Annotated in this window: 205 protein-coding genes and 1 riboswitch (2 of these 206 only partly in view); of the genes, 81 read left to right on the top strand and 124 right to left on the bottom strand. The window is 69.7% G+C overall.

The window, feature by feature from the left end; genetic code table 11:
* Both AB0H76_RS11685 and AB0H76_RS11680 read left to right on the top strand, forming a co-directional pair.
* Positions 1 to 1,038 carry the 3' portion of a hypothetical protein gene (locus AB0H76_RS11685; RefSeq protein WP_357321242.1) on the top strand. The gene continues 57 nt to the left of window position 1, outside the view, so only the last 1,038 of its 1,095 coding nucleotides appear in the window; the start codon falls outside the window, past its left edge; the stop codon is at positions 1,036 to 1,038.
* Positions 1,035 to 2,531: a CoA transferase gene (locus AB0H76_RS11680; RefSeq protein ID WP_357321239.1), complete on the top strand. Its 1,497-nt coding sequence runs from the start codon at positions 1,035 to 1,037 to the stop codon at positions 2,529 to 2,531. Before AB0H76_RS11685 ends, AB0H76_RS11680 begins: the two co-directional genes overlap by 4 nt.
* Before the next feature lie 6 nt (positions 2,532 to 2,537).
* On the opposite strand, the gene AB0H76_RS11675 is transcribed toward AB0H76_RS11680, so the two are convergent.
* Positions 2,538 to 3,188, bottom strand: a complete 651-nt coding sequence (locus tag AB0H76_RS11675) for a helix-turn-helix domain-containing protein (RefSeq protein WP_357321236.1) — start codon at positions 3,186 to 3,188, stop codon at positions 2,538 to 2,540.
* Positions 3,189 to 3,334: 146 nt separating this feature from the next.
* Here AB0H76_RS11675 and AB0H76_RS11670 point away from each other — a divergent pair, with 146 nt between their 5' ends.
* Complete coding sequence (locus AB0H76_RS11670) at positions 3,335 to 4,282, top strand: oxygenase MpaB family protein (RefSeq protein WP_357321233.1); 948 nt, start codon at positions 3,335 to 3,337, stop codon at positions 4,280 to 4,282.
* Positions 4,283 to 4,284: 2 nt separating this feature from the next.
* Here the strand turns inward: AB0H76_RS11670 and AB0H76_RS11665 are convergent, their stop codons facing one another.
* The 6 genes from AB0H76_RS11665 to AB0H76_RS11640 form a co-directional block, all read right to left on the bottom strand.
* Positions 4,285 to 4,737: an SRPBCC family protein gene (locus tag AB0H76_RS11665; protein WP_357321230.1), complete on the bottom strand. Its 453-nt coding sequence runs from the start codon at positions 4,735 to 4,737 to the stop codon at positions 4,285 to 4,287.
* A gap of 50 nt (positions 4,738 to 4,787) precedes the next feature.
* Complete coding sequence (locus AB0H76_RS11660) at positions 4,788 to 6,953, bottom strand: catalase (protein WP_357321227.1); 2,166 nt, start codon at positions 6,951 to 6,953, stop codon at positions 4,788 to 4,790.
* Positions 6,954 to 7,047: 94 nt separating this feature from the next.
* Positions 7,048 to 7,680, bottom strand: coding sequence for a class I SAM-dependent methyltransferase (locus tag AB0H76_RS11655; RefSeq protein ID WP_357321224.1), 633 nt, complete (start codon positions 7,678 to 7,680; stop codon positions 7,048 to 7,050).
* On the bottom strand, positions 7,677 to 8,426 hold the full coding sequence (locus AB0H76_RS11650) for a PIG-L family deacetylase (RefSeq protein WP_357321222.1): 750 nt from the start codon (positions 8,424 to 8,426) through the stop codon (positions 7,677 to 7,679). Before AB0H76_RS11650 ends, AB0H76_RS11655 begins: the two co-directional genes overlap by 4 nt.
* Complete coding sequence (locus tag AB0H76_RS11645) at positions 8,411 to 9,361, bottom strand: acyl-CoA dehydrogenase family protein (protein ID WP_357326096.1); 951 nt, start codon at positions 9,359 to 9,361, stop codon at positions 8,411 to 8,413. The genes AB0H76_RS11650 and AB0H76_RS11645 overlap by 16 nt, the downstream gene beginning before the upstream one ends.
* A 25-nt stretch (positions 9,362 to 9,386) precedes the next feature.
* Complete coding sequence (locus AB0H76_RS11640; protein ID WP_357321219.1) at positions 9,387 to 10,085, bottom strand: glycosyltransferase; 699 nt, start codon at positions 10,083 to 10,085, stop codon at positions 9,387 to 9,389.
* Positions 10,086 to 10,233: 148 nt separating this feature from the next.
* Here AB0H76_RS11640 and AB0H76_RS11635 point away from each other — a divergent pair, with 148 nt between their 5' ends.
* The 3 genes from AB0H76_RS11635 to AB0H76_RS11625 all read left to right on the top strand — a co-directional run bounded on the left by AB0H76_RS11635 (position 10,234) and on the right by AB0H76_RS11625 (position 12,763).
* Positions 10,234 to 10,476: a hypothetical protein gene (locus tag AB0H76_RS11635; protein WP_357321217.1), complete on the top strand. Its 243-nt coding sequence runs from the start codon at positions 10,234 to 10,236 to the stop codon at positions 10,474 to 10,476.
* Positions 10,477 to 10,689: 213 nt separating this feature from the next.
* Entirely contained in the window at positions 10,690 to 11,457 is a 768-nt protein-coding gene (locus tag AB0H76_RS11630) for an SDR family oxidoreductase (RefSeq protein ID WP_357321214.1), read from the top strand.
* Positions 11,458 to 11,527: 70 nt separating this feature from the next.
* Complete coding sequence (locus AB0H76_RS11625; protein WP_357321211.1) at positions 11,528 to 12,763, top strand: alpha/beta hydrolase; 1,236 nt, start codon at positions 11,528 to 11,530, stop codon at positions 12,761 to 12,763.
* On the opposite strand, the gene AB0H76_RS11620 is transcribed toward AB0H76_RS11625, so the two are convergent.
* Positions 12,694 to 14,247, bottom strand: coding sequence for an NAD(P)/FAD-dependent oxidoreductase (locus tag AB0H76_RS11620; protein ID WP_357321209.1), 1,554 nt, complete (start codon positions 14,245 to 14,247; stop codon positions 12,694 to 12,696). The genes AB0H76_RS11625 and AB0H76_RS11620 overlap by 70 nt on opposite strands.
* 387 nt (positions 14,248 to 14,634) lie before the next feature.
* Between AB0H76_RS11620 and AB0H76_RS11615 the strand changes: the two genes are divergently transcribed.
* The gene (locus tag AB0H76_RS11615) at positions 14,635 to 15,789 is read left to right on the top strand and encodes a lipase family protein (protein ID WP_357321207.1); all 1,155 of its coding nucleotides are present in this window, start codon (positions 14,635 to 14,637) and stop codon (positions 15,787 to 15,789) included.
* A 42-nt stretch (positions 15,790 to 15,831) separates the two neighbouring features.
* Here the strand turns inward: AB0H76_RS11615 and AB0H76_RS11610 are convergent, their stop codons facing one another.
* Together AB0H76_RS11610 and AB0H76_RS11605 are read right to left on the bottom strand one after the other, a co-directional pair.
* The gene (locus AB0H76_RS11610; protein WP_357321205.1) at positions 15,832 to 16,623 is read right to left on the bottom strand and encodes an SAM-dependent methyltransferase; all 792 of its coding nucleotides are present in this window, start codon (positions 16,621 to 16,623) and stop codon (positions 15,832 to 15,834) included.
* A 92-nt stretch (positions 16,624 to 16,715) separates the two neighbouring features.
* Positions 16,716 to 18,011: a cation:proton antiporter gene (locus tag AB0H76_RS11605; RefSeq protein ID WP_357321203.1), complete on the bottom strand. Its 1,296-nt coding sequence runs from the start codon at positions 18,009 to 18,011 to the stop codon at positions 16,716 to 16,718.
* A gap of 329 nt (positions 18,012 to 18,340) precedes the next feature.
* On the opposite strand from AB0H76_RS11605, the gene AB0H76_RS11600 reads away from it, so the two are divergent.
* Entirely contained in the window at positions 18,341 to 18,694 is a 354-nt protein-coding gene (locus AB0H76_RS11600) for a transposase (RefSeq protein ID WP_357321201.1), read from the top strand.
* Between the two features lie 255 nt (positions 18,695 to 18,949).
* Here the strand turns inward: AB0H76_RS11600 and AB0H76_RS11595 are convergent, their stop codons facing one another.
* Together AB0H76_RS11595 and AB0H76_RS11590 are read right to left on the bottom strand one after the other, a co-directional pair.
* On the bottom strand, positions 18,950 to 19,696 hold the full coding sequence (locus tag AB0H76_RS11595; protein WP_357321198.1) for a hypothetical protein: 747 nt from the start codon (positions 19,694 to 19,696) through the stop codon (positions 18,950 to 18,952).
* A gap of 69 nt (positions 19,697 to 19,765) precedes the next feature.
* On the bottom strand, positions 19,766 to 20,767 hold the full coding sequence (locus AB0H76_RS11590; protein ID WP_357321195.1) for a Gfo/Idh/MocA family oxidoreductase: 1,002 nt from the start codon (positions 20,765 to 20,767) through the stop codon (positions 19,766 to 19,768).
* 79 nt (positions 20,768 to 20,846) lie between these two features.
* Here AB0H76_RS11590 and AB0H76_RS11585 point away from each other — a divergent pair, with 79 nt between their 5' ends.
* The 3 genes from AB0H76_RS11585 to AB0H76_RS11575 all read left to right on the top strand — a co-directional run bounded on the left by AB0H76_RS11585 (position 20,847) and on the right by AB0H76_RS11575 (position 22,835).
* Complete coding sequence (locus AB0H76_RS11585) at positions 20,847 to 21,686, top strand: alpha/beta hydrolase (RefSeq protein ID WP_357321192.1); 840 nt, start codon at positions 20,847 to 20,849, stop codon at positions 21,684 to 21,686.
* A gap of 112 nt (positions 21,687 to 21,798) precedes the next feature.
* Positions 21,799 to 21,927, top strand: a complete 129-nt coding sequence (locus AB0H76_RS11580) for a hypothetical protein (protein WP_357321190.1) — start codon at positions 21,799 to 21,801, stop codon at positions 21,925 to 21,927.
* Positions 21,924 to 22,835, top strand: a complete 912-nt coding sequence (locus AB0H76_RS11575; RefSeq protein WP_357321187.1) for an NADP-dependent oxidoreductase — start codon at positions 21,924 to 21,926, stop codon at positions 22,833 to 22,835. The genes AB0H76_RS11580 and AB0H76_RS11575 overlap by 4 nt, the downstream gene beginning before the upstream one ends.
* A gap of 31 nt (positions 22,836 to 22,866) precedes the next feature.
* Here AB0H76_RS11575 and AB0H76_RS11570 read toward each other — a convergent pair whose 3' ends face one another.
* A complete protein-coding gene (locus AB0H76_RS11570; protein WP_357321184.1) occupies positions 22,867 to 23,082 on the bottom strand; it encodes a hypothetical protein in 216 nt (71 codons plus the stop codon).
* A 262-nt stretch (positions 23,083 to 23,344) separates the two neighbouring features.
* On the opposite strand from AB0H76_RS11570, the gene AB0H76_RS11565 reads away from it, so the two are divergent.
* Both AB0H76_RS11565 and AB0H76_RS11560 read left to right on the top strand, forming a co-directional pair.
* Entirely contained in the window at positions 23,345 to 27,229 is a 3,885-nt protein-coding gene (locus AB0H76_RS11565; protein ID WP_357321181.1) for an amino acid adenylation domain-containing protein, read from the top strand.
* A gap of 82 nt (positions 27,230 to 27,311) precedes the next feature.
* Complete coding sequence (locus AB0H76_RS11560; protein ID WP_357321178.1) at positions 27,312 to 28,625, top strand: MFS transporter; 1,314 nt, start codon at positions 27,312 to 27,314, stop codon at positions 28,623 to 28,625.
* Here the strand turns inward: AB0H76_RS11560 and AB0H76_RS11555 are convergent.
* A complete protein-coding gene (locus AB0H76_RS11555; RefSeq protein WP_357321176.1) occupies positions 28,622 to 29,593 on the bottom strand; it encodes an alpha/beta hydrolase family protein in 972 nt (323 codons plus the stop codon). The genes AB0H76_RS11560 and AB0H76_RS11555 overlap by 4 nt on opposite strands.
* 110 nt (positions 29,594 to 29,703) lie before the next feature.
* Positions 29,704 to 30,657, bottom strand: a complete 954-nt coding sequence (locus AB0H76_RS11550; RefSeq protein ID WP_357321173.1) for a ferritin-like domain-containing protein — start codon at positions 30,655 to 30,657, stop codon at positions 29,704 to 29,706.
* Between the two features lie 172 nt (positions 30,658 to 30,829).
* Between AB0H76_RS11550 and AB0H76_RS11545 the strand changes: the two genes are divergently transcribed.
* Positions 30,830 to 31,480, top strand: a complete 651-nt coding sequence (locus AB0H76_RS11545; RefSeq protein WP_357321170.1) for a hypothetical protein — start codon at positions 30,830 to 30,832, stop codon at positions 31,478 to 31,480.
* On the opposite strand, the gene AB0H76_RS11540 is transcribed toward AB0H76_RS11545, so the two are convergent.
* The gene (locus AB0H76_RS11540; protein WP_357321167.1) at positions 31,477 to 32,253 is read right to left on the bottom strand and encodes an acyl-ACP thioesterase domain-containing protein; all 777 of its coding nucleotides are present in this window, start codon (positions 32,251 to 32,253) and stop codon (positions 31,477 to 31,479) included. The genes AB0H76_RS11545 and AB0H76_RS11540 overlap by 4 nt on opposite strands.
* A gap of 420 nt (positions 32,254 to 32,673) precedes the next feature.
* Between AB0H76_RS11540 and AB0H76_RS11535 the strand changes: the two genes are divergently transcribed.
* Positions 32,674 to 33,900, top strand: a complete 1,227-nt coding sequence (locus AB0H76_RS11535; RefSeq protein WP_357321164.1) for a cation:proton antiporter — start codon at positions 32,674 to 32,676, stop codon at positions 33,898 to 33,900.
* An 8-nt stretch (positions 33,901 to 33,908) separates the two neighbouring features.
* Here the strand turns inward: AB0H76_RS11535 and AB0H76_RS11530 are convergent, their stop codons facing one another.
* Together AB0H76_RS11530 and AB0H76_RS11525 are read right to left on the bottom strand one after the other, a co-directional pair.
* Positions 33,909 to 34,568 (bottom strand): response regulator transcription factor, encoded by a 660-nt coding sequence (locus AB0H76_RS11530; RefSeq protein ID WP_357321162.1) that lies wholly within the window; start codon positions 34,566 to 34,568, stop codon positions 33,909 to 33,911.
* On the bottom strand, positions 34,565 to 35,569 hold the full coding sequence (locus AB0H76_RS11525) for a HAMP domain-containing sensor histidine kinase (RefSeq protein WP_357321159.1): 1,005 nt from the start codon (positions 35,567 to 35,569) through the stop codon (positions 34,565 to 34,567). Before AB0H76_RS11525 ends, AB0H76_RS11530 begins: the two co-directional genes overlap by 4 nt.
* A gap of 187 nt (positions 35,570 to 35,756) precedes the next feature.
* On the opposite strand from AB0H76_RS11525, the gene AB0H76_RS11520 reads away from it, so the two are divergent.
* Genes AB0H76_RS11520 through AB0H76_RS11510 form a run of 3 tightly spaced genes read left to right on the top strand, consistent with a single transcriptional unit; the run spans position 35,757 to position 39,645 of the window.
* On the top strand, positions 35,757 to 36,257 hold the full coding sequence (locus AB0H76_RS11520) for a CBS domain-containing protein (protein ID WP_357321156.1): 501 nt from the start codon (positions 35,757 to 35,759) through the stop codon (positions 36,255 to 36,257).
* Between the two features lie 30 nt (positions 36,258 to 36,287).
* A complete protein-coding gene (locus tag AB0H76_RS11515; RefSeq protein ID WP_357321153.1) occupies positions 36,288 to 37,574 on the top strand; it encodes an ArsB/NhaD family transporter in 1,287 nt (428 codons plus the stop codon).
* Between the two features lie 16 nt (positions 37,575 to 37,590).
* On the top strand, positions 37,591 to 39,645 hold the full coding sequence (locus AB0H76_RS11510; RefSeq protein WP_357321150.1) for an acyltransferase family protein: 2,055 nt from the start codon (positions 37,591 to 37,593) through the stop codon (positions 39,643 to 39,645).
* Between the two features lie 3 nt (positions 39,646 to 39,648).
* Here the strand turns inward: AB0H76_RS11510 and AB0H76_RS11505 are convergent, their stop codons facing one another.
* Positions 39,649 to 39,894: a hypothetical protein gene (locus AB0H76_RS11505; protein ID WP_357321147.1), complete on the bottom strand. Its 246-nt coding sequence runs from the start codon at positions 39,892 to 39,894 to the stop codon at positions 39,649 to 39,651.
* 248 nt (positions 39,895 to 40,142) lie between these two features.
* Between AB0H76_RS11505 and AB0H76_RS11500 the strand changes: the two genes are divergently transcribed.
* Positions 40,143 to 40,982: an alpha/beta hydrolase gene (locus tag AB0H76_RS11500; RefSeq protein WP_357321143.1), complete on the top strand. Its 840-nt coding sequence runs from the start codon at positions 40,143 to 40,145 to the stop codon at positions 40,980 to 40,982.
* On the opposite strand, the gene AB0H76_RS11495 is transcribed toward AB0H76_RS11500, so the two are convergent.
* From AB0H76_RS11495 to AB0H76_RS11475, 5 genes are all read right to left on the bottom strand, one after another.
* Entirely contained in the window at positions 40,951 to 44,193 is a 3,243-nt protein-coding gene (locus AB0H76_RS11495) for a BTAD domain-containing putative transcriptional regulator (protein ID WP_357321140.1), read from the bottom strand. The genes AB0H76_RS11500 and AB0H76_RS11495 overlap by 32 nt on opposite strands.
* 140 nt (positions 44,194 to 44,333) lie before the next feature.
* Positions 44,334 to 45,251, bottom strand: coding sequence for a cation diffusion facilitator family transporter (locus AB0H76_RS11490; RefSeq protein ID WP_357321137.1), 918 nt, complete (start codon positions 45,249 to 45,251; stop codon positions 44,334 to 44,336).
* 116 nt (positions 45,252 to 45,367) lie between these two features.
* Positions 45,368 to 46,012 (bottom strand): class I SAM-dependent methyltransferase, encoded by a 645-nt coding sequence (locus AB0H76_RS11485; protein WP_357321134.1) that lies wholly within the window; start codon positions 46,010 to 46,012, stop codon positions 45,368 to 45,370.
* Between the two features lie 16 nt (positions 46,013 to 46,028).
* Entirely contained in the window at positions 46,029 to 47,834 is a 1,806-nt protein-coding gene (locus AB0H76_RS11480) for a hypothetical protein (protein WP_357321132.1), read from the bottom strand.
* A 56-nt stretch (positions 47,835 to 47,890) separates the two neighbouring features.
* Positions 47,891 to 48,304, bottom strand: coding sequence for a helix-turn-helix domain-containing protein (locus AB0H76_RS11475; RefSeq protein ID WP_357321129.1), 414 nt, complete (start codon positions 48,302 to 48,304; stop codon positions 47,891 to 47,893).
* A 93-nt stretch (positions 48,305 to 48,397) separates the two neighbouring features.
* Here AB0H76_RS11475 and AB0H76_RS11470 point away from each other — a divergent pair, with 93 nt between their 5' ends.
* On the top strand, positions 48,398 to 49,192 hold the full coding sequence (locus AB0H76_RS11470; RefSeq protein ID WP_357321126.1) for an NAD(P)H-dependent oxidoreductase: 795 nt from the start codon (positions 48,398 to 48,400) through the stop codon (positions 49,190 to 49,192).
* Positions 49,193 to 49,200: 8 nt separating this feature from the next.
* Here AB0H76_RS11470 and AB0H76_RS11465 read toward each other — a convergent pair whose 3' ends face one another.
* The 4 genes from AB0H76_RS11465 to AB0H76_RS11450 all read right to left on the bottom strand — a co-directional run bounded on the left by AB0H76_RS11465 (position 49,201) and on the right by AB0H76_RS11450 (position 52,813).
* The gene (locus AB0H76_RS11465) at positions 49,201 to 49,770 is read right to left on the bottom strand and encodes a hemerythrin domain-containing protein (RefSeq protein WP_357321123.1); all 570 of its coding nucleotides are present in this window, start codon (positions 49,768 to 49,770) and stop codon (positions 49,201 to 49,203) included.
* A 77-nt stretch (positions 49,771 to 49,847) separates the two neighbouring features.
* Entirely contained in the window at positions 49,848 to 50,441 is a 594-nt protein-coding gene (locus AB0H76_RS11460; protein WP_357321121.1) for a DinB family protein, read from the bottom strand.
* A gap of 72 nt (positions 50,442 to 50,513) precedes the next feature.
* Positions 50,514 to 52,025: an NAD(P)/FAD-dependent oxidoreductase gene (locus AB0H76_RS11455; protein ID WP_357321118.1), complete on the bottom strand. Its 1,512-nt coding sequence runs from the start codon at positions 52,023 to 52,025 to the stop codon at positions 50,514 to 50,516.
* Between the two features lie 188 nt (positions 52,026 to 52,213).
* Positions 52,214 to 52,813 (bottom strand): TetR/AcrR family transcriptional regulator, encoded by a 600-nt coding sequence (locus AB0H76_RS11450; protein ID WP_357321115.1) that lies wholly within the window; start codon positions 52,811 to 52,813, stop codon positions 52,214 to 52,216.
* A 154-nt stretch (positions 52,814 to 52,967) separates the two neighbouring features.
* Here AB0H76_RS11450 and abc-f point away from each other — a divergent pair, with 154 nt between their 5' ends.
* The 3 genes from abc-f to AB0H76_RS11435 are packed head-to-tail and all read left to right on the top strand — an operon-like array spanning position 52,968 to position 56,440.
* Positions 52,968 to 54,575, top strand: coding sequence for a ribosomal protection-like ABC-F family protein (gene abc-f / locus AB0H76_RS11445; RefSeq protein ID WP_357321112.1), 1,608 nt, complete (start codon positions 52,968 to 52,970; stop codon positions 54,573 to 54,575).
* A gap of 48 nt (positions 54,576 to 54,623) precedes the next feature.
* Positions 54,624 to 55,262, top strand: coding sequence for a CatB-related O-acetyltransferase (locus tag AB0H76_RS11440; protein WP_357326093.1), 639 nt, complete (start codon positions 54,624 to 54,626; stop codon positions 55,260 to 55,262).
* Positions 55,259 to 56,440: a macrolide family glycosyltransferase gene (locus tag AB0H76_RS11435; protein WP_357321109.1), complete on the top strand. Its 1,182-nt coding sequence runs from the start codon at positions 55,259 to 55,261 to the stop codon at positions 56,438 to 56,440. Before AB0H76_RS11440 ends, AB0H76_RS11435 begins: the two co-directional genes overlap by 4 nt.
* 112 nt (positions 56,441 to 56,552) lie before the next feature.
* Here AB0H76_RS11435 and AB0H76_RS11430 read toward each other — a convergent pair whose 3' ends face one another.
* Together AB0H76_RS11430 and AB0H76_RS11425 are read right to left on the bottom strand one after the other, a co-directional pair.
* The gene (locus tag AB0H76_RS11430; RefSeq protein WP_357321106.1) at positions 56,553 to 57,056 is read right to left on the bottom strand and encodes a DinB family protein; all 504 of its coding nucleotides are present in this window, start codon (positions 57,054 to 57,056) and stop codon (positions 56,553 to 56,555) included.
* Positions 57,057 to 57,079: 23 nt separating this feature from the next.
* On the bottom strand, positions 57,080 to 57,802 hold the full coding sequence (locus AB0H76_RS11425; RefSeq protein WP_357321104.1) for an alpha/beta hydrolase: 723 nt from the start codon (positions 57,800 to 57,802) through the stop codon (positions 57,080 to 57,082).
* Positions 57,803 to 57,895: 93 nt separating this feature from the next.
* Between AB0H76_RS11425 and AB0H76_RS11420 the strand changes: the two genes are divergently transcribed.
* Complete coding sequence (locus AB0H76_RS11420; RefSeq protein ID WP_357321101.1) at positions 57,896 to 58,465, top strand: TetR/AcrR family transcriptional regulator; 570 nt, start codon at positions 57,896 to 57,898, stop codon at positions 58,463 to 58,465.
* A 1-nt stretch (position 58,466) separates the two neighbouring features.
* Here AB0H76_RS11420 and AB0H76_RS11415 read toward each other — a convergent pair whose 3' ends face one another.
* Positions 58,467 to 60,347: a ThiF family adenylyltransferase gene (locus tag AB0H76_RS11415; RefSeq protein WP_357321099.1), complete on the bottom strand. Its 1,881-nt coding sequence runs from the start codon at positions 60,345 to 60,347 to the stop codon at positions 58,467 to 58,469.
* 241 nt (positions 60,348 to 60,588) lie between these two features.
* Positions 60,589 to 61,551 (bottom strand): oxidoreductase, encoded by a 963-nt coding sequence (locus AB0H76_RS11410; RefSeq protein WP_357321096.1) that lies wholly within the window; start codon positions 61,549 to 61,551, stop codon positions 60,589 to 60,591.
* 51 nt (positions 61,552 to 61,602) lie between these two features.
* On the opposite strand from AB0H76_RS11410, the gene AB0H76_RS11405 reads away from it, so the two are divergent.
* The 5 genes from AB0H76_RS11405 to AB0H76_RS11385 all read left to right on the top strand — a co-directional run bounded on the left by AB0H76_RS11405 (position 61,603) and on the right by AB0H76_RS11385 (position 64,743).
* Entirely contained in the window at positions 61,603 to 62,001 is a 399-nt protein-coding gene (locus AB0H76_RS11405; RefSeq protein ID WP_357321093.1) for a MerR family transcriptional regulator, read from the top strand.
* 68 nt (positions 62,002 to 62,069) lie between these two features.
* Positions 62,070 to 62,453 (top strand): hypothetical protein, encoded by a 384-nt coding sequence (locus tag AB0H76_RS11400; protein ID WP_357321090.1) that lies wholly within the window; start codon positions 62,070 to 62,072, stop codon positions 62,451 to 62,453.
* Positions 62,450 to 62,815, top strand: a complete 366-nt coding sequence (locus AB0H76_RS11395) for a DUF4345 domain-containing protein (RefSeq protein ID WP_357321087.1) — start codon at positions 62,450 to 62,452, stop codon at positions 62,813 to 62,815. The genes AB0H76_RS11400 and AB0H76_RS11395 overlap by 4 nt, the downstream gene beginning before the upstream one ends.
* A gap of 22 nt (positions 62,816 to 62,837) precedes the next feature.
* Positions 62,838 to 63,623, top strand: coding sequence for a helix-turn-helix domain-containing protein (locus tag AB0H76_RS11390; RefSeq protein WP_357321084.1), 786 nt, complete (start codon positions 62,838 to 62,840; stop codon positions 63,621 to 63,623).
* 70 nt (positions 63,624 to 63,693) lie between these two features.
* Positions 63,694 to 64,743 carry an NAD(P)-dependent alcohol dehydrogenase gene (locus AB0H76_RS11385; protein WP_357326090.1) on the top strand — a complete coding sequence of 350 codons (1,050 nt, stop codon included), beginning with the start codon at positions 63,694 to 63,696 and terminating at the stop codon, positions 64,741 to 64,743.
* On the opposite strand, the gene AB0H76_RS11380 is transcribed toward AB0H76_RS11385, so the two are convergent.
* From AB0H76_RS11380 to AB0H76_RS11295, 18 genes are all read right to left on the bottom strand, one after another.
* Positions 64,731 to 65,780: an ABC transporter ATP-binding protein gene (locus tag AB0H76_RS11380; protein WP_357321081.1), complete on the bottom strand. Its 1,050-nt coding sequence runs from the start codon at positions 65,778 to 65,780 to the stop codon at positions 64,731 to 64,733. The genes AB0H76_RS11385 and AB0H76_RS11380 overlap by 13 nt on opposite strands.
* Complete coding sequence (gene modB, locus AB0H76_RS11375) at positions 65,777 to 66,592, bottom strand: molybdate ABC transporter permease subunit (protein ID WP_357326088.1); 816 nt, start codon at positions 66,590 to 66,592, stop codon at positions 65,777 to 65,779. Before modB ends, AB0H76_RS11380 begins: the two co-directional genes overlap by 4 nt.
* The gene (modA, locus tag AB0H76_RS11370) at positions 66,592 to 67,377 is read right to left on the bottom strand and encodes a molybdate ABC transporter substrate-binding protein (RefSeq protein WP_357321078.1); all 786 of its coding nucleotides are present in this window, start codon (positions 67,375 to 67,377) and stop codon (positions 66,592 to 66,594) included. Before modA ends, modB begins: the two co-directional genes overlap by 1 nt.
* Before the next feature lie 5 nt (positions 67,378 to 67,382).
* Positions 67,383 to 67,784 (bottom strand): TOBE domain-containing protein, encoded by a 402-nt coding sequence (locus AB0H76_RS11365; RefSeq protein ID WP_357321075.1) that lies wholly within the window; start codon positions 67,782 to 67,784, stop codon positions 67,383 to 67,385.
* A gap of 122 nt (positions 67,785 to 67,906) precedes the next feature.
* Positions 67,907 to 68,422, bottom strand: a complete 516-nt coding sequence (locus AB0H76_RS11360) for an alpha/beta hydrolase (RefSeq protein ID WP_357321072.1) — start codon at positions 68,420 to 68,422, stop codon at positions 67,907 to 67,909.
* A 25-nt stretch (positions 68,423 to 68,447) separates the two neighbouring features.
* Positions 68,448 to 69,347 carry a hypothetical protein gene (locus AB0H76_RS11355; protein WP_357321069.1) on the bottom strand — a complete coding sequence of 300 codons (900 nt, stop codon included), beginning with the start codon at positions 69,345 to 69,347 and terminating at the stop codon, positions 68,448 to 68,450.
* A 31-nt stretch (positions 69,348 to 69,378) separates the two neighbouring features.
* Positions 69,379 to 70,653: a pyridoxal phosphate-dependent aminotransferase family protein gene (locus tag AB0H76_RS11350; protein ID WP_357321066.1), complete on the bottom strand. Its 1,275-nt coding sequence runs from the start codon at positions 70,651 to 70,653 to the stop codon at positions 69,379 to 69,381.
* Positions 70,650 to 71,678 (bottom strand): agmatinase, encoded by a 1,029-nt coding sequence (gene speB, locus AB0H76_RS11345; RefSeq protein WP_357321063.1) that lies wholly within the window; start codon positions 71,676 to 71,678, stop codon positions 70,650 to 70,652. Before speB ends, AB0H76_RS11350 begins: the two co-directional genes overlap by 4 nt.
* Positions 71,679 to 71,711: 33 nt before the next feature.
* Positions 71,712 to 72,257, bottom strand: a complete 546-nt coding sequence (locus AB0H76_RS11340) for a hypothetical protein (protein WP_357321060.1) — start codon at positions 72,255 to 72,257, stop codon at positions 71,712 to 71,714.
* A gap of 253 nt (positions 72,258 to 72,510) precedes the next feature.
* Positions 72,511 to 73,569, bottom strand: a complete 1,059-nt coding sequence (locus AB0H76_RS11335; RefSeq protein WP_357321057.1) for an FAD-dependent monooxygenase — start codon at positions 73,567 to 73,569, stop codon at positions 72,511 to 72,513.
* A gap of 72 nt (positions 73,570 to 73,641) precedes the next feature.
* Entirely contained in the window at positions 73,642 to 74,040 is a 399-nt protein-coding gene (locus AB0H76_RS11330; RefSeq protein ID WP_357321054.1) for a hypothetical protein, read from the bottom strand.
* Positions 74,041 to 74,096: 56 nt separating this feature from the next.
* Positions 74,097 to 75,317 (bottom strand): cytochrome P450, encoded by a 1,221-nt coding sequence (locus AB0H76_RS11325; protein WP_357321051.1) that lies wholly within the window; start codon positions 75,315 to 75,317, stop codon positions 74,097 to 74,099.
* A gap of 140 nt (positions 75,318 to 75,457) precedes the next feature.
* Positions 75,458 to 75,898, bottom strand: coding sequence for a nuclear transport factor 2 family protein (locus AB0H76_RS11320; protein ID WP_357321048.1), 441 nt, complete (start codon positions 75,896 to 75,898; stop codon positions 75,458 to 75,460).
* Positions 75,895 to 76,509: a TetR/AcrR family transcriptional regulator gene (locus AB0H76_RS11315; RefSeq protein ID WP_357321045.1), complete on the bottom strand. Its 615-nt coding sequence runs from the start codon at positions 76,507 to 76,509 to the stop codon at positions 75,895 to 75,897. The genes AB0H76_RS11320 and AB0H76_RS11315 overlap by 4 nt, the downstream gene beginning before the upstream one ends.
* A gap of 47 nt (positions 76,510 to 76,556) precedes the next feature.
* The gene (locus AB0H76_RS11310; protein ID WP_357321042.1) at positions 76,557 to 77,513 is read right to left on the bottom strand and encodes an ABC transporter substrate-binding protein; all 957 of its coding nucleotides are present in this window, start codon (positions 77,511 to 77,513) and stop codon (positions 76,557 to 76,559) included.
* A gap of 30 nt (positions 77,514 to 77,543) precedes the next feature.
* Positions 77,544 to 78,293: an ABC transporter ATP-binding protein gene (locus AB0H76_RS11305; RefSeq protein ID WP_357321039.1), complete on the bottom strand. Its 750-nt coding sequence runs from the start codon at positions 78,291 to 78,293 to the stop codon at positions 77,544 to 77,546.
* The gene (locus AB0H76_RS11300; RefSeq protein WP_357321036.1) at positions 78,293 to 79,138 is read right to left on the bottom strand and encodes an ABC transporter permease; all 846 of its coding nucleotides are present in this window, start codon (positions 79,136 to 79,138) and stop codon (positions 78,293 to 78,295) included. Before AB0H76_RS11300 ends, AB0H76_RS11305 begins: the two co-directional genes overlap by 1 nt.
* Positions 79,135 to 80,466, bottom strand: coding sequence for an aryl-sulfate sulfotransferase (locus AB0H76_RS11295; RefSeq protein WP_357321034.1), 1,332 nt, complete (start codon positions 80,464 to 80,466; stop codon positions 79,135 to 79,137). Before AB0H76_RS11295 ends, AB0H76_RS11300 begins: the two co-directional genes overlap by 4 nt.
* A 154-nt stretch (positions 80,467 to 80,620) precedes the next feature.
* Here AB0H76_RS11295 and AB0H76_RS11290 point away from each other — a divergent pair, with 154 nt between their 5' ends.
* The 3 genes from AB0H76_RS11290 (at position 80,621) to AB0H76_RS11280 (ending at position 86,337) form a co-directional block, all read left to right on the top strand.
* Complete coding sequence (locus AB0H76_RS11290) at positions 80,621 to 81,646, top strand: LacI family DNA-binding transcriptional regulator (RefSeq protein WP_357321031.1); 1,026 nt, start codon at positions 80,621 to 80,623, stop codon at positions 81,644 to 81,646.
* Between the two features lie 93 nt (positions 81,647 to 81,739).
* A complete protein-coding gene (locus AB0H76_RS11285) occupies positions 81,740 to 83,536 on the top strand; it encodes an HSP90 family protein (protein WP_357321028.1) in 1,797 nt (598 codons plus the stop codon).
* On the top strand, positions 83,536 to 86,337 hold the full coding sequence (locus AB0H76_RS11280) for a hypothetical protein (protein ID WP_357321025.1): 2,802 nt from the start codon (positions 83,536 to 83,538) through the stop codon (positions 86,335 to 86,337). The genes AB0H76_RS11285 and AB0H76_RS11280 overlap by 1 nt, the downstream gene beginning before the upstream one ends.
* A gap of 1 nt (position 86,338) precedes the next feature.
* Here AB0H76_RS11280 and AB0H76_RS11275 read toward each other — a convergent pair whose 3' ends face one another.
* The 3 genes from AB0H76_RS11275 to AB0H76_RS11265 form a co-directional block, all read right to left on the bottom strand.
* Positions 86,339 to 87,526: a phospholipase D-like domain-containing protein gene (locus AB0H76_RS11275; protein WP_357326085.1), complete on the bottom strand. Its 1,188-nt coding sequence runs from the start codon at positions 87,524 to 87,526 to the stop codon at positions 86,339 to 86,341.
* 224 nt (positions 87,527 to 87,750) lie between these two features.
* Entirely contained in the window at positions 87,751 to 88,776 is a 1,026-nt protein-coding gene (locus AB0H76_RS11270; protein WP_357321022.1) for an alpha/beta hydrolase family protein, read from the bottom strand.
* A gap of 123 nt (positions 88,777 to 88,899) precedes the next feature.
* Positions 88,900 to 89,595, bottom strand: coding sequence for a DUF2993 domain-containing protein (locus AB0H76_RS11265; protein WP_357321019.1), 696 nt, complete (start codon positions 89,593 to 89,595; stop codon positions 88,900 to 88,902).
* 95 nt (positions 89,596 to 89,690) lie between these two features.
* Here AB0H76_RS11265 and ligA point away from each other — a divergent pair, with 95 nt between their 5' ends.
* Positions 89,691 to 91,682, top strand: coding sequence for an NAD-dependent DNA ligase LigA (gene ligA, locus AB0H76_RS11260; protein ID WP_357321017.1), 1,992 nt, complete (start codon positions 89,691 to 89,693; stop codon positions 91,680 to 91,682).
* 7 nt (positions 91,683 to 91,689) lie between these two features.
* Here the strand turns inward: ligA and AB0H76_RS11255 are convergent, their stop codons facing one another.
* From AB0H76_RS11255 to AB0H76_RS11245, 3 genes are all read right to left on the bottom strand, one after another.
* Positions 91,690 to 92,190: a nucleoside deaminase gene (locus AB0H76_RS11255; RefSeq protein ID WP_357321015.1), complete on the bottom strand. Its 501-nt coding sequence runs from the start codon at positions 92,188 to 92,190 to the stop codon at positions 91,690 to 91,692.
* 9 nt (positions 92,191 to 92,199) lie between these two features.
* Positions 92,200 to 93,690 carry a phosphatase PAP2 family protein gene (locus AB0H76_RS11250; protein ID WP_357321012.1) on the bottom strand — a complete coding sequence of 497 codons (1,491 nt, stop codon included), beginning with the start codon at positions 93,688 to 93,690 and terminating at the stop codon, positions 92,200 to 92,202.
* A 112-nt stretch (positions 93,691 to 93,802) separates the two neighbouring features.
* Complete coding sequence (locus tag AB0H76_RS11245; RefSeq protein ID WP_357321010.1) at positions 93,803 to 94,231, bottom strand: SRPBCC family protein; 429 nt, start codon at positions 94,229 to 94,231, stop codon at positions 93,803 to 93,805.
* 84 nt (positions 94,232 to 94,315) lie between these two features.
* Here AB0H76_RS11245 and AB0H76_RS11240 point away from each other — a divergent pair, with 84 nt between their 5' ends.
* The 3 genes from AB0H76_RS11240 to AB0H76_RS11230 all read left to right on the top strand — a co-directional run bounded on the left by AB0H76_RS11240 (position 94,316) and on the right by AB0H76_RS11230 (position 96,313).
* Positions 94,316 to 94,780, top strand: coding sequence for a hypothetical protein (locus AB0H76_RS11240; RefSeq protein WP_357321007.1), 465 nt, complete (start codon positions 94,316 to 94,318; stop codon positions 94,778 to 94,780).
* Positions 94,768 to 95,088, top strand: coding sequence for a transcriptional regulator (locus tag AB0H76_RS11235; protein ID WP_357321004.1), 321 nt, complete (start codon positions 94,768 to 94,770; stop codon positions 95,086 to 95,088). Before AB0H76_RS11240 ends, AB0H76_RS11235 begins: the two co-directional genes overlap by 13 nt.
* A gap of 100 nt (positions 95,089 to 95,188) precedes the next feature.
* Positions 95,189 to 96,313 carry an MAB_1171c family putative transporter gene (locus AB0H76_RS11230; protein ID WP_357321002.1) on the top strand — a complete coding sequence of 375 codons (1,125 nt, stop codon included), beginning with the start codon at positions 95,189 to 95,191 and terminating at the stop codon, positions 96,311 to 96,313.
* On the opposite strand, the gene AB0H76_RS11225 is transcribed toward AB0H76_RS11230, so the two are convergent.
* Positions 96,291 to 97,406, bottom strand: a complete 1,116-nt coding sequence (locus AB0H76_RS11225) for a serine hydrolase domain-containing protein (protein WP_357320999.1) — start codon at positions 97,404 to 97,406, stop codon at positions 96,291 to 96,293. The two genes, AB0H76_RS11230 and AB0H76_RS11225, sit on opposite strands and share 23 nt — an antisense overlap.
* 179 nt (positions 97,407 to 97,585) lie before the next feature.
* On the opposite strand from AB0H76_RS11225, the gene AB0H76_RS11220 reads away from it, so the two are divergent.
* The gene (locus AB0H76_RS11220) at positions 97,586 to 98,842 is read left to right on the top strand and encodes an SGNH/GDSL hydrolase family protein (protein WP_357320997.1); all 1,257 of its coding nucleotides are present in this window, start codon (positions 97,586 to 97,588) and stop codon (positions 98,840 to 98,842) included.
* Between the two features lie 27 nt (positions 98,843 to 98,869).
* On the opposite strand, the gene AB0H76_RS11215 is transcribed toward AB0H76_RS11220, so the two are convergent.
* Positions 98,870 to 99,784 carry a LysR substrate-binding domain-containing protein gene (locus AB0H76_RS11215; protein WP_357320994.1) on the bottom strand — a complete coding sequence of 305 codons (915 nt, stop codon included), beginning with the start codon at positions 99,782 to 99,784 and terminating at the stop codon, positions 98,870 to 98,872.
* 105 nt (positions 99,785 to 99,889) lie between these two features.
* Between AB0H76_RS11215 and AB0H76_RS11210 the strand changes: the two genes are divergently transcribed.
* The 3 genes from AB0H76_RS11210 (at position 99,890) to AB0H76_RS11200 (ending at position 103,982) form a co-directional block, all read left to right on the top strand.
* Positions 99,890 to 101,359: an alpha/beta fold hydrolase gene (locus AB0H76_RS11210; RefSeq protein ID WP_357320992.1), complete on the top strand. Its 1,470-nt coding sequence runs from the start codon at positions 99,890 to 99,892 to the stop codon at positions 101,357 to 101,359.
* Between the two features lie 64 nt (positions 101,360 to 101,423).
* Positions 101,424 to 102,638: a multidrug effflux MFS transporter gene (locus AB0H76_RS11205; RefSeq protein WP_357320989.1), complete on the top strand. Its 1,215-nt coding sequence runs from the start codon at positions 101,424 to 101,426 to the stop codon at positions 102,636 to 102,638.
* 33 nt (positions 102,639 to 102,671) lie between these two features.
* Positions 102,672 to 103,982 (top strand): FAD-binding oxidoreductase, encoded by a 1,311-nt coding sequence (locus tag AB0H76_RS11200; RefSeq protein WP_357320986.1) that lies wholly within the window; start codon positions 102,672 to 102,674, stop codon positions 103,980 to 103,982.
* Here the strand turns inward: AB0H76_RS11200 and AB0H76_RS11195 are convergent.
* Positions 103,979 to 104,785 (bottom strand): ABC transporter permease, encoded by an 807-nt coding sequence (locus tag AB0H76_RS11195; protein WP_357320983.1) that lies wholly within the window; start codon positions 104,783 to 104,785, stop codon positions 103,979 to 103,981. The two genes, AB0H76_RS11200 and AB0H76_RS11195, sit on opposite strands and share 4 nt — an antisense overlap.
* Entirely contained in the window at positions 104,782 to 105,579 is a 798-nt protein-coding gene (locus AB0H76_RS11190) for an ATP-binding cassette domain-containing protein (RefSeq protein WP_357320980.1), read from the bottom strand. The genes AB0H76_RS11195 and AB0H76_RS11190 overlap by 4 nt, the downstream gene beginning before the upstream one ends.
* A 61-nt stretch (positions 105,580 to 105,640) precedes the next feature.
* On the opposite strand from AB0H76_RS11190, the gene AB0H76_RS11185 reads away from it, so the two are divergent.
* Complete coding sequence (locus AB0H76_RS11185; RefSeq protein ID WP_357320977.1) at positions 105,641 to 106,423, top strand: TetR/AcrR family transcriptional regulator; 783 nt, start codon at positions 105,641 to 105,643, stop codon at positions 106,421 to 106,423.
* Here the strand turns inward: AB0H76_RS11185 and AB0H76_RS11180 are convergent.
* The 4 genes from AB0H76_RS11180 to AB0H76_RS11165 form a co-directional block, all read right to left on the bottom strand.
* Positions 106,399 to 107,193, bottom strand: coding sequence for an SDR family oxidoreductase (locus tag AB0H76_RS11180; RefSeq protein WP_357320975.1), 795 nt, complete (start codon positions 107,191 to 107,193; stop codon positions 106,399 to 106,401). The genes AB0H76_RS11185 and AB0H76_RS11180 overlap by 25 nt on opposite strands.
* Before the next feature lie 109 nt (positions 107,194 to 107,302).
* Positions 107,303 to 112,549 carry a type I polyketide synthase gene (locus tag AB0H76_RS11175; protein ID WP_357320973.1) on the bottom strand — a complete coding sequence of 1,749 codons (5,247 nt, stop codon included), beginning with the start codon at positions 112,547 to 112,549 and terminating at the stop codon, positions 107,303 to 107,305.
* Between the two features lie 245 nt (positions 112,550 to 112,794).
* A complete protein-coding gene (locus AB0H76_RS11170; protein ID WP_357320970.1) occupies positions 112,795 to 113,997 on the bottom strand; it encodes a lipid-transfer protein in 1,203 nt (400 codons plus the stop codon).
* Positions 113,990 to 114,412 (bottom strand): OB-fold domain-containing protein, encoded by a 423-nt coding sequence (locus tag AB0H76_RS11165; RefSeq protein ID WP_357326082.1) that lies wholly within the window; start codon positions 114,410 to 114,412, stop codon positions 113,990 to 113,992. Before AB0H76_RS11165 ends, AB0H76_RS11170 begins: the two co-directional genes overlap by 8 nt.
* Before the next feature lie 106 nt (positions 114,413 to 114,518).
* On the opposite strand from AB0H76_RS11165, the gene AB0H76_RS11160 reads away from it, so the two are divergent.
* Positions 114,519 to 115,247, top strand: coding sequence for a GTP-binding protein (locus tag AB0H76_RS11160; protein ID WP_357320967.1), 729 nt, complete (start codon positions 114,519 to 114,521; stop codon positions 115,245 to 115,247).
* A gap of 43 nt (positions 115,248 to 115,290) precedes the next feature.
* Here AB0H76_RS11160 and AB0H76_RS11155 read toward each other — a convergent pair whose 3' ends face one another.
* The 12 genes from AB0H76_RS11155 to prpD form a co-directional block, all read right to left on the bottom strand.
* Positions 115,291 to 115,857, bottom strand: a complete 567-nt coding sequence (locus AB0H76_RS11155; protein ID WP_357320964.1) for a hypothetical protein — start codon at positions 115,855 to 115,857, stop codon at positions 115,291 to 115,293.
* 24 nt (positions 115,858 to 115,881) lie between these two features.
* Positions 115,882 to 116,004, bottom strand: a complete 123-nt coding sequence (locus AB0H76_RS11150) for a hypothetical protein (protein WP_357320961.1) — start codon at positions 116,002 to 116,004, stop codon at positions 115,882 to 115,884.
* 59 nt (positions 116,005 to 116,063) lie between these two features.
* Entirely contained in the window at positions 116,064 to 116,678 is a 615-nt protein-coding gene (locus AB0H76_RS11145) for a hypothetical protein (protein WP_357320959.1), read from the bottom strand.
* A gap of 137 nt (positions 116,679 to 116,815) precedes the next feature.
* The gene (locus AB0H76_RS11140) at positions 116,816 to 120,613 is read right to left on the bottom strand and encodes an ABC transporter ATP-binding protein (RefSeq protein WP_357320956.1); all 3,798 of its coding nucleotides are present in this window, start codon (positions 120,611 to 120,613) and stop codon (positions 116,816 to 116,818) included.
* On the bottom strand, positions 120,610 to 121,941 hold the full coding sequence (locus AB0H76_RS11135) for an LLM class flavin-dependent oxidoreductase (protein ID WP_357320953.1): 1,332 nt from the start codon (positions 121,939 to 121,941) through the stop codon (positions 120,610 to 120,612). Before AB0H76_RS11135 ends, AB0H76_RS11140 begins: the two co-directional genes overlap by 4 nt.
* Before the next feature lie 12 nt (positions 121,942 to 121,953).
* Positions 121,954 to 122,676 carry an ABC transporter ATP-binding protein gene (locus AB0H76_RS11130; protein ID WP_357320950.1) on the bottom strand — a complete coding sequence of 241 codons (723 nt, stop codon included), beginning with the start codon at positions 122,674 to 122,676 and terminating at the stop codon, positions 121,954 to 121,956.
* Positions 122,652 to 123,494, bottom strand: coding sequence for an ABC transporter permease (locus AB0H76_RS11125; RefSeq protein ID WP_357320947.1), 843 nt, complete (start codon positions 123,492 to 123,494; stop codon positions 122,652 to 122,654). Before AB0H76_RS11125 ends, AB0H76_RS11130 begins: the two co-directional genes overlap by 25 nt.
* Entirely contained in the window at positions 123,491 to 124,531 is a 1,041-nt protein-coding gene (locus tag AB0H76_RS11120) for an ABC transporter substrate-binding protein (protein WP_357320944.1), read from the bottom strand. Before AB0H76_RS11120 ends, AB0H76_RS11125 begins: the two co-directional genes overlap by 4 nt.
* Before the next feature lie 165 nt (positions 124,532 to 124,696).
* Positions 124,697 to 125,818: an ROK family protein gene (locus AB0H76_RS11115; protein ID WP_357320941.1), complete on the bottom strand. Its 1,122-nt coding sequence runs from the start codon at positions 125,816 to 125,818 to the stop codon at positions 124,697 to 124,699.
* Positions 125,819 to 125,997: 179 nt separating this feature from the next.
* A complete protein-coding gene (locus AB0H76_RS11110) occupies positions 125,998 to 127,122 on the bottom strand; it encodes a bifunctional 2-methylcitrate synthase/citrate synthase (protein WP_357320938.1) in 1,125 nt (374 codons plus the stop codon).
* A complete protein-coding gene (prpB, locus tag AB0H76_RS11105; protein ID WP_357320935.1) occupies positions 127,122 to 128,036 on the bottom strand; it encodes a methylisocitrate lyase in 915 nt (304 codons plus the stop codon). The genes AB0H76_RS11110 and prpB overlap by 1 nt, the downstream gene beginning before the upstream one ends.
* Positions 128,036 to 129,538, bottom strand: coding sequence for a 2-methylcitrate dehydratase PrpD (prpD, locus tag AB0H76_RS11100; protein ID WP_357320933.1), 1,503 nt, complete (start codon positions 129,536 to 129,538; stop codon positions 128,036 to 128,038). Before prpD ends, prpB begins: the two co-directional genes overlap by 1 nt.
* A 154-nt stretch (positions 129,539 to 129,692) precedes the next feature.
* Between prpD and AB0H76_RS11095 the strand changes: the two genes are divergently transcribed.
* Positions 129,693 to 131,117 carry a short-chain fatty acyl-CoA regulator family protein gene (locus AB0H76_RS11095; protein WP_357320930.1) on the top strand — a complete coding sequence of 475 codons (1,425 nt, stop codon included), beginning with the start codon at positions 129,693 to 129,695 and terminating at the stop codon, positions 131,115 to 131,117.
* Between the two features lie 11 nt (positions 131,118 to 131,128).
* Here AB0H76_RS11095 and AB0H76_RS11090 read toward each other — a convergent pair whose 3' ends face one another.
* The 9 genes from AB0H76_RS11090 to AB0H76_RS11050 all read right to left on the bottom strand — a co-directional run bounded on the left by AB0H76_RS11090 (position 131,129) and on the right by AB0H76_RS11050 (position 142,416).
* Positions 131,129 to 131,890: an ABC transporter ATP-binding protein gene (locus AB0H76_RS11090; RefSeq protein ID WP_357320928.1), complete on the bottom strand. Its 762-nt coding sequence runs from the start codon at positions 131,888 to 131,890 to the stop codon at positions 131,129 to 131,131.
* The gene (locus AB0H76_RS11085) at positions 131,887 to 132,909 is read right to left on the bottom strand and encodes an iron chelate uptake ABC transporter family permease subunit (RefSeq protein WP_357320925.1); all 1,023 of its coding nucleotides are present in this window, start codon (positions 132,907 to 132,909) and stop codon (positions 131,887 to 131,889) included. Before AB0H76_RS11085 ends, AB0H76_RS11090 begins: the two co-directional genes overlap by 4 nt.
* Positions 132,906 to 133,958, bottom strand: a complete 1,053-nt coding sequence (locus tag AB0H76_RS11080) for an ABC transporter substrate-binding protein (protein ID WP_357320923.1) — start codon at positions 133,956 to 133,958, stop codon at positions 132,906 to 132,908. Before AB0H76_RS11080 ends, AB0H76_RS11085 begins: the two co-directional genes overlap by 4 nt.
* 50 nt (positions 133,959 to 134,008) lie before the next feature.
* Positions 134,009 to 135,004: a methylenetetrahydrofolate reductase gene (locus tag AB0H76_RS11075; protein WP_357320920.1), complete on the bottom strand. Its 996-nt coding sequence runs from the start codon at positions 135,002 to 135,004 to the stop codon at positions 134,009 to 134,011.
* Between the two features lie 80 nt (positions 135,005 to 135,084).
* A complete protein-coding gene (gene metE / locus AB0H76_RS11070) occupies positions 135,085 to 137,349 on the bottom strand; it encodes a 5-methyltetrahydropteroyltriglutamate--homocysteine S-methyltransferase (protein ID WP_357320917.1) in 2,265 nt (754 codons plus the stop codon).
* Between the two features lie 133 nt (positions 137,350 to 137,482).
* Positions 137,483 to 137,708, bottom strand: a riboswitch (cobalamin riboswitch).
* A 101-nt stretch (positions 137,709 to 137,809) separates the two neighbouring features.
* On the bottom strand, positions 137,810 to 139,156 hold the full coding sequence (locus AB0H76_RS11065) for an alpha/beta hydrolase-fold protein (RefSeq protein WP_357320914.1): 1,347 nt from the start codon (positions 139,154 to 139,156) through the stop codon (positions 137,810 to 137,812).
* 32 nt (positions 139,157 to 139,188) lie between these two features.
* Entirely contained in the window at positions 139,189 to 140,454 is a 1,266-nt protein-coding gene (locus AB0H76_RS11060) for an MFS transporter (protein WP_357320911.1), read from the bottom strand.
* Positions 140,454 to 141,398 (bottom strand): alpha/beta hydrolase fold domain-containing protein, encoded by a 945-nt coding sequence (locus tag AB0H76_RS11055; protein WP_357320908.1) that lies wholly within the window; start codon positions 141,396 to 141,398, stop codon positions 140,454 to 140,456. The genes AB0H76_RS11060 and AB0H76_RS11055 overlap by 1 nt, the downstream gene beginning before the upstream one ends.
* Positions 141,399 to 141,411: 13 nt before the next feature.
* Positions 141,412 to 142,416: an alpha/beta hydrolase fold domain-containing protein gene (locus tag AB0H76_RS11050; protein ID WP_357320906.1), complete on the bottom strand. Its 1,005-nt coding sequence runs from the start codon at positions 142,414 to 142,416 to the stop codon at positions 141,412 to 141,414.
* A gap of 104 nt (positions 142,417 to 142,520) precedes the next feature.
* Between AB0H76_RS11050 and AB0H76_RS11045 the strand changes: the two genes are divergently transcribed.
* The 3 genes from AB0H76_RS11045 to AB0H76_RS11035 are packed head-to-tail and all read left to right on the top strand — an operon-like array spanning position 142,521 to position 144,454.
* Positions 142,521 to 143,522 (top strand): LacI family DNA-binding transcriptional regulator, encoded by a 1,002-nt coding sequence (locus AB0H76_RS11045; RefSeq protein WP_357320904.1) that lies wholly within the window; start codon positions 142,521 to 142,523, stop codon positions 143,520 to 143,522.
* A 52-nt stretch (positions 143,523 to 143,574) separates the two neighbouring features.
* Positions 143,575 to 143,898, top strand: a complete 324-nt coding sequence (locus tag AB0H76_RS11040; protein WP_357320901.1) for a metalloregulator ArsR/SmtB family transcription factor — start codon at positions 143,575 to 143,577, stop codon at positions 143,896 to 143,898.
* A gap of 1 nt (position 143,899) precedes the next feature.
* Positions 143,900 to 144,454, top strand: coding sequence for an SRPBCC domain-containing protein (locus tag AB0H76_RS11035; RefSeq protein ID WP_357320898.1), 555 nt, complete (start codon positions 143,900 to 143,902; stop codon positions 144,452 to 144,454).
* A 1-nt stretch (position 144,455) separates the two neighbouring features.
* Here the strand turns inward: AB0H76_RS11035 and AB0H76_RS11030 are convergent, their stop codons facing one another.
* Genes AB0H76_RS11030 through AB0H76_RS11020 form a run of 3 tightly spaced genes read right to left on the bottom strand, consistent with a single transcriptional unit; the run spans position 144,456 to position 147,628 of the window.
* The gene (locus AB0H76_RS11030) at positions 144,456 to 144,983 is read right to left on the bottom strand and encodes a DinB family protein (protein WP_357320895.1); all 528 of its coding nucleotides are present in this window, start codon (positions 144,981 to 144,983) and stop codon (positions 144,456 to 144,458) included.
* A 41-nt stretch (positions 144,984 to 145,024) separates the two neighbouring features.
* Positions 145,025 to 145,681 (bottom strand): alpha/beta hydrolase, encoded by a 657-nt coding sequence (locus AB0H76_RS11025; RefSeq protein WP_357320892.1) that lies wholly within the window; start codon positions 145,679 to 145,681, stop codon positions 145,025 to 145,027.
* 57 nt (positions 145,682 to 145,738) lie between these two features.
* On the bottom strand, positions 145,739 to 147,628 hold the full coding sequence (locus AB0H76_RS11020) for a DUF4173 domain-containing protein (protein ID WP_357320890.1): 1,890 nt from the start codon (positions 147,626 to 147,628) through the stop codon (positions 145,739 to 145,741).
* A 221-nt stretch (positions 147,629 to 147,849) separates the two neighbouring features.
* Here AB0H76_RS11020 and AB0H76_RS11015 point away from each other — a divergent pair, with 221 nt between their 5' ends.
* The gene (locus AB0H76_RS11015; protein WP_357320887.1) at positions 147,850 to 148,587 is read left to right on the top strand and encodes an AraC family transcriptional regulator; all 738 of its coding nucleotides are present in this window, start codon (positions 147,850 to 147,852) and stop codon (positions 148,585 to 148,587) included.
* Here the strand turns inward: AB0H76_RS11015 and AB0H76_RS11010 are convergent.
* The 3 genes from AB0H76_RS11010 to AB0H76_RS11000 all read right to left on the bottom strand — a co-directional run bounded on the left by AB0H76_RS11010 (position 148,542) and on the right by AB0H76_RS11000 (position 152,657).
* A complete protein-coding gene (locus tag AB0H76_RS11010) occupies positions 148,542 to 149,117 on the bottom strand; it encodes a dihydrofolate reductase family protein (protein WP_357320884.1) in 576 nt (191 codons plus the stop codon). The genes AB0H76_RS11015 and AB0H76_RS11010 overlap by 46 nt on opposite strands.
* Before the next feature lie 71 nt (positions 149,118 to 149,188).
* Complete coding sequence (locus AB0H76_RS11005; protein ID WP_357320881.1) at positions 149,189 to 150,385, bottom strand: MFS transporter; 1,197 nt, start codon at positions 150,383 to 150,385, stop codon at positions 149,189 to 149,191.
* A 172-nt stretch (positions 150,386 to 150,557) separates the two neighbouring features.
* Positions 150,558 to 152,657: an MMPL family transporter gene (locus AB0H76_RS11000; protein WP_357320878.1), complete on the bottom strand. Its 2,100-nt coding sequence runs from the start codon at positions 152,655 to 152,657 to the stop codon at positions 150,558 to 150,560.
* Positions 152,658 to 152,722: 65 nt separating this feature from the next.
* On the opposite strand from AB0H76_RS11000, the gene AB0H76_RS10995 reads away from it, so the two are divergent.
* The gene (locus AB0H76_RS10995) at positions 152,723 to 153,232 is read left to right on the top strand and encodes a MarR family transcriptional regulator (RefSeq protein WP_357320875.1); all 510 of its coding nucleotides are present in this window, start codon (positions 152,723 to 152,725) and stop codon (positions 153,230 to 153,232) included.
* Here the strand turns inward: AB0H76_RS10995 and AB0H76_RS10990 are convergent.
* Both AB0H76_RS10990 and AB0H76_RS10985 read right to left on the bottom strand, forming a co-directional pair.
* Positions 153,226 to 154,782 (bottom strand): molybdopterin-dependent oxidoreductase, encoded by a 1,557-nt coding sequence (locus AB0H76_RS10990; RefSeq protein WP_357320873.1) that lies wholly within the window; start codon positions 154,780 to 154,782, stop codon positions 153,226 to 153,228. The two genes, AB0H76_RS10995 and AB0H76_RS10990, sit on opposite strands and share 7 nt — an antisense overlap.
* An 11-nt stretch (positions 154,783 to 154,793) precedes the next feature.
* Positions 154,794 to 155,447: a fasciclin domain-containing protein gene (locus AB0H76_RS10985; RefSeq protein ID WP_357320870.1), complete on the bottom strand. Its 654-nt coding sequence runs from the start codon at positions 155,445 to 155,447 to the stop codon at positions 154,794 to 154,796.
* Between the two features lie 259 nt (positions 155,448 to 155,706).
* Here AB0H76_RS10985 and AB0H76_RS10980 point away from each other — a divergent pair, with 259 nt between their 5' ends.
* From AB0H76_RS10980 to AB0H76_RS10950, 7 genes are all read left to right on the top strand, one after another.
* Positions 155,707 to 157,023: an FAD-dependent oxidoreductase gene (locus tag AB0H76_RS10980; RefSeq protein WP_357320868.1), complete on the top strand. Its 1,317-nt coding sequence runs from the start codon at positions 155,707 to 155,709 to the stop codon at positions 157,021 to 157,023.
* The gene (locus tag AB0H76_RS10975) at positions 157,020 to 157,760 is read left to right on the top strand and encodes a DUF1365 domain-containing protein (RefSeq protein ID WP_357320865.1); all 741 of its coding nucleotides are present in this window, start codon (positions 157,020 to 157,022) and stop codon (positions 157,758 to 157,760) included. Before AB0H76_RS10980 ends, AB0H76_RS10975 begins: the two co-directional genes overlap by 4 nt.
* Complete coding sequence (locus AB0H76_RS10970) at positions 157,757 to 159,013, top strand: class I SAM-dependent methyltransferase (RefSeq protein WP_357320863.1); 1,257 nt, start codon at positions 157,757 to 157,759, stop codon at positions 159,011 to 159,013. Before AB0H76_RS10975 ends, AB0H76_RS10970 begins: the two co-directional genes overlap by 4 nt.
* Entirely contained in the window at positions 159,010 to 160,293 is a 1,284-nt protein-coding gene (locus tag AB0H76_RS10965) for a cyclopropane-fatty-acyl-phospholipid synthase family protein (RefSeq protein WP_357320861.1), read from the top strand. Before AB0H76_RS10970 ends, AB0H76_RS10965 begins: the two co-directional genes overlap by 4 nt.
* Entirely contained in the window at positions 160,290 to 161,075 is a 786-nt protein-coding gene (locus tag AB0H76_RS10960; protein WP_357320858.1) for a DUF1295 domain-containing protein, read from the top strand. Before AB0H76_RS10965 ends, AB0H76_RS10960 begins: the two co-directional genes overlap by 4 nt.
* Before the next feature lie 146 nt (positions 161,076 to 161,221).
* Positions 161,222 to 161,878 (top strand): ECF RNA polymerase sigma factor SigK, encoded by a 657-nt coding sequence (sigK, locus tag AB0H76_RS10955; protein WP_357320855.1) that lies wholly within the window; start codon positions 161,222 to 161,224, stop codon positions 161,876 to 161,878.
* Positions 161,871 to 162,614, top strand: a complete 744-nt coding sequence (locus tag AB0H76_RS10950; RefSeq protein WP_357320853.1) for an anti-sigma factor — start codon at positions 161,871 to 161,873, stop codon at positions 162,612 to 162,614. Before sigK ends, AB0H76_RS10950 begins: the two co-directional genes overlap by 8 nt.
* Position 162,615: 1 nt before the next feature.
* Here the strand turns inward: AB0H76_RS10950 and AB0H76_RS10945 are convergent, their stop codons facing one another.
* Complete coding sequence (locus AB0H76_RS10945; RefSeq protein ID WP_357320852.1) at positions 162,616 to 165,744, bottom strand: BTAD domain-containing putative transcriptional regulator; 3,129 nt, start codon at positions 165,742 to 165,744, stop codon at positions 162,616 to 162,618.
* 100 nt (positions 165,745 to 165,844) lie between these two features.
* Here AB0H76_RS10945 and AB0H76_RS10940 point away from each other — a divergent pair, with 100 nt between their 5' ends.
* Positions 165,845 to 167,065 carry a cytochrome P450 gene (locus AB0H76_RS10940; protein WP_357320850.1) on the top strand — a complete coding sequence of 407 codons (1,221 nt, stop codon included), beginning with the start codon at positions 165,845 to 165,847 and terminating at the stop codon, positions 167,063 to 167,065.
* Positions 167,066 to 167,068: 3 nt separating this feature from the next.
* A complete protein-coding gene (locus tag AB0H76_RS10935; protein WP_357320847.1) occupies positions 167,069 to 167,257 on the top strand; it encodes a ferredoxin in 189 nt (62 codons plus the stop codon).
* 58 nt (positions 167,258 to 167,315) lie between these two features.
* Here AB0H76_RS10935 and AB0H76_RS10930 read toward each other — a convergent pair whose 3' ends face one another.
* A complete protein-coding gene (locus tag AB0H76_RS10930; RefSeq protein ID WP_357320845.1) occupies positions 167,316 to 167,780 on the bottom strand; it encodes a VOC family protein in 465 nt (154 codons plus the stop codon).
* Between the two features lie 109 nt (positions 167,781 to 167,889).
* Between AB0H76_RS10930 and AB0H76_RS10925 the strand changes: the two genes are divergently transcribed.
* Both AB0H76_RS10925 and AB0H76_RS10920 read left to right on the top strand, forming a co-directional pair.
* A complete protein-coding gene (locus AB0H76_RS10925; protein ID WP_357320842.1) occupies positions 167,890 to 168,870 on the top strand; it encodes a WYL domain-containing protein in 981 nt (326 codons plus the stop codon).
* 11 nt (positions 168,871 to 168,881) lie between these two features.
* A complete protein-coding gene (locus AB0H76_RS10920) occupies positions 168,882 to 169,523 on the top strand; it encodes a hypothetical protein (protein ID WP_357320839.1) in 642 nt (213 codons plus the stop codon).
* Here AB0H76_RS10920 and AB0H76_RS10915 read toward each other — a convergent pair.
* A complete protein-coding gene (locus AB0H76_RS10915; protein WP_357320837.1) occupies positions 169,487 to 170,266 on the bottom strand; it encodes a class I SAM-dependent methyltransferase in 780 nt (259 codons plus the stop codon). The two genes, AB0H76_RS10920 and AB0H76_RS10915, sit on opposite strands and share 37 nt — an antisense overlap.
* A 155-nt stretch (positions 170,267 to 170,421) precedes the next feature.
* On the opposite strand from AB0H76_RS10915, the gene AB0H76_RS10910 reads away from it, so the two are divergent.
* On the top strand, positions 170,422 to 170,628 hold the full coding sequence (locus AB0H76_RS10910; RefSeq protein WP_357320834.1) for a hypothetical protein: 207 nt from the start codon (positions 170,422 to 170,424) through the stop codon (positions 170,626 to 170,628).
* 5 nt (positions 170,629 to 170,633) lie between these two features.
* Here AB0H76_RS10910 and AB0H76_RS10905 read toward each other — a convergent pair whose 3' ends face one another.
* Entirely contained in the window at positions 170,634 to 171,383 is a 750-nt protein-coding gene (locus AB0H76_RS10905; protein ID WP_357320831.1) for an ankyrin repeat domain-containing protein, read from the bottom strand.
* Between the two features lie 285 nt (positions 171,384 to 171,668).
* On the opposite strand from AB0H76_RS10905, the gene AB0H76_RS10900 reads away from it, so the two are divergent.
* Positions 171,669 to 172,514, top strand: coding sequence for an AraC family transcriptional regulator (locus tag AB0H76_RS10900; protein ID WP_357320829.1), 846 nt, complete (start codon positions 171,669 to 171,671; stop codon positions 172,512 to 172,514).
* Here AB0H76_RS10900 and AB0H76_RS10895 read toward each other — a convergent pair.
* Both AB0H76_RS10895 and AB0H76_RS10890 read right to left on the bottom strand, forming a co-directional pair.
* Entirely contained in the window at positions 172,495 to 173,688 is a 1,194-nt protein-coding gene (locus tag AB0H76_RS10895; protein ID WP_357320826.1) for an MFS transporter, read from the bottom strand. The two genes, AB0H76_RS10900 and AB0H76_RS10895, sit on opposite strands and share 20 nt — an antisense overlap.
* Positions 173,689 to 173,767: 79 nt before the next feature.
* Positions 173,768 to 174,742, bottom strand: coding sequence for a zinc-binding dehydrogenase (locus AB0H76_RS10890; RefSeq protein ID WP_357320823.1), 975 nt, complete (start codon positions 174,740 to 174,742; stop codon positions 173,768 to 173,770).
* Here AB0H76_RS10890 and AB0H76_RS10885 point away from each other — a divergent pair.
* From AB0H76_RS10885 to AB0H76_RS10875, 3 genes are all read left to right on the top strand, one after another.
* Positions 174,741 to 175,598: a helix-turn-helix transcriptional regulator gene (locus tag AB0H76_RS10885; RefSeq protein WP_357320820.1), complete on the top strand. Its 858-nt coding sequence runs from the start codon at positions 174,741 to 174,743 to the stop codon at positions 175,596 to 175,598. The two genes, AB0H76_RS10890 and AB0H76_RS10885, sit on opposite strands and share 2 nt — an antisense overlap.
* A gap of 132 nt (positions 175,599 to 175,730) precedes the next feature.
* Positions 175,731 to 176,099, top strand: a complete 369-nt coding sequence (locus AB0H76_RS10880) for a hypothetical protein (protein WP_357320817.1) — start codon at positions 175,731 to 175,733, stop codon at positions 176,097 to 176,099.
* 79 nt (positions 176,100 to 176,178) lie between these two features.
* Positions 176,179 to 176,655, top strand: coding sequence for a DUF6636 domain-containing protein (locus AB0H76_RS10875; RefSeq protein ID WP_357320814.1), 477 nt, complete (start codon positions 176,179 to 176,181; stop codon positions 176,653 to 176,655).
* A 1,063-nt stretch (positions 176,656 to 177,718) separates the two neighbouring features.
* On the opposite strand, the gene AB0H76_RS10870 is transcribed toward AB0H76_RS10875, so the two are convergent.
* Both AB0H76_RS10870 and AB0H76_RS10865 read right to left on the bottom strand, forming a co-directional pair.
* A complete protein-coding gene (locus AB0H76_RS10870) occupies positions 177,719 to 178,087 on the bottom strand; it encodes a 6-carboxytetrahydropterin synthase (RefSeq protein ID WP_357320811.1) in 369 nt (122 codons plus the stop codon).
* A 28-nt stretch (positions 178,088 to 178,115) separates the two neighbouring features.
* A complete protein-coding gene (locus AB0H76_RS10865) occupies positions 178,116 to 178,604 on the bottom strand; it encodes a carbonic anhydrase (RefSeq protein ID WP_357320808.1) in 489 nt (162 codons plus the stop codon).
* Between the two features lie 154 nt (positions 178,605 to 178,758).
* Between AB0H76_RS10865 and AB0H76_RS10860 the strand changes: the two genes are divergently transcribed.
* Positions 178,759 to 179,769, top strand: coding sequence for an LLM class flavin-dependent oxidoreductase (locus tag AB0H76_RS10860; RefSeq protein ID WP_357320805.1), 1,011 nt, complete (start codon positions 178,759 to 178,761; stop codon positions 179,767 to 179,769).
* A gap of 7 nt (positions 179,770 to 179,776) precedes the next feature.
* Here AB0H76_RS10860 and AB0H76_RS10855 read toward each other — a convergent pair whose 3' ends face one another.
* From AB0H76_RS10855 to AB0H76_RS10800, 12 genes are all read right to left on the bottom strand, one after another.
* A complete protein-coding gene (locus tag AB0H76_RS10855; protein ID WP_357320802.1) occupies positions 179,777 to 180,454 on the bottom strand; it encodes an HAD family phosphatase in 678 nt (225 codons plus the stop codon).
* The gene (gene ribB / locus AB0H76_RS10850) at positions 180,451 to 181,101 is read right to left on the bottom strand and encodes a 3,4-dihydroxy-2-butanone-4-phosphate synthase (protein WP_357320799.1); all 651 of its coding nucleotides are present in this window, start codon (positions 181,099 to 181,101) and stop codon (positions 180,451 to 180,453) included. The genes AB0H76_RS10855 and ribB overlap by 4 nt, the downstream gene beginning before the upstream one ends.
* A 103-nt stretch (positions 181,102 to 181,204) precedes the next feature.
* Positions 181,205 to 182,422, bottom strand: a complete 1,218-nt coding sequence (locus AB0H76_RS10845) for a saccharopine dehydrogenase NADP-binding domain-containing protein (RefSeq protein WP_357320797.1) — start codon at positions 182,420 to 182,422, stop codon at positions 181,205 to 181,207.
* Positions 182,422 to 184,758 carry an MMPL family transporter gene (locus AB0H76_RS10840; RefSeq protein ID WP_357320794.1) on the bottom strand — a complete coding sequence of 779 codons (2,337 nt, stop codon included), beginning with the start codon at positions 184,756 to 184,758 and terminating at the stop codon, positions 182,422 to 182,424. The genes AB0H76_RS10845 and AB0H76_RS10840 overlap by 1 nt, the downstream gene beginning before the upstream one ends.
* Positions 184,759 to 184,760: 2 nt before the next feature.
* Positions 184,761 to 187,430 (bottom strand): aminotransferase class III-fold pyridoxal phosphate-dependent enzyme, encoded by a 2,670-nt coding sequence (locus tag AB0H76_RS10835; protein ID WP_357320792.1) that lies wholly within the window; start codon positions 187,428 to 187,430, stop codon positions 184,761 to 184,763.
* A 265-nt stretch (positions 187,431 to 187,695) separates the two neighbouring features.
* Positions 187,696 to 188,982: a lipase family protein gene (locus AB0H76_RS10830; RefSeq protein ID WP_357320789.1), complete on the bottom strand. Its 1,287-nt coding sequence runs from the start codon at positions 188,980 to 188,982 to the stop codon at positions 187,696 to 187,698.
* Positions 188,983 to 188,987: 5 nt separating this feature from the next.
* The gene (locus AB0H76_RS10825; RefSeq protein ID WP_357320786.1) at positions 188,988 to 189,896 is read right to left on the bottom strand and encodes an alpha/beta hydrolase; all 909 of its coding nucleotides are present in this window, start codon (positions 189,894 to 189,896) and stop codon (positions 188,988 to 188,990) included.
* 29 nt (positions 189,897 to 189,925) lie between these two features.
* Positions 189,926 to 191,410: an AMP-binding protein gene (locus AB0H76_RS10820; RefSeq protein ID WP_357320783.1), complete on the bottom strand. Its 1,485-nt coding sequence runs from the start codon at positions 191,408 to 191,410 to the stop codon at positions 189,926 to 189,928.
* A complete protein-coding gene (locus AB0H76_RS10815) occupies positions 191,403 to 192,719 on the bottom strand; it encodes an MFS transporter (RefSeq protein ID WP_357320780.1) in 1,317 nt (438 codons plus the stop codon). Before AB0H76_RS10815 ends, AB0H76_RS10820 begins: the two co-directional genes overlap by 8 nt.
* Before the next feature lie 148 nt (positions 192,720 to 192,867).
* Positions 192,868 to 194,133 (bottom strand): helix-turn-helix domain-containing protein, encoded by a 1,266-nt coding sequence (locus tag AB0H76_RS10810; RefSeq protein WP_357320779.1) that lies wholly within the window; start codon positions 194,131 to 194,133, stop codon positions 192,868 to 192,870.
* A 91-nt stretch (positions 194,134 to 194,224) separates the two neighbouring features.
* The gene (locus AB0H76_RS10805; protein WP_357320776.1) at positions 194,225 to 194,968 is read right to left on the bottom strand and encodes an alpha/beta fold hydrolase; all 744 of its coding nucleotides are present in this window, start codon (positions 194,966 to 194,968) and stop codon (positions 194,225 to 194,227) included.
* A 53-nt stretch (positions 194,969 to 195,021) separates the two neighbouring features.
* The gene (locus AB0H76_RS10800; protein ID WP_357320773.1) at positions 195,022 to 195,459 is read right to left on the bottom strand and encodes a helix-turn-helix domain-containing protein; all 438 of its coding nucleotides are present in this window, start codon (positions 195,457 to 195,459) and stop codon (positions 195,022 to 195,024) included.
* An 88-nt stretch (positions 195,460 to 195,547) separates the two neighbouring features.
* Here AB0H76_RS10800 and AB0H76_RS10795 point away from each other — a divergent pair, with 88 nt between their 5' ends.
* The 5 genes from AB0H76_RS10795 to AB0H76_RS10775 all read left to right on the top strand — a co-directional run bounded on the left by AB0H76_RS10795 (position 195,548) and on the right by AB0H76_RS10775 (position 201,232).
* Positions 195,548 to 196,885, top strand: a complete 1,338-nt coding sequence (locus AB0H76_RS10795; protein ID WP_357320770.1) for an MFS transporter — start codon at positions 195,548 to 195,550, stop codon at positions 196,883 to 196,885.
* Entirely contained in the window at positions 196,809 to 197,399 is a 591-nt protein-coding gene (locus tag AB0H76_RS10790) for a TetR/AcrR family transcriptional regulator (protein ID WP_357326079.1), read from the top strand. Before AB0H76_RS10795 ends, AB0H76_RS10790 begins: the two co-directional genes overlap by 77 nt.
* An 89-nt stretch (positions 197,400 to 197,488) precedes the next feature.
* Positions 197,489 to 198,613, top strand: a complete 1,125-nt coding sequence (locus AB0H76_RS10785; protein ID WP_357320768.1) for a phosphotransferase family protein — start codon at positions 197,489 to 197,491, stop codon at positions 198,611 to 198,613.
* Positions 198,614 to 198,650: 37 nt separating this feature from the next.
* Complete coding sequence (locus tag AB0H76_RS10780; protein ID WP_357326076.1) at positions 198,651 to 199,736, top strand: TIGR03857 family LLM class F420-dependent oxidoreductase; 1,086 nt, start codon at positions 198,651 to 198,653, stop codon at positions 199,734 to 199,736.
* 95 nt (positions 199,737 to 199,831) lie between these two features.
* Positions 199,832 to 201,232: an FAD-dependent oxidoreductase gene (locus tag AB0H76_RS10775; protein ID WP_357320765.1), complete on the top strand. Its 1,401-nt coding sequence runs from the start codon at positions 199,832 to 199,834 to the stop codon at positions 201,230 to 201,232.
* Here the strand turns inward: AB0H76_RS10775 and AB0H76_RS10770 are convergent.
* Both AB0H76_RS10770 and AB0H76_RS10765 read right to left on the bottom strand, forming a co-directional pair.
* Complete coding sequence (locus tag AB0H76_RS10770; protein ID WP_357320762.1) at positions 201,178 to 202,485, bottom strand: lipase family protein; 1,308 nt, start codon at positions 202,483 to 202,485, stop codon at positions 201,178 to 201,180. The genes AB0H76_RS10775 and AB0H76_RS10770 overlap by 55 nt on opposite strands.
* A 26-nt stretch (positions 202,486 to 202,511) precedes the next feature.
* Positions 202,512 to 204,101: a GMC oxidoreductase gene (locus AB0H76_RS10765; RefSeq protein WP_357320759.1), complete on the bottom strand. Its 1,590-nt coding sequence runs from the start codon at positions 204,099 to 204,101 to the stop codon at positions 202,512 to 202,514.
* A 70-nt stretch (positions 204,102 to 204,171) separates the two neighbouring features.
* Between AB0H76_RS10765 and AB0H76_RS10760 the strand changes: the two genes are divergently transcribed.
* Positions 204,172 to 204,825: a TetR family transcriptional regulator gene (locus AB0H76_RS10760; protein ID WP_357320756.1), complete on the top strand. Its 654-nt coding sequence runs from the start codon at positions 204,172 to 204,174 to the stop codon at positions 204,823 to 204,825.
* Here AB0H76_RS10760 and AB0H76_RS10755 read toward each other — a convergent pair.
* Complete coding sequence (locus AB0H76_RS10755; RefSeq protein ID WP_357320753.1) at positions 204,822 to 205,307, bottom strand: GtrA family protein; 486 nt, start codon at positions 205,305 to 205,307, stop codon at positions 204,822 to 204,824. The two genes, AB0H76_RS10760 and AB0H76_RS10755, sit on opposite strands and share 4 nt — an antisense overlap.
* A 200-nt stretch (positions 205,308 to 205,507) precedes the next feature.
* Between AB0H76_RS10755 and AB0H76_RS10750 the strand changes: the two genes are divergently transcribed.
* Both AB0H76_RS10750 and AB0H76_RS10745 read left to right on the top strand, forming a co-directional pair.
* Complete coding sequence (locus tag AB0H76_RS10750; RefSeq protein ID WP_357320751.1) at positions 205,508 to 205,630, top strand: hypothetical protein; 123 nt, start codon at positions 205,508 to 205,510, stop codon at positions 205,628 to 205,630.
* Between the two features lie 41 nt (positions 205,631 to 205,671).
* Positions 205,672 to 207,159, top strand: a complete 1,488-nt coding sequence (locus tag AB0H76_RS10745) for an APC family permease (RefSeq protein ID WP_357320748.1) — start codon at positions 205,672 to 205,674, stop codon at positions 207,157 to 207,159.
* Here AB0H76_RS10745 and AB0H76_RS10740 read toward each other — a convergent pair.
* On the bottom strand, positions 207,156 to 207,554 hold the full coding sequence (locus AB0H76_RS10740) for an NUDIX hydrolase (protein ID WP_357320745.1): 399 nt from the start codon (positions 207,552 to 207,554) through the stop codon (positions 207,156 to 207,158). The genes AB0H76_RS10745 and AB0H76_RS10740 overlap by 4 nt on opposite strands.
* A gap of 121 nt (positions 207,555 to 207,675) precedes the next feature.
* Here AB0H76_RS10740 and AB0H76_RS10735 point away from each other — a divergent pair, with 121 nt between their 5' ends.
* Entirely contained in the window at positions 207,676 to 209,412 is a 1,737-nt protein-coding gene (locus AB0H76_RS10735) for a pyruvate dehydrogenase (protein ID WP_357326073.1), read from the top strand.
* A gap of 7 nt (positions 209,413 to 209,419) precedes the next feature.
* On the opposite strand, the gene AB0H76_RS10730 is transcribed toward AB0H76_RS10735, so the two are convergent.
* Positions 209,420 to 210,250 (bottom strand): pentapeptide repeat-containing protein, encoded by an 831-nt coding sequence (locus AB0H76_RS10730; protein WP_357320743.1) that lies wholly within the window; start codon positions 210,248 to 210,250, stop codon positions 209,420 to 209,422.
* Between the two features lie 172 nt (positions 210,251 to 210,422).
* Between AB0H76_RS10730 and AB0H76_RS10725 the strand changes: the two genes are divergently transcribed.
* Entirely contained in the window at positions 210,423 to 211,424 is a 1,002-nt protein-coding gene (locus AB0H76_RS10725) for a methyltransferase (RefSeq protein WP_357320740.1), read from the top strand.
* A gap of 24 nt (positions 211,425 to 211,448) precedes the next feature.
* Positions 211,449 to 211,715, top strand: coding sequence for a hypothetical protein (locus AB0H76_RS10720; protein WP_357320737.1), 267 nt, complete (start codon positions 211,449 to 211,451; stop codon positions 211,713 to 211,715).
* A 51-nt stretch (positions 211,716 to 211,766) separates the two neighbouring features.
* Here AB0H76_RS10720 and AB0H76_RS10715 read toward each other — a convergent pair whose 3' ends face one another.
* Positions 211,767 to 212,267: a nucleoside deaminase gene (locus tag AB0H76_RS10715; protein ID WP_357320734.1), complete on the bottom strand. Its 501-nt coding sequence runs from the start codon at positions 212,265 to 212,267 to the stop codon at positions 211,767 to 211,769.
* Between the two features lie 599 nt (positions 212,268 to 212,866).
* On the opposite strand from AB0H76_RS10715, the gene AB0H76_RS10710 reads away from it, so the two are divergent.
* From AB0H76_RS10710 to xdhC, 3 genes are read left to right on the top strand one after another with little or no spacing between them, the layout of a single operon-like run.
* Positions 212,867 to 214,354: an FAD binding domain-containing protein gene (locus tag AB0H76_RS10710; RefSeq protein ID WP_357320731.1), complete on the top strand. Its 1,488-nt coding sequence runs from the start codon at positions 212,867 to 212,869 to the stop codon at positions 214,352 to 214,354.
* On the top strand, positions 214,351 to 216,819 hold the full coding sequence (gene xdhB, locus AB0H76_RS10705) for a xanthine dehydrogenase molybdopterin binding subunit (RefSeq protein WP_357320728.1): 2,469 nt from the start codon (positions 214,351 to 214,353) through the stop codon (positions 216,817 to 216,819). Before AB0H76_RS10710 ends, xdhB begins: the two co-directional genes overlap by 4 nt.
* A 1-nt stretch (position 216,820) precedes the next feature.
* Complete coding sequence (gene xdhC, locus AB0H76_RS10700; protein ID WP_357320725.1) at positions 216,821 to 217,633, top strand: xanthine dehydrogenase accessory protein XdhC; 813 nt, start codon at positions 216,821 to 216,823, stop codon at positions 217,631 to 217,633.
* Between the two features lie 8 nt (positions 217,634 to 217,641).
* On the opposite strand, the gene AB0H76_RS10695 is transcribed toward xdhC, so the two are convergent.
* Positions 217,642 to 219,702 (bottom strand): AMP-binding protein, encoded by a 2,061-nt coding sequence (locus tag AB0H76_RS10695; RefSeq protein WP_357320722.1) that lies wholly within the window; start codon positions 219,700 to 219,702, stop codon positions 217,642 to 217,644.
* A gap of 266 nt (positions 219,703 to 219,968) precedes the next feature.
* Here AB0H76_RS10695 and AB0H76_RS10690 point away from each other — a divergent pair, with 266 nt between their 5' ends.
* Positions 219,969 to 221,681, top strand: a complete 1,713-nt coding sequence (locus tag AB0H76_RS10690; protein ID WP_357326071.1) for a GMC family oxidoreductase — start codon at positions 219,969 to 219,971, stop codon at positions 221,679 to 221,681.
* Between the two features lie 43 nt (positions 221,682 to 221,724).
* Here the strand turns inward: AB0H76_RS10690 and AB0H76_RS10685 are convergent, their stop codons facing one another.
* The 3 genes from AB0H76_RS10685 to AB0H76_RS10675 are packed head-to-tail and all read right to left on the bottom strand — an operon-like array spanning position 221,725 to position 226,498.
* Entirely contained in the window at positions 221,725 to 223,362 is a 1,638-nt protein-coding gene (locus AB0H76_RS10685; protein WP_357320719.1) for a long-chain fatty acid--CoA ligase, read from the bottom strand.
* 32 nt (positions 223,363 to 223,394) lie between these two features.
* Complete coding sequence (locus AB0H76_RS10680) at positions 223,395 to 224,909, bottom strand: aldehyde dehydrogenase family protein (RefSeq protein WP_357320716.1); 1,515 nt, start codon at positions 224,907 to 224,909, stop codon at positions 223,395 to 223,397.
* The gene (locus AB0H76_RS10675; RefSeq protein ID WP_357320713.1) at positions 224,906 to 226,498 is read right to left on the bottom strand and encodes a GMC family oxidoreductase N-terminal domain-containing protein; all 1,593 of its coding nucleotides are present in this window, start codon (positions 226,496 to 226,498) and stop codon (positions 224,906 to 224,908) included. Before AB0H76_RS10675 ends, AB0H76_RS10680 begins: the two co-directional genes overlap by 4 nt.
* A gap of 125 nt (positions 226,499 to 226,623) precedes the next feature.
* On the opposite strand from AB0H76_RS10675, the gene AB0H76_RS10670 reads away from it, so the two are divergent.
* Positions 226,624 to 227,676 carry an AraC family transcriptional regulator gene (locus tag AB0H76_RS10670; protein WP_357320710.1) on the top strand — a complete coding sequence of 351 codons (1,053 nt, stop codon included), beginning with the start codon at positions 226,624 to 226,626 and terminating at the stop codon, positions 227,674 to 227,676.
* Positions 227,677 to 227,740: 64 nt separating this feature from the next.
* Here the strand turns inward: AB0H76_RS10670 and AB0H76_RS10665 are convergent, their stop codons facing one another.
* A protein-coding gene (locus AB0H76_RS10665) for a carboxyl transferase domain-containing protein (protein ID WP_357320707.1) crosses the window boundary here: on the bottom strand, positions 227,741 to 228,073 show its final stretch. The gene runs 5,133 nt beyond the window's last position; 333 of the gene's 5,466 nt are visible here — the last part of the coding sequence; its start codon lies beyond the right edge, outside the window; it ends in the stop codon at positions 227,741 to 227,743.

Below are 228,073 nucleotides of genomic sequence, written 5' to 3'. Positions count from 1 at the left end.
GCCGGCGCCGGCGGTGCGGATCACTATGACCGTCTCTGGTTCAACGGCTTTCGGGACGACCTCATGTTCGGCGTCGCCTTCTGCCACTATCCGAACCGGACACTGATGGACGGGGCCTTCTCCGTGCTGCGAGCGGGCCGCCAGACCTCGCTGTTCGTGAGCGGGCGCGCGAATCCGAACCCGGTCGACACCCGGATGGGGCCGATGCGCATCGAGATCGTCGAACCGATGCGGGTCAACCGTGTGCTGGTGGACGACCCGGAGCACGGAATTTCCGCCGACCTCACCTACACGGCGACGACACCGGCGTTCGAGGAGGTGCGGCAGAACTGGCGGACCGGCAGCCGTACGACCATGGACAGCACCCGGGCGACCCAGTGGGGGCAGTGGACCGGCACGATCGATCTCGACGGGGAGACAATCGATCTCGGGGACGACACGTTCGCCACCAAGGATCGGTCGTGGGGGCAGCGCACCACCCCGGGCAACGCGGTGGGTGCGCCGCTGCCGCCGCAGCCGTTTCTCTTCCTCTGGTCACCGATACATTTCGAGGACCACTGCTTCCACTTCCTCGTGTTCGAGAACCCCGACGGTTCACAGTGGGCGCACGACGCGGTGCTGGTACCCAAGAACGACAGTTCCGGTGCCCCAGCGAAATTGGCGCGGGTCGAACACGACATCCAGTGGACGCCGGGGCAGCGCTGGTCGCGTTCCGCGACGCTGACCGCGCATCTACTCGACGGCGGGAGCGAGACACTGGAGTTGCGGCCGCTCTCGCGATTCCAGATGAAGGGCCTGGGTTACGCGCATCCGCGGTGGGGCCACGGGCGGTGGCACGACGAGCTCGCGGTCGGCGTCGAACGGATCGACACCGACGCGCTGGAGCCCCTCGCACCCGAGAATCTGCATGTGCAGCAACTGGTTCGAGCGACCTGGCGCGGGCAAACCGGCCTCGGCGTGCTGGAGCAGATCATTCTCGGCCCGCACGAGCGGTACGGGTTCCGGGAGTTCCTCGACGGCGCGGGCGCGGCGCGGTGACCGAGCCCACCCTGACCCAGCGGCTCGAGACCGCGATCGCCGCACCCGCCACCGACGACGCCTTCGACCCGCACGCCGAACTGACCGGGCTGCTCGCCGAAGTCGCCGTGCGTCCGGCCGACAGCGGTGGCGACATCACCTTCCGCGGCGCGGACCCGATCGTGCCGAGCACGTTGCGCCTGGGTGGCGCGGCGGCGATCGCGCTGGCCGCCAAATCCGTTGCCATCGCCAAACTCTGGCGTTTGCGCGGCGGGGCGAGCCAGGACATCGCCGTGGATCTGCGCACCGCTCCGCACCGGTTGTGCCCGTTCTACGACCGCCGCTGGGAACTGCTCAACGGCTATCCCCCGGCCGCCCCGGCCAATCCGAGCAACGCGTTCGGGTTCCGGTTCTATCGCACGGCCGACGACCGCTGGGTGATGCCGCTCAACCTCTACCCGAAGATCAAGGTGCGCGCCCAGCGTCTACTGAGGGTTCCCGATACCGAGAGCGCGGTGGCGGCGGCCGTCGCGCGCTGGAACGCGGCCGACCTCGAATCCGCCGGGGCGGAGGCCGGTGTGGTCTTGCCGATGCTGCGCACGACCGCGGAGTTGCTGGGCGAACCGCACTACCGTCAGTCGCTGGCGGAGTCGCCGCTGATCGAGATCACCCGTATCGGCGACAGCGACCCCGAGCCGCTGCCCTTCGCCGACGCGCCCCTGTCCGGAATAAGGGCGCTGGGCATGGGTCATGTCATCGCCGGCGCCGGGGTCGGCCGGGCGCTGGCGCTGCACGGCGCCGATGTCCTGAACCTGTGGCGGCCCACCGAATTCGAGCACGATTCCGCCTACGCCAGCGCCAACGTCGGCGTGCGCTCGGCCACCGTCGATCCCACCGATCCGCAAGGCGCGCAACTGATCCGCGCGCTGCTGGCCGACGCGGACGTCTTCTTCGCCAACCGGCGGCCGGGCTATCTGGACCGGATCGGGCTCTCGGCGGCCGAGGCCGCGGACCTGCGGCCGGGCCTCGTGCACGCCACCGCCTCGCTCAACGGCGCGCACGGGCCGTGGGCGGACCGGGTCGGATTCGACCAGACGGCCGGAAGTCTCGCCGGCATGATGCTGCTCGAGGGCGGCGGTGACGCGCCGGCGTTGCCGCCGATCCTGGTCGTCAACGACTACATCGTGTCCTGGTTGACGACCGTGGGCATCGTCGAGGCACTGGCCCGCCGCGCCCAGGAGGGCGGCAGCTATCGCGTCCACGTCTCGCTCACCCGCGCCGCCCTGTGGATCCTGACCCTGGGCATCTTCGACAAGAGCTACGCTCACGACACCGCCGGTCGCGGCGCCGAACACGCCTACCTGGATCCGGAAACCTTCACTGCCCAAACACCTTTGGGCCGATACCAGGGCGTCACCGAGCAGGTCTTCATGTCCGCGACACCGGGTGCGTACTCGCCGGTGCTGGTCCCCCGCGGCTCCAGCGCCGCGACTTGGTTCACCCGGGCCGGGTGAACCGGGTCAGGACTCGGCCTGCTGACTCATCAACAGCTGGACGATGGACTGCACGAAGCCCTCGATCCGCTCGCGCGGATACGCGTCCGGTTCGTTGACCGCCAGGCGCCCGAGCATCTCGGCGATGGTGAGCAGCGAGTTGGTGAGCAGCGCCGAGTCCATCCGCGCCCACCGCGCGTCGATGGCCAGGCCGATCCGCACCAGCGCCTCGGCCTGATCGAAGATGCCCGCCCGGGAGCTGCGGATGGCGTCGCGGTACTCGTCGGGCGCGCTGCCCGGGCCCGCGAGCACGAGCCGCCATCGGGTGGGGTTCTCCAGCGCCACCGCCACGAACGCCTCGACCGTCGCCGAGGCGGCGACCACCGGGTCCGCGCCGATCAGATCGACCGGCAGGGTGTCGGAGACCTGTTCCAGCGCCAGATCGCGTTCGCGCTCCAGCAGCGCTTCCACCAGCTCGGCGCGGGTTTTGAACACCGTATAGAGCACCGGTTTGCCGACTCCGGCCTCCTGCGCGACGGCTTCCATGCTCAGCTCGTGCAATTCGACTCGCCCGAGCACCGCGAAGGCCGCGTCCAAGAGCTGGGCGCGCCGCTGTTCGGCGGGCAAGCGCGGCGCGTACCGCCGGCGCGGCCGTTCCGTGGATCGAGTTGTGCTCACTGCCGATTCGCCTCCATCGGCCCCATCCTGCCAGTTCGCGGGTTCGATCTGCACCCCTACCCTAACAAAAGCTACGCGCCCGTTGTATTCACTGCGCACAATTGCTACGGTGGCGTTGTATTCGCTGGAACCGCAGAGGAGCCACCATGACCTTCGATCCGACCACACTCCGCCGGGAGGATTACGGCTTCTTCGGGCCCGATTCCCCGAGCTGGAAGATCTGGACCGCCCCGACCGCCGTGATCGGATTCCAGCGTGCGGTGGCGCTCGAGTTCTTCGACCCGTTCCTGACCGCGTCGGTCTCGGACACCGCCAAGATCTACTCCGATCCGCGCACCCGGCTCGATATGACCTTCGCGTACTTCCTGATCGTCGCGATCGGCGATACGCCGACCGCGATCAAGGCGTCCGAGCACCTGATGGAGCTGCACGCGCGCTCGACCGGCATCGAACCGGTCACCGGCCGGCGATACAGCCCCAACAACCCCGAAACCCAGCTGTGGATACACCTCACCGGCTGGCACTCGGTGCTCAAGGCCTACGAGATGTTCGGCCCGGGGCAGCTCAGCACCGCGGACGAGAACCGCTACTGGGCCGAATGCGCGGTCGCGGCCGAATTGCAGACCTGCAATCCGAAGGACGTCCCGCGCACGCGCGAGGGTATCCAGGAGTACTTCGAGAACGTCCGCCCGCGCCTGTGCACCACCGAGCGCGCGCTCGACGGCATGCATCAGATGCTGTTCACCTCGCCGAAGCACGGTGCGGGGCTGACCTACGCCGTCGGTGCGCGACTGCTGGCACTGGCGTCCATCGCGACGCTGCCGAAGTGGATGCGCCGGCTCGGCCAGTTCGATCAGTGGCGCATCGTCGACCTGCTGGTGCGGCCCGCCGGCCGGATCCTGGTGTGGTTGTTCACCCTGTTCAACAAGCGCGGGCTGATCCTGGCCGCGCCGATCATCGCCCCGATGGCGGGCAAGATCCTCGAGCAGCACGTGAAGCAGGAACTGCCCGCCACGCTCGAAACCCGCTCCCCCGCCGATGCCCGGGCGCTGTTCGGGACACAGAACCGGCGAACGGTGTCCGCCGCGGGCTGAGGTTATTCGACGGCGGCTTTGATGCGCTCGAGCGTCTCGCGCATCCCGTTGCGGTTGGTCCGGCCGCGGGCGCGCCCGGCGATCAGCCAGTACAGCCGGACCGGCAGCATGGGGTGCATCTCGAACGACTCGGTCACCTCGGTGCCGCCCTCGACCGGCGCGAAGCGGTAGCGCCAGGTGTTGACCTGCCGCCCACCCGGGCCGAGCACGGTGAATGCGAATTCCCGGCCCGGGTCCGCGGCGACGATCCGGCACACGGTCCAGTACTTCAGGCCCCAGCCGTTCCGGTTGACGTGCCCGCGGAACTTGACGCCCACCGCGGGTCCCGTTGCGCCACCGAGCCATTCGGCCTCGATGGTCTCCGGGCTGAACTTGCCGGTGTTGGTGATGTCACTGACGAGTTCCCAGATCTGCTCGGCGGGTGCGGCCATCCGAACTGTCACGCTGTCCTGCATGCTCGTACGCTAACAGGGTCGATCGCTCCTTCGCCCCGGTCGATTCGGCGTCAGCGGGCGAACTCGGCGGCGCGTGCCCACACCCGGTGTTCGGGCAGGAACGCCACCAGGGCGGAGAAGGACGCGGCGAGGGTCGGAGCCGCTTGCACGCCCGCCGATTTCTCGGCGATGCCCGCCGACTCGAGCGCTTCCGCCCCACCCGGCGTGTAGGCGATGCCCTTGAGGTGGCGGTGTGCCTCCTGCAAGAGCAGGTTCAGGCGCGGATCGGGAACGGTGCTCGCGATCAGCAGGGCGTCGAATTCGATGGAGCGCGCGGTATCGAGCGTCCGCGAGATCACGACTTCCTTTGCCCCCGAGCCCAATCCACCGCCGTGCGGGCCGATGACCAGTGGCGTCATGGACTGCTCGGCAATGGTCGCGACCGTCGCGGCCAGATCGGCGAGATCGGTGCTTTCGTCGGCGAAGATGCCGATGTTGCGGCCCTCGACCGGCCAGGTCTGCCCGAGCTGGGAAACAGCCGGCGAGACAACAACATCCGGTTGCGCCTTGGCCTTGCCGCTCACCTTCAGACCGAGCCCGGTCGCGACCGTCACGGCCAGCTGCTCATCGATCTCACGCAGCACCGCGACAGCACGTTCCTTGATCGTCTTTTCGTAGCATTTGCCCAGCTCGAAGGTGTAGGCCTTGGCGACGTGGGCCTGTTCCAGCTCGGTGAGGCTGGCATAGAAGAGCCGTGCGGAGCTGTAGTGATCGTCGAAGCTGGCCGCGGCCGCACGCACCTTCGGCCCCGCCACCTGCTCCGGAAATTCGATCTGCACACCGTCTTTCGCCCCGGCGAGGAAGGGGCAGCCACCGTCGAGGCTGTTCGGGTGGTACGGCGCGACGCCGGAATGCACGGCGCTCTGGTGCATCCCGTCGCGCAGCATGTCGTTGACCTCGGCGTGCGGCCGATTGATCGGGAGCTGCGCGAAATTGGGTCCACCGAGCCGGCTGATCTGGGTGTCGAGGTAGGAGAACAGGCGGCCTTGCAGCAGCGGGTCGTTGGTGAAGTCGATGCCGCGCACCAGATGTCCCGGGTGGAAGGCGACCTGCTCGGTTTCGCTGAAGTAGTTGCTGGGGTTGGCGTTCAGCGTCATCGTGCCGATGATCTGGACCGGCGCCAGTTCCTCCGGCACGAACTTGGTGGGATCGAGCAGGTCGATGCCCTCGAACATCTGCTCCTCGTTGTCGGGGAACACCTGGATACCGAGATCCCACTGCGGGAACGCGCCCGCTTCGATGGCGTCCGCGAGATCGCGGCGATGCAGGTCCGGGTCGAACCCGGCCGCCATCTGGGCCTCTTCCCACAGCAGCGAGTGCACTCCGAGTTTCGGCTTCCAGTGGAACTTCACCAGCACGCTCGCGCCCGCGTCGTTGATCAGGCGGAAGGTGTGGACACCGAACCCCTCCATCATGCGATAGGAGCGCGGAATGCCGCGGTCGGACATGTTCCACAGCGTGTGCGCGGTCGCCTCGGTGTGCAGCGTGACGAAATCCCAGAACGTGTCGTGCGCGCTCTGCGCCTGCGGGATCTCCCGATCCGGGTGCGGTTTGGCGGCGTGCACGACGTCGGGGAACTTGATGGCGTCCTGGATGAAGAACACCGGGATGTTGTTGCCGACCAGGTCGAAAACCCCGTCCTCGGCATAGAACTTGGTGGCGAAGCCGCGGGTGTCGCGGACCGTATCGGCGGACCCGCGCGAGCCGAGGACGGTGGAGAAGCGCACGAAGACCGGGGTTTCCTTGCCCTTCGCGAACAGCGACGCGCAGCAGACCTTCTTGGCGGCGCCGTTGCCGACGAACACGCCGTGCGCGGCCGCGCCACGGGCGTGCACGGCCCGCTCCGGGATGCGTTCGTGGTCGAAGTGGGTGATCTTCTCGCGCAGGTGGTGGTCCTGGAGCAGGACCGGGCCGCGCGGGCCCGCCTTCAGGGAATGATCGGTATCGCCGAGCCGGGCGCCCTGGGCGGTGGTCAGGTACGCACCGCGCTGCGCTACGGCATCCTGCGGGACGCCGGTCGAGGCACCGGTGGGTGTCACCGTGGCCGGGCCGGTCTGATCCGGCTTCGGCGGCAACGGCAAGCGCGGCTTGGTGGGCTCCTGCGCCGCAGGGGCCGCTCCGGCCGGGGCGCCGGGCGCTACAGGCTGCGATTTCGGGCGTCGTGCGGATCCAGCCATAGGGCTTACCTCCAGTGATCGAACGAAATGGTGCAGGTGGCTCGGTGGTGCCCCACGCTGTCGGAAACAAACCCCCGGCGGGAAACAGGGGGCCTCAAACGAGACCGGCCTGCTGCGCCACGCTGCGCGGTGCGGGCTCCGAGGTCGTGTACACCTCGAGCCGCAGGTCGTCATCGCGGTAGGCGGCCAGTCGCGACAGCCGTGGCTCGGTGGCGATGATGTCGTGCACCTCGTCGCCGGTGAGGGGATAGTCCGGCACCGGGTGGCGCCAGTGCACGCCGAGCAGGGTTCCGCCCGGCTCGAGATGGGCCGCCGCCCGCTCGATCGCGGCGGGCAGGGCATCCCGGTCGAGGTAGTAGCAGACCTCGCTGAGCACGATGAGGTCGAAGGACTCCGCGGGCCAGTCGTCGCCGAGTGCCCAGACCCGGAATTCCACTGTGGCGCGGCCGTTCCCGGGGTCGCGCCGGAGTCGTGCCGCCGCGGTTTCCAGCGGCTTGGACACGAGATCGGTCGCGAGGATCCGGTCGCAGCGGGTGGCCAGGTGTTCGGTCAGGGTGCCGATGGAGCAGCCGGGCTCGAAGGCGTTGCGGTAGCGCGGGTTCGGGAGCGCCGCCAGGGTCAGGGCGCGTTTGCGCTGTTCATACCAGCGGGTCGTGAAGCTCCAAGGATCCTCGGCGTCGGCATACATATTCTCGAAGTAGCTCGCGGGCAGGCGATTCGGACTCACCGGAAGTAGGTTTCGGTCGGGCCGGTGAATCGGCGCAGGATGTGTTCCGGAAGGATCGGCGCATCCTGGGGCGCCGGGGACAACCGCTGGGTCTGGCTCGGGAAGTGCCCTATCGCACGGCATTTGGCCGCATGAGCGGTCGCGGGCAAGTCGAACAGTGCGGGGCGGGTGCCCGCCAACCGCGGATGGTCGGGTGTGGCCCAGTGCCACATCCAGATCGGGTACTCCAGCAGCCGCACGCCGGCCCGTTCGGCCGCTGTCGCCGCTGCCCGGCCGAGCGCCTCGTGATCGGGGTGGCCGTCGTGGCGCCAGGTGGCGGCGCACCAACTGCCCGGCGCTTCGTGGGCGGCGAGCAGGGCGTGCAGCCGGTCGGCCACCTCCGCTTCGGACTCGGCGACGCGGCCATCCGGTATGCCCCAGCGGATCGGGCGGTCAGCGCCCAATTCCGCTGCGGCACGCCGGACTTCCCGCGCTCGCACCTCCGCCAGCTCCGGCGGTGAATAGGTCGGCGAGCCGGGATGGGAGCCCTCGCCGTCGGTGACGGTGACGAGGGCGACCTCGACGCCCCGCGCCCGCGCCGCGGCGATGAGACCGCCGGCACCGAGCACCTCGTCGTCGGGGTGTGCGGCGACCACCGTCAGCCGAGTCATTTCCGCGAGCGGCAACGCCTCGGAGCGTTCGCGCCAGGTCGCCCAGAGGGCGTCGTCGGTACCCGGCGAGCGCAGGTCGATCACAGGTGGAGCCATGACGGGTCTTCTTTCCCAGCATCGTCGCCGAGTGCGGCGAGGTCGGTTTCGGCGTGGCTTTGCCGCAGGTAGACGGTGAGGTCCGCGACGCGGCGCGCGTGGGCGGCGTCCAGGCACAACGGGGCCGCGCCGAGCGCTCGGCCGACCCGATCGATGGCCTCGGTCGCAGCCTGCTCCACTACCGCGCGCACCGCCCGCGCCCGGATGCGCTGGGCGATCGGGTCGGCGGTCTCCTGGTCGATCGCGGCGGCCTCGGCGCGCAACGCCGATCGGGCGGCGTGCAGGCCGCTGACGACAGCGCCGAGGTGGGCCAGCGCGTGTTCGTTCGCGCGCCCGGCGGCGGCGCGCGCGTGCAACGGGCGGACGATCGCGCAGGCGCTGCCGTACCAGCACGCGGCGACGCCGATCGCGCCGTGCCAGAAGCCCGGCCGGGTGAGGTACTCCCCCGGCTCCCCGACGCGGGTCGCGGTCACGTGTTCGAAATCGACTGCGCCGGAGTCGGACTCGCGCATGCCGACGGCATGCCAGGTTCCCGGCACCGGCCGCACACCCGGCTGGGACAGCGACACCGCGAACAGGGCGCGCTCCTCGCCGTGCCGGGCCGTGACCAGCGCGTGCGAACAGATCGAGGCGCCGGAGCACCACAGTTTGCGGCCGTCCAAGACCCAGCCGGCGCCCGACGGGGCGGCGCGCAACACCGGGTCGGGCGGTTCGGCGGCCCACACACCCCAGATCTCGCCCGCCACCGGCGTCGGTGCGCCGAGTTCGTGCAGGATGGCGGCGGCGTCGGTGTGCGCTTCGACCAGCCGCCCGAGCACGGTGTCCTCGGCGGCGAAGGCGGCCAGCGCACGAAAACGTTCGCCGGTGCGGCCCGCGCCGGGGAACGGCAGGCTCAGCTGTTCCGCGTCCGCCAGTTCGCGCAAGCGCGCGGTCACGTCCACCGCGTCGATCTCGGTCGTCCTAGGCACTGTCGGCCTCCGATGCGTAGCGCGGATTCAGCGAGCGCACATGCGCCGCGAACCCTTCCGGCGCGCGGCCGATCCGGCGGGCGGAGGTCGTGACGATCACGTCGTCGGCCCAGGCGATGCGGGCGCCGAGCGCGAGTGCCCGTTCCACCAGGTCGACGTCCTCGCCGGTGGTCAGCGCCGCGAAACCGCCGGCGCGCCAATAGGTATCGGCCCGGAATCCGAGGTTGGCGCCGTGCACGTGACCGTGCGCCTCGCCGTTCCCGCGCCGGTACCGCTGCTCGTACAGCAGCCGCGTCGCCGAGCTGTGCGTGCCCCAATCGTCCACTCGCACAACACCGGCCACCACCTCGGCGCCGAGTCGCGCGTGGCGCAACTGGCGACGCAACCACCAGGGGTCGACTTCGGAATCGGCGTCGGTCGTCGCGAACCAGGTCTTCCGGCCGCAGCCGGCACCCGCCGCGGCGAAACCGGCCCGGCGCGCCGCGCCGACGTTCCGTTCGTCCAGCGTCAGTACTCCGATGCCGGGGCCCACCGATCGGGCCGAGCCGTCGGTGCAGCCATCGAGCACCACTTGGATCCGGACCGGGACGGAGACAGCGGCCGCACTGCGCCGTAGCGCGTGCAGACACCGCGGCAGCAGGCGCTCCTCATTGCGCGCCGGCACCACGACCACCACCTCCGAGACGATCATGGAAGGCAGATACCCTGCGGCGATCGCGACAAACAGCCAGCAAACTTCCGGAGACTTCCGGCACCTCCCGGATTAGCGCCGCGCGAGGTGGGTAGGGACTAGTGACGGCGCGGAGTCCGCGCCGCCCCACCCAGCAGTGAGGAGAATTATGGTTTCCCACGACATCATCGCCCAGCTTCGCCAGGACATCACCACTGCCGAAGACGCCGGAGACGAGGTTGCCGCGGAACGGCTGCGGGCGGATCTGAGCGCGGCCATCGACGCCGCGGATCGCACTCCCGACGACGGGAGCGCCGGGCTGGTGAGCTCCGCCGCGGTGCCGCAACCGGGCGACGTCGACGCCGAAGGCCTGGCCACCGAGGTTCCCGGGGCCACCGAGCCACCGGACTGAGTTACCCGCCAGCAGCTCGCGACCGACAGTCCGGTCGCGAGCTGCTTGCTCTGCGAGGTTCCGGCGACCGGTGGCCGGGATCCGGGCCTTATCCGGCCCACGACAAGTAATTCCGGTGGCGGCAATTCCGATCGTGGCGATCAATAACGGTTGACACCAATACTTTTCGAGGGTGGAGTTCGCACGGTATATCCCCGTCGCGAAAGGAATCGCATGCCCTCGACCGAGGACCGACGTCGGGTCGCGATCGTCACCGGCGCGGCCTCCGGTATCGGACGGGCGACCGCTGAGTTGTTCGCTGAACGCGGCCACGGGGTGGTCGCTGTCGATATCGATGGATCCGGGCTGGCCGGGTTGGGCAACGGCGTCGAGATCCTGGCCGGGGACGTGAGCGAAGCGCCGGTGAACGAGGCCGCGGTCCGGCTCGCGCTGGAACGGTTCGGCCGGGTGGACACCGTGGTCCTGAACGCCGGGATCGGTGGCACTCCCCCGTTGGAGTCGCTGGACGCGATCGATACGGCGGAGCGCATCTTCGGGGTAAACGTGCGCGGTCCCCTGCACGGTCTGCGCGCGGCGCTTCCGGCGTTGCGCGTCACCCGTGGATCGGCCGTTTTCACCTCCTCGGTGGCCGGTTTGCGTGGCGATCCGGGCAACTGGGCCTACAACGCCTCCAAGGCGGCGCTCATCAATCTGGTGCGCGCCTTCGCCCTCGACTACGCGTCCCAGGGGATTCGGGTCAACGCGCTCGCGCCCGGATTGACCCGGACCGGTATCACCGCAGCCGTGCGGCGGGACGCCGGTCTGCTCGCGGAGCTGGAACGCCGAGTTCCGCTGGGGCGCATCGCCGAACCGCGGGAGCAGGCCGAGGCCATCTGGTTCCTCGCCTCACCGGCCGCCGGCTACATCACCGGCACCACCCTCGTCGTGGACGGGGGCCTGGACGCCGATCTCGGCATTCTGCCGCTCCCGGTCCCGCAGTGATCTTGTAAGGTCGCGAGATTGCTGCGTGTGCCCGGTTTCCACCCTGCCCATACATCGTGGAGGTTCGTCGATGAGCGTTGTTGCGAAGCTGATGCGGGTGCCGGTCGCCGGAGCGGCCGCCGTCTTGGCCGTGGTCGCGGTGGCGGTTCCGGCAGCGGCCGACAACCCCCAGCACGCCCCGGACGGACTTTCCTTCTACTCACCGCCGGCGGAGCTGACGCCGGGCGCGCACGGTTCGGTGATCTGGGCGCGCCCGCTGACCGGGGATCCGGCGCTGCCGGGAGCACGCAATTTTCTGGTGCTGTACCGGTCGGTGGACTTGCAGGGCAATCCGGTCGCGGTCTCCGGCACCGTCGCGGTCCCCGACGGTCCGGTCCCGGCCGAGGGCTGGCCGCTGATCTCGTGGGCACACGGCACCACCGGGACCGCGGACGTCTGCGCGCCCTCGCGTGACACCTCGGACGCCTTCCTCGCCCACGACTACACCGCGGTGACCCGGCAGACGCAAGCCGAATGGATCGCGGCCGGCTACGCGGTAGCGCAGACGGACTACCAGGGGCAGGGCACCCCCGGCCCGCACGGCTACCTCATCGGGGAAACCGAGCAGCGCGCCGTCGCCGACATGGCCCTGGCCGCCCGCGCGGTGGCGCCCGAGATCGGCACCCGCTGGGTCGCGATGGGGCACTCGCAGGGCGGGCAGGCGGCGGTGTTCGCCAATGCCCGCGCGCAGAATTGGGCCCCGGCACTGCGACTCCTCGGATCGGTGTCGCTGGCGCCGGCGTCCCACCTCGCCCCGACCGTGCAAGCCCTGGCCCTCGGCGAGCGGCTCGGGGTCGCCGACGCGCTCGGCGCCGGAGCGCCCGGTTCGGCGGCGTTCCTGCCGCTGTTCCTCCGCGGCGCGCAGACCGCCGCCGAGGTGGACCCGGCGAAATTCCTTACGCCGAAGGCCGGATCGATGGTCGCCGACGCCGACGACCGCTGCGTCGGCCAGCTGCGGGCGCAGGACTCCTGGGGCGGGCTGCGCGCCGACGAGGTGTTCACCCGGGACCCGGACGTCGGCGCGCTGGTCGCCGTGCTCGACGCCAACGATCCCAGCACGCTGACCTTCAGCACACCGCTGCTGGTGCAGCAGGGCCTGGGCGACACCGTCGTCGCGCCGGCGGGCACCGATGCCATGGTGGCCCAGCAGCGCCTGGCCGGTCAGCCCGTCGAGTACCGGACCTATCCGGGCGTGGATCACCGCGGTTTGATCGCGGCCGGGTTCAGCGATGCCCTCGGCTGGGTGAACACGCGATTCGGACGCTGACCGCTCGGCGCCGCGTCCTCGTCGCGCCGGAACTCCGCGGTGAACGACGCGGCGGGCGAATGGCGTAGCCGCCGCGCGAACTCCCGGGAGGTTCCGGGCCAGGGATTGGTCAGGCGCCCGGTCTCGTGGTGGTACCAGCTCGCGGTGTGCGGCCAGACCGACTGCCCCAGCTTGTCGTTGAGCCAGCGCTGATAGCGGCGCATGACGCAGGGATCCACCTCGATCGCGGCCGCGCCGAGATGCCGCATCCAGCGCAGGCATTCGATGATGTAGCCGATCTGATGTTCCTTCATCGTCGGGTTGCTCCCGGACGGCGTGAACGAGTTCGGGCCCGCGATGAAGAAGGCGTTCGGGAGGCCGGGCGCGGCCAAGCCCATGAACGCGGTGGCGCCGCCGTCGCGCCAGCGCTCGTCGAGTCGTTCGCCGCCGCGCCCGGTCACGGTCATCGGTTCCAGGAACTCGGTCGTGCGGAAGCCGGTGGCGTAGATGATCGTGTCGACGGCGTGCTGGGTGCCGTCGGCGGTTGTCACACCGCCGGCGGTGATCTCGGCGATGGGGTCGGTGACCAGCTCGACGTGGGGCTGGGTCAGCGTGGACAGGTAGGCGCTGTCGAAGACGATGCGCTTGCCCCCGATCGGATAGGCCGGGGTGAGTTGCGCGCGCAGCCGGGGCGCGGGGATCTGCGAGCGCAGGTAGCGGCGCGCCCACTCCTCGGCGGGCGCGGCCGGCCAGCCGCGCCGCATCACCGGGGCCAGGACCGCGTCGGTCCCGACCTGGATGGCGCGGCGGTAGAGCCCGTGCGCGCCGGGCACGCGCAGCGCCGTGGCGGTGACCGTCCCGAACCGGTGCCGTGGCTTGGGCAGTACCCAATTCGCGGTGCGCTGGAAGACCCGCACCGTCCGGGCGGCGCCGGCCACCGCGGGCAGGATCTGCGCGGCACTGGATCCGGTGCCGATGATCGCGACGTCGGCACCGGCGAGGGAGTGTTCGTGACGCCAGCGCGCGGTGTGAAATGCCGTGCCCGCGAACGACTCTCGGCCTTCGATCGCGGGCAGGTGCGGACGATGCAGTTGCCCGGCCGCGAAGATGACCACCCCGGCCCGCAATTGCTCGCCCGATTCCGTACGCAACAGCCATTGCGCGCTCGGTTCGTCGTACTCCGCCGCGGTGACCCGGGTGCCCAACCGGAGTCGCGACCCGAGATCGTGCGCCCGGACCACTCCGCGCAGGTAGTCCAGGATCGCGCGCTGGTTCGGGTAGCGAACCCGCGTATCCCGGTAGGGGGCGAACGAATACGAGTACAGGTGCGAGGGGACGTCACACGAGCTGCCCGGGTAGGTGTTGTCGCGCCACACCCCACCGACCTCGTCACCCCCGTCGAGGAGCACGAAATCCTCGAGGCCCGCCCGGCGCAGCGCGACCGCCATGCCGATGCCGCCGAATCCCGCACCCACGACAACAACCTGATACCGGCGTCTATGCATTGGGGAATTCCTCACTGTGCGTTAACTTCTGGCAAAGGAGTATTCGGTGGCACGAGCTGGAAGGTTTGCCCCGCTTCGGCACGTTTTTGATGTGTAACACGCAGCGACACAGGCCCGATAGCTAGCTGTTGAGCCAGCAATATGCGACTACAGCTATTCCGAGGCGAATCGACCTATCCAGTATGTGAACAGTGTCGTTCGTTGACATGTGCACCGCCACCGCGTACGAATGCACCGAAGGTTTGGCCCAGGTTCCCACCTACCCACAACACACTCAGGTCGGGAGCAATGATGGCGGCACCACACGCGGTATCTGATACAGAGCATGGGACGGCGGGTGCGCGGCCGCGCGCCCGCCGAGCGATCGGGCGACTCGCCGTCGCGGCGATGTCGGTACTGCTGGCCGGCGTGACCCAGGCGCCGGTTGCGACCGCGCAACCGATCTACCCGGTGCCCGACGGCGACGGATTCTATTGGGCGCCACCGGATGTGGGGAACTTCGCGCCCGGTGACGTGCTGCGCAGCCGGCCGGTGCCGGCGGCGGGTTACCCCGGCGCCACGGCCTGGCAGCTGCTCTACCGCTCCTCGAACTCGGCGGGTGACCCGATCGCCGCGGTCACCACCGTGCTGCTCCCGATCGGCGGCGGGCTCAACCGGCCGCTGGTGTCCTACCAGCCCTTCGTCAACTCACTCGGCATGCAGTGCGCGCCCTCGCACAGCCTCTTCGACGGCAGCATGCAGGAGGCGCCCGCGCTGAATACGCTGCTGGCTCGCGGCTGGGCGGTCACCGTCCCCGATCATCTGGGCCCGACCAGTGCCTACGGCGCCGCCAAGCTCGGCGGCCGGCTGACCTTGGACGGTATCCGCGCGGTGAAGCGTTTCGCCCCAGCCGATCTCGCGGGCAGCCCGGTCGGTCTGGCCGGGTACTCCGGTGGTGGCATGGCGACCGGTTTCGCCGCGGCCCTGGCGCCCGAGTACGCGCCGGAACTGCCGATCGTGGGCGCTGCCCAGGGCGGCGTCCCGGTGAATATCGGCAAGCTGGCCCGCGACACCGGGTTGCAGCCGAGCCCGATGTTCGGGCTCGGGTTCGCCGCGGCGATCGGGCTGGAGCGCGAGTATCCGGCGCAGCTGCCGATGGACCGGATTCTCAACCCGGCGGGCTGGGATCTGCGCGAACGGGTCGCCAACGCCTGTACGAACGAGATCATCAGCGCCGGCGCCAACAAGGGCTTCACCGACGTCTTCACCGGCACCATGGAGGACGCCGACGCGAACACGATCCGGATCCTGCACGAGAACAGCCTGGAAACCTTTGCCGGCGTGCCCCGCACACCGATCTACGAGTGGCACGGGCTCAATGATCAGGTCGACCCGTGGCTGGCCAAGGAGGTCATGGGCCGCTACTGCGCGGCGGGCACCCCGGTCATGCTCGACATGATCCCCGGGACCGACCATCTTTCGGCGATCGCGGCCGGTTCCCCGCGGGCCTTCGGCTATCTCGCCGACCGGTTCGCCGGCGCACCCGCGCCCAGTAACTGCTAGCAGCCGAGCGGATGCCCGCGTCGAGTTTCGGCGCGGGCATCGTCAGGGTTTGCGGCCCACCGCGCAGTAGCAGGACACCTTCGCGTCGTAGGACGCCGGCATCGTGCTGATCGCCTCGGGCCGCCAGCGATGCGGCGGAACGACACCCGGCTCGACCAGATCCAGTCCGGCGAACCATCCGGTGACCTCGTCGAAGGTGCGCACCTGCGCCGGCAGCTTGCGGACTCGATACACCTCTTGCGCGCGAATCACCTGATCCGGCGCGAAATCGGCGGTGATGGTGCAGACGGCGAGGTAGGAGCCGGGCGCGAGCGCGTCGAGGAAGGTCGCCATGATGTCGTCGACGCTGTGGTCTACGAAATGCAGCAGCGCCACCATGCTCAAGCCGATGGGCTGGGACAGGTCCAGCATCCGATTGCGTTCCACGGCCTGCAGAATCGAGATCGGATCGGTGACGTCACCCTCGATGTAGGTGATCGCACCGGGCCCGGCGCCGGTCATCAGCGCGCGGGCGTGCGCCAGGACCAGTTGATCGTTGTCGACGTAGACCACCCGGGACTCCGGTGTGATCTGCTGCGCGATCTGATGCAGGTTGGGCTCGGTGGGTATCCCGGTCCCGACATCGAGGAACTGCCGGACACCGGATTCGGCAAGGAACTTGGTGCTGCGGTGCATGAACTTGCGATTGGTGCGGGCCGCGGTGCGGATGTCCGGCCACGCCTCCAGGATCTCGGCCGCGGCCTTCCGATCTACCTCGTAGTTGTCCTTGCCGCCGAGAAAGTAGTCGTAGATGCGCGAGGTATGCGGCAGACTTGTTTGAGTATCGACATACATCCAATCACCACCGCAATCGCCGCACGCGAACCTTGCTGCATACGCTAGCTCTTCCGGCAGCTCGCTGCCGCGTTTCGTGCGATGTGAGCTCGCTACACCGCGGTTGCGGCGGTATCGGTGCGCTTGCCTTCGCGCTCGTTCTCCAGGTGCTTCATCACCCAGCCGGCGCTGACCCCGTGCACGAGTACGGACAGCACGATCGTGAAGGCCACGATCGCCCAGATCGCTTCGCCTTCCGCGCCGAGCTCGGTGTGGGTCAGGCCGTAGGAGACGTAGTAGATCGAGCCGATGCCGCGGACGCCGAAAAAGGCGGTGACGGCACGCTCCTTGCCATCCATCTCCCGGCAGCGCTGTAGCGACAGCCACCCCGCGACCGGCCGGAACACGAAGACGAGCAGCACGCCGAGCGCGGCGCCCTGCCAGGACAGGGCCGCCAGCAGGCCGGTGGTGAGGGCCGCGCCGAGCAGCAGCAGCACTACCAGGGTGAAGACGTGCTCCAACTGTTCGACCAGGCTGTGCATCTGCTCGTGATAGCCGCTGTCGCGTTCGATCCGCCGGATGGCGATCGCGCAGGCGAAGACCGCGAGAAACCCGTAGCCGCCGACGAGTTCGGTGAGCCCGTACACCGCGAAGACCGCGGCCAGGGCGACGATCGGTTCCCCGCGGTCGGCCAGGCGCGCGTCCTTGATCGGGAATCGGAACAGCAAGCGGCCGAGCAGGTTACCGACGATCCCGCCGACGACGACGCCGATCAGGATCTTGCCCAGCAGTTCCCAGGCGAACCACCCGGCGAGCCAGCTCTGCACCGACCCCTTGGTCGCGAGGAAGATCGCCAGGTAGACGAACGGAAAGGCGAGGGCATCGTTGAGACCGGCCTCCGAGGTGAGCGCGAAACGCACCTCGTCGTCCTCTTCGTCGGAGCCCGCGCCACCGGGCGTCGGACCCTCGACCTGCACGTCGGAGGCCAGCACCGGATCCGTGGGCGCGAGCGCCGCGCCGAGAAGGGCCGCGGCGGCCGGCGTCAGTGCCGCCGCCCACCAGCCGAACACCGCGACGGCCGCGATGCACAGCGGCATGGTGAGCAACAGCAGCCGCCAGGTGGAACCCCAAGTGCGCCAGGCCAACGGGCGGTCGATCGCGAGCCCGACACCCATCAGAGCCACGATCACGCACAGCTCGGCGAGGTGTTCGATCACGGTGGGGTCGGCCAGCGGCGACACCGTCTGCAACCCGGTCCGCCCGATCACGAGTCCGCCCAGTGCGCCGACGCCCAGCATGAGCATCGGCGCGGTGATCGCCCGATCCTTGAAGAGCCGAGGAAGCGTGGCGGCCAGCAGCAAGGCGATGCCGGCGGCCAGGTACGCGCGTTCGAAAGTGAAGTTGGTCATCGTTGTTGCTGCGCCGCAGCGCAAGTCACCTGTCATTCGGAGAGCAAAGTCCAGATCTACCCGGTCGACCTCTTCCGAAACGCGCGCCGACGACTCAGCAGACCGACCAGTCGTCAATGTTTTAAAGGGAATCGAATACTTTAAATACTTGACCAGGTCGGGCGGGCAAATCTATCGTGTAGGTAACGCTTCCGCCTAGAAGCAGTCACGGTTTCATTGCGATACAGCCTCGGCGGACGCGGTCTTTCAACGATCCCTTGCACGTAGTCGAGTCGTTGGCCCGCTTCACTTTTCTGTTGGATCCCGGTACCGCCGAAGGAGAAGTCTGTATGCCAAAGCGCTATTCCGAGCAGGTCCGCCGCAAGGTGCTCGCCATGGTGGAGACCGGACGCCCGGTTGCCCGCGTTTCCGCCGATCTGGGCATCGCCGAGCAGACGATCTACAACTGGCGCCGCCAGGAACTCATCGCCAGTGGACGAGCGCTACTGACCCGGACCGAGCTCTCCGAACTGCTCGCGGCCCGGCAGCGCATCAGCGAACTCGAGCAGGAGTTGTCGCAGCTGCGGAAACCGCATGCGCCCCATATTCGTACGAGCCATCCGGGATCCTTCCGGGTCGCCCTGCCGTGGAACACCGTTCTCGTCTCCGAAGAGCTCGCCCGCGCCGGTTATGACGACGCGTAGTGCGACCTGAACGACAGTGCGGGCCTTTCCGATTCGGAAAGGCCCGCACTGTTGTTCCGGTCCGCTGCGATCAATTCGCACTCGAGATCTGCCAGGTATCCCATCGACGGGTCCGGGCATTGACTTTCGCGATTATCCTGAGCGCCTGAATATCCCGCTCCAACTCGGCGATGCGCCGCCGGGCCGATTCGAGGTCGGCCCGGCCGGAACGCATCGAGTACAAGCACCGCACTATTTCGCCGACCGAATGCCGCGTCATCGGCGCGGGAAATCGTGCGAGGCGGAAAAATACTGGACCGCGGCCAGAATCACGACGGGAGCGGCCGCCAGCAGCGGGCCGGCCAGAGTCGTCAGCGCCCCGGAGCTGAGGATGCCGCCGAGACAGCCGAGCAGAGCGGCGGGCAGTGCCCCGAGGAGCCCGATGATGGTGGCCGCCGCGACGGTGAGGCCGGTGAGGCCGCCGAGCAGGCACCCCACGGCGATCCCGCCCAGACCACCGACCAGGGTCGCGATGGCGGTACCCGTGGCCAGCGTGCTCTGCAGACGCTGGTAAGCCCGCTGCTCCCGATCGAACTCGCTCTGCCCCGGATCGCTTTCCCCGTAGGGGGATACGACCGGCCGGTAGACCGCCTTGGCGATGTCGAACTGTGGAGTCAGCGTCGCGGTGCGGCCCGAGATATCCGCCACGATCGGCAATTCGAATTCGTCCAACCGGAACTTCAGATCGGCGCCCGCGACCGTGACACCGTTCGCGCCTTTGATTTTGAACACCTCGTCTTCGACGACCATCGACCCCGCATCGGCGTGAATGATCGCCGCTTCGGGAGTGGCGTCGGCGCGGACATTTATCACCGGATACTCGACCGGCGCCGCACCGGCCTCCCCCGCGGTAATGCCGAACGCACAGGCTATCAGCGTCAGACGCGTGATGAATTTCCTTATGTGCACAGCTTCTTCCTCATCTCCAGGTCCCGCGGGAAGGTCGTGATCGACTGGAGACAATCATTCAACGGTTATCGGCGCACGTGAACCCCCGCGCCAATAACAGAATCCCCAATTACCGGGCGTGGCCTAGCAATCGGCGGGAATGCGCGCCGGCAATCCGGCCGCGGCGTAGATCGCGTCGATCACGGTCATCGTCGCCACCGAGTCCTCGGGGCCGGTCTCGACCGGCTCGCCGTGCAGGACGGCGGCGGTGAACGCGTCGAGCTGGAAGGCGTAGGTGGGGCGGCGCAGGAAGCGCTCGGTGTGCTTGCCCGCGGCGGTCTTGACCGTGAAGCGGTGGAAGAATTGGGGCGCGAGCGGATTGATGACGCGAACCTCGCCCTGATCGCCGGTCACGCGCGCGGAGATGCGGAAGACATCACTCGACCACATCGAGGCGCGGATCGCACCGGTCGCCCCGCCGGGGAAGCGCAGCTCCGCGCGCATCGCGCGATCGATGTGCTCACCACGCAGTTTCGCCTGCGCCGCAACGACTTCCGGCTCCTGACCGGTGAAGGTGCGGGCCATGTGCACGGCGTAGCAGCCCGCGTCCATGGTGGCGCCGCCGGCCAGCGGCCAGCTGTAGCGAATGTCGGAGAACTTCGGCAGCGGGAAGCAGAACGCCACCTCCACGTGCTGGAGTTTGCCCAACTCCCCCGCCGCCACGAGCTGTTCGATGCGCCGGGTCAGCGGGTGGTAGCGGTAGTGGAACGCCTCCATGACCACCCGGTCCGAACGCTGGGCGAGGTCGGCGATCTCGCGCGCTTCGGCGGCATTGGCGGTGAAGGGCTTCTCGCACAGCACATGTTTGCCCGCGTCGATCGCCGCGCGGGTCCAGTGGCCGTGCAGGCCGTTGGGCAGCGGGTTGTAGATCGCGTCGATGGCGGGGTCGGCCAGCAGCGCCGCGTAGCTGTCGTGCACGGTCTCGATGCCGTGCTCGGCGGCGAACGCGCGGGCCCGCCCGGGATCGCGCGCGGCGACCGCCGCGACGACGACATCGGGATTGTCGCGGGCGGGCGCGACGAGAGCGGACGGCGCGATAGCGGCCGCGCCGAGGATCCCGATACGCACGGGTGCACTGCTGATCATGTCCTGGAAGCTAGCAGTACGGCGCACGCTGTCAACCTGGGTTCGAGGGCCCGAGTGCGCGCACGGCTAGGGTCGATCCATGCATCCGCGCACCGAGACACCCCCTATCGGCACGATGGTGTCCGTCGGCGGCACCGAGATCCACGTCCGCGAAGACGGGAGCGCCGGTCCGAGAGTGCTGCTCCTGCACGGGTTCAGCGGCTCGATGCACTGGTATGACGAGGTCGCGGCCCGGCTGGCGGCCGAGCACCGGGTGCTGCGCGTGGATCTGCGCGGCCACGGCGGCACCGGCGGGAACTCGGGCCTGGATCCGCGCGCCCAGGCGCACCTGATCGCGGGCCTGCTGGACCAGCTCGACGCCACCGCGGTCACGGCCGTCGGGCACTCTTTCGGCGCGGACGTCGCGCTCGAATTGGCAAGGGCCAGTAGGCGCGTGCACCGCATCGTCATCATCGATCAAGCCCCGGATTACAGCTTCGCGACGCTCCCGCCCGGAGCGTCGATCCTCGGCCTCCCCGGCCTGGGAACGATCGTGAACCGATACACACCGGCCTTTCTCATCAAGCTGTTCATGCGCAACGCGTTCGCGCCGGGCTTCGACGCCGCGACCGCCTTCGACGATCCCGGCCGCGTGATCGCCGATACCCGTGCCACCGCGGGGCCGATGTATCGCGAGGTCGGCAACGTGCGCCGGTCCCGGCTGGCCGCCACGCCCCTGGACCAGCAGGTCGCCGCCGCCGGGCTGCCCACGCTTGTCATCCACGGCCGGCACGACGCGCTGTACGACTGCGCGGCCACCGTGGCCCGGTACGAGGCGGTCGGCGCGCACACGCACGTCATCGAGGACGCGGGCCACTCCCCCAATGTCGAACAGCCGGAGGCGGTCGCGCAGGCGCTCGCGACGTTCGCCGGGAGCTGAGCGCGGACCCGCGCCGCCCGGCCGATCGGTGCGTCCGGACGCCGGGTACGGTTCCCACGACCGGAGTCCGCTCCGGCTGTCGTTCGGCCTCGTACCTGCGGAAGGACCGATCATGCCCGAGCTCGTACTCGCCACCAGGGGAACCGGTTTCGCCGGCGGATGGCGCGTTGCCGAGCTGCTGCGCGAAACCGTGGCCGAGTGCGCGCGCAGCCTGCCGGCCCAGGATCGGAGCGAGCGGTGAAGGCGGTTCGTTTCCGCCGGTTCGGCGGACCGGAAGTGCTCGAGATCGTCGACCTGCCCGATCCGCATCCCGGTCCCGGGCAGGTCCGGATCGCGGTGCGCGCGGCCGGGATCAATCCCAGCGACTGGAAGAAGCGCCAGGGGCTGATGGACGCGGAACTGCCGCAGACCCTCGGGTACGAGGCCGCGGGTGTCGTCGACGAACTCGGTGCGGGCGTCACGGATGTGGCTCCGGGTGATCGGGTGTTCGGCTTCTGCACCGAGGCCACGGCGCAAGCCGAACTCGCGGTGCTGTCCTATTACGCGCCGATCCCGCCCTCGCTCGACTTCCCCGGCGCGGCAGCACTCCCGGCCGCGCTCGAAACGGCCACGCGTGCGCTCGATCAGCTCGGTGTCGCCAGTGGCAGCACGGTGCTCATCAGCGGCGCCTCCGGAAGTGTCGGCAGCGCCGCGGTGCAGCTCGCCGTGGCGCGCGGGGCCCGGGTGCTCGGCACGGCGAGTCCGGCCAACCACGAGTACCTTCGTACGCTCGGCGCCGAACCGCTCGCCTACGGACCGGGTCTCGTCGAACGGGTCCGCGCGATCGCCCCCGGCGGTGTCGACACCGCGCTCGATGTCGCCGGCAGCGGCGTTCTGCCCGAACTCGTCGACCTGGCCGGCGGCGCGGAACACGTAGTGACGCTCGCCGATTTCGCCGGCGCGCAGGAATACGGGGTGAAGTTCAGCAGCGGCGACGCCGGGCGCGCTGTCCACGCGATCGCCGACATCGGCGCACTGATCGAGTCCGGTCGCTTCACGCTTCCGGTCGCGCGGACGTTCCCGCTCGCCGAAGTCGCCGAGGCGCACCGGGCCGGCGCGGACGGCGGCCTGCGCGGCAAGCTCGTGCTGGTGGTCGACCCGCCCAGCTGACATCAGCGGCAAATCAGCGGCAAAAGCAGGCTCAGGCCCCTCGAAGCCGGTGCCGCCCACCACCATCCGGCGGCCCCGGCTCGCCGGCGGACACGACCGGGAACTCGTCGGTCGTTTCCTCCAGCAGCTCGCGCAGCCGCGCACAGAAGGCATCGATGCTGCCGTATCGAGCCAGAATGTCGGTGACCAAACGCTGCGTACCCGACACCATCAGTGGGGGTGATACCTCGCTGACCGCGTCGTCCATTTCGCCTCCTGACAAAACACCAGCACGGGTCCGGTCGAGAAGTGGGTGGTCCCCACCCGGCCAGGATGCCCATTGGCAAACCTCCAGAAACCTATCAGCGAGGGGCAATTTCAGGGGCACGTCGACAAGGTCCGCCCAGTGGCGCAGCGAGTCGGCGAACTCGCACGCGCCGTTCGCTCCGGGATAACGGCAGGTGAGCGGGCTTTGCCGTAAGTTTGCCCACAGCGTTTCGCCATGGCTTCAGCCGGTGTCAGGAGGCGTGTTGACGGTAGGCCCGAGTTACCCGCTGTCGCAGGCACAGTGGGCCTGGTGGCTCGCCCAGAAACTGCATCCCGGGGTGCCGGTCACGGTGGCGATGTACCTGGATCTGGCCGGGCCGCTGGACCTCGACCGAGCGCGGCGGTGTGCCGAACGGGCCGCGTGCGAACTCGGAGCGGCGCAGTTGCGGTTCCGCGTCGAGGACGGCGCGCCGTGCCAGTACCTCGACCCCGCCGCCCAATTGCGATTCGACAAGGCGGATCTGACCTCGGAGCCGGATCCGGTCGCCGCGGCGCTGGACCGGATGGAATGCGATTACAGCACGCCGCTGGATCCCGCGGCCGACGAACTGACCGTGGTCCTGGTCTTCGCCGTGGCGCCGCGGCGGCACCTGCTCTACCTGCGCAGCCACCACATCGTGCTGGACGGTGTGGGCGCGGCCGCGGTGCTGCGGCGGACCGCGGACCTCTACCGCACAGGTCTCGAGGCCGCGCCGGAGTGCGGGGCGCTGTCGGTGCCGGAGATCCTGGAAGACGAACGGGCCTATCGGGAGTCGGCGCGGGCGCGCGCCGACCGAGACTACTGGCGGGATCGGCTGGCCGGGCTCGGCGACTCGATCGGCCTGGCGGGGCGCCCGGCAGCGCCGACGGTCCGGCCGCATCACGTCACCGGCACCCTGGACACCGCGACGGCGCGGCTGCTCGCCGCGGCCAAGGCCCGGCACGGCGCCACCTTCCCCGAATTGGCGATCGCCGCCTTCGCCTGCTTCCTGGCCCGGATGACCAGCAGCGCGGACGCCACGCTCACCATGCCCGTGCCCGCCCGTACCACCGCGGCGCTGCGGCGATCGGGCGGCTCGATGTCGAATGTGGTCCCGCTGCGCATGACCGGTCTGGACGCGAGCACCGTGGGCGGGGTTGTCGCGCAGGTGCGCTCGACCGTGCTCGGCGCGCTACGCCACCAACGCTTCCGGCACGAGGACATGCGCGGGCACGAAGCGCTGCGCGCGGGGTTCGGCCCGGTGGTCAACCTGCTGGGCCTGGTCGAACCGCTGCGCCTCGGACCGGTAACCGGGCAGGCCCGGTTGCTCGCGCTCGGCCCCGTGGTGGATCTCCAGGTGAACGGGTATCAGGCCGGGCCGGACGAGACCTCGGTCAGCCTGGACTTCCAGGCGAATCCGGCGCGCTATCGCCACGACACGGTGGTCTGGCAGCACCGGATGTTCCTGGACTACTTCGCCCGCTTCCTCGCCGCCGAGCCGGACCTGCCGATCACCGAGGTGGACCCCGCACCGGCCGCTCCCCTGGCGCGGCCACCGGCCGGCCCGGTGCGGACGCTGCCCGAACTGCTGCGCGCGGGCCTGGTGGCCGACGCCGTGGCGGTGCGCGCCGGGCCACGCACGCTGACCTATCGGGCCTTGGACGAGGCGTCCAGCCGCTGGGCGCGCGTTCTGCTGGCGGGCGGGGCGGGGCCCGGCGAGTTCGTGGCGGTGGCGATCGAGCGGTCGCTGGAGTCGGTGCTGGCCCTGTGGGCGGTCGCGCAGACCGGCGCGTGTGTCGTCCCGATCGACCCGGCCGACCCGCAGCCGCGAATCGCCGCGGTGCTGGACTCTTCCGGTGCGCGCCAAGGCATTACGGTGCGTTCGGCGCGGGATCGACTGCCCAGGAGCGGGATCGACTGGCTGGTGCTGGACGACCCGGCGAGTATGGCGGCCGCGGAGCGGCACTCGGCGGCGCCGATCGACGACACCGAGCGGACGCGACCGCTGCGGCCGGCCCATCCCGCGTACCTGATCTACACCTCGGGCACCACGGGCATCCCGAAAGGTGTCGTGGTCGGGCACCGCGGCCTGGGATCGCTGACCGCCTATCTCATCGAACACTATGGCATCGACCGCAATTCGGTGCTGCTGCACTCGCACACCTCGATCTTCGACGCGCACCTGCTCGAATTGCTGCCCACCTTCGCCGCGGGCGCGCAGGTGGTGGTGGCGCCGCCGTCGGTGGTCGTCGGCGAACAGCTGGCCCGGCTGATCCGGGACTGCGGCTGCACCATCGTGCAGACCGCACCGGCCGTCCTGGCCACGCTGTCGCCGGCGCGGGTACCCGCGGTCGATGTCGTGGCCATCGGCGGCGAGGCCTGCCCCGCGAAGCTGGTGGCGGAGTGGGCGCCACACGTGCGGCTGTTCAACGGCTACGGGCCGACCGAGGTGACGGTGATGGTGACCGAGACGGCCGCCATGACCGCCGACGGCCCCGTGACCATCGGAGTCCCCTTACCGGGAGTCCTTGCGGCACTGCTCGATTCGCGGTTGCGGCGCGTGCCCGACGGCGCGAAGGGTGAGTTGTATCTCGGCGGTCTCGGCGTCGCCGAGTACTACCTGGGCAACCCGGCCGCGACGGCGGCGCGGTTCGTCGCCGATCCGTTCGGCACCGGCGGGCGGCTCTATCGGACCGGTGACCGGGTCGGTGCCGGGCCGGACGGGGCGTTCGAGTTCTTCGGCCGGCTCGACGGTCAAGTCGAAATACACGGCCGCCGTGTCGAACCGGCCGAGATCGAGGTCGCGCTGCTCGCCGAACCCGAGATCGCCTACGCCACGGTGACGGTCGCCGATCCCGGCCGGCCCGAAGCACGGCTGGTGGGCTACGTCGTCGCGGCCGCGGGCGCGCGGATCGACACCGCGGCGACGCTGCGCCGGTTGCGCTCGGAATTGCCCGCGGCCCTGGTGCCTTCGGTGCTGGTCCAGCTGGACGAATTGCCCGTGGCGGGCAACGGGAAGGTGGACCGCGCCGGTTTGATTCCGCCGGTTCCGGCACCCCGTCCCTATCAGGCCCCGCAGACCGATCTGGAGCGGCTGGTCGCCGCCCGCGTCGCCGCCGCGCTCGACCGGTCCGCGGTCGGCCTGGACGACGACTTCTTCGAGCTCGGCGGCAATTCCCTGCTGGGCGTGAGCGTTTCGGGCGAGCTGGAAGCGGCGACGGGACTGCCGGTGACGGTGCGCTGGCTCTACACCAGCCCCACCGTACGGTTGCTCGCCGAGGCGATCGCGAACTACGACACCGCCGACGACGCGGACGACGCGCTCGGCGCGCTACTCGTCCTGCGCCGCAGCGGTTCCCGGCCCCCACTGTTCTGCGTGCACTCCGCCGTGCCGCTGGCCTGGTGCTACGCCGGGCTGGCCCGCTACGTCACCGACCGCCCGATCTACGGGCTGCAAGCACCGGAACTCGTCGCCGGCGCGGACGCGCCCGCCACCGTCGGCGAGCTGGTGGACACCTACATCGCGACGATGCTCGAGGTCCAGCCGCAGGGCCCGTACCACCTGCTCGGCTGGTCGCTGGGCGGTCAGCTCGCACACGCCATCGCGGTGCGCCTGCGCGCCCGCGGCGCGGTGGTCGCGGTCCTGACCATGCTGGACAGCGTCGTCATTCCCGCCGCCGCGGATCCGCCGGCCGCCCCGCGCATGCGGGATCTGCTGACCCACCTGCTCGGCGACGAACCCGAGGACGCCGACGCGGCCCCCGATCTCACCGCCGCCGAGGCCGCGGCGGAGCTGGCGGTGGCGGGCGCGTCCTTCGGCACGGGCCTGTCGGCCGGTCAGCTGGAGCGGCTGCATCGCGGCTACGTCGCGGGTGTCATGCTCGCCCACAGCTACCGGCCCGACGTCTACGACGGTGACCTGCTGTACTTTTCGGCCACCCGGGGCATCACCGAGTTCTTCGACGCGCGGATGTGGCGGCCGTACGTCACCGGGGAGCTGATCGAGCACCCGGTGCCCGCCACCCACGCCCAGCTGACCAATTCCGAGGTGGTGGCCCTGATCGGTCCGCTGCTCGACCGGCACCTCGAGCGGGTTTCCGGGTCGATGGCGCTGCCCGACGGGCGGTGAGCGGATCGACGCGCCGAGCGACCTCGAGGAACTGACCGGCGGGCGGGCGGCGTGGCTGGCGTTCACCGGCTGCCTGATCGCGGTGTTCATGCAGATGATCGACGGCACCATCGTGATCACCGCGCTGCCCAGCATCACCGCGGATCTGGCGGCGTCCCCGCGCGCGCAACTGCTGATGGTGTCCGGTTACGCGCTGGCCTTCGCCTGCACGCTGCTCACCGCCGCGCGCGTGGGCGAACTGGTCGGGCGGCGGACCATGTTCCTCGCCTCGGTACTGGTGTTCACGGCGGCGTCGGTGTGGTGCGGGATATCCGGCAGCGCCACCGAACTCGTGCTGGCCCGGGTGGTGCAGGGCAGTGCCGCGGCGGGGATGGCGGCGCAGACCATCGCGATCGCGACGGCCAGTTTCCCGCGCCGCGATCATCCGCGGGTCTTCGCCCTCTACGGCGCGCTGGCGGGATTCGCGGGCGCGCTCGGGCCGATCCTCGGCGGCGCGCTGGTCACGGCCGATGTCTTCGGCCTCGGCTGGCAGGCGATCTTCCTGATCAACCTGCCGCTCGGGGTGCTCGCGGGCGCACTGGCACTGCGCTACCTGCGGCTGGGGCGGCCGGCGCGGCGCGAACGACTCGATCTGCCGGGTGCGGCGCTGTCCACGCTCAGCCTGTTCGCGCTGCTCTTCGCGCTCACCGATATTCAGCAGAATGGCTGGCGCCCAGCGGCATTGGCGGTGATCGCGGTCGCGCTCGGCGGCGGCGCGGTGTTCCTGGCCCAGCAGCGCCGGGGCCGGGATCCGCTGGTGCGCTTCGATCTGTTCGCCGACCGCCGGGTAGCCGTCGGGTCCGTTCTGCTGACCGTGTTCTTCGGGCTGTTCACCGCGTTCGTCTTCGCGGTGTCGGTGACCGTGCAAGAGGTGCTCGGCTTCACGCCGTGGCGCACCGGATTACTGATGACGCCGTTCGCGGCCGGCGCGTGCGCGGGCGCGTTGCTCGCACCGATGCTGGTGCGGCGCTGGGGCGTTCGCGTGCTGACCGCCGCCATCACCGCGTTCGGGCTGTGGGTGGCCGTCGGTGCCGCCTATCTGCACGCGACCGACGGCACCGTATCCGTCCCCTTGGTGCTGGGGCCGGTCTTCCTCGCGGGACTGAGCGTCGGAGTGTTCTGCATTCCGCTGCAACCGATCATGCTCTCCGGCCTGGGACAGCGGCAGATGGACGCGGCCTCGGGCTTGCTGCCGACCGTCGAGCAGATCGGGAACGCGCTGGGCTTGGCGCTGCTGTGCGCGGTGTTCTTCCGCGCGCACACCCTGGCCGGCAGTGTCACGATGTTCGCGGCCTTGTCCGCCGTAGCGCTCGGGCTGGGCGCGCTCACCCGCGCCCTGCCCGAGCCCGCGCGCTAGACCCCGAGGGCCGCGGCGAACAGCGGCCACGAGTCGTGCAGATCGTCCTGCCAGTACGGCCAGGCATGGGTGCCGTCGCGCAGCACGACCGTGGCCGGGATGCCGAGGCCGGCAAGGCGATCGGTCAGGGTCGAGACGCACCCGCGCACCACCGCTTCCATGCCGCCGCCCACCAGCATGCGATCCGCCAGGCGGGCGGCGTCGCCGCCGATGGACGGGTCGGCGAGGGTGTCGTGCGCGCCCGCTCCCCCGTTGCCGGACGAGATGTAGAGCGCCACGCCACGCAGCCGGTCGGCGTTGAGGACCGAATCGTTGGCGGCCCAGGCCGGATTCTCCATGCCGCCCCACATGTTCGCGGCGTTCGCCCCGTACAGGCTCAGCTGGGAATACACGTACGCGCGGGCCAGCGGATCGTTGGTGCGGGGGCACCCGCTGTAGGCGCCGACGGCCTGATACCGGCCGGGGGCCTCGATGGCGAGATTCAGTGCCGAGGTCGCCGACATCGAGGCGCCCGCAACGGCATTGCGGCCGTTCATGCCGAAGTGCTGCTCGAGCAGCGGGGGCAACTCGTCGATCAGGAAGGTGGACCAGCGGGCCCGGCCGAGCGCCGGATCGTCGGCCACCCAATCGGTGTAATAGGAGCCGCGCCCGCCGATCGGCTGCACGACATTGACGGGCTTGTCGGCGAAGAACTGCGCGGCATCGGTGCGATTGGTCCAGGGGCCGCCCGTCTCGCCGCCGTCGACGGCGTTGAGCAGATACAGGGCGGGCGCGGGCACACCCGGATGCGAAACCCACACCGGGATCGTCCTGTTCATGGCTGCCGAGAAGACGACGACCTCGAACTGCCGGCCGCCCAGCGGGCGGACCTCGACGATCGCGGAGCCGGGATCGGCCGCCGCCGGTAGCGGGAAGAGCACAGCGGACGCGGCGAACAGGACAACCAGGCAGCGCAGTAGCCGGTGCATGCTGGGAGTATCCCTCGCCGGCCCGCCATTCCCGGTGATCAACAGGCGTGTTCGCCAGAAGTCGGCGCGCCGGTGGCCGTAGCCACCGGCGCGGTCCGGAGAACCGGGGGTCAGTTACGACCGATGACATCCCGGGCGATGGTCGCCAGCCGCGCCTGGGTGGCCGAGACGACGCTCTGGCGGTTCTTGTTGGCTTCCTCGTAGGCGAGGATCGCCCGCACGTCCGAGGACTCGGTCAGCTCCTTGATCGCCGCGACCGACTGGTTGACGTTCAACTCGTCGTAACCGCTGATCGGCAGCTCCCGGGCTTCGAGAATGCCGGTCGCGCTCCGGGCCGAATGCAAACGGTCGGCGGTCCCCTTCGCGCCCTCGCGGCGGGTGACCCGCTCGGCGGTCTCCAGGGCCGCGTCCCGCGAGGCGGTGAGCGTCTTGACGGCGACATCGCCGGCCCGCGAGCCCCGTTCGAGCAGCTCGCCGAGCGCGGGCGGTGCGGAGCGGAAGGTGTCCAGCGCCCGATCCAGGCCGCGGGTCGACCAGCCGACCGGGACGTTGACCAGCTTGACCGCGGTGCCGGTGGCGGCCTGCAACGGCGTGCGGCGCAATGCGGCCGGGCCGCCGAGCGCATCCTCGGCCAGGACGGTGCTCAGCCATTCGACGGTCGCCGCGTGCGCGGTGATCAACCGATCGGCCAGGACCCCGACCTCGGGGTGCCCGGCGCTGCTCGCGAGCGCCTTCAGGTAGCGCGCGCGGTCGAGCAGCTGGTGTTCGAGGGTGAGGTCACCGAGCAGGGCTTCGTCGAACGGCTGCGCCTGTTCGGCCATCGCCTTGACCGCGGCCGCGAGCCGGCCGAGGAAGGGCCCGATCACCGCGGGAATGCCGCCGAGATCGCGGATGGCGGCCTCGATCGCCGCGACCCGGGCCCGGGCGTTGTCGGCGTTCTCGGACAACTCGCGTTGCACCGCTTCGGTTCGAGCCTGCGCGATCCGGGTTTCCGCGATCTGAATCTCGGTATTGGTCAGATCGCGCACGGCGCGCAGCTGTGCCAGCAGAGTTTGGGTGCTCATGGGGAATTCATCCTTCGCTATCGACGAAAGGTTCGGCGCGACGATGCACCATGACTGGCATCCACCGTTCGTGGACACGTCTTCGGCCTACCACTGTGCACCCGCCCCAAACCCCGGCCGATGGATATTCTTGTGCCGCAACAGCTATCGACGCAGGTGACAGGAGCCGGCAATGTCCGTGCATATGATCGAGGATCTGGTCGAGGAATCGATCCGGGTCCTGCACGATTCGGCGCCGGCCGGCGATCGCCGGGTGCGGGAATCGATCGCGGCGCTCTTCGGCTTCCAGGCCGGATACGACTGCTCGTTCACGCATTTCCGGATCATGGATATCTTGCTCGAGCGTGGTTACACGGCTCGGTTCGCGGTGGCCGAGCATCCCGAATATCGCAGCCGCAGAGCGTTCTTCGACAACGTGACGGAATTCACGGCGCTCGCCGAATCCGAGCACGCGTGGTTGGACCAGGGCTATTTGGATCCGCCGTACTTCTTCTGCGATGCCGGAACCACCGCGTGGCGCACCATGTTTCCCGAGGAGACACCGCCGGATCGGATCCCGCTGCCGGAGGTGGTCCACGCGACCGCGCTGGCCGCGGAACGGGCCGGGAACGTCGAACTGATCGCGCTGTGGCATGCCCTCGGATACCAGGCGCTGACCGGCAGCTGGGTCGGCGAGCCGCGGGAAGTCCCCGCTGTCACCGCGATTCGTGACCTCGCCCACCGCACCGGCGCGGCCGCGCACGACCTCCCGGACGGTTACCGGCCGCCGCCGGAGTTCTACGACGACGATCCGGTCGAATCCTGGTGGTACGCCCTGGGCTAGAGCGCGGTGACGCGGGCCAGGGTGCGGGCGGTGCCGTCGACTTCGAGTTGCACGTGCAGGGCGGTGCCGGTGCGCCAGACCCGGATTCGCACATCGTCGCCGGCCAGCACCGGGCCGACGTGCTCGAGGATCACCCGGTACGGCCGGGCGCGCAGGTCGGGGTGGCGTTCCAGCGCCTCCTCCACGGCTTCCCAGTGCACGGCGTTGTTGACGTGGCCGTAGTGGTCGACATCGGTGACCCGCAGCGGGAACGGCCACAGCTCGGCGTCGGCGGCCGGCTGCGCGGCCAGCGCGGCCCGCCAGCGCAGCCGGTGGTCGGTGGTGGCCGCGAGCATCGGGGCCATGAAGGCATCGCTCATCCGGGCCGGGCGCCCGCCTTCGATGTCGACGTGGATCAGGAACATCTCGGTCTCGATCAGGCCGCCGTTCTCGCTGTTCACCTTGATGCGCATGTTGCACCAGCGGTTGGACAGGGCGGCGGGCCAGCGCCGCAGATGCACCCGATCGCCGAACTCGATCGGCCGCAGCACGTCGATCACGGTCCGGCGCACGATCCATCCCGGATGCAGATCGCCCTCCTCGACCGCCTCGAGATGGTCGTAGCCGATGTCCTGCAGGTAGCGCGCCACCGCGTCCAGACGCAGCCGTTGCGCGCCATCGGTATCGCCCAGCCGCACCGGCCAGTCCTCGTGGAAAGCGCGGCTCTCGTCGCCGCAGGCCGGCAGCGGAAACACGATGTCTGCCAACCGGTCGACGGTCGTGGCGGTATCCATGGGCGCGAGCGTACCGACCGGCCCGCAAATCGGCTCATCCGACACACAGTCGACCGTAACTCGGTGTGCGACAAGGGATTTCACTCGAAGATCAGCCCGGCCACCACACCGTCCAGTTTGCAAAATCGACTTCTTTACGGAATCATTACCAACCAAGGTGACCTGGGGGAACGGCCGACCGGCACGTGACTCCGCGAGTCCGTCTCAGGACGAATCGACCCGAAAGGAGCCGCCCATGGCATTCACACAGCACGCATACACCACAATGCCGTATCTCTTTCCTCGATCGCTGCGGCGTTAGCACGACAACGTTTCGCGGCGAGCACCCTCCGCTTCACCACAGGTGATGACTTGGTTGTTGTTGATACCGCGGAGAGCCTTGCGGCTACCGCCAGAATTGTGACGGATGGCTGAGAGAAAATGGTGGCACACGAAACCGCGCTCGCGCTGATACAGCTGGGCGCGGTCTTTTTCGGATTGGGATTGCTGGGGCGCCTCGCCGCCCGCGTGGGGATGTCGCCGATTCCCCTGTATCTGATCGGCGGGCTGGTATTCGGCTCCGGCGGCCTGGTCGAGCTGAATCAGGTCGACGAGTTCATTCACCTGGCCAGTGAAATCGGCGTCGTCCTGCTGTTGCTGCTGCTCGGATTGGAATACACCGCAAAAGAACTCGTCACCGGCATGCGGAGTTCGTGGGCGGCCGGTGTGCTCGATCTGGTGCTGAACGCGACGCCCGGCGTCGTGGTAGCGCTGATGCTGGGGTGGGGCGTCACCGGCGCGGTCGCGATGGCGGGCGTCACCTACATCTCGTCCTCGGGCATCATCGCCAAGGTGCTCGGCGATCTCGGCCGGCTGGGCAACCGGGAAACCCCGACCGTCCTGTCCATCCTGGTGTTCGAAGACCTGGTGATGGCCGCCTACCTGCCGGTGCTGACCGCGGTATTGGCCGGTGTCGGCTTCGCCGCGGGCCTGAAGACGCTGGGCATCGCCCTGGCCGCCGTCACGGTCGTGCTGGTCGTCGCGCTGCGCTACGGCCGGTACGTGTCGATGATCGTCGACAGCGAGGATCGGGAGATCTTCCTGCTCAAGCTGCTGGGCTCCGCGCTGCTGGTGGCCGGCATCGCGTCCTCGCTGCAGGTCTCGGCCGCGGTCGGGGCGTTCCTGCTCGGCATCGCCATCTCCGGGTCGACGGCGCACAGCGCCACCAAGATTCTCGAACCGCTGCGGGACCTGTTCGCGGCCATGTTCTTCGTGCTGTTCGGGCTCAGCACCGATCCACGCAGCATCCCGCCCGTCCTGGGCTGGGCGATCGTGCTGGCCGTGGTGACCGCCGCGACGAAACTGGCGACCGGCTGGTGGGCGGCCAAACGCGCGGGCGCGTCGAAGTACGGGCGGGCGCGCGCGGGTACCGCGCTGATCGCGCGCGGCGAGTTCTCCATCGTCATCGCCGGTCTGGCCGTCAGCGCCGCGGCGGTGCCCGAGGAGTTCGCCGCCATGGCGACCACCTATGTGCTGCTGATGGCCGTCATGGGACCGATCGCGGCCCGCGTGGTCGAACCGCTGCTGCACTGGTTCGACAATCGCGCGCAGAGCACTCCGACCACCTCGCCCGAAACGCTCGAGATCACCGACATCACCAAGCCCTGAGCGGTCCATCAGGGCTCGATCAGGCCGGCGCGGATCGCGTAGCGGGTCAGTGCGGTCCGGTCGCGCAGGTCGAGTTTGGCCAGGATGTTCGTGCGATGCCGGTCCACCGTCTTGGCGCTGATGACCAGCGTCTCGGCGATCTCACGGGTGGAGTTGCCTTCGGCGATCAGCTTGAGCACCTCCTCCTCGCGCGGGGTCAGGATGGTCTCGGGCAGCGCGGCCCCTTGCCGGGCGCGTTGCAGATAGTCGCGGATCAACGCGGTGGCCGCGCCGGGGTACAGGAACGGCTCACCGCGCATGGTGGCGCGGCAGGCCTCGATCAGGTCGCGATCGGCGACCGACTTCAGGACATACCCCGAGGCCCCGACCTTGAGGGACTCGAAGAAGTACTGCTCGTTGTCATACATCGAGAGCATGAGAATGCGGACACCCGCGGCCGTGCGGGTGATCTCGCGCGCGGCCTGGATGCCGGTCATGCGCGGCATGGCGATGTCCAGGATCGCCAGGTCGACGCGCACTTCGGCGAGCAGGTCCAGGGCCTCCTGGCCGTTGGCGGCCTCGGCGACGACGACCAGGTCGGGTTCGGCGTCGAGGATCATCCGGATGCCGCTGCGGACCAGCGCGTGATCGTCGGCGAGCAGGATCCGGGCGGGCGCGGGGCCGGTCATCGCGGGCTCCGCGCGGCGTCGTAGGGGACGCGCAGCGCGACATCGGTGCCGTCGCCCGGCGGTGAGTCCACGGTCAGCGTCGCGCGGATCAGCAGGGCGCGTTCGCGCATCCCGCGGATGCCCGCGCCTTCCCGGGCGACGCCCCCGCGCCCGTTGTCGGTGACGCGCAGTTCGAGCGTGCCCGCCTCCGCGCGCAGGCCGAGCAGCACCTCGGTGGCGTCCGCGTGCCGCACCACGTTCGTCAGGCTCTCCTGGACCACGCGGTAGCAGACCAGTTCGACCTCCGGCGGCAGCCGATCCAGCGTGCGATCCACCTCGCGGGCGACGGTCAGGCCCGTATTGGTGGAGAAGTCGTGGCACAGCGCGGCCAGTGCGCTGTGCAGGCCCAGATCGTCGAGCACGTCCGGGCGCAGGCGGCGGGCGATGCCGCGCACCTCGTCCAGGCATTGCCGCACGGTTTCCTGGGCGCCGCACAGTTCGCCGACCAGTTCGCCGGGCGCCTTGTCGACCACGCGCTTCATCGACAGCAACGCCACGGTCAGGCTCTGCCCGATCTCGTCGTGCAACTCCCGGGCGATGCGCCGGCGCTCGCCCTCCTGCGCAGCCAGCGCGGAGGCACTGGCCGCGGTGCGTTCGGCCTCCAGCCGCTCGGTCATCGCGTTGAACGAGTCGATGACGCGGCCGAGATCGCCGCTGTCGATGCCGTCGAGGCGGTCGTTGCGGCGCAGCGGATCGAAGCGGTGCATCGAGGCGATCAGCTGATCCAGCGGAGCCAGGCTGCGGCGCAGCAGAATCGCGTTCGCGGCCAGCATCACCGCCAGGCCGATCAGCAGCACCGGGAGCTCGGTGAGGCGGACCCGGGCCGACACCGTCGCCGGGGACAGCGCCAGCACCAGCGTCCCGCAGGCGAAGACCAGGCCGTTGATCAGGATGATCCGCCGGAACAGCGCACCGACGGGTGTGCGCGTGTGGCGGAGCAGCCCACCGGTGTGACGGTCCATGCGCCCATTCTCGTGGCCCGCGCGTGTGGCTGTCCATCAGGTCCAGACCCCATTTCCGCACGTCGAGGGGCCGCAGATCGGGCGCTGAGATGGGGTCGCGCCCCGATGGCGCAACCGGTCACGCCGCCGAAAACTCTTAGGCACCGGGCTTCGGGCTCGCCCACCTCACCCACGGACAGGCCGCGACATGACCACCAGCGCCGCACGCCCGCAATGGAGCGACACCATGCAAGCACACGAGATCGCCATCTCCCTGCCCACGATCCGGGTGGGCGACCCGGTGGCCAAGGCCGTCCGTTTGATGGTGGTGAAGCGGCTGCCCGGGATCATCGTCGTGGACGACGCGGGGCGACCGCTGGCCGTGCTGCCCGGCACCCAGGTGCTGCGCCTGGCGATCCCCAGCTCGTATCAGTCCGACCAGGCGCTGGTGCGCACCATCGACGAGGTGCACGCCGACCTGTTCTGGCAGGTGCCCGGCAGCCGGACCGTCGGGGACTGCCTGCCCCCGCAGAGCGCCAGACCCGCCACCGTGCGCCCCGACGCCACCCTGCTGGAGATCGCGGCGCTGATGGCCGCCCGGCATACCCCCCTGGTGGCCGTGGTCGACAAGAACCGGGCCCTGGTGGGCGCGGTCACGCTGGAACGCCTGCTGGCGAGCCTCGCGGTCGCGGGGCCCGACGATGAATAGTCCGCGCCCATACCCCTCGGGCGGTGGCCGATGGACGGGGTGATGGCGGTAGCGATCTTCGTCGTCGCGTTCTTCTTCATCGCCACCGAACGCGCCGACAAGGTCAAGGTCGTGCTCGTCGCGGCCGGCCTGATGACCGTTCTCGGCCTGACCGCGGGCGAGCAGGTGTTCTACTCCGAGCACGCGGGGATCGACTGGAACGTCATCTTCCTGCTGCTCGGCATGATGATCATCGTCGGGATCATCCGGCAGACCGGCGTGTTCGACTTCCTGGCGATCTGGGCCGCGAAACGCTCGCGCGGCAACCCGTTCCGCCTGATGGTGATGCTGATGCTGATCACCGCGATCGCGTCTCCGCTGCTGGACAACGTCACCATCATCATGCTGGTCGCGCCGGTCACCATCGTGGTGTGCGACCGGCTCGAGATCGCGGCCCAGCCGTTCCTGATCGCGGAGGTGCTCGCGGCCAACATCGGCGGTGCGGCCACGCTGATCGGCGATCCGCCCAACATCATCATCGGCAGCCGGGCGGGGTTGAGCTTCAACGACTTCCTGATCCACATGGCCCCGGCCGTCGTGGTCATCTTCGTGCTGTTCGTGATCTTCACCAGGCTGCTGTTCCGCAAGGCGATCCGCGACGCCCGGCCGAACCCGGGCACCGTGCTGGCGCTGCAGGAGCGACGGGCGATCACCGATCCGAAGCTGCTGATCCGCTGCTCGATCGTGCTGCTCGGCGTGGTGATCGGGTTCGGCCTGCATTCGGTGCTGCATGTCGCGCCCTCGATCGTGGCGCTGGTCGGGGCGGGGGTCATGCTGCTGGTCTCGAGGCTGGACGTGGGCGAGGTGCTCGCCGAGGTGGAGTGGCCGACCCTGGTGTTCTTCGCCGGACTGTTCGTCATGGTCGCCGGGCTCGTGCACACCGGCGTGATCGACGCGCTCGGCGCGTTCGCGGTCGACACCTTCGGCGACAACCACTTCGTGGCGATGACCACGATCATCTTCGGTTCCGCCGTCTTCGGCGCGTTCGTCGACAACATCCCCTACACCGCGACCATGGCCCCCGCGGTGGAGGAGCTGGTCGCGCAGACGCCCGACGCCACGCACGGGCAGGGGCTGTGGTGGGCCTTCGCCTTCGGGGCGGACTTCGGCGGCAACGGCACCGCCGTCGCGGCCAGCGCCAACGTCGTCGCGCTCGGCATCGCGCAGCGCTCGGGTCATCCGATCTCGTTCTGGCAGTTCACCAAACCGGGCATCATCGTGACGTTCCTGAGCACCTTCCTGGCCTGGATCTACGTGTGGTTACGCTATTTCACATGATGTCGAGTGGGCGCCGATGACCGAATCGCCAGGTCGAGGCGGACCCGGCTCCGCACAGCAGGTTCCGTCGGCACCCGCGAATCCGGCTGCAGCGCAGCCGTATCGATACGATCTGGACGGATTGCGCGGGCTCGCGATCGGGCTGGTCGTGATCTTCCACATCTGGATGGATCGGGTTTCCGGCGGCGTCGATGTGTTCCTGGTGCTGTCGGGGTTCTTCTTCACCGGCATGCTGCTGCGCCGTAGCGAGATCAAGCCGACGCTGCTGCGGACCGCGCGCCGACTGCTGCCGGCGTTGACGGTGGTGCTGGCGGCCGTGGTCGGTGTCACATTCATCGCGCGGCCCTACACGCAGTGGGGTGACATCTCCGCGCAGACCCTGGCCTCGGCGTTCTACTACCAGAACTGGTATCTGGCAGTCGCCGAGCTGGATTATCTCGCGCCGGATCCCTCGGTCAGTCCGCTCCAGCACCTGTGGTCGATGTCGGTGCAGGGGCAGTTCTATCTCGCGATGCTCGCGCTGCTCGCGCTGTGGACCCGGTACGCGGGGCGCACGCCGCGCGCACGGAGTCTGCTGCTGGCGGTCGTGACCGGCCTGGCCGCGTGGTCGTTCTGGTATGCCGCCGCGGGTTCCGCCCAGCATCAGGCCTGGACCTACTACGACAGCGCCGCGCGCGCCTGGGAGCTGCTGGCGGGTGCGGCGCTCGCGATCGCGGCGCCCTGGATCACGCTGCCGCGCCTAGTGCGGTCCGTCCTCGGGGTGCTGGGACTACTCATGGTGGTCTCGTGCGGTGTCCTGATCGACGGCGCCACCCACTTCCCGGGTCCGGCGGCGCTGTTCCCGGTCGCCGCCGCGGCGGCGGTGATCGTCTCCGGCATGGGCCCGGAACCCTTGGCCGCGAATCGCTTGCTGGCCACCCCGGCCCTGGTCCGCCTCGGCGGGCTCGCCTACGCGCTGTACCTGTGGCACTGGCCGGTCCTGATCTTCTATCTCGCGGAGTACGGCAAGGTCGGTCCCGGTATTCAGGGCGGGTTGCTGGTGCTCGCGGCGGCCCTGGCGCTGGCGTTCGCGACCGAACGATTCATCGAAGTGCCGCTGCGGCAGCGGGATCGTGTCGTGGACAGACGGTTCGGGCGTGCGGTCGGCTTGGCGACCGCCGGGACCGGGCTCGGTGTGCTGGCCTCGGCGCTGGGCTGGCAGGCGGTGCCCGCCGCCAATCCCCCGCACCCGCCGTCCGCCTTGGACGCGCATCGCTACCCCGGCGCCACGGTGCTGACCCACGGCGCGATCGCCGCGCCGGAACCCATGCGGCCCACCGTCTTCGAGGGCCAGACCGACGCGCCCCGCCCGACCTCCGACGGGTGCATCACGCCCAACCGCGAGGTGCGCGCCTGCACCTACGGCGACGACACCGCCACGCGCACCATCGCCGTGGTCGGCGGATCACATTCCGAGCATTGGCTCCCGGCGCTGGAAGTGCTTGCCGCCGAACACCGATTCCGCATCCAGACCTATCTCAAGGAGGGGTGCCCGCTCACGCTGGTCGACGATCCGTCCTACGCGCTGGCCCCGTTCCCGGAATGCCGTGAATGGTCCGCCGAGGTGCTCGATCGGCTCGGCGAGCAGCGGCCGGACTGGGTGTTCCTCACCGCGACCCGGCCGCGCCCGGATCGCGGTGACGGCGTTCCGCCCGAATACCTCGACGTCTGGACCGAACTGTCCAACCGCGACCTCAACGTGCTGGCCGTCCGCGACACACCGTGGCCGCGCCGCGACGGGGTCGGCTACCGCGCCATCGACTGCCTGGCGCACCGCGGCAACGCCTTCAGTTGCGGCATCGACCGCGCCACCGCCCTGGACCCGGAGAACCCGGCGCTGGCGCCCGCCTCGGCCTATCCGAACGTCTATCCGTTCGACCTCACCGACGCCCTGTGCCGGCCCGATCGCTGCCTGGCGGCCGAGGGCAACGTCCTGGTCTACCGGGATGAGCACCACGTCTCGGCCAGCTACGCCCGGACGCTGGCCCCCGGCCTGGGCCGGGAGATCGGCGCGATCACCCAGTGGTGGTAGCCCTCACTCGCCCAGCGCGGGCAGTTGCTGGTCCGGGCGGCGCGAACCGCTCAGGGGATCGGGTAGGTCGGTGGCCTGCACGGCGGCGATCCGCTGCTGCGCGCGCCGGCGCGGATGACAGCGCTCCGAACATCCCAGGTGGATATCCGCGGCGCGGATCGCGTCGATGACATCGAGTTCGCCCGGATCGGAAAGACAGTCGTACAGGTTCTGATACATCCGCATGGCCTGCGGATTCTGGTAGGTCATCAGCGTTACCCCTTCGATACTCGAAGCCTCGGTGGCTTGTATCTGCGGCGATCGCGATGGTGTTGACCAGTGATTACCCCAGTTGATCTTCGTTGAACCGTCGAGTTTCGGTGCGCCGCCGAATCATCACCGCTGACCTGCGCGTTCGGAAAACGTCCAGTGGATTTTCAGTGCCGCGGCGCAGGGTGTTGTCCGGCGCTCGAGGCGCCGACCGGACAGATCCGAACGACGGAAGAGGCACTTCAACTATGCGTAAGACAAGCGGACTTCGCCGATCCGGCCGCACCATTGTGCTGCTGGGGGCGCTGGCGTTGACGCTCGCGGCGACGGCATGTTCGCCGGGCAGCGAGGACAAGGGTGCGCCAACCACGGTGCCACAGCCGGATCCGGACAAACCCGGCGTGCTGCTCGTGCACGGGGCGTTCGCCGACGGCTCCAGCTGGGGTGGCGTGGTAGAAGGATTGCAGCGCAGGGGGTTCCGGGTCACCACGGCGGCCGTCCCGTTGCGCGGGCTGGAGTACGACAGCGCCTACATTCGCGGCGTGCTCGACGCCATGCCGGGAAAGACGGTGCTGGTCGGGCATTCCTACGGCGGCGCGGTGATCACCAACGCGGCGGCGGGCTCCGCCAAGGCCGCCGGGCTGGTCTACGTGGCGGCGTTCGCGCCGGACCGCGGCGAGTCGCTCGGCGAACTCGACGGGCGCTTCGGCGGGCCCGCGACGAAGATCACCGAGCCGCACCTGGTCGCCGGGGCGGCCGTGCCCGAACTGCGCATCGTGGACGAGAAGTTCGGGGAGTTCTTCGCGCAGGATGTCGCGCCGGTGCGGGCCGCGGTGCTCGCGGCCGGGCAGCGGCCGATCTCGGTGGCGGCGTTCACCGAGCAGACCGCGGAACCCGCCTGGCGGACCCTGCCCTCGTGGTACCTCGTGGCCGCCGACGACCGGATGATTCCGCCGAACGGACAGCGGGAGATGGCGCGCCGGGCCAACGCCACCGTCACCGAGCACGCGGGCAGTCACGCGATCGCGGTGTCGAACCCCGACGCCGTCGTCGGCGTTATCGATCAGGCCGCGCGTTCGGTGCGCTGATCAGCTCGTCGATGTCGTCGAGATACCGTGCGGCGCCGAGCGATTCGGCCAGCGTGCGCGCCTCGTCCAAGCGCTCCCGGCGGCGATCGGCAGCGCCGTGCCGGGCGAGATCGAGCAGTGCCGGAACGAGTTCGACGGCACTGTCCTGAGCGCGTAGCACCTCGACCGCGCGCTCGAGGAGTTCCGCCGAGGGCCCGGCGGGCATGGTCAGCGCCACTGCCCGCAGGGCCCGGCCGACGGTGGCGGGCGTATTCCACCGCTCGGCCGAAACCAGCTCCGCGGCAGCGAGTTCGTGGGCGCGCTCGCGCTCGCCGAGGCGCAGCAGCTCCAGCGCCGCGGAGCTGCGCCAGGGCATGTGCGCCGGATTGGTGATTCCCACCGCGGTATTCCGGCGCCCGCATTCCAGGAAGTAGCCCACCGCCGCCCGGGAATCGCCGCGCTCGACGCACAGCAGGGCCCGGATGTGCAGGGCGACAGTCCATTCCCACGTCTCGGGGTTGGCGTCGGCGGTGCGCCGATCCAGCCAGCGCTGCGCCTCGTCGAGCCGCCCGAGGCACAGCAGCGCGTGCGCGTATTGCGCCGCCAGCGTGGCCGGCGGCACGACCAGCTCGTCGTCGATGCGGCCGAGCACCGGTTCCAGCTCGGCGAGGACCCGCGGGTACGCGCCGCAGCGCAGCAGGACCTCGGAGCGCAGGATGACGCGATAGGTATCGATGGTGCCGAAGTGCTGATCGGCGCGCTGCTCGGTGAGTTTCAGGGCGGTGCCGAGGTCGCCCTGCCACATGGTCAGGTGCGCCAGCATGCCGATCAGCTCGCGCGGCAGCGGCTCGTCGTGCTGCCCGGTCAGCCGGTCCAGGGCAGTGCGCGCCTCGACCTGGACGCCGAAGGCATCCGCCCAGTTCAGGATCGCCGCGTCGATACGGTCGGGTGCCGGGCGCGCGCGCAACTCGGTGACCAGATCGCGCCAGGTCGCGGCGGTGAGTCCGGCCACCATCCACCGGGCCGCGCGAATCGCTTCGGACCAGCGCCGATCCCGCGATCGCGCCTCAGCGGCAACGGTATTCAGCATCAGCATGGCCGGTTGGGCTTCGTGCCGCACAGCCATGGTCCAGGCCAGTGGGAGGGCGGCGGTGGGCGCACCGGCGCGGGCCCGCTGGCTGCGCAGCGCTTCGTCCAGATGCGCGCGGGCCGCCGCGGGATTGGTCCACAGTTCGAGTTGCCCGAGCCGGACCAGCAGGTCGTCGCGGTCGGCGGGCGCGCAGATGTGCAGCGCCAGTTCCAGCCAGCGCACGGCCTCCAGGATCGCGCAGTCCCGCAGGCATTCCTCGGCGGCGTCGATGAGAACGACGGTCCAGCGGGCGTAGCGCGAACCGCACAGTCCACGCAGGTAGCGCGCGACGTGGCGGGCCGGATAACCGGCGCTGCGCTCGACTTCCGCGGCGATCGTGTGGAAGCGCGCGGATTCCGCGCGGCCGCCGAGCCGCTGAATCGTGGTGGCGATCAGCGGATGCCGTAGCCGGGGCGGTTCGGCCGCGGCGAGAACCCCGGCGTCGGTGAGCAATTCGCATCGGTGTCGGGTCTCGCCGGGCGGCTCCGCGCAGGCCGCCGCGATGATCTCGAGGCTGGGCGTGAATTCCGACAGTGCGGCCAGGGCTCGCATCATCGTGGCGCCGGTGACCGAAAACCCGTGCAGGAGTCGCTTGATCGCGCGTGAGTAGCGGCCGTCCAGCAGCCGATCCGGCACCCGGGTGCGGTCCTCGCCATCGGCGAGATCCGCGATCAGCGCGTCGACCAGGAGCGGGATATCACCGGCGGCCCGCTGGATCTGGACGGCCAGCTCGGGCGGGCAGTCGATTCCGGTGCGCCGCCGGTACAGGGTGGCGATCGCGGCCGGGCTCAGCCGGCGCGGCCGCAGGATCTCCGACGCGAGCGGCTCCAGGTGGCCGTGCAGGTCCACCGCGTGCTGGTCCCAGGCCCGTTCGTCGAGGGCCACCACGAGCAGGGCCGCGCTGGTGCGCAGGGTGGGCGCGAGGGCGGCCAGCACCCGGGCCGAGCGCTCGTCCATCCGAGTCGCGTTGTCGATCAGCAGTACCAGGGGTTCGGCGGTCGCGCGCCGAGCCACGGCGGCGCGCAAGCGCGCGATGAGGGTTTTCTCGTCGAGGGCTTCGCGGGCAGGGGTAGGCGAAAGTCGTTCCAGTAGTTCGACAGCCAAGTCGTCGCCGGTTGTCAGATCGATCGATACCGCGGCGGGATGACGGTCGGCCACCTCGTGCAGCAGCTGCGTCTTTCCGTAGCCGGGCCGGCTGGTGAGCACCGCCAGCCCGCCGGTGCCGCCGGCCGCACGGCGGGTGCACGCGGCGATCGTGTCGAGCTCGCGCTCCCGTTCCAGCAGACGCGGCGAATCCGGCTGCGGGTCAAGGGCTTTCCGGACCCGCGTGGGACGGACCGGCGGTTCGCCGGCGAGCGTCCGTTCGTGGAGCGCACGCAGTTCGGCACCTGGTTCGACGCCCAGTTCCTCGACCAGCAACCGCCGCGTGTCGCGATAGACCGCCAGGGCCTCGGATCGCCGCCCGCTGTCCGCGAGCGCGCGCATCAGCACCGCCCGAAGGCGTTCGCGCAGTGGATGTTCCGCAGTCAGCATGCGCAGCGTTTCGATCGCTCCGGCCGCGGCGCCGTTCAGCACGGCGATCTCCAGGCTGTCCTCGACAAGCGCGAGCCGCCGATCCGACAGCGCCGCGCGCTGCTGCCTGGCCCAGGGCCCCGGGATACCGGCCAGCGGCTCGCCGGAATACAAGGCGAGCGCCTGCGCGAACAGATGCGCGGCACGATCCAAGTCGGCGGCGTCGCGGGCCCGCACCGCGGCCGCGACCAGGTCGTCGAGCACGCCGACGTCGAGCTGGTCGTCGCCGATCCGCAGTTGGTAGCCCCCATTGCCCGACAGCAGCACCGTCCCCGGCGAGCGGGGCGCCCGAGCGGGCTCCAGCACCCGGCGCAGCGCCGAGATGTGGGTCTGGATCACCGCCGTGCCGCTGGCCGGCAGTTCGTCGTCGTAGAGCGCGTCCATCAGCGCGGCGGGCGAGACCCATTGCCGCCGCCGCATGGCCAGCACCGCGAGGATGCCGCGCCGTTGCGGCGGCCCCGGCGGCCGCACCTGCCCGTCCACGATCAGCTCCACACCGTCGAGCAGTCTGAGCTGTAGCCCAGGCGCCACGTCGACCATCCCTTCGGCTCTATCGCCGTCAGGTCGGTTCGGCGGGTTCAGGACGACAGCCCGGCGGGAAGTCGGCAGTTCAGAGCCGAATTTTACCGGTGCCCGGATCAGCTCCGACACGCGGCGGGCCCCGGCCCGAGCTACCAGGACAGCTTCTCGCAATTCGCCGTGCCGCCGGGCTTTTCGACCTGGAGGGTCGCGTGCTCCAGGGCATAGGTCTCGGCGAGCACGGCCTGGGCTTCGCGCAGCACCGATCCGGGGTCGGCGTCGTCGGCGATGACGAGGTGGGCGGAAGCCACCTCCATGCCCGAGGTCAAGGTCCAGATGTGCAGGTCGTGTACCGCGTGGACGCCGGTGACCGCGGTGAGGGAGGTGTCGACACGGGTGACGTCGAGGTCCGGCGGGGCGTGCTGGAACAGGATGCGCAGGGCCTGTTTGCCCAGGTTGTAGGCGCGGGGCAGGACGAAGACGCCGATCGCTACGCCGATCGCCGGGTCGGCGTAGCGCCAGCCGAACAGCAACGTCAGCACGCCGCTGACCAGGACGCCGATCGAGCCGAGCATGTCGGCCATGACTTCGAGGTAGGCGCCGCGCACATTGAGACTGTGCTCGGCACCGCGCCGCAGGATGAGCAGCGCGATGACGTTCATGATCAGGCCGACCACGGCGACCAGCGCGACCGGCAGACCCGGCACCTCCGGCGGCTCGGCCAGGCGCTGGATCGCCTCGTAGATCACCCAGCCCGCCACCGCGAACAGCAGCACCGCGTTGAACAGCGCCGCGAACACCTCGGCGCGATACATCCCGTAGGAGCGGGCCGCACTCCGAGCAGCCTTGCGCGCCAACAGGATTGCGACCAGCGCCATGGTGACGCCGAACACGTCGGTGAACACGTGCGCCGAGTCGGACAGCAAGGCCAGCGACGAGGTCGACAAGCCGACGAGCAACTGGGCGATGAAGGTGACCAGGCCCAGCCCGATGACGATCAGCAACCGCCCGACGTACCGCCCCGACGCACTGCCCGCCGCCGAAACGCCGTGATCATGACCCTGGCCCATGGCCGACCTCCTGATGTTCCAGACGCCCGCTCTCGGAGCGTCCAACACATAGTAACATGCGCATGTGTGAATTGAATTGAGCGAAGTCAGCGACCGTCGAAGCCGGAGTCCGCGGACTATGCCTTGTCGTAGACGAGCGAATATCGCCAGAAGAGGCGGCGCCGGACGCGCGCACCGGGCAGATGTTCCGCCGCCGCCCGGCGAATCTCCGGCAGCGTCTCGCGCGGCGGCGCGGTGGGGGCCGTCATCCCGAGCGGAAGATCGACCGCCGGGCGCGGATTCTTCAGCTTCCCCACGACCAGGTTCGCCGCCATGGCCACCGTGCCGACCGCCAGATCGACCGGCCCGGATTCCCGGAAACACCCGATCACCACGAGCCGCCCACCCGCCGCGAGGCGCAGGTCCACCGCGCGCAGGGTCTGCGCGAGCGGCAGGTGGTGCAGGCTGGCGACCAGCGTGATCGCGTCCCAGCGCCGGTCCGGGTCGAGTTGCTCGAATCCGGCCTGCTCGATCACGACGGAATCCTCGCCGGCGAACCGCGCCGCCGCGGCCCGCGCCGCCGCCGGATCGGGCTCGAGCCCGGTCACGCGGGCGACGCGAGACCGCAGCCGATCGATCAAATTGCCGGTGCCGCAGCCGATGTCGAGCACGGACCGGGCGCCGGACGCGGCCACCCGGCCCGCCACCCAGCTGCCGTAGACATCGTTGTGGCTCCACGGGTGCCGACGGTTGAACCGGTCGATGCGGGCGCTCAGAGACACGGCTCCACGGTAGCGATCAACGCGCGCTGGTGCGGAAGGGCTCCGCCGGAGCGCCGAGATTCGGTGCGCCGAGCAGGGATTCCGAGGACAGGGCGTAGATCCCGTCGTTGGTGAGCAGCCAGACGATCTTGCGGTCGTACTCGACGTACACGCCGTGCGTCGGATTGCTGCGCGCCCAATCCTCGGTCTCCGCGCCGAAGGTCGGGGGTGCGAAATAGCCCGCGATCGTCGGGTTCACCGGGTTCGAGACGTCGAAGAACTGCGCGCCGGCGTTGTAGAAGTCGTAGATCATCAGCCCGTCCTTCGGATCACCGGGCGAGGTGTAGTACCCGCTGCGTTTCGGGCCGAAGCTGCCGCCGCGCTGGCAGAAGTCGGTCACCGGTGCACCCTCCGGCGGCGTCGGGCGAGGCAGGCGGCCGACGATCCGGGGCCGAGCCGGGTCGGTGGCGTCCACCTGGAAGATGTCCTTGTACGGCTCGTAGCAGTCCTCCGACAGCGGGTAGCCGCTCAGATAGACCATGCCGGTCCGCTCGAACTGGGAGACATCGACATTGTCGGCTTCGGTGCCGGCCACCGACATCGGGACGTCCACATGGCCGACCTCGCGCAGGTCGGTGGGATCGGAGATGTCGATGATCGACATGCCGAAGCCGCCCAGCGCGGCGAAGCCGTACTTGCCGCCCGCTTCGATCGGGGTCGGGATGTAGAGCGGGTTGCGCGAACCCATCCACGAGGTCCGGTTGCCGCAGCGCGGATTGGCTCGATAGGCGTCCTCCTCGCCGCGGACCATGCCGTCGCGGTGCCAGGTGTCCAGCAGCACCGGCGCGGCGGGGTCGGCCATGTCCCACACCTGAAAACCGTTGGAATACAGGTAGGTCGGGTATTCCTGCATCGACCAGTCGTCGCTGGGAGCGGTCGAGACGAACAGGTAGCGGCCGCCGTCCCAGTGCGGGACGTCCAGCGATCCCGAACCCTGCTGCGGCTTGCCGAGGTCCGGCGCGAGCGGATTCGCCTGTGCCGCATCGGTACTCACCGTCGCCAGCAGCTGCCAATCCTGTTTGCGCGGTCCGTTGAGCTTGTAGACCTTGAAACCTTTGAGCTGGGTGTCGGCGCGCGCGGCGGCCACACCCGCCGCGGCGGCGTACTTGCTGGTCTCCGGTGTATCGCCCAGCCAGAACGGGACCTGGCGGCGCATCTCGAAGCTCTGGACCATGATGTAGCCGTCGTACTTCTGACTCCACTGGATCGTGGACGCGCCCCAGAAGTCGTGTGCCGCCCAATCCTTGCCGTCGAGGGCTTCGTCGTTGCCCGCCGCCCCGGCCAGGTCGGCCCGGGACAGCGACTCCACCACCTGCACATCGCGCACGTCGGTGATGTCGTAGACGCGGGCTTCGCTGCGGTCGTACTGGAACATGTAGCGGCGGCCGTCGAAGTCGACGATGTTCTGCCAGGAGTGGAACGGGTCCGGCGTGAATTCCTGCCCGGGATAGTGCGCCTCGACGGTCACGTTGTCGCTCTTGTAGGTGTTCGGGTCGTAACCGCCGGTGCCAGGGAACAGATCCTCGCCGCCACCGGGGAAAGGATGCTGCTCCTCCTCGTTCACGTAGGTGAGGCCGGGATGCAGGAAGGAGCCGTCGTTCTGCATGCCGTAGCTGCCGGGGTCGACCTGCGACGGGCGCCGGTCCGCGCACGCGAGCACGACGTCGGGATCCACGCCGCGCGCGTCACCCGCCCGCGCCACCACCATGCCGCCGCCGATCGCGACGGCGACCACCACCACTCCGGCCAGCAATTTCCGCTGTTGCGCCGACACTGTTTTCACGAAACTCCTCTGGTCGTTGGTCGCGACCAGTCTTCGGAGTTATCGCAGCGTGCGGCTCATCCTGGAAGCCGCATCGGCGGGGTCGAATTCCGGCTCGACGGGTCTTGCGGGATAGCTGAGGATGTGCTGTCGGCCTGCTTCTGGACGGTGCCCGCGTAGGTGGCGCCCCACCGGTCCAGCCAGGCCACGGCCGGTTCGAGCGAGGCGCCCAGCTCGGTCAGCGAGTACTCGACCCGCGGCGGGACCTCCGGATACACCGTGCGGTCGACCAGCCCATCGGCTTCGAGTTCGCGCAGCTGGCGAGTCAGCACCCGCGGGTTGACCGTTCCGACCAATCGGCCCAGCTCGCCGAAGCGGCGGCGGCCACCGAGCAGGTGTTTGACGATCGTCAGCTTCCACGCGCCGCCGAGGACCGAGACGGCGACCTCGACCGGGCACACCGTGAGCGCGGTCTCCACCTGCTTCCGCATTCAACGCTCCTACCTCGACACTTACATTTCTGTCACTATGTGCTGAGAATGTCAGTACTTGGCATGATCAGTACTAGCTACCAAAGTAGCCCTATGGCTACTTCCCGATCAATCCTGTGGATCCTCGCCCATCCCGATCGCGACTCCCTGAGTCACGCGCTGTATCGGCACGGCGTGGCACACCTGCGGAATGCCGGGCACCGAGTGGAGGCGGTGGACCTGTACGCGGAAGACTGGAATCCCGTCCTCGGTGACGCCGACACGAACGGCGCACCCGGCGCTACTCTGTCCGATCGGCAGCGCCATGCCACGCAGCAGCGCACGCTGCCCGCCGACGTGCTCCGCCACCAGCAGCTGGTTACCGACGCGCACACGGTCATCGTGCAGTTCCCGCTCTGGTGGTACGGCATGCCCGCGATCCTCAAGGGCTGGTTCGACCGGGTATTCACCAACGGTTTCGCGTTCGGCGTCCGCGACGAGAACGGGAAGGTCCGCAAGTACGGCGACGGTGGACTCGCGGGCCGGCGCCTGCTCCCCCTCGTCACCGCCGGCGACCGCGGCGTCGCCCTGGGTCCGCGCGGAATCAGCGGCGACATCGAGGACGTCCTCTGGCCGCTCCTGCACGGCACCGCCCATTACACCGGCATGCTGCCGCTACGCCCGCACCTGCTCGGCAGCGTCCATCACGCCGACGACGCCACCCACCGCCGCAACGCCGACGACCTCACCACCCGCCTGGACGGCCTCGGCACCGAAACCCCGATCCGCTACCGGTCGCTTCGCGGCGGCGACTACACCGCCACCCAGCAGCTGCACCCGGATGTCCGGCCCGGCGAAAACGGCCTCAGCGCACACCGTCTCGACCTCGCGCCCGCCGGACATCCTTGACCCTCCGGTCAGGTTCGCTTCAGGCTGCCGACGCTCAGCGACCCGCGGGCCGGGTCGCGCAGGTTCTCCTCCACCGCGCGGATGTAGCCCTCGGGATCCTTGTCGACGGGCTCGACACCGGCGTAGTTGCGCGCCTCGTAGGCGGCGAATTCGACGGCCAGCTGGTGGCGGCGGGACAGGGCGGCCAGGCGGCGGAAGTCGGTGAGGCCCTCGCGTTCTTCCTCGGCCATGTGATCGCTGTTGGCGAGATTGGCGGCGGCGACGGCGGCGTACCAGTCCGCGGTGCCGACCGAATGCCGCGCCACGTCGGCGACCGCGTCCCTGATGTCGTTGTGGTCACCGATGGCGTCGAGGGTCTCCTCCTCCACGCCCTCCTTACGCCGCGCCGCGATACCCACCTGCAGCAGCGCCGGATAGAAGATCTCCTCCTCGGCCTTCGCGTGCAGCTCGAGGAACGCTCCCAGCCGATCCCAGATCGCGGACAGCACACCGGTCTCGGCGGGATCTATCTGCTCCAGGATCGCGAAGAGCCGCCGCTGCTCACGGTGGTCATCGAGGATCAGATCGGTTATGTCCACAGGTCCTCCCGGGCAGACGATGTCCTTGCCTCCGACGATAACGCACCGCGGACGCGGCTTGCCGCAACAACAGACCGTCACTCCAGCCCGGCGGCCCGCTTCGCGGTGTCCTCCAGCTTGTTCCGGTAGGTCTGCCACCAGTGCGGGTCGTCGGTGGGCATGTTGTCGCCCGCGGGGCGCAGACCGGCGGCGCCGTCGAGAAGTTCGCGGATGATGTCGGCGTGGCCGGCGTGGCGATTGGTTTCGGCGGTGACGTGCACCAGGATTCGGTGCAGGGAGACGGTGCGGCGGTCCGCGGGCCACCAGGGCACGGTGCCCTCGGAGGTGAGTTCGAGGCTGTCGATGGTGGCGTCGGAGTGGGCCTGGGCGCGGTGGTAGAAGGCGAGGATGTCCGCGCGGGATTCCGCGGCGGTGGCCCACATGTCGGCCGTGGGGTCGGCGACCAAATCCTGCTGGGTGATGGGTTCGTCGTTGGGGCGGCCGAAGGTGTCGCCGAAGTAGCCGAATTCCACGGCGCCGAGATGCTTGATCAGGCCGAGCAGGTTCGTCCCCGTGGGTGTCATGGGCCGGCGAACGTCGTACTCGGACAAGCCGTCCAGCTTCCACACCATCGCTTCCCGGGCGGAGCGCAGATAGGTGTGCAGGACCGATTTCGGGTCAGAGCCAGTCATCTCCCGCACTCTGCCAGCAAGTCGCCGTCCGGGTCAGCGAGCGGACTGCCCCGCTGACCCGGATCGGTGCGATCAGGCCGTCTTTCGCTCGCGGGTGTCCGTGTCGAGAATCGGGGTGACGAACACGTCGACCGGATTATGGGCTAGTCGACGCTCGAATTCCCGCACCGTGCCCGGCCACGGGTTGGTGACGCGCTCGGCGCTCTTGAACCAGCTGGCCGCGCCGGTGGGCCACACCGTGCCCGCCATCGAGGTGGCCAGCCACGCGCGATAATCCGACATCGCCGCCTCGGTGACCTCGATCGGCGCGTCCCGCCGCGCCGACAACCGCAGGCAGCGCAGGATGTAGCGGGCCTGGATGTCCTTCATCAGGGGATTCGAGTTCGCCGGGGTGAAGCTGTGCGGCCCCGCGATCATGTACATGTTCGGGAATCGCGGCACGGCCATACCCCAGAACGCCTGCGGCCCACCCGACTCGGACCACACCCGGTGCAGGTCGGCGCCGCCGCGGCCGGTGACGGTGATGCCGCCGAAGAACTCCTGGGCCTGAAAGCCGGTGGCCCACACGATCGCGTCCGCGCGCCGTTCGCTGCCGTCCACCGTGCGGATGCCCTCGGGGGTGAGACGGTCGATGGTGTCGGTGACCAGCCGGACGTTGGGCAGCGTCAGCGCCGGATAGAACTTGCTGTCGAGCAGCACCCGCTTCTCGCCGATCGCATACGGCGGCAGCAGTTTGCGCCGCAACGCGCGATCGGGCACCTGCCGCCGCAGATGCCGTCGCGCCACCCACTCGGCCGGCCGCGCGGACCAGCCACCCCGCATGATCGGCGCGAGCACCGCGTCACCCACGAAGGCCAGCGCCGCGCGGTGCGCCCGATGCGCACCCGGCACCCGCTCGAGCAGCCACTGTGCGACCGGCCCGAAGCGCGTGCTGGGCTTGGGCAGCACCCACGCCGCCGAACGCTGGTACACGGTCACCGAGAGGGCCGTGCGCGCCAGTTCCGGAAGCATCTGCGTCGCACTCGATCCCGTGCCCACCACCGCGATATCGCCGTCCAGCCCGTCCGGGATCGACCATTGCTCCCGATCCGCGGAATGGAACGCGCGCCCGCCGAATGTTTCCACCCCGGCGAATTCCGGCACCCGCGGGCGATGCAATTGCCCGACCGCCCACACCACCGCGTTCGCGTAAACCGGGCCACTGGCCGTGGTCAATGTCCAGCGCGCCGTGGCGTCGTCGAAAGTCGCCGCCGATACCGCCGCATGCGTACATAGGTGACGGCCCAGCCCGTTCTCGTCGACGACTCGGCGCAGGTAATCCAAGATCGCCGCCTGACTCGGGTATCGCACCCGGGTGTCCCGGAATTGCGCGAACCCGAAACTGTAAAGGTGCGACGGCACATCGCAGGTGCACCCGGGATAGACATTGTCGCGCCATACTCCGCCCGCACCCTCGGCTTCCTCGAGGATGACGAAATCCTGTATCCCAGCATCTTTCAGCCGTTTGGCCATGGTCACCCCGGCGAATCCAGCGCCTACGATCGCGACCGCGTACGTCGCTGTTGACGGACGAGCAGGTGACATCAACCGGACTCCTAAGCATCGTGGGACGACAAGGGGTTCAGACACTTTTCGAGAGTTGCCTGCGTGAATTCCACGCGGTTGGCGAGAATGGCGGGGAAACGCCGGGCATATCGTGACACACCGATCGGCGCGGTCCGGTTATTCGCGCTCGATGTCTTGGTGCGAATAAATGAATGGCGGTGCGGAATTCAGCCGAAGGCGCCCGCGGCCGCGGCGAGCGCGGCGGTGTGTGCCGCGCGGTCGGGCAGGTCCGGGTCCGGCGGGGTGCGCAGCAGAACCAGCCGGTGGTAAACCGGGGCCGTGGCGGCGACGAGCAAGGCGCGCGCGTCGACACCCGGCGCCAGCTCGCCGCGCCGCACCGCCCGCTCGACGATGATCTCGGACTGCTCGTAGCGGTCCTCCCACAGGCGCCGCAGCGCGCCGGCGGCCTCCTCGGAGCGGAACGAGACCGCGATCAGCGCCAGCGCGATCGAAGACTCCACGCTCAGCGAATCCTGGATCTCGTCGTTGAGCGCCGCGAGATCCGCACGCAGCGAGCCGGTGTCGCGCGGCTGCCAGGGCTGCCCGCCCGCCGCGTCGACCACATCGGCCAGCAGGCCGCCGACATCGTGCCAGCGGCGATACACCGTGGCGCGGTGCACGCCCGCGCGGGCGGCGACGGCATCGATACTCAGCGCGTCGTAACCGGATTCGGTCAGCACCGCGCTGACCGCGTCGAGGACCTGGGTGCGGATGCGGGCCGTTCGGCCACCCGGGCGACGGGCGGCGGGTGCTGCTGCGGAACTCATCGTCGGAATCCGATGCTTGACGGGATGGAGCCCTGACGATACCTTAGTGCGACAGTTGTCGTACTAAGTGAGGTTATGCCGATGCTCCTGCGAAGTGTTCACCAGACCCTGCGGTCCCCGGCCGTGTCGTCCTCGAATGCTTCGGAGTGTGTCCATGCCAACCCAGATCACCGCGCACGCGGTCAGCAAATCCTTCGACGGGAAACTCGTTCTCGATGAGGTGACATGTGTGCTCGCCGCGGGCGAGCGCACCGGCATCATCGGCGAGAACGGATCCGGCAAGACCACCCTGCTGCGGCTGTTCGCGGGGCGGGTACAGCCCGATCAGGGTGAGATCGTCGTCCAAGCCGACGGCGGCGTCGGCTATCTCGCTCAGGAAGAGCACCTCCCGCCGCACCTGACGGTGCAGCAGGTCATCGATCGCGCCTTGGCCGCGCTCCGCGACATCGAGCGGCGGATGCGCGCGCTCGAAGCCGGGATGGCCGCGGGCGACGAGTCCGGCCTGGCCGAATACGGCGAGCTGACCAGCCTTTTCGAACTCCGCGGCGGTTACGACGCCGACGCGCGGGTGGAACGGGCGCTGCACGGTCTCGGCCTGAGCCTGGTGGACCGCACCCGCACGGTCGGCGGGCTCTCCGGCGGTGAACAGGTCCGGCTGCGCCTGGCCGCGCTGCTCGCCGCCGGCACCGAGGTGCTGCTGCTGGACGAACCGACCAACCATCTCGACGGCGACGCCCTGACCTGGCTGGAAGATCACCTGCGCACCCGGTGCGGCACCACGGTGACGGTCTCGCACGACCGGGCCTTCCTGGAGCGGGTCGCGACCAGCCTGCTCGAGGTCGACGGGGACCGTAAGCGAGTCATCCGCTACGGCAACGGTTATGCCGGGTTCCTGACCGAGAAGGCGGCGGCACGCCGGCGCTGGGAGCAGTCGCACGCGCAGTGGCAGGCCGACACCGAGCGGCTCCGCGCGGCCGCGGCCACCACCGCCCGCGACGTCGCCCCGGGCCGGGCGATGAAAGACAACAACAAGATGGCCTACGACCGGGCCGGCGGCCGGGTGCAGCAGTCGCTGGCGAGCCGGGTTCGCAATGCCGAGGAGCGGCTGCGCCGGCTGCTCGCGGACCCGGTCCCGGCGCCACCGCAACCACTGCGGTTCGCGCCCACGCTGCGGACCGGCCGGGCGCACGGCACCGTGCTCGACGCCACCGGCGTCGCGGTCGCGGGCCGGCTGGACCGGACCGATCTCACGGTCACCGCGGGTGACCGGCTGCTGATCACCGGGCCGAACGGTGCGGGCAAGACCACCCTGCTGCGGGTGCTGTCCGGTCGGCTGGCGCCGGACAGCGGCACCGTCACCCGCCACGGCCGGGTCGGCTACCTCGCCCAGGAGCCGCCGCGGGCCGAGGCCGGGCGCACCGTGCTGGCCGAGTTCGGTCGCGGGCGCGCGGGCACCGGCGAGCAGCACGCCGAACGGCTGCTCGCGCTCGGCCTGTTCGACCGGGCCCAGCTGACGACCCGGGTGGAGAATCTGTCCACCGGGCAGCGGCAGCGGCTCGCGCTGGCGCGGTTGGTCACCGAGCCCGTCGACGTGCTGCTGCTCGACGAGCCGACCAACCACCTGTCCCCCGGGCTGGCCGAGGAGCTGGAAACCGCGCTGGCCGAATACCGGGGCGCCCTGCTCATCGTCAGCCACGACCGCCGGCTGCGCGCCCGCTGGCGGGGCGCACAGCTCGGCCTGTGCGCGTCGGCCGCCGCCTGACCCCGATCACCCACGCACCGAAGGAGTTCCACCGTGCCGCAAGACTCGATGCCCGCAGACCCCACCGTGCTGCATCCCATGCCCGGTCAGCCGCGCGTGGTGCTGCTGAAGCCGCTCGTCACCTCGCCGCTGATCGAGGTCGGCGAGTTCTCCTACTACGACGATCCGGACGACGCCACCGCGTTCGAGACCCGCAATGTCCTCTATCACTACGGGCCGGAAAAGCTGATCATCGGGAAGTTCTGCGCGCTGGGCACCGGGACGCGGTTCATCATGAACGGGGCCAACCACCGCATGGACGGCCCCTCGACCTTCCCCTTCCCCACCATGGGCGGCTCCTGGTCGAACCACTTCGACCTGATCACCGGCCTGCCCGGGCGCGGGGACACCGTGGTCGGCAACGACGTCTGGTTCGGCAACGGCGTCACGGTGATGCCCGGTGTGCGGATCGGGCACGGCGCGATCCTCAGCACCGGTTCGGTCGTCACCGGTGACGTGCCCGACTACGGCATCGTCGGCGGCAATCCCGCCCGCCTCATCCGAACCCGTTTCGACGATCGGGACATCGCCCGGCTGCTGGCCGTGGCCTGGTGGGACTGGCCCGCCGAACACCTCACCGCGCATATCCGCACGATCATGGCGGGCGACATCGCCGGCCTCGAAGCCGCCGCACAGGAGTTGAATTGACAGACACCACCCATATCGCGATGGTCGGCATTCCGATCGTGAGTCACGTGCTGCCGAGCCTGGAGATCATCCGGGAGCTCGTCGCCCGGGGTCATCGCGTCACCTATGCCAACGATCCTTTCGTCGAGGACCTGATCACCGAGGCCGGCGCCGAATTCGTGCGGTGCACTTCGCTGCTGCCGGTCGCGGACAACGCGTGGCCCGAGGATCCGATCGGGGCGATGAACCTGTTCCTCGACGATGCCCGGCACGCGCTCCCCCAACTGCGGGCCGCCTACGACCCCGATCCCGCGGATCTCTACCTGTACGACATCGGCGCGTACGCTGGGCGGGCCCTCGCCGAAACGCAAGGGCGGCCGATGGTTCAGCTCTCGCCCGCGTTCGTGGCCTGGAAAGGTTATGACCAGGAGGTGGGAGCGCAGATCCGGCAGTTGCCGGGCGCGGACGCCTATCGATCGACATTCGCGCGGTGGCTGGCGGACTCCGGTACGACGACCACCGATGTCGATGCCTTCTCCGGGCTTCCGGATCGGGCCTTGGCGTTGATCCCGCGGGCGATGCAACCGCACGCCGACGACGTCGACGCCGCGGTGGTGACGTTCGTGGGGCCTTGCTTCGCCGCGCGCGGAGCCACCGCGGATTGGGAGCGCCCCGCCGGCACGGACAAGATCCTGCTGATCTCCTTGGGCTCGGCCTTCACTCGCCAACCGGAGTTCTACCGCCGATGCCTGCGCGCCTACGGCAACCTCCCCGGTTGGCATGTGGTGCTCCAGATCGGAAAGTACGTCGACCCGAGAGAACTCGGTGAGATCCCGTCCAATGTCGAAGTGCGCTCCTGGGTTCCGCAGCGCGCGATCCTGGACCAGGCCGACGCCTTCGTCACCCATGCCGGCATGGGTGGCTGCGGCGAAGGATTACTGGCCGGTGTCCCGATGATCGCCGTCCCCCAAGCCGCCGAGCAGTTCATGAATGCCGACCGCCTCGTCGAACTCGGCATCGCCCGCCGCATCGACACCGCGGACGCCACGCCCGAAAATCTCCGAAAGGCTTTGCACGACTTGACCGATGACGCCGAAGTGGCCCGCCGATCCGCCGCCCTGCAAGCCGCCACGCGAGCCGAAGGCGGCACCCTGCGCGCTGTCGAACTCTTGGAGAGCAGGCTGCAGCCCGGGAGCTAGCCGAGCTTGTGGTCGGAAGCGGCTGTCCGACATGCGAATTGCACGATCTGCAGAGACGGGGGCGGAACGGCCGGGTCCAGATGTCGCGGGTGGTCCGGTTTCGGAAGGAAACTCAGGAGACTAGTTGCCTGCGCATGTCGAGCAGGTGGTGGCGCAGCTCGTGCAGGGTGTGGACGGCGAGCCAGCTGATCGAGCGTTCTTCGCGCGCGGGGAAGCTGTAGATCAGGGTTCGGTTCCAGTCTTCGGGGGTGAGGCGGTCGAGGACGTTGGCGAATAGTTCCGCGGCGTCGCGGATCTGGCGGCCGACGTCGGTGGGGCGCTGGTCGGCGTAACCGTCGTGTTCGACGCGTTCGTCGCGACCCATCGGCGTGGCCTCCGGGGTGGGCAGGCGGCGGGCCGCCAGCACTCGTTCGCGCTGCACGAAGAGCACATCGCGCATGTGGCAGGCGTATTCGAGCGGTGACCACACCTCGGGCTCCGGCCGGCGCCGCAGGTTCGCCGCATCGCTGACCAGGAGCAGGTCGGCGTAGTCGACGACTTGCTCCCGGGCCAGCGCCGCCACGTCGGTCGCGCGGGTCAGGTCATAGACGAAACCGCATTCGGCACAGGTATCCACGCGACGTGACGTTAGCAATGCGATCAGCGGTGGCCCAGCGCCGTCTCGGTCCCCGCGGCGGCATCCTGGATCAGGCGGCCGAAAGCGACCGGCTGAGCGAGGGGCAGATAGTGCCCCGCGCGCGGGACGACGATCAAACGGCCTTGCGGGCTCGCACGCAAACACCGCTGTTCCTCGGCGCGAAGGTGATCGCGCGCGCCGTTGACGATCCAGGTCGGGCCGGGGTAGCGCGCGAGATTCCCCACAAGATCGAACTCCCGGATCGCGGCGACCACCTCCGGAATGGCTTCGGTCGCGATACCGCCGTTCTTCACGTCGTTCGCAACACGGCCCGGAAGCACGGCATCGAAGATGCGCCCGCTGATCCGAGTACCGCCGTCGGGTCGGCGCGACAGCATCCGATGCATCAGAAGGAACGGCGCCGTATTGGCGCGAGTAGGCGTGCAACTGGCCCCGGCAACCACCAACCCAGCCACCCTAGAGGGATCCCCGGCGGCCGCCGCGACACTCACGAACCCGCCGAGCGAGTGCCCGACCAGAACGGCTCGCCCACCGACGCGATCGATCTCGGCATGGATGGATTCGACTGCGCCGGGCAGCGTGAACGTCTCACCCCGCCGAGTGCCATGTCCAGGCAGATCGACTGTCGTCGAGGGTCTTTCGTTCGCGATCTGCTCGCGCACGGCCGACCAGCAAGCCCCACTGAGCCGGATCCCGTGCACGAGAACGATCGGGAGAACTGACATTCCACACCTCCAAAATACAACGCAACGTTGCGTTGCAATTTACCTCGACGGCGCGGCCTGACGCAACGCAACGTTGCGTTCTACTATTACGTCGTGGACGAACCGGTGAAACGCGGCGGCAACGGCCCCCGCCGCAGCGCGACGATCTTCGCGACGGCGCTCGAGCTGCTCGGTACCGAGGGCTATGACGGCCTGACCATGGAGTCGATCGCCGCCCGATCCGGGGTCAACAAGACCACGCTGTATCGCTGGTGGCCGTCGAAGGACGCGGTCCTCGCCGCGGCACTCGAGAACTCCGAACTCCTGACCCTCACCGCCCCCGATACCGGGACCCTGCGCGGCGATCTCCTCGAACTGACCACCGGCATCCAGCGACTGCTCACCGACCCCGCGACCGCGCCGATCGCGACGGCGGTGCTGGGCGCGGCGGCCGATCGCCCGCAACTCGCCGCGATCGGCCGCGCGTTCTTCGCCGGCCGCCTGGAACGGGAGCGGCCGGTCTTCGAGCGAGCCGTCGCCCGGGGTGAATTACCGGCCTCGGCGGACCCCGCGATGATCATGGATCTGCTGGCCGGGGCCCTCTGGTTCCGGCTGCTGCTGCGCGGAGAACCCGTGTCCGCCCGCTACATTCACGAAATCATCGACTTGGTGCTGCCCGCGTAGGTCACACCGAGGTGCGCAGCGCGGTGTTGTGCTCGGGCGCGATGAGCGCTTCGAGATCGATGTAGAACCGCCCGGACTCGCACGGCTCCGCGAGCAGGATGCGGCGCGCGGCCTCGGTGACCAGCGCCCCGCCGAGCGCCACGTCCGAGGCGAGTTGCGGCCAACTGCACAGGGTCCGGCCGATTTCGGGCAGGGCGGCGGCCAGCGCGGGGCTGATCCGCTCGGCGTCGACCATCCGCAGCAGGAGTTCGACCTTGCCCTGATCGGTGAGCCCGGCCAGGTCCGCGGCGCGCAGATCGCCGACGCGGCCGTGCAGCAGCGGCCGGTCCGGCTCGAGATCGAAGCGTTCGATGTCGAGCATGCCGCGATCGTTGCAGTCCATCACGACCGGAATGCCAAGGGCGCGAGCGTGTTCACGGGCGGCGATCTTGACGAACGGGGTGTCGCATTCCTCGACCAGCAGATCGATCGGCGATCCGCCGCCGTCGAAGAACTGGTCCATGGTGTCCGCGGTGAGCCCGGCCGGAATGATCTCGACATCGAGATACGGGTCGATCTCGAACAATTGCCGCGCGCAGATGACCGCCTTGCCGACCTCGAGCTGGTGTACTCCGGCGCGCAGCCGGTTCATATTCGACAGACTCAGCGCATCGAAGTCGGCAAGCCGGAACGCGCCTCCGACGCCCTGGAGCGCGAGGGTGATCGCGGCCGAATTGCCCACCGACAGACCGACGATGCCGATCCGGCAGTCCAGCAGCCGGCGCTGCTGCGGGCGCTGGATCTTCTCCCGGTTGCGGTCGGTGCGCACGAGGCGGAACTCCTCGCGCGGCAGCACGTGCACCAACCGCCCCGACCACGGATACCAGACCCAGCTGCCGTAGGCCCAGATTTCGGTCCCGGCCAGCTGTTCGTCCACCTTCGCCGCCAGCTCCGCGCGGTCGAATCGGCGCCCGGGTTCCCGGCAGCGGATCAGTTCGTGCACCTGGTTCTCGATGGTGTCGTGCACTTCCCGCACGGCATCGGATTCGAGCAGCGCGGCCAGGGTGGCGTGATCGGCGGCGTGCACCGGCTCGAGCACCACCGGCTGCCACACCTGGCGGTCGGGACGCTGGGCCGTGCGCAAGCCCGCCGGTGCGGCGCCGTGATCGACTGCCGCCGGTATCGGCGGCGCGAGCGTCTCGGTCGTGAATTCCGGGAAGTGCGAACGCATCTGGACCGCCAGGTCGGCGTACTCCCCCGCGCCGTCATCGGTCCGATGGACCAGGACGACCACGTCTTCGGTGTAGCGCTCGACGTACCGGCGGGTGCCCGGAACCGCGTGGAAGCCGAGGCGGCCGAGGAACTGATCCTGACCGTCCGCGGTGCCCGAGGTCACCATCATGAGCTCGGCGCCCAGGTGCCGAGCGGCACCGATCGCGACCGCGCTCAGGTGCGCACCCAACCCGAGTTTGCGGGCGCGATGCTCCACCACCAACCGGCTCGGCTCATAGGCTGCCCCGGCCTCGACGCCCGCGGCAGTCAGCAGACGTTCGAATCCCTCGTCACCCAGATACGCGCGGGTCTGGAACTGCGCGTTGATCTCCGGCGGCGAGAGCCGGACATAGCCGAGCGCGGGTCCGTCCGGTGTCCGCCGGGCGACGAAATGCCATGCGCCGTAATCCAAGTCCTGATCGTCGATGTGCGAGCCGTCGGCCGCCCGGAAATCCGGCCTGCGGCCGCCGTCGTAGAGGATCCGCGCCCGTAACTCCCGCAAGCCGTGCACCAGGCCGGCGTGACCGGCTTCGTCCCGGGGTACCCGCACCGCGGAGACATGCCACGACACCTCGTGGCTGCGGCGGCGGATCTCATGCCCCGGCGCGGGCATGGCAAATCCATCCGGCATCGACACGTCCATGGGTCCTTTCCACAGTTCGTTGGAAATGTGCTGGAGACACGCGAAGAGCAGCGAGGCAGAACCGGCCATTGGGGAATCTCCGAGCAGGAGAAGGCATTTCCCGCTTCAGAGCACCCGGGAGCGGCAATTGCTAGATGTTAGCCTTCACATCGGCAATTCACCGAATCGAGTGTTCCTCGGCGGGTCGCCACGTCGGACCGGATGAGCCACAGTGGTTCTCGGCTCGACCTCATCGGGCGAAGGAGTCCACGCCGGTGAGTTCGCTGGACAGTCGCCAGAGGCGGGCCGCCGAATCGGGGTCCAGGGCCCAGGGTTTGACGCCGCCGACGAGCATGTCGTCGGTGGTGGCGGGCTCGGCGAGGTCGCAGTCCTGGCAGTAGGCGCCGCCGTGGGCGTCGAGCAGCGGCGAGGTGGCGGCCCATACCGCGGTCGCCGCGCCCTGAGCGGCGGTTTTGAATCCGGGATCGGGCTCGCCGGCGGCGCTGATCCAGCCCTGCGCGAGCTGATCCGCGCGCGGAATGTTGCGTTGCAGCGGGGTCAGGATGCTGCCGGGATGGACGGCGAACGCGCGCAGGCCGCTCGGCGCGCCGAGCCGGTCGAGGTGGGTGGCGAACAGGGCGTTGGCGGTCTTGGACTGGCCGTAGGCCGCCCAGTGGTCGTAGTCGCGGCCGAAATGCAGGTCATCCCAACGGATATCGCTGAGGAAGTGCCCCGACGAGGCGACCGACACCACGCGCGCACCGGTCCGGGCCAAGGCCGGGCGCAGCCGGTTGACCAGCGCGAAGTGCCCGAGGTGGTTGATGGCGAGGTGCGCTTCCCAGCCGTTGCCGAAGTGGCGGCGCGGGTAGGCCATGACGCCCGCGTTGGCGAGAACGATGTCGAGGGTGCGGCCGGTCGCCAGGAAGTGGTCGGCGAAGACCCGGATGCTGTGCGGATCGGCCAGATCGAGTTCGGCGACCCGGGTTCGCGCGATAGCGCGCACGGCCGCGCGCGCCACCTCGATCCGGCGGGCGGGCACGATGACCTCGGCACCCGCGTGGGCCAGCGCTTCGGTCGCCGCCAGGCCCAGACCCGAGTAACCGCCTGTGATCAGCACGGTCTTGCCGGTCAGGTCGATATCGGCGACGACTTCGAGCGCGGTGCTCGACGCGTCGAATCCGGACCCGAGTCTGCGTTGCTGGGTAAGTGTCATGCCGTCGACGGTAAAATCTAGAGTGCGATCTAGGTCAAGCTGTGAGGTGACATGAACGGTCTGTCGATCGGCGAGGTGGCCCGGACCACCGGTCTCGGCGTCCACGCGCTGCGTTTCTTCGAGCGCGAGGAATTGTTCTTGCGCCCCATCCCGCGCACAGCCGGCGGGCAACGGGTCTACGACGCGAGCGATGTGGAATGGCTGCTGCTGTGCAATCGGCTGCGCGAATCCGGCATGCCGATCGCCGGGCTGCGGAGATTCGCCGCGCTGGTCCGATCCGGGCCCGGCACCGAGCCCGACCGGCTGGCGCTGCTGGAAGCCCACGAGCGGGCGGTCCGGGACCGGATCGCCGAGTTGACCGCGAGCCTCGAGATCATCCACGACAAGGTCGTCATCTACCGCGAGCACGTCGCGGCGGGGACCGCGGCCGGGGTCTGGGCGCCGCGGTAGCAGGTTTTCGGAAGCGCGGCCCGCGCCCCGGGTGTGACGATCTCCGGACATCGATCCGAGGAGAATTCATGCGACGACACGTCGGGCGGGCCTTACTGGCCGGCGCCGGGTTGCTCAACACCGCGCCGGCCCTCGGCGCGGTCGCGCCGCAGAGCATGTACGCCGCCTACGGGATCACCCCGGCGGGCCGCGATCTGGAAGTGGTGCTGCGTCACCGGGCCATCCTGTTCGCCGTCGTCGGTCTCGGTTTGCTGGTGGCGGTCTTCCGTCCGGCATTGCGGCCGATCGCGGTGGGCGCCAACGCGATCAGCTTCGGCGGCTTTCTCGTGCTGGCGCTGGCCGGCGGTCCGGTCGGCCCGGGGCTGACGCGGTTGGTGGCCTTCGACGTGGCGGGACTGGCGGCGCTCGGGCTGGGCACCGCACTGCTGCGGGACGAGCGGGTGCGGCGATGAGGACGGTCGTGCTCGCCCTGGTCGGCGTGCTGTTCACCGGAATGGGCCTGTACGCGCTCGTGGCGCCGGCGGCGCTGGCCCGGCCGTTCGGGTTGTCGGCCTCGACCGCGGTGAGCCGCACCGAGATTCGCGCGGTGTACGGCGGCTTCGGTGTGGCGATCGCGGGCGTGCTGTTCTGGTCCGCGTTCGGCAGCGGTGAGCTGCGGACCGGGGCCGCGCTGACCGTCGGTGTCGCGCTGGCGGGGATGGCGGGCGGGCGCGTGCTGTCCTGGCTGGTCGACCGCGGGATGCGGTTCTATCCGATCTGGTTCTACTGCCTGGTCGAACTCGCGGGCGCGGGCCTCGTGCTCGCTGTCGCCTGACATGTCCCCGGCCACTGCGATGATGACCACCATGACGGGCGACTCCAGCCGGGTAGACGTGCGCCGCCTCTGGCTCTGGCACGGGCAGGCGGCCTACCTGGGCGCCTCGTTCCAGTTGGACACCCATTCGACGCCGGTGCAGTGCTTCGTCCTCGGCGTCGACGAGGCGGTCACCGTCCACACGCCCGACGGTGGCCGGTGGCAGGCGCGCAGCGTGCTGATTCCGGCCCGCACGGCACACAAGCTCGAGACCACCGGACGCGTGCTCTTCTACTATCTCGACCCGCGCTCGGCGGCCGCCGCCCGGCTGCGCGGCGCGATGAGCGAGCCGCCCGCGCCCGTGGCGGCGCGGCACCGGGACGAGGCGGCCTTGCTGCGGCACCTGAGCACGCCGGGCTCGCCCGACCCCGAACTGCTGCGCCGCACCATCGCCGGCACCGAGACCCGGGCGGTGCTCGACGAGCGGATCCGGACCGTGATGGACGCAATCGTCGACACGCCCGCCGACCGTGCCGGAGCCGCCGACCTGGCGGCCGGCCTCGGCCTGTCCACCTCTCGTTTCCTGCATCTGTTCTCGGCCAACGCGGGCACCAGTTTCCGGCGCTACCGGCTGTGGTCGCGGCTGCTGGCGGTCGCGGCCACGGTCGCCGAGGGCGGCGACCTCACCCGGGCGGCGGTCGACGCGGGCTTCGCCTCGGCCAGCCACTTCAGCGACACCTTCCGGACCCTGTTCGGGCTGACCGCGACGGCGGTGCTCGCCCAGGGCATGGACATCGTCGTCATGGGGCCCCGGCACATCCCTGAGTAGGCTTTTTGTCGGGCCACCGTGCGCACTTCCGAACTGCTGATCAGAGAGGATTTTCGCGATGACCGACTCGATGAAAGCCCTGCAGTACCGCAGCGTCGGCGCGGCGCCGGAGGTCGTGGAGATACCGCGTCCCAGTCCCGGTCCCGGGCAGATCCTGCTCCGTGTACTCGCCGCCGGCGTCTGCCACTCCGATTTCGTCGTGATGGGGATGCCCGCGGACCAGGTGGGATTTCCGCTGCCGCTGACCCTCGGCCACGAGGGTGTCGGTGAAGTCGCCGAGCTCGGGGCGGGCGTCGGCACGGTGCGGGTCGGGGACAAAGTCGCGGTCTACGGGCCCTGGGGTTGTGGCGTCTGCGCGAAATGCGCTGTGGGCGCGGAGAACTACTGCCTGCGCGCGCACGAACTCGGCATCTTCCCGCCCGGGCTCGGCGCGCCGGGCGCCATCGCCGAGTACATGCTGGTGGACGACGCCCGCCACCTGGTCCCCGTCGACGACCTCGATCCGGTGCAGGCGGTGCCGCTCACCGACGCCGGTCTGACGCCGTATCACGCGATCAAGCACTCGCTACCGAAGCTGGTTCCCGGCTCGACGGCGATCGTGATCGGCGCCGGCGGCCTGGGTCACGTCGCGATCCAACTGCTGCGCCAGCTCAGCCCCGCCCGCGTCATCGCGCTCGACGTGAGCGCGGAAAAACGCGCGCTCGCCAAGGAAGTCGGCGCGCACGAGGCGATCGAATCCGACGACAAGGCGGCCGCGAAGATCCGCGAGCTGACCTCGGGCCGGATGGCCGAGGCGGTCTTCGACTTCGTCGGCGCCCCGCCCACCGTCGCTATCGCGGGCGCCTGCGCCGCCGTCGAGGCCGATGTCACGCTGGTCGGCATCGGCGGCGGCACCCTGCCCGTCGGTTTCGGCGCACTCCCCTACGAGGTCTCGGTCACCGCGCCGTACTGGGGCAGCCGCGCCGAACTGATCGAAGTCTTCGACCTCGCCCGCAGCGGCGCCGTCTCCGTGCACACCGAAACGTATTCCCTCGACGACGCGCCGCAGGCCTACAAGCGGCTGCACGACGGCGCGGTGCGCGGCCGGGCCGTCATCCTGCCGAACGGTCAGGCGGGATAGCTCTGGATCTCGGTCGCCTTGACCGCGGCCCACAGGCGCAGGCCGGGTTGCAGGCGCAACTCGGCCACCGCGGCCGTGGTGATGTCGGCCAGCACCGGGGGTGCGCCGTCGAGGCGGACCCGGGTGCTGTGCGCGTGCTGCTCCAGGCCCGCCACGGTGACCGGCCAGGTGTTGCGCGGGCTGCCGGACGGCTTGTCGGCGTGCAGGCTGACCGCGGTGGGTGAGAAGGCGAGGAACACCGGGCCGGCGGAGTGCTCGACGACGGTGAGCGTGCCGCCGGTGTCGATGCTGACGCTCGCGCCGGTCGCGATGCCGCGGAACAGGTTCAGGCCGACCAGGTTCGCGACGTAGTCCGAGCGCGGGCGGCGGGCGATATCGGCGGGCGCGCCCTCTTGGATCACCGTGCCCTCGTCGAGGATGACGAGGCGGTCGGCGAGCACCATGGCGTCGAGCGGGTCGTGGGTGACCAGGATGGTGTGGCCGGTGTAGTCACGCAGGTGGTGGGCGAGGTCGGCGCGCACCTGGAGGCGGGTGCTCGCGTCCAGCGCGGCGAGGGGCTCGTCGAGCAGCAGCAGTTGCGGCTCGGTGGCCAGGGCCCGGGCCAGGGCGACGCGCTGGGCCTGGCCGCCGGAAAGCGCGCGCGGGGTGCTGCGCGCGTACTCGCCGAGGCCGACGCGCTCGAGCCAGGCGGCGGCCCGGGTCCGGGCCTCGGCGCGGCGCATACCGCGGGCGCGCAGGCCGAAGGCCACGTTCTCCAAAGCCGAAAGGTGCGGGAACAGCAGGTAATCCTGGAAGACGACGCCGACCCGGCGGTGTTCCGGCGCGACGAACGTCGCGGGCGGGGCGTCCCAGACCTGGTCTTCCACCGCGATCGTGCCGCCGGTCAACGGCAGCAGGCCCGCCAGCGCCCGCAACGCGGTGCTCTTCCCGGCGCCGTTGGGACCGAGCAACGCCACCACCTCACCGGGGCGGCTGGTGAGGTCGACGTCGAGGCGGAACCGCTCGCGCTGGACGCGCAGGTCGGCGCGCAAGGTCATGCGGTGCCTCGAATCCAGCGTTCCCGCAGGGACACCAGCACCACGACGGAGACCACCAGCAGGACCAGGCTGAGCACGATCGCGGCGTCCGGATCGGTTTCCAGCGCGAGGTACACCGCCAGCGGCATGGTGGTGGTCTTGCCGGGGAAGTTACCGGCGAAGGTGATGGTCGCCCCGAACTCGCCGAGGGCGCGCGCCCAGCACAGCACGCCGCCCGCGATCACACCCGGCAGGACCGCGGGCAGGGTGACGCGCCGGAAGGTGTACCAGGGTGTGGCGCCGAGTGTCGCCGAGGCTTCCTCGTAGCGGGTGTCGGCAGCCCGCAGCGCGCCTTCCACCGAGATCACCAAGAACGGCATCGCCACGAAGGCTTCCGCGATCACCACACCGGCGGTGGTGAACGGCAGCGAGACGCCGAACCAGTCGTAGAGGTACTGCCCGAGCAGCCCGCGCCGGCCGAAGACCAGCAGCAGCGCGACGCCGCCGACCACCGGCGGCAGCACGAGCGGCACGGTCACCAGCGCGCGGATGACGCCGCGGCCGGGCACGTTCGCGCGCGCCAGCAGCCAGGCCAGCGGTATGCCCAGGAACAGGCAGATGACGGTCGCCAGGGTGGCGCAGAGCAGCGAAAGCCGCAGCGCCTCGCCGACTTCCGGGCTCGACAATCGGGTGAACAGGGTCGGCCAGGGCGCCCGCACCAGCAGCCCGATGAGCGGGATGACCAGGAAGGCCAGCGCGCAGAGCGCGGGCACCATCAGGACGAGTGGTCGCCGTCCCGATGCCGCCCGCCGCCGCGCCGCTTTCGCGGTCATCATGGGGTGTCGAATCCGGCTCCCGCGAAGACCTGCTTCGCCTGGTCGGACTTGATGAAATCGACGAAAGCGGCCGCCGCCTTCGCGTTCGGCGCTTCGGCCAGCGGCGCGATCGGATAGGCGTTGACCGCCTTGCCCGACTCCGGGAAGTCGATGCCTTCGACCTTGCCGCCCGCCGCCTGCACGTCGGTGCGGTACACCAGCGCCGCGTCGACCTCGCCGAGGGTCACCTTGGTGAGCACGGCCTTGACGTCCTGCTCACGGGTATCGGGCTGCGGAGTGATCCCGGCGATCTCGAACACCTTCTTCGCCGCCGCGCCGCAGGGCACCTGCTCGGCGCACAGGGCGAGCTTGGGTTCGGTCTTGCCGAAGTCGGCCAGGCCGGTGATCTTGCCCGGATTGCCCTTGGGCACCGCGATTTCGAGCCGGTTGCTCGCGAAGGTCGCCGGGCTGCCCTGCACCTCGCCGGCGTCGACGACCTGCTGCATATTGGCCGGGGCGGCGGAGGCGAAGACATCGGCGGGTGCGCCCTGCTTGATCTGCTCGGCCAGCGCGGAACTCGCCCCGAAGCTGTAGACGACCTTCACCCCGGGATGCGCGGCCTCGAACTCCGTGCCGAGCTGCTTGAAGGTCTCGGTCAGCGAGGCCGCCGCAAAGACGGTGACCGTGCCGCTGACCTGGTCCGCGTTCCCGGCGGTGGTGGAATCGTCGGAGCCGCATCCGGCCAGCCCCGCGGTGACCGCGAGCGCCGCCACCGCGGTGGACAGTGTGCGGAGTTTGTTCATCCTCATCAACTTTCTGGTACTTCGACCACGACATTGGTCGATTTCACGGAGGCCACGGCGATGCTGCCGACCTCGAGGCCGAGTTCGTCCACCGATTCGCGGCTGATCAGCGAGGTCAGCCGGAACGGCCCCGCCTGTATTTCGACCTGGGCCATGACGGTGTCCTTGACGATGCGCGTCACGATGCCGCGCATCCGATTCCGCGCCGAGGCGGCCAGAATGGTGCTGCGGTCGTAGGCCTCGGTGCGGTGATCGCGCAGGACGGCGACCAGATCCTCGCCGCGCACCCCCTTGCGGCCGTTGTCGAGCTTGACCTCTTCCAACCGGCCCTGGTCGATCCAGCGACGCAGCGTGTCGTCGCTGACACCCAGCAGCGCCGCCGCTTCACTGATCCGCAAATTCGTCACGAGGGGAATGATATTGCCGCGTGTGCGGGTAGGGAAAGCGCCCCCACCGAAGAATCAGCCCCGATTTTTCCGAGGTCCGCCCAAGTCGCAGCAGGCGCCCTTCGGCGGTCGAGGTGCTGCCGTCAGCGGTCGTGGCGCCGCAAGAAGTCGGTGACCGCGTGGACGTAGTCGTCGGGGCGGCTCAGTAGCAGGGAGTGCCCGCCGTCCGGGAACACGAGGAGTTCCGCGTCGGGGTGCAGGTCTTGGAGCCGCTGGGTGTGGGTGGCGGTGATCAAAGGGTCGTCGGCGGCGCTGATGATCAGCGCCGGGCCCTGCCATGGGGTGGCGGGGTGCAGGTCTGACAGCCGTTGCGCGGCATCGAGGAGACGCTGATAGGAGTTGAGCGCCGCCCGGTGGCCCCCGTCTCGGGTCGCGGTGAGGACGCGGTCGATCCAGAAGTCGGCTTCGGCGGAGTCCTTCCACGTGCCGCGCAGCGAGTCACCGATCGCGGTGAGGGTGTCGTCCCAGGGGGTGTCGCGGGTGCGTTCGAGGGAAGCGCGGAGCCGGGTCAGGTCTTCGGGGCCGTAGAGACCGGTGCCGGTGAGGATCAACGACCGGACGCGCGCGGACGCGCGCTGGGACAGCACCTCGGCGAGCATGCCGCCGGCGGACTGTCTCCCTCGATTACGAGCGACCCGCCAAGTAAGCGGCCCGGCCCGCGGCAACGGCTTGGGCCAGCGCCTTGGCGGCGGCGACGCGGTCGGGCGCGTCGAAGACGACCTGGGCGGAAGCCACTGCCGCACAACCCATTTCCATCGCCTGACAGGCCTGGGCGACCGAATCGATCGCGCCGCCGCCGATGACCGGCACTTCGACCCGATCGAGGACGCTCTCGAACCGCCGCGGGTCGGCCTGCGGCACGATCCCGGCGCAGCCGAGGTCCGCCAGCTCGGCGGCCAGGTCGGGGTCGGCGCCGACGAGCGGGTAGACGTAGAACCCGTCCCCGATCAATTGCTCTGCCGCGGAGATGATTTCGCGCCGATCCTCGCCCATGATCAGATGCACCCGGGGTGCGCCGACGATCTCGGCACCGTGCCGGGCCGCGGCGATGGCGGCGCGCGCGTCCACGCAGCCCGCCGTATTGGGCAGGACGTGGACACCTTGATCGCGCAGCAGTTCCATGACATCGGCCAGCTCTCCGGGCTCGTCCAGGGTGGTCCGGATGGTCACGGACTCGAGCCCGGACGCCTGGGCGATGGCGGGGAGGTAGGTGAGGTCGGCGCCCTCCGGAATCGCGAGCATGAGCCGTGATTCGAGTTGCACGTCGCCGAGCGTCCAAGGGTCCGGCGCCGTATTCGTGCTGAGCCGCGGGGTAAGACTGATGGCGCTCAGCTTCAGCCCCTCGGTCAGCGCGTAACCGTGCCAGTCCTCGTGCCGCACGAACCGGCCGGAAACGGCGACGGAAACGGAATCGGCCGAATAGCCCGCGCTGTGCAGGAAACCCGCAATGCTGACCGGCGTGCGGAGCCGATGCTGTTTGCCGTTCACCGTGACGGTGAGGTCGGGATCGGCCGGCTCGGTCATGGACTTTTCCTAAAGAATGGCTTTGTCATTGTCATTCGGCGTTGTCGGCGGAAATGATGTCCTGCTCGGCGAGCACTACCAGCGTCTCGCACAGGTGCCCGACCTGCTCGGGGGTGTTGACGGCCGTCATCTGGATGCGGAAGCCGGATTCGTCCTTGGGAACCAGCGGGTAGGCGGCGAGGGTCACGTAGATGCCCCGATCCCAGAGCACCCGGGCGGCGTCGGGAACCCGCTCGGGATCGGCAACGGGGATCTCGATGATCGGCGAGCCGGACACGTTCGGGGTCCGCACGCCGAGGGTTTCGAGCTGGTCGAGGACGCGCTTGGTATTAGTGTAGAGATCTGCGCGCAAAGCGTCGCCGTAGCGGTCGTTGACGTCGAAGCCGGCCAGCACCCCGGCCAGGGACGCGGTGGGCGACGGACCGGAGTAGAGGTAGGGCGGCGCGCTGTACTTGAGCTTCTCCTTCAGCGCGGTGGGCAGCGCGATGAACGCGAGAATGGCCGAGTACGCCTTGGAGAAACCGCCGACCAGAATGAGGTTGTCGTAGCCCTGCCCGAGGTGGCGCACCACGCTGTTGCCGCGGTGGCCGTAAGGCAGGTCGGGGCCGGGGTGCTCGCCGAGGACACCGAAACCGTGGGCGTCGTCTACGTACATTATCGCGCCGTAGCGCTCGCAGCGGCCGATCATGTCCGCGAGCGGCGGCACGTTGCCGGTCATGCTGTTGAGGCCGTCGAGGCAGACCAGCAGCGGCTGATCGGGGCCGATGGCGGCGCGGGCCGCGCGGAGTTCGTCGTCGAGGGTGTCCAGGTCGTCCTGGCTGTACTTGGCGAAGTGGGCGCCCTGGTTGCGGGCGATGATGGATGCGTCGAACAGTGTCTTGTGCGCCCGCTTCTCCAGCAGGACGCCGCCCTCCTCGGCGAGCAGCGGCAGGATCGCGGTGTGGATGAGGGTGATCGTCGGCAGGACCAGGGAGTCGGGTGCGCTGAGCAAATCGGTGAGGCGTTCCTCGATCTCGGGGTAGAGCGCCGGATTGCCCAGCAGGCGGGACCAACTCGGGTGCGTGCCCCAGCGTTCGATGGCCGCCTGGGAGGCGGCGATGATCTCCTCGTTCAGGTCGAAGCCCAGGTAGTTGCACGAGGCGTAGTCGACGAGCCAGTGGTCGCCGATCCGGATATTGCGGCCGTCGATCTCCTCGATGACCGCGTCGTACATGGGTGTCTGCTCGCCGGTGCTGCCCAGGTCGCCGGGGCCGCCGTCGGTGTGCTCGACGAGTTTGCCCATGGCGTCGTCAGTGTGCTCGGTCATCGTTGCCTCCAAGGCCGATCGTGGAGCAGGGGAAGTTCGGGTTGCCAAGCTGTTCCGGTATCGATCTGGGTGCGGCGCCAGGCGATTCCGGAGAGGGCCTCCAGGATCACGCGGTTGGCCAGGTAGGCGGTCGTCTCGGCGTGGTCGTAAGCGGGGCTGACCTCGACGATCTCGACGCCGACGAGCGGAACGCGTTGTGCGACGGTGCGTACCGCGTCCAGGAGTTCGCGCGAGGTGAAGCCGCCGGGCTCGGGCGTGCCGGTGCCCGGGGCCGCGGCGGGGTCGGCGACGTCGATGTCGACGGAGAGGTAGACCCCCGTGGTGTCCGCGGTGACCGTGGCCATCGCCTCGGCGAGCACGACCGGCAGGCCGCGCGCGCCGATCTCGGTCATCTCGTAGGCGCGTAACCCGTTCTCGGCCATCCAGTTCAGGGTGGGTGGCGCGGGCCAGTAGCCCCGCAGACCGATCTGCACGAGTTCGCGGCCGTGGATGGTGCCCTCTTCGACGAGCCGCCGCATCTGGGTGCCGTGCGCCTCGCGCAGTCCGAACTGGGTGTCGTCGGTGTCGGCATGCGCGTCGAAGTGCAGCAGCGCGGTGCGTTCGGGACGACGCTGGGCGGCGACCGCGCGCATCGTGCCCAGGGAAACGGTGTGATCGCCGCCGAGCACCACGGGGATCGCGCCCACGGCTAGTACGGCGGTGACCGCCTCCCGCAGTCGGGTCATGCTCAATGCCGTGTCCCCCGGCGGCATTTCGATGTCGCCGCCGTCCACGACCCGCAGATCGGTGAGGGGGTCGACGCGCAAAGCCAGATGTGGTCGCGCACCGTCCCAGGGTGCGCAGTCCGCGGCGCGGATCGCGTTGGGCCCGAAGCGGGCTCCGGGCCGATGCGAGGTCCCGGCGTCGAAGGGCGCGCCCAGTATGACGACGTCGGCCGATTCCCGTGCCAGGTCGCTCACCTCGATCGCGGGCACACCGAGGAAGGTGAAGTCCGGTCCGAACATGCTCCGAGGCCGGTGCGGCATCGACGCCTCCTTGTTCAGCGATGGTGCGCTGCTTCAGACCTCGGGATGCGCGCCGTCCGCGATGTAGGACCACCAGGTGCGCATCACCTGGTCCACCCGGTCGGCGCTGCGGGTGATGCCGGACTCGGCTTCACCGTGGGCCAGCCCGTAGGCGATGACCGGGGTGATGTGCTCCGCGCCGGTGCCTTCCGCGTAGCTGGAGCCGCCGTCCAGATGCTCGATGATCGCGGCGGGTGCGTCGGCGGTAGCGCGGAGGATGTCGGCCCATGCGGTGGAGGTGGCCTCCCACAGCACGCCGTCGGCCCACATCGAGAGCGCCGCCTCGGCGGGCCCGGCGTGGAGGGCCACCCAGGCCTGGAACTCGGCCAGCGCCCGGATCTGCGGCGCCACCGGCGCTTCGGTCAGCGCCTGCTCGGTCAGGCCCAGCGCCGGACAGACTTCGCCCAGCAGATGGGTGCGCACGTCCGCCATCTCCGTCACGGCCGACTCGAAGAGATCGCCGGGTGCGCCCCGGGGAAATCGAGCGAGCAGAAAAGAAAAGGTGACCCGCTCGAATTCCAGTGCCTGAAACTCGGCCACCGTGAAACGCTGCAGAATATCGGTGCCGGACAACTCCTTATGCGGAAGCGAAAGCAGTGGGTTTCCACCCACATGCCGGGCCGGGTCGACCATTGTCGATGCGAGGAAATCTTCAGGGGTCACGGAATGCTCACTTAATGGCGGCTCCGGGGGATGAAATAAACGATACACGAACGATGCACCAGTGTTCGTGACTTCCCGAAATCGATGAGTAATTCGCCTATTTCAAGACCGTTTACCGCGCGCGATTCGTTCAGGTCGCGGCGGGCCGGCCGGTGCTCTGCCGGATCCGCCGTTGCGCCACTTCACGATCGGCGCGGATCCGTTCGCGCCGTTGCGCCATGGCCGCCGCCGGGTCGCCGCCGTCGACGATGGCCTGATACACCGCGTGCACGTCCTCGAGCGCGTCGCGGGCGCCCACACCGGCAGCGGGGGTGATGGCGTGATCGGCGTCGCCGACCAGCAGCACCGGGAGGCGCGGCGTGGCGGCGTTGTCCAGGGGCACGTTGCGCGCGTTGGAGACGTGCACCGACTCCGTCTGGGCGAGCAGGGTTTCCAGCAGCTTCGTGTTCGACGGTGTGGCGTCGAGGACTTCCGCTGCCCAGTCACCGACCGGACGCACGCCCTGCTCGTCTGTGGGCAGCGAGGCGCGGGGAATCCGCAGGAACCAGAGGGCGGCGGTGTCCTCGTCCCAGACATGGCCGAAGGTGGCGCCCTTGCCCTGCGGGGTGATCTCGTCGTAGAAGTGCAGCACCGCAGCGGAACTCGGCAATGCCACCGGTGTGGCCGTCATCCCGTAGACGACGACGTCTCCGGCGTACACCGGGACGCGCTCGGGCTCGAGGTGGGCGCGCACCACGGAGTCGATGCCGTCGGCCGCGATGACCAGGTCGTCGGCAATGGCGATGCCGGGTTGCTGCGCGCCGTCGAGTGTGACTGTGCCGGAATCGATCCCGGTGACCGCCACGCCGTACCGGGCGTCCGCGCCGGAGGTGTCGAGGAAGTCTTGCAGCACCGCGATCAGGTTGGCGCGCAACCAGAATCGGTGCCCGCGATCCATGCGCGCCGAGTGCACGCCGACGCTGTTGGTGTAGTCCAGTCCGAGGATCGGATGGGAGGCCGCGTGCAAGGCGGCCAAGTCGAGACCGAGCCCCGTGAGCGCGGTGTGACCGCGATCGTCGAGGAACAGGAACGCCCCGCCACCGCCGCCGACCTGCTGCCGCTCGTACACCGTGACCTTGTCACCGGTGCGTGCCAGCGCTCCCGCCAGTGCGGTGCCGGCGATGCCCCCGCCGAGGATGGTGGTCGCCACTATCGATCCTCCTGTGTAGTACGTAGTTACCAGTGGATCATGCCGTGCGGAGGCGGACCGCGGGTATGACGCCTACTCGCGCGCCGGACTCACCGAGGGTTCGCGGGTGCGGAACAACACGACGAGGAAGGCGATCGCGAACGCGGCGTGTACCACCAGGAAGATCCGCGCGAGGTCCCGCGCGTCGCCGGTGGCCACGCCGACGACATCGTTGGCGGCGACGACGCCGAAGCCGATGAGGTTGGCGGCCAGCACCGCCCGGCGCACCGGCGACGGTCCCGCGTTGCGGCACAACCAGTTCAGCGCGGCGATCCCGAGGAACGGCCCGCCGAGCAGGCGCAACAGTGCGATAAGTTCCGTCGAAGGGTCTTCCGGCACAGCGTCTATCCCGAAGCGCGCCGGGACGATGAGCAGCGCGAGACCGATGATCAGCAGGTAGATGGCGGCTGTGATGAGCAGCGGTTTGACCATGGGCACGGCTCCCGTCCGAACAAGCCCGGCTGGCTCCGATTTTAGTGCCCGGAGGTCTATTCGTAGGCGACTTCCCAGCGTTTGATGCCGTTGAGCCAGCCGGAGCGCAGGTGTTCGGGCTCGGCGAGCTGACGGAGGTTGGGCATGGTGTCGGCGATGGCCTTGAAGATCAGGTCGATCACCAGGCGGGCCAGGTTCGCGCCCATGCAGTAGTGCGTGCCCGCGCCGCCGAAACCGACGTGCGGGTTCGGGTCGCGCAGGATGTCGAAGGTGAACGGGTCGGTGAAAGCGTCCTCGTCGAAGTTGGCCGAGCCGTAAAACATCGCGACGCGCTGGCCCTTCTTGATCGACTGGCCGCCGAGTTCGACATCGCGGGTCGTCGTGCGCTGGAAGACCGTGACCGGGGTAGCCCAGCGGACGATCTCGTCGGGCGCGGTGCGCGGGCGCTCGGCCTGGAACAGCTCCCACTGCTCAGGGAAATCCACGAACGCCTTCATACCGTGGGTGATCGAATTGCGGGTGGTCTCGTTGCCCGCGACCGAGAGCAGGATGACGAAGAAGGCGAACTCGTCCGAGCCGAGGTGCTCGCCGTCGATATCGGCGTGCAGCAGCTGGGTGACGATGTCGTCGGCCGGGCACTTGCGCCGCTCCTCGGCCAATTGCCAGGCGTAACCGCTGAGTTCGAGCTGGGCGGTCACCGATTCGGACTCGAATTCGGGATCGTCGGAGCCGATCATCGAATTGGACCAGTGGAAGATCTTCTTGCGATCCTGCTGTGGGACACCGAGTAGTTCGGCGATCGCCTGCAACGGCAGCTCCGAGGCGACCTGTTCGACGAAGTCGCCGCGGCCGGTCTTCTTGGCCTCGTGCACGATTCGCGCGGCCCGCTCGGTCAGCGCGGCCCGCAGCCCCTCGATCGCGCGCGGGGTGAACCCCTTCGAGACGATCCGCCGGTTCTTGGTATGCGCCGGCGGATCCATGTTGAGCATGATCACCTTCTGCATGTCGAGCTGCTCGCGCGTGGTCTCCGCCGTATAGCGGATGATCGCGGAGTTCTCGGCCGAGGAGTAGGTCTCCGGATGCCGGGAGATCTCCTTGATGTCCTCCAGCTTGGTGACGGCCCAGTAGCCGCCATCGTGAAACCCACTCCCCCGCTGCTCGCACCACCAAACCGGCGCCACGCGGCGCAATTCCGCGAACTCCTCGGTCGGCCTGCGGTGCGCCCACAGATCAGGGTCGGTGAAATCGAACCCGGCGGGTATCGACGGTGTGGCCATAGCTATCTCCCACTGGTCCGCGCTCGGCAGAACGTGATCTGAAACACGTTCTATGTTCGATTCAAACACCGAAGGCGCTGTCGCCATGGAGCTACCGCGAAATTGCGCAGAAGGAGGGGAAGACCGCGGGGTGGGTGTCGCTATGCGGCTGCGCCGCGGTGGAGTTGGCGGACTTTGGCTTCGTGGGTGCTGGTGAAGTCCGGGTCGACGTAGATGTGGACGGCGCTGATCAGGGTGTCGCGGAAGGTGAAGACGTTGCAGAAGCGGCCGGTGGAGATGTGGTGGTCGGGCCAGGGATGGCCGCTGGCGGTGGTGCCCCATTCGCGGCCTTCGACGATGACGCGGTCGCCGGCGACCATGATGTCGAGGCCGTCGATGTCGTGCTGGAGGGTGGACAGGTCGGTCCAGAGGCGCTGGGCGAACTCGGCCATGTCTTGTTTGCCGTGGCCGATGCCGAATTTGGGGAAGAAGAGTTCTACGTCGTCGGTGTAGAGGTCGAGGACGGCGGGGTCGCCCGCGTCGATCAGCGCGAAAGCGCGGCGGATGATCGCGATGCGCTGGGCGGTGAGGTCGGTGGTCATGAGGACACCTTTCTGATGAGCGGTCGCAGGCCGAGGGTGAAGACTCGATGCAGGCGGTCGGGAGCGGCACCGGCTTGCGCGACGACCCGGAGCCCGGAGATCACGGTCACGACGAGCAGCGCACCGTCGTCGGGGTCGGCGTCGCGCCGTAAACTGCCGTCGGCCTGGCCGATTCGGATCGCCCGCGCCAGCAGCCCGAGCCGCCGTTCCAGCGAGGCTCGCAGCGCCTGGCCGATGCGCTCGTCTCGTTCGGCGACCCCGGGCGTCATGTAGGTACTGACGACCATGCACCCGGCCGCATGCCCCTGCTGGGCGGCGGCGCGCTCCTCGGCGAGCACCGCCGCGGCGAGCGCTTCCAGCCGCTGTCGCCCGTTACGGCTCTCGTCGGCGAGAATCGCCTCCTGCGCCTGGTCGATGACCGCGATGTAGCGCCGCAGGGCCTGCACGAACAGCTCCTCTTTCGAGGTGAACGTGTTGTACAGACTGCTGCGCCGCACCCCGGCGACCTCGCACAACCGTTCCGTGGAGCTGTCACCGAACCCGAATACCCGGAACTGGCCCGCCGCCGCGTCGAGGACGGCGGACTCGTCGAACGCCCGTGGTCTGCCCATGGCACCGAAGCTACCACAATTCTGTACTTTAAAATACAGAACTTGCTTCAGCTGGGAACATGCCCGCTCGCGAGGAAGGTGCTGTAGTCGGGCAGCTGGGCCGCGCGGTCGATCTTGCCCTGCTCCTTGGCCCAGGCGCCGAGCGCGGTGAGCACGCCGGCGAGGTCTGGCTTCAGCTGCAAGGTGAAGTCGAACTCCGCGAGAATCTTGCGAATGAGATCCGGGGCCAGCTGGGTCGCGGCCGCCACCGCGGCAACCGCCTCGTCCGCACCCGACTTCAACTGCGCCCCAGCGTCGTTCAGCGCCGCGAAGAAGTTCTTCAGGGCCTCGGCCTTCTGCGTGACCGCGTTGCCGGAGGCCAGGTAGAGACTGTGCTGGGTATAGGTGCCCGCGCCGAGCGCGACCGCGTCGGCACCGAGCGCGGCGATCACCTGCGCCTGGTACGGCTGGAAGATCGACACGGCATCGACGTTGCGCTGGGTCGCGGCGGTCAACGTCGCCGAGGGCGCGACCTGCACCAGGTTCGCGTCAATGGCACTGTGCGAGAGCGCATTCGAGGCGTAGTAGGCGGCACTGGTGCCCAGCGGTGTGCCGATCGACTTTCCGGCCAGGTCGGCGACGGTGCTGATCCCGGCACTGCGCCGGGCGACGATTCGTGAACCCTCCCAGCGTGATCCGTCGCCCACCACCCGCAGTTCGGGCGAGCGGGTCAGCGCCGCCGAGGTCGGCACGTCGGCGGCGGTGGCGATGTCGAGTTGCCCGGCGGTGAGCGCTTGCAGCGCCTCCACGCCGGTGGCGAAGTTGACGACCTTCACCGTGACGCCGTGCCGCCCGAAGTAGCCGGCCTGCTGGGCGACGGGTATCTGCGCCCAGGAAGGGTCGACGACGAAGCCGACGGTGAGCGTCCCGGGATCGGAATTATCGGCGCCGCACGCGGCCAGCCCGGACAGCACCGCCGCGGCGGCGAGAACGGCGGCGAGGGGGCGCAGGAGTGTCTTTCGCATAACTGTCTTTCTCGATGATGGTGGGGCGCTTCAGCGTTCGATGCCGAGCTCGTGGTGCAGGGTGCGGCGCAGGTCGCTGTATCCGGGTTGGTCGGCGAGGGTGTCGGCAGGCCGCGGGCGGTCGAGCGGATTGACGATCTGGGTGGTGATCCGGCCGTCGCGCAGGACGCTGATGGTGTCGGACAGCCGGATCGCCTCGTCGATGTCGTGGGTGACGAACACGACGGTGCGTTGTAGCCGGATCCACAGGTCGATCAGCAGATCCTGCATGTTCAGCCGGGTCAGGGCGTCCAGGGCGGCGAACGGCTCGTCCATCAGCATCACGTCGGGTTCACCGGCGAGCATCCGCGCGATGCCGACGCGCTGGCGCATGCCGCCCGAGAGCTGGCTCGGCCGCTTGGTGGCCGCGTCGGCGGGCAGGCCGACCAGCTCCAGCAGTTCGTCGATGCGGGCCCGCCGGCGCGCGGCCGGGACGCGATGCGCGCGCAGGGCGAAGTCGATATTGCCCGCGACGCTCAGCCACGGGAACAGGACATCGCGCTGGAAGGCGACGCCGCGGCGCGGATCGGGCGCCCGCACCGCGGCGCCGTTGTCGGTGACCGTGCCCGAGGTCGGCGTGATCAGCCCCGCGAGGCAGTGCAGCAGCGTGGATTTCCCGCTGCCGGACGCGCCGACCAGGACGGTGAACGAGCCGTCGGGCACGCTCATGTCGACGTGCGTGAGGGCGGGGCGCGGACTCTTCGGGAAGCGCACCACCAGATCCCGGGTTGCCATCGCCATCAGTGCACCTCCCGGGCCCAGCCGACGGCGGGTGCGGTGAGCGCGGCGATCGCCTGGTCGCAGACCGCGCCGAGCACGCCGAGCACGATCAGGCAGCAGATCAGCCGGTCCGCCTGGGAGAACAACTGCGCCTGATAGATCCGGTAGCCGATGCCCGCGGTTGTGCCGGTCATCTCGGCGACCACGATCAGCACGAACGCCATCGCGGCGCCGACCCGGATACCGGCCACCACATCGGGGATCGCCTCGGGGATGACGATGCGGGCCAGCGTCTGGCGGCGGCTCGCGCCCAGGCAGCGGGCGGCCTGGAGATAGTCCGCGGGTGTGCTCGCGAATCCGGAGTGGCTGTTGATCCAGACCGGCACGAACACCCCGAGCGCGATCACCAGGATCTTGCTGTTCTCGCCGATCCCGAACCACAGGATCGCCAGGGGCACCAGGCCGATCGTGGGCACCGGCGACAGCAGCCGCAGGACCGGCTGCAACAGCGCCCGCCCGGCGCGGGTGCTGGAGGTGAGAATCGCCGCGCCGATCGCGGCGGCCGAACCGGCCAGCAGCCCGAGCATCGCCCGCTGCACGCTGGCGAGGATGTCGGTGAGCAGCAAGTCCTCGGCCCACATCGTCTGCCCGGCGCGCAGGATCTGCGCCGGCGACGGAAACAATTGCGCGGGAAAGGTTCCGGTGGCCGCGACTGCCGACCAGGCCAGCCCGGCCAGGGCGAGCCCGGCCGCGGTGCCCGCCACGACGCGGCCCGGTCCGGTCACGCGGGTGAGCAGGCCTGGGCCCGGCGCGGGTGCGCCGGGCGGCCGATCGGTATCCGCGCGGGCTTGCAGCAGCGACTTCATGGCACCGGAACTTCCTGTCTGCGTACATCGATCGCGCCGAGGGCGGCTGCGGGCGCATCCAGCGGCACCCAGTCGAACGGCACGGCCTGGGACCGGTACACCAGTGCGGTGGTACTGAGGCGGTCCACGCCCGGCACACGCGGCTCGTGCACCTCGGGCTCCCCCGCGACGCCGAGACCCGTGTAGGGCGAGACGTATTCCCACACCACCCGGCCCGCGGGCGTGACCTGGAAGATCCGGCCCTGCATGCCCTCGGTGACGAGGGTGTTGCCGTTGGGCAGGCGCTGGGCGTTGCTGACGAAGGAGCTGAAGAAGGTCCAGGACGGCAGCCCGGAATCCTCGGCGGTGTACTGCCAGACGATCTGCCGGGTCGACGGATCGATCTCGAGCACCCGCGAGCCCGCGTAGATGCCCAGGCCCGCGGGCGGATATCCGGCGCCGCCCTGATTGTCGAACACCAGGATGTTCCCGGCGCCGGGCAGTCCCTCGGCGATGAGATGCGGATTGTGCTGGCCGGAGATCTGATCGACCGGTCGCGGCACCCGGTGCGCGTTGATCCGCTGATGCTGCGCGCCGGGCTGCTCGTCGAAGTACGGGCCGAGCTGCCACACAACGGCTTTGGTGGTCTTGTCGATCAGCGCGACCAGATTCGCCTTGCGCGAGCTGATCAGGATGTTGTCCGGCTGGAAGACGCCGCCGGGGTCGGCACGGTGCCACCGGTTCGGCCCGAGGGTCTTGGCGCTGTTGAGCTCGAGGTAGCCCCACGGGTCGTCGGGGTCCCGGGAGACGGTCTCGCGCAGGGCATTCCATCCGGCCTCGGAGAGGCCGAACTCGTCGAGGTGGTCGCCGGCGCGCCATTCCCAGACGATCTCGCCGGCGGGGGTCACCTCGTAGAGCCCTTGATCGCCGACGGGGTCGGGCCCCAGGCCCGGCACCACGCGCGGGATGGTGACCAGCAGCAGCCGGTTGCCGTTGGGCAGCAGTTCCCAGTCGTGGTTCTGACGCGCCGCGCCGCCCGGGGCCTGCTCACCCCACTCCCAGACCCGCTCACCCGCCCAGTTCAGCTGCCCGACAGTGCGGTTGGCGTAGATGCCGCCGCGCGGGTCGTCGCTGAGCGCGAGCTGCACCCCGACGTCGCCGAGCCGGCCGCCGGTCAGCGCGGGATCGAGGATCCGCGGCGGGACACCGGCGAAGGGCCACTCGTGGCGGACCGTGCCGTGCAGGTCGATCAGCCGGGTGACGGAGTCCGCGCCGGTGAACAGGATGTAGCTGTCATGAACCGATTCCGGGTCGTAATAGGTGACTCCGGTGAGTCGAACGAAGGCCATGCAGATACTCCATCAGTCGGTTGTAAAGCGGTTTGGTCGCCGATGTTACGAATCTAATCGATTTGCGCAGCACGTTAGCGCTGCGGAGACTGTAAGAATCAGAACGATTTCAAGCCTGGCCGTGGGCGCGAGCGCGGACGAGAGTGGAGCGAATTTGACTGCCAAACGAACGACCCTTGCCGATGTGGCCCGCCGGGCGGGCACCTCCACCGCCGTGGTCAGCTACGTCCTCAACGGCGGCCCCCGGCCGGTGTCGGACGGTTTGCGGGTCCGCGTGGTGGCGGCGCTGGACGAGCTGAACTATCGCCCGCACCGGGTCGCGCGGGCGCTGCGCCGAGCGCAACGGTGGAACCATCTCGGCCTGCTGGTCCCCGACGTCCGGCTGCCGCTGTTCGGCAACCTGGTCGGGCACATCGAACTCGCGGCCCGCGCGCGCGATCACCTGACCCTGATCGGCAACACCGGCTACGACCCGGAGCGCGAAGTCGAATTCGCCTCGGCCTTCGTCGATTCCGGGATCGAAGGCCTGATCGTGGTGGGCGGCGCCAACGGCGCGGCGACCGGCGAGCTGTGCGAACGCGCGCGCATTCCCATCGTGTGGGTGCACAACAACCGGGACCGGGTCGACGCGCCGGTGGTGGGCGCGGACCATGTCGACGCCGGGGTGCTCGCCACCCGCCACCTGGTACAGCGCCACAGCTGCCGCGACATCGCGTTCGTCGGCGGTTTCGACCCCGCCGACGTCGAGCACGGTGACCGCGAGACCGTCGCGCAGCGCTACGCGGGATACCGCTCCGTCGTCGCGGCGGGCACCCACATCCGCACCGACCTCACGCCCGCGGGCGCCTATCGCGCGGTGCGCGACCACCTGGCCGCCCAGCCGCGACCCGACGGGGTCGTGGTCGGCACCTACGGTCAGGCCGCCGCCACCCTTCGTGCCATCACCGACGCCGGACATCGCATCCCCCAAGACATTTCGGTCGTCGGATACGACGCCGACACCAGCAACACCTACGCCCTGCTGCGGCTCACCGCCGTGCAGCAACCCATCGACGTGATCGCACGCACCGCCCTGTCCCGCGTTCTCGAAGCGGACACGAGCGACACTTCGACCCCGGCGATCGACAGTCACCTCCAGATCGGCGAGACGTGCGGCTGTCCGCCGGGCGAACAGCTCTGAGCGGGCAACCGACCGCCCCGGCTCGAGCCGCAGGTGTCCGGACCTGCCGCTACAGTGGCCGAGCAACAATATGCGTGGTTCGAAGGGTGTCCGGTGGAGCAAGTTTTTCAGGTCGATCTGCGTGGGGTCGTCGACCTTCTGAGCCACCATCTCTACGGGAGCCCGCGGGTGTATCTGCGCGAGCTACTGCAGAACGCGGTGGACGCGATCACCGCGCGCCGCGGCAGCGACGCCGACGCGCCCGCCGAGGTCCGCATCGAGACCCCGGATCGCACCGAGGACGGCAGCATCCGCGTGCACGACACCGGTATCGGCCTGACCGAATCCGAGGTGCACACCTTCCTCGCGACCATCGGGCGCAGCGCCAAGCGGGACGAGCTCGGGTTCGCCCGGCACGAGTTCCTGGGGCAGTTCGGCATCGGCCTGCTGTCGTGCTTCCTCGTGGCCGACGAAGCGCAGGTGCTCACGCGCTCGGCGAAGGGCGGGCCGACGGTGCGGTGGATCGGCTACGCCGACGGCCGCTACCGCGTCGAACGCGCCGCTGAGGAACGCGCCGAACCGGGGACCACGGTGATCCTCGTGCCGCGCCGGGACATGCGCCAGTGGGTGACCCAGCGCACCGTGCTCGAGCTCGCGGCACTGTTCGGCACCCTGCTGCCCTTCCCGGTCACGGTCGACGGGGAAAGCATCACCGCGCCCGGATTGCCTTGGCGGACAGCGTATCCCACGCCCGCGGATCGCCAGGTGGCGTTGACCCGGTACGCCGAGGACACCTTCGGGTTCACCCCCTTCGCCGCCTTCGACATCACCTGCGCCGAGTCCGGGCTCACCGGTGTCGCGTTCGTCCTGCCGCAGGCGGCCAACCCCGCCGCGAAGACCGGGCACCGGGTCTACCTCAAGCGCATGCTGCTCGCCGAGAACGTCACCGGGCTCCTGCCCGACTGGGCGTTCTTCCTGCGCTGCGTGGTCGACACCACCGAACTGCGCCCGACCGCCAGCCGGGAAGCCCTCTACGAGGACGATCTGCTGGAGGCGACCCGCGAGGCGATCGGCGCGCAGATCCGGGACTGGCTGGTCGAGCTGTCGACCTCGAACCCCGCCGGCCTGGCCGAGTTCCTGCACATCCACGACCTGGGTGTGAAAGCGCTGGCGCTGCACGACGACGACATGCTGCGCCTGGTCGATCAGTGGCTGCCGGTGGAGACCAACGCGGGCCGGATCCCGCTCGCCGAGTTCCGCCGCCGCTTCGGCGAGGTCCGCTACACGCCCTCGGTGGAGGAGTTCCGCCAGCTCGCCGCGGTGTCCAGCGCACAGGGCCTCGGGCTGGTCAACGGCGGCTACTCCTACCTCACCGAGATCTTGGAGCGGCTGCCCGCGCTCGACCCCGAGATCCGGGTCACCCGGCTCGATCCCGCCGAACTGGCCACGCATTTCGACCTGGTGGACCCGGCGACCGAACTGGCGTTGCGGCCGTTCCTCTCGACCGCCCAGCGCTGCCTGGACCGGCTCGAATGCGAGGTCGCGCTGCGCACCTTCGACCCGCCCTCGCTCGCCGCCCTGTACCTGCTCGACCGCGACACCCAGCATCGCGCCGAACTCCGCGCGACCCGGGCGATCGCCGACGACCTGTGGGCGGATGTGCTCGGCGCGTTCGACACCGATCAGGGCACCGACCGCCCCCAGTTGGTGCTCAATCACCGAAATCCCTTGGTGCGCCGTATCTGCGGGGTGACCGACCCCCGCCTGGTGACCACGGCGGTCGAAGCCCTCTACAGCCAGGCCCTGCTGCTCGGCCAGCATCCGCTGCGCCCGATCGACATCGCCCTGCTCAACCGCTCTTTCGTCGGCCTGCTCGACTGGGCCGTGCACGATACCGAAGGTGAATCCTGATGTCGCACAACGCCGAAGACCTACGCCGGCTGCTGAACGAGGCCGCTCGGCTGCCCTTCGGCGACGCCAGAGACACCGCGCTGGAAGGGGTTCTGCGGCACGCGGAGGCCGGTGCGCACACCGAGCTGGCCTTCGAGACGCGCATGGATCTGGTCTCGTCCTACTCCGGCGGCATGCAGCCGGCCAAGTTGTTCGTGCCGTTCGCCCGCTGCCTGGCCGACTACGACCGGGAACCGGGCGCGCATCCGCACTGGGCCGCCCGGATGCTGCGGTGGTATTTCAAGCACGCCGTCAACGCGATGACATCATTCCCGGAGGTGCCCAAGGATCGGGCGCTGGCCGCACTGGATCAGATGGAGCGCCGCTATCGCACCGAGGGCCAGAGCCTGCACGCGGTGTATGCCTACCGGCATCGACTCGCCCGTCATCTCGGGGACGCCGCGGCCGCCGAGGAATGGTACGAGCGGTGGTGCACCACGCCCCGGGACGAGAACTCCGACTGCGCGGGCTGCGATCCGAGCGACAAGGTCTCCTATCTGATCGAGCGCGGACGTGATCACGAAGCCGTCGAACTGGCCGGGCCGGTGCTGCTGGGCGAGCTCACCTGCCGGGAACAGCCGCAGCACATCCTGACCATGCTGCTCCTGCCCTATCTGCGCACCGGGCAACTCGATCAGGCCCGGGACGCCCATCGCCGGGCCTACCGCATCCTGCGCGGCAAGCCGCAGGATGTCGCCGATATGAGTGTGCACCTACAGTTCTGCGCGCTGTCGGGGAATCAGGCGCGCGGTCTCGAACTGCTGGACCGGCATCTGGCATGGCTCGATCGGGCGCCGAATCCGCTGGCCGCCATGAAGTTCGCCGCGTCCGCGGCACTGCTGCTGCGCACGGTCAGCGAGGCCGGACACGACAACGCGGTCGTGCGCCGTCCAGCCTTCGGCGACCGTCCCGCCGCCGAACCCACCGCCGCCGCGCTGCGGGCCGAGTTGACCGATCTCGCACTGTCGATCGCCGCCCGGTTCGACGAGCGCAACGGCACCGATCACCAAACCGCCACCGTGCGTGCGCTTGTGGAGCGCAAGCCGATCGTCGATCGACTGCCGCTATCGGCCGTGGCCGAACACCGGCTCGACACCCCGGTGCCCCCGGTCCCGCTCGAATTCCCGGAGCTGACCACCGACGAGATCCTCGAACGCGCCGAACAGGCCCAGGTGCGGCGCGAATACAGCACGGCGGCAGCGCTTTTGCGTCACCTGGACGATGAGCCCGCGGACCCGGTGCAGGCCGGGCGGGCCGCCACGGTTCGAGCCCACGCGGCCATGCAGGACGAGGATCCGGAGCGCGCCGAGGCCCTGTTGCGGGCGGCGATCGAATTCTTCGGTGCCGCAGGCGATCAGGATCGTCAGCAGGCGTCTTCGGGTCTACTCGGCGGCGTGCGGTGCCGCGACGGCGACGCCGTCGCGGGTGTGACGCTGCTGCGCGAATCCCATGCGCGGCTGAGCCGAGCTGCCGACGCGGAAAGCCGGGTCCGGGCCGCCCTGCGTCTCACCAGCGGGTTGCTCGCCGCCGATCACCGCGGTCAACTCACCGCCGATCCGGACGAGATCTCGCGATTGCTCGACGAGGCGGCCGCCGGCGCCGCCGAAGCCGGTGATCCGCGACTGCACGGCGATATCGCCATACAGCGCAGTCACGCACACGACGAGCGCGGGCAGCACGCGGAAGCCATTCAGGCCGCCCAGGACGCGCTGGCAGCCTATCGTGCGGCCGATATCCCGGCGCTGATCGCCGCCAGCGCCTGCCGGCTGGCCGCCTTGCAGTACGACGCGCATCAGATCGAGGATGCGCTGTCCGCGGTGACCGAGGTCTTCCCCGCGCTCACCGCGGACAGCTCGGTCGACCTGCGGATCCGCGCGCACGGACTGCGCGGTGACCTGCTCAACCATCTCGACCGTGCCCCGGAAGCCGTCAACGACCTGGTCATCGCGCTCGCCCTCGCCAAGACCGCGAACCAGCCCGACGTCGCGGGCCTGCAATGGAGTCTGGCGATCAGCTACCGCAAGACCGGGCAACTGCTCGACGCGGCCGACCTGGCCGAGGAGGTGATCGCGAGTCTGGAACAGCAGGACCGCGGTGCGAGCGCCCGGCGCTGCCGCTATCTGCTCGCCGATGTCCTCCGTGGGCTGCACGAGGACGACCAAGCGCTGTCGGTCTATGACGCGATTATCGAATTCGACCGTGCCGCAGGCGATCACGCCGAGGAAGGGTATGCCCTCGCACTCACCGCCGACCTGCTCGACCTGCTCGACCGCGACGGCCTGGCCGCCGAGCGGTACCGGCTGGCGGCGGATGCGGCAACGCTGGCCGAGGACTATCTCCGGGCCGCGTACTGCCGCTACAGCGCGGCCCTGTCGCTGCACTGGAGCGGGGCCACCGCGGCGGCCGTTGTCGCGCTGGACGCGGCCGACCAGGCCATCGAGGCACTCACCGCGGCCGACCCCGATCCGGAACTGCTCACCTGGCACAGCGCCCGCCGCGACTTCAACGCCGCCCGGGTGCTGCGAGCCGCGCACCGGCCCGCGGACGCGGTGACCCGGGCGGGCAAGGCGGCCGCGGACTTCCGTTCGCTCGGTGAGATCGACCAGGCCGCCCGGGCCGGACTGGAGCACGGGCAGCTCCTGATCGAACTCGACCGGCGCCCGGAGGCGGTCACGGCACTGACCGCGGCGCTCGCCGAACTCCCCGACGACCATCGGGCACGCGAGGTGCTGACCGCGGCGCTGGCCGAGGCCGGGGCCTGACCTACAGGAACCGGCGGATCGGTTGCACGGCCACTTCCCGGGCCCGCTGCGCCAGCGAGCGCCGCTTCCAGCGACCCTCCCGAATCCGGTCGCTGGCCTCGAGATCGGCCTCGAAGTCGGCGTCCAGGGCGGCGGTGAACTCCTGGTCCAGGACCGCGAGCATGATCTCCTCGTCGTGGTCGAGGGAGCGTCGATTGAAGTTGGTCGAGCCGACCAACGCGGCGACCTTGTCGACGGTGATCACCTTGGCGTGCATCATCGTCGGCTGATATTGGTAGATCTTCACCCCGCACGCGGTGAGGTCCTCGTAGAAGTGCTGGCCGGCCAGCTGGCAGACCCGCTTGTCGGTGTGCGGGCCCGGCAGCAGGATCTCCACCTCGACACCGCGGCGCGCGGCGGCGCACAGCAACTCGATGAAGTACGCGTCCGGGGAGAAGTAGGCGGTGGCCAGCCGGAAGCGTTCCTCGGCCGACTCCAGCATCACCCGGAGCAGGGTCTGCATGTCCTGCCAGCCGAAACTGGCCGAGCCGCGCACCACCTGCACGATGGCGCCGCCCGCCTGCTCGTGATCGATGAAACGGTCACGGTCGTCGAAGAGTTCGTCGTGGCACTCCGCCCAGTTCTGGGCGAACGCGGCGGCGATTCCGTCCACCGCCGGGCCCTGGACCTCGACGTGGGTATCGCGCCACTCGCGCTCGTTGCGCGCGTCGCCGCACCACTCCTCCGCGATGCCCACGCCACCGGTGAACGCGGTCTCCTCGTCGACGACGAGCACCTTGCGATGGCAGCGGTGATTCTGCTTCAGCGGCGAGAGATAGAGCGGCTTGCGGAACCAGGCCACCTGCACCCCGGCCTGCTCCATCCGCTCCAGCAGTTCGGTATCGATCAGCCGGCTGCCGAAACCGTCCAGCAGCAGCCGCACCCGGACACCGGCGGCGGCCCGCTCGGCGAGCGCTTCGGCGAAGGCGCGGGCGATATCGCCCTTCCAGTACACGAACGTCATCATGTCGACCGTGTGCTCGGCCCGGGCGATCCCGGCCAGCATGGCGGCGAAGATCTGATCGCCGTTGCGCAGGGGAGTCAGCTTGTTCCCCTCGGTCGCCGCGATGCCGATCAACCGCTCCAGCCGCCGGCGAATGCGGGTGATCCGCAGCTCCGCCGATTCGGGAGCGTGCGGGAGTTCCTTCATCACAACTGGTCTCGTCTGAACCTGAGACACTTCCGAGCCGTTCATCTGCCGGTGATACCCACACTTGCTGCCTTGCAACGCAGTCCGCGCCGCCGAGTGATGTGACATTGGGCATCGACCGATTCGGCTCGACTCCCGTTTGGATCACCACTTCCGGGGCATCTCACATCGTTTCGGAGTCGACGCGGCCGCGCTCGGCTCGAGCACGGCCGCTGTCGAACTACTCAGTTGACGCCGGTGCCGAGCGTCGTGGCCAGGAAGGGCCAGGAGACCTTGAGGTCGTCTTCCCAGTAACCCCAGGAGTGGGTTCCGGTCGGGCGGTCCTCCAGGGTGACCGGGATGCCCAGCTCGTTGAGCCGGTCGGTGAGGTTGATCGTGCAGTAGCGGATGGCCGCCTCGATCGGGCCGCCGAAGGCGATCTGGATCGGCAGCGGAATGCGGCCGTCCTGGACGCGGGCGTCGGCCGGGGTGTCGTGCGGGGCGCCGGGGATGCCGCTGCCGGTGGTGAGGTAGACGGCGGTGCCGCGCAGGCCCTCGGCGTTGACCAGGGGGTCGTTCGCGCGCCAGCGCGGGTCACTGGCCGGGCCCCACATGTTTTCGACGCTCTGGCCGCCACCCCAGTTCTCCACCGTGATGCGGACGAATTCGTGGCCGATGGGATCGGAGGTCTGCGCGCACCCGCTGTAGGAGGCCACGCTCTTCCAGAACCCGGGCTTGGCGATGGCCAGGTTGAGCACCGAGGTGCCGCTCATCGAGACACCCGCCAGCGAACGATTGTCGTTGGCGCCCAGGAACTGTTCGATCACCGGCGGCAGTTCCTCGTTCAGGAAGGTCTGCCACCGGTTGAAGCCGAGCTTGGCATCCTCGCGGATCCAGTCGGTGTAGTAGGAGTTGGCGCCGCCGACCGGGGTCACGACGTTGACGTCCTTGGCTTGCAGGAATTGGATCACGTCGGTCTGCGCGTCCCAGCCGCTGCCGTTCGGCCCGCCGCCGGAGCCGTTGAGCAAGTACAGGGTCGGGCGCGGCGCACTCCGATTCGCGGCGCGCAGCACCTGGATCGGGATCGCCCGCCCCATGGCCGGGGAGAACACCTGCACGGTCTGCTGGGTGCCCTCCGGGCCTTCCACCGAGACCACGCGGGCCCCAGCGGGTTCGGCCATCGCGACACCACCCAGCAAACCGGTCGAGACCAAGGCCCCGGCCAAGGCCCACCGCAGCGCCGCTCCCCCTACCGATCGCAGTCCTGTCATACGCGTCTCTCCTCTGCTCGCTCGGTAGATTCCGCGCTCCCGCCCGCGAGGGCCTTTCGGGAACAACGTCGAGCAAAGATTCGCGCTGCTGCCGCACCAGGTTTGGTCTGGTCGGCAATTGCCTTACGGCAGATCGGAAAAGTGCACGTCCTGCGCCACAGCGGTCACCAGCAATCCGTCGGCGCTCGGCGTGATGGCCGTCAGCCGGGCCCCGAGCGGCAGCCGCTGCAACGGCACGGTGAAGGTGAGCGAGCTGCGCAGCAGGGCCAGCGGGATGGTCGGCCCGCCGGCCGCGGCCTGGACCGAGACCGGCGTGACCTGGAAGCCCTCCGCGGTCGGTGCGACGGTGACGACGACTGTCCCCGGCACCGGGATCCCTTCCACCGAGAAGGTGCCGGTGACGCGCAAGCCCTCCGGGCTGTTCGAGATCGTCCGCACGCCCTCGGGCGCGAAGCCCTTCACGGTGTCGTAGGGCACCACGCCGGTAGCCGTCGCGGTCGCGGCGACGAGGTTCGAGGTGTCACCGCCGACCAGATCGCCGAGCGGGGCGGACACATCGGTCAGCCGCACATCGAGATCGCGCACCGTGATGTCCTGATCGCTCCACTCCCCGACCAGGACGTCGACGTTGCGGTAGCGCCCCTCGACGGCCTGGGTCAGGAACGGGAAGCCGCCGATCCCGACGCTGGGATCCGGGGTCAGGTTGTACTCGGCGGCGACCTTGCGGCCGATCTCATTCTGCGCCAGCACAACTGCCACCCGGTCGCCGGCGACCAGCAGTATCCCCAGCACGACAATCGATATCAGCAATCCGCGCATGCGCTCACCAGTCCGTTCATCCCACCATCATGCTGTGCCGCGCGGCCCGCGGCCGATCGACGCGAATGTCGGTGGGTGTCGGTAGCGTCTGGGCTGTGGAAACAGGGGAACGTATCCAAGAACTCGCGGACCGCATCGTAGCGCTGCGCGACGCCTACTATCAGGGCTCGCCGCTGGTCGCGGACGCCGAGTACGACGTGATCGAGGACGAGCTGCGCGGCCTGGTCCAGGCGCATCCCGAGCTCGCGCCCGATCCGAATCCGCTGGAGCAGGTCGGCGCGCCCGCGGTGCTACACGCGCCCATCCGGCATTCGCGGCCGATGCTCTCGCTGGAGAAGGCGACCAAGCCCGAGCAGGTCGTGGCGTTCTTCAACCGCTTCCCCGGCCAGCCCGTGGTGGTGATGCCCAAGCTCGACGGTCTGTCCCTGGCCCTGGTGTTCGAGGACGGGCGGCTGGCACGGGCCATCACCCGCGGCGACGGCAGCACCGGTGACGATGTCACCATGCTGGTCCGCGCGCTGGTCGACGGCGTGCCCGAGCGCATCGACACCCCGGGGCGGGTGGAGGTGCGGGGCGAGGCGGTGATGCTGCGCTCGACCTTCGTCGCCTACAACACCGCGCATCCGGACAAGCCGCTGATCAATCCGCGCAATGCCGCCGCGGGCACGCTGCGCGCCAAGGACCCGGCCACGGTGGCCGAACGGCGCCTGCAATTCTTCGGCTTCGATCTGGACGCCGCCACCGACGAGGCCGCGCTCGATCTGGAAGAGGGCCTGAGCGCGCTGGGCATCGCGGGCGCGCGGATGCGGCACTGCGTCGACGCCGAGCAGGCGCAGGCCGCGATCACCGCGGTCGAGCAGGGCCGCAACGATCTGGACTACGACCTCGACGGCGCGGTGCTGCGGCTGGCCGATCGAGAGGCCTACGCGGCGGCCGGAACCCGGTCGAACTCCCCGCGCGGCGCCTTGGCCTTCAAGTTCGCCGCCGAGGAGAAGACGACGCTGCTGGCCGACGTGGTCTGGGATGTCGGCAAGACCGGCAAGATCGTCCCGGTGGCCTGGCTGGAGCCGGTGTTCGTGGGCGGCACCACGGTCACCAAGGCCACGCTGGCCAATCAGGAGGTGATCCGCGCCCGCGACATCAAGGTCGGCGACACGGTGCTGGTGCGCCGTGCGGGCGATGTGATCCCGTTCGTGGCGGGCGTGCTCGACGCGGCCAAGCGCACCGGCGAGGAGCGCGAGATCGTGCCGCCCACCGTCTGCCCCTCGTGCGGGCAGCCGGTCACCGAGCAGGGCAACAGCCGGGAGTTGTTCTGCACCAACGTCGCCTGCCCCGCGCAGACGGTGCGCAGGCTGATCCACTGGGCGTCCCGGGCGGCGGCCGATATCGACGCCATCGGCCAGGTCTGGATCGAACGTCTCGCCGAGGCGGGCATCCTGGAGCGCCCGTCGGATTTCTACACGCTGACCAAGGAACGCCTGCTCGAATTCGATCGCGTCGGCGAGGTCTCGGCGCAGCGCATGATCGATTCGATCGAGGCCAGCAAGCAGGTCGGCTTGCGCCGCGCGCTGATCGGCTTCGCGATCCCGATGGCCTCCGACGGCACCGCCGCTCGCCTGGCCCGCTCCGGGTTCGGTTCGCTGGAGGAGGTCGCCGACGCCGGCGAGGAACGGCTGGTGGCGGTCGACGACATCGGGCCGAAGGTCGCGGCCTCGCTGGCCGCGCACCTGACCCGCCTGCGTCCGGAACTGGAACGGCTGCGTGAGCTGGGCGTCTCGCTCGATGTGCGCGCGGAAGATCTGCCGCCGGTCATCGCGGCCGGTGCGCCGCTGGCGGGCAAGTCGGTGGTGATCACCGGCGCCATCAGCGATCCGCGCTCCGGCGAGAAGGTCGCCCGCCCGACGTTCCAGCGCCTGTGCGAGCAGGCCGGCGCGACGGCGGCGTCCTCGGTCTCGGCGAGCACCGATCTGCTCATCACCGGCGCGGGCGTCGGCGACAGCAAGCTGACGAAGGCGGAGAAGCTCGGCGTCGAGGTCGTCGATCAGGGTGAGATCTGGGCGCTGCTGATCGCCGCCAAGGTCGTCTAGCCGGTCACTAGGCGTCCGGCCAGGGTGTCTTCCGGTGCAGGTCGGCCATCTGGTCGGCCAGCTCCGGAATCGGGCCGACGGTCTGGATGCCGGGCGCCACGTCGGTGATGGGCAGGGCCTGGAATGGGGGCATCGCCTTGCCCCATTCCGTCAGCCAGTTGGTCAGTTGCGCACTGGAACTCGCGAAGATGATGCGGCCGATGCCGGCCAGGGCGTTCGCGCCGGAGCACATCGGGCAGTGCTCCCCCGAGGTGTACATGGTGGTCTCGGCGCGTTCCGTGGCGGACAGATTGCGCAGCGCCCAGCGCGCGAGCTCGATCTCCGGGTGCCGCAGCGGGTCACCGGCGCTGATCTCGCGGTTGCGGTCCTCGGCGCGGCGCTTGCCGTCCCCGTCGACCAGCAGCGACCCGAAGGGCCGGTCACCGTCGGCGAGCGCCTCGGCCGCGAGCTCGACGCAGCGGCGCAGGTGGTGCAGATCTTCCGCGGTGTAGTTCCCGATGTCAGGCATGAAGCAACGCTACTGCGCCCGCACCGACCGATCCGAAGCGCCGACCGGTTCGACCACCCACCACACGATCGCGGTCCACACCGCGGCCAGCAGGACCGCGCCCATGATGTCGGTCGGATGGTGCGCACCGGCGTAGAGCCGCTGCACCGCGACCAGCACCGGAATCAACAGCGCGGCCGCGGCGAGCAGCCGGTACTGCCATCGGTTGGTGCGGGCCCACACCAGCGCGGCGATACCCGCGTAGAGCGTCACCGAGGCCGCGACGTGCCCGGACGGAAAGCTGGCGGTCGGCGGCAGATCGGGATTGAGATGGACGACCCGGGGACGGTCGCGATCGACGATCGCGGCGGTGGTGAGGAACAGCGTGATCTCGCCGAGCAACGCGACGCCCAGGAACAGCACCGGCCGCCAACTACGGAAGACCGCCACCGCCAGCACCGCGACCACCAGGGCGACCGCGATGATCGCGACGGTATTGCCGACTTCGCTGAACACGTTCAGCAAGCCGGTCCAGGTGGAGGTCCGGTGTTCGGCGAACACGGTCACCACGCGCAGATCCCAGTCCAGGACAGTGGTATCGGATTCCAGGAACTTCACCGCCATGCCGAGACCGATCAGCAGCCCGACGAGCAGCACCCACGCGACCGCGAGCTCACCGACCCCGCGCCACGGATGCGACATCAGGGGCGGGTGCTGGACCGGCACGGGGCGCAGGTCGTCCTCGGTGTCCGCCGAGACATCACCGGGCAGCGGACCCGTGTCACCGGTTCCCGAGTCGCGCCGCCAGCGATAGAACGCGACCGTGGTCAAGCCCAGCCACAGCGCTCCGAGCAGCCAGCCCGCGAGCACATCGGTGAGGTAGTGCACGCCGAGCGCGATCCGCGTCAGCCCGATGACCACCACGAGCACGACGACGGCCGCGGTCACCGCGCGCCGCGCGCCGGTCCGCAGCAGAGGCACGAACACCAGGGCGACGACGCCGTAACCCACCAGCGAGTTCATCGAGTGCCCGCTGGGAAAGCTCCACCCGCCGGCACTGGAGACCGGCGTTTCCACCACCGGGCGCAGCCGTTCGACCAGCTGTTTGACGACCAGATTGAGAATCGAACCACCGACGCCGGTGAGCAGCACGTAGAACGCCAGGCGCGGCTGACCGCGCCGGGCCAGCCAGAACGCGGCCACCGCGAGCATCGTGGCCAGCGTGACGGTCGCGCCCAGCGTGCTGATGCCGGTCAGCACCTTGCGCAGCAGTTCGTTATCCGCCACCACGGCGACCAGCTTGTCCGCCACCACCTGATCCGCGGTCTGCAACGGCGCCCAGCGTGCTCGCACCAGCAGGGCGAGCGCGCTGAACGCGATACCGATCGCCGCCGCGCCCGCCAGCGCCAACGCGCTGGTGGCGACGAATCGTTCGACGCCCGCGCTCTCGTCGCGCGGATCCGGGCCACCGGGGTCGTCGATGTCCGTCGCGATGCCGCCTTCGAGCCGGTCGACCGACAATGCACAACCTCCACCGCTTACGCGGCACCCGCCAGGAGACCATCGGGTCCGGGTGCCGTCCGTTGTCGACGGTTTCCCAGAACGCGCGATCGCAATCAAGCCGGGGCGGCGCCTATCCCTCGAGGATCTTGCGGAGCACCTCGAGGTTCGCCGCGACCGCCGACTTGACCTTGGTCTTCACCAGCGGACCGGCCAGCCGCTGCGGCCCGCTGAGTTCCAGCGCGATGGTGTTGCGCAGCCGCGTGCCACCGGCCACGGCTTCCAGGTCGTAGGACACCACGGCCGGGAACGGTCCGAGCTGTCCGCGGATCTGTAGTCGTCGCACCGGCTGATACTCGGTGACCTCGAAGTCCTCGGTGGCAGGCTCGGGGATCGAGCGGGTCTGGCGGTAGCGGGCGCCGACTCCGACCGGGCCCGGCGAAACCTGGACCGTCTCGACGATGGCGTAATTCCAGGCCGGAACATTCTCGAACGCGGCGAGGTAGGCGAATACCTCCTCGATCGGGCGGTCGATGGTCAGCGTGTTGTCGAACGTTGTCATACCGCGATCAACACCGGTCGCGATCTGATATTCCGGTCCACATTCAGTTGATGAATGGAAACTAGTTGCCGTACACTCGCATTCGTGAGTGACGCACCAACCCCGCAGCAGGCGCTGGACATCGCTTCCGCTCTCACGCGGCAAGCCCGGACGACGGCCCCCATGCCGCGCTGGGCGCCTCCGGTCGCGGGGCTGCTGGGCGGTGGCGGGATCACGCTGATGTACATGGGATTGTTCGGCCCGGCGTTAGATCTCACCGTCCTCGTTGCCGGAATCGTGGTGGCGCTCATGTTCGCCGTTCTCGTGACCTGGTTGCAGCGGGCGTGGAAACGCGGCGGCGTGATCCCACGGACGGTGATGCCACCCCTGGAATCGTGGCCGCAGATCGTGTTGTTCATGGTGGTGGTGGCCACTGTGACCGGCGTGGGCAGCTACCTGGGCGGCCAAACCGGAAGCCTCCGCTGGCTGTTCGTTCCGTTCGGCCTGATCATCGGCGGCTGGTTCTGGTTCGCCCTGGCATGGCCGCGGGCCGGCGCATGCCGGAACTGACCGAGCTGTTCGCCTCGCTGCCCCGGCTGAAGGTGGTCGCGTTCCTGGACGGGTGCAGCACGGCCGAATTCGGAACCGTCACCGAGCTCTGCGACCTGAACAAATCCACCCTGTCCAAGGCGATGACGGTCTTGGAAGCCGCCGGGCACGTGACGATCACCAAGGGATATGTGGGCAGGCGGCCGAAGACCTGGCTGGCGCTGACCGAGAGCGGGCGCAAGGCGTATCACGAGCACCTCGCGGCCCTGACCGCGCTCACCCGCACCGCCCGGGACAACCACGACGGGATCCCCTCCGGCAGCACCTGATCGGCCCGGGTGCCCGGTGCGACCGCGCCGGCCTGTGCAAGGGACCGCCCGCCGCGTAGTGTGCGAGAACGTATTTCGCTCGGCCGGAGGCGCGCGTCGGTTGTCATCGTTGGTCCCTGGATTCGTCGCCTGGCCGTTGACCATCGGTATCGCGGTGCTCGCGGTGGGTCGTTTTCTGCTCTGCCGCGCGACGACCCTCGATCGGGTCATCAATCAGCTGTTCGCGTGGGGCGCGGTCGGGATGCTGCTGTATCGGTTCTCGGCGATGCCGGGCGCGGCGGGGCCGGTGTACGAGCTGGCGCTGGGCTGCGTCGTGATGACGACGACCTACCTCTACGCGATCGGCTGCATCCGGCGCGGCGGCTACGATCCGGACACGCTGCGCCGGCGGCAGCGGTGGTGTGGCGGTGCCGGACTGGTGGCGGCTGCCGCGATTCTGATCGCGGGTGCGACCGCGCGCGCCGACGGACAGCCGGTCGAGATGAGCCTGTCGGGACCCGGGCTCGTCTTCGTGTTCGCGATCGGGGTGCCGGTCGCGTTCAACACGGCGGTCTGGCTTCGGATGCTGCTGCGTGAGTTCCGTTCGACCGACCTCACGTCGACCGAACTGGCCCTCGGGGCGGGCATGACACTCGCGATCGGGTTCGCCTGGGTCGTCCAGGTGCTGTCGATACTGCAACTGGTCACCGGATGGCCGCAGCTCGGCCCGCAGTTGCCGCGGGCCGAGCTGGTATTCACGGTGTGCCTCGCGGTCAACGGTCTCGCGCCCGGGTTCCCGCTGGTCCTGGCGTTGGTCCGGGCGGCGCGGCTGGATCGCGCGGGGCGGGCGTGCCGCCGGTTGGAACCGCTGTGGCGGGATCTCACGGCGGCGGTGCCCGAGATCGTGCTGCGGCCGGTGGCCGGCGCCGATCCGGCCACCCGGGTCTTTCGGATGACCGTCGAGATCCGGGACGCACTGTTGCATCTGACGCCGTATCTACCCGCCGCCGCACCCACCGAAAACCGCGGCGGTCTAGAGGATTATGCGCGACGAGTCGCGCATGCGGCGGGCGAGCGCCGGGCGGGAAGCGCGCCGGCGCACGAGTCGGTCACGGCCCGATTGCCGCTCGGTGGCGGCGATTTCGATTCGGATTTCCGTCAGCTGCTCGACTTGGCGCGGGTGTGGCGGCGGGTGCGCTCGGAACCGCCTGGCACGCAACGACTTACCCGCACAGGGCGTGCGTGAGCAGACCGCCGATATCCAGCGCGGTAGGCGTTCCGGTGAAGGAGACGGTGACCGCGCGTCCGGACCCCTCGGCGACACCGGTGATGGCGGTGAAGCCCCGTACGCCGCCGACATTGCCGACATATCTTGTGCCACAAGGAAGTTGGGCGTATCCGATGCCGAGGCCGTAGGACATGCCGTCCCCGTTGCCCATGTCCACACCGTCGAGCATCTGCGTGAGCAGGGCCTGCGGCACCACCTGCCCGGCCAGCAGCGCGGTATAGAAGCGATTCAGGTCGGCGCCGGTGCTGACCAGTGCGCCGGAGGCCCACGGGATGGACGGCTCGATCCGGGTCCGGTCGGCCGGGCCGCTGTCGAGGGTGTCGTAGCCGGCCGGATGCGGGTCGCGCAGGCCGGTTTCGCCGGTGCCGGGCAAGTAGGTGTGCGACAACTCCAGCGGTGTCAGGATCCGGCCGCGCAGTTCGTCGGTGTAGCGATGTCCGGTCACCGCCTCGATCAGCATGCCCGCGACGATGTAGTTGCTGTTGGCGTAGCGGAACTGGCTGCCGGGTGCGAATTGCGCCGGTAGCCGCATGATGAGCGCCAGCTCCTGTGCCGGGGTGTAGGTACGGCCGGCCAGCGCCGACTCGTACTCGTCGACCTCCGGCGCCGCGGCCGGTTCGGGCAGTCCGCTGCGATGCCCGAGGAGCTGGCGGACCGTCACGGTCGGGCCGTCGGCGGTGGTGAGCAAGCCCGGCAGGTATTTCTCGACCGGCTGGTCGAGTTCGATTCGGTGCTCCGCGACCAGTTGCAGCACCAGGGCCGCGGTGAAGGTCTTGGTGATGCTGCCGACGCGGACGTACTGCGGCGGATCGGTGGGAATCTTTGCCCCCGTGGCGATATCGGCGTGCCCGGCGGTCACGACGGAGGTGGCGCCACCCTCGGTGAGGGTGGCCAGCGCGCCGACCGCGCCGGAGCCGACCAGTGCGTCCAGATCGGCGCGCAGTCGTTCCGCGGCGACCGGAGCCGCGGCGGCGGGAGGCGTGTCGGTCGCGCAGGAGGACAGCAGGACCGCCGCCGTGCAGATCGGGAGAACCAAGGTTCGTATACGCATGAACCGACGGTAGAAACGCAAGGCGTACCGGCACATCGGACCGTGGTATCGCGCCGGCTCGGTCTGTGGTGCTAGTCCCGGGGCGGGCCTCGCGCTGACAACACTGCCGAACGCTAATGGAACAAATTTCCCGTTAGCCTGGTTCCTCTGATCAACACAACTCAGAGAACGGAAAAGCAATGCGTACCTGGAAGAAGACACTCGCGGTGGTCACCGCCGCGGCCGCCGTCACCGCGGTTGTCGCCTACTCGAACACCGCGGCCGATCCCCGCCCGGCCGAAACCTGGACCACCGCGTGGTCGGTCCCGATGCAGCAGCCCAGCGTCGGCTTCGAACCGAACTGGTCGCTGGAGGGCTTCGCCGATCACACTGTGCGCCAGGTCATCCGGACCACCGGCGGCGGCACCACGGCCCGGATCACGCTGTCCAACCATTTCGGCGCGGGTGAGCTGCGCATCGCGAACGCCACCATCGGCCGCAGCGACCGCGGGCCCCAGGTGCGACCGGAAACCCTGCGGCCGTTGCGTTTCGACGGCGCCGAGGCGGTGACCATCGCACCCGGAGCGGAGATCACCAGCGACTCGGCCGAACTGCGGCTGGCGCCCTTCGAATCGGCGACGGTCACCCTGTATCTCGCGGAGCGGAGCGGCCCAGCGACCTTCCACGCCCAGGGCTACACGAGCAGCTACCGGGCCACCGGTGACCGCGTCGCGGACCCGGACGGCTCGGCCTTCACCGAGGCCACCCACTCCTGGTACTACCTGTCGGATCTGGAAATGACCGGGGGCAGCGCCACCGCCGCTGAAACCATTGTCGCCTTCGGCGATTCCATCACCGACGGCTTCGGCTCCGACAACGACGCCGACAACCGCTACACCGACGCCCTGGCCGAGCGCCTGGCCGCCGCGGGCACCCCGCGCACCGTGCTCAACGCCGGGATCGGCGGCAATATGATCCGCACCGACTCCGCCTGGTTCGGCGAAAGCGGATTGCACCGTTTCGATCGCGACGTCCTGAGCACCCGGGGCGCGCGCACCGTGATCGTCTTCGGCGGGCTCAACGACATCGGCTTCTCCGAGGTGGATCTGCCGACCTACAAGCCGAACCCGAACGTGACGGTCGAGGACCTCATCGCCGGCCACCGCGACCTGATCGCTCGCGCGCACCGGGCCGGGCTCACCGCGATCGGCGCGACCCTGCTGCCGATGAAGGGCGCCGAGTATTACAACGACACCTCCGCGGCGAAGATCCGGGCCCTCAACGCGTGGATCCGCACCAGCGGGGAGTACGACGCGGTCGTCGATTTCCACGCCGCGGTGGCAGACCCGGCCGACTCCGAAAAGCTGAACCCCGCCTTCGATTCCGGCGACCACAAGCACCCCAATGCCGCCGGTTACGCGGCGATGGCCGCCGCCTTCGACCTCGGCACCCTCTGACGAACGAACTCCCTCGCGGGCCGGGTACTACTCGGTCCGCGAGTTCGTCATGTCACCGGCGGCCTGAACGAAGGCGTGCACACGCGGGGTGAGGCCGGTGGTGAGCCAGCCGAGGCTGAACTGCAACGGCGGCGCGTCCAGGACCGGCACGAAACTGACATCCGGGCGCAGATAGTAAAGGGGCGCTTGCTCGGTCGTGAGGTAGGCGCCCTTGCCCGCGCCGACGAGCGCCAGGATCTCCTGGAACGTGGCCGCGACCGGGCCCTGCCCGATCGGGCGGCCGGACGGTGTCTGCTTGGGGTGGTGGTACTCGTCGAAATCGATGGGCAGCGCCGGCGGGTTCTGGATCATGGTGACCTCGGCGAGGTCTTCCAGGCACAGCGAGGCCCGCTCGGCGAAGGGATGCCCGGCGGCGACGGCGAGCATCTTCGCCTCGCCGTACAGGACGGGTCCGACGGTGATGTCGGGCTCGAACATCGGATAGCAGCACAGCATCGTGTCGACCTCGCCGTTGCGCAGTCGCGAAGCGCCGTCGCTGAGCTGTAGTTCGGTGATCCGCACCGTGCACTCGGGATAGCGGGCCTGGAAACGTTCGCCGACCTCGAGCAGGTAGCGCCCGCCCGCCGAGCCGAAGTAACCGACCCGCAGGGTGCCCCGGACTTCGAGCCCCGCGCGTTTGGCGTTGCGGATGCTCTGCTGAATCCGGTCGAAGGCGGGGCGCAACTCCTCGCGTAGCGCGCTGCCGACCGGGGTGAGCACGACCTTGCGGCTGGTCCGTTCGAACAGCACGGTCCCGACCCGGCGCTCGAGCCCCTTGATCGTTTTGCTGACGTGCGCGGTGGATACCCGCAGACGCTCGGCGGTACGGCCGAAGTGCAATTCCTCGGCCAGCGTCAGAAACGCCTCGATCTCGTACCGCTCCACAATCGCCTTCGTGATCATTGCCCGCCGGTTAACGACCCTTGGGTGATTTGTCGTTGATCACGCCCAGCGAACGCTTGATCATAGACGGGCGTACTAGAAACATTCAGAGAGGTCGGTTTCGACATGACGGCAGTGTCCGTCCCGCACATCAGACACCGTTTCGTCGAGGTCGACGGGGTGCGGGTGTTCTACCGGGAGACCGGTCCCGCCACCGCGCCGACGCTGCTCCTATTGCACGGCTTCCCGTCCGCCTCCCATCAGTTCCGTCGGCTCATGGACGCGCTCGGCGGGCGCTACCGGATCATCGCCCCCGACTACCCCGGGTTCGGGCATACCGAAGCGCCCGCCGGCTTCGAGTACTCCTTCGACCGGCTCGCCGACATCGTCGAAGGGTTCGTCGACGCCCTCGGCGTGGACCGATTCGTGCTGTACACCTTCGACTTCGGCGGCCCGGTCGGGCTGCGACTGGTGACCCGTCGTCCGGAACTGCTCGCCGGATTGATCGTGCAGAACGCCAACGCCTACGACGAGGGCCTGTCCGACATGGCCCGCGCCATGACCGCGAACGCCCCCGGCGTGCCGGGCGCCGCGGACAACGTCCGCCAGATCCTCGAATTGCCGGTCACCCGCGGCCAATACGAGGGCGGCACCGCCGACGTCGAACTCGTCGCGCCCGACGGCTGGACCCTGGATCAGCATTTCCTGGACCTGCCCGGCCGCAAGGAAGCCCAGGTCCAGCTGGGTCTGGACTATCACACCAATCTCGCGCTCTACCCGGTGTGGCAGCAGTGGTTCCGCGACCACCGGCCGCCGACGCTGGTGCTGTGGGGACGCAACGACGCGTTCTTCCCCGAGTCCGGCGCACACGCCTACCTGCGCGACCTCCCGGACGCCGCGGTCCACCTGTTCGACACCGGCCATTTCGCGCTCGAGGAACGTCTTCCCGAGATCGCGCCGCTCATCGATGAATTCGTCGCTCACCTATTTCCGGAGCAGCCCATGAAGATCGCCGTCATCGGTGCCACCGGCAACCTCGGCGGAGCGGTCGCCCGGGAAGCCGCCGCCCGCGGTTTGCAGGTCACCGCGCTCGATCGGGGCACGATGGATGTCACCGACGCCGCCTCGGTCAAGCAGGCCGTCGCCGGCCACGACGTGGTCGTCGTGGCGATCAAGGGCCCGGACCGGCTGGTGCCGCGCGGGGCGCTGGCACTGCTCGAGGCGCTGCCCCTGGCCGGGGTCGACCGCCTGGTGTTCCTCGGTGGCGGCGGCAGCCTGGAATACGCGCCGGGACAGCGTTTCGTGGACTCGCCGAACTTCCCCGCCCAGTATCTGGAGACGGCCCGCGATCAGACCGAGGCGCTCGAGATCTTCCGCGCCGCGGCGACGACGGTGCGCTGGTCCTATGTCAGCCCGCCGCCGGTGCATCTGGTGCCGGGCGCGGCGACCGGCACCTATCGGGCCGAAGCCCGGGACACCCCGATCACCGACGCCGAGGGTGAAAGCCGGGTCAGCGTGGGCGATTACGCCGCCGCCATCGTCGACGCGGTGCAGCACGGGACCTTCGTGGGCCGGCGTTTCACCGTCGCCTACTGAGCCGCAACCCCGGACGCCCCTTCGTATTACACGGAGGGGCGTCTCTCTTTCGAGGAGCATCCTGTTGACCACGACCGTCCGACGACGGACCGAACCCCGGCTGGTCGCGCTGCTCGCGGCGCTCACCGCGCTCGGCCCGCTCTCGATCGACCTCTACCTGCCCGCGCTGCCGGATCTGAGTCACGATCTGAGCGCCGGACCGTCCTCGATCCAATTGACCCTGACCGCGTGCCTGGTCGGGCTCGCCCTCGGCCAGGCGGTCGCCGGGCCCCTCAGCGATCGCTACGGCCGGCGCCCCCCGTTGCTGATCGGCGTCATCGCCTACACCCTCACCGCACTGCTCTGCATGGTCGCGCCGACCGCCGAGCTCCTCATCGGCGCCCGGCTGCTCCAGGGAGTGGCGGGCGGGGCGGCGATCGTGATCGCGCGGGCGATCGTGCGCGACCGCTACGACGGCGCCGCGGCCGCCCGGTTCTTCAGCACGCTCATGCAGATCAGTGGTCTGGCCCCGATCCTCTCGCCGCTGGTGGGCGGATTCCTGCTCGAGGTGACCTCGTGGCGGGGGCTGTTCGCGGTGGTCGCCGCGGTGGGTGCGGCACTGGTCGCCGCGGTGGTCGCGCTGCCGGAGACGAACGCGGCGCGCAGCCGGACCCCGATGCTGCGCACCCTCGTCCAGGTCGGCGCGACCCCGAATTTCGCCGGATACGCCCTGGCCGGTGGGCTGTCCTTCGCCGCGATGTTCGCCTACATCGCGGGCTCCCCGTTCGTGCTCCAGGACATCCACGGGCTGTCACCGCTGGCGTTCGGCTTGGTCTTCGCGCTCAACGGCGTGGGCATCATTGTCGCCGGGCAGATTTCGGCCCGGCTGGTCCGCTACCCACCGCGGACGCTGCTGGCGGCCGGGCTCGCACTGTCCTGGGCGGGTGGGACGATCGCGGCCGCCGCGATCTTCGCCGGCCTCGGCCTGCCGACGCTGCTCGCCGGGTTCTTCCTGCTCGTCGCCTCGATCGGGCTGACCATGCCCAACAGCGTCTCGCTCGCGCTGTCCACCAGTGCCGCCGAGGTCGCGGGCAGTGCTTCGGCGCTGCTCGGGCTGGCGCACTTCGTCATCGGCGGACTGGTCGCGCCGATCGTCGGCATCGCCGGGCCGCACGACGCCCGGCCGCTGGCCTGGACCCTCGCGGTGCTCAGCACGGCCGCCGCGATCGTCTACGTCTCGTGCACGACCCGGGAAACCGGACATGTCACACTTGCTCGCCCTACGTCGTCATCCAGATAGCAACGACAGGGCAACGGAGAATAGGACAAGACAATGGGTATCGAAGATCTGCGCACGAGCACTCGCGGCCGCGTCCTGCTGCCGGGCGACGCCGGATTCGAGCAGGCCGCACAGCCGTGGAATGTCGCGGTGGCGCAGACCGTGGCGGCCGTGGCCGAGGTCGCCGACGCCGCGGACATCGCGGCGGTACTGCAATACGCCGGTGCCGCCGGACGCCAGGTGGTCACCCAGCCGACCGGGCACGGCGCGACCGGCGATATCGACAGCGCGATCCTGGTGCGGACCGCCGCGCTGAACCACCTCGAGATCGATGCCGAACAGCGGGTGGCCCGCGTCGGGACCGGCGTGCAGTGGGGCGCGGTGCAGGCCGCGGCCGCCGCGCACGGACTGACCGGGCTAGCCGGTAGCAATCCCGTGGTCGGCATCACCGGATACACCCTCGGTGGCGGATTCGGCTGGTTCGCACGCAAATACGGCTGGGCCGCGGACGCGGTCCGGGCCTTCCGGATCGTCGACGCGAGCGGCCGGGCCGGCCGGGTCAGCGCCGAGTCCGATCCGGAGCTGTTCTGGGCGCTGCGCGGTGGCGGCGGCGACTTCGCGGTCGTCACCGAGATCGAGTTCGATCTGTTCCCGCTGCCGCGGCTCTACGGCGGCCGGGTGATGTGGTCCGCTGATCGGACCCGCGAGGCGTTCGACCTGTTCACCGAGCTGACCACCGACGCGCCCGCCGAGCTGTCGGTCTGGTTGCAGCGCTACCAGATTCCCGGCGCCGCGCCGACCGTCGCCATCGACTTCGCCTACCTCGGCGAGGCGGCCGAAGGCCGGGAGCTGACCGCGCGCCTGGACCGCGTCGACGGCATCCTGGCCGACACCCGGGGCGTGCTGACCCCGGCCCAGATCGGCAAGATCACCGCCGAACCCACCGATCCCAGCCCGTCGCTGTCCCGCGGCGAGTTGCTCACCGATCTCGACGGCGCGGTGCTCGACACCCTGATCGACGCCCCGGTCGCACCGCTGCTGAACATCCAGCTCCGCGGCCTCGGCGGCGCACTCACCGAAACCCGCCCCGACGGCGGCGCCCGCGGCCCCCTGCACGAGCCGTACGCCCTGTACATGCTCGGCCTGGGCCTCCCGCATCTGCTGGACGACATCCGCGCCCGGTTCGGCGAGATCCTGGGCAAGCTCGCCCCGCACCTCACCGGCACCAAGCCCTACACGTTCCTCGCCCCCGGCGAGTCCGCCGCAGCGGCTTTCGACCCGGCGACACTGGCCCGCCTCCAGCAGATCAAGCGGGATCGCGACCCCAACGGCGTCCTGCGCGCCAACTTCCCGGTCCACGGCTAGCTCGCGAGGGCCCGGTACCGGCGGACAGCGAGCGGTAGGAAGAGCGCGGTAAGGGCCGCGGGCCACGCGATCGCCAGCGCGATCGCGTGCTCCGCGGCCCAGCTCTGATCGTGCCAGGACGGGTTGCCGAACAGGTCGCGGATCGCGGTGGCGGTGGCCGACAACGGGTTCCAGGACGCGATCGCCCCGAGCCAGCCGGGCATGGTGTCCGGAGATACGAAGGCGCTGGACAGGAACCCGACCGGCCAGACCAGGATCTGCACGGCGACCGCGGATTCGGGTGTCTTCAGGACCAGGCCGAGGAAGATCCCGACCCAGGTGAACGCCAAGCGGAGCCACAGCAGCAAGCCGAGCGCGGCGAGGGTCAATCCCAGGTTCCGTTCCGGCCGCCATCCGACCAGCAGACCGGTCACGATCATGACCGCCAGCCCGACCAGGGCATTGAGCAGGTCGGCGGCGCTGCGCCCGGCCAGGACCGACCCCGTGCGCACCGGCATCGCCCGAATTCGTTCGGTCACCCCGCGGGCCGCGTCGGTGGTGACCGCCACCACCATCGCCTCGAGTCCGAAAAGCATGGTCATCGCGAGCATTCCGGGGATCAGGAAGTCCATGTAGTCGCCGTCCGGAACGGCCATCGCGCCACCGAACAGATACCCGAACATGACCACCATCAGCACCGGGAACAGGAACCCCAGCACCAGGGCGCCCGGGCGGCGACGCCAGTGCCGCAGGATCCGCCCGGCGAGCACGGCGGTGTCGGTGAATACCGTGGCAGGCGAGCTACTTCGGTTCGTCGTGGTCATGCGGACACGGCCTCCTGGTCGATGCGGTGGGCCGGTCGCCCGGTGAGATGCAGGAACACTTCGTCCAGTGACGGCTTGCGGGTGACGGTTTCGACGCGGTCCGGACCGACCTTCGCCTTCAGCTCGTCCGGGGTGCCCTCGGCCACGACCCGCCCCGCGTCGACGACCACGATCCGATCCGCCAATCGGTCGGCCTCTTCGAGGTATTGCGTGGTGAGCAGCACGGTGGTGCCGCCGTCGACCAGCGACCGGATCGCCGACCACACCTCGATCCGGGCGCGCGGATCCAGCCCCGTCGTCGGCTCGTCGAGGAACAGCACCGGCGGCGCCAGTATCAGACCGGCCGCCAAATCGAGACGGCGTCGCATACCACCCGAGTAGCCGGCGACCGATCTCTCGGCGGCCTCGGTAAGACCGAATTGCGCGAGCAACTCCGCCGCCCGGGCGCGGGCAGCCGCCGCGGACAAATGGTAGAGCCGACCGAACAGGACCAGGTTCTCCCGTCCGCTCAGTACCTCGTCCAGCGAGGCGTCCTGCGCGACCAGCCCGATGCGATAGCGCACCGCCCGGGGATCGCGCACCGCGTCGTGGCCCGCGACCACCACCGACCCGGAATCCGGGCGCAGCAACGTAGTCAGGATGCGCACCGCCGTGGTCTTGCCCGCGCCGTTGGGGCCCAGCAGCGCACAGACGCTGCCCGCCCGGACCTGTAGCTCGAAACCGTCGAGTGCGACCTTGTCGCCGAATCGTTTGGCCAGCGCCGTCGCCTCGATCACAACTTCTCCGTATGGCATACGAAGAACGGTATCAGCTTTATCCGTACGGCGTACTGAATAGTTTCGGTATGCTGGCCCGATGGCTTCCGAGAGCTCGGCACCCGCCGATCCCGCCCGCACGATCGCGTTGCTGTGGGGTACGCGCCAGTTGCCCAAGCGGGGGCCGCGGCATGCGCTGGCGCCCGAGCAGGTGGTGGGGGCGGCGATCGCGGTCGCCGACGCCGATCGGGATATCGCGCCGCTGTCGATGCGGCGGGTGGCCGATCGGCTCGGGGTGGGGACCATGTCGCTCTACACCTATGTCGCCTCGCGGGACGAGCTGGTCGAGGCGATGCTGGATTCGATCTACGCCGATGTCGTTCGGGCACTGCGGGAGTCGGCGCCGCAGGGGTGGCGGGCCGGGCTGCACGTCGTCGCGGACCTGAATTGGCAGATGTACCAGCAGCATCCGTGGGCGCTCCAGGTCTTCACCGGCCGGCCGGCCCTCGGCCCCAACGCCATCGAGAAATACGATCGCGAGCTGTCGGTGCTGGCGGGCAGCGGGCTGGACGACGTGCAGATGGACGCCGTCCTGACCCTCGTGCACACCCACGTCGAAGGCGTGGCCCGCCGCCGCATCGATGCCGAGCAAGCGGTGCGGCGGACCGGCGTCACCGACCAGCAGTGGTGGGAAGCGGTCAGCCCGGCGCTGGCCGAGGTGCTCGAACCCGGCCGGTTCCCGGTCGCGGACCGGGTCGGCCGGGCCGCGGGCGAGGCGCACCAGTCCGCGCAGAATCCCGAGCACGCCTACGGATTCGGCTTGGACCGGCTCCTCGACGGGGTGGCGGTCCTACTCGGTCAGGGCAGGATCGAGTCCACGTAGCCGCCGTCCACCCGCAGTGCGCCGCCGGTGGTCGCCGAGGCGAAGGTCGAGCTGAGATAGACCACCATGTTGGCGATCTCCTCGGGTTCGATGAGACGCTGCAGCAGGGACTGCGGGCGATGCTCGATCATGAACTGGCGCTGGGCCTGATCCCAGGGCAGCTCGTCGCCGACCAGCTGGCGGACGAAATCCTCGACGCCGCCGGTGTGCGTGGGGCCCGCGATCACCGAGTTGACGGTGACGCCGGTCCCCGCGGCCTCCTTGGCGAAGCCACGGCCGACCGCGAGCAGCGCGGTCTTGGTCATCCCGTAGTGGATCATCTCGGCGGGGATGGCCACGGCGGAATCGCTGGCCAGGTTCAGGATCCGGCCCCAGCCCTGTTCGGTCATCCCGGGCAGGTAGGCGCGGATCAGCCGCACGGCGGCGAGCACGTTGACCTCGAAGTAGGTGCGCCACTGCGCGTCGTCGATCTCCAGCGCCGGGGTGGCCCCGAAGATGCCCAGGTTGTTGACCAGGATGTCCACTCGCGGGAAGGCGTCGAGCACGGCCTGCGCGCCGTCTTCGGTGGCCAGATCGCCTGGCGCGCCGTGGATCTCGTCGTTGCCGGTATCGGAGCGCAGGCCGGCGACGACCTGCTCGACCCGCGCCCCGTCGCGGCCGTTGACGAGGACCCGCGCGCCCGCGCGGGCGAGGCCGGTGGCGATGGCGTGACCGATGCCCTGGGTCGATCCGGTGACCAGGGCGGTGCGTCCGGACAAGTCGATGTGCACGGGTGAGGCCTTTCGTCGCGGAGGAACCGTTGCTGTTCCGGGACGTCCAGTCTGCCTGGGCGCACCGGCGCGGACAGGCCGCCCGCCGTGCGAGCGGCCTGCCGCACCCTCAGTTCGTGACTTCTACGGCCCCGGTGTCCGCGGTCCGGATGGCGGCGAGGATATGGGTCGCGACCTGAGCGATCGTCCCGCGCTGCAAGAAGATCGCGACGGGGATCGTGGTATCCAGGTCCTCGGTGATCCGGTTGCGCAACTGGACCGCCATCAGGGAATCGATGCCGAGCCGGTTCAGGCGCTGACTACCCTGCACCCGTTCCGGCGGGGTCTTGGCCACCGTGGCGATCCGGCCGCACAGGTAGGAGGTGATGACGGCGTGCGCCGCCGCGTCGTCCTGCTGCTCCAGATCCGCGCGGTTGACGACGGAACCCGCTGTGCTCGACTCGGTGTCGAGATAGCGCAGCAGCGAGCTGGTGCGCAGCGCGGGGAAATCCCGGGCCCACACGATCGGGTCGAAGGACATCACCCCGGCCTGCACGTGTGGCCCGCCGAGCAGGCGGCCGAGGACGGCAAGTCCGTCGGCCGGATCGAAGCCCTGGAACCCGCGATCGTCCAGGCGCAGGTCCCGCTCGGCCTTGGCGACCCGGCCGGTGCCGGTCCACTGACCCCAGTTGACGCTGAGCGCGGGCAGGCCGCGGGCGCTGCGGTAGTGGGCGAGCCCGTCGACGTAGGCGTTGGCGACCGCGTAGTTGCCCTGCCCCGGCGAGCCGATCAGCGAGGCCGCCGAGGAGTAGAGCAGGAAGAAGTCCAGGTCCATGTTCTCGGTGAGCCGGTGCAGGTTCCAGGCGCCGTGCACCTTCGGCGGCATCACGGCGAGGAACCGCTCGGCGCCGAGCTGGGCGAGAATGCCGTCGGCCAGCGTGACCGCGGAATGCACCACCCCGCGCAGCGGCGGCATGCTCGCCTTGATCCCCGCGAACACGTCGGCCATGCGGTCGTAGTCGGACACGTCGGCCTGGATGATCCGGATGTTCGCCTCGGCGAGTTCATCCAGCTGCCGCTGGGCCGTGTCATCGGCGGGGCCGCGCCCGGTCAGCACTAGAAACCGGGCACCTTGCTCGACAAGCCAACGGGCCGTGAGCAATCCGACGCCGCCGAGGCCGCCGACGATCAGGTAGGTCGAGTCGGCCCGCACCGGTGTCGCGCGCTGTTCGGGCAGGTGCCCGGGCGTCAGCCGCGCCGCGTAGCGCAGGCCGCCGCGCAGCGCGATCTCGTCTTCGGTTCCGTCCGTGGCGATTTCGGCGTACAGGGCGGACAGGTCCGCCGCCGAGGGCGCGGCGGGCAGGTCCAGCATCGAACACCGCAGGTCCGGGATCTCGTAGCGCACCACCCGGCCGAGGCCCCACAGCGCGGTGTGCAGCGGGTCGACGGGCGCACCGGCCGATACCGCCTGCGCGTCGCGGGTGAGGAACCACAGCCGCGGCGGGATCGGCAGCGCGGCGAGTGCCCGCACCAGTTCCACAGCGGTGACAGTGTTTTCGATGCTGTCGGCGGTGTGCGCGTAGAGCACGGTCCGGACGGTGCTGTCGACCAGCGCCGCCAGCTCGCCGACCCGCGACGCGCACACCACCTCGACGCCGTGCCGGGCGAATTCGGCGCGCAGTTCGGCGCCGTCGCCCAGGACGAGCACGGTGCCCGCGAGCTCACCCGGCGCGCACGGCTCGACCGGCACCCAATTCAGGTCGTAACGCAGGTTTCCGGCGCGCTGCTGGAACAGCTCGGGCATCTCGCCGCCGCCAAGGCGCTTCAGCCGGAAGTCCTCGATGGTGAGCAGGTGCCGGCCGGTGGTGTCGCCGATCACGACGTCCCCGCGTACCAGATCCACCTCGTCGACCGGCGAGGTGCGGGTGACGATGCACCACAGCGCCGCACCCGGGGTGGGCTGGCCCTGGCCGTAGCAGCGGGCCGTGCCGACGGGCAGATACGTGTCCTGGGCGACGTCGGATCCGTGCAGCAGCGACATCAGCGGCTGCAACGCGCAATCCAGCAGCGCGGGGTGCATGACGTGCTTGCCGATGTCCGTGGCGATCGACGGGTGGACGGTGAACTCGGCCAGGATCTGCCCACGCCCGCGGCGCAATGCCGTCAGCGTGCGGAAGGGCCCGGTCTGCACGATCCCGCGCGCCTTGGATGCCGCGTAATGCGCTGCGATGTCGAGGCATTCGGGAAAGTCGGAGGGCTCGCGCGACATCAGGTCCGCACTGGCGGCCAGGTCGGATTCGCTGTGCAGGGCGGCGGTCGCCAGCAGCAGCCAGCCGCCGTCGTAGGTGTAGCAGGTCCAGCTGTAGACCCCGAGCGCTTCTTCGGTGCAACGGATCTGGACTCGGGACGGGGTGTCGGCGGCGAGGAACAGCGCGCGTTCCAGGCTCAGCTCCCGAACCGAGAAGGCGGTCGGCCCGTGGATGTGACGGCCCGCCGCGAGCGCGAGTTCGTGATAGGCGGCGCCCGGCAGGATCGGGATGTCGTGCACGAGGTGCTCGGCCAGGTAGCGCAGCCGGCGCAGATCCAGCTCGATATCCCAGACGTAGGAGTCGCCGGGCGCCAGCCGCAGGTAGGAGCCGATGATCGGATGCGCCGGAACCGCCTCGGTGGTCGCGAAGCTCGTCGCCGGGGTCAGACCGGGCAGGCCCAGTTCCTCACGCCAGTAACGTTCGCGCTGCCACGGGTAGCTGGGCAGCGGCACGTACCGCGCCTGCGAATCGTTCAGGGCGGCAAAGGGAATCGGCCGGCCCGCGACATACAGTTCCGCCATCGCCTCGAGCAGCGCGGCCGGGCCGTGGCTGTCCCGGGACATGGTGGCGACGGTCACGCCGGTCCGCTCCCGGAACTGCAGGTTCCGCTGGACGGCCGAGGTCAGCAGCGGGTGCGGGCTGAATTCGACGAACGTGTCCACCCCGTCGTCCGCGAGCGACTGGATGACCGCGCCGAACAGCACCGGTTCGCGCAGGTTGCCCATCCAGTACTCGGGCCCGAGCCCGGTCCCGTCGGCGATCTGCCCGTGCACGGTCGAGCGCAGCGGGATCGCACCGGCCCGCGGGCGCAGCGGGGCCAGCAACTCGAGCAGCTCCGCGCGCAGCGGGTCCATCTGCGGGCTGTGCGAGGCGACATCCACTTTCACCCGGCGGCCGGAGACGCCGCGCGCGTCGAGGTCGGCGAGGATGCGCGTGATCGCGTCCTCCTCCCCGGAGAGCACGCAGGAGTCCGGGCCGTTGCAGACCGCGACCGAGACCCCGGTGTACCCGGAGACGACCTCCTGCGCGGCAGCCGGGGACAGGTCGACCGCGGCCATCACACCCTGTCCACTGGTGGTGCGCAGCAATCGGCTGCGCCCGCAGATGAGCAGTGCGGCGTCGGCCAGGTCGAGAATTCCGGCGACGTGCGCGGCCGCCACCTCCCCCATCGAATGACCCACCACGACATCGGGTTTCAGTCCCCGGTCCTGCCACAGCGCGGCCAGGGCGACCTGCACCGCGAAGATCACCGGCTGGGCCACGTCGATCCGCGCCAGCTGGGAGTCCGCCGGGGCGGCGGTGAGTTCGGCGGTCAGCGACCAGTCGACGTGCGAGACCATGGCCTGTTCGCAGGCGGCGATCTTCGCGGCGAAAACCGGTTCGGTGGCCAGGAGTTCGGCTCCCATGCCCAGCCACTGCCCGCCCTGGCCCGGGAAGATCCAGGCGGTCGGATGCGGGCTGTCCAGATCGTCCTCGGCGTCACCGGACGCGAGGCCCTCGGGATAGGCGCCGCGGGTGTAGGCGTCGAGCAACTCGGCCGCTTCCGCGGCGGAAGCCGCCACCACCGCGAGGCGCTGGGCGTGGTGGGACCGGCGGACCGCCGCCGAGTAGGCCACATCGGCGAGCGGAAGTTCGTTGTCCGACAGCAGGTCTCGGTAGGAGGCGGCGAGCTGGGCCAGGGCCGCCTCGCTACGCGCGGAGATCGGCAGCAGCACCGGCCGCGTCGCCCGCGGGCTGTCGGCCGCGGTCACCGGCGGCTGCTCCAGCACCACATGGACATTGGTTCCGGTGATGCCGAAGCTGCTCACGCCCGCCCGGCGCGGACCGTTCTCCTCCGGCCAGGCACGCGCGTGCGCGGCGACCTCGACGTTCATGTCCGCCCACGGAATCGCGGGGTTGGGCGTCTCGAAATGGAGGCTGCGCGGAATGAAGCCGTCGCGGACACACAGTGCCGCCTTGATCAGGCCGACCGCGCCGGCGGCGCCCTCGGTATGCCCGACGTTCGTCTTGACCGACCCGACGAGCAGCGGTCGGCCCGCCGGCCGGGCCCGGCCCAGAACCTCGTGCAGCGCACCGATTTCCACCGGGTCGCCGACACTGGTGCCGGTGCCGTGCGCCTCGACGTAGCCGACGGTGCCCGGGTCGATCCCGGCGTCGCGGTAGGCCGAGCGCAGGCCCGCGCTCTGGCCCGCGATCTGCGGGGCCATGAACGTCTCGCCGTGTCCGTCGTTGCTGGCCGCGCTGCCGCGGATCACCGCGTGCACCCGGTCGCCGTCCGCGAGCGCGCGCGAGAGCAGTTTGAGCGCGACCACGGCCGCGCCTTCGCTGCGGACGTAGCCGTCCGCGCGGGCGTCGAAGGCCTTGCACTGGCCGTCCGGGGCCATCATCCGGCCCTGCGAGAAGCCGATCGCGTGGTCCGGGTTGAGGATCATGTTGACGCCGCCCGCCAAGGCCACCTCGCAGTCGCCCGCGCGCAGCGAGCGCACCGCCAGGTGCACGCCGACCAGCGACGACGAGCAGGCGGCGTCGACCGCCACGCTCAAGCCGCGCAGGTTGAGCGCGTAGGAGATGCGGCCCGCGTTGCCGCCGCGGGTGCTGCCGCCGACGGTGTGCACGTCGAGGTCTTGCAGCCGGTGGGATTGCCGGTCCCAGTAGTCGCTGGTGATCACGCCCATCAGCACGGCGGCGTTCAGGCTCGATACCCCGTCCAGGGTCAGGCCGGCGTCCTCGAACGCCTCCCAGGCGACCTCCATCAGCAGCCGCTGCTGCGGGTCCATGCATTCGGCCTCGCGGGGGGAGATCCCGAAGAACTCCGCGTCGAACTCCTCGATGCCGTCGAGGAATCCGCCGTAGCGGCTCATCATCCGGCCCGGTGTCGCCGGCGCGGCGTCGTAGTAGTCGTCTACCGCGAACCGCGCCGGCGGCACCTCGCCGATCGTGTTTCCCTCATTGCGCAGCAGATCCCATAACGCCTCGACGCTCCCCGCGCCCGGCACCCGAGCCGCCATCCCGATCACCGCGATCGGTTCCTGGACGGCACCGACAGAACCCTCCACACCTGCACTCACAGCGTCACCTATCTCGAAGAGAAGCAACTGTTCACTCCGGGCGACGGGAGCCACCCGGAGACTGGCCGGGTGAGCGTACAATGAGCGTTGCTGAGAGTTAGCAGAGCCTCGCCGATAAGGCGAATTTATCCTTCTTCCACCACCTTTGAAGCCCTGCTACCGATCGCTGGGTCCGGTGCCCGAATGCTTCCGATTGGTAATTTTTCGGGCCTACACAGAAGACCGGTTGGTTCCATCACCGGCGCTCAGCGGGTGGCGATGATGGCGGAGCCGTGGCCGAAAAGACCTTGGTTGACGGCGATTCCGGCGCGGGCGTTCTCGACCTGCCGACCATCGGCCTGACCGCGCAACTGCCAGGTGAGTTCGCAGATCTGGGCGATGGCCTGCGCGGGGATGGCCTCGCCGAAGCTGGCCAGACCGCCGGAGGGGTTGACCGGAACACGACCGCCCAGTGTCGTTGCGCCGCTGCGGAGTAGCTGCTCGGCGTCGCCGGGATCGCACAGGCCGATGTCCTCGTACCAGTCCAGCTCCAGGGCGGTGGACAGGTCGTAGACCTCGGCGAGGGAGAGGTCGGAGGGCTCGATGCCGGCCTCTTCGTAGGCCGCCCGCGCGATGGCGGAGCGGAAGGTGGGCGGCGTGGTTTCGAACGCGACGGCCGAGTCGGTCGCGAAATCCGGCAGATCGAGCACGGTTTTCGGGAACGTCGGGGTGACCGTCGACAGGGCGCTGATCCGGACCGGATCGGTCACGCCGTGGCGGCGGGCGTAGTCCATCGAGGTCAGCACGAGCGCGGCCCCGCCGTCACTGGTGGCGCAGATGTCGAGCAGCCGCAGCGGGTCGGAGACGATCGCCGAGGCGGCGACCTCCTCGGCCGAAACCTCCTTGCGGTAGCGCGCATACGGGTTGTTCAGGCCGTGCTTGGCGTTCTTCACCTTGACCGCGGCGAAGTCGTCGAGCGTCGCGCCGTGCAGCGCCATCCGGCGGCGCGCGTAGAGCGCGAAATAGATAGGGTTGGTGGCGCCGAGCAGGTGGAAGCGCAACCAGTCCGGGTCGTCGCGGCGTTCGCCGCCGACCGGCTGGAAGAAGCCCTTCGGCGCGGCATCAGCGCCGACAACCAGTGCCACGTCACACAATCCGGCCAGGATCTGGGCGCGGGCGTTGGCGATGGCCTGCGCGCCCGAGGCGCACGCGGCGTAGCTGCTCGAGATCCGCGCACCCGACCAGCCGAGGGCCTGGGCGAACGTCGCGCCCGAGACGAACCCGGGGTATCCGTTGCGGATGGTGTCGGCGCCGGCGATGTAGCCGACGTCGAGATGGTTCACCCCGGCGTCCTTCAGCGCCGCACGCGCCGCCACCAGTCCGTACTCGACGAAATTGCGCCCCCACTTGCCCCACTGGTGCATGCCCGCACCGAGGACGGCGATGTCGCGATCATTCGTATCAGTCATTGACCGGCCTCCACATCCACACGGTGCGCTCCGCTTCGTCATCGGTGTAGAGCGTGCCCAGGGCCAGCTCGACCGGCATGCCGACGGTCAGATCGTCCACCGTGAACCCGGGCACGATCTGCCCGAGAATCACCATCTGCTCGACCTCGAGTTCCACCGCCGCAACGACATACGGCACGAACGGGTCCGGGGACACGTAGGGCGCGGGCGGCTTGTAGCGAGCGTCGGCATAGGACCAGATCCGGCCGCGCGTGGAGAACAGGTACTCGTCGAGCTCGGACCCGTCTTTCGGCGCCGCGCAGTACGGGTTGCGACAGGCGAGGGTGTTCCGCGGGAAATACGGTGTGCCGCAATCCTTGCAGCGCGTCCCCTGGAGACGTATCGCACCGTCTTCCGTGGTGAACCAGTCCGCCACGGCTGGGCGTTGTTCTTTCTGCACACCGCCGACCGTATAGGAACACGTTCTACTTTGGGGCGGAAATCGGCTCCGGCCGTGCGGGCGCGGCGGTACGGTGCTTGCGATGGGTACCAGAGCTGTTGAACCACGGGCGATCCGTAACGTCACCCTCTTCGGGGATCTCGACGGGACGAACGGCGTGGGCCACCGGCTGCGGCATTCCGGGTCCCCGATGCGCTGGGCGACGGGCCAGGTCGAGCATCTGATCCGGTTCACCGAGGTGTGCGACGGCGACCCCGAGCGCTCCATCCGGGTGGCCGACGGGGCGATCGCCGTCATCGACGCGAGCGTGCGCAGCAGTCCGCGGGTCGAGGCGATGCTGCGCGCCGCGGACGACTATCAGGTCGCCCGCCTGTGTGTGATCGACGGACTCGATCGGCCCGGCGCCGACCTGGACGGCTGTATCCGCCGAATTTCCGACATTCGCGGGGCCATACCGCTGCTGCTACAGGTTCCCCTCGGCACCGGCCCGGCGCTCGAAGGTGTCGTCGATCTGATTCCGATGTGGCAGATCCTGCCCCGGGCCGCCGAGGTCTACGGCGAGCAGTGGGAAGTCGCGGCGCGGTGGCATCGCCGGCTGCTGGACACGGTGACCGAGCCGGACACCGGGCCCCCGACCATCGACGAATTGCACATCCGCATTCGCGCCCTCACCCGCATCGGCGAGATCGTGCCCGTCCTGTGTGGCGCGGTCCCCGGGCGCGACGATCTCGCCCGGCTGCGGGACGCCATCGTCCGCTACCTGCCCTCCCCCATGGACGTCTGCCAGCCCGAGCACGCCCTCGACTACTGACTCGGTCCGAGCGGGCGCGATCGCGGCGGCCCGCTACCCCGCACTACTTCATGTAGCTCAGCAATCCGAGCTCCGGGGCCAAGGCGCCGTCCTGGCCGAGCGCCAGGAAGTCGGCTTCCACGTCGGCGAGCGGGAGGACGCCGTCGCGGACCGCGCGGTAGCGCACGTAGGACCACAGGAAGACGTCGAGGTTGTCGAAGCGGGTGCCGCCCTCGATCACCTCCTCCTCGTGAAACCACACGGCCACTTGACCATTGGTGAGGACGACGTAGAGGTTCCCGCTGCCGTCCGCACCGATCGAATAGACGTCCTCGTCGGCGAGTTCGGTCTCATAGTCCGAATCGAGGATGCCGCACTCGTTTTCGGCGAACTCGAAGCCGTAGGTCCAGTCGAAGATGTCCAGGAATTGCGGCAGACTGCCCGAGCGCACGCGGCGATCGAATGCCGCCAGCGCGGCGGCGTCCGCGGGCGCCAGACGCCCGAGAAACGGTGCCACCGGCCGAGTTTCGTCCGGCACCTGCACCGGCTCGGCATCGGGGAACCAGCGCGCCAGATCGCCATCCAGATCACGATCGATGTAGCCGAGCAACTCGGCAGGGGTGATACTCACGCCCGCGATCCTAGAAGCTCGAGCTCACCGGCTCACATCCTGCCGCCGGACCGCGTCGAGCAGCTCCTTGGTCAGCACCGAACGCACCGAAACCCCTGCCGCGGTGAGCAGTTCGATACCCGGCTCGGAACGGTCGATCGCGCACAAACCGTCTCGACGACCGCCCCCCCTGCTCGCAGCTCTCGGCGGCGCGGTACCGCGGTGGGTCAGCCCTGGAGGTCGCAGGCTGCTGCTGCCGCTCGGACAGCGGGGGCGAGGATGGCTTCTGGTGTCCAGTCGGGCTGGTTTTCCAGTTGCTCGCCCGCGACGAGGAAATCGGACTCGGCGGTGCGGAGATCCGCGAGTAGTGGGGCGAGAGGGTGGCGGTCGACGAATCTCGCGCCGGTGGGGCCGACGAGTAGGACCGCGAGGGGCTGGTCTCCGGGTAGCGGCAGGCCCGGGTAGACGTCGCCGCCCCAGTACAGCACCGGTGCGGGGGCGTCGCCGGTGGTGAAGCGGCCGGCACCCGCGAGCATCAGGAGTTCGGTCTGGATGATGTACGGGTCGTCGTGGTAGTGGTACAGGTAGACCTCCAAGGCCCCGTCCCGGTATCGGGCCAGGGTCAGGCTGCCGGCGGTGGCCAGCAGTTGCAGCGGGGTGCCGGCGGCGGTCTGCGCGCTGGCCGACCAGTCGGGGGTCGTGCCCGCGGCGGCCCATCCGGTGTACATCGCCTCCGGGTTCTCGATGATGCCCGCGGACGGCATCGGGCTGCCGAGCCACTCGTCGAAGCCGTTCTCCGGCATCGGGATTCGGGCCGCCAGCAGGAACGATCGAGCGCCCATCAGACAGGCCACCTCCCGTGTCCGAGGAGCCGCCGACGCGCGGTTCTCCTCCGCGCGACGCTACCCCCCTCGGCAACCGCGTTCCAGCCGTCGTCTACCCACCCGCGATTCCCGGGTGGGTAGACGACATCGCGCGGCTAGCGGGCGGTGCTGACCTCGCCGACGTAGGCCGCCCACAAGCGCTGGTAGGGGCCGTCGGCCGCCAGCAGCTCCTCGTGCCGGCCGGCTTGGAGCAGGCGCCCACCGCCGACCACCAGAATGAGGTCGGCGTCGGCGGCGGTGGCCAGCCGGTGCGCGACGACGATGGTGGTGCGACCGGTGGTGAGAACATCGACGGCCGCGCGGACGCGAGCGTCGGTGGCCAGGTCCAGAGACGCGGTGGCCTCGTCCAGGATCAGGATGTCCGGCTCCACCAATTGGGCGCGGGCCAGCGCCAGCAGCTGACGTTGCCCGGCCGACAGCCCCGCACCGTGCGCCCCGATGGGTTGCCGGTACCCGTGATCGAGGGCGGCGATCATTTCGTGCGCCCCGACCGCCCGTGCGGCCCATTCGATCTCGGCGGGCGTGGCCTCGGGTTTGCCGTAGGCGATGGCAGCGTGCACGGTGTCGCCGAACAGGAACGGTTCCTGGGGCACGACACCGAGCCGCTTGCGGTAGTCCCGCAGCCGGTAGCGCCGAATGTCGACCCCGTCGACCAAGACCGCGCCCTCGGTGGTGTCGTACAGGCGCGCAAGGAGTTTCACGACGGTGGACTTGCCCGCCCCGGTCTCACCGACGACCGCCACCTTCTGGCCGGGCTCGATGCGCAGATCGATGCCGGACAGCGCAAGCTTGCCGTTCGGGTCGTAAGCGAAACCCACGTCCCGGAACTCGATCGCACCGGCCAGACTCGACACCGGCCGGGCGTCCGGCGCGTCGGGTGTCGCGACGGGCTCCCCCATCAGCACCGCCAGTCGTTCCACCCCGACCACCGCCTGCTGATAGCTGTCGAACACCTGCGACAACTGCTGGATCGGCGAGAACAGCAGATCGACGTAGAGCAGGAAGGCGATCAACGTGCCCGCAGTGAGTGCGCTCACGCGCACCTCGTGCACGCCGACGGCGAGCACCACCGCGGTGCCGAGCACCGACATGATCTCCACGAACGGGAAGAACAGCGCCATCAGGGTCTGGCTGCGCAGCCGCGCGTTGCGGTAACCCCACGAGCGGCGCTCGAACTCCGCCTGATTCACCGCTTCGCGCCGGTAGGCCTGGGTGACGCCGATGGTGTCGACGTTCTCCTGCAGGTAGGCGTTGGTGATGCTGATCTGCTCGCGCGCGAGGTTGTAGGCGGGCACCGAGGCCCGGCGGAACCACACGGTCGCCACCAGCAGCACCGGCATCAAGGCCAGCACCACCACCGCCAGCCCGGCGTCGATGACCACCAGCGCCACCACCACGCCCGCGATGGTGAGCGTGCTGGTGAGCGCGACGGCGAGCCCGGCCTGCAGGAACTGCGACAGACCGTCGACATCGCTGATCATCCGGGTCATGATGCGCCCGGCCAGTTCCCGCTCGTAGAACTGCAGACCGAGCCGCTGCAATTGCGCGAAGACCTTCACCCGCAGCCCGTACAGCAGCCGCTCCCCCGCCCGGCCGGTCACCCGGACCTGCGCCACGGTGATGGCCCAGTCCACGGCGACCACGGTGAGGGCCGCCGCGGCGGCGACGAGCAGCACGCCCCGGGCGCCGGCGAGCACACCGTGGTCGATGCCGTAGCGGACCAGGAACGGGATGACGATCTGTGCCAGCGCGTCGAGCGCGACGAGCCCCAGCCCGGCCAGCAGCGGCAGCGCGAACGGCCGCAGCAGCCGCGGCAGGCTGAAGGCCGTGTCCGGGGTATGCGAGAACGACTGCGGCACTTCGGGTTCACCGGTTACCGGCGGCAGCCGGTCGATCAGGGCGCGGATGTCCCCGCTGGGCGGGGCGCTGGACATCATGCCGCCGCCCATGTTCGCGCCCATCGGCCCGGGCGCACCGGCCGCGCGCTGGGAAAACGCCTTCGCCATCTGCTCGAGGGCCCGGGTCTCGTCGCCCTCGGTCTCGGTGGCTACCCACAGCCCGGCCGTGGGCACCGACGCGCCGGTCAGGTCGAGGTCGGCGGCGATACTGCCCGGATCCGGCGGGGTGAACAGCGTGCGGAACAGCTCGCCGGAGCTCTGCAGCTCGCGCAGCGTGCCCAGTTCGGCGATCCGCCCGCCCGCGAGCACCGCGACCCGGTCGGCCAGCGCCAGCGTCGAGATGCGATGCGCCACTACGAGGGTGGTGCGCCGGCCCACCTCGGCGGCGATGCGGGCGAAGATCAACTCCTCCACCTGCGCGTCGATGGCGGAGGTGGCGTCGTCGAGCACCAGGATCGGCGCCTCGGTGATCAGCGCGCGCGCCAGCGCCAGGCGCTGGCGCTGGCCGCCGGAAAGCCGTTGCCCGCGTTCACCGATGAGGGTGTCCAGACCGTCGGGCAAGGCACTGACGAAATCCTCGGCGGCAGCCAGGTGCAGGGCGTGCCACACCTGGTCGTCGGTGGCGTCGGGCCGGCCGTAGGCGACATTGGCGCGCACCGAATCCGCCATCAGGGCGGTGTCCTCGAATACCATCGCGACCTGGCCGCGCAGGCCGGGCAACTCGCGGATATCGGTACCGTCCAACAGGATTCGCCCGGCGTCGGGGTCGAACAGCCGCGGCAGCAACTGCACGAGAACGGATTTGCCGGACCCGGCGGCACCGGCGATGGCCAGGGTTTCCCCCGGTTCGACCACGAGATCCAGCCCGTCGAGCACGGCCGGTTGCCCGTCGAAAGCGAAACGGACACCCCGGAATTCGACGCGCCCGTCGATCACACCGTGCGGGCCGGATCGGTCGCCCGCGGCCGCCGCCTCGGCCGGGATCGGCGCCTCGACCACTTCCCGCACCCGGTCCAGCGAGGCCTTGCCCTGCTGACTGACCGTGAGCAGCATCGAGAACATACGGATCGGGTGCACGAACGACCCGAGATAGGTCATGAACGCCAGAAACGTGCCGAGCGTAATGGATTGGTGCAGCGCCAGCAGCCCGCCGACGATCAGCACCAAGGCCTGCCCGGCCGCCGGGATCGCCTGCATAGTCGGGGTGAACCGGCTGGTGATCCGGGTGATCCGCAGCCGGGACCGGTACAGGTCGCGCGCGGTCCCCTCCAGCTCGCTCAGCTCGTGCGATTCCTGGCCGAACCCCTTGACCACCCGCACGCCGGTCACCGCGGCCTCCACCCGCATCGCGACCTCGGCGGCCCGCGCCTGGGCATCCCAGTTGGCGGGGAACAGCTCGCGCTGACTGCGCACCGTCACCAGCCACAGTGCCGGTATCACCAGCGCCGCGATCGCGGTGAGCGCCGGCGACATGGTCGCCATCAACACCAGCGAAACCGCCAGCAGCACAACGTTTCCGGTCACCAGCGGCACCAGTTGCAGGAACATCTGGATCAGCGTCACGTCGGTGATGGCGCGACTGACCACCTGCCCGGTGTAGAGGCTGGCGCGCTGGCGCCCGTTGAGCCGCAGCAGCGCGGCGAACAGGTCGCGTCGCAGATCGTGCTGGACGTCCAGCGACAACCGCGAGGACGCGGTGCGGCGGGCGAATCCCGCCCCGAACCGGATCACGCCGACCACGAGCAGCAGCGTCACCCAGGGCAGCACCGAGGCCGCGGTGGCGCTGAGGGTGTCCACCACGTGCCGCACGATCAGCGGCAGCACCGCGGTCAGGACCGAGGCCAGCACCGACCCCACGGCGGCGATGAGCACGGTCCGCCGGTGCACGGCGCAGCGGCGCAGCAGATATCGGATCCACCCCGCGGCCGGGGCGGACGCCGGCGGCGTCACCTCCGCGGAGGTGACGCCGCCGGAACAACCGGAGTTCGAACTCATCCGGCGGTCACCAGCGAGTACTGGTTGGCCGGACGCTCGAGCCCGTAGTGGCCGCGCAGCGTGGTGGCGGCGTAGTCGGTGCGGAACAGCCCGCGCGCCTGCAGGATCGGCACCACCTCGTCGACGAACCGCTCCAGCCCCGAGGGCAGCACGGCGGGCATGATGTTGAAGCCGTCGGCCGCGCCGCTGGTGAACCACAGCTCGATCTGGTCGGCCACCTGCTCGGCGGTGCCGGCGAAGGTGTGGTGCCCGCGGCCACCGCCCAGCCGCTCGATCAACTGGCGCAGCGTAAGCCGTTCGCGGCGCGCGAGATTCACGATCAGGGTGAACCGGCTCTTGGCGCCCTCGATCTCGTCCTCGGTGGGCAGGTCCTCGGGCAGTTCGCTGTCCAGGTCGAGGTCCTCCACCGGCAGGCCCCAGTTCCGAGCCAGCTGGCGCTTGGCGTATTCGGGCGAGATCAACCGTGCCAGTTCGGCATCCAGTTCGCGGGCCTGCTCCTCGGTGTCGCCGATGACGGGCACGATGCCGGGCAGGATCTTCACCGTGTCCGGGTCGCGGCCCAGCTCGGCCGCCCGGCGCTTGACGTCGTTGTAGAACTCGATGCCGTCCTCGATGGTCTGCTGCGCGGTGAAGATGGCCTCGGCGTAGCGGGCGGCGAAGGCCCGGCCGTTCTCCGACGAACCCGCCTGCACCAGCACCGGATACGCCTGTGGCGAGCGCGGCAGGTTCAGCGGGCCCTGCACCTTGAAGAACTCGCCCTCGTGGTCGATTTTGCGGACCTTGTCCGGATCGGTGTGTATACCGGCCTCTTTATCGGCCAGCACCGCCTCGTCATCCCAGCTGTCCCAGAGTTTCGTTGCGACCTCGACGAATTCGGCGGCCTTCTCGTAGCGCACTTTGTGGTCGGGGGTGTCGTCGAGCCCGAAGTTGCGGGCCGCGTCCGCACCCGCGGTGGTGACGATGTTCCAGCCGACCCGCCCGTCGGAGACCCAGTCGATGGAGGAGAACCGGCGGGCCAGGTTGTAGGGCGAGTTGTAGCTGGTGGAGGCGGTGGCGATCAGGCCGATCCGCGAGGTCTGCACGGCGATCGCCGAGAGCAGCACCAGCGGGTCCAGCTTGCCGGCCGGGCGGCGGCCGGTGTCGCCGAACAGCACCGGGCCGTCGGCGAAGAAGATGGAATCCAGCTTGCCGCGTTCGGCGATCTGGGCCAGCCGGACGTAGCTGCCGATCTTGATGTTGGCGTGCGGATCCGATTCCGGTAGTCGCCAGGAGGCCTCGTGGTGTCCGGTGGACATCAGAAAGGCGTTGAGGTGCAGTTGTTTCGACATCGGTGGTTCCTTTCAGGCAGCGGCCGGGACGACGCCGAGCGCGCCGAGCAGGGTGCGGCGGATGTGCTGGAATTCCGGGTCGCCCGGATCTCGGCGCGCGGGCAGGTCGATCGGCAGGTCGACGGTCAGGCGGCCCGCGTCCAGCACCAGCACCCGCTGGGCCAGGGTGATGGCTTCGTCCACGTCGTGGGTGACGAGCAGGACGGTCGGGGTGTGCCGGGCGATCAGATCGCGCAGCAACTCGTGCATCTTGATGCGGGTCAGGGCGTCCAGCGCGCCGAACGGTTCGTCGGCCAGCAGCAGATCGGGCTCGTCGACCAGGGATCTGGCCAGCGCGACCCGCTGCTGCTCGCCGCCGGACAACTCCGCGGGCCAGGCGCGTTCGCGCCCGGCCAGCCCGACCTCGGCCAGCCGGGCCTGACCGGCCGCGTGCAGCGAACGGGGCTGGCCGAACAGCACATTGGCCAGCACCCGCTGCCAGGGCAGCAGCCGGGAATCCTGGAACACCACCGAGGTCTTCTCGGGTACCCGCAGCGTGCCCGACCCCTCGACGTCGTGGTCCAGCCCGGCCAGCGCCCGCAGCAGGGTGCTCTTGCCGGAACCGCTGCGGCCGAGCAGGGCCACGAACTGTCCCGCCGGAATGTCCAGGGTGATCGAGTCCAGGATGGTGCGGGCACCGAAGGATCGGCTGAGATCCCTGGTCTGGACCCCTAATTCGCGATGGTTCGACGCCATGACAGCACCTTGCGCTCGAGCAGACGGATACCGGCATCGGACGACAGCCCGAAAATGCCGTAGATGACCAGGCCGACCAGGATCACGTCGGCCTGCCCGTAGTTCTGGGCACTACTCATCATTTTGCCCAATCCATCGATGGCGTTGACGGATTCGACGACGATCAGCAGCAGCCAGGAGTTGGTGACCGAGAGCCGCAGGCCCAGGAAGAAGCCGGGCAGCGACCCGGGAATGACCACCCGGCGCAGGAACTCCGAGCGCGAAACACCCTGCACCTCGGCGAGTTCCACGAACCGCTTGTCGATGGCGATGAGCGAGGCGTGGAACTGCATGTACATGGTGACGATGACGCCGAGGGCGATCACCGCGATCTTGAACGTCTCCCCGATGCCCAGCCACAGGATCAGCAGCGGGATCAGCCCCAGCGAGGGAACGGCGCGTTTGACCTGCAACGGCCCGTCGACCAGGGATTCGCCCAGCCGGGACAGCCCGGCGATGAGGGCGAGCACCGTGCCGACGACGATGCCGATGGCCAAGCCGACCAGGGCGCGGCTCAGCGAGGCGCCGACGTTCTCGACCAGGGTGCCGTCCCGGAACAGCTCCCAGCCGGTCTGCACCACGGTCCACGGCGCGGACAGCTTGCGCTCGTCCAGCAGGCCGAATTCGACGGCCCCGGCCCAGGCCACCAGGAGCAGCACCACGCCGAGCAGGCGGGCGAACGGAACGGGCTTGCGCAGCCCCAGGCGGCGCAGGTGGCGGCGGTCGGCGAAGGTACCGACGGGCAGCGTCACCGCGGGGCGCGGCAGTGCGAGGGTCATGGCTTCTCCTTGGTCCGGTAGGACGCGGGGACCGCCTCGGACGCCAGCTTTTCGAAGCGCCGGTCGAACAGGGTGGCGGCATCGAAACTGCTACCGAAATAGCCCGATTCGGTGACCAGGTCGACGGTTTCCTGCTCCCATCGGATCGCCTCGTCCCAATTCGCCGGGTAGTACGGCTTTTCCAGGGTCGTCAGAATGCGCTGCGCGTCCTCCGGCGAAACCTTCTGATCCTTCACGTAATACGCGTCGGCCCATTCCTGAGGATGCTCCCAGGCCCAGATGTCGTTGCGCGCCCAGATCTTCACGAATTCCGCCACGGCGGCGAGTTTCGCGGAGTCCTGCAGGACGGCGGTCGGCGCCCACAGGATGGTCAGCGCGTCCACGGCGGTGGTCTCGATCGCCTTCGCGCCCTGATCACGGTACTGGGCAAGGTATTTCGAGATGATCGGCTCGCCGGACGGTGCGGCGTCGATCTGGCCGCCCTGCAGCGCGGTCAGGAACTGCGTGCTGCTGAGGTCGACCAGCTTCACCTGGTCGAGTCCGATGCCGGCCGCCTGCAGCGTGCGCAGCACCACTACGCCCTGCGCCTGGCCCGGGGAGAAGCCGATGCGCTTGCCGCGCAGGTCGGCCACCGAGTTGATGTTGGAACCGGGTGCGGTGAGAAATTTGTAGAGCGGAGTCGTGCGCACTTTGACGCCGACGATCTTGGCGTCGACGCCGGTCGCACGGGCGTGGATCGGGGGGATTCCGGCGTTGGTGGCCAGGTCGAGAGCGCCGCCGCGGAAGGCCTGCACGACATCCGGGCCCGCCTGGACCACCGGCCAGTCGGTGACGGTGAACGGCAGCCCGGCAAGCTGGCCGGTCGCCTGCAATTGCACGCGGGTCGTATTCACCGAAATCGACAGCTTCGCGTCGGGTGGCACCGAAGTCGGCAGCGCGGCCGAAAGATTGGTGTCTCCGCCGTTGGTGGCGCAGCCGGTCAGCAACAGCGCCGAAGCCACCCCGGTAATCGCTAGCCGGTAAAAGGTGGTTCGCATGGTTCGGTCCTTATCGGAAAGTGTCGGAAAACAATTCGAGAATCCGGGTAAGGGCGACAAGCGAGATTTTCGGAGCGGGCGGCCGCGGCGAGAGATTTCATGCCCAGACTGTCCTGGAAGACCCGGGCTCAGGGCAACATTCGTTCGACTTAAAATTACTAGGAATCAAACTACGGCCGCCAGAACGGCCGCCGGATCGGTGTAGAGCTGCTGCAAGACCACGGTGCCTGCGGCCGTCTCCAGGGCGCGCCCGATGAACGAGGAGCCGGTGATGATCCCCTCCGGCCGCTCGCAGGCCGAGTAGCGCCGCACCACATCGAGATAGGCCGCGCGCACCCCGGGCACCCGCACCAGTCCCGGGTCGACGATCACGACGGAATCGGGATCGAGCAGATCGATGAGCACGGCGACCACCCGGCCCAGCACCCGGGCCCGGTCGGTGAACACCTGGCGCGCCCGCTCGTCCCGGGTGGCCAGGTCGATGAGCTCCAGGATGCTGCGCGCTCCGAGCGATTCCCGCTCGGCCCGTCGCACCAGCGCGCGATCGGTGCATTCGGCCAGCGCCGCCCCGGCCGCCTCGTCCCCGCCGAGCCGGGTGATCGCACCCGCCGCCGAGCGCGGGCCGTAGTGCACCCGGCCGTGCACGGCGACGGCGACATCGATGACGTTCCCGGCGAACAGCACCACCGTCGCGGCGTCATTGCGCGCACGACCGAACAGCTGCTCGGCGTGCAGCAGCGCGCGGGTATGGCTGTCGACGCTCACCGGCAAGCCGACACGTTCGGAAAAGTACTGCCGCACTTCGACATTGCGCCAGCCCAGGGTCGGGTGGTCCACGACGACGCCCGCCGCGCTGTCGACCCAGCCGCCGACCGCGACGCCGAGCCCGAGGATCCGCTCGGTCAGCTCCGCCTCCAGGCGCAGCACCTCGGCGGCCGCGTCGCCGAGAATGTCCGCCGGCGCCGCGCTACGGTGCGGCAACCGGTGCGAGAGCCGCACCGCGCCGGTGATGTCGAGGACCGCGACGGTGGCGTGCTCGGCCGCGATGTGCACCCCGATCACCACGTTGCCCGCGCCGTTCAACCCCAGCGGCGAATGCGGCCGGCCCATGCCGTGCGGCCCGGAGGTCTCCGGATACTCGATCAGCAGCCCGGCCGCCGCCAGGGTCCGCACCTGCCCGGTCACCGTGGCCGGCGACAGTCCGGCGAACCGCGCGATCGCGCTGCGCACCGTCACCCCTTCGGCCAGCACCGCGCGCAAGACCGCGCCCGCACTGTTACTGGTCATCGCGCGCTCCTCCGCTGCCGGGCCCCGACCCGGGAACGCTAGCCAGCGACACCACCCGCGGACACGGGTTGCGCTCAGTGCGATCGCTTACACCGTGGGCTACCGGTCCGCGATCACCAGCTGGAGATCGTCGCCGTCGATCTGCCGGACCGTGGTGGCGGACTGTCGCGGCGCGGCTGTCAGGCGACGACGGAACGCTGTGGCTCGCCGATGTATTCGCTCAGCGGGCGGATCAGCGCGTTGGATTCGCCCTGTTCGATGATGTGGGCGGTCCAGCCGGTGATGCGGCTCATCACGAAGATCGGCGTGAACACCTCGATGTCGAAGCCGAGCAGGTAATAGGCGGGGCCCGTGGGGAAGTCGAGGTTGGGCTCGATGCCGGTCGCCTCGGTCATGGTGCGCTCGAGGATCTCGTACATCCGCACCCACTCGGTCCCGCCGGTGGCGGCCGCGATGTCGAGGAACGCCTGCTTCATGGTCGGCACCCGGGAGTCACCGTTCTTGTAGACCCGGTGGCCGAAGCCCATCACCTTTTCCCTGCGGGACAGCTTGTCCCGCAGCCAGGCCTCGGCCAGCGCCGGGTCGCCGATCTCGATCATGTCGTGCATGACCGCCTCGTTCGCCCCGCCGTGCAGCGGGCCCTTGAGCGCGCCGATGGCGGCGGTGACCGCGCTGTAGATATCGGACAGCGTGGAGGTGACCACCCGGGCCGCGAAGGTGGAGGCGTTGAAACTGTGCTCGGCGTAGAGGATCAGCGAGACCTCGAACGCCCTGACCAGTTCCGGGGCCGGCACGGTGCCGAAGCACATGTTCAAGAAGTTCTCGGCGTAGCCCATCTGCGCGTGCGGCGCGATCGGATCCAGACCGCGGCGACGCCGGTGATCGGCGGCGACGATGGTGGGCAGCACCGCCATCATCCGCAGCGACTTCGCGAGGTTGGCGCCGGCGGAGTTGTCGTCCTCGGCCGGGTCTTCGGCGCCCAAATAGCTGATGGCCGTGCGCACCACGTCCATCGGGTGACAGTTCTCCGGCATCTTCGCGATCAGGGCGAGCAGCGAACGATCGGCCCGCCGGGCAGCGCGCTCGCGCTGCTGGAACAGCGCGAGCTGGGAATCGCTGGGCAGCTGGCCGTACCAGAGCAGGTACGCGACCTGCTCGAAGCCGCAGTTGGCCGCCAAGTCCTGCACCGCGTAACCGCGGTAGGTCAGGGAGTTGGTCTCCGGCACCACCTTCGAGATCGCGGTGGTGTCGACGACGACACCGGCCAGACCCTTGTAGATGGTCGGTATCGCGGTCTCCGTCATCACTGATTCCCTTCCAGCGTGAAATTGAAGATCTCGGAATCGAATTCGTTGTAGCGCTCGTACTGGAGCAACTCGTAGAGCCGGGCGCGGTGCTGCATGCGATCCAGCTGCCCGGCCTGGGTGCCGGTCGCGAAGATCTCCCGCAGCCCCGCTTCGGCGGCGAACATCGCCAGCCGCAGGGTGGTGACCGGGTAGATGACGGCGTTGTAGCCGATCGAGTCCAGCCGCTCCGCCGAGATCAGCTCGGACTTGCCGAACTCGGTCATGTTGGCCAGCAACGGCGTCGGGACGGCGGCCCGGAACTTCTCGAAATCGGCGACGGTGTTCAGCGCCTCGGTGAAGATCAGATCGGCACCGGCCTCCGCATAGGCCCGGGCGCGGTCGATGGCCGCGTCGATGCCCTCGATCCCGGCGGCGTCGGTGCGGGCGCAGATCACGAAGTTCGGATCACGGCGGGCCGCGACCGCGGCGCGCAGGCGGCGCACCATCGCCCCGGTGGGGACGACGGCCTTGCCGTCGAGGTGCCCGCACCGCTTCGGGTTGACCTGATCCTCCAGGTGCAGCCCCGCGATGCCCGCGTCCTCCAGCACAGTCACGGTGCGCGCGGCGCTCATCGGTTCACCGAAACCGGTGTCGGCATCGATGAGTACCGGCAGCTCGGTGACCCGCGCGATCTGCTGACCCCGCCCGGCCACCTCGGTCAGCGTGGTGAGCCCGATATCGGGCAGGCCCAGATCGGCGGCGAGCACCGCGCCCGAGACATAGACGCCCTCGAAGCCGATCTCCTGAATCAGCTTGGCCACCAGGGGATTGAACGCACCCGGGAAACGCTGGATCTGTCCGGAGGTCAGCCCGGCCTTGAACGCGGCCCGCTTGTCGGCGGCGGAAGTCGACGCGGCGATCAGCCCGGTCATCAGAACAGGCCCTGCGGGGACTTCGGCGCGCGGGCGAGCACGTCCGCGGCGACGGTGAACGTGAGCTCCGACAGCTCGTGCGCGGACAGCTCACCCGCACGCTGCGCCACCGCCAGGAACCGGTCCTGCTCGGCGGGTTCGATGACGCCCTCGGCGAGGGTGCGGAACTTGGCGATGTACTGCTCGCGGGCGAAGGGCCGCGCGCCCAGCGGATGCGCGTCGGCGACCGCCAGTTCGTCGGTGATGACCTCGCCGCTCTTCAGGGTCACTTCGGCACGCGCGCCGAAGGCCTTCTCGTTCGGGTCGGTGGAGTGGTAGCGCCGGGTCCACTCGGCGTCCTCGGCGGTGGAGATCTTGTTCCACAGCTCGATGGTGCCGGGACGTTGCGCGCGCTCGGGGGCGTAGGAGCGCTCGTGGTGCCAGGCGCCGTCCTGCAGCGCGACCGCGAAGATGTACATGATCGAGTGGTCCAGGGTTTCGCGCGACGCCGCGGGATCGAACTTCTGCGGATCGTTGGATCCGGTGCCGATCACGTAGTGCGTGTGGTGGCTGGTGTACAGCACGATCGAGGCGATCTGATCCAGGTCGCCGACCCGCTCGCGCAGGCGGAAGGCGAGGTCGATCGGGGCCTGGCTCTGGTATTCGGCGGAGTGTTCCTTGGTGTAGGTGTCGAGGATGCCGCGCTTGGCCTCGCCCGGGCCGGGCAGCGGGACGCTGTATTCCTTGCCGGGGCCGCCCAGCAGCCAGGCGATCACGCCGTCCTCGCCCTCCCAGATCGGCGCCGGCGCGCCCTCGCCGCGCAGCGCGCGGTCCACGGCTTCGACGGCCATCTTGCCGGCGAAGGCCGGTGCGTAGGCCTTCCAGCTGGAGATCTCGCCCTTGCGGGACTGCCGGGTCGCGGTGGTGGTGTGCAGGGCCTGGCCGATGGCCTGGTAGATGGTCTCGGTGCCGAGGCCGAGCAGCGTGCCGATCCCGGCGGCGGCCGACGGGCCGAGGTGGGCGACGTGGTCGATCTTGTGCTCGTGCAGGCAGATTCCGCGCACCAGGTCGACCTGGATCTCGTAACCCGTGGCCAGGCCGCGGATCAGGTCGCGACCGCTGCGGCCGGTGTGCTGGGCGACGGCCAGGATGGCGGGAATGTTGTCGCCGGGGTGCGAGTACTCCGCGGCCAGGAAGGTGTCGTGGAAGTCGAGCTCGCGGACCGCGACGCCGTTGGCCCAGGCCGCCCACTCCGGGGAGAAACGGCCCTCGACGCCGAACACGGTGGCGCCGGGCTGGTAGGGGTGGGTCCGGGCCTGGGCGCGGGCGTTGGCGACCGGGCGGCGGGTGAGCGCGGCCGCGGCGACGGCCGCGTTGTCGATGATCCGGTTGACGATCATCTCCTCCGTCTCCGGAGCAACCTCGACGGCATCCGCGGCGACCTCGGCGATCTGCCACGCGAGGTGCTCCTCGCGGGGGAAGTTCTCCGCCGAACGGTGCGTGCGGACGAGATGATTCTTCACGGTCGGGGCCCTCCCAGGCGTCGTTGTCATCGGTACATTTCGCACGCTACACAGCCGCCGATCCGGTGCATATCCCCCGCAAATGCCGATTTTTGTGTAAGTGAAGCCGGGTTTTTGTAAAAGTTGCGGAAACCGCGGTTGCTAGATTGGGGGCATGCAGAAGATGTATGCGGGCGCGCGGCTGCGAGTGCTGCGCGAGCAGCGCGGACTTTCCCAGTCCGCGCTGGCGAAGGCCCTCGAGCTATCGGTGAGCTACATCAACCAGCTGGAGCACGACCAGCGCCCGCTGACCGTGCCCGTGCTGCTGCGCCTGAACTCCCGCTTCGACCTGGACATGGGGTTCTTCGCCGCCGACACCGACGCCCGGCTCATCGCCGACCTCCAGGACGTCTTCTCCGAGGACCCCGAGGGCGCCGGCATCACCACCGCCGAGATGGACGATCTGGTGGCCCGCGTGCCCGCCGCGGCGCGCATGCTGGTCGGGCTGCACCGCCGGTTGCGCGGGGCCACCGAGCAGATCGAACGCGTTTCCGCCGGAATCGACGGCGCCCCGGGCGAATCCGCGGTCGCCATGCCCTACGAGGACGTGCGCGACTACTTCTACGATCGGCGCAACCACATCCCCGAGCTGGACACCGCGGCCGAAGAGCTCTGTGCCCGTAACGGTTTGAGCATCGGGGGCCTCGATCTGCAGCTGACCCGGCTGCTGCGCGAACAGCACGGCATCGCGGTGGCGATCCGCACCGACGACCCGGATCATCCCGGCCCGAAGCGGGTCTTCGATCCCGAGAGCCGGGTGCTGACGCTGGCGCGCCGGCTCTCGGCCGGGCAGCGCGCGTTCCAATTGGCCACGCAGCTGGCCTTTCTCACCCAGGCCGGGGTCATCGACGACCTGATCGACGAGGCCGAGACCATGCCCGAGAATTCGCGCGGGCTGCTGCGCATCGGCCTGGCCAACTACTTCGCCGGCGCGCTGATCCTGCCCTACACCCCGTTCCGGGACGCCGCCGAGGCCCTGCGCTACGACATCGAGTTGCTGGCGGCGAAGTTCGAGGTCGGTTTCGAGACGATCTGTCACCGCCTGTCCACCTTGCAGCGGCCCGGCAAGCGCGGCGTGCCGTTCTTCTTCGTGCGCACCGATCGAGCCGGAAACATCTCGAAACGCCAGTCCGCCACCGCCTTTCACTTCTCCCGGGTCGGCGGCAGCTGCCCGCTGTGGGTGGTGCACGAAGCCTTCGCCACCCCGGGCAGCATCCGCACCCAGATCGCGCAGATGCCCGACGGCCGCAACTACCTGTGGCTGGCCCGTACCACCGACGAGAAGACCCCCGGATACCTCGCTCCCAAAAGGGATTTCGCGATCGGGCTGGGCTGCGACCTGGCCTACGCGGAGAAGCTGGTGTACTCGCACGGGCTTCCGATCGACGACCCGCGCACCGCCGTCCCGATCGGAGCGGGCTGCAAGGTCTGCGAGCGCACCGGCTGCGCCCAGCGCGCCTTCCCGCAACTGGGCCGCCCGATTCGGGTGGACGACAACAGCTCCCTCAACATTCCCTACGTGCCGACTGGCGCGGCCTGAGGCCGGTGCGCTCAATCACGCAGGAAGAGCACCGAGAGGTTGCCTTCGTCGGTGTCCACCACCCGGCAGCGCACGTGATACACCTCGGCGATGAGTTCCTCGGTGAGCACCCGCGCGGGGGCGCCGGTCGCCACCACGCGCCCGGCTTGCAGCACGACCAGGACATCGCAGAACATGGCCGCGAGATTGAGATCGTGCAGCGCCAGGATCGCGGTCACGGGCAAAGCGCGCACGAGGGTGAGGATCTCGAGCTGATGGGCGATGTCGAGATGGTTGGTCGGCTCGTCGAGCAGTAGCTCACGGGGTTCCTGGGCGAGCGCGCTCGCGATCAGCGAACGCTGGCGCTCGCCGCCGGAGAGCGTGTGCCAGCGTTCGGCGGCCCGGTCCGCCAGGCCCGCCGCCAGCAGCGCCCGATCGATCGCCGTCGCGTCCGCGACCGGGTCGCCGCCGAACAGTCCGCGATGCGGGATCCGGCCGAGCCGCACCACATCATGCACGGTGAGATCGAGATCGGTGTCGGCGTGCTGGCCGACCAGCGCGACCCGGCGCGCGACCGCCCGGCGCGGGATCGTGTGAATCTCGTCGCCGCCCAGGCGAATTCGCCCGGCGTCGGGCCGATCCAGACCCGCCATCAGTCGCAGCAGCGAGGATTTGCCCGAGCCGTTGGGGCCGAGCAGGCCCACCGTCGCGCCCGGCTCCGGATCCAGGGTGACGCCGTCGAGCACCAAACGGCCCGACCGGGTCCAGGAAACATCCAGTGCGCGCAGGGTCACGCCGTCTCCCGTCGGCGCCGGGCCAGCAGGATGGCGAACGCGGGCACGCCGAGCAAGGCGGTGACCACCCCGACCGGGACCTCCCGGGCGCCGAAGGCACTGCGCGCCAAGGTATCCGCCCACACCATGAATACCGCGCCGATCAGCACCGTCACCGGCAGCAGCCGGGCGTGCGCGGGACCGACCAGGAATCGCGCCACATGCGGCAGCACCAGGCCGACGAAGCCGATCGCGCCTGCCGCGCTCACCAGCGCGGCCGTCACCACCGCGGTGACCAGCAGCAGCACCAGCCGCACCCGGCCCACCGCGACGCCGAGCGCGGCGGCGGCGTCCGGGCCGAACGCGAACGCGTCCAGCATCGGCGCGCACCACAGGCAGAGCACGCCGCCCACGCCGAGCACACCGGCGGCGAGCGCGACATCGGTCCACTCCGCACCGGCCAGGGAACCGAGCAGCCAGAACAGCACGCCGCGCGTCTGCTCGGCATTGGCCGAGGACAGCACGATCAGCGAGGTGAGCGCCGAAAACAACTGGGTACACGCCACACCCGCGAGGATCACCCGGTCCGGTGTGCCGCCGGCGCCGTAGGCCAGCGCCAGCATCAGGGCGAACGACAGCACCGCGCCGAGAAACGCACCGCCGGACAGCGTCAGCGTTCCGGCGCCGACACCGAGCACCGCCACCAGCACCGCGCCGGTCGAGGCGCCGGAGGACACCCCGAGCACGAAGGGGTCGGCGAGCGGATTACGCAGCAGCGATTGCAGAATCGCGCCGCAGAGCGCCAGCCCGGCCCCGCACAGCGCCGCCAGCAGCGCCCGCGGCAAGCGCAACTCCCAGACGATGCCGTCGGCCAGGCGCCCGGCCGAGGAGGTCCCCCAGCCCAGGTGCCGGCCGATGATCTCGTAGACCTCGCGCGGCGAGACGTTCGCCGGACCGATGGACACCGTCACGGCGATCGAAACACACAGCAGAACCGCACAACCCACGCAGAGAGGCGCGACCCGGCGCGTGACGGTCAACGCGCCGCGGTGAGACCGGCCGACAGCTTCTCGATCGCGTCGATCTCGCGGATGCCGGGGTCCAGTTCCGAGCCGGTCATCACGACATAGCGCTTGCCCTGGACGGCCCGCATCCGGCTGGTCGCCGGATGCGCCTCGAGGAACGCGATTTTCGTGCTGAGCGCGTCACCCTCGATCCGTTTGCGGCTGAGGTCGGCCAGCACCAGGACGTCGGGATCACCGGCGACGAAGGCCTCCCAGGTGATCTCGGGCCAGTCCTCGCGCTGCTCGGCGAACACATTGCGCGCTCCGGCCTCCCGGGCGTAAAGCCCCGGGGCCGAACAGCATCCGGCCAGGTAGGGCGTTTTGACGCCGGAGAACCAGAACGCGACCGTCGGCTCCGGCGCGGTGCGCGCCTTCGGCTGCGCGGCCCGCAACCGGCCCCGCAGCTGGTCGACCAGCTGCGCGCCGCGGTCCTGCACGTCGAAGATCCGGGCCAGCTCGGTGATCTCCTGGAACAGCGTGTCGATGCCGAGCGGCGCTGTGCGGGTGACGGTTTCGCCGTCCACCTGCGCGCCCGCGCAGACCGCCGGCGACTGGTAGGTCGGGACGCCGAGCTGGGCGAACCGGGACCGTTCCGCGACGACCGCCGGGGTGAAGGTGTGGGCGCTGGCCGAGGTGACGAGGTCGGGCTCGGCCGCGAGCACCGCCTCGAGCGACGGATCGTTGTCGGCCAGGCGCGGCACCTTCGCGTTGTCCGCGGCCAGCGCGGGCAGCACCGGATCGAACCAGGTGGAAGTGCCCACCATGCGGTCGGCCAGGCCCAGCGACAGCAGGATCTCGGTGGAGGCCTGGTACAGCGACACCGCCCGGGTGGGCGCCCGGTCGAAGGTGACCTCGACGCCGCAGTTCTCGAGGGTGAACGGATAGCTGGTGTGCCCGGGGCGATCCGGCGTCCCGGCGGCGCCGGTGCTCGCGGTATTCGGGGAGCCGCAGCCGGCGAGGCCGGCGACGAGGCAGCCGATGGTGCCGAGCACAGCGAGCACACGCGACGAGCGCGTCGTTGTCATGGATAAACCGTACCAATCAGTATTGTTTTGAACGGCCAGCGTGCGGGCACCTATGCGCTCAGCGGCGCGGCGGTGACCTGGTAGCCGAGGTTGGTCAGAACCTCGCTGGTGGCCTTGGCGAAGTTGAGAGTGATGAAATGCAGGCACGGCGCGCCCTCGTCGATCAGGCGCTGCCCCATCTCGGTGGCGATCTCGATCCCGACCGCGCGCACCGCGGCCCGGTCCTCCTCGGGGCCCGTGCCCGCCGCCTTGCCCAGCCTGGCCAGGATCGCCGGTGGCAAACCGCGGCCGCTGAGCTCCTCGGCACGCGCGACGGTGCGCAGCGAGGTGATCGGCATCAGCTCCGGGATGATCGGCTTGGCGCCCTGCTCCGGATCCGCGGCCACGAGGCGGTCGCGCAGGCGCAGATAGTCGTCGACGTCGAAGAACATCTGGGTGATCGAATAGTCCGCCCCGGCACGAAGTTTCGCGGCCAGGAACGCGGTATCGGCGGCCAGTCCGGGAGAACGGTGGTGGCCCTGCGGGAACGAGGCCACCCCGACCTGGAAGTCGCCCAGGTCCCGGACCATGCGCACCAGCTCCTCGGCGTACGCCACGCCGTCGGGATGCTTGCGCCATTCGCCGAGTGGGTCGCCCGGCGGATCACCGCGCAGCACGAGGATATTGCGGATGCCGTGGTGGGCGTAGGAGCCGACCAGCGCGCGCAACTCGGCGATGCTGTGGCCCACCGCGGTCAGGTGCGCCACCGGCAGCAGGGTGGTCTGCTGCGCCAGTTCGCCGGTGATGCGGGCGGTGCGATCCTTGGTGGACCCGCCCGCCCCGTAGGTCATGGACACGAAAGCCGGGTGCATGCGCTCGAATTCGCGCACCGCGCGCCACAGCCGGGCTTCCCCCGCGGCATCGCGCGGCGGATTGAACTCCACGGAGAACGGCACCCGCGCGCCGGCGTGCGTGCGCAGGTTGCGCACGACCGACGGTGCGGCGGCCGGTGAGATCCGGGCCGGGCGGCCCGAGGTCGAACGTACCCGTTCGAGTTCGGCATTCATGATTACTTCCCAGGGGGTGGAAATGACGTGGAAACCGCTGGACCGCCGGGTGTTTCCCGAGGAAACACCCGGCGGAACGCTCAGCGCAGGGCCTGTGCCGCCGCGACGAGGTTGCGCAGCGACGCCACCACCTCTTCGGTGTGGCGGGTCTTCAGGCCGCAGTCCGGATTCACCCAGAGCCGCTCGGCCGGAACGGCTTTCAGCGCCGCGGCCAGCGACCGCTCGATCTCCTCGGCGCCCGGCACACGCGGCGAGTGGATGTCGTAGACACCCGGGCCGACACCGAGGTCGAAACCGGCGGCGTTGAGGTCGTCGAGCACCTCCATGTGCGAACGCGCGGCCTCGATCGAGGTGACGTCGGCATCCAATTCCGCGATGGCGCCGATGATCTCACCGAACTCCGAGTAGCACAGGTGGGTGTGCACCTGCGTGCCGTCGGCCACGCCGGAGGTCGAGAGCCGGAACGCGTCCACCGCCCACGCCAGGTACGCCGCCTGATCGGCCTTGCGCAGCGGCAGCAGCTCGCGCAGCGCGGGCTCGTCGACCTGGATGACGCCGATCCCGGCCGCCTCCAGATCCACCGTCTCGTCCCGGATCGCCAGCGCGATCTGGCGCGCGGAGTCGGCGCGCGGCTGATCGTCGCGCACGAAGGACCACGCCAGGATGGTCACCGGGCCGGTCAGCATGCCCTTGACCGGCTTGGCAGTCAGCGACTGGGCGTAGGTGCTCCATTCGACCGTCATCGCCGACGGGCGCACCACGTCACCGAACAGGATCGGCGGGCGCACGCAACGGGTGCCGTAGGACTGCACCCAGGCGTTGGCGGTCGCGGCGAAACCGTCGAGCTGCTCGGCGAAGTACTGCACCATGTCGTTACGTTCCGGCTCGCCGTGCACCAGCACGTCCAGACCGATTTCTTCCTGGAGCGCAATGACTTCGGCGATCTCGGCGCGCATCCGGTTGTCGTACTCGGCCTGGTCGATCTGTCCCTTGCGCAGTTCGGCGCGGGCCACCCGGATCCGGCTGGTCTGCGGGAACGAACCGATGGTGGTGGTCGGGAGCAGCGGCAGATTCAGCCGTCGCTGCTGCAGCACCCGGCGCTCGTCGGCCGGGGTCCGGCTGATCGCGTCGGCGTCCAGCTCGGCCAGGCGGGCGCGCACCGACTCGACCCGCAGGCGCGGATCGGCCTTGCGGTCGGCGACGGCTGTGCGCGCGATCTCGAGTGCCTCGGCGACCGCGTCCTCGCCGTCGTGCAGCGCGGTGGCCAGCACCCGGACCTCGGCGATCTTCTCCGCGCCGAAGGCCAGCCAGCTGCGCAGGCGCGGCTCCAGATCCGGTTCGGTGTCCAGGCCGTAGGGCACGTGCAACAGCGAGCAGGAACTCGACACCGCGACCGTCGCGCCACCGGCGCGCAGGTCACGCAGCACCGGCAGGGCCAGGTCGGGATCGACGCGCCACACGTTGTGGCCGTCCACGACGCCGGCCACGATCAGGGTGTCGCTCAGCGCCGCCGCGGCCGCCACGTCGGCGGCGCCACCCGCGGCGAGGTCGATCGCGATGCCGTCGACCCCGGTCTCCGCCAGCGCCGGCAGCACCGCACCGAGGCGGCCGAAGTAGGTGGCGACCAGCAACGCGGGCCGGGACATGGCCGCGGCCAGCCGCCGATAGGCGGTGTAGACCGTGGCCTGCTCGGTGTCGCTCAGATCGGTGACGAGCGCGGGCTCGTCGAGCTGCACCCATTCCGCGCCGGCCGCGGCCAGCTGCCCGAGCAGTTGCTCGTAGAGCGGCAGCAGATCGGGCAGGCGGTCCAGCAGATCGCTGCCGTCGACCGACTTGGCCAGCTTCAGGAAGGTGACCGGGCCGACCAGCACCGGCCGGGCCGGAATCCCCAGCTGCCGCGCCTCTTCCAGCTCGGCGAGCAGCTTTTCCGGATGCAGCGCGAAGGCCGTCGTGGCGGCGAGCTCGGGCACCAGGTAGTGGTAGTTGGTGTCGAACCACTTGGTCATCTCGAGCGGCGCGACGTCGGCGGTGCCGCGCGCGGCGGCGAAGTACCGGTCCAGCTCGTCGTCGATCCCGGCGACCCGCTCGGGCAGCGCGCCCAGCAGTGCCGCGGTGTCGAGCACGTGGTCGTAGTAGGAGAAGGTCCCGACCGGAACCGAATCCAGGCCCGCGTCCCGGGCGGCGGTGAGCGCGACGGTGCGCAGGCCGGCGGCGACCTCGTGCAGCGCGGCGGCGTCCAGGCGTCCGGCCCAGTACGCCTCGACGGCGCGCTTGAGTTCCCGGTGCGGGCCGATGCGCGGCAGTCCGAGGACCGTGGCGGTGAAGATGTTCTGCGGGTTCGGCATTGATGAACTCCATGGTCAGCAGCTGATGGCCGCCGCCCATCACGAGCGCACGCACGAGGAGCCCACACGCACTACCCGTGCCCGGGTCTACTCGGCGCAACGCCCAATCCACGAGGCGACAACCGCCGGATACGGCGTATCCGGCACAACGGGCAGGTCTTCGGACTCGCGTGCGTCGGCCCGATACTCGGGTCGGCCCGGATTCGAATCCCGGGATGCCTACTGACCGTCGCTTCCCAGGCTGTGCCCAGTGCGTTGTTGACGGCTGTCGTTCACGCTCACCGCTGCGGGACAGCCCCGGATTCTCACCGGGTTCCCTCTAACCCGATCGCGTGCGAACACGCTTTCGGGCTTCGACGCCGACGAATGGGTCAGGGGCTCCTTCGACACCACCACGGCGAACCAGCTGCGACGGAGGAATATACCGGATGCCCGGATTCGGCTGCACCGCGCGCCGGTCTCAGCCGATCCGCACGGTCGCCGTTCGCGTCGCGCCGGCCGCGCCGGGACCGAATTGCTGCTGCCAGGCGGGCGGGCCAAGCTCGACGACGAAGGTGAGCCGGCCGTCCGAATCCGCGGACACGTCCGCCGGCGTGCCATCGACCGTCACCGTCGGTGCGCCGGATCCGCGCGGGAGCGGCGGCGTCGTGATCGTGGTCCGGCCGGAGCCGGTGATCGTGAGCCCACCGGAATCGGCCGCGGCGAGGTCGAGGAATTCGACCGCGCGCCGCGGATCGGCCCGCACGGACCAGCCCCAGACCTCGAAAGCCGGCTCGATCGAACGGAAGTCGAAGCGCTCGGGCACCGCGGGCGGGTCGGCGAAGACCTGCTCGAAGCGCCGGGTCGCCTGGCGTATCTGCGCTTCGAACAGCGCGACACCGTGGCAGCCCCACGGCATATCCACCCAGTGATGCGCGATGCCGTGCGCGCTCAGCACCGCGTGCATGCTCGAGCTGGGGGGATGGACGAGCTCGCGCTCCAGCGCACAGCCGATCGACGCTTCGACCGGCGTCTCGCCGTGGGCCGGATCGTAGACGCCGTTGCCGGTGTAGAGCTGGAGATCGACGCCGCGGAGATTTCCGGCCAGATCGGCCGGATTGTGTCCACGCCAGCGGATCTCCTCGGTCGCGCGCGGTCCGTAGATCGCGTCGGGCCGCCCGCCCTGAATGAGCGGCGCTTGGGACAGCACATTCCAGGTGATCGGCAGATTGGTGTCGGGTACGCCGGACAGGCTCGCCGCCGCGACGAACCGATCCGGATGCCGGGCGCTGAGCAGCATCGTCCCGAAACCGCCCATGGATTCGCCCATGATCGCGCGATGCGCGCGGTCCGGGACGGTGCGAAAGTTCGCGTCGACCAGGGGAATGAGCTGCTCGATCACGAACGACTCGTATTTCGGCGAACGGTCCGCGTCGTTGTCGAGCCAGTCGGACCAGAATCCCGCGTCGCCGCGCGGCGCGACGACGATCGACGGGTACGAGGCGGTGTTCGCCTCGCCGTCGTAGGTGGCGCGAAAGGTGGTCTGGTCGTGGCCGGTACCGGCGAGGTAGTAGGTCACCGGCCAGCGTTGCGCGCCGTCCGCGCGATATCCGGCCGGGAAGGTCACCTCCACGGGCACCGGGTCGGCGAACGCGTCCGTCGCCACGGTGAGGCCAAGGGTGCGCTCGGTCAGCCACTGCCGGTCGACGATCGAGACGGCCTGCGGCGGGGGCGGCTGGGCAGCAGCGGGCGCTGCCGCGAGCGCGATGCCCACGCCCGTCGCGGCGCACAGCCGGTGCCACGACCGCGCGAAAGTTGGTGCGGGCATAGGTAACTCCTTCTTCTTGCCCGGCCGGGCGATCAGCGCACGGACCGGATCGGCAGGACCGCGAGCCCGCCGAGCACCGCGGCGACGACGGCGCCGAGAAACAGTGCGGTGTAGTTCGGTCCCGCGTCGCCGAGGGCGAGCAGCGGGGTGGCCACGGCGGGCAGCAGCAGCTGGGGCAGCTGATAGGACAGCGCGATGACGGCCAAACCGGTTCCGGCGTCGGCCGATTCGGGCAGCAGCTCGGTCATCATGGCGACGTCGACGCAGACGAACGCGCCCTGCCCCATGCCGATCAGGGCCACACCCACGACAAAGGTGGTGAGGTCGTGGGCGACCATCGCGACCGCCAAGCCGAAGGCGGTGAACAGCGCCGAGGAATACACGATCGGCTTGCGCCGCCCGGTGCGATCGGAGATCCAGCTGAACGCCACACTGGTGCCGATACTGGCGGCGAACAACACCCCGGCGGCCATGCCCTGCGCGGCGGTGGCGTCGGCGGCGGACAACCCGAGCCGGTCGGTGAGCAGGTAGAGCAGGTAGGTCGCCACCGAGACCAGCGCCATGGTGACCAGCAACCGGCACAGCCACGCCCACGCGAAATCCGGGTGCCGCACCGGGTTGATCCAGTAGCTGCGCACCAGGCTGCGCCAGCCCACCGGCACCGGTTCGGTGCGCACGATGTCACGCAGTACCGCGACCATGCCGATATTGGTGACGAGCGCCAGCACCGCGGGCACGCCGAACCAGTACACCGGGTTGCCGGGCAACGCGCCCACCAGCCAGCTGCCCAGGGCGGGCGCGAGCCCGGTGCTCATCCCGAAGGCGGCCGCGACCCGGGCCCGGATCCGCGCCGGAATCTGTTCGGCCAGTAGCGCGTTGAGCGCCATCGTGGTGGCGCCGAACCCGGCCTGCGCGACCGCCCAGCCCGCGATGATCACCGGAATCGTCGGGGCGAACGCGAGCACCAGCATGCCGAGCGCGCTGATCAGCGCGCCGCCGAGAATGAAGGGCCGGCGCATGCCCGCGCGGGCGGTACAGACGTCGCTGAGGCGGCCGAGCGGGGCCGACACCAGGATGATCACGATCCCGCCGACCGCGACGGTCAGCGACAGCGTCTGGGACTTGTGGTCCGGGTCCAGCTCGGACAGGCGCAGCGGGATGCTGACGAAACCCGCGGACAAGACGGCGAGCGCGGCGCCGAGATAGGCCAGCACCAGCATCGGCAAGAACAGCCGGGGCTGCGGTCTGCCCTGGAACGCGGCGGCGCGCGGCAGGGACAGCGGTTCCAGCTCCGGCATCAGCCGTGCAAGGTGCGCAGGGCCGCCACCACCACGGCACCCGCCGTGCGCGCGGTGAGCGATACCCGCTCGAACAGCGCACCGCCGTGCGGCAGACCGAGCAGCTGGATCGCCGAGACCGGGACGCCGGCGTCGGCCAGGGCGGCCGCGTAGTCCGCGCCGTCGCGACGGATCGGGTCGCACTCGGCGGTCAGGATGTAGGCGGGCGGCAGCCCGGCGAAATCCTTTGCCCGCAAAGGTGATACGAGTGGGTTGCGCCGATCCGTGCCGTCGGGCAGATACCAGCGCAGAATCATCGCCAGCGCGGCGAGTTCCGCCTCGGGGGCTTCGCTCAGATCACGTTCCGCGGGATCGTCGGTCAGGTCCAGGAAGGGCACCTCGAGGATCTGGAGCGCCAGGTGATGCTGTGCCCGTTCCCGATTGAGCAATGCCAGCGCGGCCGCCAGGTTGCCGCCCGCGGACTGGCCCCACAGCGCGACCCGCGCCGGATCGAGACCGAGCGCGCCGGCCTCCCGGATCAGCCAATCCAGCACGGCGGAGCCCTGTTCGAGCGCCGCCGGGAACGGATGCTCCGGCGCGAGCGCGTAAGACACCGCGGCCACGACCACCCCGGACTCGGCGGCCCGGCGGGCGCACTGGGCGTCGACCGCCGGGTGGTGCAGGCCGCCTTGACTGAAACCGCCGCCGAAGAAGAACAGGCACACGGGGTGCTCGGTGGCCGTCGCGTCCGGGTAGTACAGGCGCACAAGAACATCCGGGTAACCGGCGACGGCGACCAGATGCTCGCTGGTCCGCACCGCGTCTCCGGGAAGGCCGAGATGCGGGAAGATCGCCTGCTCGAAACCGATGGCGCGCCTGCGCTGCTCGTGCGGATCGGAGCTGGGTTCGGGCAGGGGGATGCCGAGTTCGGTCAGCGCGCGAACGATGGTGGCGTCGAGGGGCATGGTGGAGTTCCGTTCACGAGGAGGTGGCGGCGGCCGCGGCGGACCGGCTGCGCAGGAAGGTGCCGATGCGCCGCTGCCATTCGCGGGCGACCGGGGAGGTTGCGGTGAGCGCGCCGCTGCCGTGCAGTTGCCGGGGCGCGCACCAGGTGCGTACCGGCACGCCGGCCGCGGCGAGGCGCGCGGCGTAGGCGGTTCCGCAGTCGCGCAGCGGGTCGAATTCGGCGGTGATCACCAGGGCGGGTGGCAGATCCGTCAGATCGGGGACATCCGCGGGTGCGGGCCAACCGCCGGCTGTCCCGGGGGCGCCGAGGTAGGCCGTCCGCAGCGCGGCGAGCTCGCCGCCGAGGTCGTTGAGTTCGCAGTAGTCCCGGTAGGACTCGTCGTCCTCGATGTGCAGATCGGCCGCGGGCACCTCGAGCACCTGGTGGTCGAGCCGGATGCCCTGATCGCGGGCGTGCACCGCGACCAGCGCGGCGAGATTGCCGCCCGCCGATCCGCCGCCGACGCCGATGCGGGCCGGATCGATCCCGAAGTCGGAGGCCTGGTCGAGCAACCAGCTCAGGGCATCGAGACCGTCCTCGACGGCCGCCGGGAACGGATGCTCGGGCGCGAGCCGATAGTCGACATCGAAGATGTCCACGCCACCGGCCATCGCGCGGGTGCGCCACAGCCGGTCGTTGATCGACTCGTGCACGCTGCCGAGCACGAACCCGCCGCCGTGGAAGCCGAGATGCGCGGTGCGGGGCCCGTCCCGGCCCGGCGGCCGATAGTGCACGACGGTGATCTGCCCGGACCGGGTGGGCACTCGGTACTCGCTCACTCGGCAGTCGGCCGGACCCGGCGCGGTGAATCGCCGGGCGAGCGCGTCGGAGAGTTCGAGCGCCGCCGCCCGGCGCCGCGGCCAGTCCGATGTGCGCAGATCGCTCAGGCCCGCCGCGATCTCCGCGGCGGCCGCGAGCCAGTTCAGCACGGGCTGATCGCAGCCCGCCAGACGAGCCAAGCGCAGGTAATCTGGCATTCAACCTCCATCGAAGTGCTTCTACGAAGCACTGTAAAGCCGAATGTGACGCGCGTCAACGGCCGCGGCCGGAGACCGCCCGAGCCGTGGATTAGGGTGAGGACGTGGGGAATTCGAGCGTGACGATCTACCAGGTAGCCCAGGCGGCCGGTGTCAGCATCTCGACGGTGTCGCTCGCGCTCAACCACCCCGACCGGGTCAGCTCGGCCACCCGCGACCGGATCATCGGCATCGCCGGCGAACTCGGCTACCGCCCCGGCGCGACCGCGTCCGAGCGGGCTCGCCGCCGGGTCGGCCGCATCGCCGTGCTGGCGCCGTTCAGCAGCTACGAGACCTACCGCACCCGGCTCATCGGCATCCTCGACACCTTCGGCCCCGACGACGTCGAGGTCGTGGTGCTCGACGCGCCCTCGGCCGCCGAGACCAGCACACCCCTGCTGGAAACGCTGCCCGTCCGCGGCGACATCGACGGACTGCTGATCATGGGCGTTCCGCTCGGCGAGCAGGGCGCGGACCGGCTGCGCCGCTGGGGGCCGCCCACCGTGCTCGTCGATACGGCCCATTCGACCTTCAGCACCGTCACCTTCGACGACGAGCAAGCCGGCTACACCGTGGCCGCCCACCTGCTCGACCGCGGCCATCGGCGCCTGGCCTACCTGCACGAACCGCAGCGCTCGGGCGGCTTCGTCTCCGCGGGCATGCTGCGCCGCGACGGGATCCTGCGGGCCCTGCGCGCGGCGCAAGACGCCGAGTACGACGAGTTCACCCTGCCGGTCAACCACTTCGACGCGGCCCGGGAGTTCGCCGCCGAGTTCACCCGAAGCCCGGACCACCCGACGGCCGTCATCGCCCACCACGACGTCCTCGCCGCCGGATTCCTCAGCGGCCTGCGCGCGGCGGGCGTGGCGGTACCCGGCACGGTCGCCGTCGCGGGCTTCGACGACGGGCCGCTGGCCGCGGGACTCGGCCTCACCACGATTCGTCAGCAGTTCGCCGACTCCGGCCGCCGCGCCGCCGAACTCCTGCGCTCGATGATCCAGACCGGGCAGCACACGCCCACCCGCACGCTGCTGCTGCCGGAACTCATCGTCCGCGAAACCACCTGAGCCCGGGCATATGCCTTGACAGGCATATGCCTCGAGGGGAATTATCGACGGCGTGGCACGTGACGTCTTCGAGGTTCTCGCCGATCCCACCCGGCGGCAGATTCTCGACCTCCTGCGCGAGGGCGAACGCACCGTCGGCGAGCTGGCCGGCGTGCTGGGTACCGCACAGCCCAATGTGTCCAAGCATCTGAAGATGCTCGATACGGCGGCGCTGGTGCGGGTCCGGGTGGACGGTCCGCGGCGGCATTACGGGCTCGCCGCGGAGCGGTTGCGCGAAATCGACAGGTGGCTGGCGCCGTTCCGGGAGATCTGGGCCGACCGGCTCGACGGGCTCGAGCGCTATCTCGACACCATGCCCGACGACATCGAGGAGTGACATGACCGTGAATCAGCGACTGGGCGACATCCTGCGCGACGGCGAGCGCGTGGGCATTCGCTACGAGCGCACGCTCGCGCATCCGCCGGCGAAAGTCTGGCGGGCGCTGACCGAATCCGAGCACCTGCGGCACTGGTTCCCCGCCGACATTCTCGGCGAGCGCCGGGCCGGCGCCGAGATCCGCTTCCGGTTCTGGCCGGAGACGGTCGAGCACGCCGCGGCGGAACTGACCGAGGTGGGCGTCGACGTCGAGGACCCCGAACTGCCCGGCAAGATCCTGACCTGGGAACCGCCGCGCCTGTTCGAACTCCTCTGGGACGACGAGCATTTGCGCTTCGAGATCACCCCCGACGCGGCCGGCTCCCGGCTGCTCTGCACGGTCTGGTTCGGCGCGCCGGGCCCGCACGGCATCCCGGGAACCGCTGCCGGATACCACTTCTGCCTCGACGCCCTGGCGGACACCCTCGACGACCGGATCAGCGAGATGCCCGAGCCCGAGCTGGTCGCGGAGCTGGAACGCCGCTACGCGGAGGAAATCGATACCGCCGCACCGTAATTCACGACCCGGCGGGGTCACTCCGGGCCGCCCGCAGCAGCCGGAGCTGGCCGATCTCGGCGGCGTTCTTCATCAGCTCGGCGTTGATCCACGCCAGCGTGTGGGCGACCGTCTTGCCGGGATCGTCCGGCCAGGGAAAGGTCGCGGGTGCGTCCAGGACGATGTCCTCGAGCGCCTTCAGGTGGTGTGCGCGCAGGTCGCGCAGCCAGTCGACGGTGGATTCCGGCCCCGGCCAACGGATCTCGGCGCGGTCGTGCACGGGACGCGCGAGCAGGTGGTCCAAGGCGACGGTCCACCACCAGCCGATGTGCCAGCTGAGCCAGGCGCCGGTGGGCACGGGGATCGGGTCGGGCTCGGCGTCGGCCCAGTCCGGTATCCAGTCACCGGAGTCGTCCCGGCGCAGCGTCCAGCACAGCCCGGCGGGCTCCCACAGGAGGTCGGCGGGCTCCAGGCGTTCGAGGTGGTACTCGAACAGGGACCAGGTCAGCTCGAATTGCCAGCGCAGCAGGGCCGAACGGGACGTATCCATGGGCCGCATCCTGCACGGCCCCGCCTGCGACGACAAACGATTTAGCCGCGCACCTCATCGAGGTAGCGCTCGAACAGATCGGCCAGCTCCGCGGGGCGGGCCAGCGCGACACAGTGGCTGCCGGTGATCTCGTCCGGTGTGATCCCCAGTCGGTCGGCGACCACCCCGCGCAGGAAATCGGCCGGGAACACCCGGTCTTCGGTGCAGAGCACGAACTTCGTGGTGACGGCGGGCCAATGCGGCAGCGGCCACGCCATCGCACCCGCCGCGGCGGACGGGTGCTCGAGTCCCCGGCGCATGGCTTCCGCGGCGAGGTCGCGGGGCACATCGTGGTAGTACAACTCGTAATCGTCGTCCAGGCCGCTCGAGCGGTAACCCGTCGCGGCCCACCATTCGTCCGGGGTCTCCCCCGGCGCGGGCACCATTCCCGCCACCAGCACCAGCAAATTCGCCGGGAGCCGCGCGGCCACCAGCGTGGCGGTGAACGCGCCGTAGGAGTGGCCGACGACCACCGGATCGGTTCGGTCACCCACGGCGGCGATCACCGCGGCGGCATAGTCGTTCAGGTCGAGTGCGTCGTCGCCCGCCGGGAGATCGGGGGCGAGCACATCGTGTCCGCGCCTGCGCAATTCGGCTGCCACGAGATGCCAGTACCAACCGCTGTCACCGGCTCCGTGGATCAGGACGAAGCTACTCACGGACTCCCTCTTCATAGTTGCGGCAGCACCCCCGCGGATAGCTTCGCACAGGAACCCTCAGCGGGCGTTCGCCCGGGACCAGTTCCAGCCCTGCCAGGAATCCTCTCCCACACCCGAGCGAATCGAGTCGGCGATCCGGCGGCGCAACTCTTCGGGAAGGCGTTCGGTCGCGGGCAGGGCGTCAGGCGACAGCCCGTCCAGATAGTCCAGATCGAGGGCGGGTTTGATCTGCCGGCCGCCGGAGACCTCGACGGTGGCGCCGTTCACCCACCGGTCGATATTGCGGTGCGCGATCAGGGCTTCCGGGTTGACGCAGGCCAGCACGAACAGCGTGGCAAGAGCCGTGCCCATCGCCGCGCGCGGAATCCAGTGCCGGCGCAGGCGGACCAGGCTGGCCAGCACGAGCAGGTAGACGACGCCGATCCAGAGCTCGAAGACCTCGACCAGCAGGCGGAGCACGGTGAAGCCGTAGGCCTGCTGATAGGTCCACATGCGGTGCAGCGCGGAGGCGACAATGATCAAAGTGAGCACGCTGACCGCCGCGACCGCGATCCGCAGCCAGCGCCGGTCCCCCGCCGATTCCTGCGCCGCCCAGGTCTGGACGGCCGCGATGACGCCGAGGGTGAGCATGCTGACGACCGAGAGCTGCCAGAAACCGCTGCGGGCGTACTCGGCGTAGTCCGGGCCCGCCGTCTGCTGCACATAGTCGTTGCCGCCGAAGAGCACCGCGAGCTGGGTGGCGACGAACACCCCGAACAAGATGGTCAGCGCGCCCAGCGGCAGGCCCCATTCCAGCGGCGACCAGCGCTTCTGCACCAGTCGCGTCACCACTGTATTCGTTCCGGAATCCGCCGGCGGCGAGGCCAGCAGATACAGCGCGCCGCCCACCGACAGCGCCGCGACGGTGCCGACGAACACCCACTGCACTACCGACGACCCCTCGAACGTCGGCGTGACACTGGTGACGAGTTTCGCGAAGACCGCGTCCGCGCCCATCAGCAGCGGGACGAACACCAGCAGCAGGGCGGCCGTCGCGAGCACCGACCAGCCGATCCGCTGCGCGGCCGAGACCCGCCGCACCTGAATCCGCTGAATCCCCCTGGCCAGCCACGGGATCGACATCGAGGCACGCACCGGCACCGCGATGATGTCGAAGGCGAGCCCGTAGGTGGACCGCGGCAGCACCGCCAGCGACAGCGCCACGCCCGCGCCGAGCACGCACAGAACGAACAGCCACCCCGCCGCGCGGAACGCGCCGACGGCCAAGAGTCCCAGCGCGATCGAGGTCCACCAGATCGCGCCCCAGCGCAGCAGCGGCGCTACCGGCTCCTTCCGCGCGACTGCTTTCGCAGTGTCTTCCGTTGTCTTGCTGTCGGATTCGGATACCGCCGACGGTTCGGCGACCCGTCGCGCTCTTCGATCCACGAGGTATATCGCGCCCGCGATTACCAATCCGGCGAGCAGCCAGCCGATCCCCGGCCGGTCGAGCGGCACCGAGACAGCGGCCACGACGCCCGCGACCGCGATGGCCGGCAGCGCGCCCGCGGGCACCGGGACGATTTCCGAGCGCGGCAGGAAACGTTGCGACAGCGCGTTACTCGGAAAGGCCGGATAGGGCGGGTAAGCCGCGTGGTTACCGTTGCCGCGATTCGCGGCGGCGGCCGCGAGGTTCCCGGTCGGCGACTTCGGCACTGAGACATCGGCTTTCGGGGGATCCACCTTGTCGAGCACCGACACGGTGGCGGGGTCTGGGACAGCCGCTTTCGGCATCGGCGGCGCCTGCTCGGCGACCGCGGTCCCCTGCTTCGGCACCGCGACCGGCGTGGAATCCTCGGCGTCGTCGTCCGGCGCCCTGCGGGTCAAGCGCGGAATCGGCTGGACCGGGGGCCGTTTACGCTTCGGGCGCGCTGGGGGAACCGGACTGTCGGCCGACGGGCTGTCGGACATGGATTCTCCATCGGGTGTGCGAGGCCGGAGCCGGCCGGCGGTGGTGGTGGTGGCGAGTGTTTACGGACTAGATCTAAGTCTTCGTCCGTGGAGAAGATGTGAAGGTGCCGTGCCGACCCCGTAGGCGTTGCGGCGCAGACCTGATCAACCCCCCGGTCGATGACAACGCGGTTGATCATCGCGCGATGTCGGCGCGCTGTCCAGCGGCTAAAATTCGGCCGGTGGGATTGCAGTTCCGGACGCGCGCCTCGGATTCGCCGTGGGTCGATGCCGTGTGGACCTGTCGCAGCGAGCGGGTCACGCAGATGACCTCGGTCGCGAGCGAGACCTGGGGCCTGGTGTTCTGGCGGCAGGACGGCACCTCCTACGCGGCGGTGACCGGCCCCGAGAGCCGGTGCGGCACCGCGCCCGTACCGGAGGGCGCCGACTTCACCGGTATCCAGTTCGCGGTCGGCACCTCGTTGCGCGCCGCACCCGCGACCGCCCTGGTCGACAGCGGAATCCTCTTACCCGACGTGACCGACAGGGCCTTCTGGCTCGGCGGGAACCGCTGGGAGACACCACATCCGGACGACGCCGAGGCCCTGGTGGCCCGGCTCGCGCGTGACGGTGTGGTGGCGCGTGATCCGCTGGTCGCGGACGCGCTGCGCGGGCACCGGCTCGCGGCCACCGAGCGCACCGTGGAACGCCGCTTCCGGACCGCGACCGGCCTCACCCGCGGCGCGGTGCGCCAGATCGGGCGGGCGCGTACGGCCGCGCTACTGCTGACCTCGGGTGAGCAGCCGAGCGCGGTCGTCGACGAGCTCGGGTACTACGACGAACCGCACCTGGCCCGCGCGTTGCGGCGCTATGTCGGGCGTACCGCGCGGCAACTCGGCGCGGGCCAGGGCGGTGCGATCGCGCTCGATCCCGCTCAGCGCACCACGTCGTATACCAGTTTGGTGACCCCGTTGGCGTAGGACTCGGACTCCCGCAGACGCAGTTGCTGCTTGTCCCGGTCGATGTGGCTGAACAGGCTCTTGCCCGCGCCCAGCAGCACCGGGAACACCAGCAGGTTGTATCGATCGATCAGATCGGCGTCCGCCAGCGCCCGGGCCAGCTCGGCACTGCCGTGGATGAAGATCGCACCGCCTTCGGTCTGCTTGAGCGCGGCGACGTCGTCGACGGATCGCAGCAGGGTGATCGGACCCCAGCCCTCGATCAGGTCGTCCGCGCCGAGGCCGGTGGAGACCACATACTTCGGGAAATCCTTGTAGGCGGCGTGATCCGTGGAATCGCGCCAGATCGGGGCGAACGCCTCATAGCTGCGCCGCCCGAACAGCAGGGCCGTGGTGTCGGCGATCTCCTCGCCCTTGAGCGCGAACGCCTCGGGCACGAACTCGGTCTCGAGCACCCAGCCGCCGCTGCGGTGACCCTCCACCTTGCCGCCCGGTGAGTCCACGACGCCGTCCAGCGACATGAAGCCCGTGTAGACCAGTTCACGTGTCAACGTTTCCTCCTGAGATCGGAAACGCCAGCTTAGAGGCCTGCCGGTGTCGTCGTCTTGGACAGAACCGACACCTATTCGCGGGCGCGCAGTTTGAACACCGTGTAGGCCAGGGCCGCGAGCGCGGTGGCGGCCAGCAGCAGCAGGCCAACGGCGTAGCTGTTGCTCTGCTCGTCATAGGTGATGCCCATGATCAGCGGCGGGAAGTAACCGCCGAGACCGCCTGCCGCGGAGACGATTCCGGTGACACTGCCGACGCTGGCGGTGGGCGTGCGGCGCGCGACCCAGGCGAACACGCCGCCGGTGCCGATGCCGAGGAACAGCGCCAGCAGGATGAAGACGATCGCCGAGGCGACGTCGGCGGGCGGCTTGAAGGCGGCGAGCACCGCCATCAGCGCGGTACCGCCCAGCGAGGCGACCACGACGTACTTCGGCGCGATCCGGTCCGACAGGGCGCCACCGATGGGGCGCGCGATCACCGCGGCCAGGGCGAAGGCGGCGGTGCGGGTGCCGGCGTCGACGGCGGAGAAGCCGTAGATGTTCTTGATGTAGGTCGGCAGGTAGGAGCTGAACGCGACGAAGCCGCCGAACACCACGGCGTAGAGGAACGACATCTCCCAGGTGACGCCGAGCTTCATGGCGGCGCGCAGCTTGGGCAGCACCGGATCGGTGTTCGGGGTGAACTCCGGCGAGTTCCGCATGAACAGGATGCACAGCCCGGCGGTCACGGCGAGCAGGGCCGCCACGATCAGGTGGGTGGGCAGCAACCCGAACCAGTTGATGAAGCGCGGTGTGAAGAACGCCGACACCGCGGTGCCGACCATGCCCGCGCCGAACACGCCGGTCGCGAAGCCGCGCCGGGCCGGGACGTACCAGGAGTTCGCGAACGGGATGCCGACGGCGAAGATCGTGCCGGGGATGCCGAGCAGGAAGCCGAACACCAGCATCAGCGGATAGGACTCGACGCTGCCCGCGATGCCGACCGCGACGACGGGGATGATCGCGGCCAGCGAGACCCCGATGAACATCAGCCGGCCGCCGATCCGGTCGGTGAGCGCGCCGGACACGATCCGGCCGAGCGAACCGACCAGGATCGGCATCGCCACCATGATCGAGGCCTGCGTGCTGCTGAGGTTCATCGAGTCGGCGTAGTGCGGCGAGAGCGGGCCGATGAGGTTCCAGGCCCAGAAGTTGATCGCCGAAACCCAGGTGGCCAGGGCCAGGTTGAGGGTCGGCGACCCGTTGCGTACCGCTGCCGTTAGCGAGGTCACTCGATCAGGAAACCATAGTTGCTTGCTTCCGATGCCGTAACACGCAACAGTTCAGCAACTCAAAGAATGCACGCTCCGGATCTTAAATGCCGCTATAAAACGCTGAAAGTCAGCGAACAATCCATGACGGCCAACAATTCAGCAATACTTTGGCTATCTCAGCAGATCACCCTCACCGCGCGCCGACGCGGTCGCCGTCCGTGCGCTCGCTATCGCCCTTCGCGGCGACTGTTCCCAGCCCGCTCGGCCACCAGACTTTGCCGCCGAGCACGCTGAACAGCGCCGGAATGATCACCGTCCGCACCAGGAACGTATCGAGCAGGATGCCGATGCCCACCACGATGCCCAATTGCGTGAGGGTGATCAGGGGCAAGACCCCCAATACACAGAACACCGCCGCCAGCACGACGCCCGCGCTGGTGATGACCGCGCCGGTGGCTGAGACCGCGCGCACCATGCCCTGCTCGGTGCCGTGCGCGGGCGTCTCCTCCCGGGCACGGCTGACCAGGAAGATCGTGTAGTCCACGCCGAGTGCGACCAGGAACAGGAACGCGAACAGCGGCACGCTGGTGTCGATCGCGGGAAAACCGAACAGATGCACGCTGATCCAGCTCCCCAGGCCCAGGGCCGCGAGCGCGCTGGACACCGTGACGGCCACCAGCAGCAAGGCCGCGGGCACGGCGCGCAACAGCGCCAGCAGTACCAGGCAGACGGCGGCGAGGATGAGCGGGATGAGCAGCGATCGATCGCGGCTCGCGGCGTCGCGAGCATCGAGCGCCTGGGCATCGCTGCCGCCGACGAGCGCTTGCGCCTCGGGCACCTCGGCCAGCCGGGTCCGCAGCGCCTGGATCGCCGAGAAGGCCCCGTCCGAGCCCGGCTCGGCCTCGAGCAGCACCGTCCAGCGCGCCCAGCCGGTCGGCGAATTGCCGGTCGGCGTCGCCCGGACCACGCCCGGGATCGCACCGAACGCGTCGGTGACCGCCGGTGCGGCCGAGCTGCGAGCCACGACCTGCGCCGGGTCCGCGGTGCCCGGCGGGAAATGCTTTGCGAGCGAATCGAATCCGGTGATCGACTCGGCCCGTACGCGGAACTGCTCGGTCTGGGAGAGTCCGACGTCGACGGTGAACAGACCGAGCACGCAGATCGCCAGCACCGCCATCGTCGCCGCACTCACCACCCGGGCCCGGGCGACCACCCAGGTGGCGACGGCGTGCCACACCCCCTCCTCGGCGAGATCACGATCGTCGTGCCGGGGGACGTAGGGCCAGAAGACTTTTCGCCCGCAGATCGCCAGCGCCGCGGGCAACCCGAGCAGCACGAAAAGCAAGGCCACCAGCAATCCCGCCGCGCCGAACACGCCCAGGCTGCGGGTACTGGGCACCGAGGCCAGCAGCAGGACCAGCAGCGAGAGCACCACGGTCAGATTGCTGGCCAGGATGGCCGGCCCGGCCCGGCGCACGGCGCGGCGCAGCGCTTGCCGATGATCGGGATCGCGGTGCAGCTCATCGCGATAGCGCGAGATCAGCAGCAGCGCGTAGTTGGTGCCCGCGCCGAAGACGAGCACGCTGGTGATGCCCGCGGTCGAGCCGTCGAAGGTGAAATCGGTCAGGCGCGACAACCCCGCGCCCACGCTGGTGGCCACGCGGTCGGCCAGGCCGATGATGAGCAGCGGGACCAGCCACAGCACCGGTGACCGATAGGTCAGGATCAGCAGCACGGCGACCACGGCGGCGGTCACCGCCAGCAGGGTCACATCCGCACCGGAGAAGGAATCGGAGATGTCGGCCGCGAACGCGGGCCCGCCGGTGATCTCCACGGTCAGCTCGCCGGGCAGCCCCTCCCGCGCGGCCGTGCGCACACCGAAGATGTGCTCGGTCAGCGCCTCCCCGCTCAGCGTCGCCGGGATCGGTATCACGCCGATCGCCGCCGCGCCGTCGGGCGCGTACCGCAGCTCCCCGAGCGGGCCTTCCCCCGCGGCCGCGCGTGTCACGGCGGCGGTGCCGGCCGTGCGGTCGGATTCGGTGAGCACGCCCCCGTCGGCCCGGGTCAGGACCGCGACGGCCGAGGCCGCGCCCGCATCGGGGAATTCGGCCAGCACCTGTTCGATGCGGGTCGATTGCGCGGAATCGGGTAATGACCGGGGCGACTGCCCGGCGGTGTCGTTCTCACCGACTCCGCCGATCAGCGCGCCCGCCGCCGCGAGCAAGACCACCAGCAGCAGCCACGATCGGCGAGAGGTGACAACAGCGGCGTAACGGTCCCAGAAGCTCACCTCAAAACTCTTTCATAAACTTAAATATTAAACAATAGAGAGATATCAGGCGATACGCTGACGCGGTGACCGACTCGACGACAACCACACCGGGGGCGGACGCCGGCGACGAGCGCGCCGCGCTCGAGACGGAGATCGGCGCCGATCTCCGTGCGCTGACCGCCATCTCCGAGCAGCTGGGCCATGTCTTCGCGCGGTCGAACAATTTGCGCCCCAACGATTTCCGGGCCCTGCTGCACATCGCCACCGCCGAATACGCCGGTCGTCCGCTGACCTCGGGCCAGCTCGGCCGGCTGATGGGTATGTCCTCGGCGGCGGTGACCTACCTGGTGGAGCGGATGATCGAGTCCGGGCACCTGCGCCGCGGCACCGATCCCAGTGATCGCCGCCGGGTGCTGCTGCATCACGACGACACGGGCCGGGCCGCGGCCGAGGATTTCTTCGTGCCACTCGGCCGGCGCACCCGCGCGGCGATGGCCGAGTTCTCCGCGGCCGACCTGCGCGCCGCCCATGCCGTGCTGACCGCGGTCATCGGGGCGCTCGGCGCCCATCACGACGAACTCCAGGGTCACTGACCGCGCACGGTGACGACGCGGTTGTGCCAGCCGGTGGACCCGTCCGGGAAAGGCGTTGTGCGCGCCTCGGTCTGGACCATCCCGGCGCCGTCGGTGGCCCGGACCCGCAGCGTATGCGCGCCCGGCGTCGCCGGCCAGCGCCAACTCCATTGCCGCCAGGTGTCGGTGGAGTACTCGACGGCGAGATCCGCCCGCTGCCAGGGCTGGTCGTCGACCTGCACCTCGACGGCGGCGATACCGCGCCGCTGCGCCCACGCGACGCCGGCCACCACCACCTCGCCCGCGGCGACGGTGGCGAAGGAAGCCGGGACGTCGATTCGCGCGGCGGTCTTGATCGGCGCGCGATCGCCCCAGCCGCGGTCGGTCCAGTAGGCGGTGGCCCGATCGAAGCGGGTCAGCTCCAGGTCGACGATCCATTTGGTCGCGGACACGTAGCCGTACAGGCCGGGGATGATCAGCCGCGCCGGATAGCCGTGCTCGATCGGCAGCGGTTCCCCGTTCATGCCCACCGCCAGCAGTGCGTCCCGGCCGTCGGTGATGGCCGAAAGCGGTGTGCTGGCAGTGAATCCGTCGATGCTGCGGGACAGCACCATGTCCGCGTCCCCGCGCGGGCCCGCTTCGCGCAGCAGCTCCGCCAGCGGATAGCCCAGCCAGGTCGCGGTGCCCGCGAGGTCGCCGCCGACCTCGTTCGAGACGCAGGTCAGCGTGATCACCCGCTCGACGGCGGTCCGGCGCCGCAGCTCGTCGAAATCGAGCACTACCGGCCGGTCCACCATGCCGTGGATCCGCAGTTGCCAGTCGTCGCTGGTCAGCGCGGGCAACTGCAAGGCGGTGTCGACCCGGTAGAACCGGTTGTTCGGCGTCACGAAGGGGGTGATGCCCGCGACCTGCGAGCCCGGTGCGATCGCCGCGGCCGGACGGTCCGGGCGCGGTAGCAGGAAACCGGCGCGATCGGCCAGCACGTCGCGCAGGCGGGCCGAGAGGGTCCGGGCGACGGTGGCCGACACCACGATCACCGCGCCCACGCTCGCCGCCGTGATCAGGAATTTGCGCCGCGACGGACCGGTGTCCGGGGTGCGCAAGGTCGGTGCGCCCGCCGTCAGCAGCCGCAGCGCCAGGACCCCCGCGAGCACGCCGATCACGGTCGGTATCACGAACCACGCTGTGGCAGTGGGCCTTTGCAGTGCCGCCACGGCGGTGACGCCGCCCAGGACCAGCAACAGGACGCTGCCGAGTGGGCGCTTACGTTCCAGCAGTCCCGCCACCATCGCCCCGACCAGCATCACCGCGGCCATGGTGGCGAACAGCGCCTGCTTGTCGCGGTCGCCGAAGCGACGAATCGCGGCGTCCTTCAACTCGTGCGGCGTGTGATCGACCATAGTGGCGCCGAGGGTGAAGAACGGCGAGGACGCGGGGTCGATCAGCACGGCGACGAGATGACCGACGGCGAGCACGGTGGCGGCGGCGAGCACCCCCGCCACCGCCGCGGCCACCCGGCCGATTCGCCGGGGTGGCGAAATCGGTTCGGGCGCCGCGGTTTCGGTGGTCATCACGACTCCGATCAGGCCGGCGGCATGAGCACGGTGTCGATCAGGTAGACCGTGGCGTTCGCGGTCTGCACGCCACCGCAGATGACCGAGGCGTCGGCGACCTTGAGGTTGTCACCGGAGCCGGTCACGGTCACTTCGGCGCCTTCGACGGTCTTGTGCGCACCGGCGATCTTGTCGGGCGCGATCCGGCCCGGCACCACGTGGTAGGTCAGGATCTTGGTCAGCGTCGCCGAATCGGTCTTCAGCGAGTCGATGGTGGCGGGCGGAATCTTCGCGAAGGCCGCGTCCACCGGCGCGAAGACGGTGAATTCCCCGCCGTTGAGCGTATCGACCAGGTTGACCTGCGGATTCAGCTTGCCGGACACCGCCGCGGTCAGCGTGGTGAGCAGCGGGTTGTTCGACGCCGCGGTCGCGACCGGGTCCTGGGCCATGCCGCTGACCGAGCCCGCGCCGCTGGGCACCTGGTCGGCGTAGGCCTTGCAGCCCGGTCCGACCAGCGCGGCGGCCGCACCGGCCGAGGTGGAGGTCATCGGCGCGGTCGAGGTCATCGCCGAGGTCGAGGAGGTGGAGGTGGAACTGGACTCGTTGTCACTGGAACACGCACCCAGGGCGGCGGCGGCCACCACGGCGATGCCGAGGGCGGTAGTGCGCTTGAGAAGCTTCATGATCGTTCCTCCGAGAGGGGATGGACGGGGCGCTCGGGCAAATCCGATGAACGCGGAAGGGCTTCGCGACCCGTGCCCGGCAGGTTTGGCCGATTCCGAGAAAACTTTTTCCGGCTCCCGGTTCGCACCGAATCGCCATGCCGTACCAAACCGGGTGGGCGGGCACATCGAAGTGGAGATATGCGATCTACCCTTTGTGCCGCGCTACCTGCGCGTTCGCCCGCACGACCCGAGCACCGGCTCGCGGGACGAGGCCACCGTGACTGACGCACCCGGTGGACGCGATATCGCCGTGATCGGCTCCGGGGTCGCGGGGCTCACCGCCGCCTACGTGCTGTCCCGCACCGACCGCGTCACCCTGTACGAGCGAGACAACCGGCTCGGCGGGCACGCGCACACCCACGAACTCGAATACGCCCCCGGGCAGCGCGTACGGGTCGATTCCGGATTCATCGTGCACAACGACCGCACGTATCCGACACTGCTGCGGCTGTATGCGGAACTGGGCGTGGAAACCCGCGAGACCGACATGTCCATGTCGGTGCGGGCCGATGCCGCCGGTCTCGAATACGCGGGCGCCAAAGGCTTTCCGGGCCTGTTCCCCTCCGTGCGCACGGCGTCGCGGCCGCGCTATCTGCGTATGCTCGCCGAGGTGCCGCGGTTCCACCGGGCGGCGCGCGCGTTGCTCGCGCAACCCGCCTCGGCGGAGACCCTCGCGGAATTCCTGCGGCGCCAGCGGTTCAGCGCCTACTTCACCGACTACTTCATCACTCCGCTGGTGGCCGCGGTGTGGTCGTGCGATCCCCGGCTGGCCCGGGAGTACCCCGCGCAGTATCTGTTCCGGTTCCTCGAACACCACGGCATGCTGACCGTGTTCGGCTCCCCCACCTGGCGCACCGTCGTCGGCGGCTCCGCCCGCTACGTCGAGAAGATCGCCGATCGGATCGACGAGATCCGCACCGGGACACAGGTACTCGCGATCGTGGAGCGGCCGGACGGCGTCCTGCTCACCGAATCCGGCGGCGCGCGCAGGTTCGACGCCGCGGTCATCGCCACCCATCCCGCGCAGGCCCTGGCCATCCTGGCCGCGCCGAGCCCGGCGATGCAGTCGGTGCTCGACGCGATGCCGTACTCGGTCAACCACGCCCAGCTGCACACCGACGAGACCCTGCTGCCGCGGGCGACGCGGGCGCGCGCGTCGTGGAATTACTTGGTACCCGAGGGAATTCAGGATGCGTCCGGCGTCGTGGTCACCTACGACATGTCCCGCCTGATGGGGCTGGAGCAGGTGACCGACCGGCGATTCCTGGTGACCCTCGGCGGCTCGCACCTGGTGGATCCGAGCCGGGTGCTCGCCGAGATGACCTACGAGCATCCGATCTACACGCCGCAGTCGGTCGCGGCGCAGGGCCGGCTGCCCGAACTCGACACCGACCGGATCGCCTTCGCCGGCGCCTATCACGGCTGGGGATTCCACGAGGACGGCGCGCGCTCCGGCTTGCGCGCCGCCGAGCGCCTGGGCGGGCGGTGGGCCCGGCCGGCGGGGTCCGAGCTGTCCGGAACGGCGGCGAGATGACCGCGCCGATCGCCCCCGCCCTCTACTTCACGCGAATACACCACGCGCGCAAGGAACCTGTCCGCCACGAGTTCGAATACCCGGGCTACAGCTGGTATTTCGACATCGACTCGCCGCCGAGGCTGCCGTGGCCGCTGCGGCCCCTCGGTTCCTTCCGCGCCGCGGATCATCTCGCCGGACCGGGCGCGGATCTGCGCAGCCGCGTCGACCGGATGCTGGACACCCACGGCGTCGACGACGCGGACGGGCCGGTCACGGCGCTGATGAGCGCCCGGGTCCTGGGCTACGTCTTCGATCCGCTGACCGTGTTCTGGTGCCACGATCGGGACGGGCGGCTGCGGTGCGTGCTCGCCGAGGTGCACAACACCTACGGCGAACGGCACACCTACGTGCTGCGCACCGACGACCGCGGCCGCGCCGAGACCGGCAAGCGGTTCTACGTCTCACCGTTCAACGCCGTCGAGGGCCGCTACGCGCTGCGACTGCCCGAACCGGCCGCGGCGCTCGGGCTGCGCATCGTGCTGCTGCGGGACGGGCAACCACCCTTCCTCGCCTCGATGACCGGCCACCGGGTGCCGCTGACCGCGCGCACCCTGCTGCGCGCACAGCTGCGCGCCCCCCTCTCACCCCAGCTCACCGCGCTGCGCATTCGCCGGCACGGTATCGCCCTGTGGGCGAAGGGAGTTCCCGTTGATCCACGGCCGTGCGCCGCGTCATCCCGAAGGACAGCCTCGTGACCAGTTTCTGCCTCGATACACTCGGCGGCGACCTGTTGCCCCCCATCCCGACCGGTCGCCGGGCCCGGTTCCGCGCCCGCTGCGCCGGCTTCCTGTTCCGCCGGGCGATCGCCCGGCTGCCGCTGCGGGTGGAACTCCCCGACGGCACCGTGCTGGGCGCGGGCGCGCGCACCGAACCGTTGCCGCGCATGATCATTCACGATCCGGAGGCGTTCTTCGCCCGCCTGGGCGGGCAGGGTCTGATCGGCTTCGGGGAGTCCTACACCGCCGGTGAATGGACCGCGCCGGACCCGGTCGCGGTGCTCACGGTCCTGGCTACCCGGCTCACTCAACTGATTCCCGCTGCGCTGCAGGGGTTTCGCGGCGTACTGCCCACGCCGCCGGAGCGCGAAGTCGGCACGGCGGAGAACGCGCGCGCCAATGTCGCGCACCACTACGACCTGTCCAACGAGCTGTATCAGCTCTTCCTCGACGAGACCATGAGCTACTCCTCGGCGCTGTTCGAGGACCCCGACACTGCCGCGTGGGACCTGCTGGCCCAGGCCCAGCACGACAAGATCGACCGGTTGCTCGACGCCGCCGGTGTCGGCCCGGGCAGCCGGGTCCTCGAAATCGGCACCGGCTGGGGCGAATTGTGCCTGCGGGCCGCCGCGCGCGGTGCCCAGGTGCACTCGGTGACGCTGTCGGACCGCCAGCTGGGGCTGGCCCGGATCCGGGTCGCCGCCGCGGGTTTCGCCGATTCGGTCCGCATCGAGCTGTGCGACTACCGCGACGTGCGCGGTGAATACGACGCCATCGTCTCGGTGGAGATGATCGAGGCCGTCGGATACCGGTACTGGCCGGTGTATTTCGAGACGCTCGACCGGCGCCTGGCCCCGGGCGGCCGGATCGCGTTGCAGGCGATCACCATGCCGCACGACCGGATGCTGGCCACTCGCGACACCTACACCTGGATCCAGAAGTACATCTTCCCCGGCGGATTCCTGCCGTCCACCGAGGCGATCGCGGACGCCGCCGCTCAGACCCGCCTGCGCGTCACCGAAAGACTGTGCTTCGGCAGGCATTACGCGCAGACCCTGCGACTGTGGCGCGAGCGCTTCGACGCTCGCACCGCCGAGGTCGAGGACCTCGGCTTCGACGCCGTGTTCCGGCGGCTGTGGCAGTTCTACCTCGCCTACTCCGAGGCCGGATTCCGCTCCGGATACCTCGATGTCCAGCAGATCGTTCTCGACCGTCCCGAGGAGCGCCCGTGACCGCCGCCGCCCACCTGGAATCCGCCCTGCGCCCGCTGCTGCGCGGGCCGCTGCCGGTGCGCCTGACCACCTGGGACGGCGGCGCCGCCGGCCCGGTCGACGCACCGCACGTGCACCTCGCCGGTCCCGGCGCGCTGCGCCGAATTCTCTGGCACCCCAACGAACTCGGTGCCGCGCAGGCCTACGTCACCGGCGAGATCGAGGTCGAGGGCGACCTCGGCGCGGCGCTCAGCACGGTCTGGCACACCGTCGCCGCCCGCCGGATCAGCGGTGTGCGGGCCCGCGATATCGCCCGCCTCGCCGTCGCTGTCGCGCGCACCGGCGCACTGGGCCTGCCGCTGCCGCCGCCGTCCACTCAGGCGCGGCTGCGCGGGCGCCGCAACGAGCAACCCCGCGACCGCGAGGCGATCAGCCATCACTACGACGCCTCCAACGACTTCTACGCCATGCTCCTGGATCCGACGATGGCCTACTCCTGCGCCTACTTCACCCGCGGCGTCCCGGGCACCCTCGCCGATCCGGACGCCGAGCTGGCCGAAGCCCAGCTGGACAAGCTGGACCTGGTCTGCGAAAAACTCGAGCTGTCGCCCGGCAAGCGGCTGCTCGACGTCGGCTGCGGCTGGGGGTCGCTGAGCCTGCACGCCGCCGAGCACTACGGCGTCGAGGTACTCGGCATCACCATCGCCGCGGCGCAGCGCGACTACATCGAAACCCAGATCGCCCGGCGCGGACTGGGTGACCAGGTGCGCGTGCGCCTGCTCGACTACCGCGAACTCACCGACACCGGTTTCGACGCGGTCGCCTCGCTGGAGATGGGCGAGCATGTGGGCGAGCGCAATTACTCGCGCTATGCCCGCGCGCTGCACGATGCCGCCGCGCCCGGAGCCCCGGTGCTGGTGCAGCAGATGTCGCGGCACGGGCGGCATCCCGGCGGTGGTCCGTTCATCGAATCCTTCATCGCGCCCGACATGGCCATGCGCCCGGTCGGCGAGACCGTCGGCCGGCTCGAGCACGCCGGGCTGGAGGTGCGCGGGGTGCAGGCGCTGCGCGAGCACTACGTCTGGACCGCGCAAGCCTGGTCACGCACCCTCGAGGAACGCTGGGACGACGCGGTCGCCCTGCTCGGCGCGGAGGGCGCGCGCACCTGGCGGCTCTACCTCGCGGGCGGTGCGCTGGCCTTCGAGCAGAACCGGATGGGCGTGGATCAGATTCTGCTGCGGCGGCCCGCACCCGTGACCAGCCCGCGGCCGATTCCGGAGCAGGCGGTACTGGCGTCATGAATTGGCATACGGCACTGATCATCTGGCTCGCCTCGGCGGTAGTGCTGGCCGTCTTGCAGGTCGCGACCTACGCGGTCGGCCGTCGGCTGGGCCGGTACAACGTCGTCGATGTGATCTGGGGCTTCGGTTTCGTCCTCGTCGCGGTGGTCGCCGCATTGCTCGGCGACGGCCCCTGGGAGCGGCGCGTACTGCTGCTCGTGCTGGTGACGGCCTGGGGCCTGCGCCTGAGCTTCTACATGCTCCGGCGCACCAGCGGGCACGGCGAGGATCCGCGCTACGACCAACTGCTGGACCGGCACGGCCGCTCACCGGCGGCGGTGTTCACCCGCATCTTCCTGACCCAGGGCGTGGCGCAGTGGGTGATCTCGCTACCCATCCAGATCTCGGCCGCGGCCGGGGCGACCCGCGGGCCGGCCTGGATCCTGCTCGGCGCGGGCGTACTGATCTGGGCGATCGGCCTGTTGTTCGAAGCGGCGGGCGATCGGCAGCTGGCCCGGTTCAAGGCCGACCCGACCAACCGCGGCCGGATCATGGACCGCGGGTTGTGGGCCTGGACCCGGCATCCGAACTATTTCGGCGATTTCTGCGTGTGGTGGGGTCTCTGGCTGATCGCGGCCAGCGCCTGGCCCGGCGTGCTCACGGTGTTCGCACCGGCGCTGATGTCCTACTTCCTGATTCGAGGCACAGGAGCGAAAATGCTAGAGAACGTGATGCGCGACCGGCCCGGCTACCGGGAATACCAGCAGCGGACCTCCTACTTCTTCCCCAGGCCGCCGCGATGATCGCCGCGCCGTCGGCACTGGACATCCCGAGGCTCTTTGTCACGGGATGGGGATCCGCAGTAATGTCCGAGTCGGTATCCGAGTGTTTCGAGGGTGCCGGAACGGGCCGCTCGTTGTCCCCCACACCGGAATGGAGACACAGCGCTATGGCGGATGAACGCCGCATCGTGTCGCTCGCCCCCGACCGCAATGGTGAGGGCGCGGCCGAGACCTGCCCGCCACACCGTGCGACGCCCGATCCGGAAGTCACCCGCAAACTCGCGGAGCTGCTGGATCGCGTGGCCGGCGGCGATCGGGAGGCCTTCACCGAGTTCTACCGCTCCACCCACGATCGGGTATTCGGTCTGGCGCTGCGTGTCCTGCGGCGGCCCGCGGCGGCGGAGGAGATCACCCAGGAGGTCTACCTCTACGTCTGGAACACCGCCGCGCAGTACGACATTCGCCTGGCCAGCCCGATCGGCTGGCTGATGATGCTGACCCACCGCCGCGCCGTCGACCGGGTGCGCACCGAATCCTCGGCCACCACCCGCGATCTCACCTACGGGCACCGCCAGCTCGGGCGCGACCACGACATCGTCGCCGAGACGGTCGGCCAGCGCTCGGACGAGCGCGCGGTCGTCGAATGCCTGGGCACGCTCACCGACACACAACGCGAAACCGTCGCCCTCGCCTACTACGGCGGGCGCACCTACGCCGAAGTGGCCGAGTACCTCGGCATTCCGCTCAACACCGTGAAGACCCGCATTCGCGACGGTCTGAAGCGGCTCCAGAACTGCCTGACAGAATCGGTGCGCGATGCCTGACATCCATCCCCACTCCGAGCTGCTCGAACTCGCGTACCCCTACGCCCTCGACGCCCTGTCCGACGAGGACCGCCGCGCCGTCGAGCACATGCTCGAGCACGCCGACGAGCCCACCGCCGACGCCTTCCGCAGCACGGTCCGCGACCTGCGCGAAACCCTCGCCACCATGACGGTCCTGGATGCCGTGCCCGCGCCGCCGAGCGTGGAGCAGACACTGCTGGAGTTACTCGACGCCCAAGCCGGGCCCACCGGTAAGCCCGCGGGCCCCGCCGGCGCCTCGGCCTGGCGGCGCAACAGCCGCCGCTGGCTCGCGGTGGCCGCGGCCGCGGCGATCCTGGCGGGCGCCGGGGCCGGAATCACGGTGTTCCGCAGCCAGTCCCAGGATTCCGGGCAGGTGACGGCACAGCAGGTGCTGGACCAGTCCGACGTGCAGGAGAAGACACTGCCGCTCAGCAACGGCGGCACCATCACGGTCAACGCGTCGAAGGAACTCGGCACCGCGATCGTCTCCTTCGACGGCGTACCGGCCCCGCCCACGGCCCATACCTACCAACTGTGGTTGATCGCCGGCGGCGATCAGGTGCGCTCGGCCGGTGTGGTCGCACCGCTGCCCACCGCCAGTGCCCCGATGCTCATGAGCTTCGGTGACGCCGGAACACTCGCGGTCTCGATCGAACCCTCGGGCGGCTCCCCGCAACCCACCACCGATCCCGTCGTCGGCGTGCCCCTGGCCTGAGCTACGCGAGCGTGACCGCGACCAGTTCGCTCCAGTCCGCTCGGGTGCCCTCCGCCATCGCCTCGGTGAACTTCGTGTCGCCGAGGCGTTGCCGTGCGACCTGCTCGATCCGGGCGACATCGGGCTGCGAACGATCCGGCAGCCCGCGCGCCACGGCGCTCGCGGCGAGCAACCGCACGGCCTGCTCGTCCTGCTGATCCCGCAGCGCCGCGTCCGCGACGCCGACCAGCACCCGGGCGACCAGCATCGCGTAGCCGGCAGCCGCGGCCGCCTCGACGGCCGCGGCCCGGTGCGCACGGGACCGCTCGCGATCCTCGGCGAGGTAGCCGAGCAGGTCTTCGATCACGCCGCGCACGCCCGGCCGCTCGGCGTCGGCGCCCAGCAGCGCCGTCGTGATCTCGAGCTGGCGCAGCGCCTGCGCGGTATCGCCGCTCCAGCGCGCGAGTTCGGCTTTCGTCAGCGCCAGTTCGGCCAGCGCGTTGGGCCAGGCGACCCGCTCCGCGGAGCGCTGCGCCGCCGCCATCGCCGCCGCGCTGGCCTCGAAATCACCGAGCAGCCAATACAATTGAGCCTGTCGCGAGCGCATCGGCACGACGTCCTCGAGCGCGCCGACCTCGATGACGGCCGCGATCGCCTGTTCGTAGTGCTCGCACGCGCCCGCGAAGTCACCGCGCGTGGCGATGCGGTTGGCCAGCTCGGTCCGGGCAAACGAAATGCCCCACCGGTCCCCGATCGCGCGGAACTCCGCGACGGCCGCGCTGAGATACTCGTCGGCTTCCGGGCCGCCGTCGCCGAGCTGGATCCGGATCTTGCCGAGATGCAACCGGCCCATGGCGCGCACCCACGGATCCGGGTCGGACAGCAGCGCTTCCCAGGCGGGCAGGAACGCGCCCGGTTCCTGCAGCATGCGATAGAGCGGTGCGGCGAAACTCAGCGCCGGATGGCTGCCCCGGACGTGCCGGCTGAGTTCGTAGGCCTTCTTGATCCACTCCTCGGCCTGGTACTGATCGGACTGCTGCCCGGAGGTCGCGAACTGCACGACCAGGCCGTACACCACCGCCCGAATCTCGTCGGGCACCGCGCCGGGCAGGGCCACGGCGGCCATGATCAGCTCGTTGCCCTCGGCCTTGTGCCCGCCCAGCCACCAGTACCAGCCGGCGCCCGCGGCCAGGCGCATCGCGCCCTCCGCGTCGCCGGCGGCGAGCGCACCGCGCATGGCGGCGCCGATGTTGTCGCGCTCGGGCTCCAGCACCGCGAGCCAGCGCAGTTGCTCGGCGCCGCGCAGCCGCGGTTCCGCGGTCGTCGCGAGTTCGGTGAAGTACGCCAGATGCGCGTGCCGGGCCGACTCCGACTCCCCCGCCTCCGCACGCCGCTGTTCGGCGTACTCCTTGATGGTGCCGAGCATCCGGTAGCGCGGTGTCCGATCGTTCGTAACGAGCACCAGCGATTTCTCGGTCAGCGCGGTCAGCAGGTCGATGACCTCGTACTCCTCGACCACGCCGCCCGCGCAGACGCGCTCGGCCGCCTCCAGCGTCGCGCCGCCGGCGAACACCGAAAGTCTGCGCAGCACAACCCGTTCGGCGTCGGTGAGCAGTTCCCAGCTCCAGTCGACGACCGCGCGCAGGGTCCGGTGCCGCGGGAGCGCGGCGCGGCTGCCGCCGGTGAGCAGGCGGAACCGGTCGTCCAGGCGGTGGGCGAGCTGATCCAGGGACATGGTGCGCAGCCGGGCCGCGGCGAGTTCGATCGCCAGCGGCATGCCGTCCAGAGCGCGGCAGACCCGGGCCAGGGTGTGCGGGTCGGTCGTCAGGTCGTTGCGGACCGCGCGGGCCCGGTCCTGCAGCAGGCGGATGGCCGGTGCGGATTCGATCTCGGCCGGGTCGGCGTCCTCGGCGGGCAGCCGCAGCGGCGCGACCGGCCACAGCGCTTCCCCGGTGATGCCGAGCGGTTCGCGGCTGGTCGCGAGAATGCGCAACTGCCGGCACTCGCCGAGTACCCGGTGGGCGAAGGTGGCGGCCGAGTCGATGACGTGCTCGCAGTTGTCCAGGACGAGCAGCATCGAGCGCTCGCGGAGCGCGGTGATGACCCGGTCGGTCGGCTCCGCGTCCGAGGCCTCGCCGAGCAGCGCGTCGCGCAGTTTGAGCGCGGCGAGCGTAGCCAGCGCGACATCGCCGTCGGCCCCGATGCCCGCCAGTTCGACCAGCCAGACGCCGTCGGGCAGGTCGCCGAGCAGGGTGCGCGCGGTCTCGGTGGAGAGCCTGGTCTTTCCGGAACCGCCCGGCCCGGTCAGGGTGGTGAGCCGGTGCTCGGCGATCAGGCCGCGGACCACAGCGACGTCGGCGTCCTTGCCGACGTAGCTGGTCAGCTCGGCGCGCAGGTTGGTCTTGCGGGTCTCCTCGCGGCGGCCCAGCTCGCCGCGCAGCAGCGCGACGTGCAGGGCCGAGAGCTCCGGGGCCGGATCGACACCCAGTTCGTCGGCCAGGGTTTCGCGGGCGCGCTCGTAGACCAGCAGCGCCTCGGTGTCGCGGCCGGTGGCGACCAGCGCGCGCATGAGCGCGGCGACCAGGCGTTCCCGGACCGGATGCGCGGCAACGAGATCGGTGAGTTCGGTGACCAGCTCCGCGCCGTGACCGAGATCGATCTCGGCGTCGAACCGGTCCTCCATCGCGGTCAGGCGCAGGCCCTCCAGCCGGGTGACGGCCGCGTCGAAGGCCCCGCTCTCCTGGAGCCCGACATCCTGCATGGCGCCGCCGCGCCACAGGGCCAGTGCCTCACGCAACCGCTGCACGCCCTGCGAACCCTCGGCCTCGCGGGCCAGCGCGAGCAGCCGTTCGAACCGCACGGCGTCGACGGAGTCGGGGGCCACCTGTAGTCGATAGCCGTCGGTCTGGCCCTCGACCGCGCCGTCCGGCAGCACCTTGCGCAGCCGGGAAACCAAGCGGTGCAGGGAATTCGCCGCGTCGGCGGGTGGGTGCTCGCCCCAGATCCAATCAACCAGCGTCGCTTTCGGCACCGCGTGCCCCGCTTCGAGCGCGAGCGCGATCAACAGCCCGCGCAACCGCGCGCCCGGCACGTCGGCCACAACGCCGTCGGCCGTGCGTATCTCGAATGGTCCCAGGATTCCGATCTGCACCCGGCCGATCTTGCCATGGGCAAACGCGCGCTGACGCCGCGCGGAACCGATGTCAGGGCCGTGACAGGCCGATGTCAGGCCGATCCGCGAGCTTGGTCACATGACTTCCACCATTCCCGTTCCGCAGGGCCTGCCGATGGACCGCAACGCCGGACCCTTCGACCCGCCCCGCGAGATCACCGCACTGCGGGCCGCCCGCCCGGTCAGCCCGATGGCCTTCCCCGACGGCCATCAGGGCTGGCTCGTCACCGGACACGAGGCGACGCGACGGCTCATGTCCGACACCAGATTCAGCTCGCGCCAGGACCTCGGCATCGTGCACGTGCCGTTCGAGACGCCCGGCATGCCCGTGCAGACCGAGCCGTCCCCGCCGATGCCCGGGGTGTTCGTCGCCATGGATCCGCCGGACCACACCCGGCTGCGGCGCCTGCTCACCGGCGCGTTCACCGTCAAGCGCATGAAGCAGCTCGAAGACCACATCATCGAGATCGTCGAGCGGCACCTGGACGAGATGGCGGCCCTGACCCCGCCGGTCGACCTGGTCAAGGCGTTCGCGCTGCCGGTGCCCTCGCTGGTGATCTGCGAAATGCTCGGCGTCCCTTACGCGGACCGGGAAACGTTCCAGGTCAACTCCGCCCAATTCCTGGTCAAGGATCAGACGCTGGAGGAGAAGATGGGCGCGCTCATCGCGATCAACACCTATCTCGCCGGACTGGTCGTCGGCAAGCGTGCCGAACCCGGCGACGACATCCTGTCCGATCTAGCGCGCAACGAGGAGCTCAGCATCGAGGAACTGGTCGGCATCGCCTTCCTGCTGCTGCTCGCGGGCCACGAGACAACCGCCAACATGCTGGCCCTCGGCACCTTCGCCCTGCTCGAAAACCTCGATCAGCTGGCCGAATTGCGCGCCGACCCGGAGCTGTATCCGCAGGCCGTCGAGGAGCTGCTGCGCTATCTGTCGGTCGCCGATATCTTCTATCGCTACGCGACCGAGGACATCGAACTCGGCGGCGAACTGATCCCGGCGGGCTCGACCGTGGTCGTCTCGCTGCTGGCCGCCAACCGCGATCCCGCGCGTTTCGAGGATCCCGACACCCTGAACCTGCGCCGCGAGGGCGGCGGCCGGCTGGCGTTCGGGCACGGCATCCACACCTGCCTCGGCCAGCAACTGGCGCGCATCGAGATGCGCGCCGGTTTCCAGGGACTGCTCAGCCGCTTCCCGACCCTGGAACTCGCCATCCCCGCCGACCAGGTGCGGCTGCGGACCGACATGAACATCTACGGCGTCCACGAACTGCCGGTGACCTGGACGAGGAGCTGACCGATGCGAATCATCGCGAATCGGGAGCGCTGTATCGGCGCGGGCATGTGCGCCCTGCTCGCGCCGGAGGCGTTCGATCAGGACGAGGACGACGGGCGGGTGCGGGTGCTGGTCGCGCGCCTCCCGGGTGATCACGCGCCGGTGCGCGAGGCGATCAGCGCCTGCCCGTCCGGGGCGCTGGAACTGGCCTGATACTCGCCCCGCACTCGTCACCGGGGTGCTGTCGGCAGGACCGCAGCGGACCGGCGCCCTAGGGAGCGTATTCGGCGGCGACGTCGAGGATCCAGGTGACGCCGAACCGATCGCGCAGCATCCCGAAGGCCGGCGCCCACTGGGCCGGACCGTATTCCTCGATGACCGCAGCGCCCGCGGCGAGGCCCTGCCACAGCGCGCCCACCTCCTCGACGGTCTCGCCGCGCACCGACACGAAGAACGGTTCCGCGGTGACCGTCGTGCCGTGCTCGCGGCGGGTGGTCACCGCGGCCTCGGCCACCGGCACCGTCTCGCCGGGCACGTCATAGGCCATGACCCGGAAGCCGTTGTCCGCGACGACCTCGCCGTAGACCACCTTGGCGGCGTCCGGCGCGGCGGCGGGCATGCCGAAGTCGCCGTAGGTGATGACCGTGGCCTGTCCGCCGAACACCGACTGGTAGAACTCCAGCGCCGCGCGGGCCTGACCGTGGAAGTTGAGGTGGGTGACAGCGTGTACCGACATGATCGGATCCCTTCTCGAGGTGCGTCACCGGCGGTTATCCGGCGACTGCTGCCAGGCTGCCAGCAGTACCGGACAGTGATTGTCCGCTTCTTGTGGCACAGTCGCCGATATGCCGACCGCCTCCTCGACCACGACCTCGCGCCGCCTGCTGTCGCTGCTCTCGCTGTTGCAGGTGCGCCGGGATTGGCCCGGGCTGCTGCTGGCCGAGCGCCTCGGCGTCAGCGACCGCACGGTCCGGCGCGATGTCGATCGCCTGCGTGAACTCGGCTACCCCGTGCACGCGATCAAGGGCCCCGAAGGCGGCTATCGCCTCGAAGCGGGCAGCGAGCTGCCGCCGCTGCTGTTCGACGACGGGCAGGCGGTCGCGCTCGCCGTCGCCTTGCGGATCGCGGTCGCGGCGGGTGCCGGGATCGAAGAGGACGCCGCCCGGGCGCTGTCCACCGTGCGCCAGCTACTGCCGTCGCGGCTGCGGGCCCGCGTGGACACCCTCGAGGTCACCGCGGTCGAATCGGCCGGGCGCGCAACCCGAGTCGACACGCACCTGCTGCTCGAGCTGAGCGCGGCGATCCGATCCACCGTGGAACTACGCTTCGACTACCCGTCCACCGCGGCCGAGCCACGGCCACCCCTGCGGCTCCAGCCGCACCACCTCGTGGCCCGCCACGGGCGCTGGTATCTCATCGGCTGGAATTCGGAACTCGAGCAGTGGCGGGTCTACCGGCCCGACCGCATGACCCTCCGCGTCCCCAACGGCCCGCGCTTCACGCCCCGGGAGTTACCCGGCGGCGACGTCGCCACTTTCCTCGCGGCCCGCTTCAAAGGCTCCACCACCGACACTTGGCCCTGCCGCGGCGAAGTCGTCCTGGATCTCCCGTTCTCCCGGGTCGCTCCGTTCGCCGGCGACGCCGTCGTCGAAGAACTCACCCCGGCCCGGACCCGGCTCCTGATCGGATCCTGGTCCTGGGCAGCACTGGCCGCCACCCTCTCCCGCTTCGACGCCGACATCGAGGTCCTCCACCCACCCGCCCTGCGCGCGGCGTTCGCCGACCTGGCCCGCCGCGCGACCCGCGCGGCAGGCGAAGGTTTGTAGGGTCGACCGATATGAGCGATGACCTCCCCGCCGGCGGCCGCCCGATCAGTGCCGAGGAATGTGAGCGCAGGTGGGCACCGTGGTCACCGGAGGAGATCGCCACGAGGCTGGCCGGAGTTTCCGCGCCCTGGGGCGTGGCCGCCGGGTGGGCATTGGACCTGTTCGTGGGTGCGACGACCCGCGCACACGGTGACCTCGAAATCTCGGTTCCGCGTAGTGCATTCGTCGAGATCGCCGCGGCCCTGCCGGAGTACGAATGGGATGTCGTCGGTGACGGAAGAGTGTGGCCGTACGCGGAGACCGCCGACTATCCCGCTCTGCACCAGACCTGGTTGCGGGACAGGTCGAGTGGGCGGTACCACCTCGATGTCTTCCGCGAACCGCACGAAGGTGACCGGTGGATCTGCCGACGGGACGAGTCCATCACCCTGCCCTACGCGGACCTGATCGACATCGGGTCCGCCGGAATCCCCTATGTCATCCCGGAGGTGACGCTGCTCTTCAAGGCCAAGGCGCGGCGGCCGAAAGACGATGCCGACTTCGCGCGCGTCCTACCGCTGCTGGCCGAGGAGCGGAAAGCGCGGCTGGCGGAATGGGTTTCGCGGGTACACCCGGGTCATGCCTGGCTGGCCGCTCTGACCGGTTCGTCCTGAGCGGTGGTGGCGGCGCGCAGGACGATCAGCGGGGTGACGTAGTGCTCGACGACTCGGCCGCCGAGGTCGCGGACCGCCGTGGCGGCCTGGTCGACTTCGGCGGCGTTCCAATCGCTGAAAGTCGTGAAGAGGTCGTGGATCTGGTCAGCGTCGAGGTCGACCGACCAGCGGAAGTGCTCGATGTGCGTGCGGATGAAGTGGCCGGTGGCGGCGAGCCGGGTTGCCCAGTTCTCGGTGTCGAACTCATTGGAGAACGGTCGTGGGCGGTCGCGCTGGGCCACGATCGCCTCGACCCGTTCCCGGAAGGGTGTGCGGGGTACCGACGGGTCGCCGAAGGCGTTGCGCCACACCGCCAGGTGCCCGCTCGGTATCAGGGCGCGATGCACTCGGGGTAGTACGACGTCGAGGTCGAACCAGTGCACCGCCGTCGCGACGACGGCGAGATCGAACGCTGACGCCGGCAGTGGCGCGGTTTCGGCGTCGCCGATCAGCACGGTCGCCGCGGGCCAGCGGCGGCGCAGATGATCGGCAAGTGCGGCACCGGGTTCGACCGCCACGACCGAGGCTCCGGCCGTCAGCAGCGGCCCCGTCGCCAATCCGGTGCCCGCGCCGAGATCCAGTACTCGAGCTTCGGCACGCAGTAACCCGTGTTCGCGCAACCACTCCCAGAGCGCGGCCGGGTACGGGGGTCTGCCGCGATCGTAAGCCTCGGCATGTTTCTCGAAGTGCATCGGATCGGGCACCTGCTCGAGCCTACGGCCGCCGACCGCACCTCACGAATTTTTGCTTGGGTTTGGGAGCGTTCGAGGTGGGTAATGACTGCTGTCGGGTCGTGATGACCGCGCTTGGTGCTTGTCCAGAACTTTGCCCACACGCTTCGAGATGGAGGAACCCGACCGTGCTCCAAACCCGCGAATCCGCTGTACCGAACAGAAACGGCTTCGATCACCTGGTCGCGACGGACGGGCGCAGTCGCGCCATGCATCTGTTCAGCCGGGTGGCGCCGGGGTTGTCGGATGCCGCGCTGGCCGAGCTCGTCACGATCGCTGATCAGCTGCGGCGCGCGGAAGGACTGCCACCGGTCGAGTTCACCGCTCAGTGGTGAGTGGCTCAGGGTAGTTTCACCAGTTCGGCGATGTCGGCGAACCCGCGGCGGACGGCGTGGTCATAGGCGGTGCGGCCGTTGGCGTCCCGGATCGTGACGTCCGCGCCGTGGTCCACCAGCACGCGCGCGATGTCGCGGTAGACAGTGCTGCCGTCGCCGTAATAGACCGCCTCCAGCAGCGCTGTCCACCCGAGGTCGTTGATGTGATCGATCTCGATATCGGTCTGCCGTAGTACTTCTCGCACGAAATCGAGATGCCCCTTCTCCGCCGCGGGAATCAGGGCATTACCGCCGAAGCGATTACGCAGCGTCAGATCCGGCCGAGCCGGCAGCAGCGCCTCCATCATGGCGACGCTGCCGGTCACCCCGGTGTTCACCCAGGGACTCTCGCCGCGGTTGTCCGTCGCGTTGGGGTCGGCGCCGAATTCCAGCAGCACCCGGGCCACCCCGACGTTGTCGTCCAGCACCGCGATCATCAGTGGTGTGCGGCCGGCGCTGTCCCGGGTATCCACCCGGGCACGCTGGTTCAGCGCGGCGCGCACCGCACCGGCGTCGCCGGCCGTCGTAGCCGACAGCAACGCACCATCGGCCTGTCCCGCATCCACCTCCACCGGCCCGGTGGTCTCCGGCGTCACCACCGATCCGCCCTGACCCGCTGTCTCGGCAACCCCGGACGCACACCCGGTGACCAGCAGCGCACCGGCAAGCACCGCGATCCCGTAGCGCGCACCCCGATACCCACGCCCTCGCTCCATACCCGCTGCTCCGTTCGTCGAATGGACTTACGGTTCCCATGCTGCGGGCTCGCAAGCCACTGCGAATCGACCCACCGGCCACCTCCCGGAACCATCCGGCCGATGCCCGGGTCAACCGATCGGGTGACCCGCACTCCCCCGGAACGATCGAACAAGATCATCCGGAGTCGTTGCAGGACCCCACTCGGGCGTTGCCGCTGCCAGATCCGGCTGATCACGATCGTGCGCGTAGCGCGGCTGTTGGTAGCGTGATTCGCGTCGGAGTTCCACTATGAGGGGTGCGCGGTGACGCAGGTCGAGGGAGTGCACGGCCTCGATGACGTGCTGGCCGGGATGCAGTGGCGGTTCGCGGGGCGGGACGAGTTCACGCTGGCGGCGGGGCAGTGGGAGTTCATGGCCGAGCCCAGTGCCCTGGTCGTGCTGGATGGGCTGGTGCGCGTCGAAGGGCTCAGCGCGACCGAGGATTTGGCCGCCGGGGATTTTCTGTTCGTTCCGGGCAGCGGCCGATTCGCGATCAACGCGCTGGCGGCGGGGCGGGTTTTGCGGGTACGGCTCGATCCGGTCGGGAGTGGCAGCGCCATGGCCGCGTTGCCGCAGCGGCTGCTGCTGACCGATTTCGTCGAGCACACGCCGCTGGCCTCGACGATGATGCGCCATCTGGTCGAGCAGTGCCCGGATCCGTTCGGTGTGCAGGGCGACCGGGTCGCCACGCTGATCACGTCGATGGCGATCGAATCATGGCATGCCCGCGGCTGCGCGCCGCAACGATGGCTGCTGAAGGTGAACGAGCCGGGGGTGGCGCAGGCGGTGGCCGCCATGCACGCCGATCCCGGGCAGGAGTGGACCGTCGAGGCGCTGGCGCGCGTCGCGCTGGCCTCGCGATCGGGTTTCGCGGCCCGCTTCCAGGCGGCGACGGGGCTGACGCCGGGGCGGTATCTGACGAAGCTGAGAGTGGAACGGGCACAACGGTTCCTGTCGGAGAACGATATGCCGATCGGCATGATGGCCCGGCGTCTGGGCTACCGATCGGAGACCGCGTTCGGGCGGGCGTTCCGCCGGCATACGGGCCACACGCCGTCCCAATGGCGGCGGGTGGCCCGTGGGTCGTCGGCTAACGCGGCGCCCGGCTGAGCGACGCCCGCAGCAGCACCCCGCCGACTACCGCCGCCAGCGCGGCCAGTCCGTAGGTGGCGGTGAGCCCGATGCTGTCCACACCGCGACCACCGACCGCGGAACCCAGGATGATCGCCAGCTGGAAACCGCCGACGATCAGCCCGCCGCCCGCCTCCATGCGCCCCGGCAGCATCCGCGACACCCACACCTGCACGACATTGAGAATGCCGCCGAACGCACCGCCCCAGATCAGCACGGCGAGGTAGCCGAGGACCGGCACCTCTCCGGCGGCGATGATCACCAGTAGCGAGCCGCCGATCGCCACGGGCACCGCTACCAGCAGGATGCCGAGTCGCCGGTCGGCCAGCGAGCCGAGGAGGAAGTTCCCGATCAGGCCGCCGATGCCGAACAGCGCGAGCAGCACCGGGATCACGCCCGGACCGGCATGCAGCAGTTCGTCCAGGGCCGGGCGGATGTAGGTGTATCCGGCGAAGTGCCCGGCGATCACCGCCACCACGCTGAGCAGGCCGAGCGCCACTCCGGGCGCGCGCAGCCCGGCGCCGAGCGCCGCGAAGCCGATACCCTCGCTCGGGGCGATCGGCGGCAGCACCAGCCGGACCGCGACCGCCGTCGCCAGCGTCAGCACCGCCACCACGACGAACGTCACTCGCCAGCCCGCATAGGTGCTCAGCAGCACGCCCAGCGGCACACCGGCCACCGTGGCGACCGTGGTGCCGCCGTTGACGATCATCATCGCCTTACCGAGCCGTTCGGCCGCCACCAGCTGCGAGGCGATGATCAGCGCCATCGACCAGAACCCGCCCACCGCCACCCCGAGCAGCAGGCGCGCGATCAGCAGCAACACGATGTTCGGCGCGAGCGCCACGAGAATATTCGATACCGCCGCCGCGATGGTCAGGACGATCAGCAGTGTCCGCCGATCCACCCGCGGGAACACCGATCCCAGTGCGAGCGCGGCGATCAGCGCGGTCAGCGCCGTCGCACTCACCGACAACCCGACCACCCCCTCGGGCACCCGGAGGTCGTTCGCGAGCGTGGTCAGGACGCCCGGCGGCAGGAACTCCGCGGTCACCAGCGTGAAGCTGCCGAGGAACATGGTCAGCAAGGCGGGCCAGGCCGCGCGGCGGGACAGGCCCGGGGCGGCGGTGCCGCTCGTCGATGTCGTGGTCATGTCGGATGCAACAGCCGGGATCGGCCCGTCGTGCGACTCAAACGCCACGGCGATCGTCCCGAACGCCAACGTTGGTCGGCTAGGGCACGACGACGAGTTTTCCGATGGCTTGGTCGTTCTCCATATAGCGGTGTGCCGCGACGATGTCGTCCAAGGGGAAGACCCGGTCCAGGTTCGGCCGGTAGATCCCGGCTTCGACCTGGTGCACGACCCGCCGCAAGATGGTCGCGCCCGCGCTGCCCTTGTAGTCGTCGCTGTGGAACGCGGTGAGTCTGGTTCCGGACGGGATCATCGCTATCGGTTCGAAGTCCTGGATCAGCCAGCCGCTGAGCGAGCCGGACATGCAGACCGTTCCACCCCGGCGGACCACGCGCAGCGAGTCTTTGATCGTTTGCGCGCCGACGAGATCCAGAACGTAGTCCGGACCCTCGGACCAGGCCGCGGGCACGCTCGCGTCGGTGCGGACATGGTCGGCGCCCGCCGCGGCCAGCGCCTCGATCTTGCTGTGCTGCCGGGTCGTGGCGGCGATCTCGAGACCGTAGCCGGACGCGATGGACACCGCCGCCATCCCCACCGAGGACGTCGCTCCGCGAATCAGCAACCGGCCCTTGGTATCCGGCGTGATTCCCAGCGCGTCCAGCGATCCCTGCGCGGTCAGGTACGTTTCGGGCAGCGCGGCGAAGACCGCCCAGGGCAGGGTGGTGCTGATCGGTTGCAGCAGCGCGTTCGGCAACAACGCGTACTCGGCGTAACCACCGTCGAAGGCTCGCCCCATCTCCCCCATGACCGCGGCGACGGTCGTTCCCTCCGGCAGCGCGGGGTCGGTCGAAGCCACCAGGATTCCCACGCATTCGATTCCGAGCACCCGCGGAAATCGAACGCTCGGCGAATGTCCTTGCCGGGTCCGCGATTCCGACCGGTTGATGCCCGCGGCTTTCACCTGCACCAGGCTCCAGCCGTCCCGAACGGCCGGAATCGGCAGTTCCCGGATCTCCAGGACCTCCGGGCCGCCCGGACCGACGCACACCGCCGCTCGCATTGTTTTCTCGCTCATGAAACCAACTGTCGTCGGCGGCGACCTTGGCCTGCTACCGATAGAATGCCGACTTATGCTCGTCGGCCGCCAAACCTCGTCGCGACCGGAGCCGGCATCACGGCTCTGGCCGACCGGCGGGATGCACCTACTCCCTTCCGGGAGAACGAGTTCGGAGCATTCCCATCCCCGCGGGCACCTGGTGTACGCGGCCCGGGGTGTCCTCTCGGTGCACACCGAGGCGGGCACCTCGATCGTTCCGGCCAACCGCGTCGCCTGGACCCCGGCCGGATTCACGCACTTCCACCGCGCGCACGGCAACACCGACATGCGGATTCTCTTCCTGCCCGCCGCGCTGGCCCGGCTCGTGCCGGACCGTCCCGGCGTGTTCCTGGTCTCCGGCCTCGCCCGCGAACTCCTGCTCGTTCTCACCGGGCCGCGCAATTTCGAGGACACCCCAGCGGATTTCGACCGCGCCGCCCGCGCTCGCCTGCGGCGCGTGCTCGTCGACGAACTCCACCGCGCCCCCGAACAACCGCTCCAGCTCCCGGAACCACGCGACGATCGGCTGCAAGCCATCGCGCGGACGCTGTACGCACAGCCCGCGGACAACACCTCGCTGGCCGAACTCGGACACCGGATCGGCGCCAGTTCCCGCACATTGAGCCGCCTGTTCCGCAACGAACTCGGCATGACCTTCTACGAGTGGCGCACCCAGCTCCGCATCTATCACGCCCTGGTCCTGCTCGCCGACGGCCACGACACCACCCACGTCGCCCAGGCCTGCGGATGGGCGAACCCCAGCAGCTTCATCACGGCCTTCGCCGACATCATCGGCACCACACCGGGCCGCTACCGGAACGCGTCGGCCGAATAGGTCAGCCGCGCAACCGGACTCGCGCTGTCAACCGGGCATGGCTGATTGGCTCGCGAATCGGCTTGTTACGCAACGGCATCGCGCGCAAGCTGAGGGGGCGATCGTAGCGAGACAACCTGACGGAGTATCCGGATGCCTTCGGTCATCGAATTCAATGTCTGCGCCAGCACCTGCGCGGAGACGCCGCGGCACCTGGCCGAACTGGCCTGGTCCGTGCGGATTTCCGGAGTGGCGTGGAGCGACACCGTCGTGTCCCAGGATTGGGCGGCCGGCCTCGAACTGGCGCGGGTGCGGGCCACCGTGGCCGACGAGGTCGACGTCACGGACATCGTCACCGCCGTCAAGGTGGCCGGACTATGCACCGCGGACGCCGAATTCCTGCGCCGCGGCATCGATGACGGCGACGAGGACGACGCGTGGGACGCGCTCGAGGGGCGTGGAACCGTCCCGCCGGTCAGCGGCGTGCAGGTCGTCAGCTTTCAGCGCCGCCCGTTTCGTTAAGCCAGCTTTCAGCTCCCGACAAGGGGATTCGGCCACACTCCTCGCAGCGATCCGCCTGCGAATCCGGGAGCAGAAACCGATGAAAGTTCGCACCATTACCCCGTTTCTCACCGCGGCGGCCTGTGCCGCGAGCGTTACCGCGGTGGTCACGACCGGTACCGCGCAGGCGGCCGACGACATCCGCTTCGGTTCCCCCAGCGGCAATATCGCCTGCGGGATATTCGGCGAGAACTACAGCGACGAACCGGCGTTCATCCGCTGCGAGATATCCGAATACACCTACACGCCGCCGCCCCGTCCGGCCAGGTGCCTGGCCCCCGACGGCACCCCGTATCCGGGTAGCTATGGAACCGTGGTCTATCTCAGCACGGCCGAGGGCGCGAGGTTCGGCTGCGGCGGCGGGGGCACTCTCGGCAAGGCCACCACTAGTTTCCTGGCTTACGGCGCGACGATCACCTACGCCGGTTTCACCTGCACCAGCGCTCGCGATGGCATCCGCTGCGGCATCGGGTCCGAGTACTTCCGAATCTCCCGTGCCACTTACGAATTCAGCTGACTCGGCAGCACCTTTCCGTCAGTGTCGCGGACGCGGGACGGAATCCACGGCGTGCTCAGGCGGCGTCGTCGCGCCCGCGCGGCTGCGGGCGGACGGGCTCGCCGCAGGGCCCGGGCTGGCGCGGTTCCGCTCGCGGATTGAAGGATTTGCCCGGCCTCGTGTGATGCCGGGTGTCGTTCGGCGAGCCGCGATCGGCCGGTCGTCGGGCCGCGAAAGGATTGAGGGCAGGTGCTGAGAAGCGTGGGTGCATCGCTGTCTCCGGAATCCGGATGGGGACTCTTCGCAACCCCATCGGCGCTGGCTGCCGGGGTTCGGGACAGCTTGTGTGAATGGTACGCGCGGCGAAGCCGCCGATCCGGGTGGTCGCGAGATTTGCTGGGGCGCTGATCAACCCGGGTGTACAGAAGCCGGATTCTCGACTTTCGGCGTATGCCCAGCAGCACCGCATCGGTACCGCAACGATGGGTCGATGCGGTACCGCCGTCAGCCGTCGGCACGAATCGAATCGGGACGCCGGGTGCGACCGCGAACAATTGCCCGGTAACGGTACTCACGCTCGGCCACAACATGGTTGATCTGTGCCAGGAAATGGTTGAGAACAGCGTCCGCCTGCTCGGCCGGAAGAGCTCCGCGAGCCTGCACAGCAGCGATCTGAGACCTCGACGTCCTGGCTGTGACCAGCGAGAACACCAGAGACCTCATGCAATTTCAGCTCGACTCCGAGTCCAGCCCGGTCCTGGACGCCTCCCCCAGGCCGGGACGCCCCGCCTCGCGGCGGTCACCGGCGCACTGGCCCACACTCGGGCAGCCAGCGCTGGATGCGGGCTCACAACAGTCCCCTGCGGCTGCGTACTGAACACATCGGGCCGATGAATCTCTACTGCACCGAAGTCCACCCCGCGACTCCCCTGGACCGGACCCTCGCCCAGCCCTGGCCGACGTCGCGCCTATCGGCATCATGCCCCAACAGGTGTTCAACCACTCCGCGATCGTCAACAGCCATCTACACGCCACCCTCGACAACCGCACCCATCGGGCAAGCAAGGGCGTCCTCGTCCAGGCCCTAATCTGCCCGGTAGGTTGTAGCCACTCCGATGGTGTCGTTGTCCAGCGACACGTATGCCAGCTGCGGAATATGCTGGGCCAGTTGTTCGTACAGCCACTTCGTGACGAACTCGAAGGTGGGGCGCTGGTCGAACAAGTCGGTCCACATGGTGGTGGAGAGACGGTCGGCGTAGTCGTCGAGGAGTTGTTCGAGTGTGTCGGTGTCGATGAAACGGCCGTCTTCGTCGAGTTGGTCGCCGGTGAACTCGAAGGCCGCCCGGAGGGTGACCGCGAAAAGGATCACCGGTGGGCGGCCGGAGGTCTGCCACAGGTGAGAGGCCAGTCCCTGGCGGGCCTTGAACTGGCGTCTCATCTCGACTGTGAACATCGGTCGAACCTATCGAGAACCGGGCCGGTCAGCCGACTTCGTTGAGTTTTCCGGTGGCGACGTCGAAGACGAAACCGCGCAGGGAGGTGGTGGCGGTGATGAAGGGGCTGGCTTCGATGCGGCGGATCGATTGGCGCACATCGTCGTCCAGGTCGGGGAAGGCTTCGGCGGACCAGGTGGGCTTGATGCCGAGCTCGTCCTGGATGGAGCGTTTGAAGTCGTCGTCGGTGAAGGTGAGCATGCCGCAGTCGGTGTGGTGGATGAGGATGATCTCGGTGGTGCCGAGCAGGCGCTGGCTGATCGCCAGGGACCGGATCTCGTCGTCGGTGACGACACCGCCGGCGTTGCGGATGACGTGCGCCTCCCCCTCTTGGAGGCCGAGAATCCGGTAGACGTCGAGCCGGGCATCCATGCACGCGACCACCGCGACGTGCTTACTCGGGGGCAGCGGCAGCGGGCCGCTGAACTGGGCGGCGTACTCGGCGTTGTTGGCGAGATATTCGTCGGTGACTGTCATGGTCGTGTCCTAGCGTCGGTGGGGTGAGGACATGCGAATCTCCGCATCCGACGGTGGCCGAGCGGGCCCACTCGCGCGAGGGATGCGCGCACCGTGAAGTTAACCCTTGATCGATGCCTTGGAATCAACGCGCGGCGGGCGCGTTGTCATGGGTATGACATCGCTATCGGAGATCCCCTTCTCGATCCTGGATCGCTCCCGGGTCCGCCAGGGGCAGTCGCATCCCGAGGCGCTGCGCGAGACCGTCGAGTTCGCACGACTGGCCGAGCAGTGGGGTTACCACCGGTTCTGGGTGTCGGAGCATCACAGCGTTCCCGGGGTGGCCGGGTCCGCGCCGACGGTGCTGGCCGCCGCCGTGGCCGCGGCCACCGAGCGCATCCGGGTCGGCACCGGCGGCGTGATGCTGCCCAACCATCAGCCGCTGGTGGTCGCGGAGCAATTCGGCACGCTGGAGTCCCTGTTCCCGGACCGCATCGATATGGGGCTGGGCCGTTCGGTGGGGTTCACCGACGGCGTGCGCCGCGCACTCGGCCACGGCAAGGACGACGCCGACGACTTCGACGCCCAGCTCGCCGAACTGCTGGACTACTTCACCGTCGGCCGCTCGGGTGTGCACGCCTGGCCCGCCGAGGGGCTGCGCGTGCCCGCCTTCCTGCTGGCGATCGGGTCCGGCGCGGATCGCGCGGCCCGCTTCGGGCTGCCCCTGGTCATCGCGGCCGCCGCCGGCGAGGACGCGATGGTGGCGGCAATCGAGCAGTACCGCAACGACTTTCAGCCCCAGCCTGGCCGCGACGCACCCTATGTGATGGTCTCGACCTCGGTCGTCCTCGCCGATACCGCGGCGCAGGCGCACCGCCTGCTGCTCCCGGAGGCCTGGTCGGCCGCCTACTCACGCACCCGCGGCGAGTTCCCACCCCTGATCGCACCCGAGCAGATCGAGCGCGAACCGATGACCGACCGGCAGCGCGGCCTGTTCGAAGACGCACTGCGCGGCCACATCCACGGCCCAGAAGCCACCGTTCTCCCCGCCCTGGAACGGCTCGTCGCCCGCACGGCCGCAGACGAAATCCTGGTGCACACCAGCACTTACGACCGCGCCGCCCGCCTGGATTCGCACCGCCGCCTGGCCGCCGCGGTGATTCCGGCCGCGGTAGGCGCGGCCTGACCACCGATCACCGGCCGATCGGCACCGTTTCGGCGAGCATCTCGCGCAACCATGCCAGGGCCTGGCAGGCGTCGACCGCCGAGTAGCTGGCGAGTTCCACCTCGCTGGGGCACAGCGTCGGCGCCCAGCTGGGGATCGCCAGCACGGTCATCCCCGCCGCGTGCGCGGAGCGGATGCCCGCGGCCGAATCCTCCACCGCCACACAGGATCGCGGGTCCACACCCAGGGTCGCCGCCGCGTGCAGCCAGGGTGCGGGGTGCGGTTTCGTCGCCACCAGGTCCTCGCGCGCGACGACCACCCGGAGCGGGCGGCGCAGGTCGAAATGGTCGAGGGTGGCGTCGACGAACCGGCGCGGCGAGGCCGACACCACACCGGTCGGCACTCGGGCCGCGGCCGCGTCGAGCAGCGCGGGGACACCCGGCAGCAACTCGACCCGACCCGCCCGGACCTGCCCGATCATCTCCTCGACGCACTCGGCGACGACTCGATCGACCGACTCGGCCCCGCATACCTCGGCGAGATACCGGGCCCAGTCACCGTGGCCGTGGGTGCGTCGGCGGTCCTCGTCGCTCCAGGCGTGGCCGTGGCGGGCGGCGAAGTCGACCCAGCAGCGGTCCCACGGTTCCATGGTCGCGGCCAAGGTCCCGTCCAGGTCGAACAGGACCGCTTCGATCCGCGCGCTCACGCCGGAACGGTCGCCGCGCGCCGCGCGATCAGCTGATCGATGGAGATCAGCGCGAGCCCGTGCGCGTCGGCGAAGGCGCGCAGCGCGGCCAGGCGCATCACCGATCCGTCGTCGTGGCAGACCTCGCTGATCACGGCCACCGGCGACAATCCCGCCAGCCGCATCAACTCCACGCCCGCCTCGGTGTGACCCTGCCGGGCCGCCAAGCCGCCGGGGTGCGCCCGCAGCGGGAAGACGTGCCCGGGGCGCTGGAGATCCCCCGCGCACGTCGCCGGGTCGGCCAGGGCCCGCATGGTCGTGGCCCGGTCGGCGGCGCTGATACCGGACACCACGCCGGCGACCACGTCGACGGTCACCGTGAACGCGGTCTCCTTCTCGTCCTCTTTCACCGCGGTCATCAACGGCAGGCCCAGCAGGTCCGCGCGTTCGGCCGGCATCGGCGCACACACCACGCCGCCGGTGAATCGGATGAAGAACCCGAGCGCCTCGGCCGTGGCGAACTCGGCGGCCATGATCAGGTCGCCCTCGTTCTCGCGCTGTTCGTCGTCGACCACGATGACGGCTCGGCCCGCGGCGATCTCGCGCACCGCGTGGTCGAGCTCGTCGAAGACGACCGCGCGGGACTGCGTGCCAGTGGAAACGGTCATTGTTCAGGACTCCGTCCTGCCTCGGGGATGGAACCACACACCGAGCAGACGCTAACCCGAACCGAGATCGCCGGATCCGCCCTACACAGTCCCGCGATAGACGCTAGGCAGGGCGGATACGCGACCGGAGCAACGCCGTGACCAGCGAACCGCTGTCCAGAGCCGCCGCGTTCACCGCCGCGGACCACTGACTGTTGGTCACCACCACCATCGACTCGGGCCGTGGATTGCCCAGGCAGTAGGGGGCCAGGCGCTGGAAGAACACGGCGGGCTCGAAGACCGCCTCCGGCGGGTGCACACCGGGACGGTCCGGATTCAGCAGGGTGCCCACTGCGAGCGGGATGCCGGTCGCCTCGGCCATCGTCAAGCCCGGGAACTGGCCCAGCGCACACCCGATCGCCGCTCGATCGCCGCCGAGTGTGCCGGTGGCCAACGCGAAAAGCGGTGGCAGGGCGGAGTTGTCGAGCGCGGCGAGCGGGGAACTCGGCAGCACGTTCTCCACCACCGCGGCCACCGTCGCGGCCCGCTCCCGCGAGAGCAGGCCGATGCGCACCGACGAGCCGAGGGCGGCCAGCGGCGCGATGACATAGCGCGGTGCGACCGCGACGTTCACGCACTCCACGATCTGCGGGTACGTCCGGGCCAGGGTCACCGGCTCGGGATGACCGAAGGTCCATCCGATGCCCGGACCGATGCCCGGGTAGTCGATCGTGGTCTCCCGCAACGGTTTCTCGCGGACCTGCGCACCGCCGCGGATCACCGGAATCGGCGTGCTCACCTGCTCGATGCCGTGCACGATCGCCGCGCTCGGCCGCCACGACCGCTCCTGCGGCTGCGCCATCAGCAGATTCCAGCCGGTGACCACCGATTCGACCTGATCCAGCCCGGAAACAGCCTGCCGGGCAAGCAGATTGGCCACACCGGGGCTGGCGCCCATCCCGAGCACCGCGGTCACCCCGGCGGCCACCGCTCGATCGTGCATCTCCAGCATCGTGGCGGTGGGCGCCGGATCGTCGCAGACGTCGATGTAGTTGCGCCCGGCTTCGATCACCGCCGACAGGATCCCCGGCCCGAAGCGGAAATACGGCCCGACCGTATTGACCACCACATCGGACTCCCGCGCCAGCGCGACCAGCCGCTCCTGGTCGGCCACGTCGATCTGCCGTGCGACGGCGACGGAACCGAGCTCGGCGGCGACCGCTGTCGCCGCCGCCTCGGACAGGTCAGCGATCACCAACTGTTCGACCTCCGGCGCGGCGGCCAGCAATCTCGCTGCCGCCCGGCCGATTTCGCCCGCCCCGCCCAGCACCAGTACCCGCATCAACGACTCCCTTCCGCCACGACGCTACCGGGCACCGGCGTGCCGCGGTCCGCATCCGTGGACTGTTTCGATTCCGGCTGCCGCGCACCGGGGAACCACCAATTCAGCCGGTCGGCCAGCGACATCAGCACCGGAACCATGATCAATCGGATCAGCGAGATGTCGATCGCGATGGCGACGGCCAGACCGAAGCCGATCTGCTTGAGCTCGAGCACGTCGGCGACCACCAGCGACCCGAAGACCGCGATCATGATCAGGCCGGCGACGGTGATCTGCGGCGCGACCTTGGCCATCGCGCGGCGCACCGCCTCGGCCGTGTCACCGCAGAGCAGATACTCCTCGCGGATCCGGCGGACCATGAACACCTCGTAGTCCATCGACAACCCGAACAGCACCGCGAACATCGCGACCGGCAGGAAGGCCTGGATGCTGCCGACCCCGGTGAAGTCGAAAAGCGCTTCACCGTAACCGTATTGGAAGACCGCGATGGTGGCTCCCAGCGCGGCGGCGGTGGCCAGCGCGTTCAGCGCGATGGCCTTGATCGGGATGACGACACTGCGCAGGGTCAGCACCAGATAGATCAGCGAGACCACGAGCACCAGCAGCACGACGAGCGGGAACATCCGCGCCGTCTCGTCCGCCAGATCCCGGTACTGCGCCGACATTCCACCCACCGAGACCTCGATCCCCGGCAGTGTCCGCGCACCGTCCCGCAACTCGCGGACCAGCACCCCCGTCTCCGGTGCGTCGACCGGAGCGGACGGCTGGACCAGGGCGAGCAGGCAGCGCGGCTGGGCCGCGTCATCGACCAGCGAGCCGCTGACGGCGCGGCCGATCGGCCCCCTGGTCACGGTCTCGAAGTCGGCGGTCGACGCGTCGAACACCGAGGCCACCGACCGCACACCGGCGCTGCCGCGCAGACCGTCGAGATACCCGCGGACTCCGGCGGCCGCCTCGTTGGTCAGGGTTCGCCCCTCCCCCGCACACGCCGTGAGGTAGATCGGGGCGACGGCCGAACCGCCGAACGCGGTCGCCGCGTTCTCGTAGCCGCGACCCGCGGGCGTCTCCGCCAGCGTCTTGATGCCCAGGTCCAGACCCAGGCGCATGCCGGTCACCGGCAACGCCAGCACGATCAGCACCAGGAACACCGGAATGCCGCACAGCGCGGGCCGGCGCTGCACCAGCCCGACCCATCGATACCACCGGCCATCCGCCGGAGCCGCGGCCTCGGCGGCGGTGGTCCGCGGTCCGAGCCGCCCGGCCAGCACCGCCAGCGCGGCCGGCAGCGCGGTGACCGCGGCGAACATCGAGCACAGCACGACAAGCCCTGCGGCAATGGCTATTTCGCGGAAGACCGGACCGTCGATGATCATGATCGAGCACAGCGACACCATCACGATCACACCCGAAATGATCACGGTGTGCCCCGACGTCCGCAGCGCCCGCGACAGCGCGACGACGACCGTGTCCTCGTCGGATCCGCGCTCCTCCAGTTCCTCGCGGAACCTGCTGATGATGAACAGCGCGTAGTCGATGCCGACGCCGAGCCCGATGATCGTCGCGACCACCAGCGCGAATTGCGACATGCCGACCGACTCCGAGACCACGGCGATGGCACAACTGCTCAGCGCGACACCGAGCACGGCCGAGCCGACCGCCAGCGCGGAAGCGAGCAGCGAGCGCAACCCCCAGACCAGCAGCAGGATCGCCAGGGTCAGGCCGATCGCCTCGGCGCGGGTCTGATCCTCACGCTCGACGTCGGCCAGCGCCTTGTTCAACGGCGTCTCGCCGGTCAGGTCGGCGGTGACACCCGGTGGCAGGCGCAGGTCCGCCACCGTCGCTTCGATCCGGTCGGTGAGCAGGTCCCGGTCCGCCACCGCACCGCGCAGTGCGACCAGAATCATCGCCGTGCGCCGATCGGCGGTGGCCAGCTGCTGACCGACCTGCGCGGTGGTCGGATCGATGATGTCGCCGATATCCGGAATCCCCTGCAGCGCTTGGACGATCGGCCGTACCGATGCCTCCACCGACCGGCCCTCGGCCGCGCTCACCACGATGGCGACCTGCTCGGCGCCCACCCGCGGAAACCGCTCCGCGAGCACCTGCGTCGTCGCCGCCGACTCCGAATCGGAGATCGAATAGTCGGGCAGGCTGAGATGGCTTTCCAGGGCGGTGAATTGGATCCCGCCGACGACCGCGAGAACGGCCCAGCACCCCAGCATCGCCCAGCGGACCCGATAGCACTGTCGAGCCCATCCGGCGGCGAGGCCGCGGCGTGGGCCGCGACCTCCACCGGTGGGCGCACTCGGACGCGACTGCGTCTCCACAATTGTCATCATCAGAACGCGAAGAAATTCTGCTGCTTCATCTCCCGGATACTCTTGCGGAACGCGTCCGCCACGGCATCGAGATCCTCATAGGAATGCGCGTCGCCGAGCATGATCGTATGCAGCTCGGGCAGATACACCCCGTTCAGGCGCATGTAATAGGCCAGGGCCAGCATGGCTTTGATGTGGCTGCCGGCGGCCTGATCCCGGGCCAGCGCCGGCTTCGAATACTCGAATCCGATGCTGAACACGGTGTGCTTGCCCCGGACCTGGGCGCCCACCGCTTCCTCGTCGGCGATCCGCTGCAAATTCGCCCGCAGGTAATCGGTTTTGGCGTCGAGTTCGCGGTAGATATCCGGGTTGTCCCGCAGCTGGGTGAGCACCGCCGCACCCGCCGCCGTCGACACCGAATTGCCGCTGGTGGTGCCACCGCAGAACGCCCGCGTCGCGAAATCCTCGAACGGGTCGTTGGTCGTGCGCGCCGTCTGCATGACCCGGCCGTTGCCGACGACCGCACCGCCGGGCAGCCCGCCGCCGACGATCTTGCCCAGGCAGGTCAGGTCCGGTTCGACACCCGAAAGCGTCTGCACGCCACCGTAAGTGACCCGGAAGCCGCTGACGACCTCGTCGAAGATCAGCACCACGTCGCACTCGTCGCACACGGCCCGGAGCTTGCGCAGGAACTCCGGGTCGTAGTCGAGGTTCATCGAGGGCATCGGCTCGACGACGACCGCGGCCAGCGTCGCGGCGTGCTTGCGGATCCGGTCGATCGAATAATCCGCGCCGTATTGCAGGACCAGGGTGTTCTCGACGACGCCGCGCTGGGCGCCGGCCGAATTGCTTACCGGCACCGGCTCTTTCGGATCACCGCTGTAGCGGAACCAGGACGAGACCATGCCCTGATCGGACCACCCGTGATAGTGGCCCTCGAACTTGGCGACCACGTCCTTGCCGGTGTAGGCCCGCGCGATCCGGGAGGCGGTGAGCACCGACTCGGTACCTGAATTGGTGAAGACCACGTTGCGGTCACCGCCGAACGCCTCGGAGATGATCGAGGCGAGATCCAATTCCGCCCGGTTGCCGATCGCGTTCACCGCGCCCTTGCGCACGGCGTCCTCGATCGCCTCGACGACCGCCTTCGGACGGTAGCCCAGAATGTGCGGTCCGAAGCCGCTCGACAGGTCGATGTAGCTGTTGCCGTCGATGTCGGTGAACCGGCTGCCCTCGGCGGTATCCACGATCAGCGGGTACTCGCTCGGCAGCATGTACCGGTCCATATGGATCTGCGCGATCAGGGCGCGGTCGTCGTCGTTCTTGATCGCCATCGCCTTGGGCATATGGCCCGCGATCTCGGTATCGAAGAGTTGCTTGAGGTCCGAGCTCATGAACGGCGAGAAGCGATCGGTGAACTTGCGCGCGTTCTCCCAGACGTCGATCTCGGGATCGACCGCGCTGACGAAGCCCTCGCCGGTCAGGAAGGCGAGCCCGAGCAGGGTGAACTCCGTGGTGAGGCGCCAATTCGCCGCGCGCAGGACCTTCGTCGCGTCGTCGAAGAAGCCCATCGTCGACCACGATTCGGTCTTCTCTTCGAAGTGGTAGCGCAGCACCGCGGTCAACTGGCGACGGCGGTGCTCCGGGAAGCCGGTCGAATCCTCCGGCGGCACGGTGAACGCCTCGACGAATCGTTCGACCGCCTTGTCCCATTCCTGATGGATGCAGGCGTAGTAGAAGGCCGCCAGATTCCACTTGCTGTCCTCGGACAGCGTGCCGACCAAGCCGTAGTCCAGCATGACGATCTGGCCGTCATTGGTCACCATCATGTTGCCCGGATGCGGGTCGACGTGGAATTCGCCGTGGAAGAACGCCATCGTGTAGATGATGTCCTGCATCCGGCGGGCGAGTTCGCCGCGCGGATAGGTGCACTTCTCGAATTCGGTGCCGGGAATGGCGTCGTCGATGAACTCCATGACCAGGACGTCTTCGGTGCACAATTCCGGATACACCTGCGGCACCCGCACGAAGGGGTGCGCGCGAAAATTCTCCCGGACCCGGCCCTGGCGCTGCGCCTCGATGCGCATGTCGCACTGGTCGACCAGGAACGGGCGCAGTTCGGCGAAATGGCTGACCGCGTCGTAGGACCGGGCCGGCGGGAACAGCTTCTGCACCGTGGACAGCATGGCCGTGGTGGCCGTGGTGCTGGCGACCAGGCGCTCCCGGACACCGGATTTCACGATCTTCACCGCGACGAGCTCACCGGTGTCGAGCCGGGCCCGGTGCACCTGGGCCACCGTGCCCGCCGCGATGGCGGTGGCGTCGAACTCGACCAGCCGCCGGTTCAGCTCGGCGGATCCCTTGTCCAGCAACAGAACACCGGTCTCGGCCGGTGACATGGCGGGCATGTCGGCGAACAGCGCGCGGAACTCGGTGATGGCGTCGCTGTCGAACAGGCCGGTCTGGGTACCCAGAATCTGTCCGGCCTTGGTGTACATCGGGCCCATCCGCACCAGGAACTCGCGGAGGTTCGATGTCACGACCGCCTTGTCGCCGCTGCGGCGGAATTGCCGGTAGCCGCGGGTCCCGTAGTACGGGAGCCAGGTCGCCAGGCGGGCGACTTCCCGAGCGGGCGAGCTCGTCTTCTTCCTCGAATCAGCAGACGTGATGCCATCCAGAACAGCGGTCATTACCTCTCCTCAGGGCATGCGGAACTGAGCCTGGTACGACGACTCCCCCGTACCAGCGCTCGAATTCCCGATCCACGAACATGAATGCCGCGGCCACGCGGCCGCGGATCACGGTAACCCTTTGGCGCCCTTGCCAATTCGGTCCCAGCACCCGGCTCCTACACTGGAGTCCGGGCGCACTTCGGAGTCTGGCATATCAACTGCGTGTTACCCAAGGTTACATTCAATGCGAGTGGGAGAGGTCACAGGTGGATCTGCCGATCGGTCAGAGGGCCGGGTCCTGCTGGGTACTGCATCCCGGAGTCACCGGATCGCCCGCGAGTCTGCGCTGGAGCCAGGCGAATGCGGTCGGCGCACCCCGCAGGCTCATCGACAGATGATCGGTCGTCGCGCCGCGCAGATAGGTGATATCCGCGCCGTCCGCGCAGTAGCGGTCGACGATCGCGTCGGTCGAGGCGATCGGGATCAGCTCGTCGTGGATAGCGTGGTAGACGAACAGGGGCGCGGACGGCGTCGTGCCGCCGAGATCGACAGTGGCGAAGGCGGACTCGGCCGACGGCGTGGCCAGGAAGCTGTCGAACGGCAGCGACAGGTGCTCGCTCAGATCGAAGTCCAGATGCGCGACGACGTTCTCGGCGGCACACCGTTGCCCGGCCGCGCTCAGCAACGCCGCACCCTCCGGGGTCAGCACCCTGCCGAATTCCGTTGCGACAGCGGGTGCGCCACGAAGCAAGCCGGGCAGGATCGCGGGGATCAAGCCCGCCGATCGGCTCGCGTTGACCGCGCGCAGCGCCGATCGGAATTCGGTGAAGAACCCGCCGACCGCGCTACCGGTGATCTTCAGCTCCGGTGCGTAGGCGGCCGCGAGCTGGGCCGCCCAGCCGGTGGCGAGCGAACCGCCGGAGTAGCCCCACAGCGCCGTCGGCGGGTCGGCGGGCAGCCCCGGAACACCGGAATCCCTTGCCGCGCGCAGACCGTCGAGGATCGCGTAGCCGGGCTGGCGGGGCGCGCCGTAGCGACTGTCGGGGCCCTGGTAGTCGGGGATCGACACCGCGAAGCCACCGAGCAGCGCGTCCCGCACGCCGGGGATCTCCGACACGACGGCACTGGCGGTATTCGCGGCGCTGCTCAGCGTCGTCATCGCCTGGGAGGGTGCGCAGTGCGCGGCCGAGGCGTCCTCGGGGAACTGATAACTCAGCAGACCGGCGGCGGCGCCGAGCGGCGCGACGACGGTGGTCACCGTCACCATCGGCGCGCCATCGGCGGTGGTGGTCCGATACAGCAGTTGCCAGGATCGGTGCCGCGCCAACGTGGTTACCGGCAGGAGCGTGACCTGCCGGGTCCGCAATACCGTGCCTGGTTCGGCGCGCTCGAAACCCGGCGGGGCGGCGTAGAAGGGATCGAGTTGATCCGCCGTCGGCGCGGGGGTGATCCGCGCGACGGGTGCGGGATCCGCCGCCGCCGGGACGAGGCAGGCCAGGGCCGTGGTCAGCGATACCGAGAACGTGAGGGCGACGAAGCGGGCCGTGCAACGGCGACTGTGACGATGCACCATGGCTACTTCAGCACTTCCCGGGTGGCCGCGACGACGAGCGCGTTGGCGACGGGTCCGAGACAGACGGTGAAATGATTGGTGTCCGGCGCCATTTCGACGGTCAGCTGGGGCAGCGCGCGCTGGAACTCGGCGACGGTCTCGGCGGGCATGATCGGCGGCGAAGACGTTTCGGCGGTGATGGGCAGCCCCTCCGGCGCGGTGACCAGGTGCACCGGGCAGGTGATGCGTGCGATGTCGCGGCGGAGATAGGGGTCCTCGACCGGGTCGTGATAGGACCGGGCGTCGGCGATGGCCGCGACCGGGCGCAGGCGCCCGCGCACGCCGCCGTCGACCTCCTCGAAATCGGCGCGCAGGGAGCGCTCGATGTCGGCATCCCAGATGGTCCCGATGCCCGGGGCCACCCGCAGCGCGGCCACCGCCAGGTCGAGATCGGGAATGACCATGTCCATGCGGTCGATCGCGCCGAGCAGCACCTGATTGGCCCAGGCGACCGGGTCGGTGCCGGCCGGGAGCAGCGCGAAGTAGCCGCCATCCAGCAGTATCGCGGCCCGGACCAGGTCCGGATGACGCGCGGCGAGCTGCGTCGAAATCCACGCGCCCATCGAGGTGCCGACGACCACCACATCGGTGCGATCGAGAGCGCGCAACACCGCGGCGGCGTCGTCCGCGTGGCGGCGCATGCCGTACCGCGCCGGATCGGCGGGTTTCGAGGACCGGCCCCGGCCCCGGCAGTCGATGGCGAGCACTTCGACGGCACCGTCGAAGGCCTTCGCCAAACCGGCGAAGATCGCGCCATTGCCCGAGAAGCCGTGCAGGGCAAGCACCGTGGGCGCGCCGGGCAGCCGGGCCGCCCAGCGGTCGACATGGATGGTCACGTCCGGCTCGACCTCGACGTGCAGTGTTTCGCTCATGATTGTCCTTCGGTAGGAGTCGGTGTCGTTCAGCGGCCGATGCGCGCGAGCGCTTGCTCGCGCACCCGGCCGCGGCGGGTCTTGCCCGCCTCGTCGCGCAGCGCGCCGCTGACATGTTCGATGGAGTGCGGAAGTTTGTAGGGCACAACCCGTTCCCGCAGATGCGCGATCAGCTCACCGTCGGTGACGGGGGCGCTGACATTGAGCACGGCGTGAATGGTCTGCCCGTAGTCGTTGTCGGGCAGACCGACCACGCAGGCGGCGGTCACGGCGGGATGTTCCTCCAGCGCGCCCTCGACCTCGGCCGGGTAGACGTTCAGGCCGCCGACGATGATCATGTCGGTCTTGCGGTCGGCCAGGTAGAGATACCCGTCCTCGTCGAAACATCCGAGGTCGCCGACGGTTTCCCAGCCGTCGGCCGCGCGCTGCGCGGTGGCGCCGACGTACCGGTAGGGGCCGGCCTGGCCCGCGCTGCGCCGCATCCACAATTCACCGATCGCGCCGGGGCCCAGGACCGAACCGTCCGGGCCACGCACCTCGATCTCGCCCACGACCGGGCGCCCGACCGAGCCGGGCCGCTCGCGCCAGTCGTGACCGTCGGCCAGCACGATCGCGTGCGCCTCGGTGGCGGCGTAGAGCTCGAGCATCACCGCGGGACCGAAGTACCCCAGGCAGAATTCGCGCAGCGCCTGCGGGCAGCTCGCCGCCATGGTGATCACCGTGCGCAGACTCGACAGGTCGGCGCCGGCCCGGACCGATTCCGGCAGCGCGGCAATGCGATTGAGCATGGTCGGCACCGAGTACATCCACTCGACCCCGTGCCGCCCGATCGCGTCGAGCGCCTCGGCCGCGTCGAACCTCGGCAGGACCACTACGTGGCAACCCGCGAGAAGCGCTGCGGCAGTGGTGAACAGCGGACCGTTGTGGGAGAGCGGGCCGGTGGAGAGCAGCACGCCGTGCGCGGGAATCCGCACCAGCTCGCCGAACGCGGTGAGCGCTTCGGCGGTGGCCGGTTCGGTGGAGACGATGAGTTTCGGCCGTCCGGTGCTGCCGCCGGAGGTCGGCGCTTTCAGCCAGGGCGCGATCGCATCGGGCAGCGGGCCGTCGGAGAGCTCCGGCGCGGGCGTGAAACCCACTGGCACACAGGGCCTGTCGGCGATATCGAGCAGCCCGACAACCAGGTCCGGGTCGGCGAGGGTGATGATCGCCTCGAGCTCACGGCGCGGCATCCGGTGCGAGACCGGCTGCGGGGTCGCACCGGCCTTCCACACGGCGAGCACCGCTTCGAGGAACTCCGCGCCCGTCGGCAGGGCGATCGTGACGAACGATCCCTCGCCGACGCCGAGCCGCTGATAGGCCCGGGCCAGCCGGTTGGTGCGGGCTTCCAGCTCCGCGCGGGTCAGCACCGTGCCGGCGACGGTGAGGGCGGCCCGGTCCGGCGCTTGCCGCGCGAGTTCCGCGAAAGCGGCGCCGATCGGTGTGCGACCGGGCGTGGCGGCGGTGTGCTCAGGCATGGTTTCGACGCTCCAGGTGTCGGCGGATGGGGAAGGTGATCACGATGCCCAGGGCGGCGGCGAGCAGGCAGACGGCGGCCGGCGCGATCGGCGAGGACAGGCGGTCGACCAGCCAGAAGGCGATGACCGGCGTGCTCGCTCCGGCGGTGACCGCGCCCTGGTTCCAGGCCAGGGCGGTGCCGGTGTATCGGTGCTGCGGGAGGAACAGCAGCGGCACCGCCGCCAGCACCGGGGCGGCCGCGACGGTGGCGGCGCACATCAGCGCCGTGTAGGCCACCAGCACCGCGGCGAGATGGCCCGAGGTCATCAGGGCGAACGCGGGAATCGCCAGGGCGGCGAAGGCCACCATGCCGATCAGGGTGACCCGCATGAGCCCGAACCGGTCGGCGCACCGTCCGGCGACGTACGCCGCGCCGCCCGAGGACAGGATGGCCACGACCGCGATCCAATACACGGCCGTGGGCGGCAATTCGAGAACCTTGATCAGGTGCACGCTCAGGTAGCCCAGCCCGATGTAGCTCGTGCCGTTCACCGCGATACTGGCGAAGGTGGCCAGGGTCAGGGCCCGGGTGTCCTCGGCCAGTAGGCCGCGCAGGGCGGTCCAGATCCGCGGGTGCTCGCTCTGGGTGAGAGTCTCTTCCGACCGGTTGCGCAGCCACAGGCAGAACAGGCACAGCGGCAGCGTGAGCAGGAACGGCACCCGCCAGCCCCAGGAGGCGAACTGCGCCGTGGGCAGCAGCCACGAGAACAACCCGACCACCGCGCCGGCGGAGGCGAAGCCCACCATGATGCCGATCGTGGAGGCCGCGCCGTAAGCACCGCGCTTACCGGGGTGGGTCGATTCGGCGATGAATGTCATGGATCCGCCGAGCTCGCCGCCCGCGGAGACGCCCTGGATCCCGCGGAACACCACCAGCAACGCGGTCGCCCACACGCCGAGACTCTCGTAGGTGGGCACGAGACCGACGGCGGTACTCGCCAGCCCCATGGTCAGCAGGGTCGCGAGCAGGGCGCGTTTGCGCCCGTAGCGGTCACCGATCTGCCCGAAGATCAACCCGCCGAACGGCCGCAGCAGAAACCCGGTGGCGAACAACAGCAGCGCCGACATCATCGCCGCCGTCGGATCGGAATTGGGGAAGAACAGCGGGGCGATCGTCGCCGCCAGAAAGCCGTACAGCGAGTAGTCGTAGTACTCGATCACCGTGCCGACGCCGCCGGCCAGGGCGGCGCGGCGCGCTCGCGTCCGGTCCAGCGGGGTGGCGGCCGGGAGCGCGCCGGGCTCGGCGACGGGAGCAGAATCTGCGGTCATTGCGGGTTGGTTCTCCAGAACACTCGTCAGCCGGAGCTGAGACTTGCGAGACCGAGGTCACATCGGCCGTGCGACAGTCCCACCGCGCGGATCGGACGAGCAATGAAAACCAACCGTTCGACGTACTTTTTGTGGCCCGGAACAACCCCTAGGTGTTTCGCCGGGGCCGGGCTTTCGCCGGGGCCGGGGCCGGGCGCGACGGTTGCAGGCGCCGGGCCTCGGACGCGAGATACAGATCCACGATGTCCAGTGGCGATTTCAGGTCGCGGCCCAGCAGGGTCATCAGCTTGTTGAGCCGGTAGCGGACGGTATTGGGGTGGCAGTGCAGCGCTTCGGCGACCGCCTCGGTCGAGCCGGCGCTGAGGAACCACGTCCGCAGGGTGTGGATCAGGACATCCTGTTCGGCCTCCGGCATCTCGCGCAGCGGACCGAAGACGTGCTGCGCGATGCCCGCCGCCAGGTCGGGCGAGCTGATGATGAGCCCGGCGACCTGCGCCTCGTCGAAGCCGGTCACCACCTGATCGCCCGCGCGCCCGGCGTCGCGCGCCAGCTGTGCCTGCGCGACGGCGGCCGGGATGGTGCTCAGCCGGGCGAACGGGCGGCTGATCCCCACCCGGCCCAGCCCGAGCCGGGTCAGCTGCTGGGTGAGGCGGTCGAGATCCTCGGGCCGGTGCATCGTGACCAGGCCCAGCTCGAAGCGCGGACTCGACTTCCAGACCGCGTGCAGGGCAACCGCGTTGAGCGCGGTGCGCGATGTTTCCGCGCCGAGCGCGAGCGGATCGGTCACCAGCGCCACGAACGGTCCACCGGACGGGATGCCCAGCAGGGTGGCCACGTCGACGAGGGTCTGCTCGGGACCGGGCTCCCCGCTGAAGAGCATCGTCAACAGCGATTGGCGGCGGCGATCGTCGCGCTGGAACCGCTCGGTCGCGAATTCGTGATAGGTCGCGGCCAGTGCGTGCGCGTGCATGTCGAACGCGGTCCACAGCATCGAGGCCGACCCGAGCAGCGCGCGGCTGGCCCGGGCCGGCCGGTCCGGATCGGGCAGCGCCCGGTCCAGTTCCTCGCAGCCGTCCACGAGTTCCTGCCACAGGTGCATCACGCCGAGCCGGTAACCCGAGAGCACGATCTCGAGCGGCACGCCCTGCTCGGCGCGCCGCCGGCCGGTATTGCGCGGCCCCGACAGCGACTGGACCCGGTTCAGCTGCACGCTCTCGACGATGACCTCGATGTTGGCGTGCACCGCGGCGACGAGTTCGGCGCGCGTGATCAGGGTCGCGTAGACCGGCTCCTGCTCGCGCAGCTTGTCCGCGATCTCGCCGGACAGCTCGTCCAGGCGGGCGCTCAGGTCTTCGCAGACGGTGGCCAGTCGCTCGTCGATCACGGCCGGGCCGAGGGCCTCGCCTTCGGTCATGCGATGTCGCTGGACAGTGTCACGGTTGACCTCTTTCGCCTGATGAGCGCCCCAGCATAGGCCGACCGGCGGCCGGAGCCGGGCAAGATCGTCAGGCCGGGTGCTCGACGATCGCGCCCGGGCAGCGGTCGCCGAGGGCTTCCAGGATCGCGGCGATCACGGTGGGGTTGGTCAGCTCGTCGGCGTGCGGGCCGCCGTCGATGCCGGTCGCCACGCAGGAGCGGCCGCGCAGGGGGCGGTTGTCCAGCGGCGAGTGGAAAATGGACGAGTCGTCGGCGATGGTGCGCAGCGTGGTGTAGGAGACCGCGCCGGGAGTGTCGCGACCGTCGTTGAGCGCGGCGAGAAACGCGCTCGTGGGGCACATTTCGCCGCCGGCGGTGAGCGGGAGGACGCAGGTCGGGTACCACCCGTACTGGCCGGTGCCGACGGAGACGTAGTGCGCGGTCACCTCGTAGCCGCCGAGATGCTTGACGAAGTAGCGGGCGGAGAGCCCGCCCATGCTGTGGCCGACCACGTCGACCTTCGCGCCGCCGTGCTCGCCCGAGGCCCGGCGCGCGGTCCGCGAAATCGCCTCCGCGTTGGGGATATTCGACTCCCCGGGAAGATCGACGACGTAGACCGGGTGGCCCTCGTCCGCCAAGGCCGACCGCAGAGCGTCGGACCAGTCCGGGTCCAGCGGTATCGCCCCCTGCGCGGTCCATCCGTGCACGATCAGCACCGGGTTCGCGGCGGGCTCGGCGGCCGCGGTCGCGGGCACCGCGGCCATTCCCACGAGCACTCCGAGCGCACACGCCGCACGCGTCACGGTCTCGGCCACACCGTCGACCCGGATCATGTCGAACTCCTCACGCTCTCGCTCGCCCGGTATTTCCGATGCGCCGCAACAGGTTAGACCCTGCGCACCCGGGTGGTGACCGCGGTCACCGGCGTACCCCGCCGGTTCTCCGGACGCAACCGGGCGAGCGGGACGTCGTCGCGGTCGACAAGGGTCGAATGCGGTTCGCCGGCGGCGAAGGCGTGCCGTTCGCCCCATTGGCGCAGGCTCACCACGAGGGTGAACAGGTCCTGGCCCGCCTCGGTGAGCTCGTAACGGTGACGTTTGCCGCCGGGGACCGGAGCCGTGGTGAGGATGCCGTGGTCGACGAGCGTGCGCAGCCGGTCGGTGAGGATGTTTCTGGCGATACCGAGGCGGCGCTGGAATTCGGTGAAGGCCGCGGGCCCCTCCATGGCGTCGCGCACGATCAGCAGACTCCAGCGGTCCCCCACCAGGTCGACCGCGCGCGCGACGGGACAGGTCGGGTCGGTCCACTGCTGATCCGTGGTCATCGAACTTCCTCCAATCGGTTGCGATTTGAAACCATTATGCCCTACGGTTCAAAATGGTTTCGTTTTGCTACCAATTTCGGGAGGTGTTGTGACGACGGGAGTTACGCGGTCGCAGCGAGGGCTGCTGACGCTGGTGTGCGCGGTGGCGGTGTCGACGATCTACGCGATCCAGCCCGTGCTGACCGCGGCGGGGGCCGAATTGGGCTTGGTGCGCGCGGCACTGGGCACGCTGGTCGCCGCCGGGCAGATCGGCTATTTCGCCGGGCTCGTCCTGCTGGTCCCGCTCGCGGACGTGCTGGATCGCCGGCGGCTCATCACCGGATATCTGGCGCTGACCGCCCTCGGTGCCGCCCTCACCGCCGTCGCGCCGAACGGAGTCGTCGCCGTGTTCGGGCTCGCGGTCGCGGGCTTGTTCGCGGTGGTGGTTCAGGTGACTGTCGCCTATGTGGCCGCGCGTTCGGCGGCCGAGGAGCGCGGGCGGGCCATCGGCGCGGTCACCTCCGGCGTGGTGCTCGGCATCCTCGGGGTGCGGATTCTCGCGGGCGTCCTGGGTGACTCCGTCGGCTGGCGGGCCGGGTACGCGGTACTCGCCGTGCTCTGCCTCGTACTCGCCGCGCTCGTGCACCGAACCCTCGACCCGGACCCGAGAACTCCCGGCGCACGCTATATCCAGGTGCTGGCCTCGATGGGCCGGCTGGCGCGCACGGATCGCCTGTTCCGCACCCGCGGGCTGATCTCCTTCTTCCTCTTCGCCTCCTTCGGCACGCTGTGGAGCGGGCTCGCCCTGCCGTTGGCCGCCGAACCCTGGAGCTTCGGCGCCACCCAGATCGGCCTGTTCGGCTTGGCGGGCCTGGCCGGTGCGCTGGGGGCCGCCCGGGCCGGGCGGTGGGCCGATTCCGGTCGGGCACAGGCGATCACCGGTTACGCGTTGGTACTGCTCAGCGTCTCGTGGCTGCTCATCGCCCGGACCGAGCCGAGCCTGTGGTCGCTCATCGCCGGCATCGTCCTGCTCGACTTCGCCGTCCAGGCGGTGCACGTCAGCAGCCAGCACCTGCTGACCGCGGCGCAGCCGCGGCGCGCCGGCAGCGTCATCGGCGCCTACATGGCGTTCTACTCGCTCGGCTCCGCGGCGGGCGCGCTCACCACCGCCTGGGCCTACAGCGCCCGGGGCTGGCCGGGTTCCTGCTGGGCCGGGGCCGGCTACGCCCTAGCCGCGCTCGCGGTGTGGGGACTGGACCGAGTCCGGGCGCGCTCCGGCGGCCCCGGATATGCGAGGCTTCCGAATGCGCGGAATGGAGGTAAGGATGCCCGGAGCCAGCCCGGCCACGCAGTCCGCGGCCGGAACTCGACTGAACCGGCGGGGCCGCGAAACTCGGCAGCGGCTGCTCGATATCGCCATCGAGTGCCTCGCGGCGGGGTCCGGTGAACCGCTGTCGGCGAACCGGGTGGCGCGGTCGGCCGGGGTCAGCTGGGGCACGCTGAAGCATCAGTTCGGCGATCTGGACGGGTTGTGGGCCGCGGTGCTGATCGAGCTGACCGAGCGCAGCGGCGCGAACAGCCCGGACAACTGGCCGGTGTTCAGCGGCCCGGTCCGGGAGCGGGTGCGGGCGATGGTGGACGCCATCTGGACCATCCTCGGGACACCCGAGGGCCGCGCGGTCGAGACGCTGCGCGCCGGTCTGCCCCACGATCGGGACGACCGCCTCGCGCTGTTCCCGCGCACCTCGGCGGCCATGGCGGGATACGAGGACGCCTGGCTCCGGGCCTTCGAATACTCGCTGGCGGATCTGCCCCTCGATCCGGCGAAGGTGCGGCGGACGCGGTGCCTGATCCCGCCGGCCATACGCGGCATCAATAACGAGCGCCGCCTGACCTCCGCGGCCGATCTGGCCGACGCGCTCGGCGGGCTGATCGACGCGACCACGGCTTACCTGGAGTAACTCTCATTCATTGAGAACCCTTGTTGACAATCGGCGGCGCGACGGCCGATGGTTACCCGCAGCTTTCGCACAGTTGTCAGGAGTGACCGATGTCTCAGCCCGAATCCATGCGACTACAGCGCAGCAGCCGCGACACCAGCACGCTGATGCCGCGTCTCACCGAATGGCTGAGAGCCCGGCTACCGGACGGCGCGGAACCGAGCGTCGCCCTGCGGTCCGGCATCGACAGCAACGGCATGTCGGCGGAGACCCTGGTGCTGGATCTGACCTGGACCGCAGACGGCGGCGCGCAGACCGTCGGCCTGATCGGCCGGATGACGCCCGCCCCGGGCGACTTCCCGATCCTCGAAACCTATGACCTGCCGGCACAATTCGACGCCATGCGGCTCGTGGCCGAGACCAGCGACGTCCCGGTCCCCCGGGTGCGATTCCTCGAACCGACCGGCGAGGTGCTCGGCACCCCCTTCCTGCTGATGGACCGCATCGACGGCTCGGTCCCGCCCGACGTCATGCCCTACACCTTCGGCGACAACTGGCTCTTCGACGCCACACCCGAGCAGCGACATCGCTTGCAGGACAGCACGATCGAAGCGCTGGCGCAGTTGCACGCCATCCCCGACGCGGCGGCCACCTTCGGCTTCCTGGATCCCCGGCACCCGGGTTCGAACCCGCTGGAGCGCACCCTCGAGCGCGCCCGCTCGTGGTACGAGTTCGCGGCGCGGGACAGCGGACGCTCACCGCTGGCGGAGCGAATCCTGGTGTGGCTCACCGCGAATCTGCCCGACCAGTCGAGCGGCGAGACCGTGCTGTCGTGGGGTGACGCCCGCATCGGCAACTGCATGTACCGCGACTTCCGGCCCGTCGGAGTGCTCGACTGGGAACTGGCCACCATCGGGCCCCGCGAACTCGACCTGGCCTGGCTGGTGTTCGCGCACCGCGTCTTCCAGACGATCGCCAACACCTACGGCCTGCCCGGCCTGCCGGACTTCCTGCGCGAGGAGGACGCGAAGACCGCCTACGCCGCGTACTCGGGCACGCAGGTCGGCGACCTGACCTGGTACACGCTGTTCTCCGCGCTCAACTATTGCATCGTCTTCATGCGCTCCGGCGGCCGGCAGGTCCACTTCGGGGAGATGGCGCGCCCCGACGACATCGAGATCCTCTTCCATCACAAGCCGCTCGTCGAGACGCTGCTCGCCGAGATCGGCGCCTAAACCACACCGAACCCCTTCGAGGAGAAGAACTCTCGTGATCGAGCAACTGAACGAACTGGCCTACTACTGCGTCACGCGGCACCCCGCCGATGCCCGCGTGCTGGTCCCCGAAGCCCGCACCGCCGAGGAGATCGGCCTGGGCTCATGCATGATCGGCGAGCGCATGACGGTCAAGGATTCCGCGGTGCTGTCCGGCGGCGTCGCCGGGTGCACCACGGATTTGGGGATCGCGGCGGCCGCGACGAATCACCACACCCGGCACCCGATGGTCACGGCCACCATGGGTTCGACGATGCAAGCCATGACCGAGGGCCGGTACGCGATGGCGTTCGGCCGTGGCATGGCGGCCAATTGGAAGGCGATCGGCCTGCCCGCCGTGACCGAGGCCCAGCTGCGCGACTTCGTCGGCATTCTGCGCCGGCTCTGGGCCGGGGAGACCATCATCGATCACGACGGTCCCGCGGGTTCCTGGCCGGTGCTGTACCACCAGAACGGGCTGGCGGACGCACCGCCGATCGGCTTCGTCGCGGTCGGCCCGAAAACGCTCGAACTCGCGGGCGAGATCGGCGATTTCGTCATCCTGCACACCTTCTTCTCCGACGAGGCGACCACGAAATCCGTTGCGGCGGTGCGCCGCGGGGCCGAACGCGCCGGCAAGGACCCGGACAGCGTCCGGATCTGGTCCTGCCTGGCGACCGCGAGCGACGCGCTCTCCGCGGAAGATCAGCTGCGCCGCAGAACCGGTCGTCTGGTGACCTACCTACAGGCCTACGCCGATGTGCTGATCACCGCCAACGGCTGGGATCCGCAGGTCTGGGAACGTATCCGCGGCTCCCAGCTGTTTCTCGACGCCGCCGCGGCCGGGCCGATCGATGCCTCCGCCTCCGTCGAGGTGCTCGAACAATTCGACGATCTCATCCCGGACGAGTGGCTCGCCTCGGCCGCGTACGGGACACCCGAGCAGTGCGTGCGCAAGATCTCGCGCGAACTCGATCTCGGCTGCCACTCGGTGATCATGCACGGCGCGAGCCCGCACGAACTGTCCTCGGTGGTGGACGCCTATCGCGCCAACCGCCCCGCACTGCGCCGGGCGGTGGCGGCCAACCCCGGAAAGTTCCGCTGATCAAGGGATTGCCAATCCGGGCACGAGCTCGCGTTGGCCTGGGAAACTCACATGCAGTCCGTATTCGGATACGCGATGTATGAAAGCAGGCAGGGATGACAATCTCGGCGGAAGTCGTCGTTGTCGGCGCCGGCGTCGCCGGCCTGGTCGCCGCCCGGGATCTGGTCCGCGCCGGCGTCGAGGTCGCGGTGCTGGAAGCGCGCGAGCGGGTCGGCGGGCGCTTGCTGAACGACGAACTCCCCGGGGGCGCGCCCATCGAGGTGGGCGGGCAATGGGTCGGGCCGGGCCAGGATCATGTGCTCGCGCTGCTGGACGAGCTCGGCCTGACGACGTTCCCCACCCATGTGGCGGGCCGTCATATCGCCGAAATAGGCACGCGCCGTTCGGAATACCGCGGCCGGATTCCCAAGTTGCCGCCGCTGGCCCTGGCCGACATCGCCCAGCTGCAATGGCGCCTGGACCGGATCGGCCGCCGGGTCGCGGCCACCGACCCGTGGCTGGCGGACCGGGCCGATGTGCTGGACGCCCAGACCTTCGCCACCTGGCTGGCCCGCGCCGGGCACACCGGCGGCGGCCGCTCGTTCTTCCGGGTGATCATCGAGGCCGTGTTCTCCGCGGAGCCGGAGGACCTCTCGGCCCTGTGGGTCGCGCACTACGTCGGCGCCGCGGGCGGACTCGACGCCTTGATCAACACCGCGGGCGGAGCCCAGCAGGACCGCATCGTCGGCGGTTCCCAATCCCTGGCGCTGGCGCTGGCCGCCGAACTCGGCGACCGGGTGACGCTCGGGGCCCCGGTCACCGAAATCGCCTGGGACGACGCGGGTGTGCGAGTCACCGCGGGCGCGACCACGGTGCGCGCCCGCCGTGCGGTGATCGCCGTGCCGCCCCCGCTGGCGGCGCGTATCCGCTGCACACCCGGCCTGCCCGGTGACCGCGACCAGCTCGTGCAGCGCATGCCGATGGGGCGGGTCATCAAGATCAATGTCGCCTACGACGAACCGTTCTGGCGCGGTGCGGGTTTGAGTGGGCAGGCCAACAGCGATCGGCGGCCCCTGGGCACGGTGTTCGACAACACCCCGCCCGAAGGAGCCCCGGGTGTGCTCGTCGGGTTCCTCGAAGGACGCCACGCCGACATCGGGGCCCGCATGGACCTGCCTGAACGACGCGCGCGGGTACTCGACGACCTGGCCGGCTATTTCGGGCCACCAGCCCGCAAGCCGATCGCCTACATCGAACGCGACTGGGCCGAAGAGGAATTCAGCCGCGGCTGCTACGGCGCGTTCACCACCCCCGGCACCCTGACCCGCTTCGGGCCGGCCCTGCGCGCGCCGATCGGCCCACTGCACTGGGCCGGCACCGAAACCGCCACCCGCTGGGCGGGATACATGGACGGCGCCGCCGAATCCGGCCATCGCGTCGCCCGGGAGATCACCCGGGTCGGTCAGTCGAAAGTGCAGCCGGTGACGGGCTTTCCGGCGAGCCGATCCAGCAGGTAGGGAATCACGTTGTCGAGGAAGCCGTCGATCAGCTCGGGACCGAAATGGTTGGGAATGGTGGCCCCGGGCAGGATCGGCGGGAGGTGGTTGGTCCGGAAGGTGACGGTCGCGCCGCGACCGCACCAGTCCTCGGCCATCCGTCGCACCTGGCCGTAGGGGATGGTGTCGTCGTTGACGCCGCTGGTCACCAGGACCGGGACCGCCGGGGCGCGCAGGCCGATGCGCTGGGCGTCGAGAATCGCCGCCGACTCGGGGACTTCGCGCAGATGGTCCGGGAGCGGTCGCCCGTCGACGGTGAGCGCGGTCGACCGCAGGAACGGCTGGCGCAGAATGACATCGCCGATGCACTCGCCGGCCAGGGTGTCCAAGGTCGCGCGGCCCTCCGGAGTGGTGCGCCGGTCCACTTCGGCCGACAGCGCGGGATAGCGGGCCCGGAATCCGTTGAGGGCGAACCCGATCGCACCGCCGATGAGGTTGCCGCTGTCGATCTGGCCGATCACCGCGGTGAGGTCGGCGGGCGGGGCGCCCGCCCACACGCCCTTGAGATTCAGCTCCGGGGCGTACTCCGGCTGCAGTTCGGCCGCGGCGGCGGTCGCGCCGCCGCCCTGGGAGTAGCCCCAGAACGCCAGCGGCGTAGCGGTTCCCGTGCCCGCCAGGTTCGCGGCGGCCCGGGCGGCGTCGAGGACCGCGTGCGCGGATTCCACCCGGTTGACGTAGGTGTGGATGCCCGGGGTGCCCAGGCCGATGTAGTCGGTCAGGAAAACGTTGGCGCCCAGGGCACTCCACGCCGCCAGCGCCACCGCCTCCTGGTTCGGCGAGATCGAGCGCCGGTCGAGGTCGACCACGAAACCGGTCGACACGGCGACCGACGCGGCGCACTGGTCGCCCTGACCGGTGGTGCCGGGTGCGATCACGATGGTCGGGCGCTCGCCCCCGCCCTGCCACGGGCGGGTGCCCGCGACGAAAGCGCCCGTCACCGCCGTCGGCGAACCATCTTGCAGCTGTGAGGTGTACATGACGAGCTGCCCGGGCACCGGCCACTGGCCGCGCTCACCGGGCGGGGTCGCGAAGATCGACGCCGGCTGGGTCTTGATGATCGATCCCGGCGTGGCGGCGAAATCGGCGGGCGGGTAGTAGAACGCGCTGACCGGGTCGGCGGCGGCATCGGTTGCGCCGGTGGCGATTCCGGTCGCCGCCGCGAGGCAGGCGAAGGCGGTGACGACGGCCCGGCGACGTAGGCGGGGTGCAGGCATGAGGTTTCTCCAGGTATTCGGTCAGGTCAGATCGCGGAACCGACGTCGTGGGCGACGAGGTTGTCCAGGGCGCGTTCGGCGACGGCCGCGATGGTCATGGAGGGATTGCAGGCGGCGGCGTTGCCGGGCAGCAGCGCGCCGTCGACGACGTAGAGACCGCGCTGACCGAGCACCCGGCCGTCGAGATCGCAGACGGTGCCCATGCAAGCACCCCCCAGCGGATGCCAGGTGGACGGGAACAGCTCGTTGGTGTCGGTGAGAGTGCTTGCGGCACCGGCGATTCGATGGGCCGTCGGGCCGATGAAATTGTTCTGGATGTAGGTGTCGCCGTCGGCGGGCCAGTGCAGCACCGCGTCGTCGGAGCCGGAGTCGTAGCGGTAGCTCCCGCGGCTGGCGCTGACGCCGTAGCCGACCATCATCGTGCTGTGCGTCTCGACGCCGGTCGGCGGCGTGGAGGCCTGGATCAGGGTGTGGGCGCTGTGCGGGTCGTCCCAGAGCAGGCTGCCGTAGACGACCGGACCGCCCTGTGCCACACCGAAATCGGCGGCCGGATTGGTCCAGAGGTAGATGCGGTCGGCATTGGTGCCCCAGCCCTCCCCCACGGCGTCGGGCAGATCGGGAATCTGGCCCTTGGCCGCCGCGCGCACCAGCAGGCGGGTGGTGTTGATGCTGCCCGCCGCCAGGATGAGCGCGGTGGTGGTGAGGATCTTGTTCTCGACCACCGTGCCGGTGGTGTCGATGCGGTCGACGTGCACGAGCCAGCGCCCGTCCGCGGCCCGCTCGACCGCGGTGACCTGATGCAAGGTCTCGACCCGGACCCGTCCCGTCGCCTCCGCCTGCGCGATGTAGGTGACATCGACCGAGTGCTTGCCGCCGTTGTTGACGCCGAGGGCGCCGTCACCGTTGGTGTAGGAGGCCTTCATTTCGCCCCGGAGTTCGGCGAGCGCGAAGTCCCAGTCGATCGGCATGGGGATCTTGGTCAGCGGCAGTCCGGCCCGGCGCACGTGCTCGGCGAAGATCCGCGGTGCGGCGTAGGTGGGGCTGTCGATGAGCTCGTCGGGCGCGACGGCGAGGCCGAGCATGCGCTCCACCCGCCGGTAGTGCACCCGGTCCATGGTCGCCCAGTCCAGCTCCGGCGGCAGGTGCGCGTTGAAGACCGCTTCCGCGGGTTGCAGCGACATGCCCTGGTAGATCAGGGATCCGCCGCCGACGCCCGCCGCGCACAGCGCGGTCATGTTCACCCCGGGCACGGCGTCGATCAGGCCGGTGTAGCGCTCGACGTCGAGGGTCTTGCCGAACGGGCTGCGCATCGAGTCGTGCCAGAGCATGCGCCGGTCCGGCGCGGTCGGGTGCGGAAAGGTGTCCGCGCCGGGGCCGGTCGGCCAGCGGATCCCGCGCTCCAGCACGGTGACCGGAACGCCGGCCTGGGCCAGGCGCAGCGCGGCCACGCCGCCACCGAACCCGGAGCCGACGACCACGACGCGATGTTCCTCGCGGGTGAGCGGAACCGAGCGCCGGGAGGGTGCGGGCGTGGCCCGCGCGACCGGCGGGCCCAGGAGCATCGCTCCGGCCGCCGCCGCTCCGGTCAGCAGTGACCGGCGCGTCAGAGATGGCATCAAGAACTCTCGAATCGTCCAGACGAGGCGAGTAACACGGTTACTCGAATAACGGCGTTACTGTAGCGGGGTGAGCAGGGAGACGGAAGAGGCTCTGAGAAACCGCATCGTCGAGGTGGTGCGCGCACAGCTGGAAACCGAGGGCTACGACGCCGTCCAGCTGCGCGGAGTCGCACGTCAGGCCCGGGTCTCGCTGACCACGATCTACAAGCACTTCCCCACCCGCGACGAGCTGATCGTGGCCGCCCTGCAACAGTGGATGGCCGAAAACGCCTATGTCGCCATCGAATACCCGCCGCCGGGCGAGACGATCTACGACGGGCTGATGCGCGTCATCCGGCATGTGTTCGAACCGTGGGAGCGGCATCCGTTGATGCTGCGGGCCTACCATCGCGCGCGCACCGGGCCCGGCGCCGAGCGGCTGGACAACCAGGGGCTGGACGCCGTGCTGCCGGTGGTCGGGGCGGTGCTCGCCGGGGCCGAGCAGACCTACCTGCTCGACATCGCCACCATCGCGTCCAACATGGTGTTCGCGCTGCTCGCGCAATGCGCCGACGGCACGCTCGAGGTCGCCCAGGCGGTGCCGTTGATCGAGCGTGCCGTCTACCGCCTGACCTCCGACAATGTCGCCGACGCGGCCGCGGCCGTCGCCCGGCGCGAAGCCGGCGAGGCGGTCGCGACACCCCTCAGCCCGGAGATCGCCGCGCCGTACCGGCGCGCCTAGAACACGAAGCGGCGCAACGCCAGGAAGCGCAGTCCGCCGACCACCGCCATCACGACCAGGATCGCGCCCGCCTGCGTGAATTCATCGAGGCCCGGGGCCAAGCATTCGAGACCGGCGAGCGCGGCCGTGCTCACCAGCAGGCCGAGCAGCGCGAGCCCGCCGCCTTCGACCTGTGCGCTGAGCCAGGTGACCCGCCCGGCCGCCCGGAAGGTGAGGTGCCGGTGCAGTTCGTTCGCGATCACCGTGCTGAGAATGGAGCCGGCGAGATTGGCGAGCATCGGGCCGACCGTGTGCAGGGCCGTGAACAGCACGACGTAGGCGATATTGCTGGCGCCGCCGACCAGCGCGAAGCGGATCAGCTGGGCCAGGACGTGCTCGCCGCGCAGGAACAGCGCCGCCCGGGCGATCCCGTCGGTGCGCGGCATCGAGAAGGAACCGGCGATGCCCTCGAATCCGGGCGCTGCGATTGCTGTGCTGTTCACACCGATACTGTCGCGAGCCGCGCTTACACCGCTCTGACACTGCGCTGACACGAGAGCTGACACGCGCCACTCGCCGATTACCGCTGCGAACGAGCGTCTGAGTCGCTAGGGTCCGAACAGCCCGCAACAAGTGCCTGAACCGCGCCGGGACACGTGCCCGGAGCCGACAGGACCCGACCACATATCGACGGAGCGACGCCATGATCGAACACCCGGAGCACCCGGAAGCCCAGCCGCCGTCGCGGGGGAACCGGGTGGCCCTAACGGTCCTCGCGGTGCTCATCGTGGCCGCGCTGGTGACCGCGGCGATGTCGGTCGGCTAGCCGCCACGCTTGGATGACGATCGGCTGGGTATCGACCCGGCATGGCGATCGCGCTGAAGCGGGCGGTAACCACCCCGCTGCTGTACTTCTTCATTCTCGGCGACATTCTCGGCGCCGGGGTATACGTCTTGATCGGATCGATCGCCGGGGAATCCGGCGGGGCGGTATGGCTGCCTCTGCTGGTCGCGCTCGGGCTGGCCACGCTCACCGCCGGCGCCTATGCCGAATTGGCGACGAAGTACCCGCGCGCGGGCGGCTCGGCACACTATGTGACCACCGCGTTCGGGCCCGCCGCCGGATCGTTCGTCGGCTTCTGCATGCTGGCCGCCGGCGTGGTGTCGGTGGGCGCGCTGGCCCGCGGGTTCGCCGGGGACTATCTCCAGGCGCTGGTCACGCTGCCGACGCTGGTCGTCGTCGTGGTCTTCCTGGTCCTGCTGGCCGCGCTCAATATTCGCGGCATCAAGGAATCGCTCGGGGCCAATGTGGTGGCCACGCTGATCGAGGTCGGCGGCCTGGTCCTGATCATCGGGCTCGGGGCCTGGGTGATGCTGCGGGGCGACGCGGATCTCGGGCGGCTGACCCAGGTGGGCACCGCCGAGCACGGTGCGGTCGGCGCGGTGCTGGCGGGAACGGTTTTGGCGTTCTACTCCTTCGTCGGCTTCGAGACCTCGGTGAATCTGGCCGAGGAGGTGAAAGATCCGCGGCGGTCCTATCCCCGGGCACTGTTCGGGGCGGTGCTCACCGCCGGTGTGGTGTACATGCTGATCGGCGTGGTGGCCAGTGCGGCCGTGCCCACCGACGTGCTGAGCGGATCGAGTGGGCCGCTGCTGGAAGTGGTGCACGTCGCCGGCGGCATGCCCGACTGGCTGTTCAGCGTGATCGCCCTGGTGGCGGTGGCCAACGGCGCGCTGCTCACCGGCATCATGTCCTCGCGGCTGGCGTACGGAATGGCCAACGATGGACTGCTGCCGGCCGCGCTCGCCCGGATTCTGCCGCGCCGACGCACGCCCTGGGTCGCGGTTCTGGTGACCTCGGCGGTGTCGTTGCTGCTCGCCCTCACCGGTGAAGTCGATTCGCTCGCGGCCACTTTGGTGTTGCTGCTGCTGTTCGTCTTCGCGAGCGTCAACGCGTCCGTGCTCGTCCTGCGCCGGGAAACAGGCGAACCCGGCCACTTCCGGATTCCCACGATCATCCCCTGGCTCGGCCTGGCCTCCTGCCTGTTCCTGTTCACCCGCATCGAGGGCGAGGTCTGGGTGCGCGGCCTGATCCTGGTCGCGCTGGGTGTCGTGCTCGCGGTCGTGAACGGGGTGCGCGCCCGCCGGGACGGTGCCGAAAAGTCCGGAGAACCACTATCGAGGAGGAATCTCATGTCGGAGAAAAAGGATTCGCACGACGAGGACAGCAACGAGCCGAAGGGCGGACGGCCGGGCCCCACCGATCAGGGTCGACAGGGTGGGATGGCCACCCGGGAAGTCGCGCCCGAGCTGACCGAACCCGAGGGGGCGCAAGAACCGCCGGACCGGCGCTAGATCGTCTTCGCTACCGCGTCCCGGAAGTGCTCGGCCAAGTCGAGCGCTGCCGCCTCTTCGGGTGTGCACCAGGCATGATCGTCGTGCTCCTCGGGGTTGAGCAGGACTGGGGCACTGCCGCTTTCGGACCCGTCGAACACCCGCGCGTGAATGCGTAGTGGGCGTCCCGCGACGTCCATCCAAGAGTGCGCCGAACGCTCGGCGGTGATCTCGATGCGCAATCCGGTCTCCTCCGCCACCTCGCGGATCGCGGCCTGCTCCGGCGCCTCGCCCGGTTCGATCCCGCCGCCGGGTAGCTCCCAGCGGCCCGCCAGGAACACGCCGGGTGCGCGGCGGAGCAGCAGGACCGCGCCGGCGCGTTCGATCCGGCAGTACACCAAGTGCTTCTCGCTCATCGGACGATCATGCTCGGCGGGCCCGCGAATCGCCCAGCCGACGGTCTGACCTGCATGATCGGGCCAGGGCAGGTCCTATCCTGGTCCCGGTCCGCAGTAGTTCTACAGCGAAAGCAGGTAGATCGTGACCACCCTCGCCGACATGCTCGTGCGCGACCTGGTCGCCCTCGGCGTCTCCCGGATCTACGGGATCGTCGGCGACAGTCTCAATCCCATCGTGGACGCGGTCCGCCGCGCCGAAGGGATCGAATGGGTGCACGTGCGGCACGAGGAGGCGGCGGCGTTCGCGGCGGCCGCCGAGGCACAGCTCACCGGGAAGCTCGCGGTGTGCGCGGGCAGTTGCGGGCCCGGCAACCTGCACCTGATCAACGGACTGTACGACGCGCACCGCACGGGTGCGCCGGTGCTGGCGATCGCCTCGCACCTGCCGCTGACGCAGATCGGCACGGGCTTCTTCCAGGAGACGCACCCGCAGCAGCTGTTCACCGAGTGCAGTCACTACAGCGAGCTCATCTCCGCGCCCGAACAACTACCCCGCTTGCTACGCATCGCCGTGCAGACCGCGCTCGGCGCGGGCGGAGTCTCGGTCCTGACCATCCCCGGCGACGTCAGCTCGCAGGACGCCCCGGCGCCGCAGGCCGAAGCCACACATCTGGCCGAGCGCTCACCGGTGGTGCCGAGCGCCGACCGGATCGACGAGCTGGTCCGGATCCTGGACAACGCCGGGAAGGTCATGCTGTTCTGCGGCGACGGGGTGCGCGACGCGCACGGCGAGGTGATGGCCCTGGCGACGGCGCTGTCCGCGCCGGTCGGTCACAGCCTGCGCGGCAAGCAGTGGATCCAGTACGACAATCCCTTCGACGTCGGCATGAGCGGCCTGCTCGGGTACGGCGCGTGCTACGAGGCGATGCACGACGCGGACTGTGTCGTGTTGCTGGGCACCGACTTTCCCTACGACACCTTCCTGCCGCAGCAGCACACCGTGCAGATCGATCACGACCTGACCCGATTCGGCCGGCGCACCCCGCTGGAGCTCGCCGTGCACGGCGACGTGAAAGAGACCATCGCGCTGCTGCTCGAACGCCTTCGCCCGCGCACGGACCGGTCCTTCCTGGACAAGATGCTGCGGCGGCACGCCAAACTGCTGGACAAGGTGGTCGAGGCCTACACCGGCAATATCGCCGACCGGACACCCATCCACCCGGAATACGCGGCCGCGCTGCTGGACGCGCGAGCCGCCGACGACGCGGTGTTCACCGTCGACACCGGTATGGGAAATGTCTGGGCCGCACGGTATCTCACGCCCAACGGCCAGCGGCGGGTGATCGGCTCGTTCCTGCACGGGAGCATGGCCAACGCGCTCCCCCATGCGATCGGCGCGCAGTTCGCCTACCCCGGGCGGCAGGTGATCGCGATCTGCGGCGACGGCGGGTTGAGCATGCTGCTCGGGGAGCTACTGACGCTGCGGCTGTACGACATTCCGGTCAAGGTCGTGGTTTTCAACAACGCGAGCCTGGGCATGGTGAAGCTCGAAATGATGGTCGACGGGTATCCGTCGTTCGGGACCGACCATCCCGCCGTCGATTTCACCAGCATCGCCCAAGCCTGCGGGCTGCCCGCGCTGCGGGTCGAGAACCCCGCAGGCATCGACGACGCCCTGCGCGCCACCTTCGCGACACCCGGTCCCGCGGTGCTGGAGATCATCACCGACCCCAACGCGCTGTCCATTCCGCCCAAGATCACGGGCGAGATGCTGAAGGGGTTCGCCCTGAGTGCCGGGCGGACCGTGCTCGGGGGTGGGGTCGGGACGATGCTCGAGTTGGCGCGCAGCAATATTCGCAATATCCCCCGGCCCTGAGCCCGGCTCAGTCCCGCCAGGTGTAGCTGCCCTTCTTCGGCGGCACGAATCCTGGTGGCCACTGGGTCGTCTCGTCGTAGTAGCAGTTTCGGAACACGACACGGTCGAGCTTCGCCGAGAAGCGGTTGTCCGCCACCGGGAGGTAGTAACTCCACCCCGCGTCGACGCTGTCGCCCGTGGCGTCGGGGCCGACGAAAGTGGCCTCGGCGAAGTTCACGAGGGAGAGGGCGGCGCCCGTCAGATCCGCGGCGCCCAGGCGGGCGGCGCGGAAATTCGTATTGGCCGAACGGGAGTCGCGCAGATCCGCGCCGATCAGTAGCGCCGAGGTGAGATCGACGTCGTTCAGGATCGCGCCCCGCAGGTTCGCGGAACGAAGGTCTACCCCGCTCAGACACGCACCTGACAAATCGATCTTCAGGGTGTCCGATGTGCGGCGGCCGATCACCGTCGCGGCGGCTTGGATATCGGCCGCGGGGAACAGCGCGCACTCCTTGGCGACCGGGGCATGCGTCCGCACGAACGAGCCCAGCACCTCGAAGACCGTCGACCGGTAGGCATCCGAATCGCGAGCGATCCCTTCCAGGGTGTAGATCCCGCCCAGCCGCACATCGACGCTCTCGGTGCCGAGCTGCTCGATCGCCTTGGCGAACCTGCTGGTGACCTCGGCCCGATCCGCGATCGCGATCTGCCTACTCGTCGCCTCGAACGAACCGGCCGTAAACCACAGCCCGATAAGCACACCCACCGCCGTCGCGATCGACGCCAGCTTCAGCCACCCCTCCCAGCCCAGCACCGCCACGGCCCGCCCCCGCGCCCGCCGCCCCCAACCAGCCTCCACCGGCCGCATACTACGAACCCGCCCCGGCCGCCGCTGCGCCCCGACCGGCACCCGCCGCCGCAATTGCCCTGTGCGGTCAGGGATTTGACGATCAGCTGCTTGCGGCCTACGTAACGAACTCACCCCATAATTATCTCGCACCCCACCGACAGAAATGCGATCCTCGACCCCCATGAACGACCACCACGCCGCCACCCTCCGCAGCATGGCCGGCCTGGCCACCCCCATGGCCATACGCGTCGCGGTAACCCTCGGCCTACCGGATCGATTGCGTGGCAACGGCGCGACTACCGAGCAGGTCGCCGCCGAGCTCGAGCTGTCGGCGACCGCCCTCGAACTCCTCCTCGGCCACCTGACGATGCTGGATATCCTCGAGCGTGCGGACAACCTTTACCGCACCACCGTTTTCGGCTCGGCACTGTGCGGCGACGCCGGGAACGGCCTGACCAACTTCCTGCACCTCGACCTCGCCGGCGGCCGCGCCGAACTGGCCTTCACCGAACTCCTGCACAGCGTCACCACCGGCACGGCAGGCTATGCGCGGCGCTACGGCCAAGACTTCTGGGCCGATCTCACCCGAAACCCGCACCTGCGCGCGTCTTTCGACCAGCAGATGACCGATCGATTCCGCGACCAGATCCCCCGGATCGTCGCCGCCTACGACTGGAGTCGCTACTCCACCCTCGTCGATGTCGGCGGCGGCCACGGCACCCTGCTCGCCGCTGTCCTCACCGCCAATCCCGGCCTCCGTGGTCATCTGATCGACCTGGACCCCACCGCCTCCGAAGCCCGCCACACGTTCGCCGCGCACGGTGTGGCCGACCGCGTCCAGGTCACCGCCGCCAGCTTCTTCGACCCGATTCCCGAAGGCGCACAGGCCTATTTGCTCTGCGACATCCTGCACGACTGGAACGACGCCCACGCCCACCTGATCCTCGCGCGCTGCGTCCGAGCCCTGCCTCCGACCGGCCGTCTCTTGATCATCGAGCCCGTCGGCGGCCGCCACGCCGGCACCGAATTCGATCTCGCCATGCTCGTCATCTTCGGCGGCCGTGAACGCCGTCTCGACGAATTCCGCGCCCTCACCGCACCCCACGGTCTGACCCTGGAATCCGTGACCGACCTGACCGAGCAGCGTTGCCTTCTCGAGTTCCGCCGGATGCCCGGTGACTAGGCAGAACGGCTATGGAACCGGGTGGTGGACGGGTGCGTCCAATTGCTTGTGACTGCACAGCATCTCGAGATCGACGCGTTCATCCGGGAACGGATCTCGGAGGACGAAGTGGCCGCGCTGGGCATCGCCGGAGGGCCGGAGCGGGCGCGGGGATTGCGCGAAATCATCAGCAAGCGGCATATTTTGGTGTTCGCGCTGTGGCACGGCGGGTTGCTGGGGGATTCGATGTTGCGGTTTCTCGCGCATGTCTGGGCGGATCACGCGGACTTCGCCGATGAGTGGACGCTATGAAAAACGGCGACCCGCGTGGACGCGGGTCGCCGTTTCACAAGGAGCTGGAGATCAGTAATCGATGCGGTCGGTCTTGGCCAGCCACGCGTCGAAAGGCGCGTTGCGGTTCGGCAGGTCCAACTGCTCGACGCGGGTCGGCCAGTTCGACTTGGGCTTGAGTTCGAACAGGTCGTAGAACTTGAGGTCGTCGAAGCCGGCTACCGCGGCGTCGTGCCGGTCCGCGGAGTAGATGATGCGGTCGACGCGCGCCCACAGCGCGGAGGACAGGCACATCGGGCACGGCTCACACGAGGTGACCAGTACACAGCCCTCGAGGGAGAAGGTGTTCAGCTCCTTGCAGGCGGCGCGCATCGCGCTGACCTCGCCGTGCGCGGTCGGGTCCAGGGTCGAGGTGACCTGGTTGTGCCCGATCGCGACCACCTCGGACCCCTTGGCGACCAAGGCGCCGAAGGGGCCGCCCCCGTTGGCCACGCTGGTGGTGGCCAACCTGATCGCCTCGTCCATCCAGGCGCGCTCCAGCTCCTGGATGCTGGTCTCTCGAGTAGCGGTCACGGTCACTCCATTCGGATACGGTGCGAGCCTTCGCGTCGAACGCGTCCGCCCTCATCGGCAACTTGTGACGAGAAGTACACAGGCAAACCGCCGAACTCAGCTAGGGGTGGAAGACATGAAGACGTTACTGGCCGGGGTCCACCTTTTCGTAGGCTTAGACAAGAGCCATCCAGGGTTAACCGAGAGAAACATCGTCGTCATATCTATTGGTGCGAAAAGCCTAGTCGCAGGCATATTGAGAGTTACCGTTCGGAGCTTCCTACAAACCCCTCCGACCCGGGCCCGCGCAGCTTGACCTATGGCCTGCGTCACCGTAGTTTCGAGCCATCCGACCCGTGAGCTGCCAGAAGGAGGCGTAGTCGATGTCGACCATCTCTGACCTGCGCCGCCGCGCTCACCGGACCGTTTGGGTCCCGGGCCGGGTCGCACACGGCAACTGAACCGCCGTTTCGGTGTGCCCGTTTGTGGCCCCGGCATTTTTCGATCTCTCTCACCGCCCCGCGGCACGACCTCGCGTGCCGATTTGCGACCGAATAGAAAGCTCCTGAAATGGCGACTAGGATTATCGTATCGAGCGCGCACCGAAATGAGGTTGTGCCATGGTAGCGGCGCGGATCACGGTCAATGGGGAGTCCACCCCGATTTCCCCGGCCGAGCCTCACACCTCGGTCTTGGATTTCCTGCGGGATCGCGGATTCACCGGCAGCAAGGAAGGCTGCGCCGAAGGCGAATGCGGTGCCTGTTCGATCATGGTGGCCCGCCCCGGTGTCGAGCAGCCCACCGACTGGGTCGCGATCAACGCCTGCCTGGTGCCGGTCGCCGCGCTCGACGGTCAGGAGATCGTCACCGCCGAGGGCCTGGGCACCCTGGACCCGACCGGCGCACCGACCGCCCTGCATCCGGTGCAGCAGGAGATGGCCGTGCGCGGCGGTTCGCAGTGCGGTTACTGCACGCCCGGTTTCATCTGCAGTATGGCCTCGGAGTACTACCGTCCGAACCGCTGCGGCGGCGCCGCGAAGGCGGAGGCCGAGCCGCACGCGCACGACGACGCCCATGACGCCGAGCACGGCCCGAACGGCTTCGACCTGCACTCGCTGAGCGGAAACCTGTGCCGCTGCACGGGTTACCGCCCGATCCGGGATGCGGCGTTCGCGCTCGGCGCCCCGAGCGAGGACGACAAGTTCGCGCAGCGCCGCGGCGCGGAAGCACCTGCCGCGGTCGCCACCGAGTACAGCCAGGACGGCCGCACCTTCCGCCGTCCCGAGACGCTGGCCGACGCCGTGCAATTGCTGCGCGACCGCCCCGACGCGGTGCTCGTGGCCGGCTCCACCGACTGGGGCGTCGAGGTGAACATTCGCTCCCGGCGTGCCGATTACGCGATCGGCATCGATCGCCTCCCCGAATTGCGGGAGCTGCGCGTCGAATCCGATCACATCGAGATCGGCGCGGCCGTGCCGCTCACCGAGATCGAACGCCGCCTCGACGGCAGCGTGCCGCTGCTGGCGCAGCTGTTCCCGCAGTTCGCCTCCCGGCTGATCCGCAACACCGCGACCTTCGGCGGCAACCTGGGTACCGGTTCCCCCATCGGTGACAGCCCGCCGGCGCTGCTGGCCCTCGGCGCGTCGGTCGTGCTGGCCTCCGCCGACGGCGAGCGCGTGATCGACCTGGCCGACTACTTCACCGGCTACCGGCAGAGCGTGCGCCGGGCGGACGAACTGATCCGCGCCGTGCGCATCCCGCTGCCGCTGGCTCCGGTCACGGCGTTTCACAAGATCGCCAAGCGGCGTTTCGACGACATCTCCAGTGTCGCGGTCGCTTTCGCGCTGGACCTGGAGGACGGCGTCGTCCGCGCGGTGCGCATCGGCCTGGGCGGCGTGGCCGCCACCCCGATCCGCGCCCGCGACACCGAGGCGGCACTGGTGGGCAAGCCCTGGTCCACCGAGACCGTCGAGGCCGCGGCCCTGATCCTGCAGTCCGAGGGCACCCCGATGAGCGATCACCGGGCCAGCTCCGAGTACCGCTCCGCGATGCTCGGCCAGAGCCTGCTGAAGCTGTACGCGCAAACCACCGAGGCGGTCTTGTCATGAGCCAGCTGTCCGAGATTCCCGAGCGTCCTGTAGTCGGGCTGCCGCTGCCGCACGAGAGTGCGTCGCTGCATGTCACCGGTACCGCGCTCTACACCGACGACCTGGTGTACCGCACCAAGGACTGCCTGCACGCCTACCCCGTGCAGGTGATGAAGGCGCACGGCCGGATCGTCGCGCTGCGCACCGAGGCCGCGCTCGCGGTGCCGGGCGTGGTGCGCGTGCTCACCATCGCCGACGTGCCCGGCGTCAACGACGCCGGCATGAAGCACGACGAGCCGCTGTTCCCGCCCGAGGTCATGTTCTTCGGCCACGCCGTCGCGTGGGTGCTCGGCGAGACCCTGGAAGCGGCCCGGCTGGGCGCGGCGGCCGTCGAGGTCGACCTCGAGGAGCTACCCGCGATCGTCAGCGTGCGCGAGGCGATCGCGACCGAGAGCTTCCACGGCGCCCGGCCGAGCATGATCCGCGGCGACATCGAGGAGGGCTTCGCGAACTCGGTGCACGTCTTCACCGGCGAGCTCGAGTTCAAGGGCCAGGAGCACTTCTACCTCGAAACCCATTGCGCGCTGGCGCTGGTCGACGAGTCCGGGCAGATCTTCATCCAGTCCAGCACCCAGCACCCTTCCGAGACACAGGAAATCGTCGCGCACGTGCTCGGGCTGCACAGCCACGAGGTGACGGTGCAGTGCCTGCGCATGGGCGGCGGTTTCGGCGGCAAGGAGATGCAGCCGCACGGGTTCGCGGCCATCGCCGCGCTCGGCGCCAAGCTGACCGGTCGCCCGGTTCGGCTGCGGCTCAACCGGACTCAAGATTTGACCATGTCCGGCAAGCGGCACGGTTTCCACGCCGACTGGAAGATCGGCTTCGACGCCGAGGGCCGCATCCAGGCCCTGGCCGCGACGCTGACCGCGGACGGCGGCTGGAGCCTGGACCTGTCCGAGCCGGTGCTGGCCCGCGCGCTGTGCCACATCGACAACACGTACTGGATCCCGAACGCGCACGTCGACGGGCGGATCGCCAAGTCGAACACGGTGTCCAACACCGCGTTCCGCGGTTTCGGCGGCCCGCAGGGCATGCTCGTCATCGAGGACATCATGGGCCGCTGCGCGCCCCTGCTGAACCTCGACCCGGCCGAGTTGCGCGAGCGCAACTTCTACCAGCCGAATCAGAGCACGCCCTACGGCCAGCCGGTCGGCCAGACCGACCGGATCGGCGCGATCTGGCATCAGGTGCAGGACGGCGCCGACTGGGCCGAGCGGCAGCGCGAGATCGCGGTGTTCAACGCCACGCACCCGAACACCAAGCGCGCCTTGGCGATCACCAACATCAAGTTCGGTATCTCGTTCAACCTCACCGCCTTCAACCAGGGCGGGTCGCTGGTACTGATCTACAAGGACGGCTCGGTCCTGATCAACCACGGCGGCACCGAGATGGGCCAGGGCCTGCACACCAAGATGATGCAGGTCGCCGCGACCACGCTGGGCATCCCGCTGCACAAGGTGCGGCTGGCGCCGACCCGAACGGACAAGGTGCCCAACACCTCCGCCACCGCCGCGAGCGCCGGCGCCGACCTCAACGGCGGCGCGATCAAGAACGCCTGCGAGCAGTTACGCTCGCGCCTGGCTCAGGTCGCGGCCTCCCAGCTGGGCACGCCCGCCGCGGACGTGCGCATCGTCGACGGTGTGGTCAGCGCCCTGGGCAACGACAAGGAACTCGACTGGGACACCCTGATCCGCACCGCTTACATGCAGCGAGTTCAGTTGTCCGCCTCCGGTTTCTACCGGACCGAGGGCCTGCACTGGGACGCGAAGGTCTTCCAGGGTTCACCGTTCAAGTACTTCTCCTACGGCGCGGCCGCGACCGAGGTCGAGGTGGACGGCTTCACCGGCGCCTACAAGATCCGGCGGGTGGACATCGTGCACGACGTCGGCGACAGCCTCTCGCCGCTGATCGATATCGGTCAGGTCGAGGGCGGCTTCGTGCAGGGCGCGGGCTGGCTGACGCTGGAGGACCTGCGCTGGGACACCAGCGAGGGCCCCGGCCGCGGCCGGCTGCTGACCCAGGCGGCCAGCACCTACAAGCTGCCGAGCTTCTCGGAGATGCCCGAGGTGTTCAACGTCCGGCTGATGGAGAACGCCACCGAGGAGGGCGCGGTCTACGGGTCCAAGGCGGTCGGTGAGCCGCCGCTGATGCTGGCGTTCTCGGTGCGCGAGGCGCTGCGGCAGGCCGCCGCCGCGTTCGGGCCGGCCGGCACCAGTGTCGATCTGGCCTCGCCCGCGACGCCGGAGGCGATGTACTGGGCCATCAGCGCGGCCCGCAAGAGCGCGGTGGCCGGTAACGGGCACGCCACCAACGGGCACAACGGGAACGGCCACGCCGCCCTTGCCAACGGCAACGGGCACGTCGCCAACGGCAACGGCAACGGGCAGCGCGTCCCGGCCGAGTCGAGCACCTCGAGCGGTGCCTGACATGTCCTGGGTGGCCGCGGTCGCGGGGTTGCGAGCACGCCGGGAGGCCGGCGTGCTGGTGACCGTCGTGACCGTTCGCGGTCACGCCCCCCGCAAGGCGGGCGCCAAACTCGTGGTGGGACAGACCGAGTCGTGGGGTTCGATCGGTGGCGGCAATATCGAGGCCGTCGCCATCGATCGGGCCCGTGAGCTGATCGGCGTGCCCGATCCGGAAGCGGAACTGATGGAGTTCGCGCTCAACGACAAGGTCACCAACCGGCACGGCGTGCAGTGCTGCGGCGGCGTGGTCACCGTGCTGCTGGAGCCGTTGCCGGTGACGCCGTCCGTGGCGATCTTCGGCGTCGGGCACGTCGGCTACGAGCTGGCGCGGATCCTGGCCCGCCACAACCTCGATCTGCACCTGATCGACACCCGCCCCGAGCAGCTGACCGACGAACGCCTGGCCGTGCTGGCGGACGCCGAGGCGCAGGTGCACGTGCACCGCACGCTGCTCCTGCCCGAGGAGGTGATCGCGGAGCTACCGCGCGGCACCCACGTGCTGATCATGACCCATGATCACGCCGAGGACGCCGCGCTGTGCGACACCGCGCTGCGCACACCCGAACTGGGCTCGATCGGCCTGATCGGCTCGTCCGCCAAGTGGACCCGGTTCCGGCAGAAGCTGGCCACCGAGGGCGGCCACGACGAGGCCACCATCAACCGGATCAAGACCCCGATCGGCCTGACCGAGATCACCGGCAAGGAGCCCGCCGTGATCGCGATCAGCGTCGCGGCCGAACTACTGCTGGCCTTCCAGAAGGATCACGGGCAGTAGCCTCCCGATCAGCTGTGCGCGCCGTCGAAACCGGCCAGGAATCGCTTGAGCACCTTGCCGGTTTCGCCGCGCGGCAGCTGACTGAGGAACGCCACGTCGCGCGGCACCGAGACGCGCCCGAGCCGGTTGCGGATGTAGTTGCGCACCATCTCCGGATCCAGTCCCACCCCTTCGCGTTTCACCACGAAGGCGGCCAGCCGCTGACCGAAGTCGCGGTCCGGGACACCCACCACCGCGACCTCGCTCACCTGCGGTAACAACGCGAGGGCTTCTTCCACGGGGCGCGGGAAGACGTTCTCACCGCCGGAGATGATCATCTCGTCGTCGCGGCCCGCGATGTAGAGCCGCCCCGCCGCGTCCAGATAGCCGACGTCGCCGGTGTCGAGCAGGCCCTCGACCTCCTCCGGCGGCGCGGCACTGACGTACCCATCGAAGAGCATGTGGTTGCCGACGAAGATCCGGCCCACCACCCCGACCGGCACCGGCCGCCGATCCTCGCCCAGCACGGCGACTTTCGTGCCCAGCGGCGGGCAGCCGGCCGTCATCGGGGACAGTCGCAGATCGTCGGGGGTGGCGATGGTCGCCCAGGACACCTCGGTGGAGCCGTACACGTTGTAGAGAATGTCGCCGAAGCCGTCGAGGAACCGCAGCACCGTCGCCGCCGCCAGCGGCGCACCGCAACTGGCGACCACGCGCAGGCTGGACAGGTCGTAGCGGGCGCGCACCGCGATCGGCAGATCGAGAATCCGCTCCACCATCGTCGGCACCACCAGCAGGCTGGTGACCTGGTGCTCGGCGATCAGGCGCAGCGTGTCCTCGGCGTCGAACTGTTCGGGCAGCACGGTGGTGGCCCGCAGCGCCGTGCTGATCTGCAAGCCGGCCAGGCCCCAGGTGTGGAACAGCGGCGCGGGGATCAGCATGGTCTCGTGCATGCGCAGCGGAATGCGCGAGAGCAGCGCCGCGATCGTGGCGAACCCGCGGGGATGCGGACGCCGCGCGCCCTTGGGCGAGCCGGAGGTTCCGGAGGTCAGCACGACCAGGCGGCCGGGCTGCGAGGGCATCCGGAACTTGGTGTCCTGCTGGGCGATCAGCTCGTCCAGTGTGGTGCGATGCGAGGTCGGCGCCACGTCGGTGCTGATCCGCGGGAGGTCCTCGCGCAGGTATTTGACCAGATCCTCGAGCTCGCTGTCGACGAACAGCGCCATCAACCGGTCGCGCTGCACGATCTCCTCGAGCGTGCGCCCGGACAGGCCCGCGTTCATCAGCACCACATCGACGCCGAGTTTGCCCGCGGCGACCATGGTTTCGACCATGCCGCGGTGATTGCGCGCCAGTAGGCCGATCGCGTCACCGGTCCCGAGCCCGAGCCCGGCCATGGCGCCCGCCAGCGCGGTGGAGCGCTGGTCGATCTCGCTGAAGGTCCGGCTGCCCTGCCCGTCGATGACGGCGAGCCGATCCGGGGAGTGCGCCGCGCCCGCCGCGTACCCGCCGGCCAGGTTGAAGCCCCAGCGCACCAGGCTGCGCACCTGTTTGACGCCCAGGTCCGGGCGGCTGGCCAGCACCCGGCTGACCAGGATCTGCCGGGCCACGCTCGCCCGCAGTCGCACCGGGGAGTCCTCGCCGTTGATCACCACCGAGGTCGGCTTGTTCCGGACGATGTCGACGATCCGGTCCAGCCCGGCCTGAACCCACTGCACCAGTGTCGCTTTCGACACCTCGGTGAGACCGGGGTGCACCCGCCCGACGGCGAAACAGGTGATGATCACCTGGGTTTTCTCGCCCTCGCCGCGCAGCCGGATCGAGGCGAAACTGCCCTCGGCCGGGCAGTGCAGTTCCAGCCGCTCGAACCAGCGCACCACGATCGGCTGCACATCGATGGTCCGGATCCCGGACTCGATCGACCCGATCCGGAACCGCACCAGCGGCCGGTTGTCCACCGGCGCGAGCGGCTCGCAACCGCCTACTCCCACCAGGATTCGCGGATAGTTCTGCGGATCCACCAACAGCTCATAGAGCGCGCGCCGCGAGACCGGAACCTCGGCGACCACTTCGACAACATCGGTAATCAAACTACGATCAACTTCTCTGACGACCGGCGCCGCAGCGGGCCCGGCAGCCCGGCTACAACGGATTGAAAACTGAACTTACGGGTATTCGGTACCAGGTCGCCTTTCGCTCTCGCTCCTCTGCCGCGAGGATAACCGTCAGCAAACCCGGATCGGGCGGATTTCCCTGGACTACGGGACAGTTCACAACGGACGGTGGAACACCCCTGTGACCCGGGGGTAATTTCGGCTCGACCACCCCGGCCCGCTGTTAGCGTCGGGAGGTGGCATTGTCCGAGGAGTTCGATTACGACGTGATCGTCGTTGGTTCCGGTTTCGGTGGCAGCGTAACAGCGCTGCGGCTCGCCGAAAAGGGTTACCGGGTAGGGATTTTCGAGGCCGGGCGGCATTTCGACGATGCCGACTTCGCCAAGACCAACTGGGATCTGCGGCGCTACCTGTGGGCGCCGCGGCTGGGTTGCTATGGCATCCAGCGGATTCACCGGCTGCGCGACTGCTTCATCCTGGCCGGAGCCGGTGTCGGCGGCGGTTCGCTGAACTATGCCAACACCCTGTACAAGCCGGGGACCACGTTCTTCGGCGATCCGCAGTGGGCGGGAATCACGGACTGGGATGCCGAGCTGAGCCCCTTCTACGATCGGGCCCGCGCGATGCTGGGCGTGGTGCAGAACCCGCACATGACGCCCGCCGACGAGATCATCGCCTCGGTCGCGGTGGACATGGGTGTCGGGGATACCTTCGTGTCCACGCCGGTCGGGGTCTATTTCGGCACGCCCGGTGAGACCGTGGCCGATCCCTACTTCGGTGGCGTCGGGCCGGCCCGGACCGGCTGTATCGAGTGCGGCGAATGCATGACCGGTTGCCGGCACGGCGCGAAGAACACCCTGGTCAAGAACTACCTCGGGCTGGCGCAGCAGGCCGGCGCCCAGGTGCGCGCGCTGACGACGGTGACCGCGCTGAAACCCCGGTCCGACGGCAGCTGGGACGTCGAGACCAAGCGCACCGACGGCCGGCTCCGCAAGCGGCGCAAGACTTTCCGCGCGGCCCAGGTGGTGCTGGCGGCGGGCACCTGGGGTACCCAGCACCTGCTGTTCGACATGCGCGACAAGGGCATCCTGCCCGGCCTCTCGCCGCGGCTCGGCGTGCTGACCCGCACCAACTCCGAGGCCATCCTCGGCGCGGGGCGCACCGCGGTGGACCCGGCGATGGACATCACCAAGGGCGTCGCGATCACCTCGTCGTTCCATCCCACGCCCGACACGCACGTCGAGCCGGTGCGCTACGGCAAGGGCTCCAACGCGATGGGCCTGCTGCAGACCTATCTGATCGACGGCGGGCACCGAATCCCGCAGTGGCTGCGGGTCTTTCCGATGGCGCTCGCGCATCCGATCCGCACCGTCAAACTGCTGCGCACCAAGCAGTGGAGCGAGCGCACGCTGATCCTGCTGGTCATGCAGAGCCTGGACAACTCCATCACCACCTACACCCGCCGTGGCCTGTTCGGCCGCCGCTTCACCAGCAAACAGGGCTACGGACAACCGAATCCGACCTGGATCCCGACCGGTCACGAGGCCACCCGCCGGGTCGCCGACAAGCTCGGCGCGACGGCGGGCAGCACCTGGCCCGACCTGTTCAACGTGCCCATGACCGCCCACTTCATCGGTGGCTGCGTGATTGCCGACGACCCCGCCCAGGGCGTCATCGACCCTTACCACCGAGTGCACGGCTACCCCACCCTCAACATCGTCGACGGCTCGGCGATCTCGGCCAACCTCGGCGTGAACCCCTCCCTGACCATCACCGCCCAGGCCGAGCGCGCCGCCGCACTCTGGCCGAACAAGGGCGCCGCCGACCCGCGACCCGCGATGGGAGGCAAGTACCAGCAGGTGGAGCCGGTCGCGCCGCAGCGGCCAGCGGTCCCCGCCCATGCTCCGGTCGCGCTCGGGCTGCCGAGTGTCCTGAGCGACAAACCCGCGAGCTGACCCGTGGTGCGCGGCCGACACCGTGGCCGCGCGCCCGGTTTCGTCAGGACAAGGTGGTGACGTCCAGTGCGCCGTCGGCGTGCTGGACGCGCAGGCGCTTCTTGTCGTACTTGCCGACGCTGGTTTTGGGGACTTCGGGGACGAAGGTCCAGTACTCGGGCAGCTGCCACTTCGCGAACTTGTCGGCCAGGTAGTCGCGCAGTTCCTCGGGCTCGGCCTTCTGGCCCTCGGCGAGTACGACCGCGACCAGCGGGCGCTCGGCCCACTTGGGGTCGGGGATGCCGATGACGGCGGCTTCGGCGACCGCGGGGTGCCCGATGATCGCGTTCTCCAGGTCCACCGAGGAGATCCATTCGCCGCCGGACTTGATGACGTCCTTGGAGCGATCCACCAGGGTCAGGAAGCCGTTCGGGCTGATCTTGCCGACGTCGCCGGTGCGCAGCCAGCCGTCGTCGAACTTGTCGGGCTCGATCTCGCCGCCCTCGGGCGCGTAGTAGGAGCCGGTGATCCAGGCGCCGCGCACCTGCAACTCGCCCAGCGACTGCCCGTCGTTCGGGACGACGTTGCCCGCGTCGTCGACCAGCCGGGCACGGACACCGGCCGGGAAGCGGCCCTGGGTGTAGCGGTAGGCCCACTGCTCCTCGCCCTCCACTCCGACCGGCGGATGCGCCACCGATCCGAGCGGTGAGGTTTCGGTCATGCCCCAGGCGTGCAGCAGCTTGACGCCGAACTTCTCCTCGAACACGTGCATCATCGCGGGCGGCAGCGCCGAACCGCCGACCAGGCAGGTGCGCAGATGCGAAATGTCCTGCGGCGCGGCCTGTAAGCCGGCCAGCACGCCGCCCCAGATGGTGGGCACGGCGGCGGCGAAGGTGGGCCGCACCGCGGCCATCATCTCCAGCAGCGGCTGCGGCTGCAGGAAGCGGTCCGGCATCAGGACGTTCGCACCCGACATCAGCGCGGCGTAGGGCAGGCCCCAGGCGTTGGCGTGGAACAGCGGCACGATGGCGAGCACGGTGTCCTCGGCGGAGAAGCCCATGCCGTTGGGCGCGCAGACCTGGGTGGCGTGCAGCCAGTTGGAGCGGTGCGAATACACCACGCCCTTCGGGTCACCGGTGGTGCCGGAGGTGTAGCACATCCCGGCCGCCGAGCGTTCGTCGACGATCGGGAAGTCGAAGCTATCCGGCTGCGCGGCAAGCAGTTCGGTGTAGGAGTGCACCTGCACGCCCTCGGGCGCGGACAATGCCGCGGCGTCACCGTTGGCGACGATGACGTGGCGGACGGTCTTCAGGTTCGGCAGGTACTGGGCGAACAGCGGCAGCAGCGTGCCGTCCACGATCACCACCCGATCCTCGGCATGGTTGGCGACATAGACCAGCTGCTCGGGGAAGAACCGGATGTTGAGCGCGTGCAGGACCGCACCCATGGCCGGCACCGCCACATAGGCCACCATGTGCTCGTTGTTGTTCCACATGAAGGTGCCGACCCGGTCGCCGACGCCGATGCCGAGCTCGCGCAGCGCGTTGGCCAACCGTGCGGCCTGCGCGCCCACTTCGCGATAGGTCAGGGTGCGCAGGCCGTCTTCGGTCCAGGTGGAGACCGTGCTGTCGCCTTGGAAGGTGGACGCGTAGTTTAGCAGGGTCGCCAGCGACAGCTGCTCGTCCTGCATGGTGCTCAACATCGGAATTGCTTTCCTCTCAGAACTATCGGAAATCAGCCGTGCCGGAGCACGGTCAAGGTGGCGAGCAGTTTGTCGACCTTGGCGGTGCGCGCGAAGGTGGTCAGCGCCATGACGGCCGGGAGGCGGCGGCGTGCGACGGATTTCGCGTAGGTGAATTCCTTGAGCCCGTCCGGCCCGTGAATGCGGCCGAAGCCGGAATCACCGACGCCGCCGAAGGGCAGCTCCGGCAGCGCCGCGAACAGGTACACCAGGTTCACCCCGGTCATGCCGGAGCGGATGCGGCGGGCCAGTTCCTCGCCGCGCCGCTTGGAGAACACCGCCGAACCGAGGCCGTAGCGCGACGCGTTGGCGCGCTCGACCGCCTCGTCCATGGAGCGAACCTTGTTGACCGCCAGGGTCGGACCGAAGGTCTCCTCGGTCATGGCCAGCGAGTCCTCCGGCACGTCCACCAGCACGGTGGGCTGTACCAGCCGCTCGCCCACGGCCTCGGGACCGCCGACCACCGCTCGCGCGCCCTTGGCCAGGGCGTCGGCGATGTGGCGCGCCACCACGCCGGGCTGCGACGGCATCGTCATCGGACCGAGCTGCGCGTCCGGATCGGCGCCCGCCCGCAGGGTTTTCGTCAACGCCGTGAGCTTGGCGAGGAAGGCCTCGTAGACCTGCTCGTGCACGTAGACGCGTTCGGTGCCGATGCAGGCCTGCCCGGCGTTGGACAGCCCGCCCCACACCGCGGCCTCGGCCGCCGCGTCCAGATCGGCGTCGGCGTCCACCAGCAGCACGTCCTTGCCGCCCGCCTCGATCAGCACCGGGGTCAGGGTGTCGGCGCAGGCGCGCATGACCTTCTTGCCGGTCTCCGTCGACCCGGTGAACGCGACCTTGTCGACGCCCGAACGGCACAGTGCCGCACCGGTTTCGCCGAGACCGGTCACCAGTTGCAGGACCGAATGCTCGGGCACCACCTGCGCGAACGAGTCGACCAGCCACTTGCCCACCCCCGGGGTGAACTCGCTGGGCTTGAACACCACCGCGTTCCCGGCGGCGAGCGCGTAGCCGATCGAGCCCATCGGGGTGAACACCGGGAAGTTCCACGGCCCGATCACGCCGATCACGCCCAGCGGGAGGTATTCCACCGAGGCGCCCAGGTCGGCGGCCATCAGGCCGGGCGTGATGCTCTTGCGGCCCAGCACCTTCCGGGCATTGCCCGCGGCCCAGGCCAGGTGGTCCAGCATCATCACGATCTCGAGCTGGGCATCCGCGGTGGGCTTGCCGGTCTCCGCGTGCGACAACTCGGCCAGCTGCGCCATCCGGCGGGCGATGACGCCGCGCCATTTCTTCAGTCGCTCGCCGCGCTCGTCGAAGCTCAGTTCCGCCCACCAGCGCGCGGCTTCCCTTGCCCGCGCGACGGTTTCGTTCACCTGCTCGGCGTCCAGGATCGGGTGCGTCCCGACCACATCGCCGGTCGCGGGGTCGAGCGAATCGAAGGTCGCCACAGCGGTCGAAGTCACGGTTACTCCCTGGAGGTCCTCGGTCACGGCCGGCGGCGTCATGCGCGCGCCCCGCGGATCAGATCGGATGCCTTCTCGCCCACCATGATCGAGGGGGCGTTGGTATTGCCGCGGGGCACCATCGGCATCACCGACGCGTCGGCGACGCGCAGGCCGTCGATGCCGCGCACCCGCAGCCGCGGATCGACCACGGCGTCCTCGCCGGTGCCCATCGAGCAGGTGGCCACCGGGTGGTACAGCGTCTGGGTCCAGGCCCGGATGTGATCGCCCAGTTCGTCGTCGGTCAGGCCGGACACCGGATTCGGCAGGTAGGGCCGGGACAGGAAGCGCGCGAACGGCTTCTCGCGCACGATGTCGAGCATGCGCCGGGCGCCGGCCACCGAGGCGGCCAGGTCGACGGGGTCGCTGAAGTAGGCGGGATCCAGCTCCGGCTTCCACGCCGGGTCCGCCGATCGCAGCCGCAGCCGGCCGCGGCTGGCGACGTTCACCAATGTCACGCCCGCGGTGACCATCTGGGCGGTGGGCTCGCGGAAACCGTTGTCGTAGAACCCGGTCGGCGCGGTGATGATCTGGATATCGGGCGCGGCCAGGCCGTCCCGGGAGGCGAAGAACGCGCCGCCCTCACCGACATTCGAGGACAGCGGGCCGCGGCCGGACAGCTTCCACTGCATGAGCCGGGCCGGGTTCGAGAAGTCGGTGAGGTCGGAGGTGTCCTTGCTGTACCAGAGGAACGGCGTGACCGGATGGTCGTGCAGGTTCTCCCCCACGCCCGGCAGGTCGAGCACCGGGTCGATGCCGTGCTCGCGCAGGTGCGCCGCCGGGCCGATGCCCGAAAGCATCAGCAGCTGCGGCGAATTGATGGCGCCACCGGACAGCACGACCTCGCCGTCGGCGTAGGCGAGCTGCTCCGCGCCGCGACTGCGATAGGCCACGCCCACCGCGCGCGTGCCCTCCAGCAGCACCCGGGTGACGAACGCGTGCGTGCGAACGGTCAGGTTCGGGCGGTCGAGGGCCGGGCGCAGGTAGCCGTCCGCGGTCGACCAGCGCCGGCCGTCCTTGCAGGTCACCTGGTAGCGCCCCGCGCCCTCCTGCTCGGCGCCGTTGAAGTCGTCGTTGCGCTTCAGTCCGTGCGCGACCGCCGCCTCGATCCAGGCGTCGGTCGTCTCGTGGGTGTAGCGGCGGTCCTCCACGTGCTGCGGGCCCGCGCTGCCGTGGAAGGCGTCACTCAAGCGCGAATTGCCTTCGGCGCGTTTGAAATACGGCAGTACGTCGGCATAGCCCCAGCCTTCGGCGCCGAAATCGTCGCGCCAGCTGTCGTAGTCGGCCGGATTGCCCCGGATGTAGATCATGGCGTTCATCGACGAGCAGCCGCCCAGGCCCTTCATCCGCGGCCAGAAGGCCCGGCGGCTGCCCATGTGCTTCTGCTCGGTGGTCTCGTAGTTCCAGTCCCACTTGGTCTTGAACAGGTTCGGGAAGGCCGCCGGCAGGTGGATCTCGTCGGCGTCGTCCGGGCCGCCCGCCTCCAGCAGCAGCACCGAGACCGACGGATTCTCCGACAGCCGCGCCGCCACCACCGCACCCGCGCTGCCGGCCCCGACGATCACGTAGTCGAAGCGGTTCTTCTCGCTCAAAACTCTCCTCTGAAGCTCGCCACGCATCTCGTGACCGGGGTCACTCTGTAGTCATTCGAAGGGTAAGGCCGGTCAACTGGGGATTCCTACGTCCGCCAGGGCCGCTTTTTTGATATTTTTGGCCAGTGGGCATCGCAGGGGAGACCGACGCGTCGGGGCGCCGGAACGCGCTGATCGGGATGCGCGCGCCGACGAGCGCGCTGCTGGTCACCCGGCTGGCCGCCGAACACGGGCTGGCCGAATCGGACTGCCTGCGCGGCACCGGCCTGCTCGGCGCCGATCTACGCAAACCCGGCACCCTGGTGACCGGTGCGCAGGAGATCACGATCATCGACAATCTGCTGCGCACGCTGCCCGACAGTCCGGGCCTCGGCCTGGCCGTCGGCCTGCGCTACCACGCCACCGTGCACGGCATGTGGGGTTACGCGCTCATCGCCAGCCAGTCCATCCGCGACGCGATCGAGGTCGGCCTGCGGTTCCTGGACCTGTCGTATTCGTTCTGCGACATCACCGCCGTCGAGACCGGCGACGAGATCGCTCTGGTGATCGAGCCCGCGGTGCCCGATCCGGTGGTGGCCCGCTTCGTCGCCGAGCGCGACATCAACGTCATCGCCACCCTGCTCCGCGATATCGCCGGGCCCGCGCAGCGGCTGAGCGCGGTCCGGCTGCCCTACCCCGAACCCGCGCCCGAGGCCGCCCGCCGCATCGAGGCCGCCCTGTCCTTCCGGCCCGAGTACGACGCCGCCCACTACGCCACCGTTTTCGACAAGCGCACCGTCGACGACCCACTCCCCCAGGCCGACCCGTACACCGCCGACCTGGCCACCCAGCAGTGCCGCGAACTCGCCGCCCAGCGCAGCGCGCTCACCGGCACCGCGGGCCGGGTCCGCGATCTGCTCTTCGGCCAGCCCCGCGGCCCGCGCAGCGAAGCCGAAGTCGCTGCCGCCCTGCATCTTTCGGGCCGGACGCTACGCCGTCAGCTGGCCGCCGAGGGGCACTCCTACCGGTCCCTGCTCGACGAGGTCCGCCGCACCCTGGCCTGCGAACTGCTCACCGGCACCGACCTGTCCACCGCGGCCGTCGCCGACCGCCTCGGCTACACCGAGGCCGCCAGCTTCACCCGCGCCTTCCAGCGCTGGACCGGCACCACACCCCTGCGCTGGCGCAAAGCGCACTAGCGCCGGACAGACGACGGCGCCGCCCGGATTCAGCGAATCCGGGCGGCGCCGTCGTGTGCACTGATTACCCGGGCAGACCCGCCTCGATGGCGGCGATGATGCGCGGGCGCAGATCGGTGACGCTGACGACCGCGTCCACCGAACCGACCTCGACCGCACGCTGGATGTTGTGCACGCGATCGAACTCCGCGGCCACCTCACCCAGCTTCTCCGCGCGAACCGAGGACCGGACCTCACCGAGTTCGGCGGTCAGCGCCGCCCGGTCGGCGCCGGCCGTGCTCGCCGCACGCGCACCCAGATCGCGCACCCGCGGATCGGCCGCGGTCCGGGTGTCCACCTCGCCGGCGAACACCACCGCGGCCGCCGGAGCGCCACCGAGCACCGAGGCGAAGGAGCC

It is taken from the genome of Nocardia sp. NPDC050712 (genome assembly GCF_040654295.1).
Lineage (GTDB): Bacteria > Actinomycetota > Actinomycetes > Mycobacteriales > Mycobacteriaceae > Nocardia.
Note: the sequence above shows the minus strand (reverse complement) of the source record. Positions and strands in the feature narration are given on the sequence as shown.

Excerpts from the sequence above, each read along its gene's own strand:
- AB0H76_RS11670 (WP_357321233.1), top strand. The coding sequence starts at position 3,335 with ATGACCTTCGATCCGACCACACTCCGCCGGGAGGATTACGGCTTCTTC.
- AB0H76_RS11665 (WP_357321230.1), bottom strand. The coding sequence starts at position 4,737 with ATGCAGGACAGCGTGACAGTTCGGATGGCCGCACCCGCCGAGCAGATC.
- AB0H76_RS11660 (WP_357321227.1), bottom strand. The coding sequence starts at position 6,953 with ATGGCTGGATCCGCACGACGCCCGAAATCGCAGCCTGTAGCGCCCGGC.
- AB0H76_RS11650 (WP_357321222.1), bottom strand. The coding sequence starts at position 8,426 with ATGGCTCCACCTGTGATCGACCTGCGCTCGCCGGGTACCGACGACGCC.
- AB0H76_RS11640 (WP_357321219.1), bottom strand. The coding sequence starts at position 10,085 with ATGATCGTCTCGGAGGTGGTGGTCGTGGTGCCGGCGCGCAATGAGGAG.
- AB0H76_RS11635 (WP_357321217.1), top strand. The coding sequence starts at position 10,234 with ATGGTTTCCCACGACATCATCGCCCAGCTTCGCCAGGACATCACCACT.
- AB0H76_RS11630 (WP_357321214.1), top strand. The coding sequence starts at position 10,690 with ATGCCCTCGACCGAGGACCGACGTCGGGTCGCGATCGTCACCGGCGCG.
- AB0H76_RS11625 (WP_357321211.1), top strand. The coding sequence starts at position 11,528 with ATGAGCGTTGTTGCGAAGCTGATGCGGGTGCCGGTCGCCGGAGCGGCC.
- AB0H76_RS11620 (WP_357321209.1), bottom strand. The coding sequence starts at position 14,247 with ATGCATAGACGCCGGTATCAGGTTGTTGTCGTGGGTGCGGGATTCGGC.
- AB0H76_RS11615 (WP_357321207.1), top strand. The coding sequence starts at position 14,635 with ATGTCGGTACTGCTGGCCGGCGTGACCCAGGCGCCGGTTGCGACCGCG.
- AB0H76_RS11610 (WP_357321205.1), bottom strand. The coding sequence starts at position 16,623 with ATGTATGTCGATACTCAAACAAGTCTGCCGCATACCTCGCGCATCTAC.
- AB0H76_RS11605 (WP_357321203.1), bottom strand. The coding sequence starts at position 18,011 with ATGACCAACTTCACTTTCGAACGCGCGTACCTGGCCGCCGGCATCGCC.
- AB0H76_RS11600 (WP_357321201.1), top strand. The coding sequence starts at position 18,341 with ATGCCAAAGCGCTATTCCGAGCAGGTCCGCCGCAAGGTGCTCGCCATG.
- AB0H76_RS11590 (WP_357321195.1), bottom strand. The coding sequence starts at position 20,767 with ATGATCAGCAGTGCACCCGTGCGTATCGGGATCCTCGGCGCGGCCGCT.
- AB0H76_RS11585 (WP_357321192.1), top strand. The coding sequence starts at position 20,847 with ATGCATCCGCGCACCGAGACACCCCCTATCGGCACGATGGTGTCCGTC.
- AB0H76_RS11580 (WP_357321190.1), top strand. The coding sequence starts at position 21,799 with ATGCCCGAGCTCGTACTCGCCACCAGGGGAACCGGTTTCGCCGGCGGA.
- AB0H76_RS11570 (WP_357321184.1), bottom strand. The coding sequence starts at position 23,082 with ATGGACGACGCGGTCAGCGAGGTATCACCCCCACTGATGGTGTCGGGT.
- AB0H76_RS11555 (WP_357321176.1), bottom strand. The coding sequence starts at position 29,593 with ATGCACCGGCTACTGCGCTGCCTGGTTGTCCTGTTCGCCGCGTCCGCT.
- AB0H76_RS11550 (WP_357321173.1), bottom strand. The coding sequence starts at position 30,657 with ATGAGCACCCAAACTCTGCTGGCACAGCTGCGCGCCGTGCGCGATCTG.
- AB0H76_RS11545 (WP_357321170.1), top strand. The coding sequence starts at position 30,830 with ATGTCCGTGCATATGATCGAGGATCTGGTCGAGGAATCGATCCGGGTC.
- AB0H76_RS11540 (WP_357321167.1), bottom strand. The coding sequence starts at position 32,253 with ATGGATACCGCCACGACCGTCGACCGGTTGGCAGACATCGTGTTTCCG.
- AB0H76_RS11535 (WP_357321164.1), top strand. The coding sequence starts at position 32,674 with ATGGTGGCACACGAAACCGCGCTCGCGCTGATACAGCTGGGCGCGGTC.
- AB0H76_RS11530 (WP_357321162.1), bottom strand. The coding sequence starts at position 34,568 with ATGACCGGCCCCGCGCCCGCCCGGATCCTGCTCGCCGACGATCACGCG.
- AB0H76_RS11525 (WP_357321159.1), bottom strand. The coding sequence starts at position 35,569 with ATGGACCGTCACACCGGTGGGCTGCTCCGCCACACGCGCACACCCGTC.
- AB0H76_RS11520 (WP_357321156.1), top strand. The coding sequence starts at position 35,757 with ATGACCACCAGCGCCGCACGCCCGCAATGGAGCGACACCATGCAAGCA.
- AB0H76_RS11515 (WP_357321153.1), top strand. The coding sequence starts at position 36,288 with ATGGACGGGGTGATGGCGGTAGCGATCTTCGTCGTCGCGTTCTTCTTC.
- AB0H76_RS11510 (WP_357321150.1), top strand. The coding sequence starts at position 37,591 with ATGACCGAATCGCCAGGTCGAGGCGGACCCGGCTCCGCACAGCAGGTT.
- AB0H76_RS11505 (WP_357321147.1), bottom strand. The coding sequence starts at position 39,894 with ATGACCTACCAGAATCCGCAGGCCATGCGGATGTATCAGAACCTGTAC.
- AB0H76_RS11500 (WP_357321143.1), top strand. The coding sequence starts at position 40,143 with ATGCGTAAGACAAGCGGACTTCGCCGATCCGGCCGCACCATTGTGCTG.
- AB0H76_RS11490 (WP_357321137.1), bottom strand. The coding sequence starts at position 45,251 with ATGGGCCAGGGTCATGATCACGGCGTTTCGGCGGCGGGCAGTGCGTCG.
- AB0H76_RS11475 (WP_357321129.1), bottom strand. The coding sequence starts at position 48,304 with ATGCGGAAGCAGGTGGAGACCGCGCTCACGGTGTGCCCGGTCGAGGTC.
- AB0H76_RS11470 (WP_357321126.1), top strand. The coding sequence starts at position 48,398 with ATGGCTACTTCCCGATCAATCCTGTGGATCCTCGCCCATCCCGATCGC.
- AB0H76_RS11460 (WP_357321121.1), bottom strand. The coding sequence starts at position 50,441 with ATGACTGGCTCTGACCCGAAATCGGTCCTGCACACCTATCTGCGCTCC.
- AB0H76_RS11455 (WP_357321118.1), bottom strand. The coding sequence starts at position 52,025 with ATGTCACCTGCTCGTCCGTCAACAGCGACGTACGCGGTCGCGATCGTA.
- AB0H76_RS11450 (WP_357321115.1), bottom strand. The coding sequence starts at position 52,813 with ATGAGTTCCGCAGCAGCACCCGCCGCCCGTCGCCCGGGTGGCCGAACG.
- abc-f (WP_357321112.1), top strand. The coding sequence starts at position 52,968 with ATGCCAACCCAGATCACCGCGCACGCGGTCAGCAAATCCTTCGACGGG.
- AB0H76_RS11440 (WP_357326093.1), top strand. The coding sequence starts at position 54,624 with ATGCCCGCAGACCCCACCGTGCTGCATCCCATGCCCGGTCAGCCGCGC.
- AB0H76_RS11425 (WP_357321104.1), bottom strand. The coding sequence starts at position 57,802 with ATGTCAGTTCTCCCGATCGTTCTCGTGCACGGGATCCGGCTCAGTGGG.
- AB0H76_RS11415 (WP_357321099.1), bottom strand. The coding sequence starts at position 60,347 with ATGCCGGATGGATTTGCCATGCCCGCGCCGGGGCATGAGATCCGCCGC.
- AB0H76_RS11410 (WP_357321096.1), bottom strand. The coding sequence starts at position 61,551 with ATGACACTTACCCAGCAACGCAGACTCGGGTCCGGATTCGACGCGTCG.
- AB0H76_RS11405 (WP_357321093.1), top strand. The coding sequence starts at position 61,603 with ATGAACGGTCTGTCGATCGGCGAGGTGGCCCGGACCACCGGTCTCGGC.
- AB0H76_RS11400 (WP_357321090.1), top strand. The coding sequence starts at position 62,070 with ATGCGACGACACGTCGGGCGGGCCTTACTGGCCGGCGCCGGGTTGCTC.
- AB0H76_RS11395 (WP_357321087.1), top strand. The coding sequence starts at position 62,450 with ATGAGGACGGTCGTGCTCGCCCTGGTCGGCGTGCTGTTCACCGGAATG.
- AB0H76_RS11390 (WP_357321084.1), top strand. The coding sequence starts at position 62,838 with ATGACCACCATGACGGGCGACTCCAGCCGGGTAGACGTGCGCCGCCTC.
- AB0H76_RS11385 (WP_357326090.1), top strand. The coding sequence starts at position 63,694 with ATGAAAGCCCTGCAGTACCGCAGCGTCGGCGCGGCGCCGGAGGTCGTG.
- AB0H76_RS11380 (WP_357321081.1), bottom strand. The coding sequence starts at position 65,780 with ATGACCTTGCGCGCCGACCTGCGCGTCCAGCGCGAGCGGTTCCGCCTC.
- modB (WP_357326088.1), bottom strand. The coding sequence starts at position 66,592 with ATGACCGCGAAAGCGGCGCGGCGGCGGGCGGCATCGGGACGGCGACCA.
- modA (WP_357321078.1), bottom strand. The coding sequence starts at position 67,377 with ATGAACAAACTCCGCACACTGTCCACCGCGGTGGCGGCGCTCGCGGTC.
- AB0H76_RS11360 (WP_357321072.1), bottom strand. The coding sequence starts at position 68,422 with ATGCTCGCCGAGGTGCTGTCCCAGCGCGCGTCCGCGCGCGTCCGGTCG.
- AB0H76_RS11355 (WP_357321069.1), bottom strand. The coding sequence starts at position 69,347 with ATGACCGAGCCGGCCGATCCCGACCTCACCGTCACGGTGAACGGCAAA.
- AB0H76_RS11350 (WP_357321066.1), bottom strand. The coding sequence starts at position 70,653 with ATGACCGAGCACACTGACGACGCCATGGGCAAACTCGTCGAGCACACC.
- speB (WP_357321063.1), bottom strand. The coding sequence starts at position 71,678 with ATGCCGCACCGGCCTCGGAGCATGTTCGGACCGGACTTCACCTTCCTC.
- AB0H76_RS11330 (WP_357321054.1), bottom strand. The coding sequence starts at position 74,040 with ATGGTCAAACCGCTGCTCATCACAGCCGCCATCTACCTGCTGATCATC.
- AB0H76_RS11325 (WP_357321051.1), bottom strand. The coding sequence starts at position 75,317 with ATGGCCACACCGTCGATACCCGCCGGGTTCGATTTCACCGACCCTGAT.
- AB0H76_RS11320 (WP_357321048.1), bottom strand. The coding sequence starts at position 75,898 with ATGACCACCGACCTCACCGCCCAGCGCATCGCGATCATCCGCCGCGCT.
- AB0H76_RS11315 (WP_357321045.1), bottom strand. The coding sequence starts at position 76,509 with ATGGGCAGACCACGGGCGTTCGACGAGTCCGCCGTCCTCGACGCGGCG.
- AB0H76_RS11310 (WP_357321042.1), bottom strand. The coding sequence starts at position 77,513 with ATGCGAAAGACACTCCTGCGCCCCCTCGCCGCCGTTCTCGCCGCCGCG.
- AB0H76_RS11305 (WP_357321039.1), bottom strand. The coding sequence starts at position 78,293 with ATGGCGATGGCAACCCGGGATCTGGTGGTGCGCTTCCCGAAGAGTCCG.
- AB0H76_RS11300 (WP_357321036.1), bottom strand. The coding sequence starts at position 79,138 with ATGAAGTCGCTGCTGCAAGCCCGCGCGGATACCGATCGGCCGCCCGGC.
- AB0H76_RS11295 (WP_357321034.1), bottom strand. The coding sequence starts at position 80,466 with ATGGCCTTCGTTCGACTCACCGGAGTCACCTATTACGACCCGGAATCG.
- AB0H76_RS11280 (WP_357321025.1), top strand. The coding sequence starts at position 83,536 with ATGTCGCACAACGCCGAAGACCTACGCCGGCTGCTGAACGAGGCCGCT.
- AB0H76_RS11275 (WP_357326085.1), bottom strand. The coding sequence starts at position 87,526 with ATGAAGGAACTCCCGCACGCTCCCGAATCGGCGGAGCTGCGGATCACC.
- AB0H76_RS11270 (WP_357321022.1), bottom strand. The coding sequence starts at position 88,776 with ATGACAGGACTGCGATCGGTAGGGGGAGCGGCGCTGCGGTGGGCCTTG.
- AB0H76_RS11265 (WP_357321019.1), bottom strand. The coding sequence starts at position 89,595 with ATGCGCGGATTGCTGATATCGATTGTCGTGCTGGGGATACTGCTGGTC.
- AB0H76_RS11255 (WP_357321015.1), bottom strand. The coding sequence starts at position 92,190 with ATGCCTGACATCGGGAACTACACCGCGGAAGATCTGCACCACCTGCGC.
- AB0H76_RS11245 (WP_357321010.1), bottom strand. The coding sequence starts at position 94,231 with ATGACAACGTTCGACAACACGCTGACCATCGACCGCCCGATCGAGGAG.
- AB0H76_RS11235 (WP_357321004.1), top strand. The coding sequence starts at position 94,768 with ATGCCGGAACTGACCGAGCTGTTCGCCTCGCTGCCCCGGCTGAAGGTG.
- AB0H76_RS11225 (WP_357320999.1), bottom strand. The coding sequence starts at position 97,406 with ATGCGTATACGAACCTTGGTTCTCCCGATCTGCACGGCGGCGGTCCTG.
- AB0H76_RS11220 (WP_357320997.1), top strand. The coding sequence starts at position 97,586 with ATGCGTACCTGGAAGAAGACACTCGCGGTGGTCACCGCCGCGGCCGCC.
- AB0H76_RS11215 (WP_357320994.1), bottom strand. The coding sequence starts at position 99,784 with ATGATCACGAAGGCGATTGTGGAGCGGTACGAGATCGAGGCGTTTCTG.
- AB0H76_RS11210 (WP_357320992.1), top strand. The coding sequence starts at position 99,890 with ATGACGGCAGTGTCCGTCCCGCACATCAGACACCGTTTCGTCGAGGTC.
- AB0H76_RS11200 (WP_357320986.1), top strand. The coding sequence starts at position 102,672 with ATGGGTATCGAAGATCTGCGCACGAGCACTCGCGGCCGCGTCCTGCTG.
- AB0H76_RS11195 (WP_357320983.1), bottom strand. The coding sequence starts at position 104,785 with ATGACCACGACGAACCGAAGTAGCTCGCCTGCCACGGTATTCACCGAC.
- AB0H76_RS11190 (WP_357320980.1), bottom strand. The coding sequence starts at position 105,579 with ATGCCATACGGAGAAGTTGTGATCGAGGCGACGGCGCTGGCCAAACGA.
- AB0H76_RS11185 (WP_357320977.1), top strand. The coding sequence starts at position 105,641 with ATGGCTTCCGAGAGCTCGGCACCCGCCGATCCCGCCCGCACGATCGCG.
- AB0H76_RS11170 (WP_357320970.1), bottom strand. The coding sequence starts at position 113,997 with ATGACTGATACGAATGATCGCGACATCGCCGTCCTCGGTGCGGGCATG.
- AB0H76_RS11160 (WP_357320967.1), top strand. The coding sequence starts at position 114,519 with ATGGGTACCAGAGCTGTTGAACCACGGGCGATCCGTAACGTCACCCTC.
- AB0H76_RS11145 (WP_357320959.1), bottom strand. The coding sequence starts at position 116,678 with ATGGGCGCTCGATCGTTCCTGCTGGCGGCCCGAATCCCGATGCCGGAG.
- AB0H76_RS11140 (WP_357320956.1), bottom strand. The coding sequence starts at position 120,613 with ATGAGTTCGAACTCCGGTTGTTCCGGCGGCGTCACCTCCGCGGAGGTG.
- AB0H76_RS11135 (WP_357320953.1), bottom strand. The coding sequence starts at position 121,941 with ATGTCGAAACAACTGCACCTCAACGCCTTTCTGATGTCCACCGGACAC.
- AB0H76_RS11130 (WP_357320950.1), bottom strand. The coding sequence starts at position 122,676 with ATGGCGTCGAACCATCGCGAATTAGGGGTCCAGACCAGGGATCTCAGC.
- AB0H76_RS11125 (WP_357320947.1), bottom strand. The coding sequence starts at position 123,494 with ATGACCCTCGCACTGCCGCGCCCCGCGGTGACGCTGCCCGTCGGTACC.
- AB0H76_RS11120 (WP_357320944.1), bottom strand. The coding sequence starts at position 124,531 with ATGCGAACCACCTTTTACCGGCTAGCGATTACCGGGGTGGCTTCGGCG.
- AB0H76_RS11115 (WP_357320941.1), bottom strand. The coding sequence starts at position 125,818 with ATGACCAGTAACAGTGCGGGCGCGGTCTTGCGCGCGGTGCTGGCCGAA.
- AB0H76_RS11110 (WP_357320938.1), bottom strand. The coding sequence starts at position 127,122 with ATGACGGAGACCGCGATACCGACCATCTACAAGGGTCTGGCCGGTGTC.
- prpB (WP_357320935.1), bottom strand. The coding sequence starts at position 128,036 with ATGACCGGGCTGATCGCCGCGTCGACTTCCGCCGCCGACAAGCGGGCC.
- AB0H76_RS11095 (WP_357320930.1), top strand. The coding sequence starts at position 129,693 with ATGCAGAAGATGTATGCGGGCGCGCGGCTGCGAGTGCTGCGCGAGCAG.
- AB0H76_RS11080 (WP_357320923.1), bottom strand. The coding sequence starts at position 133,958 with ATGACAACGACGCGCTCGTCGCGTGTGCTCGCTGTGCTCGGCACCATC.
- AB0H76_RS11075 (WP_357320920.1), bottom strand. The coding sequence starts at position 135,004 with ATGAATGCCGAACTCGAACGGGTACGTTCGACCTCGGGCCGCCCGGCC.
- metE (WP_357320917.1), bottom strand. The coding sequence starts at position 137,349 with ATGCCGAACCCGCAGAACATCTTCACCGCCACGGTCCTCGGACTGCCG.
- AB0H76_RS11065 (WP_357320914.1), bottom strand. The coding sequence starts at position 139,156 with ATGCCCGCACCAACTTTCGCGCGGTCGTGGCACCGGCTGTGCGCCGCG.
- AB0H76_RS11060 (WP_357320911.1), bottom strand. The coding sequence starts at position 140,454 with ATGCCGGAGCTGGAACCGCTGTCCCTGCCGCGCGCCGCCGCGTTCCAG.
- AB0H76_RS11055 (WP_357320908.1), bottom strand. The coding sequence starts at position 141,398 with ATGCCCCTCGACGCCACCATCGTTCGCGCGCTGACCGAACTCGGCATC.
- AB0H76_RS11050 (WP_357320906.1), bottom strand. The coding sequence starts at position 142,416 with ATGCCAGATTACCTGCGCTTGGCTCGTCTGGCGGGCTGCGATCAGCCC.
- AB0H76_RS11035 (WP_357320898.1), top strand. The coding sequence starts at position 143,900 with ATGACCGTGAATCAGCGACTGGGCGACATCCTGCGCGACGGCGAGCGC.
- AB0H76_RS11030 (WP_357320895.1), bottom strand. The coding sequence starts at position 144,983 with ATGGATACGTCCCGTTCGGCCCTGCTGCGCTGGCAATTCGAGCTGACC.
- AB0H76_RS11020 (WP_357320890.1), bottom strand. The coding sequence starts at position 147,628 with ATGTCCGACAGCCCGTCGGCCGACAGTCCGGTTCCCCCAGCGCGCCCG.
- AB0H76_RS10990 (WP_357320873.1), bottom strand. The coding sequence starts at position 154,782 with ATGACCACCGAAACCGCGGCGCCCGAACCGATTTCGCCACCCCGGCGA.
- AB0H76_RS10985 (WP_357320870.1), bottom strand. The coding sequence starts at position 155,447 with ATGAAGCTTCTCAAGCGCACTACCGCCCTCGGCATCGCCGTGGTGGCC.
- AB0H76_RS10975 (WP_357320865.1), top strand. The coding sequence starts at position 157,020 with ATGACCGCGCCGATCGCCCCCGCCCTCTACTTCACGCGAATACACCAC.
- AB0H76_RS10960 (WP_357320858.1), top strand. The coding sequence starts at position 160,290 with ATGAATTGGCATACGGCACTGATCATCTGGCTCGCCTCGGCGGTAGTG.
- sigK (WP_357320855.1), top strand. The coding sequence starts at position 161,222 with ATGGCGGATGAACGCCGCATCGTGTCGCTCGCCCCCGACCGCAATGGT.
- AB0H76_RS10950 (WP_357320853.1), top strand. The coding sequence starts at position 161,871 with ATGCCTGACATCCATCCCCACTCCGAGCTGCTCGAACTCGCGTACCCC.
- AB0H76_RS10940 (WP_357320850.1), top strand. The coding sequence starts at position 165,845 with ATGACTTCCACCATTCCCGTTCCGCAGGGCCTGCCGATGGACCGCAAC.
- AB0H76_RS10935 (WP_357320847.1), top strand. The coding sequence starts at position 167,069 with ATGCGAATCATCGCGAATCGGGAGCGCTGTATCGGCGCGGGCATGTGC.
- AB0H76_RS10930 (WP_357320845.1), bottom strand. The coding sequence starts at position 167,780 with ATGTCGGTACACGCTGTCACCCACCTCAACTTCCACGGTCAGGCCCGC.
- AB0H76_RS10925 (WP_357320842.1), top strand. The coding sequence starts at position 167,890 with ATGCCGACCGCCTCCTCGACCACGACCTCGCGCCGCCTGCTGTCGCTG.
- AB0H76_RS10920 (WP_357320839.1), top strand. The coding sequence starts at position 168,882 with ATGAGCGATGACCTCCCCGCCGGCGGCCGCCCGATCAGTGCCGAGGAA.
- AB0H76_RS10905 (WP_357320831.1), bottom strand. The coding sequence starts at position 171,383 with ATGGAGCGAGGGCGTGGGTATCGGGGTGCGCGCTACGGGATCGCGGTG.
- AB0H76_RS10895 (WP_357320826.1), bottom strand. The coding sequence starts at position 173,688 with ATGACCACGACATCGACGAGCGGCACCGCCGCCCCGGGCCTGTCCCGC.
- AB0H76_RS10885 (WP_357320820.1), top strand. The coding sequence starts at position 174,741 with ATGAAACCAACTGTCGTCGGCGGCGACCTTGGCCTGCTACCGATAGAA.
- AB0H76_RS10890 (WP_357320823.1), bottom strand. The coding sequence starts at position 174,742 with ATGAGCGAGAAAACAATGCGAGCGGCGGTGTGCGTCGGTCCGGGCGGC.
- AB0H76_RS10880 (WP_357320817.1), top strand. The coding sequence starts at position 175,731 with ATGCCTTCGGTCATCGAATTCAATGTCTGCGCCAGCACCTGCGCGGAG.
- AB0H76_RS10875 (WP_357320814.1), top strand. The coding sequence starts at position 176,179 with ATGAAAGTTCGCACCATTACCCCGTTTCTCACCGCGGCGGCCTGTGCC.
- AB0H76_RS10870 (WP_357320811.1), bottom strand. The coding sequence starts at position 178,087 with ATGTTCACAGTCGAGATGAGACGCCAGTTCAAGGCCCGCCAGGGACTG.
- AB0H76_RS10865 (WP_357320808.1), bottom strand. The coding sequence starts at position 178,604 with ATGACAGTCACCGACGAATATCTCGCCAACAACGCCGAGTACGCCGCC.
- AB0H76_RS10860 (WP_357320805.1), top strand. The coding sequence starts at position 178,759 with ATGACATCGCTATCGGAGATCCCCTTCTCGATCCTGGATCGCTCCCGG.
- ribB (WP_357320799.1), bottom strand. The coding sequence starts at position 181,101 with ATGACCGTTTCCACTGGCACGCAGTCCCGCGCGGTCGTCTTCGACGAG.
- AB0H76_RS10845 (WP_357320797.1), bottom strand. The coding sequence starts at position 182,422 with ATGCGGGTACTGGTGCTGGGCGGGGCGGGCGAAATCGGCCGGGCGGCA.
- AB0H76_RS10840 (WP_357320794.1), bottom strand. The coding sequence starts at position 184,758 with ATGACAATTGTGGAGACGCAGTCGCGTCCGAGTGCGCCCACCGGTGGA.
- AB0H76_RS10835 (WP_357320792.1), bottom strand. The coding sequence starts at position 187,430 with ATGACCGCTGTTCTGGATGGCATCACGTCTGCTGATTCGAGGAAGAAG.
- AB0H76_RS10825 (WP_357320786.1), bottom strand. The coding sequence starts at position 189,896 with ATGAGCGAAACACTGCACGTCGAGGTCGAGCCGGACGTGACCATCCAT.
- AB0H76_RS10820 (WP_357320783.1), bottom strand. The coding sequence starts at position 191,410 with ATGCCTGAGCACACCGCCGCCACGCCCGGTCGCACACCGATCGGCGCC.
- AB0H76_RS10815 (WP_357320780.1), bottom strand. The coding sequence starts at position 192,719 with ATGACCGCAGATTCTGCTCCCGTCGCCGAGCCCGGCGCGCTCCCGGCC.
- AB0H76_RS10810 (WP_357320779.1), bottom strand. The coding sequence starts at position 194,133 with ATGACCGAAGGCGAGGCCCTCGGCCCGGCCGTGATCGACGAGCGACTG.
- AB0H76_RS10805 (WP_357320776.1), bottom strand. The coding sequence starts at position 194,968 with ATGATCCGGGTCGACGGTGTGGCCGAGACCGTGACGCGTGCGGCGTGT.
- AB0H76_RS10800 (WP_357320773.1), bottom strand. The coding sequence starts at position 195,459 with ATGACCACGGATCAGCAGTGGACCGACCCGACCTGTCCCGTCGCGCGC.
- AB0H76_RS10785 (WP_357320768.1), top strand. The coding sequence starts at position 197,489 with ATGTCTCAGCCCGAATCCATGCGACTACAGCGCAGCAGCCGCGACACC.
- AB0H76_RS10775 (WP_357320765.1), top strand. The coding sequence starts at position 199,832 with ATGACAATCTCGGCGGAAGTCGTCGTTGTCGGCGCCGGCGTCGCCGGC.
- AB0H76_RS10770 (WP_357320762.1), bottom strand. The coding sequence starts at position 202,485 with ATGCCTGCACCCCGCCTACGTCGCCGGGCCGTCGTCACCGCCTTCGCC.
- AB0H76_RS10765 (WP_357320759.1), bottom strand. The coding sequence starts at position 204,101 with ATGCCATCTCTGACGCGCCGGTCACTGCTGACCGGAGCGGCGGCGGCC.
- AB0H76_RS10750 (WP_357320751.1), top strand. The coding sequence starts at position 205,508 with ATGATCGAACACCCGGAGCACCCGGAAGCCCAGCCGCCGTCGCGGGGG.
- AB0H76_RS10745 (WP_357320748.1), top strand. The coding sequence starts at position 205,672 with ATGGCGATCGCGCTGAAGCGGGCGGTAACCACCCCGCTGCTGTACTTC.
- AB0H76_RS10740 (WP_357320745.1), bottom strand. The coding sequence starts at position 207,554 with ATGAGCGAGAAGCACTTGGTGTACTGCCGGATCGAACGCGCCGGCGCG.
- AB0H76_RS10725 (WP_357320740.1), top strand. The coding sequence starts at position 210,423 with ATGAACGACCACCACGCCGCCACCCTCCGCAGCATGGCCGGCCTGGCC.
- AB0H76_RS10710 (WP_357320731.1), top strand. The coding sequence starts at position 212,867 with ATGGTAGCGGCGCGGATCACGGTCAATGGGGAGTCCACCCCGATTTCC.
- xdhB (WP_357320728.1), top strand. The coding sequence starts at position 214,351 with ATGAGCCAGCTGTCCGAGATTCCCGAGCGTCCTGTAGTCGGGCTGCCG.
- xdhC (WP_357320725.1), top strand. The coding sequence starts at position 216,821 with ATGTCCTGGGTGGCCGCGGTCGCGGGGTTGCGAGCACGCCGGGAGGCC.
- AB0H76_RS10685 (WP_357320719.1), bottom strand. The coding sequence starts at position 223,362 with ATGTTGAGCACCATGCAGGACGAGCAGCTGTCGCTGGCGACCCTGCTA.
- AB0H76_RS10680 (WP_357320716.1), bottom strand. The coding sequence starts at position 224,909 with ATGACGCCGCCGGCCGTGACCGAGGACCTCCAGGGAGTAACCGTGACT.